Origin of the sequence: Janthinobacterium sp. YR213 (genome assembly GCF_900099875.1) — a bacterium.
Lineage (GTDB): Bacteria > Pseudomonadota > Gammaproteobacteria > Burkholderiales > Burkholderiaceae_D > Janthinobacterium > Janthinobacterium lividum.
Window position 1 is genome coordinate 1 of record NZ_FNDA01000009.1, and the last position, 186,526, is coordinate 186,526.

Below are 186,526 nucleotides of genomic sequence, written 5' to 3' on the forward strand. Positions count from 1 at the left end.
GAGAGCGTCGTCCTGATGAGCGGGCAGGACACGCAATGGAGCAGCGGCGGCCAGTGGCGCCTGCACACGGGCCAGGCCATCGGCATGTTGGGCGGTGCAGTCAAGGCCGGGGAGGGGGATGCCGGGATGCAGCTGATCGCCGCCCAGGGCATCATCGACGCGCAGGCGCAAGGCGATACCTTGCGGCTCCAGGCGCGCGACGAGGTCAGCGTCATCAGCGCCAACGCGCATGTCGACTGGGCGGCAGCCAAAAGCATCCGCCTGTCGACGGCGGACGGGGCCAACATCACCATCGAGGGCGGGAACATCACCATCCAGTGTCCTGGCAAGATCACCGTGTTTGCCGGCAAGAAAAGCTTCATCGGGCCCACCCGCGCACCATATGTGATGCCGCCATTGCCATCGAGCACGTGCAAAAGCTGCATTTTGAGCGCCATGCAACAGGGCGCGGCGGGAGTGCTGCGGTGACGCCCGGCAGCGTTTCGGCATTGCACCACTGGGTCCGGGCCAGTCTTGAGCGGCAACGCCTGCCTTATCTGCTGCTCGACAGCGCGCAAGCCGAAAACAGCCACCTGGCGCTGCAGCGCTGGAAAGTGCCATATGCGTCGCTGTTCGAGGAAACCCACGAAGCGAGCCTGCCCGAGATCGCGCCCCTGCTGATACGGTTGTCCGGCCTTGCGCCGGCCATGCTGGAAAAAGTCTGCGACTGGGCCGAAAAGCTCGGTTATGGCGCGCCTTGCCTGAGCTGGATGGAAAGTCCATGGCCCTTGCCCGAACTGGCGCGGCATTTGCGCCAGTTTCACGCCGTCGGCCTGAGCGACGAGCAGCAGATGATGCTGCGCTGGTATGACACGCGCATTCTGCCCGTTTGGCTGGCCTGCCTGGAGCCGCTGCAGCGTGAGCAGTTCGTGGCTGGACTGTTGAGCTTGCAGTATATCAACCGTTTTGGCGACGTTGCCGTCCTGCTGGAGGTCGACACTGCCGGTGCTGCACCGGACGCTGCGCTCATGGACTCGCCGCTCATCCACCTGGACGATGCGCAATACGGCATGCTGGTCGATGCCGGCGACGCCGATACGCTGATCAGCCATTTGCGGCGGGTGATCACGGACGAAACCAGCGATACCCCGCCCCGGCTGCTGTACGAATTCGTCGCCCGCTACCAGCAGCGCGCGCTGGCCGCCGGCATCGACGACCTGGACCGCCAGACGCAATACCTGTTGCTGGCCCTGTATACGTCCGGCGCCGGCATTGAACATCCCGATTTCGTCGCCCTCATGCAAGACCCACCCACCTCTATCGAAAGTTTTTATGAAGCCATGCAAGCCTTGTCCGACGATGTATGGGAAGCCGGCCCACCTTTATGGGGCGTACAAGTTGAAGCTTGACCGGCTGCCGGCGCTGTGCCTGAGTTTGGCCTTGGCATTTGCCAGCGGTAACGCCGCGGCGCAGACAACGGTAAAAGCCGCGCCGCAGGCGTCAAGCGCGGTGACGCATGGCAAGCTGAAACCGGCCGACACTGCCAATCTGGTCAGCCATTTGCGGCGCGTGATCACCGATGAAACGAATGACACGCCGCCGCGCGTGCTGAACGCCTTTGTCGCGAAATACCAGCAGCGGGCGCTCGATGCCGGGATCGATGACCTCGACCGGCAAACGCAGTACGTCTTGCTGGCGCTATATACCTCCGGCAAGGCCATGGAACAGCCCTTGTTTATTGCATTCATGAAAAACCCACCCGCATCGCTCGATGCTTTTTACGACGCGCTGCAAGCCTTGCCGAAAACCGTTTGGGAAGCGGGGCCACCGTTGTGGGAGTCGTATGGGCCAAAGGGATAATATTTTTTGAAATTGATTTCATGTAATTTGAATCACAAGATTTATTTGGCCGGCGAATTTCAGGAGATCACATGATAAAAAAATTATTGCCGAAAAATTTACTCAATGTATTTTTATGTATTTTTATGGCATTTTCAAATGCGGCATGTGGCAAGGAAAAGATGATGTTGCCAGTCAATGTAAGTGGATACAATCATACCGAACACGGGATCGGGGGTTATTTAGTGACCTTGTCGACAGGGTCGGAAGTGGAAGTGGGTTATCTCGATGCGGGTGCTGGTGGCGGTGGATATACTTGTTGCCTTTCAATTCCGGCCGTATGGAAACCAGGGATGACGGCAACAATCCGCATGAGCACCATAAAAAATGGAAAAGAAATTAGTGTGGAAAAAACGGTTCCCGTGCCTAAGTATGTCTCGAGCGACGCTGGAAGATTTATAGTACATTTTCTGCATAATGGAAATTACAAGGTATTTGTGACTAAATATGCATTGGGACATAGAAAGTATCCACTCTCGGGCAAGGAGGCAGAGCTTGAGCCAGGCGTGCCATTGGAGATTATATGGGAGTAATTCCAACTTCAAAATTGTTCATGGAGCTTATATAAATGTCTATTATTTATACTGGACGTAAAGCACCCTTGGATGGGCGTCGCAGGCTCACGGCAAAAGAATCGTCACAACGTGCCAAAGCCATGGCATGTGTTAGATCACCTCATAAAACTGAATGCCAAGGGCAAGTTTATATCGGGCTGTTTTATGATGGCAGCGGAAATAATGCTGCGTGGAGGCAGGTTGATCCGGTTGTCAATCCGAAAAATCTTACACAACGGCAACGTAACAAGCACAGCAACGTTGCCAAGTTGTGGGATGCGCATCTTGAGCAAGAGAGAAATGGATATTTTAGTGTCTACATGCCAGGTGTAGGAACTCCGTTTGCTGCTATTGGTGACACTATTTCAACCCTTACCGATAATGCTGGCGGTGGATTTGGCTTTATGGGCGCCGATAGAATAAATTGGGGTATTACTTCGCTGTTCAATGCAGTGCATTCATACTTGACCGGATCCAACTTAATTGAATCCGACGCACAGCGGGTGCTGGTTAACTTGATGAGTTCTCAGATGCTGCTGGGTAAAGAGGGCGTGCGGCGCTGGACGATGTTGACTGCTCTGGAAGAGCGTCTTGCAAAGGTCGTGAAAACCCATCAGCGCAAGGTAAAGCAAATTAATGTTTCCATTTTCGGTTTTTCCCGTGGCGCGGCCGAAGCGCGTGCCAGTGCACATTGGCTGCATCAGATATTTGAACGGGAAAATGGCGCATTTGAGCTTGCCGGCGTACCCATTCGGATAGGTTTCCTGGGAATTTTTGATACCGTTGCGGCAGTAGGTGTGGGTGATGTGACGCCAGTCACCTTTGGCCATATGGCGTGGGGAGATGGAACGCAGAGCATCCATCCAGTTGTCGAAGAATGTGCCCACTTTATTGCTTTGCATGAACAGCGCGCGAGTTTCCCGTTGGAATCGGCAACTGGACGGGGTAATGTAGGATATCCCGGCATGCATTCCGATGTGGGCGGCGGTTATTACCCGGGAGAGCAGGGCAGATCCATGCCGGCCTGGGGGCCCTCACCTCACTTGTCGCAGATACCGTTGATCGACATGCATTTCGCCGCCCTCAAAGCGGGAGTGCCGTTATTGACGATCAATGAAATGAACGAGAAACAGCGGGTTGCCGTTCGAAAGTCTTTTTCCACCGACCCAAGACTGATCGCCTCCTATAACAACTGGCTGACCCATAACGGCATCAAGGGCGCGGACGTGAAGACCTTTACCGAGGCGCATACAAAACAATATCTGCGCTGGCGCGGCATGTTGCACGCGCAGGGAAAAACGCAATTGAAGAGCAAGCGTTTTTTCAAGGAGTCGGATAAGCCGGGCCAGAAAGACTTGCTGGAGGCCGACACCGATCTGGGGATATATTTGCGCTCCTGGCGCGAACGAAAGAAGGCCAACGCAACCGTGGCGGGGTGGCTCAATGAACGTGCCAAGACGGTCTTGAATCGCGTCAGCCCGGCTGGCATGCTGTTTGTCGAAGACGGCAAAGACCCGTTAAGCGACTGGGAAGAGCGGTTTTTGAAAATCATGACGGAAGGCGCGCAGCCGCCGGCCGGCTGCGTCACGCTGTTTGAAGATTATGTGCACGATTCGCGCGCCGGCTTTCGCATCCTGGGCAAGCACGAACCGGTATGGCTGACCGGCGGCTATGGCCGCTTCCGCAACGTTTTCGTGCAAAGCGATGATTATTCGAACATGTCGAATATTGCCAATGAATCTTTGAAGGCCGTCAAGGCAGCAGGCGACGCGGCCGTGACCTACTTCCAGAAGTTGTATGGCTATACGGTCAGCACTTACCGGGCAGCGCGCAGAAAGGTTGCCGCGACCGCGAAGGCGGTGGCCGAGGCCGAAAAACGGCTGGAGCGGCAGGCGGTGGCAACGTACAGGGAAACGAGCCGGATGATCGTCGATGGCGCCACCCGCGCCGGTCACGAAGTGCATGATGCTGGGGTGGAGGCGGAAAAGAAATTGGACCGCGCAGTCAAGACCGCGAAAAACGCCATGCAGCAAGCCAGCCAGGAAGCGCGGCTTTATTATCAGGCCGAAAAAAAGGTCATCTTGAAATATGCGAAGGCAGAGGCCGAGTGGAAGGCGCAGCTGGAAAAGCGCTGGCGCGAGGAAGAACGGGAAAAAGCGAAATAAGACCGCGCCAGGTACAACACCCTCGGCGACGGCAGATGCGCCGCCAAGGGGGAGAGGGCATCCGCTTAGCCATTGCCGGGCGGTTGCACGCCCAGCAGTTCTTCGATATGCGCGAGCGAATGGGGATCCTTGACTACCGTGCGCAGCCAGCTGTGCAAATCCTGGTCGGCCGCATTGGCGGCCTTGTCGGCAAAATAGGAGACGGGGCTGTGCGGCTCGCTGCGGCGGAAGAATTGCGCCACGGCGCGCAGTTGCTCGATCGCCTGCGCGCGGGTGGCGATGGCGCCGGGCGGGCCGGCCGGGATCGCTGGCAGGGCCGGCGCCATGGTGCTTTCTGCAACGGCCGTGCCGCCCGCCGCTGCGGCGGGCACTGCTGGCGCCGCGCCGGCACTGGCGGGCATCACGCGCAGCATCGCTTCGACGGCTTCGCGCGCCGTGGAGAAGGCCGGGCTGTCGTTGCCCAGCCGGGCGTCGATGACTCTTTCAAGCTTGCGCAGCGCTTCCAGGCAATCTTGCGCGTCGACGGCGAAGCTGGCGCAGAAGGCGGCCGAGTTGTTGCGCCGCGCCGCTTCCATGTCGGACAACTTGACGCCCTCATGATGTCTGGCGGAATCACCCGGGGCGGCCTGGCGCCGCGCCGTCTCGAAATCGATGGTGGAAAAGGCGCCGCCAGGGCCGCCCGTGACGGGCACCTCGCGCAGCAGCGCAGGAATGCGCGAGAGTATCCAGCTGAGGTTGCCGATGCGCTGCTCCTGGTCGCCATCCTCGGCTTCCGGGAACAGGCCCCGGTCCCAGAATTTTTCGCACAGCCCGGCCAATACCAGCAAGCCCTCGGCCATGCCGCGCAGGTGGTGGCGCTTGGTGCCCGCTTCCGTCAGCCAGACGGCCAGGCGCAGATCCTTGCTGCTGCCGGCAAGCAGGCCGGCGCAGCTGCGCACGACGAAGTCCCAGTCGGCTTCCTTCAGGTCGGCGACCCATTCGCCCTGGTCGAGCGTGGGATCGTCGAACTTGCGCGCCAGGGTAATGGCGTCGAGTTCGGGCGAAAACGCCAGGTCCACGCCTGCCGGTTGTTCATTGCTAATTGGAAGTAATAATTGTTCGGCTGAAAACATGTGGTCCCCTGATGGATGATTATTGCGCCATGCGAAATTCAATGCGCCGGTTGCGGGCGCGCCCGTCCACCGTGTCATTGCTGGCGATCGGCCGGTCGGAGCCCTGGCCCGAGGCCGTCAGCAGGTCGCCGTGGATGCCTTTCGATGCCAGGTAGAATTTGACGGCCTCGGCCCGCGCCTGGCTCAGGCTCTGGTTACTGGCGCGCAAGCCCTGGTTATCGGTATGGCCGATGATTTCGACCTTGCGGCCGGCCAGCTTTTGCATGGCCGCCGCCATTTCATCGAGGATGGCGCGGCCCGATGGCGTCAAGGTGGCTTTGCCGCTTTCAAACTCGATGGTGCGGTTGGCCAGGGTGGTGTCGAGCACGCCTTGCTCGCTGGCCGACACGCGCAGGCCATTGTTGACGCTGTAGGTGGGATTGAGGCTGGTGGCGATATCGCTGGCGATTTTTTGCCGCTGCGCCTCGTTGGCCACTTCCCCGCGCACGCTGACGACGCTGCCGTCGATTTTCAGCTGGCCGCGGCTGATCTGCTTGAGGTTGGGGGACAGCAGCTTTTGTACATAGGCGTTCCAGTTGGCAGGCAGCACCACCTGGCCGACGGCGATCTGGTCGACCACCTTGTCGGCGCCGTACAGTTCGCGCAGGCGCGCCAGGACGGCAGCCTTGCTCGCTTCGTCAGGCACGGTGCCAGCGGCCAGCACCTGGCCTGGCTGCGGCGTGGTGGCCGTGGGTACCGAGATGGGCGCTTGCGCTGAAGCGGACATGGCGGTCAGCGCCATGCCGAGGAAGAGAACGATCCGGGATACGCGCATGGTCAGGTTCCGATAAAGGCGGCGCGCAGGGAATCGTGCGCCGATTTGAGCGAGAGGTTGGCTTGCGCCAGATAGGTAGACACTTTCTTGATCGCGTAGTCGTTGCCGACGTGTTCCTCGACCCAGTCCAGGTCGTCGAACGCGATATGGTGTTCCAGTGCCGCCTGCGGGTTCATCAGTACATGCAGGGTCTGCGCCGACGCGCCGGAAAATCCCAGCACCAGCGTCTGCCGGCCGCGCAGCCGCGTGATGAACAGCGCCAGCTCGAAGTCGGCACGCGCCAGGAACGGCGTGATCAGGTGCATCCAGAACGCCGCCACCATGTTGCGGTACAGCGGGTCGGCCGGCAGCGGCAATTCGAGACTTTTCTCCAGCCGGCTGGAACTGCTGGCCATCACCGGCTGCAGCAGCAGGCCCAGTGCCAGCAGCACCTGCCGCACCGTGCCCGTGAACCCGGTGGGCGCCAGCAGCGCGTCGAGTTCGCCCACGGTCTGCATGTCGAGGAAATCGTTGAAGGTAGCTTCATAGGCGGCGGCACGCAGGTCGAGGTCGATGCTGGCATGGCTGGCCGCGTGCAGCGCGTTGCCCGCATCGGGGCCGCGCATGTCGTTGCTGAGCGCCTCGCAACGGTTCCACAGGCGCGACAGCACCAGCGGACTGTTGGCGACAAACGCGGCCGGCTGGTCCACTTCCATGGTGCTCATCATCAGGAAGGGAAAACGGCGCGACGACGCATCGCTGCTGGCGGCGATATGGCCGGCTATGGCGCGTCCCCGGCGCGGGCCGATGAAGGCGAAATGCATGGGCGGCAACGCATCGTAGGTCAGCTTCCAGCGCGCGTCGGCGCTGAGCAGGTCCATCGCCTGCGCCAGCCAGTCGTCGAGGATCTTCAGCAGGGCCGGGTTGTCGCTGGCCTTGACGAAGTCGCCGCGGCTGGGCAGCTTGCCGAAATAGCCGATCGGGGTGGCGGTGGTGCGGCTCATGGCGCGACGGCGGCGCTGGCCGCATTGCCGGTGGCGGTGGGGGCGGCGCCAGGCGCATTCACGGCCGGTACGCTCTGGGCCACGACTTCCGGCAGCTTCAGGCCGCGGAAGCCTGCGGCGCCCGAGGCGGTGGCCGGTGCCGCGGGCGGCGCCGGCGTGGCGACGATTTTCAGGTTGGCCGCCACGCTCACGCCGCTGTTTTCCCAGCTCAATTCGAATACGCCGCCATCCTTGCGCTTGCGCTTGGCCGAATCGATCATTTTCTTCAAGCCGAAATGGCCGGGTTCGTTGAGCAACACGACCGTGCGGCCCTCCGGCGTGATGGCGCTGATGCGCGCGCCTGGCGTGCCTTGCGGATTCGGCCAGACCATATGGATCCACGGCTGCGGCTGGCCGCGCCAGCGCAGCGCCTGGCCATCGATCTCGATCGTGTACTCGGTGGCGCCGGTGGCAGCCAGCGCCTGCAGGTCGAAACGGGTTTGCGCTTCGCCGGCGCCGGCCGCCGTGGCCACGCCGTTGGCGCTGAGCGGAGCGATCCAGCCGGGGAAGCTGGCCACCACCGACGGCGCCAGGCCGATGCCCATGTTGGCCCAGGTCTTGGCGCTGAGTGAATCGCCGCGGCGCACCACCAGCGGGCCGATGGTGGTATTGAAGAACTTGGCGATGCTGCCTTCCGGTCCGAATACCTGGCCGATGTCGGCATTGCTGGCCTCGCTACCCGAGGCGGGCGCGAACGGATACTTGGGCGCCAGGGTTTTCTGGAACGGTTCGAGCACCTGCGCCAGCCAGACCTTGTTGATTTCCGTTTCGGTCGGCTTGATGATGACGGCGAACGTCTGCATCAGCGGACGCACCAGCAGCGGCCGGATCGCCTGCTTTTGCGCATCGGTCATGCCGGTCAGCATCTGTTCATCCACGTATTTGAGCGCATCGGCCAGTTCCGAGCCGGTGCCGTCCAGCGTCTGCTGCATGAACTGCTTGGCGCCGGGACCCGTATCGCCTTGGTTCTTGATCTGGTTGAAGCGGGCGCGCAGCTTCGATAGCGCTTCCATGTAGCCGCGCATCAGCGAAGCGTCCTTGTCCTTGGTAACCACCAGGCGGGCCACGCCGGAGAATTCGCGGCCCACCGGCCCCATCGGCAAGGCGCCGGCGGCGGGCGCGCCGCTGCCGATGTTGACGTTGATGCCGGAGGGTTTCTGGCGCAGGATGGTTTCCTTGAACCAGCCCATCACGCCGCGCTGGGCGCGCTGCAAGCCCTGGCCCAGCAGTGACGGGTTGTCCCACGAGGTTTCCTTGTACACGGTTTCGATCAGCTTGTTGATCGGCGAGGTTTGCGGATCGCCGAGCCGGTTCATGGCCGCCGCCGCATTGTCGAAGCCGTTCAACTCGCGGATGCTGACGCCCTGGATGAATTTCTGCCATTCCTTGGCGTAGTCCGTCTTGTACAGTTCGACCAGCGCTTTCTGGATCTGCTCCGGGCTGCCTTCCAGCGTCAGGTCGTCCTTCGACGCCGTTTTCAGCACCCAGTCGGCGCTTTGCAGTTCGCGGTTGGCCGCCTCCTGGAACGCTTGCTGGATGAATTGTTCCCATGCGTCGCGCGTGAAGGTGCCGGGAATGGCGTAGCTGCCCAGCACCAGTTCCTTGTCCTGCTCGCCGACGATGCGCGCCACCGTCATCGAGGCGAAGCGCGTGGCGGCGCGTGCCTTGACGTCGGCGTACACGCGTTCGCGCGCCGGCATGCCCCGCACCACGCGGCGCAGGCTGTCGCGAGACTGGTCGACCAGCGCCAGCTTGCTGTCGATCTGCGGCCAGGACGGGTCGTTGATCTGGGTGAGGTAAAACGAAATCATGCGTTCGGCGCTGCGTATCATCTGTTCGCGCGGCATGCTGCCGCGGTTGCTGTCGAGCCAGACTCTCCAGAAGCGGGTCAGCTGGTCATTCAAGTGGCTCGCTTCGGCGCGCGACTTGTCGCTCAGCATCAGATAGGTTTTCAGGGCGTTATAGGCGTCTTCCACATTGGCCGGCGAGGCATCCTTGAACTGCTGCGCGCCGAGGTTGACGGCGGCGGCCGTGGCTGGCGGCGCGGCGGCCGGGGCGCTGGCCAGGGCCGCCGTCGGCGTGGCGGCTACCGGTGCCGCCAGGGTGCCGGCCGGCGCGGGCAGGGTGGCGGCCGCGCTGGCCGACACCGCGCCCGACTGCGGCGTGCTGGCCATCGGCTGCAAGCGGCTGGCGCCGGCATTGACCTCGGCCAGGAAGGCTTCCAGCGATTGCGACACCGGCGCCAGCATCACTTCACGCACGCCCGAAAAATACTCTTCGCGCAGTTTGCGTTCCAGCAGGTCCCCCTGGTACAGGCCCAGGCCCAGCGAGACAGGCCGGCTGTTGCGGTAGGAATCGAGCTGCTCGATCCGGTCCTGCATGATTTCCAGCGCTTCGAAACGCGATTGCAGGTCGAGCCGCTTGTCCTGCACCTTGATCGCCTGGTCCAGGTCCGCCTGCACGTTGGCCACGAGCTGGCGGTTGGCCATGTAAGACCAGCTCCAGCCGGCCAGCGCCAGGCCCACCAGCGCGGTGGCGGCAAAGAAAGTGGCGTAGCGCACGCGGGTCTTGGCCGGACTGGCGTACTGGGCGACCAGTTCCTTGTCGGCGAAGATCACCTTGCGGAACAGATTGAGCAGGAAATAGCCGTGCTGATCCTGCACCGCGTTCTGCTGCTGCGGCTGCAATTTCAAATCGAAGCGCTGCGCCACGCGTTCCGACGAGGCCGATACCGACATGCCTTCCTGCAGCGCGCTGGTGAAATAGAAGCCGCGCATGACGGGTTTGAACTGGAACGGGTTTTCCTCGAACAGGGTGGCGATGAAGGCGCGCAGCGACCCCTTGATCGTGCTGAACTCGAGCGGGAAGGTAAACACGCCCGGCGGCATGCGTTCCTGCTGCTGCAGCGCCATGCTGGCCAGGCTCAGCTCTTTCAAGCCGTCATACAGTTCGTCGAAACGCTGGTCGAACTGCTCCAGCACGTCCTGCCTGGAACTGGTCTGGCTGTAGGGCAGGGTGGCGCCCCATACCCGGTCGCGTTCGCCCCGTTCCGTGTCCTGGAAAAATTCGTTGAAACCGGTAATCAGGTCGGCCTTGGTGAACACCACGTAGACGGGCGCGTGCACTTCCAGTTTTTCCGTCAGCTCCTGCACCCGCTGGCGCAGGTTCTTGGCCAGGTTGATGGCGAATTCGGGCCGGCTGCCGGTCAGTTCGGCAATGCTGACGGCGATGATGATGCCGTTGATCGGCGCGCGCTTGCGGTGTTTTTTCAGCAGCGCCAGGAAGCCGAACCATTCGGCACGGTCTTCGTCGTTGACGGAATAACGGCCAGCCGTGTCGAGCAGGATGCCGTCGGTGGTGAAGAACCAGTCGCAATTGCGGGTGCCGCCGATGCCTTGCACGATCTTGCTGTCGGCAAAAGGAAACTGCAGGCCGGAATTGGCGATCGCCGTGCTCTTGCCGGCCGCCGGATTGCCGATGACCATATACCAGGGCAGCTCGTACAGGGCGGCGTCGCCCGACAGCTGGCCCAGTTTGGACGTCTTGATGGTGCCGATCGCTTCGAGCATGCGTTTGCGGATGGCTTCGGTTTCCTCGCGCTGCGTGGGCCCCGCCTTGGGTAGCGCGCCGGCCGTCTGCTGTTCCAGCATGCCGCCGAAGCTGGCGGCGTCGCGCTGGCGGCGCCTGCGCTGCAGCCACCATACCGCGCTGGCGACCAGCAGGACCAGCGCCAGCGGCGGCACGATCCATACCAGCGGCCATTCAAAGATGACGGCGCAACTGACCAGCAGCGCGGCCAGCGCCACGAAGCCGATGGCGAACAGGCTGAAACGGGTAGTAATGGAATGCCAGAATCGTTGCATCATAGTATGAGGGGCGAGAGGTTGATAGGCATGGTGGAGGAAGGGGTCATGTCGCGGCGAGGGATTCAGGGGCAAGGGCTTCCGGGCCCACCACCACTGCGGCCCGGTGGAAGGCGTCGAGGTTGCTCAGGCATAGCACCTGGCTGGCATTCTCGGCCGCCTCGTGCCGCGCCAGCACCAGCGCCGCCAGGGTGGCTACATGGCCACTCTGGCCGCAGGCCGCCGCCACGCTCAGCACGTCGTTGCTGAGATCGATATCGGGCAGCAGCGTGCCGGCATTGTTCATCAGTTCGATCATGCGGCTGGAGCGCTGGTCGGCATCGGCGTAGAGCCGCGTGATCGCGTCCGGGGCGACAGACGCCGCCGACATCGCCTTGCCGCCCAGCTCGGCCAGCAAGGTGGCATCGCCATGGCCGCGGCCATCCGCCGACTGGCCGCGCACGGCCATGCTGGCATGGTGCAGCAGTACCGGCGTGTCCGCCTGCAGCGCCGCCGCCTGGGCCGCATCGGCCAGCAGCAGGCCTGCCGCGCCTTCGCCGGGAATCTGCCCGCTGGGCTGGCCGGCATTGAACAGCAGGCCGCGCGAGGTCCAGTCATGCACGGTCAGCTCGCCGATATGCGAACCGCAGGCCAGCACGATGGCCAGGCACGGCAGCTCCTGCAAGGCCGCCTGCGCGGCCAGCTGTTCGATCAGCGCCAGCGGCCCGCTGTCGCTGGCCAGGTGCACGCTGAGCTTGTCGGCAGGCCAGCCTTGCTGTTGCGCCTGCCCATGCAGCCAGGCGGCGCCCGTGTCGCGCTGCGGCTTGTTCCAATCGGGCGGCAACAGCAGATGCAGTTGCAGGGTCGGCAACGGCAGCGCGGCGCGCGATCCCGGTTGTGCCGCCTGGTAGTCGTCGAGCTGTGCGTGCATCGCCGCTTCCTGCATCAGTTCGGTCAATACCTCGGCGCCCAGCGCCAGTGCGCGCAAGTGTTCGGCATCGAAATGCGGTGCTGCGCCCGGCGCCGTATCGGCCGGACGGGTCTGCAGCCAGTCGTCCAGCAGGGCTTTCTGGCCATGTTCATCGAGGTCCGCCACACGGGCGCTCATCACCGGGTAGCCTTGCGCGTCGGTCAGTTCCGGATCGAGTTCGGGACGCTGCTGCTTGTCCAGCAGCGCGGCCGCCAGTTCCGGCGCCGAGGCGCCGCCCGGCATGCGCAGTGCGGCGGCGGCCAGGTGCAGCGGCGCGCGCGGCGCAGGGTCATTGCCGGGCGCGCCGGCGTCGCCGTCGGCGGCGTCAAACAGCGCCGGCACCGCAGCCGGCGCGGCCAGCCTCGTTACCAGTTTCTTGCCCAGCCACCAGCTGATGAGCAGCGCCAGCGGCAATGCCAGCATGCTGCCGGCCAGGTCGCCCGTCGATGGCATGCGCGTGCTGGTGCGCCAGTACCAGATCGCGCCGCCCCAGCATAAGGCGAACACGGCCAGTATCAGCAGGCTGCGCCGCAGCCACGGGCGCATCAGTGCGCTCCCTTGCAGTGGCGACCGGAGGTCATAGCTGATCCGTGGTGGCTTGCTGGCTGGCGATCAGCACCGCGCCACAACTGGTCTTGTCGCCCTGGCGGGCCACCGGCTTGCCATCGACGATCCAGCTGGCGTCGCCGCTGACGATGGGACAGATGCCATGGCCTGGCCGCGGGCACGACACCTTGTCGCCTACGCGCGCGATGCCGATGCCGCCGCTGTCCGTCACCGCCGAGGCCTCCAGCACGCTGCCGCCATGCGATGTCTTGTCGCCCAATCTGATTACGGGACCAGCCATGTGTGCTCCTTCCAGTCATCGTTGTTTTTTCATTACACCAGGCACGCGCAGTTCGGTGTGGCCGAAGTCCATCATTTTCCAGCGGCCGCCCCATGTCATGCCGACCGATTCAGCCACTTCGCCATACAGCTGATAGCCGCGCATGGCCCATGGATCTTTCTCTGATATCACCAGCTTGCCGTCGCGCAAAAAGGCGCAATCGGCGGCCAGACCATACTGATGCCAGCTCTGGAACGCGGCCGCATTGGTGACATTGCTGCCCATGCCGGCCAGCATGTTTTGCCGTTCCGGACTGCGGTAACCTTCCAGGATGGCCATGTCGTAGCCATGTTTGTCCTTCATGATCTTGAACACCAGCAGCAGCCTTTGCGCGTATTCGGCATTGAGCAGCGTCCAGTTGCGGCTGGCCGATACCAGCATCGGCCGCACTTGCTGCACTTCCTCGGTGGCGAACACCAGCGGCGGCAGATCCACTGGCGGCACCAGCTGTTCCCCTTGCAGCAGGGCCGACACTTGCGTATTCATTTCGCGCGTCGAGACCTCGTAGCCGCCCAGCACGTTCTTGCTGCCTGCCAGCAAGGCGATCACCGGTGGCAGGCACATCACCGCCGCACCGCCCAGAAACAGCAGGTAATGGCGGCGCACGAACGCCGCGCTGCCGAGCAAGGTGCTGGCGCCGCCACGGCGCAGCGTGTCCAGTCCGGCGTTCCTGCGCCGGGCCAGCCGCTCGAGCCGCGCCCCGATGCCCCGTTCGGCCGTCGCCAGCGCCCGCATCACCAGTTCGCGGCCGGATGGAAACAGCACGAGCCAGCTGATCAGGCATGCGAGTAAAAAATAGAGTGCCACCGCCAATAGAAACACGCCCACCCCGTTCCAAAAAAGGCGCCAGGCATGGGCAGTTGAATGCCGCTGTGCCAGCGTTTGCGCTAATATTGCCGCTGAGTATATCTTACTAACTTGCTAATTACGGGGGCTTAGTTTCAATTGTGCGCCGGGTGCACACTGTTGATTTCCTAACATGCGTCACGCTTTTTTTTATTGTCGTAAGGTATTGCAAATATTGACAGGAGTTAAGATTTTGCCAAGCAATGACGACAGCCCGCGGCCATCGACACGGCCCAGCTTATTGACGCCCGCGCAACAGGCCGAGGCGGACCGTAGCCGTATCCTCAACCATCTCGAAGGCGGCAAGCGGCCTGCGCCCGTGCCGCTTGGCGGCAGGCGCGCCAGCCGGTGGCCGGTCTGGGGGGGCATGCTGGCCGGCGCCTTGCTGTTGCTGGCCACCGGCGCCTGGCTGGGACAACGCGAGACGGCGGCGGTGGAGGACCCGGTGTTGCGCAGCACGGCGCCGGCAGCGGAAACACCGGCCGCGGCCACCGCTCCCGTCACCGCCGCGGCCAGCATACGCGAAGAGGAACAGCCGGCGCCGCCGCGGCAGAGCTTGAGCGAAATGCTGGGCGCCGACCTGCCAGCTCCCGTTCCGGCGCCGGTGCCCGGTCCCAGGGATGTGCTGAGCAAGGCACTGGAAAGTCCGCAGAAGAACGCGCCCAAGCCGGCGCGCGCGCCGCAGAAAAAACCGCCAGCCAAACCGCTCAATCCCGCTGATAAGGCCAAGCCCGCCGCCACGCCGGAACAGGAAAGCGACGTAGCCCTCCTGGCCGCGCTGGTGTCGCATGCCCAGGCTGGCACGCCGCCCAAAAAAGCGCCGTCCAGCCTGCAAGCCCAGTTACAGCAATGCAGCAAGTTGAAACCGGCCGCCGCCGATAGCTGCCGGCAGCGAACTTGCGCCGGCCGTACCGGCAAGCCGCTATGCAAGGCCGCCAGGGCTGCGTCGAAAGGCGCGCAATGAGCGCAGCGCAGCTGGACCAGGTGGGCGCCGCACTGGGAGCGTTCTCCAGCATCACGCGCTTGTACGAAATCAAGATTGAAGGCGACAGCGCGCAGGATGCGGACCCGCTGCTGGTGGAAGCGTTCGCCTGCGACGAGCAATTGCAGACGCCCGGCGCGCGCGATGTCATCGTGCTGTCGACCAGCGCGCAGCTGGCGCTGGCACCCATGCTGGGCAAGCTGGCCACGCTGCAAGTGAGCTTGTTTGATGGCAGCCGCGCCAGCTTCAGCGGTCATGTCAGCGAGGCGGCCATGCTGGGCAGCATGGGCGGCCTGGCGCGCTACCGGCTGCGCCTGACGCCCTGGTTGTGGCGGCTGGGCCAGGTGCGTAACAGCCGCGTCTGGCAAGACAAGAGCGTGATCGAGATCGTCGAGTCCGTGTTCCAGTCCTACGCGCCGGCGGCGCGGTGGCGCTGGAGCGATGACACGCGTCCGTTCATGGATGGCGTCGCTGCGCGCAGCTATTGCTGCCAGTACCGCGAGTCGGACCTCGATTTCGTCAGCCGCCTGCTGACCGAAGAAGGGCTGGCGTGGCGCTTCGAGGAACAGGAAGGCGGCCATTGCCTGGTGCTGTTTGCCGACAGCAGCAGCGACAGCGCGGTGCCGGAAGACGCGTCCAGCGCTGCCGGCGGCGGCATCCGCTTTCATGGCGCGCGCGCCGGCGAGCAGGGCGACACGCTGCAGGCGTTCAGCACGGCGCGTTCGCTGAACACGGCGCTGGCGACCGTGCTCAGTTATGACTACAAGGCCAAGCAGGCGGTCGCGGCCAGCGTGCCGACCCGGACGGCGGTGGGCGGCCAGCATGCGCCGCTGCTGGAAAGCTACGATACGCCGGGCCAGTATTACTATGCCGACTCGGCCCAGGCCAGCCGCTACGCGCTGTTGCGGATGCAATCGATCGAAGCGCGCAGCGAACGCTGCGTTGCCCGTTCGACGGTGCGCACCTTGCGCGCCGGCACGCGCTTCAGCCTGACGCAGGGACCGCTGCAGGCGGCTGGCGGCGACGCGCCGGCCCCCGCTTATACGGTGCTGCGCGTTTGCAGCGTGGGCGTCAACAACCTGCCGGCGCCGGCCAGGCAAGGTCTGGCCGAACTGTTCGGCCCGATCCCGGAACTGCTGCAGGAAAGCCTGGGCACGCTGAACCTGGGCCCGCGCCACATCGAACATTTCGAGCAGGTGATCGCCCAGGCGGTGGCCAGCGGCTACGCCAATCATCTGGAAGCGATTCCCGCCGCCACGCCGTGGCGCCCGGTGCTGGGTGAAAATGGATTGCGCCAGCATCCGAAACCGACCGCCTTCGGCAGCCAGAGCGCCATCGTCGTGGGAGCCGATGGCAATGACGCGGCCAGCGGCGCCGATGAAATATATTGCGACAGCCTGGGCCGGGTGCGCATCCGCTTTCACTGGCAGCAGGAGACGGCGGCAACGTGCTGGGTGCGGGTCGCGCAGCGCGCGGCCGGCGGCGGCATGGGCAGCCAGTTCCTGCCGCGCATCGGCCAGGAAGTGCTGGTGCAGTTCCTGGAAAACGATATCGACCGGCCCATCATCGTCGGCGCGCTGTACAACGGCCAGGGCGAGGGCGGCGGCGCGCCCACGCCGGGCGGCGCCACCGCTGCCCAGGCCGACACGGACAAACTGTTCGCGCCGGCCCACGACCATGGCGCAACAGCCCAGGGCAACCTGGCGGGCGGCAATAGCCCGCTATGGCATGGCGCCGGCGGGGCCAGCGCGGCGCACCGCAATGCCAGCGCGCAATGGGGCATCCGCAGCAAGGAGTTCGGCAAGGCGGGCAGCATGGCCGGCTACAACCAGCTGCTGTTCGACGACACCGACAGCCAGGGCCGGGTGCAGCTGAAAAGCAGCCATGCGGCCAGCGAACTGAGCCTGGGCCATCTGATCCACGCGGCCGACAATTACCGCGGCAGCCTGCGCGGCGCCGGCGCCGAGCTGCGCACGGATGCGTATGGCGCGGTGCGGGCGGGCGCAGGCCTGCTGGTATCCAGTTATGTACTCAACCATGGCGCCGGCGCGCGCGACCCGGCCGGCGACAATGCGCCCGGCATGGCGCTGCTCAAGCAGGCCGCCAAGCTGGGCGAGACCTTCAGCGCGGCGGCCGTCACGCACCAGGGCGTGGCCTATGCGGCGCACCTGGGGGCGACGGCGCCCGGCAGCAGTACGCTCGATGCGAAGGCCGCGCCGTTGCCGGCTTTCCTGACTACTGCCTCGGGCATGCTGAGCCGCGACAGCGTGGCGGCCGCCAGGAGCGATGCGGCCGGCAAGCCCGTCGCGCCGGCCGACGACAAGCTGCCGCACAGCAGCGACGCCATCATCGCGGTGGCGGCCAAGGGAGGCCTGGGCGCGGTGGCCGGACAGGATATGCAATTGTCGAATGGCGAAACGGTAACACTGATGAGCGGGCTCGATACGCAGTTCGCCGGCGGCGGCAAGTGGCGATTGCACACGGGCCAGGCGATCGGTCTGCTGGGCGGCGTGGTCAAGCCGGGCGAGGGCGAGCTGGGCATGCAGCTGGTGGCGGTCAGCCAGCCCATCGAGGTGCAAGCCCAGTCCGACGAGATCAAGATCCAGGCGCGCGAAGAGGTCAATGTCGTCAGCGCCAACGCGCATATCGACTGGGCGGCGGCAAAAAGCATCCGCCTCTCCACGGCGGGTGGCGCCAACATCACCATCGAGGGCGGCAATATCACGATCCAGTGCCCCGGGAAAATCACGGTGTTTGCAGGCAAGAAAAGTTTTCTGGGGCCGACAGGACTCGGTTATCCATTGCCCCGTCTGCCGCGTTCCGAACTGGCGTTGCGGCCGTTGAAATTCTTGCTGCGCCTGGCCGACACGCCGGGGCTGAAAGGCCATGCGCTGGCGCACACGCCGTGGAAGATCACCCATGGCGCGCAGCCCGATGGCATGGATTTCATCGACGACGACAAGCTAGTGGCGCAGGGCAAGACCGATGCATCGGGGAATATCAAGCTCAGCGATGCGGAGGAAGAAAAGCTTGCCGCCGTCTATGCGAGCAATCCGGACCATACATGGATCGTGTATCCGGGCCACAGCGTGCGGCTGAACGTGGAAACCGAATCGCCTGACTGGACCGACAAGGAAAAGCTGTTCCATGCGATGCAGGCGGCGGATTTCAGCGCTGGACGCTATGCCACCATCTTCGAGGCGGCCGCCGCACCGCAGGCGCGCTATGCGAAAGAAGCGCTGGCCTCGCTTACCCTGAAAAACATCCTGCCGAAGGTGAAAGTCTGATGCTGACATTTTCCTTCCATGCAAGCCAACCGGCGACACACTGCGACATGCGTCATGACAAATAAAAATATCTCCCAGCTGACGGGCAAGGACGGTACGCCGAGCGCGCCGGCCACGTCGGCGCCCGGCTGTTTCGTGCACGATGGCGAAGAACTGCCGAATTTCCCCGAGCAAAAGTGGGGCAGCATCTTTTCGGAACAGCAAAAGGGCAACCAGGTCGAATTCTATGTCACCGGCGAAGAGTATTTCACGGCAGTGGCGAAAGCCATCGAAGGCGCCAAGAAATCGATTTTCATCACCGGTTGGCAAGTCAATTTCGATGTCGAACTGACGGCGGGCAAGACCTTGTTCGAGTGCCTGGAAACGGCGATAAGCAATCCCCACCGTCCGAAAGTGTATGTGATGCCGTGGCTTTCGCCCAAGGTCGGGGTCGATACGGGCGACTTCGAAACCGTGCTGGCGATCTTCCAGCTCAATGCAGGCGTCGGCGGCCCCGCCAAGGCGTTCGCCTTGCCGGCGATCGCCCAGAGCGACATGGAAGGCATGCTGGGCATCGGCTTTTCCCATCACCAGAAACTCGTGGTGATCGACAATGAGCGCGCGTTTGTCGGCGGCATCGACCTTGCCTATGGCCGCCGCGACAACGGGAAGTTCGCCCTCAGCCACGGCACGCGCAAGGGCAACGAGGTGTACAACACCTGCATCCCGGCCATCGAGCCGATGAACCATGAAGCGCAAACGGCCTACCTGACGCGCGCCGAACTGCTGGCCGGCTGCATCGGCGGAAAAGTCGGTGGCGCGGCCACGTTTGCCACCTCGGCAACGATCAGGCCGATCGCCGTCGTGCTTGACGTGGTGCAGGACGCCAAGGATGGCATCGCGCGGATATCGAAGAATATGTCCGCCAAATGGGATGCGATCGACCTGATGCCCGACTTTATCGGCAAGCTGCAAGACATACCGATCGATGTTGCGCAGGATATATCGCGCTGGGCTTACGGCCAGCTCGACAAGGGCTTGCGCGACAAGGTCGATGCCGTGCGCACCACGGGCAGCGCGCATGTGATCGATGGCGGCACGGCGCTGATGTCCTGGCTGAACGCCGGCTCGCTGAACAAGCTGCCGCCCGAATTGCGCAGCGGCACGGTCAAGCTGATCGAGACTTTCGTGATCGGCGTCCTCACTTATCTGTCGACCTTGGCCGACGCGCGTCCCACGCGCTATGAAAACCTGAAAAAATTGCGCAAGATCATGCCGACCGGGGCCAAGACCTTCGCCGCCACGCAGCCGCGCATGCCATGGCACGATGTGCATGCGGCCATCGTCGGGCCGTCGGTCAGCGACTTGAGCCGCAATTTCATCGAGCGCTGGAACGGCATTGCCCAGCGATATGAAAAATCGTACCAGGCCAGCATGCCGCCTTCGCTGATCAAGATGTTCCAGGCGCTGGGCATGTCCGGCACGCCCAGGCTGGTCTTGCAGCGCATCGCTGCCGCGCCACCGCCCAAAACGCCTGCGAAGCCGCCGGGCGATGCCTGGGTGCAAGTGTTGCGCAGCGCGCCGATGAGGTTGCTCAATGACGAGCTGGCCGCACATGCGCGCGGCAGCAAACCCGCGGCCAGGCCGGAATGGCCGCAGAACAACTGTCTGAAGGCGATGCTGACGGCAATTAATGGAGCGCAGAAGTTCATCTATATCGAAGGCCAGTTTTTCCAGTCGGAATATGGCAGCGATGCAAGCAAGACCAGGCCGCTGTCCGGTCCGATGGCGGCGCTGCTCGACATCAGCAAGTCGCCGGCCTATGAAAAGTATGCGCGGCAGCTCGGCGTGTATGGCGTGCCGCCGGCGGACATGATCGACAAGCTGATCTGGTCGCAGATCGACGATGTCAAGGCCGACATTACCGGTGGCGGCAGTGATTTCATGGCCGATCTGTTCAATGTGATGAGCAACTACGCCGATATCACCTCGACCCGCATGATGGGCAAGGAAGAGCCAGGCATCCTCAATCCGATTGGCCTGGCATTGTCGCAGCGCATCGAGCGGGCCATCAACGATGGCTTGCCCTTCCATGTCTACATGGTGCTGCCGGTGCATCCGGAAGGCACGCTCGACACCCTCAATATTATGACGCAGCTGCATTTGACGATGCAGTCGCTGGTGTTCGGCAAGGATAGCCTGGTCAACCGGATCCGGCGCGCCATCCTGGTGCGGGATCTGCGCAAGAGCAAAAAACTGGGGGCGGAAGAGGCCAGGAAAACCGTTGCCGGCTACGCGCCGGACCGCCTGGCCGAACTGGCCGGCGACAAGTGGACCAGCTACCTGACCTTGCTCAACTTGCGTTCCTGGGAAACCCTGGGCACGCGTCACGTGACGGAGCAGATTTATGTGCACTCCAAGCTGCTGATCGCCGACGACAGGGTGGCGATCCTGGGCAGCGCCAATATCAACGACCGCAGCCAGCTGGGCGGGCGCGATTCTGAACTGGCGGTCGTCGTCAGGGATGACAATCAGACCGATGTCGAGCTCGATGGTGTCGATAGCGACAAGGTCAGCGTCAACGTGCATGACTTGCGGGTGCGCCTGTGGAAAAAACTGTTCGGCCTGACCGATGGCGCCACCCCGGCCAAGGGCTTGATCAAGCACCTGTTGCGTCCGGCGGCTCCGGACACCTGGGAGGCGATTCAAAAATTGGCGCTGGCCAATGCGGAAGCGTATGCCAAGGCCTTCGCTTTCCTGGCCCGCCCAAGCGGCAAGCCCAGTTCGATCTGGCCCACCTGGAATGCCAGGACGCGCAGCCTGGAACACCACATGCCGTTCCACGAGCGCTTCTGGCGCGATGCCGATATCTTGCGCGACAAATCGCACTCCTGGGAGGCGCAAACGCGCGCGCCCGAATCGGCGCCGGTGGGTGTCGAGGGTTTTATCGTGGCCTTGCCAGTCACCTGGACGGCCGGCGAAAACAATATTTCAGGCATGAATCTGACCCTGCTGGCCCATCAGGAGAAGAAACCGCCGCGCGATGCAGACCATCCATTGCCGCAAGAGACCTACGCCCAGGTTGAATCAGGCAAGCGCCCGCCAGCCGGCCAGGGCGAAAGCTCGGCTTGAAGAATAGTGCTTTTTTTGATTGGTAGCCATGATGATATTTTGTCTTCCGCGTTTTGCCGCATGCCATCTCGCCACTCTCCTGCTGTTTGCCGGCGCGTATGGCGAAGGCATGGCCGCCAACCAGGCCGATCCGGCGGCGCCATCGCGCAGGCCCACGGCGCAGGAACTGATGCAAGCGACCGCGCCCGGGTACGCGACGCCGGCCGGCATGGCGCGCGAGTGCCTGGGGCGGCTGGTGTTCGACGTGCATGCACCGGTACAGTGGCCGACCCGCTACAAGGACGCTTCCGACACGGGCATCTTTTACCGGTCTTTCAGCGAAGACGTATTTCACCAGGGTGATGAGATACAGGTTGGAAATGTCCGCATCGGTGTGCTGGGGCCGCTAGGCAAGGAAGATATGGCCGCCTTGCGGGAAGCCATGCCGCAACCCAGGATCGACCGCCTGCAGGCGCTGCTCAAGGACGATGAGGCGGAACTGGCCGAATTGAAAGGCCAGCCCGCCAACGCGAAGACCCGCCAGGCGAGCTATCTGGCGCAGAAGTCGCTCACCGGCAGGCAGGCGCAGATCAAGGAACTGCAAAGCAACTACCAGACATTTGATTCCGGCCTGCCCGACAGTGACGGTTACCGCAGCAGCGAAGGTTCGGGAACGGCCAACCCCACCCGCTATTCCATCTATCGCACCCACCTGAAGCGCGGCGAATATGTGTATGTGTTTGAATCCATGCAAGAAATACGCGACAACAATAGCGAGGCGGCGCATGGCCAGCAGTTCATCCGCTTCCTGAAAAGCTTCCGCCCGCGCGCCGCCAATGAAGTGCCGAAAGAGCTGGGCCTGTGCATTCCGCATGGCTTTATCGCTGACGATGGCAAGACGGTCAGCGCTATCAAGCAGTCCTTGCGCTGGCCCGACGCGCCCGGCGTGTTATATACGATCAGCACCGGCAACGTCGATCCGCGCGCCTTGAAGGTGCCGCTGGTCCAGGCGGCCGCCACCGGCGGCATCGGCCAGTTCGGCAGCCGCGGCGAGCAGGAGGCCAAGCCTTTCATTGTCGAACGCATCGCGCCCCGTAGCGTCCGCATCGGCGCGCTGACGGCGCAGCAGGGCGGCGTGGCGCTGAAAGTGGAGCGGCCAGGCAGCGCGCCGTTTGAAACCTATACGGTATTCACCGGTTATGCGGGATGGCTGGGCACGGCGGTGCTGCCCTACATCCTGATCGAACTAGGCAGCCGCAGCATGGAGCAGGCACCGGAACTGAAGCAGAATCCGCCGCCGTTCAAGAGCAGCTACGCGCGCCTGGAAACCTTGTTGAAGAGTACGCATTTGCGGCCCACCGAACCGGCCATGCCGGAGTTGCGCGGTCTGAGCGGCACGCAATGATTGCTGAGCCGAGATTTCAATCGAAACACTCTTGCTATAAAAAAATTTCTAGGGTGTAATGGCTTCGATAAAAATGCTTATTTACTAATTTTGTGCGGGAAGCCGCGTGATGGAGTTCCGGATGTCCATGTCCTTGCCCGCCAGTTTCACGCAAGCCAGCAGATTGCTACAGCTGACCACGCCCCTCGGCGCCGATCGTCTGCTGGCCGAATGCGTGCGCGGCGAGGAAGGCTTGAGCACGGGCTTCGTGTTCCAGATCGCGGCCTTGTCGACGGACGCCGCCATTTCCTTGCGTACCCTGATTGGCCAGCCGGCCCTGCTGCAATTGCTGACCGCTACCAGCGCCGACGCGCTGCGCCCGTTCCACGGCCATATCACCGCCGTCGAGCTGGTTGGCGCGAACGGCGGCATGGCGCGCTATCACCTGACCCTGGAACCGTGGAGCGCGTTTCTTGCCCACGGCCGCGACAGCCGCGTGTTCCAGGACATGACGGTATTCGACATCCTCGACGCGCTGTTTGCCGCTTACCAGGCGCAGGGCAAGCTGGCGCCGGCCTGGCGTTTCGATATCCTCGATCACGCGGCATACCCGAAGCGCAGCCTGAGCACCCAGTACCAGGAAAGCGACTGGGCCTACGCGCAGCGCCTGATGCACGAGGAAGGCCTGTTCTATTACTATGAACACAGTGGCGATCCCGGCAGCCCCAGCCTGGGCAGCCACTGCCTGGTGATCGCGGACCATAACGGCGCCTTCAAGCCGAATGCCCAGGGCAGCATCAATTTCACGCAGCCGGGCGCCGTCATGAAGGTTGACAGCATCGACCGCTGGCGCACCGAATTGCGCCAGCAGACCAATGCCATCGAACTGGGCAGCTGGGATTACCGCTCGCTCGACCAGCGCGTCGCCAGCGCGGCAGGTCCGGTGCAGGGCGTGGAGCTGCTCAGCCGCGACGCGCCCGGGGCCTATGCCTATGCCTCGCGCGAGCAGGGCCAGCGCATCGCGCGCAACCAGTTGCAGGCGCTGGAAGCGGGCAAGGAAGTCCACGTGGCGGCCGGTACCGTGCGTACCTTGTCGCCGGGCACCACGTTTAGCTTGCAGGGGCAGCCGGTGTTCGACCAGGCGGGCAGCGACGACGAGCGCAGCTTCCTGATCGTGCGCACGGTCCACCTGATGCACAACAACCTGAGCGCGGATCTGCAGTCGTCCATTGTGCAGACGCTCAAGACGGGCTTGCTCGATGCGGCCATCCGCAAGGAGCAAGCCGGCAGCCTGCACCGCATGCCCGCGCTGCTGGGCGCCATTGCCGAGCGCCCCCTGTACCGCAACCGCATCGATGCCATCCGCAGCAATATTCCTTATCGCGCCAGCGGCAAGGACCAGCATGGCCAGCTGCTGCATCCGCGCCCGACCGTGCATGGACAGCAGACGGCCGTCGTGGTGGGTCCGGCCGGCGCCGTGATTCACACCGACCGCGACCACCGCATCAAGGTGCAATTTCACTGGCAGCGCGGCGTCATGAGCCACAGCCGCCTCGACCATCCGCAAGGCGGCAAGCATACCGGCGCGCCTGGCGACGACAGTGCCGGCACCTGGGTGCGCGTCGCCTCCACGATGGCGCCGGTGGCGGGCGCCAACTGGGGTGGCCATGCCTTGCCGCGCATCGGCCAGGAAGTATTGATTGATTTCCTGGAAGGCAATATCGACCGGCCGCTCGTGATCGGTACCGTCTACAACGGCCAAGGCACGGCCGACGCCCAGAATAACCGCGTGGCCCATGGCGCCGGGCCGGCCACCGGCAATGCGCCGGCCTGGTTTCCGGGGGAAGCGGGCGCGCATGCCCACCCGGCCGCACTGTCCGGCATCAAGAGCCAGGCCATGCAGGCCAGCCAGCAGGGCGGCGCGGCGTACAGCCAGCTGGTATTCGACGACAGCCCTGGCCAGCCGCGCGTGGCCCTGCAGCGCCATGCCGGCGCACACCAGGGCACTGCCGAGCTGAATCTGGGACACTTGCGCCATCAGACGGACAACCAGCGGCTGGCCGCCGCCGGCTTCGGCGCGGAACTGAAAACCGAGCACAGTGCCGCGTTGCGTGCGGGGCAGGGGCTGCTGCTGTCGACCGACGGGCGCACCAATGCCAGCGGCACGCAGATGGATACCAAGGAAGCAACGGCCCAGATCGAACAGAGCCTGGCCCTGCTGACATCGCTTGCCGAGACGGCGCAAAAGCACAAGGCTGTCTTAGGCGGTGGGCAAGGCCAGGCCGAAGCGTCGCCCGATACGCTGCTGGCGCTGAAGCAATTGGCGAACAGCATCGAAATGCTCAAGGGCACGACGGGCACGGGCGATGGCCAGGTAACGGCCTATGGCGCGCCGCAGCTGCAATTGTCCAGTCCGGCCGGCATCGCCGCCACCACGCCGCTCAACGCCCTTTTCGCCGCCGGCAATACCAGCAGCATCGCGGCAGGGCAGGACATCAATTTCGGCGCGCAAGGCAACCATTTCCATGCGATCAGTTCCGGCATCAGCCTGTTTACTTATGGCAAGGCCAGCAAGCCCGACAAACCCAACCAGGAAACGGGCATCCGCCTGCACGCGGCCAGCGGCAAGGTCAGCAGCCAGAGCCAGTCCGATGAAACAAAATTAACCGCGGACAAGGCCGTGACCGTGGCCAGCGTCAGCAAAAGCGTCAACATCAACGGCAAGCAGCATGTGCTGATGACGGTGCAGGGCGCCTATATCAAGCTCGAAGGCGGCAATATCGAGATTCATGGGCCCGGCAAGATGGAATTCAAGGCCGGCATGAAGGAGCTCACGGGGCCGGCCAGTGCCAGTCCTGCCCCTTTGGCCTTGCCGGCAGGACAATTGAAAGGCTGTGCACTGAAACTGCTCGATGCCACGCAGGCGGGAGCGGCCAGTGTCAAACGATAAAGTGTCATCGCCTGCACTGTCTTCGGCGGGGGGATCGGCGGCGCGCGCCGATGAAGTGCTCTACAACGTGGCCCGCGGCTATGACAGGACCGTCGTCCTGATCGACCAGTTCATCGACAATCCTTTGCGCGAGGCGATCGAGGCTCTGTCGCCGCCCGCGGCCAGCGTGCTGCTCGATGACCCGATCTTCCAGGATGACTTGCAGCGCGCACCGATGCTGCTCGCGTTGTCAAACAAGCGGCCCGAGCACTATGCGCTGGTCGAATATAGTTTGAAGCTGGCGCAAGAGCAGCATGCCGAACCGGGCGCAGTGCCCCGGATCTGTGCCTGGCTATTTAGTCACGTGACGCTGGAACGTCTGCGTAGCGCCATGCTGGCGCGCCTGAATGTGCGCTATGCGTCCGGCGATGCCGTTTACCTGCGCTATTTTGACCCTCGCGTCATGCCGCATCTGGTGAGACTGTTTCCGCCATCTACTGCAGGCGTGTCGGGGCGCAGCAGTTTTGACGATCTGCTCGGCCCTGTCGAGAGATGGTGCCAGCTCGACCGCGATGGGCAGCTGATCCAGCATGGCAATGCGCAACCGGTGTCGGCAGTGCAAGACATTCCCCTGCGCATCGATGAGCCAACCAGGCAGGCGATGGAGCGCATCGAGCAGATCAATCTGGTGGTGCGCATCCTGAGCGCCAGGCAAACGGCCATCGGGCCAGGCATCGATGCGCAAATCGACCACCATCTTGTCTACAGCGCAAGTGCGGGCCTGGACCAGCCTGATGATCAGATCGCCTATGCCTGGCGCGCCGTCGCACACGGCCAGGCATTCACCATGCACCCCGCCCTAGGGGAACTGATGCGGATGGCAGCCATGCAAGGCTTGCCGCTGGACATAGTATTAAACGCCCGTCTTCATTCCCTGGCTTGATGCCCAGCAGGATGACCGCGTGCCGCCCACTCAACAGGAAGAGCGATGAAAGACTGTAAATTTTGCGATAAAAACGGCTTGTTCATTTTGCCCTTGCGTTATGCGGCAGTGGTGGGCGAGGGCGCGGCGAATCATGTGCCAGCCTTGCCCGGCAAGCTGGGCGACAAGGTCAAGCACATCACGCTGGAAAACGCCAGCTATGCGCCGCGCCTGCTGCGCGCCGGTTTCCTGTACGTGCTGATCAAGCGGTCGGGATTGCTGTATTGGGAAGGCTATTTTGCCGACGACGACGCCTTCCTGTCTAAATTTCCCGTCGATTCGCCGCCATCGGCGGCCGTGAATTTTTCTTGTGACCGCACCACCTGCGGCATCAACGCCAGCCTGATCGCGATCGACAAGATCGAGTTTGTCGAAAAAATTTATCTGTTGTTCACGCCGACTGCCATGACGAGAGAGCGGCTGGATGCGTATGCGGCCAATGCCGAGGCCAGCGTTAAAAAAGGACAAATGCAGGTTTTTCTGCCAAAGGAATGGGCGGCGGGCAGTACCGAACAGCCGCACAGCCTGAAGCCTGAAGAGCTTGGCAAATACGTCCCCGAGGCCGTGCTCGCCCGGCAGTATCAGAATGCCTGCAAGAGCCCTTTGGGGAAAATTCTCATGCAGCAACTCTACATGGCAAGTTGCGATGCTTATGAAGGCGTAGCCAACCTTCCACTGGCGACACCGGGCGGCCGGATCGGAAAGCTGGAAGAAAAAATGGTAGCGACCCAGGCGGCAGCGTTTGCTGTGTTTGACCCAATCGGCATCACGCAGGAATTGAACGATTTTCGTAATGCAGCACTGGAACCGCTTGAGAATTTTCTTGAGCAGGTGGACAAGGAAAAAGTCAGCAATCGGCGGAAGATGGACGTCATGGTTGGCATTGATGATGTCAAGGACTGTGTCATCAAATACGGCGTGGAAATCAGAAAGAAAAATCTCGATGACATGGATTCGAGGGCGCTTCCGGATATTAATAAAAATAACGCCGAAATGCTCAGGAAATTAAATCGTGTAAAAGAAGCTGAAATAATTGAAGAGAGAATAAGGAAAACTTCTGAAGCGCGCGAGAGACGGCGCGAGCAGCTTCTTGCTGGCAGTGAACAGGATGCGCGCGACAAATTTGAAAAGAAATATGAGTCGCTTATCTCTGTTTCTGAAATTGATTTGCTTCGGAAAGCACTGGATAAACTGTCGAAAGAAGCGGAGGCAACATCGAGGAAAAGAACTGTCGATCACGTCAAGTGGGTGATGTCCACGGAACTGGTTGAGGCATTTGATAGTTATGACGAAGAAAATATCAGTAGCGGGTTCTGCTTTAATTTTGAATATTCCCGGTGCGTGTTTGGCATGTTCTCGGGTAAGGAAAATGAACCTGTTCTTAAAAATTGGATGGATGTCAATTCCATTGAAAGAAAAAATTTGTACATGCGTTCAAATTTTTACAATCACAAATCTTTATACGATGCTGCGGAAAAAGCTTTCAAGGACGCTAAAGACCAGGTCGAGGCTGCAGGAGATATTTCAAAAGTACAGGCGGTACCGTGGTTAAAGGCCTGCAAAGGCCTGATTGATTCCTTTAAAAAAATTGATTCCGCATGGGATGAATGGTTGCGTGATGGTGAAATTCTTAAGATTCACAATAATGATCCAAATGCCAAGAAGAACAAATCGATTCGTAATCTTTCAAAATATCACCGTACTATTGAAGGAATGGCATTTGCAAAAATATCGGAGTGGACCCAAGCACTGTCCACCAAAAGCGGGAAGCTGGACAAGGCAATTTCCAGCGTTGTCGGTGTATTGCTGTACTCAAAATTGGCGGATCTGACTGAGAAAATAACCTTCGAGGAATTGATGGCTCCTCTGAAGCAGAAAAATATTGATGAATTAAGAGAAAAATCAAAGAAATACGCTGAAACGCTGAAAACGGAAAATAAAAAAAATAAATTAGAGCAGAAAATAGAAAATAAAGCTGAGCGCATGGCGCGAGCGGAGGCCACCAGAATTGCCCAGGCAGATGCGGCAAAAGTGGAAGGGAGCATAGGAAAACTGATAGAGGATGAGCAGATAAAGGTAAAAAATAAGGTCAAGATTGCATTGGATGAATTGGACGTAGGGAAACGGCCCGAGACCAATAATTTTCGCCATGCCCGCATTGGTGTCCTTTTAATGTCAATCGAAAGCCTTTCCCTGGCAACAAAATTGCCTCATTTTTTCGATTCCCCCAGGCTGCAGGCTGAGGTGGCAGCTTCAATATTTTCATTGAGCAGTATGTCATTTGATCTGGCTTATTCTGTGACAAAATCTATAAGGGAAATTTCTCCTTACAACAAGATTTCGGGCATAAATAAGGGCGCCGATATTATTCGTGGTGGCTTTAAAATGGCTGCGGGAATTCTTGGGGCACTTTCTGGTGTAATTATATTTTGGCTGGATGTTCTTTCCGCTCATGAGGAGAGCAAAAAAGAAAGGACTGATAGAATTCTGGTGGGAATTTATGCGGGGAGGGCATTTCTGGGTCTGGGTAACATAGGTTTAGGTTTGGCCGCAGCATTTTCGTATTCCGCTCCTTTAATGTCGCGATTGGCCGGATCGTTATTGGCGAGAAATTCAAGTCTTTCCCTGAATATGGCAAAATTTCTTGTCGGAACTGCTGCACTTGCTAAAAAGGTGGCAGACGGGAGAACCCTTTTATTAATACGATTGGCCCGGTTTAATCTGATTGGCTTAGGGATAACAGTGGTCGAAGTCGGATATCGGGTATGGATCATGGACGATGATCTGGAGAATTGGTTTCAAGCATGCAGTTTCAGGAAGAGAAGAGGATTATTTAGTGAAAAGCCGTTTGATTCTGTTGAGAAAGAATTAATGGAGTTGCAGAAGGCATTCAAAACGGTTCAATCATAACTTTTAGGAAGCACATGATGAAAAAAGAGGGTGCTGAAAATACTTCTTCCGAAGAGGTTTTTTTTACTGTGGAAGGAAAACTCACAGAATTTCATATGGCTGCAACAAATGTAAATTTACTTAGTAAAATTGAAAGCAGCCTTGCGGAAAAGAATCTGGCAGGTGGTGTCGCGGCCGCCATCAATGGCATGCCAGGGGCGTTGGCAAATGCAGCCATGCTGAGTTTTTATGATGGCGAAGATATGTACAATTTTGCCGGGTTGGTCAACGGGAAAGTAGTATGTGGTGTTTTTAGAGACGCTGACAAGATCAAGGATGGCGATATCGTCAAATTGGTGGTGACACAGAGAAAGGATGTACTGTATGTGCATAGTTTGCTCCGTATTGACGATAGTTTGTTGCTGATGCCACTGAATACCTATTGCGGAGAGCGAGCTTTTTTTTGGAATTGCATGAAATTTGCACGGAATATGATATTGTTTATGTGGGTTATGGCTTTTGCTGCATTCTTTTCCTATGTTGATATATCTGTTGAAAAAAAAGAATATATAATTTTGGCATGTAGTACTATATTCCTGGTTCCTTTGATTTTCTGGATTCCTTTCGAATATTGGAGCTTCAGAACCATGCGTGATTATTCGATATGTGCGACGGAAATTTTCGCTGCCCATGGTTTTCCAAGGCCAAGTGACTTTGATATGCGTGCTGGCGCTACTTTATTCAAGGATCATAGCTATGGTTTTATTGGATATAGTTGTGAATTGGCCTTGAAAAAACACAGGTCGAAATACAAAATTCAATCTGCTTGATAATTTCCTCGATACATTTCCGTTACTTTTCAAGTTGGATCTGAGTCGCTTCCTCCCCGAAATTGATGGCATTGCTGTAAAGAGATTGCCAGTTCAGCGATCGAGAAAATCATATGCATGAATTCTCCTATAAGTTGGTCAGCGGCGTTGTTGAGGAGTTAAGAACTTCCGACATGCATGTGAATTATTTGAAGAGTGCTGAATCATTCAAGAAAATATCCGGTTTGACCTCGATCGTGCAGGCTACCACGGGCGAATCAGGCGCTGTTCACAGTGCGCAGGCGGCCACAAGTGACGGAGATCCTGTCACAAGCTTCAGCATGAGCGTGGGCGGCAAGTGGGTTAGCGGGAGTTTTTGGGAAGTTGGTTTTAGAGCCGGGGACGAGGTTCAGCTTGTCGGCTATCAAAAAGGTAATGACTTCATCGCTGTCGCAGTCATTGATGTAAAGGAAAACAAGATATGGATGCAGCCACATTCTGAACGTGGCACTACCGCAAAAAAATATCATCTATTAATATGTAGTGGGTATTTTTGCATAGGATTATACATCCTTACTCTTGGAATGGGTTTTTTTTGGAATATTCCATTATGGTTGATGCTGATTACTGCAACTATAACAGCGCCGGTTATTTTATTTGCAACAGTTGGATTGAGTTGGTCAGATTTTATGGATTTTTCAAAAGAAATGGATAGAGTAGGGAAGGCACTTGGGATCGCTGAGCCGGAAAAAATTGATCTTTTTAAAAGTACGAGAAAATCCAGAAAATCAGGAAAGCCCGCTTTGCCGATGGGCGTGTACTATCTTTAAATTAGATAAGTAAAATGTACGATCCCATTGATGTTCCTGATGAGCCGTTCCTCTCTGGGGTAGAAATGAAGCATCTTCATTTTCTAGACAAGGATGGCGGCAGGTACTTAGCGCTCGATGCTCTGGCGGTCGTAATCGCGCGCCATCCCCCGCGATGCTGTCGCGCGATTACTGGCAGACAGTGCCCCTGTTTATTCCGCTTGGCCCAGGCTGACCAGCCGTGCCAGGGTCTCTTGCGCGTTCATGCTCTTGGCCAGCGAGACGGCAGTCATGCCGCGGCTGTCCACGGCATCGATGCGGGCGCCGTGCTGCAGCAGCAGGTCGAGGATGGCCAGGCGGTTGAACATGGCTGCCATCATCAACGGGGTCTTGCCGTCCGGGCTGGCGCCGTCCACCCTGGCGCCGTGCTGTAGCAGCAGCGCGGCGATGTCCAGGTAGTCTTTATAGGCCACGCCGGCCAGCGGCGTCTGGCCCTGGTCGTTGGGGACGTTGGCGTCGGCGCCCGCTTCGAGCAGCAGGCGCGATGTTTCCAGGTGGCCATGGTAGCTGGCCAGCATGATCAGGCTGTCGCCTTTTTCGTTGCGGAAGTTGACTGGCACGCCCTGGGCCACCATGGCGCCCAGTTGCTGCGTATCGCCTTCGCGTACCAGGGCAAACAGGCCCTGGATGAATTCCAGCGTTTCGGCATCCATCGTTGCGGGGATTTTTCGTGCATCGGTGTTCATCGTGTTCTTTCCTCGAGGGTGGGCTATGCCTTTAGTCTACTATGCGGCCGGCGCCAGCGCCTTTTGCCGCGAGGCCAGCGCCGCGCCGATGAAGAGGGCGATGGCCGAGGCGATCAAGCCCCGTTCCAGTCCGGCCGGGCCGTCGGCGATCCAGCCGACCACGATGGGGCCGACGATCTGCCCCAGCGCAAAGACCGTCGTGTAGGCGCTGATGCCGGACGTCCAGGATTGCTGCGGCAGGTTATGCCGCACCAGGGCCGTGGTCGACGCTACCACCGACAGAAATACGGCGCCGAAGACCAGGCCGGAGAGGAACACGACGGGTATAAAGCTCGTCAGCGCGGGCAGGATGGTCACCACGCCCAGCACGCCATTCAATATCGCCAGCGATTCGCCGCCCCTGTAGCGGTCCAGCATGCGCGCCCAGATGCGCGATGACGCCACCACCGCCAGGCCCAATAAAGTGTAGAACACGGTGACCAGGGTGGGCGGCATGCCTTGCTGCTTGAGCAGCGCGATGACAAAGGTCATGTAGCCGATGTAGCCGACGCCGAACATGAAGTAGCCGGCCAGGCTGGGGGTAAAGTCGCGCCAGGCGAAGCGCCGCGGCGTGTCGAGGGCGCGTGGCGCTTCGCCGATCGCTTTGGCCGGCAAGGCCATGATGGCGGTGGCCAGCAGGCAGGTGATGCCCAGTGCCAGCCAGGGCCATTGCCACGCGTGCGCGGCGCCGTGTTCCCGGGCGGACGCCAGCGCGGCCGGCACCAGCAGGGCAGACAAGGCAATGCCAAAGCCCGTGCCGCCGTAATACAGGCCGATGTAAAAGCCGGCGCGCTGGCTGTGCATGGAACCGAGCCGCGCCGCCAGCACGCCGCCGGCGATGAACATGAAGGCGCTGGCCACACCCGCGCACACGCGCTGCAGGAACAGGGTGGTCGTGTCGCTGACGAGGCCCGACATCAGCATGAAGATGCTGGCCAGCACGGAACCGACGATCAGCAGACGCCACACGCCCAGCCGGCGCATCAGGGCTGGCGTGGCCAGGGCGCCGAGAAAATAGCCGAGCGCATTGAAGGTGTTCATGGCCCCGGCCAGCAGGTAGGACCAGCCCAGGTCGGCACGCATGGGCGGCAGCAGCAAGCCATAGGAAAAGCGCGACAGGCCCAGGGCGACGGCAGCACCCAGCGAAAGCGCCAGCGCCGTGGCCAGCGGATGGGCCGGGGAATGATCGTGTGTCGGCATGGCCGGTGACCCATGTATGTGAAAAGCTGCAGTGGAGTGGGCGCCGGGGTGGGGCAGGCCGGCGGGCAAGGTCTGTCGGTGGCAGTGGCATACGGCCTTCAACGCTGACCGTTTTTTACTGTCAAGTTAATGAATTGGCCTTGAGAAGTCAAGCAGGCACCGCCTGAACAGCACTGGCAATAATGCAATCTTGTTATTGTTACTTTTGGATAGAATTGTGAGACATGCAATACCATATAATTGTAATTAGGAAATTAACTTGCCTAAAATCAATTTCGCAGGTTGCTCCTGATCCTCCATATCATAAGGGCACTATGAACAAGAATAAACCCGGCGCGTTGTTGATTGCAGCGCTGATTGGCGCGGCCTTGGCTGGCTGCGCTTCGGAAACCTCGCAAGCCGTGGCTGTCCCCACGGTTGCCAGTGCAGCCCGTCCCTACGTTGGTCCACGCACCCTGATCGCTGTCGGCAAGTTCGACAACCGCTCGAACTTCATGCGCGGCATCTTTTCCGACGGCGTCGACCGCCTGGGCAGCCAGTCGAAGACGATCCTGATTTCGCACCTGCAAACGTCTAACCGTTTCAACGTGCTCGACCGCGACAACATGGCGGAACTCAAGCAGGAAGCCGAGTTCAAGAAGCAGGGACAGAATATCAAGGGCGCCGATTTCGTCGTCACGGGCGACGTGACCGAATTCGGCCGCAAGGAAGTGGGCGACAAGCAATTGTTCGGTATCATGGGCCGCGGCAAGACGCAAGTGGCCTATGCCAAGGTCACCTTGAACGTCGTCAATATCGCTACGTCTGAAGTCGTGTTTTCGGCCGCCGGCGCCGGCGAATACAGCCTGTCGAACCGCGAAGTGCTGGGTTTTGGCGGCACCGCCAGCTATGACGCCACCCTCAACGGCAAGGTGCTGGACCTGGCCATGCGCGAAGCGGTCGAGCGCCTGGTGGCTGGTGTCGAAGCGGGCGCAATGCGCAAACAATAAGGTATCCCATGAAAACAATGATGAACAAGGGCGCAGCCCTGCTGGCGCTGCTCGCCTGTGCCGCCCTGACCGGTTGCGCCACGCAATCGAAGACCCTGTACCAATGGGAAGGCTACGAGCCGCAAGTGTACGAATACCTGAAGGGTGAAAGCCCTGAACAGCAGATCGCCGCCATGGAAAAAGACTTGCAAGTGATTGGCGCGAAGGGCAACCACGCGCCGCCGGGTTTCCATGCCCACCTGGGCATGCTGTACTCGATCGCGGGCAAGCCGGAACAGGTCGAAGCGCAGTTCGAAGACGAGAAAAAACTGTTCCCGGAATCGACGCCGTACATGGACTTCCTGTTGGGTAAAATGAAAAAAGGCGAGAAATTATGAAGTCGCGCATGTTGAAAATGGCCTTGTGCCTGGGTCCCGCCATCTTCATGGTCGGTTGCGCCACCAAGCAGGCCGCGTATGATTACACCGCCTTCAAGGCGGCCAAGCCCCGCTCCATCGTGGTCTTGCCGCCGTTGAACAACTCGCCGGAAGTTAATGCCGGCAACAGCGTCTACGCGCAAGTGACGTATCCGCTGGCCGAAGCGGGATACTATGTGCTGCCGGTGGCCGTGGTCGGTGAAACCTTCAAGCAGAACGGCTTGACGAACGCTGCCGATATCCACGGCGTCGATGCGAAAAAGCTCAACGAGATCTTTGGCGCCGATGCGGGCCTGTACGTGACGATTTCCAAGTACGGCACGACCTATGCCGTGATCGACAGCGTGACGGTGGTGTCGGTCGATGCCAAGCTGGTCGACCTGAAGACGGGCGCCTTGCTGTGGCAGGGCGCGGCCAGCGCATCGAGCAACGAAGGCAACAACAGCGGTGGCGGCGGCCTGGTCGGCATGCTGGTGACGGCGGCCGTCAAGCAGATCATCAACACCAGCACCGATGCCAGCCATCCGCTCGCCGGCACGGCAAATGCGCGCATGCTGTCGGCCGGCGTGCCGAATGGCTTGCTGTACGGTCCTCGTTCGGAACGCTACCTGGCGCAGTAATCGTTCGGGAGTAGCGTGCCCAGGCCCTGCATCAGCCAGGGCATGAGCAGTGACAACCGGCGCCGGAGGAAATCGCGGACTCGTCCTCCGGCGCTGTCTTTCCTGAGTTCGTGCAGATTCCAGGCAGGGAGCAAGCGATGGGCATTCAATTCAACGTCCGCTACAACGTGGAAACAGACGATTTGCAAGGCAACTCCGTGCTGGTTTTCCTGAAGCTGCAAAACCCGCAGGGCCATTACCACAGCCATGCCTGGCAAGTGTTGACGGGGTCGGCCGGCGCCACCGAATCGTTCCACTACGAGGACAGGATTTCGACCGACGTGAACAGTTTCGGCATCACCGGGAACACCATCGTCTCGGGCCGCCAGGTCATCGCGCCGGGACAGCTGCTGTCGGCCGTGAGCCCGCATGGCTTGTCGCCGCTGCTGCAGCCGGCCGCCGCCTCGCTGGCGCAATCGAAGCTGACGCCGGCGCAATGCGGCGTCATGAACGAGACCAGCCCATTCATCCCATTCAGCTGCAACTGGTACGTGAACGACCGGCCGGTCGCGACCATGCCCGATGTCGACGCCAACATGACGGTCGGTTTCGAATACCTGCCCAGCCTTTATTTTGTGGTCGCCATGCGGCCAGCAGCGGACCAGACCTACAGCCTGGAGAGTTTCCAGGACATGACGCAGTATGCGATGCCGGTCTCGGTTACCGAAGTGGACGTGACCTTGCACCGCAGCCAGGACGCGTGGCGCTTCGACTTCGCCGCCCGCTAGCGCGCGCCGCGATCGGCACGGCTCACACTTCGACGGCCAGGTCGTCGAAGTCGGCCAGGGTGCCGCCATTGGCGATCAGCTGCTCGAAGCTGTGCTTGCGCCGCGCGTCGATGTGCGTATTGCTGACGCCGCGCTTCCAGTAGCCGGCCACCAGCACCTGTTCCTTGTCCAGGCCTGCATCGATGCGGAAGTGCTGGCGGATGGCGCGCATTTCATCGCGTTCGCCCGCGCCCCATATCGCGTAATCCTGCGGATCATGCAACGCCCTGGCCTGGGCGGCCAGCGGCCCGTCCGGCGCCACGTGGGCCGTGCCGAGGCGCTGCAATGCCAGGCCCGGCACCTTGGGCAATTCCTGGAACGCCGCTTCATCATCGGTCACTACCCAGCCGATGCCGCTCGCGTTGGCGGGCCATTGCTGCAACATGGCATACAGGGCGGGTATGCCCGTCTCGTCGAGGAAGAGGGCGAGCTTGCGTTCGCCGCCGCCTGGAACGGTGAACTGCGGGCGCGGCCCCGTCAGGCGAAAGACGTCGCCCACGCGCAGGCTGTCGCCCCAGCGCATCATGGGGCTGGCATGTTCATGCAGCACGATATCGAAGGTAAAGGCTGACGCCGCCGCGTCATAGCTGCGTACGGTGTAGATGCGCGACGCGCCGCCATCGACGGCGCCGTCGAGATGGATGCGGAAGGCCACGTTGGGCAGCGCCCAGTGCGGATCGTCGCTCGAGCGGGCCAGGCCGGCCGTGACGCGCAGCACGCTGGGAACGGGGCGCGCGATGGTGGCGACGGTGGCCGTGACTGCATGCAGGCTGCGGTCATGTTCGGCATTGCGCAAGGGGCCGCCCGATTGCGGTTCTGGGGGTGTTGCCATGGTAAGTACTCCTGTGTCTTGGGTAATTAGTTTCATCATGCTAAACTAATTGCTGAAAAACGACAACGCAGCTGCCGCCACGGAAAATAATCATGACTATTGCCACCGATACACCGCGCCCCGGGCGTCCCCCCAGCATCACGCGCGCGCGCATTGCCGACGCCGGCATCGCCATGGGCTTGCCCGCCATGACTTTCACCGGCGTGGCCGCCTTGCTTGGCGTCAGCCACGTGGCGCTGTACAAGCACGTCGCGCACCTGGCCGCGCTCAAGCTGCTGGTGGCCGCGGAGATTTTTGCGCGCTGGCAATTGCCGGCGCCCGGAGAGGATGACCTGGAGCACTACCTGCTGCGTTTCAGCGCTTCGCTGCGCCAGCTGGTCAAATCGCATCCCGGCCTGGCGCCCTATCTGCTGCGCCGGAAAGCGACGCCGCCGGCCATGCTGGCGCGCATCGAGGCCCACCAGGCGCAGGTGGCGAACGGCTACCAGCTGCCGCTGGAGCGCGCCCGCTGGCTGCTGTCGACCGTGGCGTTTCACTGCGTGGCCCTGGCCGACACCGTGTATGCGCCGGCCGGCGACGCCTGGGAAGCAGAGGACGATGCGCTCATTGAGGCCGAGTTCGACCTGGGCATGCGCGCGCTGGTCATCGGGGTGCTGACGATGCGGCCGTAATGGCGCGCAATCTTGCTAGAACCATAACTGCGTCAGGCTCAGCTTGCCTGCATGGCCGGCCTGCGCCGGCGCCAGAACGGCGCTGACGGCCAGCGCGTTTCCTGGCCGTAGCAGTACGCCAGGTGGCGTTCGTACGCCGCGCCGATGGCTGTCAGTTCCCCATTGTATTTATGATAGGCATTCACGTCGCCGTGCAGCGTGCGGTCGGCGGCCTCGGCCGTGGCCAGGCCCGTGTACAGGGCGTTGAAGATGCCTTGCGAGGACAGCGGATCGAAGCTCAGCGCGGCGTCGCCGACGGCGAACCAGCCTGGGCCGGCGCCGGCGTCCAGGGTCGCCGTATGCGCGGGCGTGGTCATGGCGGGCGTATCGGCCGCATAGCCTTGCTGCTCCAGCAATTCCCGCGTGGCGGGCATGCGGCGCGCCGCCGCTTCCAGCCAGCCGGCATCGCGCAAGATGTTGGTGTCGAGCAAGTCCGCATCCGTATGCAAGGCCAGCACGCGGCGCTGGCCGGGCAGGGGCGCGCTGTACCACCAGCCGTATTCGCAGGCCTCGATGTGGGCAAAGCCCCGCGCCGAGGGCGTGCGATCCTGCCCGTATTGCCACACTGATACCAGCCGGTCGCCGCGCTGGCGCCGCGCCCCGATTCTGCGGGCCAGCCGGGCACTGCGTCCCGTGGCGTCGATGATGATGCGCGCCGCCGCGTCGCAGGGGCCGTGCTGCGTTACCAGGCGTACTTTCCAGCCGGCATCGTCCGGTACGATGCCCACGATCTTGGCCGAGGCCAGCAGGGCGGCGCCGCGCCGGCGCGCCTCGTCGCGCAGCCACAGGTCGAAGGTGCCGCGCGCCAGGTGCCAGCCGTGCCCGTCGGGATCGCTGAGGAAGTGGTGTTCCGTCCAGGCGCCGTTCCACCAGGCGCGGTTGCCGTGGTAGGGCGCATGGCCCTGCTGCAGGAAGGCGTCAAGCAAGCCCATGTCCTGCAGCAGGCGCGCGGCGGCCGGCGGCAGCGATTCGCCGATGCGCGCCAGCGGCGCGGCCAGCCGGTCGACCAGCAAGACCCGGTGCCGCCCCGCCAGGTTCAGGGCGGCCGTGGCGCCGGCCGGACCGGAGCCGACGATGAGCACGTCGGCCTGCAGCAGGGTCACAAGCGGTGCCGTTGCAGATGGCGCGCTTTTTCCGTGCCTTCCAGGTCGACGTCGACGAACTCGTCCGGTATGCCCGCCGCCGCGCGCAACAGGTGCTTGCCGGCTATCGGCTGCGGCAGGTTTTCCACCTGCAGGAAGGCAGGGAAGCCCGTCACGTCCGTGGGCCCGGGGCGTACTTCCACCACGCCCACTTGCGCCAGGTCGGCGATCATGTTGTTGATCTGCTCTTCATAGCTGATGTTGCCCAGCGGCCGTATCCACGCGGCGCGCCGGGCGAAGGCGGCCAGGCGGTCGTCGACGGGGACTTCGCGGTTCATCACCGTGTCGTAGGCGAGCTTGCTCATCACCTGGTTGGGCACGCGCGCGGGCCAGAACGTGGGCACGTAGGGATCGTAGTCGGACTGGTAGCCGGAGCGGCAGCTGGCCGTGTCCGTCTGCCATGGCACGGCCATCCAGCGCGTCACGCCACCGGCGATCTGCGCCGAGCAGGGGCTGCTGATATTGTCCGGTGTCAAGACGGCGCCGTAATCGGGCTCCACCCAGCCGGGCGGCCGGTGCGCCAGGCGGAACGGCGCGCTGTACATGCTGGCCTGGCGCATGGGCCAGGTCATTTCGCAGCCGGGGTGGAAGGCGTCGGCCAGGCAGAATTCCATGGCCGCGCGCAGCAGGGTGTCCGGTTGCTGCGCCAGTTCCACGTCGGCCAGGCTTTGCGGCGGCGTCTTGCCGGGCGCGTAGTCGTCCGTGAACTTGCCGTCGGCCCATTGCTTGAGGAAGCGCAACTGCAGATTGCTCAGCGCGCAGTTCTGGCGTGGCGTGTCTGCCGGCGGGATGGCCATCGCATCGCCATACAGCCATGGCCACGGCGATGGCGCCCACGCGTCGCGCTCGAACTGGCGGAACTGGTTATAGATGACGTTGCGCCACTCCTTGCGGTTGTCGGACGGGCTGGCCAGGCGCGCCATCCATTCGTCGCGGCTGAACGGCGTGCTGCCGTCCCAGCCAAAGGCGGCCGCAAAGCCGGCATTCACCCATTGCAGATTGGACAGGCGCTCGAAAATGGGGCGGATATCGTCCTGGAACGAGGGAACGGCAGGCGCGGCAATTTTGCCTTCGGAAACAAACAAGTCGCGCATCAAGTCCCACATGGTGCGCACCGACTTTTGCTGCGGCGCATAGTCGGGCGGCGCGACGACCACCCAGGCCATGTCGATCGGCAAGGCATGGCCCTGGTAGTGGACCTTGGCGCAGACGGGGCCGTCGGCCGTGTCGTCATGCCAGCCTTCGTTGTTGGCAAAGGTGATGGCGCGCGCGCCATTCCACGAGGCCGACTTGCCATGGCCGCCCAGCACGATCAGCCGTCCCATGGCATCCGTGCGCAATTCGCCCAGGTAGACGGGCGTGCCCATGAAGCGGCCGCTGTCGAAGGCCACGCCTTGGCTGTCGCTGCCGCTGATCTTGCGCTCGCCCGGCGTGATGGACAGTTGCGCGCGGTCGGTGACGGCCATGTTGCGCAGGAACGAGGGCTGGGTGACATTCGCCTCGGGAATATCGAGCGCGATCTGGAACTGGTACCACGCCGCCTTCGTGTTGGCCAGGGTGACGGACCATTCGATGTCGGCATTGCCGGCGTTCAATTCGGCCACCGCCACGCCGGCCGCGTTCAGGCCGTAGATGCGAAAGCTGGCCGCCTGGCGCTTGATGGCTCCGGACGCATCGCGGTAATAACCGGCCGGCCGCGCCGCCGGTTCCGGCACCTCCGGTCCCAGAAAGTACTCGCTGGGGCTGTTGCCCACGCGGGCAATGCCGATGGGCGGATAAATCGCCGCCTTGACGATGACGGTATCCAAAGTGGGGGTGGACATGGCGGGCCTTTCCAGATGCGTGGAGGGAAGGAAAATATACCGCATAAAAAATGCGCCAAATGCGCACATAGTCACGCTGGCGTGAAATCGGGCGCCAGGCCGGGCAATTCAGTTACTGCGGAGATTGACTTGTTGCCAGCATGTAGCTATCTTGGATTGGCATTGCCTGTTTATCAATACATAAAATAATGTATTGATCCGATATTTTTCTATGCAACCTTTGAGGAATGATATGAAAATCAAGGCTATTTTCTGTGTTGGCGCGCTATCCCTGCTGGCTTTTCTGCCGGTATCGCAAGCGGCCCAGCCAGGCGAGGCGCTCGCTGCGGCGGTACCGCTTGCGAAAGGCGTGGCGCTGTTTCCGCAAGAAGGCAATATCCCGCCGTTCCGCGGGTCCGGGCCCAGGTAAGGCCAACGCGGCAGCTTATGCGGCGCGGCGCCAGTCGAGGTAAGATGGCGGCTATTTCAAGACATTGAGAGGCCCGCGTGCGCGTGTTGCTGGTGGAAGACGATCCGATGATCGGGGAGAGCCTGGTCGAGGGCTTGCGCGGCGAGTGCTATGCCGTGGACTGGGTGCGCGATGGCCACGATGCGGAGCTGGCGCTGGCCGGCTTCGCCTACGATTTGATGCTGCTGGACCTGGGCTTGCCCGGTAAGGAGGGCATGGACGTGCTGCGCACCATGCGTGCGCGGGGCGCCGAGTTGCCCGTGCTGATCATCACGGCGCGCGACGGTACGCCGGCCCGCGTCGATGGGCTCGACAGTGGCGCCGACGATTACCTGGTCAAGCCGTTCGACCTCGACGAGCTGCTGGCGCGCATCCGCGCGCTGCTGCGCCGCCGCGTCAGCCGTTCGCGCTCCGTCATCGAGCACGGCGCGCTGATCCTCGACCTGGCCAGCCACGAGGTCACGTTCGAGGGCGAATTGATCAAGCTGCCGCCGCGCGAGTTTTCCGTGCTGCGCGCCTTGCTCGACCATCCGGGCAAGGTGGTGTCGAAGCGCCAGCTGAGCGAAAAGCTGTATGGCTGGGATTGCGAAGTGGAAAGTAATACCGTCGATGTGTACGTGTACCAGCTGCGCAAGAAGCTCGGTGCCGACTGCATCCAGACCGTGCGCGGTGTGGGCTACAAGATGCGGGTAGCATCTTGCTGACCATCCGCCGCCAGTTGCTGCTCGGTTTGCTTGCCGCCACCTTGCTGTGCGTGCTCGGCGCCGGCATTTCGCTGTTCCGTTCGCTGCTGGAAGAAACCAATGAACTGGCCGATCTGCAGCTACGCCAGCTGGCCGTGGCCTTGCCCGACGAATTCGAGACGCAGACGGGCCTGGCCGCCGCGCAAGACCCGGAAGAAGCGTTCGTGCTGCAGGCCTGGGACGAGGATGGCCAGCCATTGCCCGTCCTGCAGGGCCAGCCGGCACTGCCGCGCTATGCGCTGGCCGGTTTTGCCGATGTCGTGCTGCACGGCGAGGACTGGCGCCTGTACGGCGAAACGCGGCGCGGCCGCTACGTGCAGGTGGCGCAGGCGCAGGCCGTGCGCGACCAGCTGGCCTGGCAGATGACCATGCGGGCCGGCGCGCCCCTGCTGGTATTCGCGCTGATCCTGGCGCTGCTGATCGTCGCCGTCGTGGGGCGGGCGCTGGCGCCGCTGCACCGGCTGGCCGAATCCGTGGCGGGCCGTTCGCCGGACGCGCTCACGCCGCTGGCGGCCGACGACATGCCGCCAGAACTGCGGCCCGTGGCGCTGGCGTTGAATAGCCTGATGGGGCAGTTCGAAGCGGCGCTGACGGCGCAGCGCACCTTTGTTGCCGATGCGGCGCATGAATTGCGCTCGCCGCTGACGGCGCTGAAACTGCAGCTGCAGGTGGCCGAGCGGGCCGCCAGCGAGGAAGAACGCCGCGTGGCGCTGGCGCGGCTGCATGAGCGGCTGGACCGCAGCACGCACCTCGTGCGTCAGCTGCTCAGCCTGGCGCGCCACGAAACGGCGCTGGCGGCCAGCCAGCTGCACACGGTGGACCTGGGACAATTGCTGGAAGCGGCCGTGGCCGACCACAGCGCGCTGGCCGACAGCCGGGAGATCGACCTGGGCGTGGTGGAAACGTTGCCGGCCAGGGTGCTGGTACAGGCCGATCCCGATGGCTTGCAAGTGTTGCTGAATAACCTGATCGACAACGCCTTGCGCTACACGCAGCAGGGTGGCAGGGTCGACTTGCAGGCGGCCGTGGAAGAGGGCCGGCCCCTGCTGCGCGTGTCCGACAACGGTCCCGGCGTGCCGCAACAGCACCACGCGCGCCTGTTCGACCGCTTCTTCCGTCCCGACGGCAACGACGCCTGGGGCTGCGGCCTGGGCCTGTCCATCGTGCGCCATATCGCCGAGCACCACCAGGCCGATATCGCGCTGGCCGAGGGGGGCGAGGGACGGGGCCTGCAGGTGACGGTGCGTTTTCCGCAAGCGGCCTGAACGGACAAAAAAAAGCGGATGCCGGCGAGGGCATCCGCTTTTCAGTCACTGGCGAGGCGCTTACGCCAGCTCGGTGATGAATTGCTCGCGCGCGGGGCGCACTTTTTTCAAGTCCACCAGCCAGTCGCCTGCGTCGGCGCGGTAGCCGAGCGGCAGCATGACGACGGAACGCAGGCCTTTTTCACGCAGATTCAGGATTTCATCGACCTTGGCTGGATCAAAGCCTTCCATCGGCGTCGAATCGACCTTTTCCTGGGCCGCGGCGATCAGGGCCGTGCCCACGCCGATATACGCCTGGCGCGCCGCGTGCTGGTAGTTGGTTTCCGCATCGCGCTGCGGATACGTGGCCAGGATTTGCTGGCGGTAGGCTTCCCAGCCTTCATTCTTGAAGCCGCGCACGGTGTTGACCAGGTCAAAACGCGCGTTGATGCGTTCTGCCGTGTAATTGTCCCAGGCGGCGAACACCAGCAGGTGCGAGGCGTCCGTCACTTGCGACTGGTTCCATGCATGCGGCTTGATCTGTTCGCGCAGGGCCGGATTCGTCACGACGAAGACTTCGTAAGGATGCAGTCCGCTGGAGCTGGCCGTTAGGCGCACGGCTTCCAGGATGCGCTCGACCTTGTCTTGCGGCACCGTTTTCGTCGGGTCCATCTTCTTGGTGGCGTAGCGCCATTGCAGTGTTTCGAGCAGTGCGGACATATAAATCCCTTTCATAATGAATAGTTCAGATTGGAAATGATAGCGGATTCAGGCATTTCAAGTGCGGCGGGCAAAAGAACTTGTATAGCTGAGCCAGGCACGGTTGTCTACAGGCCAAGCATGGCAAGCTCATGCTGCGGGTAGCGCGCGCCCTGCACGGCGGCGGGCGCGATGGCGGCGCCGATGGCGCCCAGCTCGGCTTTGCTCAGGGTGATACGCGCGGCGGCCACATTCTCTTCCAGGTGCGCCAGGCTGCGGGCGCCCGGTATCGGCACGATATCGCTGCCTTGGGCCAGCAGCCAGGCCAGGGCCAGCTGGGCTGCCGTGGCGCCGCGCGCCGCCGCCAGGCGCTGCAGTTCAGCCACCAGCTTCGCGTTGGCTTCCATCGCCTGCGGCTGGAAACGGGGCAGGCTGTGGCGGTAGTCGTCCGGCGCCAGTGCGGCGCCGGATGCGAGCCGGCCCGTCAGGAAGCCCCGGCCCAGCGGGCTGTAGGGCACGAAGCCGATACCGAGCGCGCGGCAAGCGGGCAGCACCTCGGCTTCCACATCGCGGCTCCACAGCGAATACTCGGACTGGACGGCCGCAATCGGATGCACGGCGTGGGCGCGGCGCAGGGTGGCTGCCGACACTTCCGACAGCCCCAGGTGGCGCACCTTGCCGGCCCGCACCAGATCCGCCATGGCGCCGACGACGTCTTCGATGGGCACGGCGGGGTCCACGCGGTGCTGGTACAGCAAGTCGATGCAATCGATGCCCAGCCGGGACAGCGACGCTTCCACGGCCCGGACGATGTGTCCGGGGCGGCTGTCGACGCCCGCCATGCGTTCCACGCCCTGGCCGTGGGGCAAGATTCTGAAGCCGAACTTGGTGGAGATGTGGACCTTGCCGCGCAGTTGCTTCAAGGCGCGGCCCACCAGTTCCTCGTTGGCGTAGGGGCCGTAGACTTCCGCCGTATCGATCAGGGTCACGCCCAGTTCCACGGCGCGGTGCAGCACGCGCAGCGAGGTGGCCTCGTCCGCGCCGCCGTAGGCAAAGCTCATGCCCATGCAGCCCAGGCCGATGGGGGCGACGCGCAAGCCGGACTTGCCCAGTGTTCTGTGTTCCATTTTTCACTCCTCTTCAAAAAAAGATGCAAGGAGTATGGATGAAGCAACAGCATGCGATAAGATGGCTTATCCTGCATGCATTACTGAATTTTGTTCATGAATAATGTCTGACCTCAATGAATTGACGGCCTTTGCCGCCGTCGCCCGCCTGCGCAGCTTTCGCAAGGCGGCCCTTGAACGGGGCGTGTCCGCTTCCGCCCTCAGCCATGCGCTGCGGGCGCTGGAAGAGCGCCTGGGCGTGCGCCTGCTGAACCGCACCACGCGCAGCGTCACGCCGACCGAGGCGGGGCAGCAGTTGCTGGCGCGGCTGGCGCCGGCCATGCGCGAAATCGATGATGCCTTGCAGGACTTGAGCGCCTTGCAGGATGTACCCGCAGGCAAGCTGCGCCTGAACGTGCCCCGTCCGGCCGCCCGGCTGCTGCTGGCGCCCATGCTGGCCAGCTTTGTCGCCCGCTATCCGCGCGTGCAGGTCGAAGTGGTCACCGACGACGGCATGATCGATATCGTGCGCGACGGCTTTGACGCGGGCATCCGCTTCGGCGAGCAGGTGGCGGCCGACATGATCGCCGTGCCCGTGGGCGCGCCGCAACCGTTCGTCGTGGTGGCGTCGCCCGCCTACCTGGCGGCGCATGGGGCGCCAAGTACGCCGCGCGACTTGCTGGGGCATGCCTGCATCGGCCGGCGTTTTCCCAGCGGGCGCCAGTATGCGTGGGAGTTCGAGCAGGCAGGCGAGGGTGTCAGCATCGCCGTCGGCGGGCCGCTGGTGTTCGACGACGATGAACTGATGCTGCGCGCGGCCCGCGATGGCGCGGGACTGGCGTATCTGTACGAAGCCGATGCGCGCGCCGATATCGCGGCGGGACGCCTGGCGTGCGTGCTGGAACGTTGCCTGCCGCCGCCGCCCCGTTACTTCCTGTACTACCCGAGCCGGCGCCAGATGCCGCCCGTGCTGCGCGCCTTTGTCGACATGCTGCGCGCGCCGGCGATATAGTCAGCCGGTGTGCGGCGGCGCGGCGTGCTCGACCGGCCACTTGATGGTGAACAGGCTGCCGCCCGCCTTGCCACGCGTGCAGACGGCGCTGCCGCCATGCGCGCGCGCGATGGCTTCGACCACGGCCAGGCCCAGGCCGCTGCCCGCGTTCAGGTCGACCCTGTCGCTGTCGCCGCGGCGGAATGCTTCGAACACGTGCGGCGCCAGTTCCTCGGCAATGCCGGGGCCTGCATCTTCGACGCTCAGGTAGTACTGGCCGGCCTGCACGCGGGTGCGCACGCGCAGCAGGCCCGGATGCGCATAGCGGCGCGCGTTGTCGAGCAGGGCCAGCACGATTTGCCGGATGCGCGCCGCGTCGCAGCAGACGGGATGGTCGGACAGGTGCAGTTGCAGGGCAAAGCCGGCCGCTTCCATGTCCGGCGCCAGCAGGCGGCGCACTTCCTCGATTTCCAGCGTCAGGTCCGTCCATGCCATGCGCAGCTGCATATGGCCGCTGTCGGCCAGGCTCAGGGTGCGCAAGTCCTCGATCAGGCGGCCCAGGTCTTCCACTTGCGACAGCAGGCTGGAAAACGGCACTTCCTCTGGCTTGAAGACGCCATCGACGACGCCTTGCAGGGTGCCGCGCAGGATGGTCACGGGCGTGCGCAGCTCGTGCGCGATGGCCGCATTCCACGTCTCGCTTTCCTTGGCCGCCCGCTGCAGGCGCTCGGCCATGCTGTTGAAATCGTCGACCAGCATGGCCGTTTCACCCAGGGTGCGGTCGCCGGCGAAGGCGCGCGCGGACAGGTCGCCATGCGCCACGCGGCGCACGCTGTCCATCACGGAATTGATCGGTTTTAAAATGCGCGACGCGAGCTTGATGGCGAAGAACGCGGCCAGCAGCAAGCCAAAGATGGTAATCGACAGTATCCACAGCCATTCCACCGTCGTCGGCGACCAGTCGTCCGGCTCGGACAGCATGTTGGGGTCGATCTTGAAGACGACGGCGAAAAACGTCCACGAAAAAATCCAGATGACGAGGATGCTGATGACCATCAGCACGGACATCGACAGCACGATCTGCCGGTTCAAGCCTGTGAAGCGCATCAGAGGTCGCTTTCCAGGCGGTAGCCCACGCCGCGCAGGCTGGCCGGCATGTTCATCACGCCCGCTTCTTCCAGCTTCTTGCGCAGCTTGCTGACGTGGCTGTCCACCGTGCGTTCCATCGAATTGCTCTCGGGCATGCACGACTCCAGCAATTCCAGGCGGCTGCAGACGCGGCGCGGCGTGCGCGCCAGGTGGGCCAGCAGGCGGAACTCCGTCAAGGTCAGGCTCAAAGGCACGGGCGCGCCTTCGCGCAGCACGCTGGCCACATAGGTTTCCTGGTCGATCTCGATGGGGCCGCAGCGCAGGCGCTGGCCGCCGACGGGGTGGTGGCGCACGCGCGAGCGGCGCAGCACGGCGGCCACGCGGGCCACCACTTCGGCCGGATTGAAGGGCTTGATGATGTAGTCGTCGGCGCCCACGCGCAGTGCGGCCAGTTTATCGGCATCCTGGTCGCGCGCCGTCAGCATGATGACGGGCGTCTCGCCGCGCCGCCGCACTTCCGCCAGCACGCCCCAGCCATCGACACGGGGCATTTGCACGTCGAGCAGCAGCAGGTCCGGCGCCAGCGCCAGGTGCTGCTGCAGCGCTTCCTGGCCATCGTGCGCGAAGGCCGTGCGGTAGCCGTCGCGCTCCAGGTAGCCGGCGAGGATGCGGGCGATTTGCGGTTCATCTTCGGCGATCAGGACGAGGGCGGAAGGCGGCGTGGTGGCAAGGAAGGAGGGCTGGCTGGCGCTGTGATGATAGTTCATATAAATAGTCTAGCATTCTTCGCCGTCTCCATCGAATCTCCACATTTCTTTGACGGAACATCCATCTTGGCCTTCTATGCTCTTGTTATCTGTCGACCGGACCGCCGGTTGGGATCTGCCATAGAGAAAGACCATGCATCCGAGCCACCTCACCAAGAAAAACATGTTGATCGCCGCGGCACTGCTCAGCCTTGCCGCCTGTTCCAAACCCGCGCCGGAAGAAGGCGCCGCGCCGCCCGCCGCCGTTACTGTACTCAAGCTGCAAGCGGCGCCTGTCGTGCTCAGCGATGAATTGCCGGGCAGGGTGGCCGCTTTCCGCACGGCCGACATCCGCCCGCAGGTGGGCGGCATCGTGCTGCGCCGCCAGTTCGAGCAGGGCGCCGAAGTGAAAGCGGGGCAGAAGCTGTTCCAGCTGAACCCGGCGCCATTCCAGGCGGAGGTCGATTCGGCCGCCGCCGCCCTGCAGCATGCGGTGGCCACGGCGAACCGCGCCAGCAGCCAGGCCGACAGGTTGAAGCCGCTGGTGGAAGCGGACGCCATCAGCCGCCAGGCATATGACGATGCCGTGGCCCAGCGCGAGCAAGCCGTGGCCACCGTGGCCCAGGCGCGCGCGGCCCTGGCGCGCCGCCGCCTGGACCTGGCCTTTGCCAGCATCGATGCGCCCATTGCCGGGCGCATCGGCTCCGAACTGGTGACGGAAGGCGCGCTCGTGGGCCTGGCCGATGCCACGCCGATGGCGCGCATCCAGCAGATCGACAAGGTGTATGTCGACGTGCGCCAGCCGGCCGCCGCGCTGGCCGCGCTGCAAGCCTCCGGCACCGGCGGCGCCGACAAGCTGCCCGTGACCATTTTAGGCGCCGATGGCCAGCCGCATCCCGTCACGGGCCGCATCCTGTTCTCCGGCATCAGCGTCGATGCGGGCACGGGCGACGCCGTCATCCGCGTGCTGGTCGACAATCCGCAGCGCCAGCTGCTGCCGGGCATGTTCGTGCGCGCCCGCATCGCCCGCGCCGTGCAGGCAAATGGCGTGCTGCTGCCGCAGCAAGCCGTCCTGCACAGCAGCGGCGGCCAGGCGCAGGCCTGGGTGCTCGATGGCACGAACAAAGCAAGTCTTAAACCCATCAGCGTGGGCGACGTGATCGACCACCAGTACGTGGTCAACGGCGGCTTGAAGGCTGGCGAAACCGTCGTCATCGAAGGCCAGGAACGCTTGCAGCCGGGCGCCACCGCCGCACCGCAGCCATGGAAGCGCGCCGCAGCCGTTGCCGCCGCACCTGCCGTCAGCGCCGTGCGCTGACCCGTACATATTGAAAGTGTAACGACATGCCTCAATTTTTCATCAACCGCCCCGTCTTTGCGTGGGTGGTGGCGGTCTTCATCGTCCTGTTCGGACTGATCGCCATACCGCAATTGCCGATTGCGCGCTTCCCTTCGGTGGCGCCGCCCAGCGTCAGCATCAGCGCCAACTATCCTGGCGCCACGCCGCAAACCATGAACGATTCCGTGGTGGGTCTGATCGAACGCGAACTGTCGGGCGTCAAGCACCTGCTGTATTTCGAGTCGTCCACCGATACCTCGGGTTCGGCCTCGATCACCGTCACCTTCCAGCCGGGAACGAACCCGGAAATGGCGCAGGTGGACGTGCAAAACCGCCTGAAAGCCATCGAACCGCGCCTGCCGCAAGCCGTGCGGCAAAATGGCTTGACGGTGGAGTCCGCATCGTCCGGCTTCCTGATGATCGTCAGCCTGATTTCCGAGAATGGCCAGCATGACGAAGTGGCGCTGGGCGACTACCTGGCGCGCAACGTGACGGAAGAACTGCGCCGCATTCCCGGCGTGGGCAAGGTGCAGCTGTTCGGCTCCGAGCGTGCCATGCGGATCTGGGTCGACCCTGCCAAGCTGGTGTCGTACAACATCGCCATGGGCGAGCTGACGGCCGCCATCGCGCAGCAAAATGCGCAGATCGCCCCGGGCCGCCTGGGCGATTCGCCCGCCGTGCACGGCCAGCGCGTCACGATTCCGCTGACGGTGCAGGGCCAACTGCAAACGCCGGCCGAATTTGCCGCCATCGTGCTGCGCGCGAACGCGGATGGCTCGAAAGTGACCATCGGCGACGTGGCGAAAGTGTCGCTGGGCGCGCAAAGCTTCAATTTCAGCATCCGCGAAAACGGCCAGGCCGCTTCGGGCGCCGCCATCATGCTGTCGCCGGGCGCCAACGCCGTGCAGACGGCGGCCGCCGTGCGCGCGCGCATGGCCGAACTGGCGCACACCATGCCGGCCGGGATCAAGTATTCGGTGCCGTTCGATACGGCGCCGTTCGTGAAGATATCGATCGAAAAGGTCGTCGTCACCCTGCTGGAAGCGATGGTGCTGGTGTTCCTCGTCATGTACCTGTTCCTGCAAAAGATACGCTACACGCTGATTCCCGCCATCGTCGCGCCGATTGCCCTGATGGGCACCTTCACGGTGATGCTGATGGCCGGCTATTCCGTCAACGTGCTGACCATGTTCGGCATGGTGCTGGCGATCGGCATCATCGTCGACGATGCCATCGTCGTGGTGGAAGCCGTCGAGCGCCTGATGGCGACCGAAGGCTTGTCGCCGAAGGAGGCGACGTCGAAGGCCATGCGCGAAATCACCGGTGCCGTCGTGGGCATCACCCTGGTGTTGACGGCCGTGTTCATCCCGATGGCGCTGGCCAGCGGTTCCGTGGGCGCCATCTATCGCCAGTTCACCCTGGCCATGGCCGTGTCGATCCTGTTCTCTGCCTTTTTGGCGCTGACCCTGACGCCGGCCCTGTGCGCCACCATGTTGAAACCGATTGGTCCGCACGACCATGACAAGAAAGGCTTCTTCCTGTGGTTTGACCGCCAGTTCGAGCGCATGACGGCCCGCTATGAAAAGGGCGTGGTGGCGATGCTCAAACGCGCGGGCCGTTCGATGGTCGTGTATGGCGCCATCGTCGCGGCCCTGGGCGTGGCCTTCATGCAGCTGCCTTCGGCCTTTTTGCCGGAAGAAGACCAGGGCTACTTCATCACCTCGATCCAGCTGCCGTCCGACGCCACCATGGAGCGCACGCTCGATGTCGTCAAACTGTACGAGCAGCACGTGGCCACGCGGCCCGGCATCGAAGTGAATCAGTCGATCCTCGGCTTCAGCTTTTCCGGCGCGGGACCGAACGCGGGCCTGGCGTTCACCATGCTGAAGGACTGGAAACAGCGCAACGGCGCCACGGCGCAGGAAGAAGTGGCGCTGGCGCAGGAAGCCATGTCGCAGGCGAAGGAGGGCGTGATCATGAGCCTGATGCCGCCCGCCATCGATGAACTGGGCAACTCGTCCGGCTTTTCCATGCGCTTGCAAGACCGCGCCAACCAGGGTATCGCTGCCCTGCAGGCGGCGCAGAACCAGCTGCTGGGCCTGGCCGCGCAAAGCAGCAAGGTGGCGGGCGTGTATCCGGACGGCTTGCCGCCGGGCGCCAGCGTGCGCCTCGATATCGACCGCACCAAGGCGGAAGCGCTGGGCGTGTCGTTTACGGCCATTGCCGACATGCTGACGGCGGCCATGGGGTCGACCTATGTCAATGACTTTCCGAATGCGGGCCGCATGCAGCAGGTGATCATCCAGGCCGATGCGCCGTCGCGCATGCAGTTGAACGACGTGCTGGCCCTGCGCATCCGCAATAACGCGGGCGGCATGGTGGCCTTGGGCGAACTGGTGCGCCCCGTGTGGAGCGAGTCGCCGCTGCAACTGGTGCGCTACCAGGGTTATCCTGCGGCGCGCATTTCGGGCAGCGCGGCGCCGGGCGTATCGAGCGGCGACGCCATGCTGGAAATGGAGCGCCTCGTGAAACAGCTGCCGCCCGGCTTCGCGCTGGCGTGGACGGGGCAGTCGCTGCAAGAGAAGGAATCGGCGTCGCAAGCGCCCATGCTGATGGCGCTGTCGATGCTGGTGGTCTTCCTCGTGCTGGCGGCCCTGTATGAAAGCTGGAGCATTCCCGTCTCCGTGATGCTGGTCGTGCCTTTGGGCTTGCTGGGCGCCGTGCTGGCCGTGATGTTGCGCGGCATGCCGAACGATGTGTTCTTCAAGGTGGGCATGATCACGATCATCGGCCTGTCGGCGAAGAATGCGATCCTGATCGTCGAATATGCGCGCCAGTTGCAGGCGCAGGGCAAGGGACTGGTCGAGGCGACGGTGGAAGCGGCCCGCTTGCGTTTGCGTCCGATCTTGATGACGTCCTTGGCCTTCGCGCTGGGCGTCGTGCCGCTGATGCTGGCCACGGGCGCCAGCGCCGAAACGCAGCATGCGATCGGCACGGGCGTGTTCGGCGGCATGATTACCGCCACCGGGCTGGCCGTGTTTTTCGTGCCCGTGTTCTTTGTCGTGGTGCTGGGCGCCGTCGACAAGATGGGCAGCTATTTCAATAAACGCAGTAATCGCATCGCCGTCAAGGCGGTGGAAGGGGAGTTGTAATGCGTTGGTTTCATCTGTTACCGATCGCCGGGCTGTTGTCGGCGTGTTCATTGACGCCGCCGCTGGCCAAGCCGGCGGCGCCGATACCGGCCAGCTATGGCGAGGTCGCCGCGCCAGGCATGGCCGACACTGCGGCCGACCTGGGCTGGCGCCAGATGCTGCTCGATGCGCGCCTGCAGCGCCTGGTCGACATCGCACTGGAAAACAACCGCGACTTGCGCGTGGCATCCCTTAACGTGGAAGCCGTGCGGGCGCAGTACCAGATCCAGGATGCGGGCCGCTATCCGGCCATCGGCGCGAATGCGGGCGGCGTGCGCCAGCGCGGCGCCGACGCGGTGACCCAAAACCACGCAGTACAAAGCCAATTTTCTGCCGGCATCGCCATGAGCGCGTTCGAGATCGACCTGTTCGGCCGCCTGCGCTCCTTGTCGGACGCGGCGTTTGCGCGCTACCTGGCCACGCAGCAGGGCCAGCGCGCCGCGCACATGGCCCTGATCGGCGCCGTCGCCGATGCGTACCTGGAACAGCGGCTGGCCGAGGAGCAGCTGGCGCTGGCGCGGCAAACCCTGCTTGACTGGCGCCAGGCTTTGACCCTGACGCAGCGCCTGCACGGCGCGCAGCAGGGCAGCGGCCTGGACGTGGCGCAGGCGGAAGGACAGGCGGCCACGGCGGAAGCGGACGTGCAGGCCCGGGAGCGGGCCAGCGCCTTGGCTCGCAACAGTCTGGAACTGCTGCTGGGCGCGCCGCTGCCAACGGACTTGCCGGCGGGCCGGCCGCTCGATGGCCAGCCCGTGCTGACGCAGCTGCCGCCCGGCCTGCCGTCGGACTTGCTGGCGCGCCGTCCCGACATCCTGCAGGCGGAATACGCGCTGGTGGCGGCGAATGCGGAAATCGGCGCCGCCCGCGCCGCCTTCTTCCCCCGTCTGTCGCTGACGGCCTCGCTGGGCTTTGCCAGCCCTGAACTTGGCGACCTGTTCCGTGGCAGCGCGCGCAGCTGGTCGTTCGCGCCGCAAGTGACGCAGCCGCTGTTCCAGGGCGGCCAGCTGCGCGCGGAATTGCAACTGTCGCGCCTGCGCAAGGACGTGGCCGTGCTGCAATACGAGCAGGCCATCCAGGCGGCCTTCCGCGACGTGCGCGACGGGCTGGCCGGCAGCGCCACGTATGCGCAGCAGATCGATGCGCAGCAGCGCGTGGTGGTCGCGGCGCAGCAGCGCCAGCGGCTGTCGCAGCTGCGCTACGACGCGGGCCAGGACAGCCGCCTGGAATTGCTCGACGCGCAGCGCCAGTCGTATGCTGCCCAGCAAACCCTGCTCGACGTGCGGCGCGACCAGTTTAAGTCGTCCGTGGCCCTGTACAAGGCGTTGGGGGGAGGGCTGGCGGAGTAGCCCGCCTTGCGGGGTGGCGGCCAGCCGGGCGTGGGCTTGCCAGGCTACGCGCCGGGCCAGTCGATCAACAGCGGTTGCGGCATCCACGGGTGCCGGATGGCAGCCAGGTTCCACGGCAAGCGGCTCAGCAGTACATCGAAGGGATTGCGCGCGACAGCCAGCGTGCATTTCCCGTCGCCTTTTTGCAGTCGGCCTTCGCGCTGCAGAAAGACCTGGCGCAATCCCTCGGGCGAGGTTTGTCCCACCGCTGGCCAATGGCGCATCACGGCGGCCAGCACTTGTTCGCACAGGGCCCGTTCTTCTTCTCCGAGGGCGACGGGTGGAGCAGGGAAGTCCGGTTCCAGGCCGCACAGCAGCTTGTTCAGCAGCAATTGCTGCTCCGGTGCATCGCTCCTGCCATCGACCAGGTATTGCAGCAAGTGAACGGCGTGCGCGCCGTGTTCGCCGCGCAGCTGCGGCCTGCCATCGCCGCCAGTGGCGAGCAAGTCCAGCCGCTGGAACATTGCCGGCAGGAACGGGTGGAGCAGCACCAGGCCGGCGTTCCTGATGCCGGCGATGGCAGGCGAATTTGCAGCGTCGTTCATGCGTTTATCCCGTCTGTTACGCTGTAAACGCCCCAATAGGGCGGTTGCGCGCCAGGCTCCAGCCTGTCGTGTACTGGGTACCGGGCTGGCCATCCGCCTGCTGCACGCTGTGGCTCCAGAGTATTTCCGTAAAGCTCAGCTTGAACTGCTCGGTGGGCATGTCGTCGGGATGGGTTTGCAGCTGGATTTCGCTGATCAGGGCGTCGCGCAGGGCAATGGTGATGATGTTGGCCGTCTTGCTGCTCGAATAACGGGCGATGTACAGCCTGGTCGGCTGGGCCGCACCCCTGCCCAGTGGCTCGGCGCGCAGGCACAGTTCATACAGCTTGATGGACGTCTGGTCGACATATTTGACGCAGGTAAATTCCGTGATCACGGGCCGCCCTGACGTGCGCGCCGAATTGCTGACGTCCGTCGTCATTTGCTGTTTCATGCCCTGGTGCAGCGAGACCAGCTCGATGCACGGGCCCAAGTCCTGCAGGGCGCCGGCATCGCGCCAGATGGCGTCGATGCCGGCGCTGCCACCGTCCGGCATCTTGCCGAACACGAGTTCCGGGTTGCCGGGTTCCAGCAAGATCAAATCCATGGCGATGCTTCCTTCAAGTCAGTGTACACGGGCCTTCATGCGCTACAGGTGGATATTGCGCGGGTGTCGCCCTTGCCAACCCTCCTCGCCGTCGTCGTCGACAAGACAGACTTTTACCTGCGCCGTATTCGGTGACGTGAAGCGCACGATGACGGTGGCGCTCTGGCGGTCATGGGTGATGTACCACAGGGCGTCGCCTTGCGCCTGGCCGATGCTGTCCACGCGGCGCACCAGCAGGTCAGCCTGGCTGCGTTCCACCAGTGCCACGCTCAGCTGCGCTTCCTCCAACTTTGTTGTCTGATACACGATTGCCACGGTCCGCTCCATGTTGTTGATTTTCCTGCCCAAGACTATACACCGAAAAAGTTGCCTAAACACAACCATAAATCGAGCCGAAATAACTTTTTTTGTGCCACTGCATCCAAACGCCGGCCCGGCGCGTAGTACAGGGGTGCGCTCACCGCAACGGCGGCACGAGCGGCACTTCCACTCTTTCAGGGGCCACGATCATGCCGATACTACCGACCTTGCCATTTGCCAAGCTGCTGCTTGTTTCCGCCGTCGCCATGTCGCTCGCCGCTTGCGGCGGCGATGACCATGATGATGTCGTCGTCACGCCACCGCCGCCCGTGGTGGTGGCCGGCGATGTCTTCGTGCTCACCGCCAGCAACAAGTTGCTGTCGTTCGACCGCGCCACGCCAGCCACCATCCGCACCACGGCCACCGTGACGGGTTTGCAAACCGGCGAAAACCTGCTGGGCATCGATGTCCGTCCCGCCGATGGCCAGCTGTATGGCGTCGGCAGCACGGGGCGCATCTACAACCTGAATGGCGTGACGGGCGCTGCCACCGTGAAAGCCACCCTGGCGGCCGATGCCGGCGACACCACGGCGCCGTACACGGCACTGGCCGGCACGGAATTCGGCGTCGATTTCAACCCGGTGGCCGACCGCCTGCGCATCGTCAGCAACACGGGGCAAAGCCTGCGCATCAATGTCGATACGGGCGCGACCACGACGGATGGCAACATCAACGGCGGCGTGGCCAGCACCGCCATCACGGCCGCCGCCTATACCAACAGCTTCGCCGGCACGGCCAGCACCACTTTATTTGTCATTGACGCTGCCAACGCCACCCTGTACACGCAAAATCCGCCCAACAACGGCACCCTGGCCAGTGCCGTGCCGCTGGGCGTGGCGGCGACCGGCGTGGCCGGTTTCGACATCGATGCGCGCACGAATACGGGCTACGCCGTCATGACGGTGGCCGGCGTGCGCAACCTGTACACCCTGAACCTGGCCGCGACCACCGCCCCGGCGGCCCTGGTGGCGGCCATCGGCGTGACGGAAGAATTGCGCGGCATCGCCTTGAAAGCGCCGGCCGCGCCCATCGCCTATGGCTTGACGGACGACGCCCGCATCGTCACCTTCAAGACGGCCACGCCGAACACCCTGGACGCCAATGTGGCCGTCACGGGCCTGGCTGCGGGCGAACGCTTGCTGGGTTTTGACATCCGTCCCAAGGATGGCCTGCTGTACGGGATTTCCTCGGCGGGGCGCATCGTCACCATCGATCCGGCCACTGGCGCGGCCAGCGTCAAGGCGACGCTGGCCGCCGATGCGGCGGACGCCACCGCGCCCTACACGGCCATTGCCGGCACAGCCTTTGGCGTGGACTTCAATCCCGTCGCCGACCGCCTGCGCGTGATCGGCAACACGGGGCAAAGCTTGCGCATCAATGTCGATACGGGCGCCACCACCACCGATGGCGCCGTCAACCGGGCAGGGGCGACGCCGGCCGTGACGGCGGCGGCCTACAGCAACAGCTTTGCCGGCACGACGGCCACCATGCTGTTCGATATCGACACGGCCAGCGCCAGCCTCGCCCTGCAAAATCCGCCAAATGACGGTACCCTCGTCAACGTGGGGCTGCTGGGCGTGGCGGCGGCGGGCGACGTGGGCTTCGATATCGCGGGCGGCGCGAATGGCCTGGCCTTGGCGGCCTTGCGCACGTCGGCCACGGGCCCCAGTTCCCTGTACCGCATCGACCTGGCAACGGGCGCGGCGGTGTTGAGTGGCGGCGCGGCCACGCCGGCGGCGTCCGCCATCGGCAACGGCACGGTGGGGCTGGTGGATATCGCCATCGCGCTCAAGTAAGAAAATGCGCCGCAGCTTTGCTTTGATTCAATAATTCCAGTATTATGGAAATATTGTTGATATACGCAGGCTGCGGCGCATGGTGCCCGCGACGCCGCATCGAACGGGACCTCACCGCATGCTCACCGCTTTCCTGATCTTTCTTGCTACATTAACCCTCGTCATCTGGCAGCCGCGCGGCCTGGGCATCGGCTGGAGCGCCGTCATCGGCGCCTGTGTCGCCTTGCTGGCCGGCGTGATCCACTGGGGCGACATCCCCGTCGTCTGGCATATCGTGTGGAACGCCACCGGCACCTTCATCGCCGTGATCATCATCAGCCTGCTGCTGGACGCGGCCGGCTTCTTCGAATGGGCCGCGCTGCACGTGGCGCGCTGGGGCGGGGGCAGCGGACGAAAACTGTTCGTGCTGCTGGTCTTGCTGGGCGCGCTCGTTTCCGCCGTGTTCGCCAATGACGGCGCCGCGCTGATCCTGACGCCCATCGTCATCGCCATGCTGCGGGCGCTGAAGTTTTCCGCCAAGGCCACGCTGGCCTACGTGATGGCGGCCGGCTTCATCGCCGACACGGCCAGCCTGCCGCTGGTGGTGTCGAACCTGGTGAATATCGTCTCGGCCGATTTCTTCAAGATCGGCTTTGCCGAATATGCGTCCGTGATGGTGCCCGTCAACGTCGTCGCCGTGGGCGCCACCCTGGGGGCCTTGCTGCTCTTTTTTCACCGGGATATTCCCCGCGACTATGCAGTGGCGCAGCTGAAGCGCCCGGACGCCGCCATCCGCGACCTGGGCACCTTCCGCGCTGGCTGGCTGGTGCTGGCGCTGCTGCTGGTGGGATTCTTCTCGCAAGAACACCTGGGCGTGCCCATCAGCCTGATCGCCGCCGTGGGCGCCGCGCTGTTGCTGGGCGTGGCCGGCAAGGGCCACGTGATTTCCACGCGCCACGTGCTGCGCCATGCGCCGTGGCACATCGTCGTCTTTTCGCTGGGCATGTACCTGGTCGTGTACGGCTTGCGCAATGCGGGTTTGACGGCTTACCTGACGGACATGCTGAACCACTTTGCGCAGTACGGCGTGTGGGGCGCGGCCATGGGCACGGGCGTGCTGACGGCCTTGCTGTCGTCCGTGATGAACAACCTGCCGACGGTGCTCGTCGGTGCGCTGGCCATCGACCCGACGACGGCGCAGGGGGCCGTGCGCGAGGCGATGATCTACGCGAACGTCATCGGCAGCGACCTGGGCCCGAAGATCACGCCCATCGGCAGCCTGGCCACCTTGCTGTGGTTGCATGTGCTCGACAGCAAGAACATCCACATTTCCTGGGGATACTATTTCCGCGTCGGCATCGTGCTGACCGTGCCCGTGCTGCTGGTGACCCTGGCCGCGCTGGCGTTGCGCCTGGGGTGATGTCAGAGGGGAAGATAGTTCACTAGACGACCGGTCAGATTTTTTGCTATACTGGCTGCATGAGCAAAAAATCCTCCGCCGACATGCGCCAGCACCTGATCGACATCGCCAAGGCTTTGATGGCCGAGAAGGGCTATACGGCCGTGGGCCTGGCCGAACTGGTGGCGGCGGCCGGCGTGCCGAAAGGTTCCTTCTATTATTACTTCAAGTCGAAGGAAGAGTTTGGCCAAGCCTTGCTCGATGACTATTTCACCACCTATCTACAGACGGTCGACGCCTTGCTGGCGGGGCCTGGCAATGCCCGCGAGCGTTTGCTGGCCTATTTTGACTACTGGCGCGCGACGCAGGCCAGCAGCGCGCCGGAAGGAAAGTGCCTGGTGGTCAAGCTGGGCGCTGAAGTGTGCGACTTGTCCGTGGACATGGGCGCCGTGCTGCAGCACGGTACGGGCGCCATCCTGGACCGCCTGACGCAGTGCGTGGAAGCGGGCCATCTCGACGGTTCCGTGGCGGCGGCGACGACGCCGGCGCCGGCGCGCGTGCTGGCCGAATCCCTTTACCAGTTGTGGCTGGGCGCGTCCCTGATGGTCAAGGTGGCCAGGAGCGGCGGACCGTTCGACGCTGCCATGGCGACCACGCAACAGCTGCTGTCGTAGCCGTTTTTTTGATCATTAACTAGACGACCGGTCAGTTATGTCCGGTTTTTTCTGACTTAACATGAAAGCAATACGATGACCGAACAGCATGAAAGCGATTTATTTTCCCCGGTCGATCTGGGCGCGCTGGCATTGGCCAACCGCATCGTCATGGCGCCGCTCACGCGCAGCCGCATGGGCGACGATGGCGTGCCGAACGCCTTGCACGCCGAGTATTACGCCCAGCGCGCCAGCGCCGGCCTGATCATCAGCGAAGCGACGAATATTTCGGCCCAGGGCCGCGGCTATGCCCTGACCCCGGGGATATGGACGGATGAGCAGGTGGCCGGCTGGAAGCTGGTCACCGATGCCGTGCATGCGGCCGGCGGCAAGATCGTTTGCCAGCTGTGGCATGTGGGACGGTTTTCGCATGCCAGCCTGCAGCCCGATGGCGCCGCGCCCGTCGCGCCATCCGCCATCCGCGCCGAGGGCAGCACCTACACCGCCAGCGGCATGCAGCCCGTGTCCATGCCGCGCGCGCTGGCAACGGGGGAAATCGCCGGCGTCGTCGCGCAGTATGCGCATGCGGCCGCATGCGCGCTGCGCGCCGGTTTCGATGGCGTCGAAGTGCATTCGGCCAACAGCTACCTGCTCGACCAGTTCTTGCGCGACTCGACCAACCGGCGCACGGACGCTTATGGCGGCAGCATCGAAAACCGCGCGCGGCTGACGCTCGAAGTGACGCACGCCGTAGTGAAAGTGTGGGGCGCGGCGCGGGTCGGCATCCGCCTGTCTCCCGTCACGCCAGACGCGGGCAACACGCCGATCGACAGCGACGTGATGGCCACCTATGGCTACCTGATCGAACAGTTGAACCGGCATGGACTGGCGTATCTGCACTTCGTCGAGGGCGCCACGGCCACCTCGCGCGATGTGCCCGATGGCGTCGACCTCGATGCGCTGCGGGCGCTGTTCAACGGCCCGTACATCGGCAACAACCACTATGACTTGCCGCTGGCGCAGGCGCGCCGCGCGCAAGGCAAGGTCGATGCGGTGGCGTTTGGCCGTCCCTTCATCGCCAACCCGGATCTGGTGGCGCGACTGCGCCATGGCGTGGCGCTGGCCGTGGCGCCGCGCGAGGCGTATTACGGCGGTGGCGCCAACGGCTACACCGACTGGCCCGTCAGCCAGTTCTGATTTCTCTTCACCCACCCAAGGAGCGCAACATGAACAACACCACGTATGTGCAGGATTACCAGGCGATTGTCGCCGTGCTGAATCAATACAATGCGGGCGGCGCGCAGGCCGACAGCAGCATCATGCGTCCGGCTTTCAGCAGCCAGGCCACCATTTTCGGCGTCGATGGCGGCGATAAACTGACGGGCGGGCCCATTGAAGGCCTGTTCGAGATCATCGACAGCGCCTTCCGGCCATCGCCGCAGGCGAAGGCGGCCATCGTGCGCGTCGACATCGTGGGCACGGCGGCCAGCGCGCGCGTCGATACGGACGATATCTCGGGTTTCCGCTTTACCGACTTTTTCAATTTGCTCAAGGTGCAGGGCGAGTGGACCATCGTCAGCAAGATCTATCACACGCACGCGGGCGCCTGATGCACTGGCTGGGCGCCCGATGCTGTATCGTGTGGCGTCCAGCATGCGGGGAGAAGCAATGAAACTGATACTGATAGGCTCCACGGGCCTGGTGGGCCGCGAAGTGCTGCGCCTGGCGCTGAGTGACTCGCGCGTCACGGCCATCGTCGCGCCCGTGCGCAAAGCCTTGCCGGCGCATCCCAAGCTGGACGCGCCCCTTGTCGATTTCGACCGCTTGCCGGCGGATGCGCCCTGGTGGCAGGCCGATGCCGTCATCTGCACACTTGGCACGACCATGAAGGTGGCGGGCACGCGGCAGGCCTTCCGGCGGGTCGACCATGGCTATCCGCTGGCCGCGGCGCGGCTGGCGCTGGCGGCCGGCACGCCCACGTATGCGCTCAATTCCGCCGCCGGCGCCGACGCGGCCTCGCGTTTCTTCTATAACCGCGTCAAGGGCGAGCTGGAACGCGACCTGGAAGCGCTGGGTTTCAGATCGCTCACGCACGTGCGGCCGGGCCTGATCGGCGGCGAACGCGAGGAGGCGCGGGCGGGCGAGGGCGCCGCCTTGCGCATCCTGCGCGTGCTGGCTCCCGTGCTGCCGCGCCGCTGGCGCATCAATCCCGCGCCGCGTATCGCCAGCGCCTTGCTGGAAGCGGCGATTGCCGCCGCGCCGGGCGTGCACATGGTGACGTCCGAGCACCTTTTGTGAACGCGCCCCCGTATAATTCTCGTTCATCTACTTGCGAGTACAGACAATGCAGACAGTACGTGTTTACCAGGCCAGCGACCGCGACGCCTGCCTGGCCCTCTTCGACGGCAATACGCCGCGCTTTTTCGACCCTTCGGAGCGCGTCCGCTTTGCCGCCTGGATCGATGCAGCGGCGCAGCCCTATCTTGTCATCGAGCGCCTCATCGATGGTGATGCGCGCATCGTCGCCTGCGGCGGCCACGCCATCGAGGCGGATGGCATGACCGCCAGCCTGTCCTGGGGCATGGTGGCGCAGGATCTGCACGGCCAGGGGCTGGGCCAGGCACTGACGCAGGCGCGCCTCGATGCGATCAGCGCCATGCCGCAGCTGACCAGTGTGACCATGAATACCAGCCAGTACACGCAGGGTTTTTATGCGCGCTTCGGCTTCGTGGCCGTGAAGGTGACGCCGGATGGCATCGGACCCGGCCTCGATCAATGGGATATGGTTTTGCCGCTGCCGCGCGCCGGGGGCGTTGATGGAAGCCGCTGACCACCATATCGCCCCGGTGCCGCTGGAAAAAGCCTACCGCCTGCTCAATCACGGCCCGTCCATCCTCGTTTCGGCCCGCCATGGCGGCATCGATAACGTGATGGCCGCCGCCTGGGCTTGCGCCCTCGATTTCGCGCCGCCGAAACTGACCGTGGTGCTGGACAAGGCAACGCGCACGCGCGCGCTGGTCGAAGGCAGCGGCACGTTTGTCATCCAGGTGCCGACGGCGGCGCAGTTGCAACTGACCCACGCCGTCGGCACGCACAGCCTCGATGCGCAGCCCGATAAGCTGGCGCGCGCTGGCGTGCAGCTGTTTCACATGGACGGCGTTGATGTGCCGTTAGTGGCCGGCTGCTCCGCCTGGCTGGCCTGTCGTTTGATCCCCGAACCGCACAACCAGACGGCGTATGACCTGTTCATCGGCGAAGTGGTGGGCGCCTGGGCCGACACGCGCGTGTTCCGCGACGGGCACTGGCATTTCGAACAGGCCGATCCATCCTGGCGCAGCCTGCACTACATCGCCGGCGGGCGCTTCTATGCGATCGGCGAGGCGCTCGATGCTGCCCCGCGCTGACCCGCTGGCGGGCCAGGCCGCCACCACGCCGCTCGTCATCGTCGCCAGCAGCGGCACCGGTGGCGACATGCAGCCGTTTATCGCGCTGGCGCAGGGCTTGCAGCAACGGGGCCGGCGCGTGCTGCTGCTGGTGCCGGGCTGGCAGGAAGCGGCCGCGCAAGCCTCGCGGCTGCCATATCGCACCTTCGGCAGCGCGGAAGAGGGCCAGGCCATGCTGGACGACCCCGGCCTGTGGGATGAGCGCAAGGGCTGGGGCGTGGTGTGGAATGGCCTCGTGCCGCACCTGGGCGCCGTGCGCGACGTCGTGCAAGGCTTGCCGGCCGATGAGGCTTGCGTGGTGCTGTGCCATCCCATCCTCGTGCCGATGGCGGCCCTGGCGCGCTCCGCGCGGCCGGACCTGCGCATCGTCGCGGCGTATCTGGCGCCATCGAACCTGTGCAGCAGCCATGATTTCCTGGCGGCCGGCTCCTTGCGCATTCCCGCCTGGGTGCCGCTGGCCTGGCGCCAGGCCCTGTGGCGGATGATCCACCGCGGCATGATCGATCCGGTGATGCTGCCTGGCCTGAACGGCGCGCGCGCGCAGCACGGCTTGCCGCCGGAAGCGCATTTTTTTGCACATATGCTGGCCGCGCCGGACGCCTCGCTCGGCTTGTTTCCCGCGTGGTTCGCCGCCCCGCAGGCGGACTGGCCGCCGCATTTCGCGCAAGCCGATTTCGCCGGCGCCGCCACGCATGGCGCTGCGGCGCTGCCACCGGAGCTGGAACGTTTTCTGGGCGAGGGCGAGCCACCCATCGTGTTTACGCCCGGTACCGGGCACCAGCACGCGCAGCGCTATTTCAGCATCGCCCTCGCAGTCTTGCAGCGGCTGGGGCGGCGCGGCCTGTTCCTCACGCCCCATGCGGCGCAACTGCCGCAGCACTTGCCGGCCAGCGTCATGTGGCAAGCGCACGCACCGTTTGCGGCGCTGTTGCCGCGCACGGCGGCCGTGGTGCACCATGGCGGCATCGGCACCAGCGCGGACGCCTTCCGCGCGGGCATCCCGCAATTGATCGTGCCGTTCGCGTACGACCAGTTCGACAATGGCTGGCGCGCCAAACGGCTCGGTGTGGGGGATGTCTTGCTGGCCAGGCGCCTGTCGGCGGGGCGCATGCAGCGGCAGCTGGCGCGCCAGATGGGGCAGGGGCTCGAATCAGCGCGCCTGCTGGATCACGTCGAAGCGGCCCTGGCAGCTTAGTCCGCCCAGGGGAGCTAGGTATCGTCGAGGGCGATGACCCGGTCGTTTGCGCCGGGCACGCAGCCGTCGGCGATCGGTTCCCAGCCCCGATGCACCACCACCCGCTTGCCATCGTGGCAGATTTCCACGCGCTCGCTGGCCGGCAGGCGCTGGCGCGCGAACGCTTCCAGGCTGGCCGGCAGGCTCGTTTCCAGCTGCATCGTGCCGATGGCTTCCGGCGGGTGGTCATCCATGTGCACGAGCGGCACGAAGATCGAACCGAGCATCAGCCAGCGCGCACCCACGTCGACGGGGGCGGGCGCATAGGGCGCGGCGCGCAGCCAGTCCTGGGCGCGCGCGCGCAAGTCGCTGCCAGCGGCCAGCTCGCCCCAGGCCGAGGCCAGCAATTCCACCACCCACTGATTGCAATTCTGGTATTTCAGGCTGAAGGCATACGCGTTGGCGCTGTAGCGGCCTGCCAGCAACTGCTGCACGCGCACGGGGTCGAGCAGGGCGCTGCGCAGGGGCGGCACGGTTTCGGCCGGCAGTTTCACGAGCGAGATGTAGCCCAGCGCCGGGTTTTCCGTGCCCATGGCGAAACCGGCCGTGCCCTGGTCGAAGATGCGCGGGCGGCCCTCGTCGCAGGCGTAGTACAGCTGGCGCGCGGACCAGCCGCTGTCGTTGTCGTGGCGCCAGGCCAGTGCCGCATGCGAATAGCGGATGCCGAAGCGGGCCAGGTCCAGGCCGGAGCGGCTGATCAGGGCCACGCTGCCTTCGCTGGCGGCCAGTTCCTCGCGCACGACGGCGGCAAAGCGCAACAGGCGATCCTGTTCCGTGGCCGTGAGCTCCTGCGCGCGGTCGCAAAAACGCGCGGAGGCGAGCGAGGTGCCCGCATGAGCCGTGCTGGCGATGCCGAAGATGGCGCAAACGCCCAGCAGCAGTGCCGGGCGGCGCGGGAGAAAACGAATCAAAGGCTGACGGGACGCGTGGCCATTTCGCCGTACCAGTCGTCGGCCAGCACGAGGAAGAAGGCGGCGCGCGTGTCGTTGCGCGAGAATTCGATGCCGTAGGCGCGGTTTTGCGCATGCACCACGTCGCCCTGCGCCAGCTGCTGCTTGTCGAGCGCCGCTTGCGGCAAGTCCAGCACCAGCGGCGTTGCCGTGGCGTCGGCCTGCATGGTCAGGCGCGTCATGCCGTCGCGGCCCGGCACGGCGGCCACGTCGATGATGCGGTAGGGGCCATTGGCCACCTTGTTGTCGCGCGAGGAGCTGTTGCTCGAACCGTTGAGCGAGTCGGAAATGCTGCCGCTCGACTGGGAGCCGGCGCTGGAGGCCGAGGAAACGAAGCTGTCGGCGTTGGCGTTGCACGCCATGGTCAGAGCTGCGGCCAGGCCGAGCATGCGTAAGGTGGAGGTAGTCAAGGCAGTTTTCCAGTGGACATCAATGAAAGCGGACCGGGTCCATCCCGGCCCGCGCCATCATAGCAGATCGGCCATTAGCTGAGCAGTACCTCGATCAGGCCCTTTGCTTCGGCCGACGGCTGCGTGCGCAGCGCCTGCAGCACGGGATCGTGTTCCAAGTAGGCTTGCAGCTGCGCGCTGACGGTGATGCCGGCCTGCGGCAGCGGCGAAGGGACGGGGGCCAGCGCCTTGGCCAGCAGCAGGGTATCGCGCAAGCCCTCGGGCGGCAGCATGATGGTCGAGCCGGGCAAGGCATTGACGGCATCGGCCACCGGCTGCGGCACGCCCAGCTGACGCATCAGCGAGCGGCCTATCACTTCCAGGGCGGACGCCATCTGCGTTTCCAGGTGGGCGTACAGGCCCGGGGTCTTGTCGGCCTGGGCCAGCAAATAAAAGCCGGCCACTTCATGCACGATGCCGGCAAACAGCGCCGTATCGGCATCCGTATGCGTGACGGCGCTGGCCAGTCCATGCGCCAGCGCCGCCACGTGCACGGTGTGCGCCCACAACTGGGTGGCGCGGGCGCGCAGGGCTTCGTCGCGGATGCCCGCGTTCAGCTGGCGGATGACGGCCGCCGTCGCCAGCGAATACAGGTTGCGGTGTCCCAGCCGCTCGACGGCGGCGCGCACGCTGGTGATGGCGGGCGTATGGCCGGGCGAGAACAGGGCCGAATTGGCCAGCGCCACGGCGCGCGCCGACAAGGTCGGCTCGCACAGCAGCAGCCGGCTGATGTCGGCCGAGTGGCAATCCGGGTTGGCCAGTTCCTTTTGCAGGAGCAGTGCCGTATTGATGCTGGTGGGAAAGGCCAGGGTTTCCGTTTCGGCGCTGGCCAAAAGTTGCGCCAGGCTGCTGAGCGTGTTGACGTGCATGGGTAGGGGAGCGAGAAGTAGCAATGTCTGCATATTATCAGGCAATGCGGCCTGCATGGCGTCCGCCTGCCTTTCTTGCGAAACAAGTCGCGCATCGGCCCCGCATCGGTCCATTCATCAGCCCAGCTTATAGGTCCTAGTGGCTTTGTGCCGCTAATCAGCGCGGGCCAGCGCTGTTAAGCTTGGATTGCCAGGACAGGCGAAGCCGGCTGCCCGGCGGCACGCCCATTCTGGGAGCCGATCTTACCGGCAAGAAAGGAAAACACCCATGCATCGATACGCCGCGGCACTCTTGCCGCTTTGCCTGCCCGCCGGGGCCGTCTCTGCCTCCGCGTCTGCCGAGGCCGCTGCCACGCACGCCGCCGTCACCGTCACGCGCGCCGCCGCCATGCCCACCATCACGGGCGACGCCGCCTATTTCACGGGCACGGTCGAAGTCGACGCCATGTTCCAGCGGCCGTCTCCGGCCCGCGTGGGCGGCGGCATCGTCACCTTTGCGCCCGGCGCCCGCACGGCTTGGCATACGCATCCGCTAGGCCAGACCCTCGTCGTCACGCAAGGCAGTGGCTGGGTGCAGCACTGGCAGGGCCCGCTGCAGGCGCTGGCGGTCGGCGACGTGGCGTGGATACCGCCCGGCGTCAAGCACTGGCATGGCGCCACGGCCACGTCCGCCATGCAGCATGTTGCGATTGCGGAGGCGCAAGATGGCACGGCGGTGACTTGGCTGGAGCAGGTGGCGGATGACAGCTACCCCAGATAGTCAGGGCTGCCCGCCGTGCGCCAGGATATCCAGGAAAGCCGCCACCAGGCGGCTTTTTTCATCGGCCCGCGTAACGGCCACCACCGTGGTGCTGGTGGCGATATCGTCCACGGGCAGGAAGACCACATCGGTGCGGTTGTTTTCCGCGATCGAGCGGGCCACCAGAGTGGCGCCCAGGCCGGCGGCCACCAGCGACAGGGCGGTGTAGATTTCCACGGCTGAATACGCCACGGCCGGCTCGGCGCCCGCCGCCTTCAGCGCGGCGACAATCTGCTGGCCAAACGGGCTGATCGGATCTTTCGGATACAGGATGAAGGGAATGTCCGCCAGTTCGGCTGCGCGCAGCGATGTCCGTCCCGCCAGTCGATGGTGCAGGGGCAGGGCGGCCACCAGCGGGTCGTCCAGTGTGACCGCGTGACACAGGTCGGGCGGCGCTTCGCAGGGACCGATGAAGCGCGACAGGCCAATATCGATGCGCCCCTGGCGCAGCTGCGCCGGCTGGTATTCGGACAGCGCCTCGACCAGGTCCAGCTGCACTTGGGGATAGGCGGCGCGAAATTGCCGGATGGCCCGCGGCAGCACGGAAAATGTGGCCGAGCGAGTAAATGCGATGCCCAGCCAGCCGTGGCTGCCCGTCGCCAGCCCCTTGGCCTCGTCGTCCAGGCGCGCCGTCTGCTGCAGCAGCTCCTTGGCGCGCGGATAGAAAAACCGGCCCAGCGGCGTCGGCTCCATGGGCCGGCGCGAACGGTCGAACAGCTCGCCGCCCAGGTGGGTTTCCAGCTGCCCCAGCTGCATGCTGATGGCCGTCGGCGCCACGTGCAGGCGCTCGGCCGCGTGCGCGGCGCTGCCCGCTTCCACCACCTCGCAAAAATACCGCAACTGTCTTAAGTTCATTTTTATTGATTTAAGAGTCAATAATCGATGTTTGATATTGAAAACACTTTATATGAAACTGGGTTCCACGACAACAAGATCTGGAGACGTTTCATGGAAGACAGTGTATTCACGCAGGCGCGGGGCTTGAGCAGCGCGGAAGTGTCGGACGCGCTCGACTATTTCGGCTTGCCCGGCAGCGTGCCCGGCATCGTTCCCGTAGCCGGACCGCAGCGCCTGTTCGGCCCCGCCTTCACCGTGCGTTTCGCCCCCATCGACAGCCAGTGCCCCGGCACGGTGGGCGATTACCTCGACGATATTCCTGCTGGCGCCATTGCCGTGCTCGACAACACCGGCCGCGGCGATTGCACTGTGTGGGGCGGCATCATGAGCCAGCTGGCGGCGCACCGCAGCGTGGCGGGCACGGTCATCGATGGCGTGTGCCGCGACACGGCGGAAGCGGACGCCGCCGGCTACCCGCTGTTTGCGCTGGGACATTTCATGCGCACCGGCAAGGACCGGGTACAGGTGGACGCCGTCGGCGCCCCCGTCAGCCTGGCCGGCGTGCGCGTGGCGCCAGGTGACATCGTCGTGGCCGACCAGGATGGCGTCGTCATCGTGCCGGCGGGCAGGGCACATGCGGTGTTCCAGCGCGCCCTGGCCATGCAGGCGGTCGAACACGCCATCGTCGCCGCCGCGCTGGACGGCATGTCCCTGCGCGACGCGCGGCGCCAGTTCGGCTATCACACCTTGCAGCGCAAACCCGTGCCCGCCGCCTGAAGCAAGTCATCTTCCCCACTTACCTGAAAGCACACCATGGATCAGACTGTTTCCATTGCCACCCTGCACGCCCTGCGCCAGCTGGGCGCGGCCACCATCTATGAAGCGCAGGGCGCGAAAGGCGCGCTCGACAGCGGCATCAAGCCGATTGCGCCCGGCATGCGCCTGGCCGGCCCCGCCCTGACCGTCGATACGCGGCCGGCCGATAACCTGATGCTGCACTACGCCATGCTCAAGGCCCGGCCCGGCGACGTGCTGGTGGTCGACGCCAAGGGTTTCATGGAAGCGGGCGTGTGGGGCGACGTGTTTACCGAGCAAGCGCAGCGGATCGGCCTGGCCGGCCTGGTGATCCACGGCGCCGTGCGCGACGCGGCCGCCATGACGCAGGCCGGCTTTCCCGTCTTTAGCAGGGGCCTGTCGATCAAGGGCACGGGCAAGCACCAGCCGGGGCGCCTCAACGTGACCGTCACCATCGGCGACGTTGGCATCGATCCCGGCGACATCATCGTCGGCGACCAGGATGGCGTGGTGGTGGTGCGGCGCCACGAGGTGGACGACGTGCTGCTGAAAAGCCGCCAGCGCGAAGAGAAGGAAGCGCAATTCCGCCAGCAGATCCGAGACGGCGCCACGACCGTCGAACTGCTGGGCCTGGACGAGACGCTGCGCCGGCTGCAGCTGGGCTGATACGCGAACACCACTATAAAAACCAGGAGACACCCCATGCATACCACCATCACCGCCTCGGCTGCGGCGCCCGTCGCATCGCGTCCCACGCGCTACCGCTGGGTCGTTGCGGCCCTGTTTTTCATCGTTTACACGATTGCCGCCGCCGACCGCGCCAACCTGGGCGTGGTCTTGCCGTTCTTGCGCAAGGAATTTGAAATGAGTAATACCGACGCGGGCGGCCTCGTCAGCCTGTTCCTCGTCGCCTATGCGCTGGCGCAACTGCCTTCCGCCTGGCTGCTGTCGAAGTTTGGCGTGCGCAAGGTGTTTACGATTTCCATGATCCTCACGTCGATTGCCACGGGACTGACGGGGCTCGTGGGCTCCTTGCTGTCATTAAAACTGTGCCGCATCGGCCTGGGCCTGGCCGAAGGACCATTGCCGATCGGCGTGACGACCACTATCAATCACTGGTTTCCTTCTCGCGAGAAGGGCACGGCGTCGGGTCTGTTCTTGTCCGCCGTCAAGTTCGGCCCCGTCATCACGCCGATCCTCGGTGCTGCCATCATCGCCGCCTGGGGCTGGCGCGAAGTGTTCATCTGGTTTTCCGTGCCCGGCGTAATCCTGGCCATCTTCTGGTATTTCCTGGTGACCAACAAGCCGTTGGAGAGCCGCTTCGTCAATGCCGAAGAACTGGCCGTCATCGAAGAAAAGGCGCTTGATGGCAGCAGCACCGGCGCGGCGGCCACGTCGCGGTCCATGCCCTGGCTCGACAGGCTGATCCGCGTGCGCGCGGTGCCCATTGTCAGCACCAGCCGTGGCGTGTTTGCTTCGTGGAATATCCTCGGTTGCGCGCTCGGCTATTGCTGCCAGCTGGGCATTTCCAGCGTGCTGCTGGCTTGGATCCCCACGTATTTGCTGACGGTAAAGCAGTTTTCCATCATGAACATGGGCATGGTGGCGGCCGCACCGTGGGTAGGCGCCGTCTTCGGCAACATCCTCGGCGGCTTGCTGGCCGACCGCGTGCTCGACAAGCGCAGGAAACCCGGCATGCTCATTTCCGCCCTGTCGACGGCCGTCATGATGTATTTGCTCATCCATGCGCCAGCCGACCCGCTGCAATACGGCGCGCTGCTGTTCCTCACGGGCGTGCTGCTGAGCATAGGTTTTTCCGCCTACATGGTGTATCCGATGCAATTCGTATCGAAGGAAAAATTCCCCGTTGCCAATGCGGTCGTGAACATGGGCGGCCAGCTGGGCGGCGCCGCTACGCCGTGGATCGTCGGCATGCTGCTCGACCACTACGGCTGGGATTATGTCTTCGGCTTCATGGCGGCCATTTCTTGCCTGACCTTCCTGGTGGTGCTGACGATTGTCGAACCGTTGAAGCTGCGGCCGTCAGGGCAGCAGTAAGGAATGCTGGCTGGCCGTATGGAAATCGCGCCACACGCGGTTGATGGCGCTGTCTTCGCGGGCCGCGTACAGGCCGCAGTACGGGTACAGGCCATCGACGGCGGCGCGGCACACGGCCACCAGGTCCAGCGAACTGGCCTGCACGGCCTGCATGGCGTCCGCGTCGAGGGCCGCGCCGCCCGCCACCTGCGCCCAGCTGCTGTCCAGCACGGCGTAAAAACGGGCGCGGGCGGCCGCGAACGCGTCTTGCTTGTCTTGCAGCATGGCCGCCACTTCCGGCACGTCCAGCAGCGGCAAGCCGGCGCGCGCATGGCGACGGTGGCGCATGCATTCCTCTGCCAGCTGCATGAAATGCGCGGCCATGCCGGCCACGTTGGCGGCCAGGGTCACGTAGGCCAGCGAGTAAAACGGGTAGCGGTACAGGGGGCCGTCGGCCGTCGCGGTGTCGGGACTGATCGCAAAGCCATGTTCCTTGCTGAGCCACTGGCCGTCGATGCGGTAGCTGTGCGAGGCGCTGGCGCGCATGCCGATGCTGTTCCACGAGGGCACCAGTTGCACCAGCGCGGCGGGCACGAGGAAGGCGCGGATGCGCGGCTTGCCATCCGCATCGAGCAGGGGCTGGCCATCGCGCTGCAGCCGGGCGTTCAGGGTGAAGTGGGTGGCCATCGGCGCGCCGCTGGCGTAGTCCCAGCTGCCCGAGATGCGGTAGCCGTCGCCTTCCTCTTCCGCATCACCGGTGGCCGCGCCGCTGCCGCCCAGGCATACGCGGGGCGTGCCGATGATTGCGCGCGCCATGTCGGGCGCCAGAAAGCCGGCGAACCAGCCGGCGCCCGCGCACAGGGTCAGCACCCAGCCCATGCTGCCATCGACGGCCGCCACGGCTTCTTCCAGGCGCACCACTTGCGGCAAGGGCAGCTCGGCGCCGCCCGCGCTGCGCGGCGCCAGCATCGTCAGCCAGCCGCGCCGGTGCAGCAAGGCTTGCTGCACCGGATGCAGGAAGCGGGCGGCGTCGGCCGTCGGCGCATGGCGCGCGATGCGGCGCGCATCGCGCCCGGAAAGGGTGGTAAGGGTAGCGAGGACAGCGTGCGGCATGGGCGGAATCCGGCAATGGCAGAGGCGGGCATTTTCGCACAGCGGGCACGCTTGCGGGGGAAGGACGAGTTCGGCTAGGTGCTGCGCCGCCGGTACTCGTCCGGCGTCTCTCCCGTCACCTTGCGGAACATGGTGATGAAGGCCGAGGAGCTGGCATACGCCAGGTCGAACGCGATGCTTTCGACTGTCCGGCCCGCTTCCAGCATGGCCATGGCCTTGATGACGCGCAGCCGCGCGCGCCATTGGGCAAAGCTCATGCCCAGGTCGCGCTGGCAGCGGCGCATCAGGGTGCGCTCGGTGGTGTTGATGGCCTGTGCCAGAGCGGCCAGCGGGCGGTGGTCGCCGGGGTTGCTGTCAAGCATGACCAGTACCTTGCCCAGCATGGGGTCATCCGAGCTGGGCAAGTAACTGCCCACGGGCGTGGCGCGCGCCAGCTGGTCCAGCAAGACCTGCAAGAGGCGCTCTTCATGGATAGTCTGCGGCAAGCCGGGCGGGTGGGCGCGCAAGTGCTCGTGCATGGCGCGCACGAAGGGCGTGACGGCCAGCGCGCAGGGCGCGGGAGGCAGCGCCCGGCACAGTTCTTCGCTTACATACAGCGAACTGTGGAAGGCGGGATGGCGGTTTTGTCCCGTATGCGCCACGCGCGGCGGCAGCCAGATGCCGTACTGGGGCGGCACCAAATAGTGTTTTCCTGCCACCAGCACCTCCACCACGCCACCAAGCGCATAGACGAATTCGCCCCAGGAATGGCTGTGGCTGGGATACATGGCCGCAGCGGGCATGGCTGCGCTGCGAAAGCAGATAGGAGCGGGCAGGGCGCCACTGTAGGGCGCGGTCAGCAAGTGTTTGGTAGCGGACATGAAAATGTTTGCGGGTGGCTGTATTGCGCGAGGTGCTGTCGGTTTCTCACTATATCAAGAAAAGCTGCACCCGCCATACTACCTGCTGCCGACTATCTGACGGAATACTGTGGAAACGCGCAAGGCAATGGATGGGCAGGCAGTGGTCGTCATGACCCTGCTGTGTCTCGTATGGAGTTTGCAGCAGGTGGGTATCAAGGCGGTCGCGCATGACATGGCGCCCGTACTGCAGATCGCGCTGCGTTCGGGCCTGGCGGCCATGCTGGTGGGCCTGCTGATGCTGGCGCGCCGCGAAAACCTGGCGCAAGCGCGCGCCGCCTGGCGCCCGGGCTTGCTGGCCGGCAGCCTGTTCGCGCTCGAATACGTGCTGCTGGGAGCTGGATTGCAATATACGAGCGCCGCGCATGCCGTGGTGTTTCTCTACACGGGTCCGCTGTTTGTGGCGCTGGGCCTGCATTTCAGGCTGGCGTCGGAGCGCCTTACCCCGCTGCAATGGGCTGGCGTAGCGCTGGCGTTTGCCGGTATCGTCGTCGCCTTTTTGCCCGGCACCGCGCCAGCGGGCGCGCCGGTCAACCCGCGCGGCTTGCTGGGCGACCTGCTGTGCCTGGCCGCTGGCGGGGCCTGGGGCGCGACGACCCTGGTGGTGCGCTGTTCACGCCTGGCGCACGTGCCTGCCACGCAGGTGGTGCTGTACCAGTTGACGGCGGGCTGCGTGCTGCTGCTGGGCGCGGCAGCGTTGCTCGGCCAGCTGGACTTCGCGGCCACGCCCCTGGTGATCGGCAACCTGGTGTTCCAGTCCGTGATCGTCTCGTTTGCCAGCCTGCTGGCGTGGTTTCATTTGCTGCGCCGCTACCTGGCATCGCGCCTGGGCATTTTTTCCTTCCTGACGCCGCTGTTCGGCGTGCTGCTGGGCGCCATGTTGCTGGACGAGCATGTGTCGATGGCTTTTCTCCTTGGCGCGGCGCTGGTGCTGGCTGGCATCGTGCTGGTCAGTGCAAGCGGCCCGCTGACGCTGTTGTTCGCAGCGCGTCAGAAGCAGGGTAGAGTGGAGCCGTAGTCATTTTTCCCTGTTCACTTGAGAAAGCAGTCCACCATGACCCGACTTCCCGATCCGCAATTCGCCGACAAAGTTCGCGCCAGTTTTGATTTGCAGAACGCCATGACCTTGATCCAGGCCAGCCTGCCCGTGGTGGCGCATGGCAGCACGGAAATCCATGTGCCGCATTGGAGCGGCATCGAGCAGCAGCATGGCTTCGTGCATGGCGGCGTGGTGGGCATGATCGCGGACTCGGCCGCCGGCTACGCGGCCATGACCATGGTGGCCGATGGCGCATCCGTGCTGACGGTGGAATACAAGATGAATTTGCTGGCGCCCGCCGATGGCGAGAAACTGATCGCGCGCGGCAAGGTGGTGCGTCCGGGGCGCACCCTGATCGTCACGCAAGCCGAAGTGTTCGCCGTGCGCGATGGCAAGGAAACCTTGTGCGCGCTGATGCAGCAAACCATCATGGTGATGCACGGCAAGTCCGAAAAAACTTAACTTAATGAAATGAGAAAGCATGCCCGCGCCAGACCACAATGCACACTTGCTGCACAGTAAGCCGTTGACGGCGCCAGCCTTGCTTGCCATGCGCGATGCGGGGCAAAAGATTGCCGCACTGACTTGTTATGACGCCAGTTTCGCCACCCTGATGAACGCTTGTGGCGTGGAGCTGCTGCTGGTCGGCGATTCGCTGGGGAATGTGGTGCAGGGGCAGGGCACGACCTTGCCGGTCAGCGTGGCCGACATTGCTTACCATACGGCAAGCGTGGCGCGCGGCAACCGTACGGCCGTGCTGGCGGCCGACATGCCGTTCGGCAGCTATGCCACGCCGCAAGCGGCGTATGCCAACGCCGTCCAGTTGATGCAGGCGGGCGCACATATGCTCAAGCTGGAGGGCGGCAGCTGGCTGTGCGACACGGTGCGTTTCCTGACCGAGCGGGGCATACCCGTGTTCGCCCACCTGGGCTTGACGCCGCAATCCGTGCATCAGCTGGGCGGCTTCAAGGTGCAGGGCAAGACGGCGGAAGGAGCTGCGGCGTTGAAAGCCGACGCACTGGCCCTGCAGGCGGCTGGCGCTGCGCTATTGCTGCTCGAAGCCATCCCTGCCACGCTGGGCCGGGAAGTGTCGGCACTGCTGGCCATTCCCACTATCGGCATCGGCGCCGGGCCCGATTGCTCGGGCCAGATCCTCGTCATGCACGATATGCTCAACGTGTTTCCCGGCAAGAAGGCGCGCTTCGTGCGCGACTTCATGACGGGGCAGGCCAGCATCGGCGGCGCCTTCACGGCCTATGTCGGCGCCGTCAAGGAGCAGTCTTTCCCCGCCCCGCAACACTGCTTTTAAGACGCTCGGCTCTATGCTTCCGCTGCCTGCGCCGCCTTGACGCTGTCGCGCTGGCCCACTCTCGCCAGGAAAGCTTGCACATGCGTCAGCGCGGACAAATCCACGCCTACGCCTGGCGCCCAGGCCGTGATGACGAACAGGTAGGCGTCGGCGACCGTGAACGTGTCGCCGGTCAGGTAAGCCTGGCCTTCCAGGCGGCTGTCCACCCACTTGTATTTCTTGCCCAGTTGCTTGATGAACAGTGCCTTGGTGGCGGCGTCGATGCGGGGATCGAACAGGGGGCTGAACGATTTGTGCAGCTCGGACGTGATGTAGTTCTGCCATTCCAGCACCTTGTAGCGGGCAAAACTGCCCACGGGCGGCAGCAGGTCCTGTCTGCCGGCCTGTTCGGCGATGTACTGGGCGATGACGGGGCCTTCGCTCAAGGTCGTGCCATCATCGAGCGCCAGCAGCGGCACCTGGCCTTTTGGGTTGAGTTCGTAGTAATTGCCGCCTTCCTGCGTCTTGTGCTGGCCCAGGTCGACCTTGACCAGGGTGAACGGCGTGCCCGTTTCGCGCAGGATGATGTGCGGTGCCTGCGAGCAGGCGCCCGGCGAGTAAAAGAGTTTCATGGCGATCCTTGAACAGGTGGGAAAACAGCCACTATAGTCCTGCGCAGCCGCACGGTAAACGCGTGTTCGTTTGGTGACTGCGCATGCCCGGTGCGGGATTGCGCTGGCTCAAACCCGGGGATAGCGCAAGGTGTCGAGCAACAAGGTAAACGCGGGGGAAGGGTGGCGCCGGCTCGGGTAATACAGCTTGTAGCCCGCGTACGCGGGGCACCAGTCGTCCAGCACGCGGACCAGGCGGCCATCGGCCACGTAAGGCAGCACCACGTCTTCGGCCATGCAAGCCACGCCCAGTCCATTGAGCGCCGAATGCAATCGCATGGCCATGTTGTTGTAGATCATCTGTCCTTCCACCCGTACTTTCAGTTCCTGCCCATGCTTGGCAAACTCCCAGGCAAATAGGCCGCCCAGGGTGGGCAGGCGCATGTTGATGCAGTTGTGCGCCATCAAGTCCTGCGGCGTGGCGGGCGGCGCATGGCGGCTGAAATACGCGGGCGAAGCGACGATGGCCATGCGGAAATCGGGACCGATGGGCATGGCGATCATGTCCTTGGCCACTTGTTCGCCCAGGCGCACGCCGGCGTCGCAGCGCGCGGCCACGATGTCGGTCATGCCGTTGTCGACGACGACTTCGATGTGGATGTCGGGATAGTCCGGCAGCAAACGGGCGATGGCCGGCTGCAGCACCGTCAGCGCCGAGTGTTCTCCCGCGCTGATGCGGATGTTGCCGGCCGGCTTGTCGCGCCGCTCGCTGAGCAGGGCCAGTTCCGCCTCGATCTCGTCGAAGCGGGGCGCCACCGTGCGCAGCAGCTGTTCGCCCGCTTCCGTGGGCGAGACGCTGCGCGTGGTGCGCACCAGCAGGCGCAAGTCGAGCCGTTCTTCCAGCGCGCGCACGGTCTGGCTCAAGGCCGACTGCGACACGCCCAGCTTGGCTGCCGCGCGGGTGAAACTGCCTTCGCGGGCCACGGCCACGAAGGCGAGGATGTCGTTGAAGTTGGTTTGTGCCATGGCGGATGTCTTTCCAATTCATTAGTTGCGCTAATAAGTTCATGCGGACTTTAGCATCTATTCACGGTAATGCATACGCTTTACAGTGGTGGCATGAAAAATGTTTCCGCTCCCGCTATCCCCGCCGCGCCGCACAAGGCGGCCATCCTTGCCATCATCCTCGTCAGCTATGTGATGATCGTGCTCGACACGTCCATCGTGCTGACGGGCTTGCCGAAAATCCACCAGGAACTGGGCTTTACGGATACGGGCCTGGCCTGGGTGCAAAGCGCCTACACCCTGACGTTTGGCGGCTTGCTGCTGCTGGCCGCGCGCGCTGGCGATGCGTATGGCCGGCGCCTCCTGTTGCAGCTGGGCCTGGCGCTGTTCACGCTGGCGTCGCTGGCCATCGGCCTGGCGCAGTCGCCGGCCATGATGATCGCCGCGCGCGCCATCCAGGGCGTGGGCGCGGCCATTCTGGCGCCGTCGACCCTGGCCTTGCTTCAAACCACGTTTGCGGAGGGACGCGAACGCATGCGGGCCATCGCCCTGTACAGCGCCGTGGCGGGGATCGCCGCCAGCGTGGGGCTGGTGCTGGGCGGCGTGCTGGCCGAATGGCTGTCGTGGCGGGTCGGCTTCTTCATCAATCTGCCGATTGGCGCCGCCATGCTGGTGGCCGCGCGCCGTTTCATCGCGGAAAGCGCGCGCAGCGGGGGCCAGTTCGACGTGGCCGGCGCCGCCAGCTCGACCATGGGCATGTCGGCCCTCGTATATGGCTTGATCCGCTCGGCCGGCGCCGGCTGGGGCGATGCCTTGACGCAGGGTGCGCTGGCGGCGGGTGTGCTGCTGCTGGCGGCCTTCATCATCATTGAGCGCCGCGCCGCGCAAGCGATCCTGCCGCTGCGCCTGTTTGCCGATCGGCAGCGCAATGCGGCGTACGGAGCCAGGGTGCTGTTCCTGGGCGCCATGATCGGGTTCTTCTTTTTCACCACGCAATTCCTGCAAGTGGTGCTCGGCTATCCGCCATCATTGACTGGCCTGGCTTTCCTGCCCATGACCCTGGTCAACTTCGGCGTCGCCCTGTGCGTGCCGCGTTTGACGCGCCGCCTGGGCAATGCGCGCCTGCTGGCCATGGGACTGGGATTAACCCTGCTGGGCATGGCCTGGCTGAGCCGCGTCGATGAGGGCACGGCTTACTGGCTGGGCGTGGCCTTGCCCATGGTGCTCATCGGCGCGGGGCAGGGCATGGCCTTGAGCCCCCTGACGGCGGCCGGCGTGGCTGGCGTGCCGGCGCGGGATGCGGGCGCCGCCTCGGGCGTCGTCAACGTGGCGCACCAGCTGGGCAGTTCGCTTGGGCTGGCGGCGCTGGTGGCCGTGGCCGGCCTGGGCGCGGGCCCGCTGGCAGGCGCGCCCCTGCTGGCGCACCGCGTGACGGTGGCCCTGGGCAGCGCCTCTGCCATGCTGGCGCTGGCCTTGCTGCTGGTGCTGACTTGTCAGGCGCGGCCACCCAAGCTGCCGCCCCCATCCACCGCCAGCACCTGACCTGTCACGTAACTGGCTTGTTCCGATAGCAGGAAGCCGACGACTGCGGCAATTTCATCGGGCTGTCCCAGCCGCCGCATCGGGATTGTTCCAGGAACCTGGCGTTCCATTTCGCTGCCGACGGGACGGGTCTTGCGGAACAGTTCCGTTTCCACGGGGCCTGGCGCGACCGCATTGACCGTCACGCCGTGTTCGGCCAATTCCAGGGCCCAGGTTCTCGTGCAGCCGACCAGGGCGCTTTTGGCGGCGGAATAGGCCGTGCGGTTCACGCTGCCGTGGATGGCACGGCTGCAGATATTGACTATCCGGCCATACCGGCGCTGCTTCATCGCCTCCACGAATTGCTGCGTCACCTGGATGGCGGCGCGCACGTTCAGATCGAAGACGTTCTGCAACGTGGCAAAGTCGATTTGGCCCAGCGGCTGGGGCGAGGCAATGCCTGCATTGTTCACGATGCCATCGATATCAAACTGTTGTTCAAGCGTCTTGAGCACTGCCTCCGTCTGCGCCAGGTCGGCAAGATCGCAGGCCACCAGCGTGCCTGGAAAGTCCATGTCTTCGATGTGCCGCGCGATGCCGACGACCCGATGGCCTTGCTGATGCAGCAAGGTGCTGATGGCATAACCGATGCCGCGTGTCGCGCCAGTGACGAGAAAAGTACGGGATGTCATGGGAGAGGATTTCCTTAGGCCAGAAAATGCAGCTTGAAAGGGTACACTTTTTTGCCATTGCATGCTTCGCTGCCGGGCTTGCTGCCTGCGCTGTCATGCCGCCGCAGCGCCTGACCACTCGCGCAGCAACTGTCCGAAAGCGTCGGCCGCCGCCGTGCTGCCGGCGGCGCGCCACAACAGCTGGAACTGGGCGGCGGGCAGGGCGGGCAAGCCATGCTGGCCATCGATGACCACCATGCCCGCTTCAAGGTCGCCCTGTGGCAAGGCCGTGATGGCCAGCCCAGCCAGCACGGCTGCGCGCAAGCCCTGCTGGCTGGGCGAGGTGAACGCCACGCGCCAGTCGAGTCCGGCGCCATCGAGGGCGTCGACGCCCACTTGCCGGTGCATGCAGGGCGCCGGTGAAAACGCCAGCGGCAGGGGCAGCGCGCCTTCATGCCGGAAGTCGTGCGCCGCGGCCCAGACGAAGCGCGTGCGGCGCAGCACGGCCGCCTCATCTTGCCCGTCCGCAAGGGTCATGACAACGGCCAGGTCCAGCGCATCGGCGGCGACCAGTTTTTGCAAGTCAAGATAGGTGCCCACCGTGACATCCAGTCGAACGGACGGAAACAGGTGCGCGAACTGCGCCAGCAGGGCCGGCAGGCGCGCGCCCATGAAATTTTCCGGTACGCCGAAGCGCACGGCGCCCGCAATCGCGGAGCGCTGGAAACGCCGCGACAGCGCATCCTGGGCTGCCAGGATCTGCCGCGCGTGGCGCAGAAAATCTTCGCCATCTTCCGTCAGGCGCAGGCTGCGCGTCGTGCGCATCAGCAGCGCGGCGCCCGCTTGCTCTTCCAGGCGGCGGATCTGGTGGCTGATGGCGGACTGGCTCAGGTGCAGCCGTTCGGCGGCGCGCGTAAAGCCACCCGTGTCCTGGACGGCCACAAAGGCGCGCAGCAGGGCGGTGTCGAAGTCCATGGGGTTCCCGTGATTCATGATGAAAATGAATGAATTGTACAAAATTTTATCATTTCCCTCATGAGTCCTGGCTTTCTAGAATGGCGGCTCGTAGTGCGCCTTCTCCACGCGCACCTCCATGACCACCGACATCAAGGCTTCGATGCACCTGACTAATTCGCAACAAAATGCACTGACCCTGGCCGCCGTCTGCCTGGCCTCTCTCATGTTCGGCCTGGAAATTTCCAGCGTGCCCGTCATCCTGCCCACGCTGGAAACCTTGCTGCATGGCGACTTCAAGGACTTGCAGTGGATCATGAACGCCTACACCCTGGCCTGCACCACCGTGCTGATGGCCACGGGCACCCTGGCTGACCGCTATGGACGCAAGCGCTTGCTGCTCGTCAGCCTGGCCCTGTTCGGCGTCAGTTCGCTGGCCTGCGGCTGGGCCGGCAGCACGGGCGTGCTGATCGCCGCGCGTGCGCTGCAGGGCATGGCTGGCGGCGCCATGCTGATTTGCCAGGTGGCCGTGCTGTCGCAGCAGTTCCCGGCCGGCGCGGCGCGGGGCCGGGCGTTCGGCGCCTGGGGCATCGTGTTTGGCCTGGGCCTGGGCTTCGGCCCCATCATCGGCGCGGCCATCGTCGCGCTGTCAAACTGGCAATGGGTATTTCTCGTGCACGGCCCGCTGGCCGTCGTTGCGCTGCTGCTGGCGGGCCTGGGCGTGAGCGAGTCGCGCGACCCGCAGCGGCGCAAGCTGGACGTGGCGGGCATCGCTACCCTGTCGCTGGCTGTGTTCAGTCTGGCGTGGTGCATCACGCAGGGGCCGGCGCTGGGTTTCAGCGATCCGCGCACGGTGGCCAGCCTGGCCGTGGCGCTGGCCGGTTTTGCCGCGTTTGCCGTCATCGAACGGCGCCAGGCCGAACCGATGATTGACTTTTCCGTGTTCCGCATCCGCCGCTTCTCGGGTGCGCTGCTCGGTTCGGCGGGCATGAACTGCAGTTTCTGGCCGCTCATGATTTATCTGCCCCTGTACGTGCAGCACTGTCTCGGCTATAGCAGCCTGGGGACGGGCCTGACCTTGCTGGCCTACACCTTGCCCACCTTGCTCGTGCCGCCGCTGGCCGAGCGGCTGGCGCTGCGCTACCGGGCCGATACGGTGATCCCTGCCGGCTTGCTGGCCATCGGCACGGGCTTGCTGCTGATGTGCTGGGGCAGCCATGCGGACGCCGCCAGCTGGCTGACGATGCTGCCCGGCTGCCTGCTGGCGGGCACGGGTCTGGGGCTGACGAATACACCCGTCACCAATACGACGACGGGTGCCGTGCCCGGCGAACGGGCCGGCATGGCGTCCAGCATCGACATCAGCGCGCGCATGGTCAGCCTGTCCATCAATATCGCGCTGATGGGCTTTATCCTCGTCGAAGCCATCCAGTCCGCCTTGCGGCAGCAGCTGCCCGGGGGGCTGGACGCGGCCGCCTTGCGCGCCATGGCGGAGAATTTGTCGGCAGGCAAGGGCGCCGCCGCGCTGCCGGATGGCGTGGCGAAGCTTGCGCTGGCACAAGGCTTTGGCGCCGTGATGCTGTACGGAGGCGTGGCTGCCTGCCTGTTCGCCGTGGCCAGCTGGCTGGTGTTTGGCGCCGGACGGTCGCGGCAGGCTGCCGGCATGCCGGCGCGCTGAGATACAGGGGCAGGGGAGGCTATAATCTGGGCACGTTGACAAGTGTTGCTCAACGTCATTACGAGGCCGCCCATGCATAAACTGATTTCTGAACTCACCCGCCTGTATCTGTTCGATGAACAGCAGCAATACGTCGATGCGGACGGCGGCGCGCAGCCGCTGACGCCGGCCGTGCTGGCGCGCCATCTGTCGGGCGAGCAGACGGTAGCGGTGCAACTCGTGACCGGGAGTGGCCTGGCGCGCGCGCTGGTGCTGGAGTTTGGCGGGAAGGGCGGCGGTGAGTCGCACTGGAGCGCGCTGTGCACGATCGCCAATGCCGTGCAGCACGAGCTGGACTTGCCGGCGCCAGCCGTCAGCATCTCGGGCACGGCGTTCCAGTTGTGGCTGTCACTGGCCACGCCCGTGCCCGTCGCCCAGGCGCGCCAGTTCGTGCAGCTGCTGCGTTCCACTTTCTTGCCTGCCTCGACCGACATTCTCGCCGTGGCGCCGCCCGCTTACGTGGAGCAGGTGGCGCTGCCGCCAAGCCTGCAGCCGTCCGGCAAGTGGGCCGCCTTCATCCACCCCAGCATGGGCGCCGCCTTCGTCGACGAACCGGGCCTGGACATGCCACCGCCGCCAGCCGCCCAGCTGGGTTTCCTGGAAAGCTTGCGCAGCATCAACCCGGGACAATTCGCGCAGGCGCTGGCGCAGTTGCAGGGACATGCGGGGCTGGGCGATGCCGTGCCTGTTCCCGCGCCTGTCTCCGTTCCCTCCGCCACCCCGATGCCAACGGTCATGCCCGTTACCCAGCCCGGCTTGCTGCTGCAGGACGCCACCCTGGAAGACATCGTGCGCTGGCTGCATGCGCGCAACATCGAACCGACGTTCCGGCACCGGCTGCCGTAGCCACGGCATGTTCAGAACAATTGAAATTTCGGATGAAAGGCAGTATTCAATGGATTTCCATGTAGTCGCAAATTCCTATAATTGCTACGGCGGTCACACAACGTTGTCTCCGATCGGGGATTTTCTTCTCGCGGGCAGCGGCAGTTTTGGCGACGCGATTCAGGAAATTGCGGTCACGCTTCACTTCAGGGACTCTGGTCCGGCAAAGAAGACGCTGGAATCTCTGTTGGAGGCGCACAATAATTTCCGCGCAACGCTGCCCAAGGTCACTTATCGAAGAGCAAAGGGCAAGGTCGAGATTGCCATCGCCAGCGAATTGATGGAAGGCCGGGACTGGACGCATTCTTCAACATTATCTTTGCCACTTTTTAAAGCAGGTGTGGATGAAGTCATCCATGCATTAGGGCTATTGAGCAAGCGATTGAAGCGCACTGATGATTTTAGCCTGGAGAAATTTCTGGACCACTGTGAAGCTGCCAGGAAACGCGTCCCGGATTCCGAGGAAGCCCTTCAACTCCTGGCATCCGGGCTGAAGGCAGCGGCGAAAGCCAAGCGTGACGGGATGTCAGCCTGGGAGCAGTTGGGAATCGACTGGGAAGACTTTCATCCCAAGGCACGCGAGATGCTGGATGATCCATTTTTTTGGAACTGCGCGGATGATTTCTCGCCGAACGGTAATGATACTGGAGCCGATCTTCTGGAGAGCTATCGCGAGTGGCACAAGACGCACAAGGATGTCACGCCAATTCGATTCCTCGAGAAACTGGCAAAGCAGTGGGGATACGCCGACATACGCGCCATGGACGATGATGTGCGCTGCGAAGCGTCGATTGCTCTCGCATTTGCGGAGATAAAGTTAAGAGCGGCATGCAACCAACAGGCGCGACAACTGGCATTGGACGCTATCGGGCAGCAAAGAGCCCAGGCGCTGGCCGCCGGGGACTGGTCTCATCGCGAAGAAAAGCTGCATGCCTTGAATCAGATCGAAGCAAAGTTGCAGCAAATGGATCACACCATGGTGCATTTGACGGACTGAGACGCAGCGATTACTTTGACGTTCAATGTGACTTCAAGCAGCAGCAATGGGGCGGAAGCTGCCAACGACAGTAGTCGGCTAGAAGCAGACTTTTCGTTGGCAATTATTTAAATAAGAAAACATGCACCCACCGTGGAATTTTACCTTTTAGTTTAGAAATGAAAAAAATTTCCAAGGAGAAAAGCCGTGGACCATAAGAAAAACAGCAGATTTACACTCAAAGATGTCTTGATGAAAACCAATGCTCAGCGTCTTTCTGAGGCACCAAGAGGCGAGAAAATTATTCATTATGTTTTTGTTTTTGGCATTGCGATTGTTATAGTGGCCTCTCTTGTTTTTATGGATTGATTTTTAATCATATACTCTATGGCAACTAATGCCACAGCATTACAGTTTAAAGAATCGCACAAGAAAATAATGTTTTATATTTTAGAGACACGATGTATTTCTTAAAAGCAATGCTGCTTGTCGTAACGCCGTTGCTAACAGTACAGCCTACATTTGCGTTTGAGTCTTCGGGCAAAGTTGCGGATGTCGCAATCCGTGCTCTCGCCGATCAGACTGCAAAACAGCTCGCGCAAAATGAACTCGATGGCGTTTACGCATCTATGTCGCCTAAACTCAAATCGGTCTACTCCCGCGATGAGTGGGTAAAGCCAGCATGGGGTATGCAAAGAATCTTCGGATGCATTGAATCGTTTGATTTTGAAGCCATCAACTACGGAAAGCGAGGCGTTTAGTTAGAGTGTTGCGACCACCGATTGAATCCGCAGACGACAGCGGACAGTCGCCCAGGTGACGAGTCTGCCTGCAGGCTGTGTCCACATTTTTTGTTCGTCCACACTCGATTATTGAAACAGGGAAATGCCTGCGATGAAAAATCTTGTACTTGCCGTTGCGCTGTGCCTGGCTAACGGCGTTTCGCCAGCGGCGCTTGCCGCAGATGCCGCGCCCACAGTCACCATCGAGAACGCGTTTTCCCCCGATGGCGGGGCGGAGGCGCTGGTGCTCAAGGTCATCGATAGCGCGGCGTCGAGCATACGGCTGGCCGCCTATTCGTTCAGCTCGCCCCATGTGGTCGAGGCCTTGCTGCGGGCGCGGCAGCGGGGCGTGGATGTCAGGGTGCTGGCCGATACGCGGCGCAACGCGCGCAAGAACAGCCGCGCCGCGCTGGACCGGCTTGTCGGCGCAGGCATTCCCACGCGCCTGATTTCCCGCTATGTCTTGCATCACGACAAGTACATCGTGGCCGATGGCGTGACCGTGCAGAATGGCAGCTTCAATTACACGGCCGATGCCGCCACCGCCAACAGCGAAAATGTGATCGTCGTGTGGCACAGTGCGCGCCTGGCGCAGTCGTACCTGGCGCACTGGGAAAACCGCTGGGCCAGCGGCATCGACTATGCGCGCGTGCCGCGGCCCTGATCATTGCCCCTGCGCCGCACCCTGCGCGCGCAGCCAGTCGAATACTTGCCCGACGATGGGCGAACGCGGATGCTCCGCCACGCCCGACAGCCACCAGGTGGCGCCGGGCACGCGCGGGTAAGCGGGCAGGACGTGCAACTGGCCACGCGCCAGGCTGGCATCGGCCAGCAAGCGGGGCAGGCAGGCGATGCCGCGTCCATCCAGGGTGGCGTCGAGCAGCAGGCGCGCATCGTCATAGATGGCCCGCTTGCGAAAGCGCGCCAGCGGCCCCAGGAACAGGGGCGCCGTGGCGTCGCCCGTCAGGCTTTCTTCCAGGCAAACCAGATCCGCATGCAGGTGATGCGCATCCTGCGGCACGCCGGCCAGCCGCGCCGCCAGCTCGCTGTTGGCGACCATCACCCATTCATCGTGCAGCAGGGGGATTTCCTGCAAGTCTGCTTGCAGCAGGGGGCGGTCGCTGATGGCGATATCGACGTCGATCTCATCGACGAAACGGGCGCTTTCATCCACCGACAGCAGCAAACACAATTCGGGCAACTGCGCTTCCAGCGCCCGCAGCCGGGGCTGCAGCCAGCCGTGCAGCACGGGCGCCGGGCACACCAGCACCACGAGACCGGGATCGAGATAGGTGGCGATGCGCCCCAGGCCGCTGCGCAGCACGGTCATCGAGCGCTGCACGCTGCGCAGCAGCACTTCGCCGGCCACCGTCAGCTCCACGCCCCGTCCCGCGCGGCGGAACAGCGGCTGCTTGACCTGTTCTTCCAGCAATTGCACCTGGTGGCTGATGGCCGACTGCGTCACGTGCAGCTCGTCGGCCGCGCGCGAGAAATTGCCGTGGCGGGCCGCTGCCTCGAAACCCATCAACAACTTCAGCGAAGGAATGCGATGTTCTGACATATGAGAAAACCTAATGAATTAAGGCAAATCATATCATTTGTTTTCATGTCTTGATCCCGCCACAATGCCGTGCATGCCAAGTGGCTTATTTATAAGGATGAATCATGAACACACGTCGTTATTTCTTGCGCCATTGCATGACTGGTGGCAGCGCGCTGGCCCTGGGCGGCTTGCTGGCCGGCTGCGGCGGTGGCGCCGATGGCGGACCGGAAACCGGCCCCGTTGCGCCACCGCCACCGATCAATAGTGGCGCTGGCGCCCAGCAGGCCGATGGCTGGCGCATGCCCGACGAGGCCGAAGCCCACAAGGCAACGTGGATGGCGTATGGCGCTTCAAACGCCGTGTGGACCCGCGCGCAAGTGCCGCAGGTGCAGCTGGCGCTGGTGCGCATCGCCAATGCCATCGCCGCGTATGAACCCGTCAACATGCTGGTGCGCCCGGACGAGCTGGCCAGCGCGCGGCAATTGCTCGACGCGCGCGTGAATCTGATTCCCGCCGAGATGGACGATTTATGGATGCGCGACACGGGCCCCGTCTTCGTGCGCAAGCCGAACGGCGAGCGGGCCGGCGTGAAGTTCAACTTCAATGGCTGGGGCAACAAGCAGCAGTCCGGCAAGGATGGGCAGGTGGCCGACGTGGTGGCGGCTCAGGCCCGGGTGCCGCTGCTGGCCACGCGCCTGGTGCTCGAAGGCGGGGCGCTGGAAGTCGATGGCAAGGGCACGGCCATCATCACGGAAAGCTGCGTGCTCAACAGCAACCGCAATCCGGGCTGGAGCAAGGCCGATTGCGAAGCGGAATTGCTGCGCCTGCTGGGCATCCGCAAGGTGATCTGGCTGCCTGGCATCAAGAACCAGGACATCACGGATGCCCACACGGACTTTTACGCGCGCTTCGTGCGCCCCGGCGTGGTGGCGGCGCACCGCGAGATGGATACGGCATCGTACGATTACGCGCTGACCCGGCGCCACCTGGAGATCTTGCGCGGCGCCACCGATGCGAACGGCCAGCCGCTGCAGATCGTCGTCATCGATGGGCCCGGAAAAATTCGGCCAGGAAACAACCCGAACACCTTCGCCGCCGGTTACATCAATTACTATGCCACCAGCAGCGCCATTTTCCTGCCGGAATTCGGCGACGCGCAAGCGGACGCCAGCGCCAGGGCGCAGTACGCGCAACTGTATCCGGGCCGCGCCGTGATCCAGATCAATATCGATCCCATCGCGGCCGGTGGCGGTGGCATCCATTGCACCACGCAACAGGAAATTGCATAAAGGAGATCAGCATGCAACGACGACATTTCCTCACTGGTACCCTGGGCCTGGCGGCCGGTGCCGCCATGGGCTTGCCTGCCATGCCCGCCCTGGCGGCGGGCGCGGGCTGGCGCATGCCCGACGAAGGCGAGCGCCACGCCGCCACCTGGATGGCCTTCGGCGCGAATGACGACGTGTGGGGCAAGCGCTTGAAGGCGGGCGCGCAGGCGGACCTGGCGCGCATCGCGCAGGCGATTGCCAGCGTCGAACCCGTGCACATGCTTGTCAACGAGGAAGACTACGACGTGGCGGCTCGCCTGTGCGGCAACAAGGTCAAGCTGCTGGTGCAGCCCATCGACGACCTGTGGATGCGCGACACGGGGCCCGTCTTCGTGAAAAAGGCGGGCGGGGCGCTGGCCGGCGTGAATTTCAATTTCAATGGCTGGGGTGAAAAGCAGGACTATGACGACGATGCGCTGGTGGCCCCTTTCGTGGCCGGACGCGCCGGCGTGGCCGTGCTGGAAAGCAGCCTGGTGCTGGAAGGGGGCGGCATCGAAGTCGATGGCCAGGGCACGGCCATCATCACGGAAAGCTGCGTGCTGAACGCCAACCGCAACCCTGGCGTCGGCAAGGCAAAGTGCGAGCTGGAATTGCGCCGGCTGCTGGGCATCGAGAAAGTCATCTGGCTGCCCGGCATCGCCGGTCAGGACATCACCGATGGCCACACGGACTTTTATGCGCGCTTCTGCGCTCCCGGCGTCGTCGCGGCCGGCTTTGACAGCGACCCGGCGTCGCCCGAACGCGCCGTCACCCAGCGCCACCTCGACATCCTGCGCAAGGCCACGGATGCGCGCGGCCGTGCGCTGCAGGTGGTGGTGCTGCCGGGGCCGGGCCAGGTACGCCCGCGCTATGAAAACAAGGACTTCGCCGCCGGCTACATCAATTTCTATGTCTGCAACGGCGCCGTGCTGTGCCCGGAATTTGGCGATGCGGCAGCCGACCGCAACACCAAGGCTATCCTGCGCGAACAATTTCCCGGGCGCGACATCGTGCAGCTGAATATCGACGCCATCGCGGCCGGTGGCGGCGGCATCCACTGCACCACGCAGCAGCAGCCGGCGTAGGCTTGCCGGTCCAGCGAACGGCTTACACCGCCATTTCCCGGATCAGCGCGGCCACCAGCTGCGCCGCCTCCATTTCGCGTGCCAGCGGCGCGCCCTGGCCGGCCCATTGGGCGGCGAATTCGCTGTTGCCGTGCTGGCTGGCTGCCGCGTTCAATTGCTTGGCGGCATCGTAGGCGACGGGATAGTCGGCCGGCGGCGGACTACCCGGCGCTTCGCCATGTTCGATCAAACGGTTCACCATGCCGCGCGCCAGGCGTCCCGAGAGGGCCGCCGTCAAACGCGTGGCCGCCGCCCGCTCGCTCTTGAGGTTGGCCCGGTAGCCGGCGTTGGCCGAGGATTCCGGGCACAGCACGAACGCCGTGCCCAGCTGGGCGGCAGCCGCGCCCAGATCCAGCGCGGCGCGGATGCCTTGTCCATCCATGATGCCGCCGGCGGCGATCAGGGGCAGGGTAGTGCGGCCCGCCAGCAGGCGCAGCAGCACGGTGGTGCTGTGGCGCTCGTCCGGCGCCTGCGGGTCGAAGACGCCGCGATGTCCGCCCGCTTCCACGCCTTGCGCCACGATGGCGTCGATGCCCGCCTGTTCGATGAGCAGCGCTTCGCGCAGATTGGTGGCCGTGGCCAGCGTGTAGATGCCGGCCTGGCGCAGGGCGGCGATCTGCTGCTGCGTCGGCAAGCCGAAATGGAAGCTGACGGCAGCAGGGCGCTGTTCCAGCAACAGGGCAAACGCCGCCTCGTCGCCGATGAACGTTTTGTATATCTCGTCGAGCGCCACCGGCACGGCCGCGCCCAGCTCCGCAAACAGGGGTGCCAGATGGGCCAGCCAAGCCGCTTCGCGCCGCGCATCCCTCACCGCCGGCGCATGGCAGAACACATTGATATTGAAGGGGCCATCCGTCAGCGCGCGCGTGTCTTCGATCATCTGGCGCGCCTGCGCCACGGTGCCGGCGCCGATGGCCAGGGATCCCAGGCCGCCCGCGTTCGAGACGGCAGCTGCCATGCGCGGCGTGGAGACGCCCGCCATCGGCGCCTGGATGATGGGGCATTGCAAGCCGAGACGGTCGAGGAAGGGCTGGGACGAAGTCATGATGATTCCTTCATGAAGTTGAGGATGCTGCATTTAATTCGTATTTTGAGAATATAATAGCATAATCATTTTCAAAAAGAGAATACGATGGATTTGGAATCATTGCGGATTTTTTGCTCGGTCGCCAGTGAACTGAGCGTCACCCAGGCCGCCGCCCGACTGGGCCGCGCGCCGTCCAGCGTCACCACGCGCATCCAGCAACTGGAAGCCGATATCGGCGCGGAATTGTTCGTGCGCACAAATAAACGCATGGCCCTGACTGCGGCGGGCGAGCGCTTTCTCGAGTATGCGCAGCGTTTGCTGGCGCTGGAGGAAGAAGCCCGGCACGTCGTCACGGGCGGGCGCGAGGGCGGCACCTTGCGCATCGGCAGCATGGAAAGCACGGCGGCCAGCCGCTTGCCGGCGCTGCTGGCCGCCTATCACGCCGGCTATCCGGGGACGCGCCTGGAGTTGAGTACGGGGCCGTCGCGCCCCCTGATCGAGCAAGTGCGCACGGGCTTGCTCGACTGCGCTTTCGTGGCCTTGCCGCCGTCGTTCGGCGGCGGCGCCGCCCTGGCGGAGCTGGGCCTGGCATCGAGGGCCGTGTGGCGCGAGGAGCTGTGCCTGCTGCTGCCGGCCAGCGAAGCGTCCGTGCGGCATGCCGCAGACGTGCGCACGCGCTCGCTGGCGGCCTTCCCGCAGGGCTGCACCTACCGCGGCATCGCCGAAGAGCTGCTGGGCGTGGCCGGCAGCACGCAGTGGCGGGTGCAGGAGCTGAGTTCGTATCACATCATGATCGCCTGCGTGGCGGCCGGCGCCTGCGTGACCTTGCTGCCGGCCAGCGTGCTGGCGCTGTCCGACGCGCCTGCCACCTTGACAACGCTGCCCGCGGGGAAAATTGACACCGTGCTGGTCTGGCGCGCGGGATTCGACCTGCCCGCCTTTCAGCATTTGCTGGCGCAAGTCGCCAAGGCGGCGCCATGAGTGCGCCGGCCAGGCTGCGCGCGGCCCTCGCCGCGGCCGTCATCCTCGCCATCGGCATGGGCTTTGGCCGCTTTGCCTTCACGGCCATCTACCCGCATATGCTCAAGGAAGGCGTGTTAACCTTGCGCGACGGCAGCCTGGCCGCCTCGGCCAACTATGCGGGTTATCTGCTGGGCGCCATCCTGGCCATGCGCGCGCGGGCCCACAGCGCACACCGGCTGAGCCTGTGGTCGGTGGCCGGCACGGCGCTGTGCCTGGGCGTGCTGGCCTTGCCGATGCCCGTTTGGCTCTTCGTGACGGTGCGGGGCGTGGCGGGCGTGTTCAGCGCCCTGGCCATGGTGGCCGCCTCGCTGTGGCTGCTGGTGCAGCGCCGGCAGGCGCGCGGCGCGCCGCTGCTGTACGCGGGCGTGGGCGCTGGCATCGCCGTCTCGGCCGAGTTGCTGGTGCTGGCTTCGCAGCTGGGCTGGCACAGCGCCGGCATGTGGCTGCTGCTGGCCGGCGTCACCGTGCTGGCGGGGCTGGCGGCCGCGCCCGCCATTGCCGCCAGCGGCCAGGCAACGCCGGATGCGCCGGCGCAACCTGCCGCATCGGTCTTGGCGCCCGTGGCGCCCTGGCCGCTGGTGCTGATCTACGGACTGGCGGGCCTCGGCTACATCGTCACGGCCACGTATTTGCCCGTGCTGGTCAAGACGGCCTTGCCCGGGCTGAATTCCGCTCACGTGTGGGCCGTGTTCGGCCTGGGCGCGGCGCCATCGTGTTTCCTGTGGTACCGGCTGCATGAGCGCCTGGGCACGCGCCAGGCGCTGCGGCTGAACTTGTTGCTGCAGGCGCTGGGCGTGGCCTTGCCCGTGCTGGCGCCATCGGCAACCGGCTATCTGCTCAGCGCCATACTCGTCGGCGGCACGTTTGTCGGCACGGTCACCATCGCCATGCCGGCCGCGCAGCGGGCGGCAGTCAAGGCGGGCAAGTTTGGTTCGAACATGATGGCCATCATGACGGTGGTGTATGGCATCGGACAGATCATCGGCCCCGTGCTGGCCGGCAGCCTGTATGCCCAGTCGCACAGTTTCAACAGCGCATTATTGGCGGCGGCCGGCGCGCTGCTGCTGGCCATCGTGGTGAGCTTGCGCCTGTAAACCTCAGAGGCCGAATGCGCAACGCATGAAGTCGCGCCGCAGTTCGTTGACCCGGGCGGAATCGCGCGTGTAGTACAGCTTGTTTGTCAGCAGCACGGCATAGCGGCCGCGCCGGGGGCTGAGCCACATGGCCGTGCCGGTGAAACCCTGGTGGCACCAGACGTCGTCTTGCTGCCCGCTGCCTGCCGCAGGGTGCCAGAACAGGCCGCGTGACGGCTGCAGCGCACCCGTCTGCAGCGTCAGCGAATCACGCACCCAGCCGGCATCGAGTACAGCGCCATGCAGGCCCGGCGCCAGCATGGCCCGCAGGAAGCGTTGCAGGTCGGGCACATTGGAAAACAGCCCGGAGATGCCGCATACGCCGCCCAGCAGACGGGCCGAAAAATCATGCACTACGCCGCAAAGGTGGGCGCCCGCCTGCTCGCAATACTCGGTGGGCGCGACCAGCTGGCCGTGCCGTGGCGTCACAGGGCCGAATCCCGTGGCGGCCATGCCCAGCGGCCGCAGCACATGCTCGGCCAGGGCCTGGTCCAGGGGCATGCCCACCAGCCGCTCGATGACAAAGCCGAGGATCAGGGCCGCGCGGTCCGTGTATTCGACAGCTTGACCTGGTATGCCTTCCAGCGGTTCGCGCAGCACGCCGCGCACGATATCGTCGTACACCTCGCCATAGCTGGCGCGCAGGCGGGCGCGCAGCGGCAATCCGGCCGTATGGGTAAGCAGCTGGAAAATCGTGATGGGCGCCAGCGCATGCCCCTGCGTGCCGGGCAGCACGTCGGCCAGCCGGCTGTCCAGGCGCAGGCGTTTCTGGCTAATCAGCCTGCCAATCAGCGCCCAGACGCTGATGATCTTGGTCAGCGAAGCGATGTCGAACAAGGTGCCGACCTGCATCGCGGCGCTGGCGGGCTCGGGCGTGAGCCGCCCGGCCGCGCCCGCCTCGCCGTGGTGGACGGTGCCCGTGGCCCAGGCCGCGCCTGGAAAAATCTGTTCGTGCACGCCGGCTTGCACCAGTTCTGCCAGCTGTTCCGTTATCCGCATGATGATTGCGCTGTGTGTGTGCTGTCATGGCTTGTCGCTTCCGCCCCCAGCCAGCGCGCCACCGACTGCGCCAGCCATTCGCCCTCGTCCAGCGGCAGGTCGTGGCCGGCGTCGCCGTGGATCAGGCAATCGGCCTGCCAGGCGCGCGCCAGGCGCTGCGAACAGCGGTGGTCGACCAATTGGTCTTGCGCGCCTGCCATCACCAGCACGGGCATGGTCGGGCGGATGACGGGTGCGCGGTAGCGGGCGGCCGACAGCAGCTGGCGCAGCGCGTTACGCCGGCTGACGGGGTATTCCTGCTGGAAACGGAGCCAGTCGGCCAGCAGCGCAGGGTTGCCGCCAGCATGCCGGCGGCTCGTCAGGCGCAATATCAGCGCTTCCTGGCTACGTTGGTCGCCCAGCAGCAGCTGGCGCAGCAGGGCGCCGTAGTTTTGCCAGCGCAGGCGCCGGTAAAACGGGCTGTATGGCCGCATGCTGGTGTTGATGAGCACGCAGCGAGCGATTTCCTGCGGGTAGCGGCTGGCCCATTCCACGGCCACCATGCCGCCCAGCGACAGGGCCAGCAAGTGGTACGGCGCCGGGATGCCCCGCGCCAGCAACTCCCGGCGGCAGTCTTCCACCATGGCGGCCACGCGGGTGGCGCTGTCGTGCGCGTGGCGCGTGCCATTGCCGGGCAAGTCGGGCGTGACGATGCTGGCGCCGGGCAGGGCACGCGCTAGGGTGGCGGGAAAGCTTCCCCAGTGGCGCTGTTCGCGCATCAGGCCGCGCAGCAGGACCCAGGTGGACGATCCGCTCATGATTCGTACCATTGCGCCAGCGCGCGCCGGCGCTGCGCCTTGCGCAGCAAGCCTTCCGGCATCCAGCGGCCGTGGCTGCTGGCGGCGCGCATGAGGAAATCGAACCAGACCAGGTGCCGCCGCAGCACGCGCTGCAAGCGGTGCGCGGCCGTGGGGTTGAAGATGCTGACCCGGTTGAACAGCTGGCGCGGGTTTTTCTTGACCCACAGCCACGAACCCATTTCCAGCGTCAGCGGCAGGAACACGCGCCCGCTGTAGCTGGTGCCGTTCAGGTACAGATAGTCCCACAGGTCGCCATGCGTGCGGTATTGCCGGCTTTGCGGCTCGAACACATAGTTGTGGTTCGGGTAGCTCTGGCTGAACAGCTCTTCCAGCGCGCCGATCTCGGCCAGGTGGGCTATCGGCACCTTGGTATGCGCATGGGGAAACCAGATGCGGTCGCGCAAGCCGAAACCGGAATGGCAATCGAGGGCGATGCTGAACTGGCGCGACAGCAGTTCGCGCTCGACGAGGTCGCACACGGCCTGGCTTTCCAGCTCCATGGGGCCGTGCGCCGCGCCCCGGTACCAGGGCAGGCGGGCGCTGTAGCGCTGTCCGCCGAGCATGAACGGCACTTTTTCGCGCGCACTCAGCGGCGCATTGCGCATCAGGTCCACGCCTTGCGGATTGCAGCGCGTGGCTTGCCACATGCCGCCCGGATTAACCAGCGGCATGAACACGAGGCGCATGCTTTCCAGCTGCTGGTGCAGGGTGGCATCCCAGCGCAGGCGGGCGACCAGGCTTTCCAGGAAAGACAGGATGACTTGCGTGCCGATGCGTTCGAGGCCGTGAATGCCGCCGAAAAAGCCCAGCACGGGCACGTCGGGACTCGGATTGCCCAGCGCAATTGCGTACACGGGAAACTCGCGTCCATCCATGGCGATGCTGCAGGGCGCGGCCACTTCCATGTGGCTGCCGCCCTCGTCGATGAGGCGCTTCAGCATGACCAGCTCGGGCAGATTCTTTTCGATCATCAGGCGTCTGAAAGGGAAAGTGACAGCCAGTGTAGCCGAAATCACTGCCGCGCCAGACGTCCCGCATGGCGAAATTTGCGCACGCTGGCCATGTCACGAAGCCGTCATTTTTTGTGTGTAGGCTATTGCAGTTGATACAAGAATTATCACTTGGCAATACCTCGTTTCCGCATATTTTCACCCTCACACGATAGCGACACGATAGCGATATGACAGGCAGCCCGGCATCCGTTCATGTGCTAGCGCTGGCCGGATACCTGGTACTGCTGGGTTTCCTGGCCGCGGTGGGGCCCGTACGGGCGCAGCCGGCCGATGGCCCCGTGCTGCAGTTCGATATCGCCGCGCAAAACCTCGGCGACGCGCTGGACCTGTACAGCCGCCGCACGGGCATCGCCGTGCTGATGGATCAGCGCTACGCGCAGCGCCAGTCAGCCGCCGTGCGCGGCGCCCATGCGGCCGGCGCGGCCCTGCAATCCTTGCTGGAGGGTACTGGGCTGCAATCGCGCCTGTCCGATGCGCAAGCCGTCATCGTGTATGCCCCGGCAGGCGCAGCCGAGCTGCCGCAGGCCGCCGTCGTGGCTGCCGCCGACATACCGGGTGCCACGCAGGGCGGCGGCGACCATGCTGTCTATGTCAGCCGCTTGCAGCACGTACTGCTGGGGCTGCTGTGCCGCGCGGCGCAGACGCGTCCCGGCGGCTACCGCCTGGCGCTGCAGCTGTATCTGAACCGTGCCGGCGTGGTGGACCGCGTGCACCTGCTCGACAGCACCGGCTTGCGCGCGCGCGACACGGCGATTGCGCGCCTGGTGCTGGGCATGCGCGTGGGCGCGGCGCCGCTGCCGTCGATGCCGCAGCCCGTTTCCATCCTGCTGCTGCCGCAAGGGCCGGGCAGCGAAGTCGATTGCGCTTCCAGCATGCCGGGTAGCAACGCGCCATGAGCATGCCCGACCTGCGCACCAGACTGAAACGCCATCTCAGTTCGCGCTATGCCGTGCTGCGCTGGCGCCTCGAACGGGTGGTCGGCTGCAAGCATCATGCGGCCGATGCGCTGCAGGAAACCTGGCTGCGCCTCGAAGCGATGGTGGCGCCTGGCCCCGCCGCCGCGCCCGTCCACAATCCCGACGCCTATCTGCTGCGCATGGCGGCCAATATCGCCACCGACGCGTATCGCCGCGACCGCATCATCGTCACCGAGCGCGAACGCGAAGAGCTGATGCACATGGCCGACGAGGCCGGCGACGACATCAGCGACCCGGCGCGCATCGTCTCGGCGCGGCTCGACGTGCAGGCGCTCGACGCGGCCCTGGCAGGCCTGTCGCCGCGCCGCCGCGCCATCCTGACGGCGGCGCGCATCGACGGCATGCTCAACGCGGAAATCGCCGAGCGCTTCGGCATTTCCGTGGCGATGGTGAAGAAAGAATTGCAGGCCGCCATGCAACACTGTAAAACGTGCATGGCCGATGCCGATGCCGCCCAGCGCAGCGATGTGTCGGGCCGCCGTAAATATTGATGAATCCCATGACTGCTCCTGACCGCGATCCACGCGACGTTTTTGAACCTGCCGACACGGCCATCGGCCAGCAAGCCGCTGCCTGGTGGGCGCGGCTGCGTGCCGATGATTTTACGCAGGCCGACGCCGACGCCTTGCGCGCCTGGTGCGCGCGCAGCCCTGCGCATGCGCGCGCCTGGCGCGAACTGCAACAGCTGTGGCAGGCGCTCGACCCCGCCTTGAGCCGCGCCGCCGCGCCACAGCGGGAGAACGTGCTGGCGTTCCCGGCGCGCCCCGGGCGACGGGCTTTTCTGGGCGGCGCACTGGCGGCCGGCGTGGCCGTGCTGGCCTTGCGCCCGCCGCTGGGCGCCTGGCCTTCGCTGCAGGAATGGAGCGCCGACTACCGCACGGGCACGGGCGAGCAGCGGCAAGTGGCCCTGTCGCAGCAGATGACGGTGCAGATGAATACGCAGACGCGCATCAATGTGCGGGCGCCGGAAGCGATCGAGCTGCTGGGCGGCGAGGCGGAAATCCTCGCCAGCGGCGCGCGCCAGCCCGTGACGGTGGTGGCGGGCGCGGGGCGCTTGCTGGCGCAGTCGGCCCGCTTCAACGTGCGCCACACGGACGATGCCGTCTGCGTCACCTGCCTGGCGGGCGCCGTGGACGTCGTCTGGCAACAGCGCCGCCAGACCCTTGATGCGGGGCAGCAACTGGTGTATGACGACCGGGGCGTGCAGGCGGCCACGGCCGCACCAAAGGGCGAAGCGAACGCGTGGCGCACGGGCGCGCTGTCGTTTGTCGGCAAGCCGCTGGCCGATGTCGTCGATGAAATCAACCGCTACCGTCCGGGCCGTGTCGTGCTGCGCAATGCCGAGCTGGGCCGCCGCCTCGTGCGCATGCGTTTTTCCATCGGGCAAATCGATGGCGCGCTGGCGATGATACGCGACCTGTACGGCGCGCAAATGACCAGTCTGCCAGGCGGTATCGTGCTGCTCAGCTGATTTCAGCTGATCCCGGTTTTCCCAGCGGCAGTGGATTGAAAATATTTTTCAAAAAACATTATCCCTTCCGCCGCCCAGCTACGTCATGGAGGCATGGACGCTTGCGCTACCGCCAGGCTCCGTTCCCTTCTCTCTAGCCAGGAAACCATTGCCATGACCAAGCTTCACACTGCCCAGCGCCCAGTCCCCACCGTTGACACGGGCGCGCAGCGGTCCTCCACGCTGGGCAGCCGCTTGCGGCTCACGCCGCTCGCTTACGCACTGACCACCATGCTGATGGCGGGCGCCTTTACCACGCCGGCGCGCGCGCAGCAGGCATTCAGCGGCGGCTGGTTCGCGGCCAAGGGCGCGGCGCAAAATACGGCGGCCACGGCTGGCCGCCTGCCGAATGGCCAGCCGCTGCCGCTGGGCAGCCGTCCCGAAGGCCAGCGGGCGAATGAACCGTTACAGCGCTCGCTCAACAACCTGAACCTGGCTGCGCGCGCCATCGCCGCGCAGCAATCGGCCCAGGCGCAGGCGCGCCAGGCGGCGAGCGGCGTGCCCGGCGCACCCGATGGTCTCGTGAAAGGCGGCTTGCAGGTCGACACCAACAGCCTGACGGCTGGCTGGCTCAATGCCCAGGGCCCTGTGCAGACGGTAGCGAACGGCAAGACGGCCGTGGTGGTGCAGCAGACGGCGGACAAGGCCATCCTGAACTGGGAAACATTCAATGTGGGCAAGGATACGACCCTGACGTTCCAGCAGCAGAAGGACTGGGCCGTATTGAACCGGGTCAACGATCCGCAAGCGCGACCCAGCCAGATACAGGGCCAGATCAAGGCCGATGGCACGCTGCTGCTCGTCAACCGCAACGGCATCGTGTTTACAGGCACGAGCCAGGTCGACACGCGCAGCCTGGTGGCGGCCGCGGCCCGCGTCAGCGATACGCAATTCCAGAAAAACGGCATCTACAGTCCCGGCACGGCCGGCGCCACGACGTTCACGGATGCGGCCGGCAAGGTGCAGGTGCAAGCCGGTGCGCGCCTGGCCAGCAATGCGCCCAAGGGCAGCACGGAAGGCGGCGGTTACGTGATGCTGCTGGGCAAGGAAGTGCACAATGCGGGCGAGATCAGCACGCCCAAGGGCCAGGCCCTGCTGGCCGCCGGCGACAGCTTTACCATCAAGAAAGGCGTGGGCACGGATGGCAATCCGCTGTCGACCACGCGCGGCAGCGAAGTCACGCCGCAGTTCGCGGCCGGCAGCACGGCGGGCAAGGTCGTCAACACGGGCCTGATCCAGGCGCGCGAAGGCGACGTCACCCTGGCCGGGCGCACGGTGCAGCAGGACGGTGTGCTGCTTGCTACCACCACCACGGCCACGCGCGGCACCATCCACCTGAATGCCCTGGGCAGCGACGCTGCCGTTAACGTGGGACGTGGCGCCACCACGGCCATCCTCGTCGAAGACGACGGCAAGACGACGGCGCTCGACAGCCAGCGCGACGCCATGCGCGGCCCCGCCGTGACGTCCACGGAAAACATCCTCGCCGTGAACGACCGCCGCGACCAGTCGCGCATCGAGATCGGCAGCGCCGGCACGGTGGAATTCATGGGCGACTCGCTGACCCTGGCCACGGGCGGCCAGATCGCCGTCAACGCGGCCAGCCGCAGCCTGCTGCGCGATGGCGCCCAGCTCGACGTTTCCGGCGCCGTCGGCGTGAAGGTGGCGATGGAGGCGAACAATGTCGAGATCAATGTGCAGGGCAACGAACAGCGCGACGCGCCCGTCAACCGCGACGGCAAGGCCTTGATCAACAATAGTATCTGGGTGGACCGCCGCAAGCTCGTGTTCGTACCGAAGGGCACGAACGGCTACGACAGCGACCGCTGGTACACGGCCGGCGGCTTGCTGGAAGTGGCCGGCTACCTGGGCACGCAGGGCCACTCCGTCAGCGAATGGATGGCGCAGGGCGGCACGGTCAGCTTTGGCGGCAAGGATGTCGTCACGCAGCTTGGCTCCAGCATCAACCTGTCGGGCGGCACGCTGGACGTGCAGACGGGCGCGCTGCGCCAGACCTGGCTGAAGGGCGCGGACGGCAAGCTGTATGAAGCGGGCAGCGCGCCCGCCGACCTGCCTTACGCGGGCGTGTACAAGGGCTACGAGGAAGAGCATGCGCGCTGGGGCAAGGATGCCAGCGCCTTCTATGCCAATCCATTGATCGCCGCGCAAAAGCGCCTGGAAAACGGCTACACGGTGGGCCGCGACGCGGGCAAGCTGGTGGTGGCGACGGGGTCGGCCGTGCTGGAAGGGGGCATCGCGGGCGACGTTTTCCAGGGCGGACGCCAGGCGCAGGCGCCGCAGGCGCTGCTCGACGGCTACCAGCAGTCGCAGCTGGCGGCCGCGCAGCGGGGGCAGTTGATCGTCGGTCAGTATCAGCCGATGTTCGACAAGCGCACGGGCGTGCTACAGCATGCGTTGTCGGCCGTCATGGACGAGGTGCGCCTGACGCGCGTGCAGGACGGCATCGCCGCCGGCCTCGACGTGGCCGACGTATTGGCTGCAGAGCGTCAGGGCAAGCTGCTGCTCGACACCAACTTGCTCAACAGCCAGCAACTGGGCGCCGTCCGCATTGCCGCGAAAGGCGCGATCACCGTCGACAGCGCGCTGCAGGTGGCCGATGGCGGCAATATCACCCTGTTCGGCAAGGAAGTGGCCATCAACGCCAGCCTGCGCAGCCGTGGCGGCAGCATCGCGGCCGGCAACGTGCTGAACCAGATCGGTGCGCTGGGCATGCTCGATACCTTCGTCAATCCGGGCGTGCCCCCGGGCAAACTGGTGCTGGCCGATGGCGTCAGCCTCGATACCAGCGGTCTGCTCAGTAACGTGCTGCGCGATCCGCTGGCCGCCGCCGGCCTGCCATACCTGAACGGCGGCAGCGTATCGTTGCGGACGTATGGCGACGTGCGCATCGGCAATGGCAGCCTGATCGACGTGAGCTCGGGCGCGGCCATCCTGGCGCAGGCGAAACAGCAGGGTGGCAAGGGCGGCAACGTGACCCTGGCCAGCTATGGCGCGAAGGCGGACCTGGTGCTGGGCGAAGGCGCGCAAGTGCGCGGCCATGGCGTGGCGGGCGGCGGCAAGCTGGAATTGCAGGCCAACAAGATCATGATCGGCTACATTGAAAAACCCGAGGCAGGCACCGTGCAGCTGGATGGCGGCTTCTTCGACAAGGGTTTTTCCAGCTATAGCCTGGTCGGCAAGCAGGGCGTGACGGTGGCGGACGGCACGCAGGTGGACGTGCGCATGCCCGTGCTGCGCGTGGTGGAGAATGAAAAACTGGCCCTGTGGACGCCGGAACAGGTCACGGAAAACCCGCTCAAGGGCACCTTGACGCAGCGCAAGGGCGCCAGCCTGGCCCTGCAGGTGGGCGACATGCAGTCCGGCGCGGCCGACATGGCCATCGCCGAATTGCTGGTGGGCAAGAATGCCGTGGTGAATGTCGATGCGGGCCAGTCCATCAAGCTGTCCAGCGTGGGCCAGCTGACGGTGGAAGGGCGCCTGAACGCCTGGGGCGGCAAGGTCAGCCTCGGTAGCGTGGCCGTCGACCGGCCTGTGTCCGAAGCGGTGGAGGCGGCCGGCCATGGCCGCTCCATCTGGATCGGCGAGAATGCCGTGCTCGACGTGGCATCGCGCGCCGTCAGCGCCACGGATGCGCAGGGCCGGCGCTACGGCAAGGTGGCTGACGGCGGCAGCATCGTCGTCGGCGGCGAGATCGACCATGCGCAGGGCAGCACTTCGGCGGCCAGCCTGTTCGTGGTCGTGCGCGACGGTGCCGTGCTCGATGCGTCCGGCGCGCACGCCGTGCTCGACGTCAATGGCGACGCCGTCGACGTGGCCAGCGCGGGCGGCAGCATCGCGCTGGCGTCGAACAATGGCCTGTACCTCGATGGCCAGCTGCGGGCCAGGGCCGGCGGCGCGGGCGCGGCGGGCGGCACCCTGTCCGTGGCCACGGGCACACCCGAATACCTGAAAGTGCTGGCCACGCCCAAGGTGCTGCAGGGCCGCCAGCTGCGGCTGACGCAGCGCCAGGTGGCCAGCGACCTGGCCGGCGGCGTGACGGCGCGGGAAGCGGCCGAGGACGGGCCGCAGGCGCTGCAATACGGCCATGGTCGCTTTTCCGTGGAACAGGTAGAGGCGGGCGGTTTCGGCAACCTGGCCCTGCTGGGCGCCGCCAGCTTCGATGGCGACGTGTCGCTGACGATGCGGCAAAGCTTCCAGCTGTACGGTGCGCCGCTGCTGTCGCCCGGCAGTGAGCCCGGCGCGAAGGTCAGCATCGCGGCGCCGTATGTGCGCCTGGCCAGCATCAAGCCGGCCGGCCGCGATTTCTATACGACGCCAGGCAGTGCGGGAGAATCGCCGGTCGCCAGCCAGATCAGCATAGCGGGCGACCTGATCGACGTGCGCGGCATGGTCGACATCCTCGCCAAGGACGTGCGCCTGACCAGCCGCGGCGACCTGCGCTTCCTGCTGTCGCCGCTGGGCTGGGACGGCAACCAGCCGTCGACGGTGCTGTCCTCGCCGGGCGACATGACCCTCGTTGTGGCCCAGCTGTATCCGGCCACGGGGGCCGGCGCGGCCGTGCGCGTGGGCTATAGCTCCGTCAACGGCAAGTTCGGCTACGATCCGGCGCACAGCCTGACCATCGGCCGCAGCACGGCTGGCGTGCCGGCCATGCCGTCTTCCGCCTTCGGCTCGCTGGACCTGGAGGCCGCGCATATCGAGCAGGGCGGCGTGGTGCGCGCGCCGCTGGGCCGCCTGGCGATCGGCGCGGCCCGCTATGACAATGACAAGAGCCTGAGCGTCAATCTGCTGGCCAACAGCATCACCTCCGTCAGCGGCGCCGGTCTTGTCATGCCGTATGGCGGCACCGTCGACGGCCAGAACTGGAACGTGGACGGCAAGCTGGCCACCTTCATGGGCGTGGGCGGCTTCAATGCGCAGGGCAGCTTGCGCGTCGGCGTGGAAATGGCCGGTGTGGCCGTGGACGTGCAGCCGGGTGCGCTGCTCGACCTGTCCGGCGGCGGTGAACTGACGGGGGCCGGCTTCATCGCGGGCCGCGGCGGCTCCACCGACGCGCGCTACCATCCGCTGATGCAGGTGGGGGCGAATGGCGGCTTTGTGCTGCCGGGCCTGGCCACCAATCCCGTGTACGCCATCGTGCCTGGCGCGCAGGCGCCGCAGGCGCCCGCGGGCGGCGAAAAGGCGGCGTCCGACCCGGCAGTGGGCCGGCAGGTGACGATAGGCAGCGGCGTGCCGGGCCTGGCGGCAGGCACCTACACGCTGATGCCGTCGACCTATGCCTTGCTGCCAGGCGCCTTCCGCGTGGAACTGAACGGCCTGGCGGGCCAGGGCAGCGCCGGCACTCTGGCGCAACCGCTGCGCAACGGTTCCTGGGCCGCGTCCGGCACCCTGTCGATCGCGGGCACGGACATCCGCGCGCCGCTGGCCAGCCAGCTGATACTCACGCCGGCCAAAGTCTTGCGCACGTATTCCCAGTACAATGAAATGGGCTATGCGGCGTTTGCCCTGGCCGATGCGCAAACGCGCGGCATTCCCCGCGCGATGCTGCCGTCCGATGCGAAAACGCTCAAGCTGACCCTGGCGCAAGGCGGCGGTCTGGACACGTTCCAGTTCCGGGGCACGGGCAAGTTCGCCGCGGCCGATGGCGGCTATGGCGGCACCGTGGTGCTGATGTCGAACGATAGCGCCGCCGGCAACATCGAAATCCTTGCCGACGGCGCGCCGGCTAGCAGCGGCGCCGGGCAGGTCAGCATACGTGCTTCAAGCCTGAACAATATCGGCGCGGCCCGCATCGTGGTGGGCAATTCCCCCACCGTGGAATATGGCCAGGGCGGCAATTACGTCAACTTCGGCGTCCAGTCGGCGCGCGCCATCTACCTGCGCGCCGGCGCCGTCCTGTCGGCGCCCGAAGTGTTTCTGGTCGCCCAGGACCCTGGCAATGAGGAATTGGGCGATGGCGTGATCGATATCGCGGCCGGCGCCGGCATCAGCACCCTGGGCCGTGGCAAGGCCGCGTACGACGCCAACGACGGCTTCATCTACAAGAGCCGCCCGGACGTGCACGTGCTGGCCGCCTCGAACGGCTTGCTCAATGTGGCGCCCGTCAGTGGCGCGACGCGCGGCGGCATCCGCATCGGCATGTGCGACGACGCCTGCGCCGGCACGGCCAGCCTGTACTCGGAAGGCACCTTGCTGCTGGCAACCAGCGGCAGCTTCCAGCTGGACGACACGGCCCGCTACGGCACGCGCAACCTGAGCCTGGCCGTTGGCGCCATCAATATCGGCGCCAACGAGGCGCTGGCGGCGGCCCAGGCCAATGGCACGCGCCCCACCGGCCTGACCCTGAACCAGGGTGTGCTGGACCGCCTGCTGCGCGGCGACACCAGCACGGGCGCGCCGGCCCTGCAGGCGCTGATGCTGAACGCGGCCGACAGCGTCAATTTCTATGGCGACGTGGTGCTCGATACCTACGACAAGACGAGCGGAAAATCGAACCTGGAGCGCCTGGTGCTGACCACCCCGGCCATGTATGGCCAGGGCGATGCGGGTACGGTGGCCACCATCCGCACGGCCAACCTGGTCTGGGGCGGCGCCCTGTCCGCGGCCGGCAATGTGATTGCGCGCGGCGCCGGCACGGGCAGCGGCTCCCTGAACCTGGAGGCGGAACGCATCGATTTCGGCTTCGGCCCCTTCACGCAGCCGGCCGGCGTCGCCTCGTTCGACCGCCTGGCGCTGGGTTTTGCCAACGTCAACCTGAAAGCGTCGGGCCAGGTCACGGCCAACCACAAGGGCAGCCTGTCCGTCTACCAGGCGCAGGGCGCATATGAGACGGGCAAGGGTTTCCAGTACAGCGGCGGCAATCTGAACATCGGCACGCCGCTGCTGACGGGGGACGCCGGTTCCGCGCACAGCTATACGGCGGGCGGCGCGCTGAAGGTGGCGGCGCCGGCCGGCGCGGCGCCAGCGGCTCCCGTCAAGAACAATGACGCGCTGGGAGCCCAGCTGAGCTTGAACGGCGACAGCGTGAGCGTGGCCACGGCCGTAGTGCTGCCGAGCGGCAAGCTCACGGTCAGCGCCCGGCACGACATCACCGTAGCCGACGGGGCACGCATCGACATGGCGGGCCGCAAGAGCACCTTCTTCGACGTGGATAAATACAGCTGGGGCGGCGACGTGACCCTGGACAGCCGCGCCGGCGATATCCGCCAGGCTGCGGGCGCCGTGATCGACCTGTCGGCCGAGAACAACCGCGCCGGCAGCCTGAAGGCCGTGGCCCTCGATGGCGCGGCCGGCATGGTCGATTTGCAGGGCAAGATCCTGGGCGGCGCCAGCGGCAGCTACGACGCGGGCGGCACCATGGTGCCGTACAAGAAGGGCAGCGTGGACGTGCGCGCGCAGACCCTGGGCGCGGGCGGCACCCTGGACAGCCAGTTCGCCTCGCTCAACCAGCGCCTGAATGAAGGCGCGGTGACGGGCGGGCGCAGCTTCCAGCTGAAACAGGGCGACTTGACCATCGGTAATGAAATGAAGGCGGGCGAAGTGCAGGTGTCCGTCGACAACGGGCGCCTCGCCGTCGCTGGCGTGATCGATGCCAGCGGCGAGCGCGTGGGCAGCATCCGCCTGGCCGGCCAGCATGGCGTCACCCTGGCCGGCAACGCCGTGCTCGACGCGCATGGCACCGTCCTGCGCGTCGACAGCTATGGCAAGATCATCGACAGCCCGAACCGCGCCATGGTGGAACTGAACGCGGGCGAAGGCACACTGGACCTGGCCGGCGGCGCGCAGATCGACGTGCGCCACGGCACGGCGGCCGTGGCCGGCAAGGGCAAGGGCGAACACGACGGCGCCGCGCGCGGCACGGTGGAACTGAGCGCGCCGCGCCTGGGCAGCGGTGGTTCCCGCACGGACGTTGACGCCGCCACCTTTGGCGACATCGCCATCGCCGCCGGCGGCGGCTTGACCATCCGCGGCGCGAAATCCATCGCCGTCAACGCCATGCAGCGCTACGACGACGCGGCCTACGCATTGGCGCCGGGCGCCAATGGGCAACCGGTGCCAGACCTGTCGGCCAGCGGCCGTCCCTACCAGGTGATCAACCAGGCGTATCTTGACAGCAAGCACGGCGACAGCACGGCCTTCATCGATGCGGCGCTGGCCAACACGGCCTTGCGCAACGGCAAGCTGGCCGGCTTGAACACGGCCGCGTATGCCGATGCGCTGCATTTGCGTCCCGGCGTCGATATCGTCAGCAAGACGGCGGACGGCGACCTGGTGGTGCAGGGCGACGTGGACCTGTCTGGCATGCGCTACGCCAGCCTGAACCCGCGCTTTCAAGTAAGCAATGTGCGCGGTTCGGGCGAGGTGGGCAGCCTGCTGCTGCGCGCTGGCGGCGATCTGAGCATCTATGGCAGTATCAATGACGGCTTCGCGCCGCCGCCTTCCACCCAGGACGACAGCGGCTGGCGCCTGCTGCCGGGGCGCGACTTCAACGGCAGCGACGTCATCGTGCCGGGCAAGGGCGTGACCCTGGCCGACGGTACCATCTTCCCGGGCGGCGCCACGCTCAATTACGACGTGCCCGTCAAGGCCCTGAGTTTCCGCGCCAACACGCGCCTGCCCGTGGCCGTGGTCCTGAACCAGGCACTCACCTTGCCGGCCGGCACGGTACTGGCGGCCGCCGTGCGCGACAGCGCCGGCAATATCGTCCACGCGGCGGGCACCTTGCTGGCCACGGAACAGACCTTTACTGCCGGCACGCGCCTCGATGCGGGCAGCGTGATCGCGCAAATGGTCAAGGTGCGCGCCATGACCTGGCCGAAAGGCATCGCCTTGCCGGGCTTGCTGGGCGAGCGCAACGTGGTCACGCTGAATGGCAAGCTGGCGCTGCCGGTCGGCGCGCTGATCCCGAACGGCACCGACGTCAAGCTGCTGCCCGGTGTGACGGCCATCGAACTGCGCCCGGAAGTGGCGGGCCGCCAGGGCAAGCTATGGGCCATCGCGCCCATGCTGGCCGAAGGCTCGCAATCGTGGGGCATGCGCCTGGCGGCCGGCGCCGACCTGGAGGCGGCCGACACGCGCAGCGTGCAGGCGCATCCGGATCACGGCACCCTGCGCCTGGCCGACAGCCATTACGGCATGTATGGCGTGCTGGTGCCGCCGAAGGGCGTGCAGCACTGGACGCAGGCGGCGCAGGAGCTGGGCGAGCGCGAGGGCATCGTCGGCATCGTGGCAGGCACGCCCATCACCGAGGAATTCATCAGCCAGTTTGGCCAGACCGTGGCCGAATTCTGCGCTGGCGACGCGAGCATGTGCGTGCTGAAGGTGGCCTATGTCTGGACCAAGGCCGGCGCGGAAGAATTCGCCGACCCCAGCGTCAAGGCGGGCGACGTGGTCGATCCGGTGGGGCTGAAATGGCTGACCATTTGCGAGGAAAACCCCACCTGGTGCACCAGTTCCAGCCCCACGTATGACTACAAGGCGTCCAGCCTGCGCTACAGCGTGCTGCGCACGGGCACGGGCGACCTGGACCTCGTCAGCGGCGGCGACCTGCGCATGGACAGCCTGTATGGCGTGTACACGGCCGGCATGTCGTCGGTGGCGACGGCGGCCGGCGACCCGTACAACCTGCCGCGCGCGCGCAACCTGGACGGCACGGTGCTGTCCAACCCCGATGGTGCGCATGAACGCCTGGTCGATGGCGGCGCCGACAGCCTCTACCGCGCCTGGTATCCGGACCGGGGCGGCAATCTGCTGCTGCAGGTGGCTGGCGACCTGAGCGGTTCGCTGGTGGGCGCGGCGGCGGCCAGCAACGGGCGTCCCGTCAAAAAGGATGGCCTGGGCGATTCTGTGGCGGTGGGCAACTGGCTGTGGCGCCAGGGCAGCGGCGGCGTGGCCACGGGTGGTCCGGCCCAGCCGACGGCGTGGTGGATCAATTTCGGCAGCTACGTGGGCCGCGATACCCTGGCCGATACCGTGCTGGGCTTTACGGGCTTCGGCACCCTGGGCGGCGGCAATGTGCGCGCTGACGTGGCGGGCGATGCGGGCGTGCTGGCACCGAAGGTTGCCACCGTTTTCAATACCAACATCAATCCGCGCTCGCAGGGCTTGCTGCTGGCCGTGGGCAGCACGGGCCGCGTGCTGGCCGATGGCAGCCTGCAACTGACGGGCGGCGGCGACCTGGACCTGCGCGTGGGCGGCGATCTCAATCCCGCCAGCCAATCCAGCGGAGGGCATCTGAATGGCGCGCTGGCCGACTTGCGCGGCCACGTGGAGGTGGCGGCTGCGCAGCTGGGCGGCGTCGCGCTGCAGTACGGCACGCGCTCGACCGACCACGTGCCGCTGGAAACACGCGCCTTCGACGCCTTCCGCGCCACGCGCGCGACGCCGCAGGGGGGCATGACCCTTGTGCCCGGTGACGCCACGTTCAGCGTCGCAACCCTGGGCGACCAGGTGCTGCAGGACGTGGCCGACCCCGGCCGCGTACCCATGTTCAACGCTTCGTCGTTTACCAGCGCGTCGGGCGAAGCGGGCGCCGGCTACAGCTGGTTCAGCCTGTGGACGCCGCGCACGGCGCTCGACCTGCTCTCCGCCGGCGGCAACATGACGCCGCTGACGGCGGGCATCGACACGGCCACCGACCTGGCCATCGTCTACCCATCCATCGTGCGGGTCGCGGCGCCGCATGGCAGCCTTTACTACGGCAAGACCATCACGGATTGGGGTGGTGCATCCGCGTATGCCTCGCCGTTGCTGCTGGCGCCGTCTCCCAATGCCCAGCTGCAATGGCTGGCCGGCGATTCCATCTATGCGGGCGGCTATGCCGTCAGCCAGTCCGGCGCTGCCGCCGACAGCATGGCGACGCCGTTCAAGCCGGCCTTCGAGGCCTGGAACCTCCGGCCTGGCAGCCTGACTTCCGCAGGCGGCAATGTCTCAAGCACGGGCGTACCGTCGTCGCAGTGGAGTTTGCCGCTGTTCGCGTTCGGCCCCGATTCCGCCGCCGGTCCCGCCAACAGCGGCACGCAAGTGGCGCGTATCTATGCCGTGAAGGGCGACCTGGTGGGCGTGAACAGCGGCCGCATGGTCGAGTTCTACGATGCCAGGCATGCGGGCATCACGTGGTACGAGGGGGGGCAACCGGTGTGGATGAAGGCGGGCCGCGATATCGTCGGCAGCGGCACGGCCCAGCTGGAAGCCGTGAGTGGCAGGGGCGACGGCGAAATGATGTTCCGCAATTACAGCAACTTGTTCGTGCACAACAATGCGTTTGACGTATCGGTGGTCTCCGCCGGCCGCGACATCCTGAACAGCTCCTTCAACGTGGCCGGCCCCGGCACGCTGGATATCAGCGCCGGGCGCAACATATTGATGCAGGACAAGGGCAGCGTCGTCAGCCTCGGTCCCGTCGTGGCGGGCGACAAGCGCCCGGGCGCCGGCATCGCCATGCAGGCGGGCGTGGGCGCGGCCGGCCTCGATTACCTGCGCTTCGTCAAGCCGTATCTCGACCCGGCGAACGTGGCGCAGAAGGGCGTGCCGCTGGCCGACCAGGCCGGCAAGGTGGTGAAAGCGTACGACAGCGAACTGGCGATCTGGCTCGGTGAGCGTTACGGTTTCAAGGGCACGCCTGCCGAAGCGCTGGCCTTTTATCTTGCCTTGCCCGAGCCGCAGCAGCGCGTGTTCGCCCGCACTGTGTATTTCGCGGAACTGAAGGCGGGCGGGCGCGAGTACAACGACTGGGACAGCTCGCGTTATGGCAGCTTCCTGCGCAGCCGCAACGCCATCGCGGCCCTGGCGCCGGCCACGGACACCAATGGCAAGGCGATTGCCTATGCGGGCGACATCGTCATGTACCGCGGCCTGTACGCGGTGCGCAATGACGGCGAGCAGCGCTGGGATTACTACCCCCGCAGCGGCTACGTGCACACGAACTTCGGCGGCGATATCCAGCTGCTGACGCCGGGCGGCAGGCAGGTGTTCGGCATCGAGGGCGAGGCGCCGCCGGCCACCTCGGGCGTCATCACCAAGGGCGGCGGCAATATCGACCTGTTTTCGCACGGCAGCATCCTGCTGGGCCAGAGCCGCATCATGACGACGTTTGGCGGCGATATCCTGGGCTGGTCGTCGCAGGGCGACATCAACGCGGGGCGCGGTTCGAAGTCGACCATCGTCTACACGCCGCCCAAGCGCGTGTATGACAACTGGGGCAACGTGACCCTGTCGTCCGATGTGCCGAGCACGGGCGCCGGCATCGCCACCCTGGCGCCTATCGCGGAAGTGCCGGCCGGCGACGTGGACTTGCTGGCCCCGCTGGGCACCATCGACGCGGGCGAGGCGGGCATCCGCGTCTCCGGCAACGTCAACCTGGCCGCGCTGAAGGTGATGAACGCGGCGAATATCCAAGTCAAGGGCGAAGCGAAGGGCATGCCGACGGTGGCGTCCGTCAACGTGGCGGCCATGAGCAACGCCAGCGCGGCGGCGACACAGGCCACGGCGGCGGCGCAGGAAGTGGTACAGCGCGAGCGCGCCGCCACCCGTTCGGCGCAGCCCTCCGTGTTCACGGTGCGCGTGCTGGGCTTTGGCAGCGAAGCGCCGCCCGACAGCGCGCAAGCCACCCCGGCCGACGGCGCGCGCAGCGAGGCGGCCGATTACAACCCGCGCAGCGCCGTGCGCGTGCTGGGCCTGGGGCCGCTGCCGGAATCGGCCACGCGCCAGCTGACGGCGCAAGAGCGCAGCAGGTTGTCGCCATGATGGCCGGCATGACCCACGTGGCTGCTGCCTTGCCCTTGCGCATGGCGGGGCATACCGGCATGGCCTGGTGCCGGCCCGCCATCCGGCCCCGTCTGCAGGCGGCCAACGACGTGGCGCCCTTGCCGATACCGGCACCGGCGCAGGGCGCCCGCCTGCAGGCGGTGCTGGAAGGCAATTACGCGGCCCTGCACCGGCGCCTGGCGCGCCACCTGGGCTGCGCCGAGCTGGCCAGCGACAGCCTGCACGACGCCTGGCTGCGGCTGGGCAGCTTGGCGGCAGGGGATGGTGCCGCGCTGGCGCACAGCCCCGTCGCCTATGTGTTCCGCGTGGCGTGCAATGCGGCCATGGACAGCCTGCGCCGCAACCGCGCCTGGCTGTATGCGGATGAGGGCGGTGACGATGGCGCCGCCGGCCTCGTCGATTTCCTCGCCGATACGGCGGCCGGGCCGGAACGTCTGGCCGAGCTGCAGGCGGACGTGCGGCGGCTGGCGCAGGCAGTCGACTTGCTGCCGCGGCGCCACCGGCAAGTGCTCGAAGCGCTGCGCGTGGACGAGCTGACCCGTCAGGAAGTGGCCGAGCGGCACGACATGTCCTTGCGGAATGTCGATACGGCCCTGCGCCAGGCGCTTGACCATTGCGCCCGCCACACCGGTTACGCGGCGCAGGGGGGCGTCGGCACGACCCGGCGCAGCCTGCGCCTGCGCCAAGGATAGGCGCTCACCGATGTCTTACGTTCGTTCGCGTACAGACGCGCAGGAATCCGGCCGTCAGACTGGTGCTTCGGGCCTGCATGCGCCCACCCAGCCAGTCCACAGCCAGGAGGAAGCGCGAGATGACAGAGTGTAATCACATCAATGCCGGCAGGCGCGGTTTGCTGATCGCCGGCGCGCTGTCTGCCACGGCAGCGGCCGTGCCCGGCGTGGCGGGAGCGGCGGAAGCGGTGAATACGGCCACCCAGGCCGGTATTTCTCCGCCACCCGTCCTGATGCAAGTCAGCCTGGACGTCAATGGCCAGCGCCACAGCCTGGAACTCGATACGCGCACCACCTTGCTCGACGCCTTGCGCGAACAGCTGCACCTGACGGGCACCAAAAAGGGTTGCGACCATGGCCAGTGCGGCGCCTGCACCGTCATGCTCGATGGCCAGCGCATCAATGCCTGCTTGACTCTTGCCGTGATGCATGACGGCGCCAAGGTCACCACCATCGAGGGACTGGGCACGCCCGACAAGCTGCATCCGATGCAGGCCGCCTTCGTCGCGCATGACGGTTATCAATGCGGCTACTGCACCCCGGGGCAGATCTGCTCGGCCGTTGCCGCGCTGTCAGAGATCCGCCAGGGCATCCCCAGCCACGTCAGCACCGACTTGAATGCGGCCCCGCAGGCGACGCCGGAAGAATTGCGCGAGCGTATGAGCGGCAATATCTGCCGCTGCGGTGCCTACTCCAACATCATCGAGGCCATCACCGAGGTGGCGGGGAGGCCGGCATGAGAGTGTTCAGCTACCAGAAGGCCGCCACGCCGGCCGAAGCGGCGGCCGCCGCCTTGCACACGCCGGGCGCCCGCTTCATCGCGGGCGGCACGAATCTGCTCGATCTGATGAAACTGGAGATCGAAACGCCCACGCATTTGATCGACGTCAATGGCCTCGCGCTGGATAAAGTGGAAGCAACAAGGGACGGCGGCTTGCGCATCGGCGCCCTCGTGCGCAACACGGCGCTGGCGGCCCACGCCACCGTGCGCCGCGATTACGGCGTCTTGTCGCGCGCCTTGCTGGCCGGTGCCTCGGCGCAATTGCGCAACAAGGCGACGACGGCGGGCAACCTGCTGCAGCGCACGCGCTGCCCTTACTTTTATGATACGAACCAGGCTTGCAACAAGCGCCTGCCGGGCAGCGGCTGCTCGGCCATCGCCGGCTTCAGCCGGCCGCTGGCGATTCTGGGCGGCAGCGAGGCTTGCATCGCCACGCATCCCAGCGACATGGCCGTGGCCATGCGCGTGCTTGACGCTTCCATCGACACGGTGCGGGCCGATGGCGCCGTGCGCACCATCCCCATCGCCGACTTTTACCGCTTGCCGGGCAACACGCCACAGCTGGAAACCGTGCTGCAGCCGGGCGAACTGATCACCAGCGTGACCTTGCCCCGGCCCGCCGGCGGCAAGCATGTCTACCGCAAGGTGCGCGACCGCGCCTCGTACGCGTTCGCGCTGGTGTCCGTGGCGGCCATCATCTTGCCCAATGGCACGGGCAAGCTGGCCTTGGGCGGCGTCGCGCCGCAGCCGTGGAGAATTTCTGGCGCCGAACAGGCGATACCGAATGGCGCCGCCGCCGTGGCCCGGCAGTTGCTGGCCGGCGCCAAACCGACTGACGACAACGCCTTCAAGGTGACCCTGGCGCAGCGCACGATTGCCGCGGTGCTGGCTGAAGCGCAAGCGAAGAAAGGCTAGGGCCATGAAATTCACGATACCTGCGACCACCAATCCCATCGACCAGCTGAAAGTCGTGGGCCGTCCCACGGACCGCATCGACGGCCCCCTGAAAACCACGGGCACGGCGCCGTACGCGTATGAACAGAACAAGGCCGCGCCGCATGCGGCCTATGGCCATGTGGTCGGCGCGGCGATAGCCAGGGGCAGCATCGCCTCCATCGACACCAGCGCCGCGCGGCGCGCGCCTGGCGTGCTGGCCGTGGTGACGGCGGAATCGGCGGGAAAATTAGGCAAAGGCAAGATGAACACGGCAAACCTGCTGGGCGGCCCCGACATTCAGCATTACCACCAGGCCATCGCGCTGGTGGTGGCGGAAACCTTCGAACAGGCCCGCTCGGCTGCGCAGTTGCTCGACGTCAAATATGTCGAGCAGAAGGGCGCCTTCGATTTGGCGAAAGCCAAGGGCACGGCGGCCAAGCCGAAGGACGGCAAGCCCGACAGCAAGACGGGCAACTTCGCCGGCGCCTTTGCCAATGCGCCAGTGCGCCTGGACGCCACCTATACGACGCCTGACCAGTCGCACGCCATGATGGAGCCGCACGCCTCGATTGCCGCCTGGGAGGGCAACAAGGTGACGCTGTGGACGGCGAACCAGATGGTGGAGTGGGGCCGTGGCGACCTGGCCCGTACCTTGGGCATACCGAAAGACAAGGTGCGCATCGTTTCGCCCTACATCGGCGGTGGTTTCGGCGGCAAGCTGTTCGTGCGCGCGGAAGCCTTGCTGGCGGCCCTAGGCGCGCGCGCGGCGCAGCGTCCCGTCAAGGTGGCCCTGACGCGGCCCCTGATGTTCAACAACACGACGCACCGGCCCGCCACCATCCAGCGCCTGCGCATCGGCGCCACGCGCGATGGCAAGATCACGGCCATCGGCCATGAATCGTGGTCCGGCGACTTGAAAGGTGGCCAGCCGGAAACGGCCGTGATGCAGACGCGGCTGCTGTATGCGGGGCCGAACCGCATGACGGCCATGCGCCTGGCCGTGCTCGATTTGCCGGAAGGCAACGCCATGCGCGCGCCGGGCGAGGCGCCGGGGCTGATGGCGCTGGAAATTGCCATGGACGAGATGGCCGACAAGCTGAAAATGGATCCCATCGTTTTCCGCATCCTGAACGACACGAAAGTGGACCCGGAAAAGCCGAGCAGGCCGTTTTCCCAGCGCCGCCTGATCGACTGCCTGCGCACGGGCGCCGTGGAATTCGGCTGGAAGGAGAGACCGACGCAGCCGGGTGCGCGGCGCGACGGCCGCTGGCTCGTCGGCATGGGCGTTGCCGCCGCCTTCCGCAACAACCTCGTCATGAAGTCCGCCGCCCGCGTGCGCCTCGATGGCAATGGCGTGATCACGGTGGAAACGGACATGACGGACATCGGCACGGGCAGCTATACCATCATCGCGCAGACTGCGGCGGAAATGCTGGGCGTGACGTTGAACAAGGTGGTCGTGCGCCTGGGCGATTCGGATTTTCCCGTCTCGGCCGGTTCGGGCGGGCAGTGGGGCGGCAACAGTTCCACGGCCGGCGTCTACGCGGCCTGCGTGCGCCTGCGCCAGGCCATCGCCGGCAAGCTGGGCTTCGATGAAAAAGAAGCGCGCTTTTCCGATGGGCAAGTGAGCCAGGGCGAGCGCAGCGTGCCGCTCGCTGCCGCCGCCTACCATGGCGACGTCGTCGCGGAAGACCATATGGAATACGGCGACCTCGATAAAAAATTCCAGCAATCGACGTTTGGCGCCCATTTCGTCGAAGTGGGCGTGGATAGCGACACGGGCGAAGTGCGCGTGCGCCGCATGCTGGCAGTGTGCGCGGCCGGCCGCATCCTGAATCCGAAAGCGGCGCGCAGCCAGGTGATCGGCGCCATGACCATGGGCGTGGGGGCGGCCCTGATGGAAGAACTGGTGGTCGACCAGCGCCGCGGCTATTTCGTCAACCACGACCTGGCCGGCTACGAAGTGCCCGTGCACGCCGACATCCCGCACCAGGACGTCATCTTCCTCGATGAAACCGACCCCATGTCCTCGCCCATGAAAGCCAAGGGCGTGGGCGAGCTGGGCATCTGCGGCGTGGCGGCGGCCATCGCCAATGCCGTCTACAACGCCACCGGCGTGCGCGTGCGCGACTATCCGGTGACCCTGGACAAGCTCCTGGCGAAGTTGCCGGAATCGGCCCGTATTGCCTGAACGGGGCGGGCTATTGGTTTTTCGTATCTGCACTGCTATATTGCCGAAACATTATTCGATCGTATGGGAGAGGCATGAAGCGCACACTGTTGCTGGTGGTGGGTCTGTTTAACTTGAATATTGCCGCCCAGGCCTCGTCCTTGCCCGATTATCCCTTCATTTTCCAGACAGGGACGGCCCAGGTGGAAGTGCAGCCGGACATGGCCGTCATGGAGATCACCGTTGCCAGCCGGGGCGCCGATGCGGCAAAGACGCTGGGCGTGGTCAATGCTGGTGCCGCGGAGGTCTTCCAGTTGCTGGGCAAGGTGAAAATTGCGCAAGCGGATATCCAGGCCTCCGAAATCATGCGCACGCTCGATTATTCAGGCAGGGAAAAACGCGATTCGCCGCCCATGTACGTCATCAACCGCAACCTGCGCGTCTGGGTCCGGGACTTGGCGGCATGGACGCCACTGGTGTCGGAGCTGGCCGCCATGAAAAATATCACCCGGATGGATACGGAATTCAAGACCAGCGCGCACGACGCGCTGGTTGCCGAACTGGATTTGAAGGCTGCCAGGGATGCGGAGACGAAGGCGGCGCGCATTGCTAAATCGTTCAACCGGAAGATTGCGTCCGTCATGGCCATATCGGAAGTGTCGTTTCAATCGATCGAGCGCGCGCTGATGCGTTCCGGCAATGAGGGTTTCGTGCCGCCGCCCTTTATTCCTCCCACGGAGCCTTCGTCGGCCGTCCGCGCGCCGGGCAGCATCGCATTGGAGAAAAGCGTGAATGTCCTGTTCAAGCTGGAATAGGCGCAACTGGCGGCATGGCAGGTCAATAAGCATAGCAAAATTGCGCGACATCTTCCGGTCTCTGCAATATAATGAGAATCATTATCATTAAAGTCGCCGGATCCGCTCTTGTCTGCCTTGCCTTTCCCTTCGAATGACACGACCCTGGCCGTCAGCCTCTTCACGGGCCACCAGGGCTGGCTGCTGCAGCGCCTGCTGTTGCGTTTACGTAACCGGGCCGAGGCGGAAGATGTCACTTCTGAAACGTTTCTGCGCGTATTGCATGCGGGGCGCCTGGCCGCCATCCGCGAGCCGCGCGCGTATCTCACGACGGTGGCAAAAAGCATCTTGCTGCAGCAATGGCGGCGGCGCGATATCGAGCAGGCGTACATCGACACCCTGGCGCAGCTGCCGGACGCCGTGCAGCCGTCGCCGGAAGAGCGTGCCGTGCTGCTCGAAGCGCTGGAGCGGCTGTCGCGCGCCCTCGATACCTTGTCCAGCAAGGCGCGCAGCGCTTTCCTGATGAGCCAGCTCGATGGCCTCACGTATGCGCAGATCGCTGTTGAACTGGGCGTGTCGGCCAGCATGGTGCGCCAGTACATGGCGCAAGGCTTGCGCTGCTGCCTCGCCGCGGCGGATGCGGCATGAGCATGTCCCCTGCGGTACAGGATGCGGCCATCGGCTGGCTGGTCGAGCTCAGCTCGGGCGAAGCGGACGAGGGCCAGCGCCAGGCCTTCATCCGCTGGTTGGCCGCCGATGCGCGCCATGCGGCCGCATGGCATACCCTGGGACGCGCCGTCGAGCATAGCGTCGGCCCGCTGCAGGCGGCGGGCGGGGCGGGGACTGTCGGGCAGACCCTGGCGCGCGCCGCGCAACACGACAACAAGCGGCGCCAGTTGCTGCAGGGCGCCCTGTGCCTGGCGGGCGCGGCATTCGGCGGCGCCTGGCTGCTGCGCGGCAGCCCGTTTTTGCCGGACTGGAGCGCGGACCTGCACACGGCCACGGCCAGGCGGGGCCGCTTTGCGCTGGCCGACGGCAGTATGCTGACCTTGGATGCCCGTTCTTCTGCCGACACGGACGTTACCCATGAACACCGGCAAGTCACCTTACGCCAGGGACAGCTGCTGGCCCGCGTGGCGCAGCCGGCAAGCGCCCACCCCTTCCTGCTGCGCAGCACGCACGGCACGGTGACGGCGCAGGGCGGCGAACTGATGTTGCGGCGCGAAGCGCTGGGCACCGTCGCGCTGGCCGTGCAGGGCGACCTCGAAGTGCGCCCGGCCGGCAAAGGCCTGGCGCGCGTGCTGCGCCAAGGCCAGGCGGCGCGGTTTGACGAGGACCGCCTGACCATGTTGCCCGGCATGGCGGCAGGGCAGGCGACGGCGTGGGAGCAGGGCATGCTGCTGGCCGTCGACCAACTGCTGGGCGAAGTGGTGGCCGCCTTGCGTCCCTACCGCCACGGCTATATCGACATCACGCCGGCGGCCGCGGCGCTGCGCGTGTCGGGCAATTACTCGCTTGACGACAGCGGTGCCACCTTGCTGGCGCTGGCCGAAACCCTGCCCGTGACCTTGCGCCAGGGCCCCGGCGGCTGGTGGACGGGCCTGGATCTGAAGGCAAGCTGAAATATTTTTGCGCCAGCACTGTCACTTTTGGCGCGTCGCGGCTCATACCTGGTGTAGCCCCACTTTTCCTTCACCACCAAGATAGAGTCCCAGCATGCCACCATTGTTGATGCGCCAGATTCCCCTGGCTGTAATGTTACTTTCCTGCGCCGTGCCTGCCGTCCTGGCGCAGACGCCATCGGTCCAGATCGCGCCAGCCACCGTGCGCTATGACGTGCCGGCCCAGTCCCTGAATGCCAGCCTGATCGCCATTGCCAGCCGTGGCGGCGTGCGCATCTCCATCGATGCGGACCTGGCGCGCGGCGTCAGCGGGGCGGCCGTGCAGGGCGATTTCACGGCAGAGCAAGCCTTGCGCCGCGCCTTGCAGGGCACGCAGCTGGCCTTGCTCAAGACCGGTAGCGGCGTCTATACGGTACAAGCAGCCGCACCACAAGCTTCCGCCGTCCAGCCGGAAGCGACCATGCCGGAAGTAATCATCACCACCAATTACCTGGGCCAGGTGACGGAAGACACGGGCTCGTACACGACGGGCGCCGTCAGCACGGCGAACCGCCTGGTGCTGTCGCCGCGCGAGACGCCGCACGCGGTCAGCGTCGTCACGCGCCAGCAGATGGACGATTTCGGCCTGGTGCAGCTCAGCGAGGTGCTCAGCCACACGCCCGGCGTGTACGTGCAGCACATCGACAGCGAGCGCACGATCTATTATGCGCGCGGTTTTTCGCTCGACAATTTCAGCTACGACGGCTTGCCGTGGACGCGCGACGCTTCGCTGAACCTGGGCGAGTCCCTGGCCAACATGGACCTGTACGACCGGGTCGAGGTGCTGAAAGGCGCGAATGCGCTGATGAGCGGTGCCGGCACGCCGGGCGCCACCGTCAACCTGATCCGCAAGAAGCCCACGCGCGAACTGCGCGCGCTGGCCGACCTGTCGGCCGGATCGTGGAGCAATTACCGCGGCATGGTCGATGTGGGCGGCCCCCTGAACGACAGCGGCAGCGTGCGTGCGCGCGCCGTGGCCTCGTACCAGGACAAGCATTCCTTTGTCGACCGCTACCAACGCCGCTCCGAACTGGCGTATGGCACGCTGGAAGCGGATCTGTCGCCGCGCACTTTGCTGACCGTGGGCGCCGACTACCAGCACACGGTGCCGCGCAATAGCGACTGGGGTGGCGCGCCCCTGTTCGACGCGGACGGCAAGCGCTTCACCATGCGCCGTTCGTTCAACGGCGCGCCCACCTGGAGTACGCAGCAGACGGAAGCCAAATCCGTCTTCGCTTCGCTCGAGCACACGTTTGACAATGGCTGGCTGGCCAATCTGCGCCTGATCCACCAGGCCAATGCGCTGTATGCGCCCGTCGCCTACCTTGACGGCTTCCCGAAGGCGGACGGCAGCGGCACGTCCGTCACGGCGCGCCAGTACAACAGCGACGCCACCAGCAATGGCCTGGACATGTACGCCAAGGGCCCGTTCACCCTGCTGGGCCGCACGCATGAGCTGGTGGTGGGCGCGAACGCCTACCGCAAGCAGTCGGACGACGTCTTCAGCCCGTATTCCTTCATCAAGGTCGACAATATTTATACCTACCGGGGCATCGTGGCTGAGCCAAAATGGGAGCTGGACACGGCCCGCGAAGTCATCCGCCAGAAGGCCGTGTATGCGACGGGCCGCTTTTCGCTGCCGCAGGGCGTGCACGTGATCCTGGGCGGGCGCCTGTCGTCCTACGTCAATCCCACGGCCGACATCGACGAGTCGTCGATCTTCACGCCGTATGCGGGCCTGACCTGGGATTTTGCGCCGGATCTGACGGCGTTTGCCAGCTACAGCGATATCTTCAGTCCGCAAAACAGCCGCGACGTCGACAACAGGACTCTGGACCCGATGCTGGGCAAGAATATCGAGGCGGGCGTGAAGGGCGTGTTCCTGAATGGCCGCCTGAACGCCAGCGCGGCCGCCTTCGAGGTGCGCCAGGATAACTACGCGGAATACGTTGACGCGGTCAACAAGGTGACGGGCATGGATGCCTACCGCGCCATCGACGGCGTGCGTTCGCGCGGCGTGGAACTGGAAGTGTCGGGCCAGCTCATGCCGGGCTGGCAGTTGCAGGCCGGCTACACGCACAAGATCGCGCGCGACGCCAGCGGCAAGGTCAACACGCTGGCGCCGGAAGACCAGCTCAGCCTGTACAGCACCTGGCAGCCGATGCCGCGCCTGACGGTGGGCGGCGGCGCCCGCTGGCAATCGCACACCTGGCAGAAAACCCGGGCCGTGCGCGGCGGCACCACCACCGTGCACCAGGGCTCGTATGCCGTCTTTGACGCCATGGCGCGCTACCAGATCTCCGACCGCCTGGCCGTGTCGCTCAACCTCAATAATCTGGGCGACCGCACTTATTACGGCATCAGCACGGGCCGCCGGGTCAGCTATGGCGATCCGCGCAATGCGATGCTGAGCTTGAGTTACCGCTATTGATGCGTAGTCAGCGCAGACCGGGCGCATGCCGCCCGGCCTGCATGCGCATCAGAAGCGGTAGGTCAACGTCCCCCTGACACTGCGCGGCACGCCATACGTGCCTTGCGCATAGGTATTGATGTTGATGTATTTCTTGTCCAGCGCGTTTTCCACGTTCAGCTGGGCTGTCAGCTGGCGCGACAGCTGGTACGTGGCCATCAGGCTCACCGTGCTGTAGGCTTCCTGCGTCACTCTTTCCTTGCCGTCCGGGCCTTCGTCGTCAAAGTAGAACTTGCTTTGCCAGTTGACGCCGCCGCCCACGGTGAGGTCGGGGCGTACTTTCCACGTGGTAAATAATCGCGCCGTCGAGCGTGGAGACAGGGTGTTGATGTCCTGCTGCTCGCGGTCCCTGGCGCGGAAGTGGCTGGCGCTGGCCGTCACGTTCCAGCCCGGCGCCAGGCGGCCCGACAATTCCCCCTCGATGCCGCGGCTGGTGGCGCCGCGCGCCGCATAATACGCTTGCGTGGTGGTGCCGGGAACCCGGTGCGCGCCGTCCGGCTGGGCCAGCTTGTCCTGCTTGATTTCAAAGATGCCGATAGAACCGTTGGCCCGGCCCCCGGCCAGTTCGCCCTTCAAGCCCACTTCCATGCTTTGCCCCGTCAGCGGGTCCAGCCAGGCGCCCGCGCGGTCCTGGTTTTCCTGCGGGCGGAAGATGTCCGTGTAGCTGGCATAGGCCGAATACGTTTCATTGAGATCGATCACCACGCCCGCGTAGGGCACGAACTTGCTCTTGGCGAAGGCAAAGCGGGCGCTGCCGTCAAAGCCGATGCGGTCCTTGTCCCAGCGGCTCAAACGCCCGCCGAGGATCAGCTTGGTGTGCTCGGCAAGGTTCAGCCGCGCCGCGCCGTAGGCGCCATATTGCTTGGTCGTGTATTTTTCCGACAGCACGAGTTCGCCCCAGGCCGGCTGCGGGTAGCTGCCATCCCAGGCGAGGAAATTGCCGATCGGTTCAGGGTCGAGCGCTTCCTTGACGCTGAACTCGGCGTGCTGCAGCGTGTAGTTGGCGCCGACGATGATTTCATGCTGGCGTCCGCCCAGGGTAAATGGCCCGGACAGCTTCACGTCGGCGCTGCTCTGGTCGCGCGCGCCGATGTAGCGGTTCGGATAGCCGAGCATGCCCAGGCCCGTGATTCTATCGGGCCGTTCCGCCAGGAACACCAGCGGCGTGTCTTCCGTATGCTTGCTGTACATGGCTTGCGCCTGCGCCTTCCAGCCCTGGCCCAGCGCGTGTTCCAGCGTGGCGTGCACATTCGTCTGTTCCGTGGCCCAGGCGGCCCAGCGGGGCGCCGTCGTGACGGAACGGTCGAAATCGGTGCGCGAGCCGTCGCTGTACCACAGGGGGAAGCCGCCCCAGTTGCTGCCTTTCGGATCGTTCTTCTGGTAGCTGGCGCCCAGCATGGCCACGGTACCGGGCGCCAGGTCCGCCTCGGCGGTGGCGTAGACGAGCTGGCGCTGGTTCGAATAACCATTGGTAAACGACTTGCGGTCTTGCCAGGCGCCCGCCACCCGGCCGCGCACGGAGCCGTCTCCGTTCAGCGGCGTGGCCAGGTCGAGCGTGCCCCGGTAATCGCTCCACGAGCCGGCCGCCAGCGACCATTGCCCTTCGAATTGCCTGGCGCTGGCCCGCTTGCGCACCAGGTTGATCGAGGCCGACGGGTAGCCGGCGCCCGTCAGCAAGCCCGTGGCGCCCCGCGTCACTTCCACGCGGTCGTAGATCAGCGAATCCATTTCCGATTCGCCGCCCGAATACTGCACCTTATAGGTGGTGGGCACGCCGTCGTACTGGAAGTTGTCGACGTCGAAGCCGCGCGCGGAAAACGTGCTGCGTTCCGTGTCGAACTGGTTGACGGCGATGCCGGGCGTATTGCGCAGCACGTCGCGCACCGTCAGCAAGTCCTGGTCGTCCATGCGCTGGCGCGTGATGACGCTGACCGATTGCGGCGTCTCGCGCAGCGACAGCACCAGGCCCGTGGCGCTGGCCGTGGCCGGCGTCGTGTACGAGCCCGTGCCTTCCGTGCTCGTGCTGCGCTCGGCCGTGGCGCGCACGGCGATGCCGGGCAGGGTGGCCGCGTCGGCCGCCGATGGCAGCTTGCGCACGGCGTAGTGGCCGCCGCCCTGGTCGACAGCGTATAGGCCGCTGCCGTCCAGCAGACGGGCGAAACCGTCGGCCACCTGGTAGTTGCCGTTCAAGCCGCGGCTGTTCAAGCCCGCATACAGGCTGGCGGCGCCGGAAATGCTGACCCCGGCGTCGGCCGCAAACGCGGACAGGACGGCGCCGAGGGGGCCGGCGGCCACCTGATAGTGGCGCGCGGGCGCCTGCTGCGGTTGCTGCTGGGCGGATGCGGGCGCGCTCAAGGCCAGGCTGCCCAGCAGGGCCAGGGTGATGCTGGTGTGGCGGTAATGCTTCATTGCTTGTTTCCCTTCGTTCATGTGTTGGTCCTGTGTGGATTGACGGGGCACATGACGGAAAGGGACATTGTTCTCAAAAATTTTTATGCGGGCTCGACGGAAATCCACCAACGGCTGTGGCGCCTTACGCGGATGGGCAGCGACGCTTGCAGCAGGGCCAGCAGGGCGTCCGTGTCGCGCAGCTGGTACACGCCCGACACGCGCAGCCGCGCCACGGCCGGATCGCAGCGCACCACGCCGTGGCGGTAGCGGGCCAGCTGCGCCAGCACCTGATCCAGCGGTGTGTCGTCCGCGTACAGCAGGCCCTTGAGCCACGCGGACGCATGCTGCGCCAGCGGCTGCGGCGCGCCGGCGGCCGTTTCATCGAAACTGGCTTGCCAGCCCGCCTGCACGATGACGGAACCGCCTTCGGCGGGCCGCACTTCTACGGCGCCCTGCGAGACGGCCACGTGGGTACGCGCGCCCGGCAGACGGTCCTCCTGGCGCACCGTGAAGCGCGTGCCGAGGGCGCGGATGCTGCCGTTGCTGGTGCGTACGATGAAGGGACGCCCGAGGGGATCGGGGCTGGTCGCCACGTGTATCTCTCCGCCGCGCAGCTGGACCAGGCGCAGCGCGTCGCTGAAAACGATGTCGGCTGCGCTGGCCGTGTTCAGGCTCAGGCCGCTGCCGTCGGCCAGGGTGAGATGGCGGATTTCGCCTGTCGCCGTGCGCAGGTCGGCCGTCCAGGCCTGCCATGGCGCCACGCGCAGCATGGCCCAGCCGGCTGGGCCGGCGACGATCAGCACGGCCAGGGTCTTCAGGATGGCGCGGCGCTGCGCGCGGGCCGGGCGGTCCAGCACTTGCCTGGACAAGGGCATGGCCAGCGGCGGAGGCAGCATGCCAAAGGTGCGGCACACTTGCTCGGCGCGCTGCCACGCCGTTTCATGGTCGGGGTGGGCGGCGCGCCAGCGGGCCAGCCCCTGTTGCGCGGCAGCGTCCAGTTCGCCGCCTTGCAGGCGCATCATCCAGTGCGCCGCTTCGCGCGCGGCGCGCGCATCGAGGGCCGCGCTCATGTCAGGCCAGCAGCAGGATGCATTGTTCGAACGCCTGCACCATGTAGCGCTTGACGGTGCGCTCGCTGACGTTCAGGCGCGCGGCGATGTCCGCATACGCCATGCCTTCCAGCTGCGACAGCAGGAAGGCCGTGCGCACCTTTGCCCCCAGGCCGTCGAGCATGGCGTCGATCTGGTGCAGGGTTTCCAGGATCAGCATTCGGTCTTCCGCCGACGGCGTGACGGGGGCGGGCAGCTGCGCCAGGGTGGCCAGCCATGCCTGTTCCAGCGACTGGCGGCGGTAATGGTCGATCAGCAGGCGGCGCGCCACGGTGGTAAGGTAGGCGCGCGGCTCGCGCAGGGTGATGGCGCCCTCGCCGGGCGTGGCCAGCAGCTTGACGAAGGTATCCTGCGCCAGGTCGGCCGCGTGATCCGTACAGGGCAATTTGCCGCGCAGCCAGCGCAGCAGCCATGGATGGTGCTGGCCATACAGCAGTGCGACAGGATCGGCGGCGGGGGATACGGCAGACGTCACGATACACTCCAGGTTGGCGCTGAAGTTCCCCCCAGGCCGCCGGCAAGTGCAGGTTCTTCTTGAATGCGAATGGTTCTCATTTTACATTGGCGTGCCTGAATGTCAATGCGGCAGCCGGATTGGCATGGCAATCGTGCTCTTTCCGCTATACTGGCCCCCCGGCACTGCCGCCATTCTTTGAAAATCACCATGGACTTGAGTACCCACGCCGCCGTCGTCAATGGCGAAGCCTATCGCGATGGCAGGAAGATCGCCCATTTCGATATCGACAAGGTGGGCGACTTCCTCGGCGATCCTGATTGTTTCGTGTGGATCGGCCTGGCCGGCCCCGACGTCACGGCCATGCAGGCGCTGCAAACGGCTTTCGGCTTGCACGAACTGGCCGTCGAGGATGCGCAGGGCGCGCACGAGCGGCCCAAGCTGGAAGAATACGGCGACACCCTGTTCATGGTGATGCACACGGCCACCCTGGACGGCGAGGCCATCGTCTACGGCGAAACCCACGTCTTTCTCGGCCCCCGCTTCATCATCACGGTGCGCCATGGCGCCTCTGCCGGCTATGCGAAGTTGCGTGAGCGCAAGGAAAGCGTGCCCGAGAAGCTGGCCAGCGGCCCTGGCTACGTGCTGTATTCCATCATCGATTTCATCGTCGACCAGTACCAGCCCTGCATCGACCATTTGCAGGCCCGCTTCCAGCACCATGAGCTGCAGCTGTTCAAGCCCAGCTTGAGCGAAGACAAGCTGCAGGATTTCTATCAGCTCAAGACGGAACTGCTGAAGCTCGATGCGGCCGTCAATCCCCTGCATGACATCTGCACCCAGCTGATCCGTTTCCATGGCGATATCGTGCCCAAGGAAAACCGCATCTATTACCGCGACATTCTCGACCACGTCAAACGGGTCACGCACACGGCGGGACAGATGCGCGAACTGGTCAATTCGGCCATGCAGGTGGCGCTGGGGCAAATTTCGATCCGCCAGAACGAGGTCGTCAAGCGCCTGGCCGCCTGGGCCGCCATCCTGGCCGTGCCCACCATGGTCTTCAGCCTGTACGGCATGAACTTCGAATTCATGCCGGAACTGAAGTGGCGCGGCAGCTATCCGGCCGTGATCGTCGTCATCATCGCCGGCTGCTGGTGGCTGCACCGGCGCCTGAAGCGCGAAGGCTGGCTGTAACCGGCAGGCTTACGCTGCGGCCAGCGCGCTTGCCGCCTCCAGTATCAGCGCCGCCACTTCCACGGGACGCGAGGCCAGCGAGGCGTGGCTGGCGTTGAGCGTGATGACTTTGCGCGCTTGCAGGCGCGCGGCCATGCGCTCCTGGTTGACGGGGGCAATCATGCGGTCGGCAGTGGAAATCTGGTACCAGCTGGGTTTATGCTTCCAGGCCGGGTCGCTGACGGTGTCGCCGAAGGTGCTGGCCAGCGGCGCTTTCTGCACCACGCCCAGCACGGCGCCTTCTTCCGCGTCGAGGTCCTGGCAAAAGCTGTCATGGTATTGCCCGGGCTTGACCCACAGGTAGCCGTCGCTGTCGCCTTCCAGATTGGCCGCGCCGATGGGCGGGTGTTCCTGCGTGATGCTGCCCGGGCTTTCGCCCGCGTCAGGCGCGAAGGCGGCGATGTACACGAGGCCGACCACATTTGGCGCATTGCCGGCCACGCTGATGACGGCGCCGCCGTAGGAGTGTCCTACCAGCAATACCGGGCCATCGACCTGCGCCACCATCTTGCGTGTGCGTTCGGCGTCGTCGGCCAGCGACGTCAACGGCAGTTCGACGGCGCGGATGGCCGTGTGGCCCTGGCGCCGCAATTCGAGGATGACGCGGCTCCAGTGGGCGGCGCCGCCCCAGAAACCGTGGACGAGTACGATGGTGGCTTGCTGGCTCATGCGGAACTCCTTGTGGTGTAGGAAAACAGCGTAGGCCGCGTGCGTGCCTCAAGGCAAGCGCGCGGCGGGCAGGTGCATGCTCATTGTAGACCTTCCCAGCGCATGGCCTCGATGGCATCGACCACCGTGCTCTCGTATTCGATGAAGAAATCGCTGTGGAAGCCGTTGCGTATCACCAGATGGCTGCTGCCGGGCAGGGCGGCGGCCAGGCGGTCGCCGTCGGCCAGGCGCAGCGGGCGGATAAAGTCCAGCAGCGCTTGCGCGTCGGCCTGGCTGGCGGGATCGGCTTGCAGCAGCCATGGAAACAGGTTGCGCAAGGTGCCGGGATCGACGGTGATGACGAGCGCCGGCGCGCGCACGCGGCGGTAGTCGGGCGAAAAATTGTGCGCGGCCATGTCCATGGCCCTGGCGATGGCGGGCGGGGTATTCGGCCGCACGGTGCCGCCGGGCAGCACTTCCAGCGCGTCGCGCCAGTTCGCTTCCAGCGCCGGCCACCATTGTTTGTTGATCCGCCTGGCATAGGCGATCGAGGCGTCCAGCGATGCCAGGTCGGCCGGGCCAGGTTGCGGTTCGTCGAAGGGCGTGGGCTGGGGTTCCTCATAGCCGCCGCTGGCCAGGTAATCGAAGGTCGTGTCCATATAGACGAGTCCCCGCACGCGCTGCGGGTGGCTGCCGGCGAACAGGGTCAGTTCGTTGCCGGCGATGGAGTGGCCGGCCAGGATGATGCGTTGAACCTTCAGTGTGTCCAGCACGGCCAGCAGGTCGGCCACCAGAGTGGCGGGGGCATACGTCATATCGTTGGCGTCGCTCCCGGGCAGCGGCTTGCTGGAGGCGCCATAGCCGCGCCGCGTGACGGCCAGCACGCGGTGGCGGCGCGCCAGCGCGGGCGCCAGGCTGTCAAAGGCGTGTGCATTGGCGCCCAGACCTGCCAGCAGGACGATGACATCGGCCTCGCTGTCGGTCGCGCTGCGCCAGTCGCGTACGTACAGGCTGACGCCGGGGGCGACGCCGATCTGCCGGTCGATCATCGCCGCGGCACGCGGCCCGCTGCCGCCGCCGCAGGCGGCCAGGCCCGCCAGCGCGCCCATGCCGAACAGCAGGCGCCTGCGGGCGTGGAAACGGGGGATGGCATCGGTGGGTCTGGTCATGCGGTACTCCTTGCTGGACGGGGACATGGCCAGTATCGGCGCCGCGCATGAAGTACAGCTGAGGAGCGGGTGAAGGAAGGCTGAAGGATCCGCCTGCGCGCTAGTGCGACACCAGCACCGGCAACGTCATCTCCTGCAGCACGGTGCGCGTGACGCCGCCCAGCAGCGCTTCGCGCAGGCGCATGTGGCCGTAGCAGCCCATCACGACCAGGTCGCAGCGCCGCTGCGCGGCCATGGCCAGCAGGGCCGCGCCCACGTCCTGGCCCGGCGGCGTGTCGTGCTGCAGCACCTCGACGTTGACGCCATGGCGCGCCAGGTACAGGGCCAGGTCGGCACCCGGCTGCTCGCCATGCGCGGCCGCCTGGGCGTGCGAATTGACGACGGCCAGGGTGACTTGCCGCGCCCTTTGCAGCAGCGGCAGCGCATCGGTGATGGCGCGCAGCGCTTCGGCGCTGCCGTTCCAGGCCAGCAGCGGATGCTGCGCGATGCCCGCTGGCGCGGCGCAAGGTGCGTGCGGCACCATCAGCACGGGCCGGCCGCAATGCAGCATCAGGTATTCGGCCGTGCCGGCGATGACGCGCGACGGCGTATCCTGCGCATCCGTCTGGCCCAGGATCAGCAAGTCGCAATAGCGCGCCTGCAGCAGCAGCGCGCCTTGCGCGTCGTCGTCGACGAAGCGCGTTTCGTAGGCGCCCAGGCCTTCCTCGCGGGCGATGCGCTCGAAGTCGTGCAGCGCCTCGCTGGCCTGGTTGCGCAGCGCCTGCATCTGCGCCGGCGCAAACTGCAGCGCGTTCACGCCGCCGCCATACGCATAGCGCGAGATGCCGCTCATGGCCGAGCCGATCAGGTGCGCCCCTTCGGCGACGGCCAGGCGCACGGCCAGGCGGATGCGCTGGGCGCAGTGGCGGGAATTGTCGACGTGGACCAGCAGGGTGGTATAGGGCATGGCGTTTTCCTCGGTTGTCGGTTGTCAGGTCTGCAGCACGTAACTGCCCGGTGCATCGCCCAGGGCAATCCCCATGGCCGGCGGCGCCACGTGCGCGCCCGCGCGTTCTTCCAGCCACGCTTGCCAGGCGGGCCACCACGAACCGTCATGGTGCGGCACGTCGCGCTGCCAGCTGTCCGCGTCGACATAGGGCGCATCGTGGCCGTGCGTGGCCAGCTGGTAGCTGCGGCGCGGCTGGCCCGGCGGCGAGACGACGCCCGCATTGTGGCCACCCGATGTGAGCAAAAAGGTGACGTCCGTGTCGGTCAGCAGCTGCAGTTTATACACGGAGCGCCACGGCGCCACGTGGTCCGTCAGGGTGCCGACGGCAAAGATGGGTGCGTCGATGTCGCGCAGGGCGATGTGGCGGCCCGCCGTGCGGTAGCGGCCTTCGGCCAGGTCGTTGTGCAGGAACAGGCGGCGCAGGTATTCCGCATGCATGCGGCAGGGCATGCGCGTGGCGTCCCCGTTCCAGGCCATCAGGTCGCTGTCCTGCTCGTCCTGTCCCAGCAAGTAATGGCGCAGCCGGCGCGACCAGACCAGGTCGTTCGAGCGCAGCAGCTGGAAGGCGCCCGCCATCTGCTTCGTATCGAGGTAGCCCTGCTTCCACATGGCCGCTTCCAGGAAGCTGACCTGGCTCTCGTCGATGAACAGCGACAGTTCACCCGGCTCCTTGAAGTCGACCTGCGAGGCCAGCATGGTGAGGCTGGCCAGGCGCGCATCGCCGTCGCGCGCCATCGTCGCGGCGGCAATCGCCAGCAGCGTGCCGCCCAGGCAGTAGCCGGCCGCGTGCACCTGCGGCGCGCCCGTGATGTTGGCAACGGCGTCGAGCGCATCCATCACGCCCAGCTGGCGGTAGTCTTCCAGCGACAACTCGCGGTCTTCTTCCAGCGGATTTTTCCAGGAAATCATGAATACCGTGTGGCCCTGGCCCACCAGGTAGCGCACCAGCGAATTGTGCGGCGACAGGTCGAGAATATAGAACTTCATGATCCAGGCGGGCACGAACAGCAGCGGCGTCGCATGCACGCTCTCTGTCGCGGGCGCGTACTGTATCAATTCGATCAAGTCATTGCGGTAGACCACCTTGCCCGGCGTGACGGCCAGGTTCTGGCCCACCTTGTAGCGGTGCGCATCGGGTGCATGCGCTCCCATGGCGGCGCGCTGCCAGTCGCCGGCCGCGTGGGCCATGCCGCGCGCCAGGCTGGCGCCGCCGCTGTCGAGGGCCGCTTGCTGCACCACGGGATTGGTCAGCAGGAAGTTCGACGGCGCCAGCATGTCGAGCCACTGGCGCACGGTGAACGTGACGACATCTTCGTGGTGCGGCGAGACGCCGCGCACGCCCGTGGTGGCGCGGTGCCACCATTGCTGCTGCAGCAAGAAGCCCTGGTAGACGAGGTTGTACGGCCAGCGCCGCCAGGCAGGGTCGTCGAAGCGCCGGTCCTGCGGCAGCGGCGCGATGCACGGCGGCTCAGTGGCGCTGCCGGCCAGCGCCGATTGCAGCGCGTACCGCTGCCAGCGGCCGATCTTCTTCCACGCTTCCTGCAGCAGGGTTTGCTGCTTCGACGGCGCCAGCGCCAGGTGGCTGAGCCAGTCGGCATAGGCGTTGCCCAGCGCGGCAGGCGAAATGCCGCCCGTGAACTTGCCCAGCCAGGCGCTCAGCAGCAGGTCCAGGGTGGCGCCTTCCGGTGCGCTTTCCGGATAGTCGGGCACTGGCACGCCTTGCCAGGCGCTGCCCAGGCGCTCATGTTCAATGTTGTGTTCCGCCTCGCTCGGCTGCGTCTTGCTCATCCAGGGCTCCTGTCATTTTTTTACAGGGTAGCAAGAGCTTGTTCAAAAAATTATGATCTACATCAAGTTTGGCCGGATGCGTGCGGCAGGCGGCTTGCCACCTGGATGGCAGTTCGAATAAAAGCCATTTAAACGAATATTTTGATTCAAATGATTATATTGAATTTTAATCGATGCGGGTTCGGGTATGGATGGCGTGAAAAGCTTGCTGTGAACCATTTTTCACTATGACAGGACATATTTCCTCCATCGTTCCGCCTGTCGAGGAATAATAAAAACGATTTTTTCGTGAATTTATTTGTTGTATTTGATAAATTTATGTAGCAAGATGTAGTTAAGCAAGAAGTGAAGCAAGACCGCTCACGGTGGATAGAGGAGATGGACATGCATACGAAAATGTCGGCAAGCGGCAGCGAAGAGGCGGGCAAGGGCTATCCACACGGGGCAGGCGCGGGTGTCGGCAATGCGTCCGTGCGGCGCCTGAAGGCGATCGGCTACCTGGCCCTGTTGCTGGCCATACTGCCTGCCGCAACGTGCATCGCCATGGGGCGCGCCGGCGTACCGGCGCCGTTCAGCACCGCCTGCGGCGTGGTGTCGTGCGTGGCCGCAGGCCATGCGCTCTAGCGCACTGCCTGCGCTTCCTCGCAGATCCATGCCATGAATGCCTGCACGGCGGGGCGCGTGGCCGCGTCGGGCCGCGCCACCAGGTAGTAGGCAAAGCGTGCGGGCCAGGGCAAATCCAGCACTTGCACCAGGCGCCCGGCGGCGATTTCCTCCTGCGCGTACAGCTGCGGCACCAGGGCCAGGCCCTGGCCCGCCTCGGCCGCGCGTATCAATAGAAAGTCATCTTCGAAGGCCGAGCCGCGCCGCGCCCGCGCCGCATCCGTGCTGTCGTCCGGGGCGCCATGCGCGGCCAGCCACAATGGCCAGTCGGCGCGGTCCGTATCGTGCAGCAGCGGGTAGCGCAGGCAATCGGCCGGCGTGGCGATGGGCGGCTGGCCCGCCATCAGGGATGGACTGGCGACGGGCACCAGCACGGGCGCCATCAATCGCGTCACCTGCAAGCCCGGATAGTCGCCCAGGCCGTGGCGCAAGGCCACGTCGACCCGGTCGCGGCGCAGGTCGACCAGCGCGGATGTCGCTTCCACGCGCACCTCGATATGGGGATGGCGCTGGTTGAAGCGGCCCAGGCGCGGCACCAGCCACGCGGCGGCAAAGGTGGCGACCGTGCTGACGGTGAGCGTCTGGCGCGCGCCCATGTCTTCCAGCGCCTGGCTGGCGCCGGCGATCTGCGCAAAGGCGCCCAGCAGGGCGGGGTGGACCATGGCGCCCGCCTCGGTCAGGCGCAAGCCCTGGCGTTCGCGCGTAAACAGGGGCATGCCGACCCGCTCTTCCAGCAGGCGGATCTGCTGGCTGACGGCGCCGGACGTCACGTGCAGCGCCTCGGCTGCCGCCTTGATGCTGCCGCGCTGGCCCACTTCGACAAAGGCGCGCAGCGCCTGGAGCGGTAAAGGATGCTTCATCGATATAGTTTTTCTATAGTTGTACGCGAAAAATCATCGTTTCAGTTTCGCTCTGGAAAAACGCATTATAGGGGCATGCGGCGTTCTTTTGACGTCGAGTAAAACTATATCGATAGGATCTCCTATGTTACTTTCACATCGGCAACTTTGCCTGGTGTTGCTGTGCACCACGCAATTCGTTGCCTTGCTCGACTTTTCCATCACCATGATTCCCTTGCCGCAAATCCAGCAGAGTCTGGGCTTTACGCCCGGCGGGCTGCAATGGGTGATCAATGCGTATGGCGTGGCCATCGCCGGCTTCCTGCTGCTGGGAGGGCGCGCGGCCGACATGTTTGGCCGCCGCCGCGTCTTCATCACGGGGCTGCTGCTGTTCACGGCCGCCTCGCTGCTCGGTGGTTTTTCGCACAGCCCTGCCATGCTGGTGGCCACGCGCGCGCTGCAGGGCTTCGGTGCCGCCATGTTTTCGCCGGCCGCGTTCTCCCTGCTGCTGGCCGTGTTTCCCGAGCCGGCGCAGCGCAACCGGGCGCTGGGGGCCTGGACGGCCGTGGCGGCCAGCGGCTTTGTCGCGGGACTGATCCTGGGCGGCTTCATCACGGATATGCTGGGCTGGCGCTGGGTGCTGTGGATTAACGTGCCCGTCGGCTTGCTGGTGCTGGCCCTGTCGCCGGCCTTGCCCCTGGGCCGGCCCGATGCGGATAGCGCTGCGGCTGGCGGCGCGCTCGATGTGTGGGGTGCGCTGCTGGTGGCGTCGGGCGCGGCGACGCTGGTGTTTGCCTTTGCCAATAGCGAGCATGTGGGACTGGCGCATCCGCTCACGTTTGCCCTGGTCGCGCTGGCGCTGGCCCTGCTGGCGCTGTTCGTCTGGGTGGAGGGACGGGTGGCCGCGCCGCTGATGCCGCTGGCCGTCTTCCTGCGCCGCTCCACGGGCGGCGCGAATATCGTCTCGCTGCTGGCCAACACGGCCCTGGGGCCCACCTTTGTCGTCGTGGCGCTGGCCATGCAGGAAGTGCTGGGCTTCAGTGCCACGCGCACGGGGCTGGGACTGCTGCCCATGGCCGCCGCCTTTACCGTGGCCAGCGCGTGGACCGGGCCGGCCCTGATCGCCCGCTGCGGCACCAAGCCCGTCATCGTCGGCGGCATGCTGCTGTTCATCGGCGGGCTGGCCATGCTGGGCAGTTCGCTGGCCACGCTGGCTGCCTGGGGCGCCTCCATCCTGCCCGGTACCGTACTGGCCGGCATCGGCTATGGCCTGGCGTTTCCCGCCTGGACGGTGGCCGGCATCGATGGCGTGCCGGAAGCGGACCATGGCCTGGCGGGCGGCATGCTGACCACCACGCAGGAGGTCGGGTCCGCCGTGGGCCTGGCCGTGGGCGTGGCTGTCAGCATCGCCGTGCTGGCCGGCGGCGGCACGGCCGCGCAAGGCTACAGCAGCGCCATCCTCGTTTCCGCCTGCCTGGTCGTGGCAGGCCTGGCGTGCGCCATCGCCATCCTGCCCGGCAAGGCCGCACGCCAGGAGGCGGCGCCATGATGGAACTCTACACCGACAGCTCGCCGAATGGTTTCAAAGCCACGATTGCGCTGGCCGAACTGGGCTTGCCATACCGGCTTCGCCATGTGCGCATCGAACAGGGCGAACACCGGCTGCCCGCTTTCCTGGCCCTCAATCCGCACGGGCGCATTCCCGTGCTGGTCGACCACGAGACGGGCATCACCGTGTTCGAGTCGGCCGCCATATTGCTGTACCTGGCCGAGAAAACGGGGCGGCTGCTGCCGAACGCTCCCGCGCAGCGCTGGGCCGCCATCACCTGGCTGCAATTCCACGCGGCCAGCATGGGGCCGATGCTGGGCCAGCGCGTGCATTTCGAGATCGCAGGCGGAGGCGCGAATGCGGCCGCCACGGCGCACTTCCGCCAGCTGTGGGCCGCCGCGCTGGCCACCATGGATGGCCGCCTGGCGGACAACGCCTACCTGGCCGGCGACGGCTATTCCATCGCCGACATCGCCAGCTTTGGCTGGCTGCATATCGCCCGCATCGTCGGCTTCGAACTCGATGACTGGCCGCACGTGGTCGCCTGGTACGCCCGCGTGGCTGCCCGTCCGGCCGTGCAGCTGGGCATCTCCATTCCCGCGCCCGCCACGGGCGCCTGATTTTGATCAAGGAACAGCATGAGCATAGACATCATAGAAGGCGCTTCGTCGCAGGCTTTCACGCAGCACCGCGGCTACCGCCGCATGTTCGCGCCCGGCGCGCTCACCCTCGGCATTTATCTGCCGCTGCGTTTTTACCAGGGCGACATGCGGGCGCTGGCCGGCCAGGCGGACCTGGTCGCCGCCATGGACCGGCAAGGCTTTGCCGCCGCCTGGGTGCGCGACATTCCCCTGTTCGACCCGCGCTTCGGCGATGCGGGCCAGCTGTTCGACCCGTGGACCTATCTGGCGTATCTGGCGGCGCGCACGGATGCGCTGGCCCTGGCCACGGGCAGCACCATTTTCACCCTGCGCCATCCCATTGACCTGGCCAAGGCGGCCGCCAGCATCGACCAGCTGTCGGGCGGGCGCCTGGTGCTGGGCACGGCGTCGGGCGACCGCGCCAGCGAATTTCCCGCGTATGGCGTGCCGTACGCCACGCGCGGCGCGCGCTATGCGCAGGCCGTGCACATGTTCCGCCAGTTGCTGCAGGCAGGCCCCGCCAGCATCGACGGCCCGCTGGGCAGCCTGGCTGGCCTCGAACTGCTGCCCAAGCCCGTGGCGGGCGTCGTTCCTCTGGTCGTCACCAGTTCCTCGGGCCAGCCGCTGGCGTGGATCGGGCGTCATGCCGATGGCTGGCTGACGTATCCGGAAGCGACGGATACGCCGGACGGGCCGCGCCGGCTGGCGGAAAAGATCCGCGCCTGGCGCCAGTGCATCCCCGATGGCGGATTTCGTCCGCACATGTGCAATGAGTGGCTGGACCTGGCGGACGACCCCGATTATCCGCGCACGCCCGTGCGCAGCGGCTATGTGCTGCGCACGGGGCGCAAGGGTTTGATCGATTTGCTTGGTGAATGGCGCGAAGCGGGCGTCAACCATGCGGCGCTGGGCATCCAGCATGGCCAGCGCCCGGCTGCGGAGGTGCTGCAGGAACTGGCCGAGGAGGTGCTGCCGCATTTTCCGTCGCATGCGGCGCCGTGCGGGGATATGCTTCGCTGGTAGTGGCGCTAAAACGCCTGGCTGACTGAATAAATCAGCAAGCCGGCCAGGCCGCCCACGATGGTGCCGTTGATGCGGATGAATTGCAGGTCGCGCCCGATGGCCAGTTCGATGCGTTCGCTCATTTCATCCTTGCTCCACAGGTCCAGGCGGGCGGCGATGAAGGCGCCCACTTCGCCCCGGTAGCGGCGCACCAGCGAGCCGCTGCCGGCGACGATGGCGTCGTTCAGCCATGCCCGCGCAGCTTTGTCCGTCTCCAGCACTTTGCCCGTGTTGCGTGCCAGGCTGGCGATGGCTTGTGCCAGCACGGGCTGGTCGGCGTGCAGGTCGGCCAGCAGGCGCGTGCTGATGTGCTTCCAGACGTCGCCCAGCATGGCTTGCACCGTGTCGCTGGCGACCAGCTGCAACTGGTAGCGGCGCACCGTCGCCTGCCACTGCGGGTCGGCCTTCAGGTGCAAGGCGCTGTCGGCGATCCAGCCGGCGATGCGCTGGCGCAGCGGGTGCTGCGGGTCGACGCGCACGGCGAGGGCGAATTTTTGCAGCGAGGCGATCATGCGCGGCTCGTACGCTTTCACGGCTTTTTTCACCAGCGCGTTCTCGATCTGGAAAGCGCCCAGCACGAAGTCGCCGATGGCGGCGTGGTGACCTTCGTCGTCCAGGTAGGCGGCGCTGCGGTCGAGCATGAAGTCCAGCAGTTCCTGCGGCTTGCCGTCGGCGATCAGCGCATCGATGCGGTCGGCCGCCACGTCCGACAGATTCAATTGCCCAAGATAGCTGCTGGCCTGTACACGCAGCAGACACCCCAGTTTCTCGTGATCGGCCATCGCCAGCAGCTGCCTGGCGACACTGGCGCTGGCCATGCCCAGCCGCTGCGCGTGGACCTCGTCACCGAGCCAGGCGCCCAGCCGCGCGGCGGGGTCGGCTTGCACGATGCGCTCGGCGATGCCTTGTTCGGTAATGAAATGGTTTTCCACGAAGGCGCCCAGGCTGCGGCCGATGTCCGCCTTGCTGTTCGGGATGATGGCCGTATGCCACAGGGGGATGCCCAGCGGGTGGCGGAACAGGGCCACGACGGCGAACCAGTCGGCAATCGCCCCCACCATGGCCGCTTCGGCGAACGCTTCCACATAGCCCCAGGCGGGGTGGCCGCCCCGCTGCGAACGGGCCACGGCGAAGACCAGCGCGGCCAGCAGCAGCAAGCCAACGGCCAGCCACTGCATGTTGCGCAGGCGCGCGCGCTTGAGCTGGTCCGTGCTCTGGTCCAGCTGTGCGATGAGGTCGGGGGAAGGTTGCATGGATGGCGGCCTGCAGGGTTGCGAGACCGCCATCTTACTGCGATGGCGCAGTGACGGGATTACTGTTGCGGATGCAGCAGCGAACGGCGGCGCGCGTAGCCGAAGTAGATGACCAGGCCGATCACCAGCCAGATGGAAAAGGCCACCCAGGTGACCCAGCTGAGGAAGCTCATCAGGCCCACGCACAGGATCACGGCCAGCGCCGGCACATACGGCACGCCGGGGCAGCGGAAGGCGCGCGGCAGGTCGGGACGCTTCTTGCGCAGCACCACGACAGCTATCGACACCATGGTGAAGGCGGCCAGCGTGCCGATGTTGATCAGCTCGGCGAGGATGTTGAGCGGGATCACGGCGGCGATCAAGCCAAACACGATGCCGACCAGCCAGGTGGCGAAGAACGGCGTGTGGAAGCGCGGGTGCACGGTCGACAGGCGCTTTGGCAGCAGGCCGTCGCGCGACATGGCGAAGATGATGCGCGTCTGGCCGAAGGCCATCACGAGGATCACGGTGGTCATGCCGAGGATGGCGCCCAGGTCGACGAAGCCGGCGATCCAGTTTTCGCCCGCATATTGCAGGGCCAGCGAGACGGGATGGTCGACGCCGAGGAATTTCTGGTATGGCACGATGCCCGTCATGATGGCCGACACCACCACGTACAGCACGGCGCACACGGCCAGTGAACCGATGATCCCGATAGGCAGGTCGCGCGACGGCTTCTTGACTTCCTCTGCGGCCGAGGTGACGGCGTCAAAGCCGATGAAGGCAAAGAAGACGAGGGCGGCGGCGCTCAGCATGCCGTGGTAGCCGAACGGCATGTAGGGCTGCCAGTTGGCCGGCTGCACGTGGCGCGCGCCGAAGATAATAAACAGCAGCACAACGCCCACCTTGATGGCCACCATGATGTTGTTCAGGCGCGCCGATTCGCGCACGCCCCAGCCCAGCATGGCCGTCAGCAGCAGCATGATGACGAGAGCCGGCAGGTTGATGAAGGTCGTCACGCCGGGCAGCGCGCCCGGCGCGGCGGTGAGTGCGACGGGCAGGGTGATGCCAAAGCCCGACAGCAGCGACTGGAAGTAGCCGGACCAGCCGACGGAGACGGCGGCAGCGGCCAGGCCGTACTCGAGCAGCAAGTCCCAGCCTATCATCCAGGCGGCCAGCTCGCCCAGGGTGGCATAGCTGTAGGTGTAGATGGAGCCGGCCACGGGCACCGTGGAGGCGAATTCCGCGTAGCACAGGGCGGCGAAGCAGCAGGCGACGGCCGCCACGACGAACGACAGCGACAGGGCGGGGCCGGCCGTCAGCGCGCCCGTGCCGGTGAGTACGAAAATGCCCGTGCCGACGATGGCGCCAATGCCCATGAGGACAAGGTCGAAGGGCCCCAGCACCTTGGCCAGTCCTCCTGGCTTCTTGCTGTGGGCAATCATGTCATCCAAATTCTTGGTTCTAAATAAGCTCACTGTGTCTCCTGGTGGTTTTTGTCATGGCGCCATTGCCGCCTCGTGAGTAGCACGACGCAGCCAGATTCTAGCCCAGGCGCCCGTGATTCCTGAAGAAAAACCGTACAGTGCCGCGCGTGCCAGCCCTGTAAACTTGCCTGGCAGGCAAAAAAACAGCCCCGGGATGATGAACCGGGGCTGGAAAGGAGACTGCTACAAATGGTTACGTGGGTTTACTTTGAAAAATGGGCCTCGATCTCTTCCAGGGTCTTGCCCTTCGTTTCAGGCAGCAAAAACGCGGCCGCCAGGAAGTACAGCACCGTGCAGCCGGCGCCAAAGAAGAACAGCGTCGAGTAACCATGCAAGCCCACGGTGGGCAGGAAGATGGCGGCGATCACCGTCGAGACGAACTGGTTGACGAGCAGGGCGATGCTCATGCCGTTCGAGCGGATGCGGGTCGGCATCAGCTCGGACAGGGCCAGCCATACGCATACGCCAGGGCCGACGGCAAAGCTGGAAACGAACACGCAGATGGCAATGGCCACCAGCCAGCCGTGCGTGGACGATGGTACGGGGCCCAGGCTGGCCTTCTCGATGCGCAGCGGCGCTTCGCGTCCGGCGGCCGGGTCGGCGAAGGGGTTCAGGTGCAGCTTGCGGAAGAACACGCCGATCACGCTGTCGGCCTGCACGGCGTCTTCGCGGGCGATGGCCACCTGGCGCAGCACGGGATCGTCGCTGCGCAGGCTTTTCACGTTGGTGAACGGGCCGTAGGCGTAGGCGATGGTCAGCTGTTGCGGCGTGCCGTCGGCCGCCGCGCCCAGCGCCGTCAAGGTGGCCGCATCGAGGTGCAAGGACAGGCTGTCCGCTTGCACTTGCGCCGCGATGGCGGGGCGCACGTCGGCCAGGTGCGCTTCGGCGCCGCGGAACAGCAGGCCGGCCGCCAGCAGCGAGACGACGATGCCGCCCGTGCCCAGCATCAGCAGGAATTTGCGGCCCTTGCGGTCCACCAGCAGCACGGCCACCACCGTCATCACGGCGTTCAGTACTTTCAATAACACGTCCGCCATATTGGCCGAGGCGCCCGACAGGCCCGCCTGGTTCAGAATATTGACGACATAGGCGAGGATGGAATTGATGCCCGTCGCCTGCGTGCAGGCGAGGATCAGGCAGGCCAGCAGGAAGGGCAGCACGTAGCGGCGGCTCAGCAGCGGATCCCTGGCCTTGCCGCTTGCCTTGGCCGTATTCTCCGGCGTGTCCTGCATCTCGCGCAGTTCGATGTCGGCGGCGGCTGGCAATCGCGTGCGCAGCAGCGACTGGCGCGCCTGCTCGATGCGGCCCCGTTGCGCCAGCCAGCGCGGCGATTCGGCCAGCAGCAGGGCGCCGATGGTAAATACGAGGCCCGGCGTCAGGCAGACCCAGAAGATGCTGCGCCAGGCGTGGTCCTTGGCCGTGAAGATGGCGGCGATGCGGCCCGCTTCCGGCAAGGCTTGCGCCGCCTGCGTGGCCGTTTCCACCGTCTGCGCTTGCAGCAGGCCGATCAGGGCGGCGGCCACCAGGCCGATGGTCAACAGCAGCTGGAACAGGGCGGCACCGCGCCCGCGCTGTTGCGCGGGCAGGCATTCTGCCAGGTACAGGGGCACGACGACGCCGATCAAGCCGCCGCTGATGCCTTGCAGCAGGCGGCCCAGCAACAGCGGCGTGTAGCCGTCGGCCAGGGCGATCAGCGGGATGCTGGCGCTGAACAGGGCGCCGGCCAGGAACATCACCCAGCGCCGGCCCAGGATATCGGCCAGGGCGCCGGCGAACAGCGATGACAGGACGGAGCCCAGCAGCACGGCGGCGACGATAAAGCTCAGCTGCTGGGCCGTCAGTTTCCAGGCCACCGAGGCCGTCGATTCCAGGTAGGGCAGGGCACCGGCGATGATGCCGATGTCTATGCCGTACAGCAATCCCCCCATGCCGGCAATAAATAGCAGGTAGCGCATGGCCCACACGGGGGCCTTGTGTGACGTGTCGTGCATGAAAACTCCGGGACGGGGTTGAGGTTGGGGGGCTGGGTCTAGAGACTGAATCTAGCGGGTGGAAAGATCGATGGCCGCGCCTTCGACGAAGACGGACACTGGCTGCAAGTTGGCATCGAGGACGACGATATCGGCCCAGGCGCCGGGCGCCAGGCGGCCCCGTTCGGATTCGCCCAGGTAGTCTGCCGGGTACAGCGACAAGCGGTTCGAGGCGTCGGCCAGGTCCAGGCCCAGGTCGACGAAATTGCGCAGGGCCTGGTCCATGGTCAGCACGCTGCCGGCCAGCGAGCCCGTTGCCAGGCGCACGCAGCCCAGGCATTTGTAGACGCGCTGCGTGCCCAGGCCGTATTCGCCATCGGGCATGCCGGTGGCCGAGGTGGCGTCCGTCACGCCGTACAGGCGCGGGATGGCGCGCAGGGCCGCGCGCAGGGCGCCCTTGGCCACGTGCTGCAGGTCGGGGATGATTTCCGCGTATTCCGCATGCGCCAGCGCCGCGCCCACCATGCCGGGGTCGTAATGCGTCATGCCTGTCATGCCGTTGTACAGGTGCGTAAAGCCGGAGACGCCGGCCTGCAACGCCGCCACGCCTTCGTCATACGTGCCGGCGCTGTGGCCGATCTGCACGCGGATGCCCATCGCCGCCAGTTGCGGGATCAGTTCCAGGTGGCCGGGGATTTCCGGCGCCATGGTCAAGACCTTGATGGGGGCGATGGCGTGAAAGCGCTGCACCAGCGCCAGGCTGGCCTGCACCACGTCGGGCGGCTGCGCGCCCAGGCGGTGCAGGTTCAGGAACGGGCCCTCCAGGTGCACGCCCAGCATGCGCGCGCCGTTGGCCGGGCGCTCGGCGATCACGCCGGCCAGGCCTTGCAGGGCGCGCAGGATCGATGGTTCCTTGGCTGTCAGAGTCGTGCCCAGGAGGGCCGTGGTGCCGTGGCGCGCATGCACCTGCGCCACGGTGGCGCCGGCGTCGCCGCCCTCCATGATGTCGACGCCGGCCGCGCCATGCACGTGCAGGTCGATGAAGCCGGGCAGGATGGTCAGCGCGCTGTCGGCGGCAGGGTCTTCTTGTATCTGGACGATGCGCTGGTCAAAAGTGATGGTGCCCGTGATCCAGCCAGATGGGGTAAGGATTCTGCCGCTCAGCATGTGTTATTCCGCTATAAAAAGTTCGATGCCCAGCTTTTGCAGCCCTTCGCGGTACTCCTGGCTGATGCTGGCATCGGTGATGACGGTATCGACCCGGTCCAGCTGCACGATGCGGTGCAGGCTGACGCGGCCGAACTTGGAGGCGTCCGTGAGGACGATGATTTTCTTGGCCCGTTCCACCATCTTGTGGTTCAGGCTTGCTTCCGCTTCGTGGTGGGTGGTCACGCCAAATTGCAGGTCGAAGCCGTCCACGCCCAGGAACAGCTTGTCGAAGCTGTATGCCTGCAGGCAGGTTTCCGCCTGGCTGCCCTGGATCGACAGCGACTGCTTGCGCAGCAGGCCGCCGGTCAGGATCAGGTCCACGCCGGGCGCGTCGGCCAGTTCCCACGCGATGTTCAGGCCATTCGTCGCTACCGTCACGCCCGTCGCATCGCGCAGATGGCGCGCCAGCGAAATGGTGGTGGTGCCCGAGTCGATGATGATGTTGTCGCCCGGTTCCACCAGCCGCGCCGCATAGGCGCCGATGCGCTCCTTCTGCTCGTGGTTGATGGCATCCTTCTGGCGTATCGTGTGCTCGGGCGGCGGCGTGCGCGTCAGGGTCGCGCCGCCGTGGCTGCGCGTGGCCATGCCTTGCGCTTCCAGCGCATTCAAGTCGCTGCGGATGGTGACCGCGGACACGCCGAGCTTTTCCACCAGATCGGTCACCTGCACCGAGCCCTGCTGGGCAAGCATTTGGAGGATGGATTCACGGCGTTGGCTGGTATTTCGCATGGTGGCGGGCTCAGTAAAAAATGAAAAATACCGAGCTTAACAGATTGCCGCTTCGGCAATGACGGCCACTGCCGCATTGCGGTTGCAGGCGCGCGCATATTGCGCCAGCAAGCTGCCGATCTTGTGCTCGATCAGGGCTGGCGCCTGCGCTGGCAAACTGCCCTGCACCACGGCCAGGTACTGTTCCGGCAAATGCTGGCTCAGCAGCGGCAGCGGAATGGCCACGGTGTCCAGATTGGCCAGCAGCTTGCCGACGGCGGCCGCCACTTCCGGCTCGCCCCAGTAGTAGCGGCAACGGTCGCTCAAGCCGTAGCGGCGCATCAATCGCTGTTCTTCCGGCGTGCCCAGGTAATGCTTGATCCAGTTCTTCGGCTTGGCCACCATCACATCGTCGAGCACCTGCATCAGCTGCGAGGTGGCGTGCGCCGGCAGCAGTTCTTCCTCGATCTGGCTCAGGGCGAACAGCGCCTCGCGCAGGGCGAAGGTGGCGGCAGGGCCCACTTTCAGGATGGCGAAATGGTCGCGCACCATGGCGTGCAGGGCGGACTCGCGCTGGTAGTCGGTGGAATGGGCTTCGAACACGAGGCCAGGCTGCTCGGCGACAAAGGCCGACAGCTCGGTGGCGGCCTCCGCGTCGTAATGCTGGATGCTGCTCTGGTCGAAATCGACGCCCGGCTGCACCACCATGGCGATGACCCGGCGCCAGGCGCCATGCAGGTCGTTCTCGAGAAACGCGCGGCGATGCACGTCGAGGGTGCGGCGCGCCGCTTGCGGGCTGGTGACGGCTCCGGCCTGCGCCAGCGACGCTTCGCCGCCGGGAATCGGCACTTCCGTGCCGATCACGTAGACGGGCGGCGCGAAACCGGCGGCGGCCGCCGCTTCCTCGGCGACGATGCACAGGCGCGCCGAACGGGCGGCCACGGTTTCATCGTCGAGCTGCAAGGGGTCATCAATGCAGCGCATGCTGCAATCGAGGTGGATCTTGTGGAAACCGGCCGACGCATACGCGGCGATCAGGGTTTCGGCGTGATTCATCGCGGTGGCCGCATCGAGGTGCTGCCAGGCGTTCGGACCCAGATGGTCGCCGCCCAGCACGAGGCGGCTGGCGGGAAAGTCCTGTTCGCGGGCCAGTGCCAGCATGGTGTCGCGGAAAACGGCCGGCGTCATGCCCGTGTAGCCGCCGAACTGGTCGACCTGGTTCGACGTCGCCTCGACCAGCAGCACGGTGTCGTACTCGCTGGCCACGCGCATGGCGGCGCGCAGCACGCTCGGGTGGCTGCAGCAGACGGCGTACAGCCCCACGCGCTCGCCGCGGCGGTGCGCCTTGATCACTTGCTGGATCGGGGACAAGGTAAAAGTCGGGTTTTCCGCTTGCTTCATCATGTTGACGCCTTTGTATGTTGTCGTATCAAAAGGGCCGCGCCGCGCGCGCCGCCGGCATCGCCAAAGCGGGGCGGCAAGATAGGCGGCACGTGCACGCCGGGGAACAGGTGGCGTTTCACCGCTGCCGGCAGCTTGTCGTACAGGTGCGGCAGCTTGGACAAGCCGCCGCCGAGCACGATGACGTGCGGGTCATAGGCCAGCACCAGGCCGGCCAGCGCGTGGCCGAGCACATCGAGGTGCACGGCCACCGTGCGCTGGGCCACGGCATCGCCCATGTTGGCGCGCGCCACGATGGCCAAAGGCTCCGCGCCGTCGCCGCCAAAGTGCGCGTGGATTTTGCGCATGGCGGGGCCGGAGACATAGCGCTCCAGGCAGCCCGCCTTGCCACATGGGCAGGGGTAATCGGCCAAGCCATGCTGCGCCAGCAGGGTGGCTGGCAGGCTCCAGTGGCCCCATTCGCCGGCCACGCCGTTAAAGCCGCGCAGCAGCTGGCCGCCCACGCAATAGCCGCCGCCAGCACCCGTGCCGAGGATGGCGCCGAACATGCTGGCGGCATTGTCGGCCGCGCCGCCTTGCGCTTCCGACAGGGCGAAGCACTGGCAATCGTTGCCGATGGCGACAGGACGTTTCAAGGCCTGCTGCAGGGTTTGCGCCACCAGGCGGCCGTTCAGGGCCGGCACGTTGGAGCTCAGTTGCCGGCCGCTGGCGCTGTCGATCACGCCGGGCAGGCCGATGCCGACAGGCGCCGTCGTGCCCAGGGCGGCGTCGCCGCGCGCCACCAGGTCGACGATGGCTTGCACGAAGGCGGCAAAATCGTCGCCCGGCGTGGCCACCCGTTCGCGGAACACTTCCGTCAGCGCGCCGTCGCGGTCGGCAAAGGCGACCAGCTCCATCTTGCTGCCGCCGATGTCGATGCCGTGATAGCCGGCTGTGTGATTAGAATTGGTCATGGCCATAGATGGTGACGCCCTGCACGACACGGTTGACGATGCCGCCGGCGAATGGATTGTCGGGGCGCAGTTGCAGCAGCGCGGACTGGTGCAGCGCATATTGCTGCGCCATCAGCAGCCACAGCGGAGCCAGCCAGGCGTCGGGCCAGGCCGGCGCATCGGCTGACAGGTCGCCGCCGATGCCCACCGTCAGGCACGTCTGCGCCACGCTGTCGCGCTGCAGTTCTTTCAATAGATCGTCTTCGTACTGGCGCGCCAGCGGCTTGCTGCTGCGCAGCAGGATCACCAGCGACTCCGTGGTGACGGCCGATTTCGGGCCGTGGCGGAAACCGAGCGGCGTATTCGCCATCGCCATCACGCGGCCACCCGTCAATTCCAGTATCTTCAATGCCGCTTCCTTGGCCAGCGCTTCCAGCGGGCCGCTGCCCAGGTAGACCACGCGCTGCACGGATGTTGATCCCAGGTCCGCCACGGGGGCCGACCAGTCGCGCAAGGCTTGCTCGCCCAGCTGCGCCAGGGTCTCCAGGCGGTTCAGATCAGTGTCCTTGCCCAGTACCGACAGGGCTGCCAGCAGCATGCTGCTAAAGCTGCTGGTCATGGCGAAGCCGCGATCGCAGCTGCCTTCCGGCATCAGCAGGTTATACGTATTGCTGTCGTTCGCGCCCTGGCGCGCCAGCTTGCCGTCCGCGTTGCAGGTGATGTTCAGGAAGCGCGCGCCGGGTACGACCTGGCGCAGCAGTTCCACTGCCGCCAGGCTTTCCGGGCTGTCGCCGCTGCGGGCAAACGAGACGAGCAGGGTGGGGGCGTGCGCTTCCAGATACAGCTCATGGTGCGTCAGCAAAGTCGTGGTGGCGATGGCGCGGATCTGCGCAGGCCATGCCGCATTCAGGGTATCGACGACGATTTCGCCCACATAGGCCGAGCTGCCGGCGCCCGTCAGGATGACGCGTTGCTGCGGATTGGACAGCGCGTCGCCGAGGAAGGCGGCCAGGGCCGCTTGTTCATTGCCCAAAATAGTGGCCAGCGCGCGCCAGATGGCTGGCTGGTGCGCGATTTCCTCGGCCGTGTGCAGGCCGCCGATGTCGCGCCAGGTTTGAATGTCACGCTGAAGAAGGGTAGTCATGAGAGGTCAGTAAAGTGTTTGTTGGAGAAAGCATAAATACTAAATTTCGAAAAGTCAAATACGAAAGTAAAACGAAAGTAAATAGTTGTGCGCCTTGCGAAATAATGTCGTTTTAAAGGCCGTGAAACATGCTGCGGTGCAGCGCAAAAGCATGTGGCAGCGCGGCCTGTCGCTGAAATGCGACGATAACGAAAGATTGCGCTGTGGAATTTGAGTGAAACGTAAGATAAATTGGCTTATTTTAGGCATTTTATTAATAAATTGGCGCCATAACTTTCTTTTGGTTGACGATATTTATTTTTCTTCTTAAAGTAATTTCATTGAATCACTTCTGAAAGCCAGCAGATGAACCCTCTCCCGCTTCCCCGCCGCGTCCTTGCCGCCTGTGTCCTCGCCGCCCTTGCCACCCTGGCTGCCCCCGGCCTGCATGCCGCGGCCATCGGCAATCTGCAGTCGCTCTCCGCCGTGCGCGCGGCCGATGTGGCCAAGGGCGAGGCAGTGGGCTGGGATGTGCGCAGCGATACGGGCATGCAGTTGCGTGTCAGCTTGCCGCAGGCGGACGTGCTGCGCATCCAGGCGGGCGGCAAGGGCGGCTTGACAGGGCCGGGCGACAAGGCCGCGCCCATCGTCGTTGGCCAGCCTGCCGCGCAGGTGGCGTACCGGATCAATGAACAGCCCGACCACATCCTGATCAGCACTGATGCCTTGAGCCTGCGCATCGACCGCAAACCGTTGCGCTTTACCCTGTTGCGCAAGGGCGACGCGGTGCCCCTGTGGCGCGAGGTGCAGCCGCTGTCGCTCGACGACAAACAGGGCGTGCAAGTGTTATCGAGCCTGCCGGGCGAGCGGTACTTTGGCGGCGGCCAGCAGAATGGCCGCTTCGAATTCAAGGGCAGGCAGGTGCCCGTGTCGTATTCGGGCGGCTGGGAAGAGGGCGACCGGCCGAATCCCGCGCCATTCTTGATGAGTTCACGGGGCTGGGGCATGCTGCGCAATACCTGGGCCGACGGCAATTACGACTTGCGCGACCAGGAACAGATCTCGCTGCAGCACGCGGAAGGCCGCTTCGATGCGTATTTCTTTGTCGGCAAGGATCTGCGCGACGTCGTCGCCCGCTACACGGACTTGACGGGCCGCGCGCGCATGCTGCCCCGCTGGGCGCTGGAATACGGCGACGCCGATTGCTACAACGATGGCGACAACGTGAAAAAGCCCGGCTCCGTGCCGAAGGGCTGGACGGACGGCCCCACGGGCAAGACGCCGGACGTGGTGGAAAGCGTGGCGCGCCAGTACCGCGAACACGACATGCCGGGCGGCTGGATCCTGCCCAACGACGGTTATGGCTGCGGCTACACGAACTTGCCGGAAACGGTGAAGGGCCTGGCAGGCTATGGCTTCCGCACGGGCCTGTGGACGGAAAACGGCGTCGACAAGATTGCCTGGGAAGTGGGCCAGGCGGGCAGCCGCGTGCAAAAGCTCGACGTGGCGTGGACGGGCAAGGGTTACCAGTTCGCCATGGATGCGAACAAGTCGGCGTATGACGGCATCCTGAACAACTCCGACAGCCGCCCCTTCCTGTGGACGGTGATGGGCTGGGCCGGCATCCAGCGCTACGCCGTGGCATGGACGGGCGACCAGAGCGCCAGCTGGGATTACATCCGCTGGCACATCCCGACCCTGATCGGTTCGGGCCTGTCCGGCCAGGCGTATGCGTCCGGCGACGTGGACGCCATCTTTGGCGGCAGCCCGGAAACCTATCTGCGCGACTTGCAGTGGAAAAGTTTTACGCCCGTCCTGATGGGCATGTCCGGCTGGGCCGCGGCCGAGCGCAAGCATCCGTGGTGGTTCGAGCAGCCGTACCGCGACATCAACCGCCGCTATCTGAAGCTCAAGATGCGTTTGACGCCGTATATGTATACCCTCGTGCGCGAAGCCGAACAATCGGGCGCGCCGCTGGTGCGCGGCCTGATGTGGGATTACCCGCAAGACCCGGCCGCCTACACGGAAGCGTATAAATATCAGTTCCTGCTGGGCCGCGACGTGCTGGTGGCGCCTGTCTACCGCAGCCAGGCCGTCAGCGGCGGCTGGCGCAAGGGCATCCACCTGCCGCAGGGTACCTGGTATGACTACTGGGATGGCCGCCAGGCCACGGCGGACGCGCAAGGGCGCGACCTGGACATGCAGGTCACGCTGGACAAGCTGCCCGTGTTCGTGCGCGCCGGCGCCATCCTGCCCATGTATCCGGAAATGCTGTACGACGGCCAGAAGCCGAAGGACCAGCTCACGCTCGATGTGTATCCGCATGGCGATTCCGACTACACCCTGTATGAAGACGACGGCAACACGCGCCAGTACCAGGGCGGCGCCTTCAGCCAGCAAGTCATCCGCATGCGCCAGGCGGGCGCCGACGTGCAGGTCGACATCGGCGCCGTCGATGGCAAGTACCAGGGCCAGGAAGGGCGCCGCGGCTATGCGCTGCGCATGCTGGCCGGCCAGGCCCCGGCCGCCGTGCGCGCCGGCGAACGGCTGATCGCGGCATTCGCCGACCGTGCCGCCTACGACAAGGCGGCAGAAGGCTGGTTCTTCGATGTGGCCGATCGAAAAGGCACCCTGCACGTGAAAGTGGCGGCGCAGGACATCCGCCAACCTTTGATGCTGCAAGTCGCCGGCGCGCTGGCCGTGGCGCGAGCCGACGCCGACTTCCCGGCCGCCCCCGTGCCGGGCCGCGCCTTGCCGGCCGACGCCATGCAGGTGGTGGCGCGTCCTGCGGAAGAAAGCGGCTACCCGCTGGAAAACGCCTTCGATGGCAAGCCGGAGACGTGGTTCCGCACCGTGCGCAGCCCGTCCGTGAAAAGCGGTCCGCACGAATGGGTGCTCGGCTTTACGGAGCGGCGCCTGGTGGACGGCATCGAACTGGCGCCGCGCAACGACCAGCACTGGAAGCATGGCCAGGTGCGCGACTATGAAATCTACATTGGCGACAACAACGGCGAGTGGGGCGCTCCGCTGGCACGCGGCACCCTGAAACTGCAAGAGGGGACGCAGACCATCAGCTTCCCCGCCACGGCCGGGCGCTTGCTGCGCTTCCGCGTGATGAGCACGCAAAATCCGGAAGGCGATGGCGCGGCGTCCCTGGACCCGATGGTGACGGCGGCGCAAGGCGCGCCGGTGGCGCGCGCGTTCGATGCGGCGCTGGCGACCGACGTGGCGCCCGTCACCTTGTCCGAATTCCGCGTGCTCGAACACCGCGTGGCCGAAGGCGCGGAGGTGCAGCGCTATCTGTCGGACCTGGCGCTGCCGAAGAGTATCGCGAAAGACCGGCCAGCCGGCAAGGCGGCCGAGATGCGCATGAACGGGCTGTGGTTCCGCAAGGGCCTCGGCGTGGGACCTGTCAGCCGCATTGACTTGCAGCTGGCGGGCAACTGGAATCTGCTGCGTGCCGACCTGGGCGTGGACGATAGCTGCCGCAGCGCGGGCGGCTTGCAATTCCAGGTCTGGAGCGGTGAGCGGCTGCTGTACGACAGCGGCCTGGTCACGGCTCCCGGGGTGGTCAAACCCGAAATCGACGTGCGCGGCCTGAGCCAGCTCAGTTTGCGCACCCTGGGCGCGCGCGGCGCCCGAGCGGCCCAGGTCTGCGGCAACTGGGCCAATGCCGTGCTGACCGGCACGGAAGGCGCGACGGTCAAGCCGCGCTAGGCACTCAATCATTTCACTAAAAACGAGCCCCTCTTCGGACCGGGGAGGGGCTCTTGCAGCCTGACGAAAACAAATCACTTATAAAAAGGGAGATGGGAATGCACTTGAAAAAACTGATGGCCGCCATGGCGGCGGTAGGATTGGGCTCAACTGCGCTGGCATCAACGGCGCTGGCAGCGGAGGAGGAGAAACTGGCGCGCGTCGAAGTGACGGGTTCCAGCCTGAAGCGCATCAACGCGGAAACGGCGTCGCCGGTACAGGTGATCAACGCCAAACAGATCGAAAACATGGGCGCGCTCACCTTGCTACAAGTGCTGGACAACTTGCCCGCGGCCCGTCCGGCGCAGCAGGACTTCCGCTCGATGTTCACGGGTTCCGATGGCGGCTCGCAAGCGAACTTGCGCGGCCTCGGTGCGCAGGGCACCCTGGTGCTGCTGAATGGCCGCCGCCTGTCGTTCTATGGCGCGCCGGCCGGTTTCCAGACCATGTTCGTCAATATTGACGCCATTCCCGCCGCCGCCATCGAGCGCATGGAGATTTTGACGGACGGTGCATCGGCCGTATATGGCTCCGATGCCGTGGCCGGCGTCATCAACGTGATCACCAAGAAGTCGTATCAAGGCCTGGAAGCGCGCGCCAATGGCGAATTTTCGCCCAGCGTGAAAGCCTATGGCGAGCGCCAGGCCAGCGTGCTGTATGGGCTGGGCGACCTGGCCAGTGACGGCTACAACATCTACGGTTCCGTGAACGTCTACCAGCGCGACCGCATCGCGCTGGCCGATACCTGGCGCAAGCGTCCCGCGTATTTTTATGCGAACAATCCCAATTTCATCCCGAACATGCGCGTGGGCGTGGGCAGCGAACCGGGCACGATGAATCCCGGGACCTTTTTTGTCTTCGACAAGGCGAAGAACAATGCGCGCACCCAGCGCGCCGTCAATGGCTGCAACAACAGCATCACCGAAGCGTCGGGCACGCGCTGCGTGTGGAATGCGCTGCCCAACCAGCTTGATACGGGGCCTACCTCGGAGCGCGCCACGGCTTACCTGAGCGGCCGGCTGAAACTCGGCGGCGACATGGAAGCGTTCGCGGAAGGCGCCTTCACCCACATCAAGATGCGCGGCGAGAATGGTCCGTCCAGCTTCAATAGCGGCAGCACGAATAACTGGTTCGCGCGCAATACGGGCAATACCCTGAATACCTTCGCCACGCCTTTCCTGAGCCCGAACAACGTCTACCTGAAAGGCAAGCTCGATGCCGATATGGTGGCGAAGATGGGCGGCGCGGCCGGCTTGAATTACCTGCTGCAGGATGCGACGGGCCACTTCGGGCAGAAGAATGTCGATGAAAACTACCGCGCGCTCGTCGGCCTGCGCGGCAGCATCGGCGGCGGCTGGGATTTTGAAACGGCGCTCAGCGTGGCGGGCAGCCATTCGACCCTGTTCCAGACGGCGAACATCAACATCAAGGGATTCGAGCAGGCGTTCGGCCCGTTCAAGAAGGATCCCGTCAGCGGCCGCACCTATATCTCCGACAATCCCGCCTACAAGTTCGGCGAAATCAGCGAGGCCAATGCGGCGCTGGTGCGCGCGGCCTACCCGACCTTCGCCATCGAATCGTGGACCAAGCTGATGACGTGGGATGCCAAGCTGGAAGGCACCCTGTTCAAGCTGGGCGAGCGCGAAGTGCGCGCCGCCGTGGGCACCAACATCATGCGCGAGAGCTTCCTCACGCCCGGCAACGCGGATGCGGCGAATGGCTTGATTACGCAGCAGGGCGGTTCCTGGTTCGATGGCCGGCGCACCATCGCGGCCGTGTTTGGCGAAGTGGTGGTGCCGCTCAGCGATACCCTGGAAGTCAACGCGGCCGCGCGCCTGGACAAATACCCGCACTTCGCCGCCAACCTCGCGCCCAAGCTGGGCGTGATCTGGCGCGCGCGGCCCGAGCTGATGCTGCGCGGGACGTATTCGGAAGGCTTCCGCGCACCCAACCTGGCCGAATCGGGAACGGGCGGCGTCTTTGCGCAGGTGGGAGGCATCCGCGACACCGTGCGCTGCGACGAAACGAATGCCATGGCGCGCGCCCTGATGAAGTCCGCGGTGGCGACGGATGCGGACCTGGGCAAGAGTTTGCTCAATTCGAACTGCTCCACGACGGTGGGCGGCCTGACGCCGCCGAATCAGAATCTGCGTCCGGAAAAGGCGAAGATATCGACCGTGGGCCTGGTGCTGCAGCCGGCCAAGGACGTGAGCATCTCCATCGATTACTGGTTCATCAACCGCCGCGACGAAATCGTGCGCCAGGACTTCAACGAGCTGTTTACGGAACTGGTGGCCAAGTACGGCCCGACCCTGGCCGGCACGCCCAGCGCCATCCGCAACGACCTGACGGATACGGACCGGGGCAACGTCGCGGCCGTGGCGGCCATGTGCGCCAATCCCGCCAATGCGGGCGTGTGCGCGGGCGGCGTGCCCGGCTACTCGGTGGGCAACCTGGGCGGCTTGATCAACTCGTATTCGAACCGTGGCCGTACCCTGATGGATGGCGTGGACATCGATGCGCGCACGCGCTTTGCGCTCGGCGACTGGGGCAAGCTGAGCACTGGCATCGCGGCCACCATCCGCAAGCGCGACACCCATGACAGCGAAGACGGCAGCGACATCAAGGGCAACACCGTCGGCTACTACGATTCGCCGCGCTACCGCGCTACCGTCAACGCCGACTGGAGCTACCGCAACTTCGTCAGCAGCGTCTTTATCAACTATTCGGGCAAGACGCGCTGGGCGTATGGTCCCTGGGACAAGGACAACACGCCGGAAAACTGCACTGCCGCCTCGGTGGCCTTGCCGGCCGGCCAGTGCAAGGGCGCGCCGTCATACACCACGGTGAACCTGGCCTTAAGCTGGAAGCCGCTGAAGAACCTGGACGTGGGCCTGAACGTGAAAAACGCGTTCAACAAGCAGCCGTACTACGACCCGAACGGCTGGGAAGGCTACAACCATAGCCAGGACCTGTTCGGCCGCCAGTTCGCCCTGTCGGCCAGCTACAAGTTCTTTTAGAGCGTGACGATGCCCCGGTCCGTCAGCCGGCATGGTGCGGGCCGGGGTATTGCCATGAAAAAGAAAATACAATACTCCAATATGAACAATACGAAAGATAAACGTAAGTGAAAGAGGATGGACATGTCTTCTTTCGCGTTGCTCTTCCCGGATTGCCACGCGGATTATCCTCTGTCGGACGACTGCTTGCCTGCGCGTGTATCTGTCATACCACGATAGCGAAAGCTATCTGCCGCGAATCTCATTCAATCGAAAGATAAATACTCTTTATTTGCTCAATTTAGCGATAAATTTACGTTATAACTTTCTTTTTGTTGACGATACTTATTTTTCTTTTTAAAGTAATCCCAAGAAAAGAAAATCAGCCGATGCGGACTGATTTCCCGGAAGGTGCAACTGCCTGGCTGCACCGGCCGACGACCACCATAAAAATTGCATCCCCCCGACTTCGCCCTGGAGCGGGGAGGGCGCGCATAACCCTCGATATAGACGGAGAGACAGCATGCATACCACCCGACTCAAATTGCGCGACATCAGCCGCGCCGCAGCGATCGTGATCGCACTGGCGGCCGGCGTGCCAGGCCAGGCCTGGGCACAGTCGAACGCCACCAGCACCATTTTCGGTGAAGTGAGCGCGCCGGCCGGCGCCACCGTGGTGCTGGAAAACCTGGCGACGGGCGTGCAGCGCAGCCTGACGCCCGATACGTCGGGCCGCTACGTGGCCAACTCCATGCCGCCAGGCCGCTATGCGGTGCGCGTGCTGCGCGCCGGCTCGGTGGAAGCGTCGCAGGAAGTCGAAGCCCTGATCGGCGCGGGCGCGGAAGCGAACTTCGGCCCGGCCAGCGCCGCCGGCACGGTGGGCCAGGAGCAGACCGTCGTGGTGAAGGCGTCGCGCAATCCGATCGACGTGTCGAACACCAACAATGGCGTGATCTTCACGGCCAAGGAATTGAAAGCGCTGCCGGTCGGGAACGACGTCGCCTCCATCGTGCAGCTGACGCCGGGCGTGTCGCGCGGCACCAACAGCGTGTATGGCAATGCGCCATCGATCGGCGGCTCGGGCCAGTCCGAAAACGCCTTTTACGTCAACGGCTTCCCGATCACGAATATCCTGACCCAGGTGGGCGCATCGGAGCTGCCGTTCGGCGCGATTTCCAACCTGCAGGTGCTGTCGGGCGGCTATGGCTCGGAGTTTGGCCGCTCCACGGGCGGGGTGATCAACATCACCACCAAGAGTGGCGGCAACAAGGTCGAATTCGGCGGCAAGGTGTCCATCATCCCCCGTTCGCTGAAAGGCGAGCCGGAAAACACCTATTACCCGAACACGGGCGCCAATCCGAAGACGGATGGCAATCTGCTGTACTGGAACCGCGACAATGGCAGCACCAGCAAGGTGGTGGGCCTGTATGGCAGCGGCCCGCTGATCAAGAACAAACTGTTCGCCTTCGTGGCGCTGGAACAGACGCGCACGGACAGCCAGGCCGTTGCCGCCACCGCCGACTCGGGCACGGCCCTGGCGCGCGGCTGGAGCACCAGCCAGAGCAAGGTGAACCGCATGATGGCCAAGCTGGATTACAACCTGACGGACGACCATCACTTCGAATACACCAAGCTGTATGACCGCACGAAAACGGATAGCCAGGCGTATGGCTACAGCTACGCCACGCATGCGAGCAATGGCGTACAGGCGGGCAAGGGCGAGACGACGGTCAACTGCTGCGGATCATCGGCCGCGCCGGGCGCCAACATCGACATCTTCAAGTACACGGGCTACCTGACGGACAACCTGACCGTGACGGCCATGATGGGCGAATCGCGCACGTCGCACACCCGCACGCCGAATGGCTACAATCCGCTGCTGGCGCAAACGTCGTCGAATACCTCGACCCAGGTGCCTGGCCTGACGTACGCCAATCCGCAAACGGTGACGGGCACTCTGGTCGACCCATCGTCGGAAGACCGCCAGAAGGCCAAGCGTCTGGACCTCGAATACAAGCTGGGCAAGCACTCGCTGCGTGGCGGCATCGACCGCATCGACGTGGAATCGAAGGTGGGCCTGAGCCTGGCGGGCGGCTACCGCTGGAGCTATCTGAAAGCGGACGATCCGAACCGGGCCATCAACGGCGCGTTCGAGACGCCGGCACAGGGTGGCGGCTACGGCGCGCAGGGCTATTACGTCAGCAAGGACTTGAATGCCAACCTGGCGCGTCCGACCAGCGTGCAGTCGGCGCAATACATCCAGGATCACTACCAGGTCACGGAACGGGTGCTGCTGGACCTGGGCCTGCGCCGCGAGCAGTTCACCAACTACAGCACCGATGGCGTGGCCTTCATTTCGCAGCGCAACATGATCGCCCCGCGCGTGGGCGCCACCTGGGATTACCTGGGTGACGGCACCCTGAAATTCTTCGCCAACGGCGGCCGTTACCACTTGCCGGTGCCGTCGAATTTGTCGAGCAACATGGCCAGCCCCTTCCTGGCCACCAGCGAGATGTACACCTACACGGGTGTCGATCCCGTCACGGGCGCGCCGACGGGCCTGCACGCGATCAGCAAGCCGTATTCGGCCAACAACGCGTACGGCCAGAGCCGCGATGCCCGCGAAGTGACGGCCATCGGCTTGAAACCGCTGTCGCAGGATGAATTCTCGCTGGGCTTCGAACGCGCCCTGAGCAAGAAACTGGTAGTGGGCGCCAGCGTCCTGTACCGCAAGCTGAACGACACCAACGACGACGTCTGCGATGCGCGTCCGCTGCAAGCCTGGGCCACGCGCAACAGCGTCGACACGAGCAACTGGGGCGGCTTCCAGTGCGCCATCATCAACCCTGGCCGCGACAACAGCCTGATGGTGGACTTTGACGATGGCAAGGGCTTGCGCCGCGTGGATATTTCGGCGGCGGAGTGGGGCAATCCGCTGCCATCGCGCACCTACCGCGCCTTGAACATGTTCGTCGAGCACCCGTACACGAACGGCTGGTACGGCAAGCTGACCTACACCCTGTCTGCGCTGAAGGGCAATATGGAAGGCCAGACGGACAGCATCGGCGGCGGTGACGTGGGTCTGACCGTCAGCGACGACCACAAGGAACTGATGTACAACGCCTATGGCTACCTGCCAGGCGACCATCGCCACGCGTTCAAGGCCTACGGTTTCATGCAGGTCATCCCGGACGTGATGGTCGGCGCCAACCTGTCGCTGACCTCCGGCGCGCCGCGCAACTGCATCGGCGCGCTGCCCGATAACCTGCGGTTCGAGAACGATTACGGCGATTCCTACTTCTATTGCAATGGCAAGCCGGCGCCGCGCGGCAGCCAGGGTCGCCTGCCTTGGCAAGCCCAGCTGGACATGAATCTGGCCTATACTCCCAGCGCCGTCAAGGGCCTGAGCCTGAAAGTGGACGTCTTCAATGTGTTCAACAGCCAGACCGTGACCCGCTATAACGAAACGCGCGAAGACCATGGCGCCATCGCCCGCAACTACCTGCAGGTGGCTGGCCGCACGGCACCGCGTTCGGTGCGCTTCACGGCGGAATACACCTATTAAACTGCAGCCGGCCCGCTGCAAGGCGGGCCGGTGACGAACATTACCAATGGAAGCGAGAAGAGACCAATGACAACACAAATCAATCGACGCAATTTCCTGTCCGCCAGCGCCGCGCTGGCCGGTGGCGCCATGGCCGGCAGCGCCTTGCTGCCTGGCGACGCCAGCGCAGCCCCTGCGGCCGGCCGCGACAAGGTCCGCCTGGGCCTGATCGGCACGGGCATGCGCGGCCAGGTACTGCTGGCTGAACTGGTGCGCCGCGATGACGTGGAAGTGGTTGCGCTGTGCGATATCGAGCCGATCATGCTGAAACACGCGCTGGGCCAGGTGGCCAAAGCCGGCAAGCCCCGTCCGCGCACGTATGGCGAAGACCGCGACCAGAAAGCCTACAAGCGCATGCTGGACGCGGGCGGCCTTGATGGCGTGATCATCGCCACGCCGTGGGAATTCCACGCGCCGATGGCGATCGCCGCCATGCAGGCGAAGATCGCCGTCGGCTGCGAAGTGGTGGCCGGCATCACCCTGCAGGACCACTGGGACGTCCTGAATACCCAGCTGAAAACGGGCACGCCATACATGTTGCTGGAAAACGTATGCTACCGCCGCGACGTGATGGCTGCGCTGCAGATGGTGCGCGCGGGCCTGTTCGGCGAACTGCTGCACCTGCAGGGCGGCTACCAGCACGATTTGCGTGCCGTGAAATTCAACAGCGGCAATCCGGCCAAGCCGTACGGCGGCGGCGTGGAATTCGGCGAAAAGGGCTGGTCGGAAGCCCATTGGCGCACGCAGCACTCGGTCGAACGCAATGGCGAACTGTATCCTAGCCACGGCATCGGCCCGTGCGCCATGTACACCAACATCAACCGCGGCAACCGTTTTACTCGCATCAACGCCTTCGCCACCAAGGCGCGCGGCTTGCACGACTACATCGTCAAGCAGCCGGGCGGCGCACAGCATGCGAACGCCAAGGTCAAGTTCAAGCTGGGCGACGTGGTCACCACCACTCTGGCGTGCGAGAACGGCGAAACCATCATCCTGCAGCACGATACGAGCCTGCCGCGCCCGTACTCGCTGGGCTTCCGCGTGCAAGGCACGGACGGCCTGTGGATGGACCTGAACAATTCCATCCATATCGAGGGCGTCAGCAAGCCGCACCAGTGGGACGATTTCAAGACTTACCAGGACAAGTATGAGCACCCGGTCTGGCGCAAATATGCGGCGCAAGCGGAAGGCGCGGGCCACGGCGGCATGGACTTCTTCGTCATCCACGCCTTTGTCGAAGCGCTGAAGGCCAACGCGCCGATGCCGATCGATATCTACGATGCCGTGACGTGGAGCGCCATCACGCCGCTGTCCGAGCAGTCGATCGCCGCCAACTTCCAGACCCTGGACTTCCCGGACTTCACGGGCGGCCAGTGGAAAGCGCGCAAGCCTATCTTCGCTCTCGACGGCAAGTACTAAGCCTTCACGACCCGCTACCGCGCCTGCCGCCGTAGCGGGTTTTTTCCAGCCATCCCAGCTTTTCAAACCGCGGCGCACGCCGCAGGACTTCTTGCGCCTGTTGCACGCCGTACCACCAGGAGACGTTGATGAAACACAGAAGTTCATTACTCTACGCAGTCCTTCCCGCCATGCCATTGCTGCTGGCCGCATGCGGCGGCGCCACTGCCACCGCTACCCCCGACATGGGCGGCACCGCCTTGCTGGCCGCCAGCGTGGCCGCGCCGGCCACCACCGCCACCGTGGAACTGGCCGGCAACGCCTTCATCACGGGCGGGAACGAGGGCGCCGTCATCGGGGAACATGGCCTGGCCGGCTGGAGCAATCCGGCTGCCGTCGCCAGCACGTATTTCCGCGTCTCCGGGGCGGGCCCTGTCCAGGTGGCGCTTGACGCCAGTCTGGCCGATGGCGGCAACAGCAACATCCGCGTGAAGATCAACGGCAAGCCCTTCGATGTGAAGCTGGCCGGCAAGGCGCCCAAGACCTATGCCGTGGGCACGGTGAACGTGGCGGCGGCCGGCTATGTGAAGGTAGACTTGCAGGGGCTGTCGCGCGTGAAGGCCACGTTCGGCGACGTCACCGCGCTGAAGGTGACGTCGAACGCCGCGCTCACCTACGCCAATGACCCCGCCAATTACTACTGGTCGCGGCGCGGCCCGTCCGTGCACATGGGTTACACGGTGCCGGCCAATACCGAGTATTTTTATAACGAGATGACGATACCCAAGGGGCAGGACGCCATCGGCTCCTATTTCATGGCCAACGGCTTTGGCCAGGGCTACATGGGCATCCAGGTGAAATCACCGAGCGAGCGCTGGATACTGTTTTCCGTGTGGGACGCCGACAATGGCGCCAAGACCACCCTGGTCAGCAAGGGTGCCGGCGTGGTCGATAACGCCTTTGGCGGCGAGGGCACGGGAGGCCAGACCTATCTGTCGTATAACTGGGCAGCCGGCACGACGTACCGCTTCATCACGCGCGCGCGGCCCGACGGCAATGGCGGCAGCGATTACTCGGCCTGGTTCTTCGCGCCCGAGACGGGCAAATGGCGCTACATCGCCACCTGGAAGCGACCGGCCATCAGTACGTATCTGACGGGCGTGCATTCCTTCCTCGAGAACTTCATCGATACTCTGGGCTACACGGAACGCCGCGTCCAGTTCGGCAACCAGTGGGCAAGGAATGCATCGGGCACCTGGTCGGAAGTGACGGCCGGGAGGTTCACCGGCGACGCCACGGCCACGAATGCGCAGCGCATGGATTACGCGGGCGGGCTGGAAAACGGCAAGTTCTACCTGCATAACGGCGGCTTCTTTGCCGATTACGTGCAAACCAGCCAGAACTTCACGCGTCCGGCCACTGGCCAGGCGCCCACCGTCGATGTGAGCGCCTTGCCGATGCAATAAGCGCTGGTTTTCAGCCCGGTCGCTTGCCCACCATCGCTTCGATGCCGCGATAGTAGGTGAGCAGCCGGCCTATCGTCACTCCTATCAATGCCGCCGCCTGGATGATGTCGTTGGTATCGCGCCGGTACACGACCAGCGCATCCATTTCGTCGCTGCCGTTGCCGTCGATCTGGATCAGGTCATAGCCGCCTTCGTCCACGGCGCGCTGCGCCAGTTCCTTGTCCAGCCACTCGAAATAGGGCAGCGCGCTACCGTCGCTGTCCTTGAGCAGCTCGTACGGGAAGTCGGGGAATGCGTCGAACATGTCCTGTATCTGTTCGTGCAGTTCGTCGAGCTTGTCGCTCGACGCCATATAGCCGCCCAGGTGCGAGAGGATCGCCACCGCGTAGGCCTGCGCATCGCTGTCGATCCACTCGTCGCGTGGCGCGGAGGGCGCATCGGTGATGGCGGCGACGGCTTCGTCGAGTTCCGCTCCTTCCAGGTCACCGCAGGTCAGTTTGGTCAGCAGTTCAGACAAGAGCATGTTTGGCTTTCGGGGTAGGGCACGGCCAGTGGGAGGGGCATGTGCAAGATGTTGTAAATACTACCATTTCTACGTGCCACGCGGCGGTTGCGCCAGCCGTGTCATGCCAGTTAGAATGCGAATCATTATTGTTTGCGTGTGAGGATTTTCCGTGCCGCCTGCCCAATCCGGCGTCCACCAGGAGGTGGGCAGCCTGTATCACGAACATCACCGCTGGCTGCAAGGCTGGCTCAGACACAGGCTGGGCAATGCGTTTGACGCGGCCGACGTGGCGCACGATACCTTCATGCGCCTGCTCAATCGCGACGAGACCATCGCCGCGCGCGAGCCGCGTGCCTTCCTGACGACGGTGGCCAAGGGCGTGCTGGGCAATCTGTACCGCCGCCGCGACCTGGAAGCGGCCTACCTGGAAACCCTGGCCAGCCTGCCGGCGCAATGCGCGCCCGACCCGGAGGCGCAGGCGATCTTGCTCGAAGCCCTGTTCGATATCGACCGCCGCCTCGATGGCCTGGCGCCTGCCGTGCGCCGCGCCTTTCTGCTGTCGCAGCTCGATGGCATGCCGCAGGCGGCCATCGCGCTGGAGCTGCATGTCTCGTTGGCCACCGTGCAGCGCTACCTGGTCAAAGCCATGCACCAGTGCTTCTTTTCCCCGCTGGCGCCGTGATGGGGGCCCTCACGCCGGAAGCGGCCAGCCTGCAGGCTGTCGAATGGCTGGTGCGGCTGCAGGCCGGTGACACCACGCCGGAAGTGGAGCAGGCATGGCGCGTCTGGCGCGGCAGCGACCCGGAAAACGAGCAAGCCTGGCAGCATGTGGAAGGCTGCATGGCGCGCATGCGTGCCTTGCCCGCGCCGCTGGCGCACGGCACGCTGGCCCGCAAGCCGCTGCACGCGCAAGCGAATGCGGCGCGGCGCCAGTCTTTGAAACTCCTGGCGCTGCTGGCCGTGGGTGGCGGCGCCTGGCTGGCTGGTGGCGATGAGCAGGCGCGCTTCTGGCTGGCCGATTACCGCACGGGTACGGGCGAATTGCGCCACATCGTGCTGGCAGACGGCACGCGCATCGCCCTCAACACGGCCACCTCCATCGACGTGCGTTTCGATGCGGGCCAGCGCCTGGTGACGGTACTCAAAGGCGAGATCATGGTCACGACCGCGCACGATGCGGCTGGCCGGCCCTTTTTCGTGCGCACGGGCCAGGGCCGCTTGCAACCGGTGGGTACGCGCTTTGCCGTGCGAGCCGGTAGCGAAGTCACGCGCCTGGGCGTATTTGCGGGCGCCGTCGACATGCTGCCGGAACAAGCGCCCGATGCGGCGCGCAGGCTGCAGGCGGGCGAACAAGCGACTTTCACGGCGGGCAGCGTTGGCTCCATCGAGCTTCTGCCTGCCGGCGCCGATGCGTGGACGGCCGGCATGCTGGTGGCGCACGACATGCCGCTGGCCGATTTTATCGGCGAGCTGGCACGTTACCGGCATGGCCGCCTGGCCTGCGATCCGGCCGTCGCCCACCTGCGCGTCTCGGGCATCTATCCGCTGGCCGACACGACACAAGTGCTGGACATGCTGACGCGTACCTTGCCCGTCGACGTGCGCCAGAGCACGCGCTTCTGGGTGAGCGTGGTGCCGCATCGGAAGCATCCATGATTATTTTCTGAAAATGTGAGGGGTTTTCGATTTTCGCGTGGCATAGCGAGTGAACCCCTCATTCACTTTCAGGAAAACAGTCCGCATGCCCAGCACAACACCTACTTACCCATCTTCCGCTTCCCGCACATGCCGCCGCAGCGTGGCGGCGCTGGCCGTCAGCCACGCCCTGTGGCTGCTCGCCGCCAGCGGCGCATTGGCCGCCGCACCTATTGCCCAGGCAGCCAATGGGGCGCGCATCGAACTGGCGATACCCGGCGGCACCCTGGAACAGGTGCTGGTGCGTTTCGGTCAGCAGACGGGCACCATGATCTCTTACCAGGCCGCCACCGTGGCCGGCAAGCGCAGCGCCGGACTGACGGGCAGCTACAGCATCCCTGCAGCGCTGGGCGCCATCGTCGCCGGCTCGGGCTTGCGCGCCGTGCCGCAGGCGAATGGCGGCTATGTGCTCGACGTGGCAGCCGCCGAGGGCGCCCAGACCATGCCGGAGATGAAGGTCAGCGCCAGCTTTGATGCGAACGGCGCGACGGAAGGCAGCGGCTCGTATACGACGCCGACCATGCGCTCGGCCACGCGCCTCGGCCTGTCTGTGCGCGAGACGCCGCAAGCCGTCAGCGTGGTCACGCGCCAGCAGATGGATGACCAGAACCTGCAAACGGTGGAAGAGGTGCTGCAAAACGCGGCCGGCGTGGCCATCAACCGCTACGACAGCGACCGTACCTCGTTTTTCGCGCGTGGCTTTTCCATCGCCAGCTACCAGTACGACGGCATTCCCACCACGGTCGACAATGCGTTCAGCGTGGGCGACAGCACCCTGGACATGACGGCCTACGACCGGGTCGAGATCGTGCGCGGCGCCACGGGCCTGCTCACTGGCGCGGGAGAGCCGTCGGCCACCATCAACCTGGTGCGCAAGCGCGCGTCATCGAAGCAGATGGCCGGGAATGCCGCCCTGAGCCTCGGTTCCTGGCACAATGCGCGCGCCAGCGCCGACCTCTCCACGCCCTTGAGCAGAGATGGCAAGGTGCGCGGCAGAGTGGTGGCCAGCTACCAGGACAGCGAATCGTATGTGCACCTGTATCACGGCAAGAAAGCCATGGCCTATGCCACCGTGGAAGCGGACCTGGCGCCCGGCAGCGTGCTGATCGCCGGCTATGAATACCAGGACAACCGCCCGCGCGGCGGCATGTATGGCGGCTTGCCGCTGTGGTATGCGGATGGCGAACGGGCCACCTTGCCCCGTTCCGCTACCACGGCGACCACCTGGAGCCGTTGGTTCAGCACCAGCCAGACGGCGTTCTTGCGCCTGGAGCAGGACCTGGGCAAGGGCTGGAACCTGACGGCCATGCTGAATCACGGCTGGGGCAATTATTCGGCGGCCGAGCTTTTCGCCAATACCTGGCCGGACAAGGCCACGGGCCAGGGCGTGACGGGCTACACCGGGTTTTACTCGGGCACGCGGCGCCAGGACAGCGTCGACGCCTATGTGCAGGGGCCGCTGCAGCTGCTGGGGCGCACGCATGACCTGGCGTTTGGCGTTTCGGGCAGCAACCAGTTCTCCAGCAACCCGGGCATCTCGGGTGGCAGCGTCGATTACGGCAATTTCCATCAATGGCAGGGCGTGACGCCGGAGCCGGACTGGAATGACCCGAATTTCTCGCGCTGGCAGCTGCTCGATACGGTGCAGCAGCGCGGCATCTACGGCACGGCGCGCTTTTCGCTGGCCGATCCCTTGAAACTGATCGTCGGTGCGCGCTACAGCCGCTACAAGGCGGACCACGTCGATGACTGGGGCGGCAGCTACGCCTATGCCAAGCATGCCGTCACGCCGTATGCGGGCCTGGTGTGGGATATCGACGCGCAGCATGCGCTGTACACCAGCTACAGCAAGATCTTCAAGCCGCAGGGCTACCAGGACCGGTTCGGCCGCTACCTCGATCCCGTACAGGGAAAGAATCTGGAAGCGGGCGTGAAGGGCGAGTATTTCGGCGGCCGATTGAACGCGGCGCTGGCCGTGTTCCGCATCGCGCAAGATGGCCTGGCGCAGGAAGATACGGGCCATTTTGTCGGCAATTCGCTGACGCAGGCGTATTACGCGGCGGCTGGCACCACCAGCAAGGGCGTGGAGCTGGATATGTCGGGCGAGCTGGCGCAGGGCTGGAACGTCTCGGCCAGCGTGTCGCACGCGGCGGCCAAAGACAATACCGGCGCGAGCCTGAACAGCTATGTGCCGCAGACGCTGGCGCGCGTGTTTTCCACTTGGCAGATGCCCGGCGACTGGCGCGCCTTGTCGGTGGGCGGCGGCGTGAACTGGCAGAGCGGCGCCTACCGCGACGCCACCGGGCCGAAAGGCACGCAGCGCGTGGAGCAGGGTGGCTATGCCGTGGCCAGCCTGATGGCGAAGTACGCGCTGTCGCGCCAGCTGTCGCTGCAGGCGAACGTCAACAACCTGTTCGACAAGCGTTACTACAGCCAGCTTGGCATGTATAACCAGGCTTACTGGGGTGCGCCGCGCAACGCCAGCGTCACCCTGCGCTACTTGTTCTGATGCATCAGAGCGGCCAGGCCTGCTTGGTGACGGCCACGGCGACGATGTAGGCGAATACCAGCACGGCGAGCGCGAAGGCGGCGCCGCGCACGCCCGGCGTCTTGCCACGTTTCAGCGCGATGGTGCCCAGCACGATGTAAGCCACCAGCGCACACAGCTTGGCAGCCAGCCAGGGGTGGCTGCCCGGCGACTGGCCGCTCCACACGGCCAGCGTGATGGCACTGGCCAGCAAGGCCGTGTCGACCAGGTGCGGCAGGATTTTTACCCAGCGCTGCTGCAAGGCGGGCGAGGCGCGCAGCATCCAGGCGCCGCGCAAGAGGAAAAGAAAGCCGCTGGCGGCGGCGCATCCCATGTGGAAATGCTTGAGGCTCAGATAATCCATGCGTGATGTGGTGGGCGTTGATTGACGGTGGCGCCAGCATAGCCGCCTTTGGCGCGCCGCGCCATACGCCGTCGGGATGAGGCGCGATCAGCGGCACCATTTCACGTACACCAGCTCCGGGTCTCCCTCGTCGAGATGGTCGATATGGCCGCTGCGCACGAAGCCCGCTCTGGCGAACAGCCGTTGCGCGGCCAGGTTGGACTGGTTCGTCGAGGTGAACAGCTTGCCTGTCTGGCACGCGGCTTCGGCGGCGGCCAGCAGGCGCAAGCCCACGCCGCGCCGCTGCTGCCCGGAATCGACCACCACCAGCGAGACGAAGCCGTAGCCGAAGAAGTCGTCGTGCGTGAGGACATAGCCGGCGACCTGGCCCGCGCGCGTGGCCACCTGGCAGTGCCCCTTGCCGACGGCGGCGCGCACGGCATCGCCGCGGTTGGCGTGCGCCTGCGCATATGCATCGCAGGCCAGCATGGCTGCCACATCGCCGGCCAGGGCCGCGCGGGTGATGATGGGGTCTGTTTCGTGCCTGTTCTGCATGCCGCTCCTTTTTCTCCAGGCGCCGAGTGTGCCAAAAATAGCTGCGTTTGTAAAACACCCGCCATCCAGGCTAGATCCATCCTCCGCCATCTAGTCACTTTTGCCGATACGGCTATCCAGATTGCCTTTCCAGAATCACCCTGTGGCCGATAGTGCCTTTCCCCTCTGCCACGTAAGCTGGTCGGGACGGCTGGCCAGACGGCCAGTGCATTCATGGAGAAACATCGTGGCTACCCTAGATGGCACTAAGAACAACAGTAGTAACAAGGCAGTCGAACCCGGCATGCGGCGCAAGCAGGCGTCCGTGCTGATCAGCAGCACCTTCGCGTTTACCATCTGCTTTGCAGTCTGGATGATGTTTGCCGTACTGGGCATCCCCATCAAGATCAGCCTGGGTTTGACTGAAACACAATTCGGCCTGCTGGCCGCCATGCCCGTGCTGACGGGCTCTCTCGTGCGCGTGCCCCTGGGCATCTGGACGGACAAATACGGCGGACGCCGCGTCTTCTTCTGGCTGATGCTGGCCAGCGTGGTGCCGATCTACCTGATTTCCTACGCCACCGCCTACTGGCACTTTCTCGTGCTGGGCATGTTCGTCGGTCTGGCGGGCGGCTCGTTTTCCGTCGGTACGCCGTACGTGGCGCGCTGGTATGAAAAGGAGCGTCGCGGCCTGGCGATGGGCATCTTCGGCGCCGGCAACTCCGGTTCTGCGCTGACCAAGTTCGTCGCGCCCGGCATCGTCGCCGCCTTCGGCTGGCAAATGCTGCCCAAGGTGTATGCGGTGGCCATGCTGGCCACGGCCATCATCTTCTGGCTGTTTTCGTACACGGACAAATCGCATCTGGCGCCATCGGGCGAGAGCTTTTCGGCGCAGATGAAGGTGCTGAAGGATCCCCGCGTGTGGCGCTACTGCCAGTACTACTCGGTGGTGTTTGGCGGTTACGTGGCGCTGGCGCTGTGGATGACGAAGTACTACGTGGCCGAATACGGCTTCGACCTGAAACACGCGGCGCTGCTGGCCGCGTGCTTCTCGCTGCCGGGCGGCGTGCTGCGCGCCGTGGGCGGCTGGATCTCCGACAAATACGGTGCGGCGAAAGTCACCTGGGCCGTGATGTGGGTGTGCTGGGTGTGCTTCTTCCTGCTGTCGTATCCGCAAACGCAGATGGTCGTGGAAACAGTCACGGGTCCGCTGGCTTTCCATATCGGCCTGTCGCCGCTGTGGTTCACCGTGCTGCTGTTCATCGTCGGCATCGCCATGGCCGTGGGCAAGGCGTCCGTCTTCAAGTTCATCGGCGATGATTTTTCCGACAACATCGGCGCCGTCTCGGGCGTGGTAGGCCTGGCCGGCGGCCTGGGTGGCTTCATCCTGCCCGTGATGTTCGGCGCCCTGGTGGACTTCACCGGCGTGCGTTCGAGCTCCTTCATGCTCCTGTACGGCACCGTCTGCGTTTCCCTCATCTGGATGCATTTCTCGTTCAAGCCGCTGCGCGCGGCGACTATCAATCAACCTGCAGGAGCTAAAGCATGAGCCGCTACATGATCAATACGTGGGAGCCGGAAACCCCGAGCTTCTGGCAAAACACGGGCAAGGCCACGGCCGCGCGCAATCTGTGGATCTCGATTCCCGCGCTGCTGCTGGCGTTCGCCGTGTGGATGGTGTGGAGCGTGGTGGTGGTCAACCTGCCCAACATCGGTTTCACCTACAGTAACAACCAGCTGTTCTGGCTGACCGCCTTGCCGGGCTTGTCCGGCGCCACCTTGCGCATCTTTTATTCGTTCATGGTGCCGATCTTCGGCGGCCGGCGCTGGACGGCCATTTCCACGGGCTCGCTGCTGATTCCCGCCATCGGCATCGGCCTGGCCGTGCAGGATGTGAACACGGGCTATCCGACCATGCTGATCCTGGCCCTGCTGTGCGGCTTCGGCGGCGGCAATTTCGCCTCGTCGATGGCCAACATCAGCTTTTTCTATCCCAAGGCGAGCAAGGGCTTCGCGCTGGGCATGAATGCGGGCCTGGGCAACCTGGGTGTGTCGGTGGTGCAGTTCGTCGTGCCGCTGGTGATCACCTTTGCCGTCTTCGGCGCCTGGGGCGGCGATTCGCTCACCTGGGTGAAAAATGGCGTGAGCAAGGACATGTGGCTGCAAAACGCGGGCTTCATCTGGGTGCCGTTCATCGCCTTGAGCACCTTGCTGGCCTGGTTCGGCATGAATGACCTGGCGTCGGCGAAGGCTTCGTTTTCCGAGCAGGCCGTGATCTTCAAGCGCAAGCACAACTGGCTCATGTGCTGGCTGTACACGGGCACCTTCGGCTCCTTCATCGGTTATTCGGCCGCCTTTCCGCTGCTGATCAAGATCCAGTTCCCCGACGTGAATCCGCTCGATTATGCCTTCCTCGGCCCCCTGGTCGGTGCGCTGGCGCGCGTGGCCGGCGGCGTGATTTCCGATAAATTGGGCGGCGCCCGCGTCACCCTGTGGTCGTTCCTGCTGATGATCGGCGCCGTGCTGGGCGTGCTGTACTTCATGCCGCAAGCGGGCGTGGGTGGCAGCTTCAATGGTTTCTTCTGGATGTTCATGCTGCTGTTCGCCGGCACGGGCGTCGGCAATGCGTCGACCTTCCGCATGATCCCCGTGATCTTTTTGACGGAGCACCAGCGCGCGGCCGCCGGCAAGGGCAAGGCGGAGCAGGAGCAAGCCATCGTCGACGCCAACAAGGAAGGCGCGGCCGTCCTGGGCTTTACATCGGCCGTGGCCGCGTATGGCGCCTTCTTCATCCCGAAAAGCTATGGCACCTCGATTGCGCTGACGGGCAGCCCCGACGCGGCCTTGTGGTGCTTCATCGGCTTTTATGTGAGCTGCATCGCCATCACATGGTGGTGCTATGCGCGCAAGAATGCGCCGATGCCTTGCTAGTTGGCGTCAGAACGCCTGGCAAGTCCTGCTTGCCGGGCGCTGTATAAAGTATTCGAGGTAGTCATGGAAGAACTGGAAAAATTTGTCAACGGCTTCAGCCTGTTTCAGCAGCAGTATTTCAGCGAGCCGCAAACCTTGTACGACAGCCTGCGCGACGGGCAGCGGCCTTCGACCTTGCTGATCGGCTGCTGCGATTCGCGGGTCGATCCCATGCTGCTGACGGGCAGCGACCCGGGCGACATGTTCGTCGTGCGTAATATCGCCAACCTGGTGCCACCGTGTACGCCCGACGCGCCGCCCGGCGTCAGCTCGGCCATCGAGTTCGCCGTCTGCAAGCTGGAAGTGGCCAGGGTCATCGTGCTCGGACATGCGCGCTGCGGCGGCATCCGCGCGCTGCTGGAACCGCAGCCGCGCGCGGAAGGCCAGGAAACGGACTTTGTGGGACAGTGGATGCGCATCGCCGAACCGGTGGCGCAAAGGGTGCGGCGCGAGCTGGCGCACCGCTCGTCGGCGGAACAGCACCACGCGTGCGAGCTGGCCAGCATCCTGCAGTCGCTGGACAACCTGCTCACCTACCCGTGGCTGAAGCGGCGAGTGGAGCAGGGGGTGTTGAAGCTGCATGGATGGTATTTCGACATCGACAGCGGGGCCCTGATGGCATATTCGGCGCGCCAGCAGCAGTTTTTGCCGCTGGTCTGCCCGATCGAACGGGCGCGTCATCTGCACGAGCGCCCTTGGCCGGATTCAGCTAAAACGTAACAAATCCCCGCTGCGGTCAAACGCCAGCAGGCTGTCGATGCGGCCTTGCTCGATGGCCGTCACCATGGCGCGTAGGGGCGCCTCGCATTCCTGCGCCGCGGGCGGCTGGCCGTCCTGGCCCGCCAGTCCCGCCACGAAGACCACGTCCCAGTGCGTCTGCATCTGTTTCGACTCCTCTTTCAATGTCTCGAAGCTGTCCAGTTCCTCGGGCAGCTTGTCGGCGCACATCACGGGCGTGAGGGACTTGCCCTGGCCGCCAGGCTGGGCCTGCGCCTGGGTAAAGGTGAACAGCAGGCGTTGCGGCTGCTCCTGGTTGCGGGCGCTGCGCAGCAGGCTGGCGTAATCGGTAATCGGCATGGTGCTCTTTCTCTGGGTTGAACGATGACGACAGGTATACCGCAGCGCCGCCTTGCCGCCCATAGGCAATAGTGACTATCCGGGTGACTACCCGTCTATGCATTCCTGGTGCCGGAAACCGACTTCTTGCCAATACCGCCGGGCACGGCACATCGATAGACTGTTTGTATCGACGCTTGAGCCATCCTGCTTGCAGCGTTTTTTAAGACCTGGCGCCGCTGTCCGCGGCGCAATGTGGAGGTAGCATGAGTCACTTTCTGGACCGCCTGAAATTTTTTAGCAAGCCCGCCGAGCCGTTTTCAAACGGCCATGGCACCGTGGTCGATGAAGACCGTACCTGGGAAAACGCCTACCGCCAGCGCTGGCAGCACGACAAGATCGTGCGCTCCACGCATGGCGTGAACTGCACCGGCTCATGCAGCTGGAAGGTATATGTCAAGAATGGCCTGATCACCTGGGAAACCCAGCAAACCGATTATCCGCGCACGCGGCCCGACCTGCCGAACCACGAACCGCGCGGCTGCCCGCGCGGCGCCAGCTATTCCTGGTACGTGTATTCGGCGCAGCGCGTGAAATACCCGATGGTGCGCGGCCGCCTGATGGAAATGTGGCGCGAAGCGCGCAAGACCATGGACCCCGTCACGGCCTGGGACTGGATCAGCCAGGATCCCGTGCGCTCGCAGCAGTACAAGTCCATTCGCGGCCTGGGCGGCTTCGTGCGCGCCACCTGGGACGAATCGAATGAAATCATCGCCGCCGCGAATGCGCTGACGATCAAGAAATACGGCCCGGACCGCGTTGTCGGCTTTTCGCCGATTCCCGCCATGTCCATGGTCAGCTATGCCTCCGGCACGCGCTACCTGTCGCTGATCGGCGGCGTGGCCCTGAGTTTCTATGACTGGTACTGCGACTTGCCGCCGGCCAGCCCGCAAGTGTGGGGCGAGCAGACGGACGTGCCGGAATCGGCCGACTGGTACAACTCGACCTATCTGATGGTGTGGGGCTCGAACGTGCCGATGACGCGCACGCCGGACGCCCACTTCTACACGGAAGTGCGCTACAAGGGCACGAAAACCGTGGCCATCTCGCCCGACTACGGCGAAATGGTGAAATTCGGCGACATCTGGCTGGCGCCGAAGCAGGGCACGGATGCCGCGCTGGCGCTGGCCATGGGCCACGTCATCCTCAAGGAATTCCACTCGGAAGGGCAGAGCGCCTACTTCCGCGACTATGCGCGCCAGTACACGGACTTCCCCATGCTGGTGCTGCTCAAGGAGCATAACGGCACCCTGGTGCCCGACTACTTCCTGCGCGCTTCGCACCTGGACAACAACCTCGACGAAACCAACAATCCGGAATGGAAAACCCTCGTCATCGATGAAACCACGGGCGCCATCACGGCGCCGGCAGGCTCCATCGGCTTCCGCTGGGGCGAATCGGGCAAGTGGAACCTGGAGCAAAAAGCGGGCGGCAGCGGCGAACCTATCGTGCCGATGCTCTCCATGATCAACGACAGCGACGCCGTCACGGAAGTGGGTTTCGCCTACTTCGGCGGCAAGGATGCGTCCGACATGTTGCTGCGCAAGGTGCCGGTGAAAACCATCCGCCTGGCCGACGGCACGACGGGCCTCGTCACCACCGTGTTCGACCTGACGCTGGCCAACTACGGCATCGACCGTGGCCTCGGCGGCGAAAACGTGGCGGAAAGCTATGACGACGACGTGCCGTACACCCCCGCATGGCAGGAGAAGCACACGGGCGTGAAACGCGCCGACGTCATCACCGTGGCGCGCCAGTTCGCGGAAAACGCGGACCAGACGCGCGGCAAGAGCATGGTCATCGTGGGCGCCGGCCTGAATCACTGGTACCACATGGACATGACGTACCGCGGCATCATCAACATGCTGATGATGTGCGGCTGTATCGGCCAGTCGGGCGGCGGCTGGGCCCATTACGTGGGCCAGGAAAAACTGCGTCCGCAAACGGGCTGGACGCCTTTGGCCTTCGCCCAGGACTGGGTGCGTCCGATGCGCCAGATGAACGGCACCTCGTTCTTCTATGCCCACACGAGCCAGTGGCGCCATGAAAAGCTGGAAACGGGCGACATCGCCTCGCCATCGGCGGCCGGCGGCACGGGCGACCTGACCCTGCTCGACTACAACGCCAAGGCGGAACGCATGGGCTGGCTGCCATCGGCGCCGCAGCTGCAGACCAATCCGCTGGAAGTGGCCAAGGCCGCCAAGGCGGCGGGGCAGACGCCGGCCGCATATGCGCTCGACCAGATCAAGGCGGGCCAGCTGCAGTTCTCGTGCGACGACCCGGACAACCCGGCCAACTTCCCGCGCAATATGTTCGTCTGGCGCTCGAATATCCTGGGCAGCTCGGGCAAGGGCCACGAGTACTTCCTGAAATACCTGCTCGGCACGCAGAACGGCTTGCTCAGCGACGAAGACGACTGCATCACGCCGAAGCAGGTAAAAGTGCGTCCTGCCGCCGAAGGCAAGCTCGATCTGCTGGTGGTGCTGGACTTCCGCATGTCGACCACGTGCCTGTATGGCGACGTGGTGCTGCCGACGGCCACCTGGTACGAAAAGGATGATCTGAATACGTCGGACATGCATCCGTTCATCCACCCGCTGTCGGAAGCCGTGCAGCCCTTGTGGCAATCGAAGTCGGATTGGGAAATCTACAAGGGCATCGCCGAGAAATTCTCGGAAATCGGCGGCGAGCTGCTGGGTACCCAGCAAGACATCATCCTCACGCCGCTGATGCACGACACCCCGGGCGAACTGGGCCAGCCTTTCGATCCCAAGGATTGGCGCGCCGGCGAATGCGACGCCATTCCCGGCAAGACCATGCCGAACATGACGGTGGTCGAGCGCAATTACCGCGACGTGTACAAGAAGTTCACCTCGATCGGCCCGCTGCTGGAAACCATCGGCAACGGCGGCAAGGGCATTTCCTGGAAAACTGGGCATGAAGTCGAGGTCCTGCGCGGCGTCAACCGCACGGTGCTCGAAGATGGCGTCTCCAAGGGCCAGCCGCGCCTCGATACGGCCATCGACGCGGCCGAGATGATTTTGTCGTTGGCGCCGGAAACGAATGGCCACGTGGCCGTCAAGGCCTGGGCCGCGCTGTCGGCCATCACGGGACGCGAGCATACGCACCTGGCGCTGCCGCGCGAGCATGACAGCATCCGCTTCCGCGACGTGCAGGCGCAGCCGCGCAAGATCATTTCCTCGCCCACCTGGTCGGGCCTGGAAAGCGAAGAAGTCAGCTACACGGCCGGCTATACCAACGTGCATGAACTGATCCCTTGGCGCACCCTGACGGGCCGCCAGCAGTTCTACCAGGATCATTTGTGGATGCGCGATTTCGGCGAAGGGCTGTGCGTGTACAAGCCGGCCATCAACACGAAGACGACGGAAGCGCTGCTGGGCACCAAGCCAAACGGCAACAAGGAACTGGCGCTGAACTTTTTGACGCCGCACCAGAAGTGGGGCATCCACTCCACGTATTCGGACAACCTGCGCATGCTGACCCTGTCGCGCGGCGGACCGCACGTGTGGCTGTCGGAGACCGACGCGAAGACGGCCGGCATCGTCGACAACGACTGGATCGAAGTGTTCAACGTGAACGGCAGCCTGACGGCGCGCGCCATCGTCAGCCAGCGCATCCCGGCCGGCATGACGATGATGTACCACGCCCAGGAAAAGATCATCAATGTGCCTGGCGCGGAGATGACGGGCAAGCGGGGCGGCATCCATAACTCGGTGACGCGGGCCGTGCCCAAGCCGACGCACATGATCGGCGGCTACGCCCAGCTGGCGTACGGCTTCAATTACTACGGCACGGTGGGCTCCAACCGCGATGAATTCGTATTGGTGCGCAAGATGAACAAGGTCGACTGGCTCGAAGGCCCGTTGCAGGAAGAAGGAGCATAGTATGAAAATCAGAGCGCAAATCGGCATGGTGCTGAACCTGGACAAGTGCATTGGCTGCCACACCTGTTCCGTCACCTGCAAGAACGTATGGACCAGCCGCGACGGCGTCGAGTACGCATGGTTCAACAACGTGGAAACCAAGCCGGGCATCGGCTATCCGAAGCAGTGGGAAAACCAGGACAAGTGGAATGGCGGCTGGCGCCGCACGGACGCGGGCAAGATCGAGCCGCGCCAGGGCAGCCGTCTGAAAATCCTGGCCAACATCTTCGCCAACCCGAACCTGCCGGCCATCGACGAGTATTACGAGCCGTTCACCTACGACTACGAGCACCTGCAAAGCGCGCCGCTGTCGCAGACGCCGCCGACGGCCCGTCCGATCTCCGTGCTGACGGGGAAAAAGATGGAAAAAATCGAGTGGGGCCCGAACTGGGAAGATGACCTGGGAGGCGAATTCGCCCAGCGCAGCAAAGATAAACTGTTCGACAACATGCAGAAGGAGATGTACGGCACGTTCGAAAACACCTTCATGATGTACTTGCCGCGCCTGTGCGAGCATTGCCTGAACCCGACGTGCGTGGCGTCTTGCCCATCCGGCTCCGTCTACAAGCGCGAAGACGACGGCATCGTGCTGATCGACCAGGACAAGTGCCGCGGCTGGCGCATGTGCATCTCCGGTTGCCCGTACAAGAAGATTTACTACAATTGGTCGTCTGGCAAGGCGGAGAAGTGCACCTTCTGCTTCCCGCGCATCGAAGCGGGCCAGCCTACCGTGTGCTCGGAAACGTGCGTGGGCCGCATCCGCTATCTGGGCGTGCTGCTGTACGACGCCGACAGGATCGAGGCTGCCGCCTCCGTGCCGCAAGAGCAGGACCTGTACCAGGCGCAGCTCGACCTGTTCCTCGACCCGCACGACCCGGCCATCATCGCCGAGGCGCGCCGCCAGGGCATCCCGGACCTTTGGCTGGAAGCGGCCGTCAAGTCGCCCGTCTACAAGATGGCCGTCGAGTGGAAAGTGGCGTTCCCGCTGCATCCCGAGTACCGCACCTTGCCGATGGTGTGGTACGTGCCGCCCCTGTCGCCGATCCAGGCGGCCGCCGAATCGGGCAAGCTGGGCGTGAACGGCATGCTGCCGGACACGCAGAGCCTGCGCATACCCGTGCAGTACCTGGCCAATCTGTTGACGGCCGGCGACCAGCCGCCCATCGTCACGGCACTGGACCGCATGCTGGCGATGCGTGCCTACATGCGCAGCAAGACTGTCGAGAAGGTGGAGAACCTCACGGTTCTGAAACAGGTGGGCTTGACCAAGGCGCAGGTGGAGGACATGTACCACATCATGGCCATCGCCAATTACGAAGACCGCTTCGTCATCCCCAGCAGCCACAAGGAAATGGCCGAGGACAGTTTCAACGAGAAGGGTTCGTGCGGCTTCAGCTTCGGCAATGGCTGCTCGGACGGCACCAGCGAGCCGACCTTGTTCGGCAAGAAAAAGCACGGTTCGGCCATCTTCATGCAGATGCCGAAGTCGCGCAAAACGGCGCCAGGCGCTTAAGGAGCTCATATGGAACACGCTATGCATCACTACCAAGTCCTTTCTCGCCTGCTGCTGTATCCCGAGCCAGAGCTGATCGCGCACCTGCCGCAGCTCGGCGCCGCGCTGGCGGCCGTGCCGGAGCAGCACGCGCTGCTGCGGCCCTTGCTGGCGCACCTGGAAAGCAGCAGCCTGATCGACCTGCAGCAGCAGTACGTGGCCACCTTCGACCGCAATCCGTCGCACTCGCTGCACCTGTTCGAGCATATCCACGGCGAATCGCGCGACCGGGGCCAGGCCATGGTCGACCTGATGGAGGAATACAAGCGCCACGGCCTGCAAATGGTGGGCGACGACTTGCCCGACTTCGTGCCCCTGTTCCTGGAGTTTCTGGCACAGCTCGACGAGGAAGTCTCGGCACCGCTGCTGGGCGACGCCGTCCACGTGCTGGCGCACATCGGCCGCAAGCTGACGGCCAACGGCAGCCCGTACGCGCCCGTCTTCACGCTGCTCGAACGCCTGAGCCCCGTGGCGGCAGAAATGCTGGCCGAACCGCCGGTGCGCGACATGGACGAAGCGCTGGAAACCTTCGGTCCCGGTGCGGACGGCGTCGAGCCGTTGCTGCGCCAAGCGCCGGGCGGCGTCCATCCCGTGCATTTTCACCCGCAGCCGCGGCGCGCCGCTTGAATCGCGTCCGCATGAGGAGAGTACATCATGAGTAATTACTTGCATCAATTTGTGTATGGCATTTATCCATACATCGCGCTGGCCATCTTTTTCCTGGGTAGCCTGATCCGTTTCGACCGCGAGCAATATACGTGGAAGTCCGATTCCAGCCAGCTGTTGCACCGCGGCAGCCTGCGCCTGGGCAATATCCTGTTCCACATCGGCATCATCGGCCTGCTGTTCGGCCATGCGGCCGGCTTGCTGACCCCCGTCTGGGTATGGGATACCCTGGGCGTGTCGCATAGCCTGAAGCAGGGCGTGGCCATGGCGGCCGGCGGCGTGATGGGCGGCCTGTGCCTGGTCGGCATCCTGATCCTGCTGGCGCGCCGCTTCGGCAATGAACGGCTGCGCGCCGTCACCACGGCCGGCGACAAGCTGGTGATGGTGTGGATCTTGCTGACCTTGCTGCTGGGCCTGTCGTCGATCTTCGTCTCGGCTTCGCACATGGATGGCCACATGATGGTCTTGCTGATGAACTGGGCGCAGCACATCGTGACCTTCCGCGGCGACGCGGCCAGCTTCATCGTCGATGCGCCGCTGGTGTTCAAGCTGCATCTGTTCATGGGCATGTCGCTGTTCGTCATCTTCCCGTTCACCCGCCTGGTGCACGTGTGGAGCGGCTTTGGCGCCATTGGATATCTGGGCCGCGCCTATCAGTTGGTGCGCCGCCGTTAAAAAACGCCATGAAAAATCTACTGCGCGTAGCGATTTGCGGCCTGCGATGCTCACTGTGCATGCGCACAGCTGCGCTTCTCAGCCGCAACTCATCTCCGCTCGCGACGATTTTTCAGGCTATTTATGGAAGGAAAGTAAGATGGGAATCTCCGTCAATGGCATCGATATCGACGATGCCGACATCGCGCAGGAGCTGCCGCATCACGACGGCGCCGGCAATCCGCTGAAACAGGCCGTGCATGAACTGGTGCTGCGCCGGCTCCTGCTCGACGAGGCCGAACGCCTCGGCGTGCAGGGTGGCAGTACTGACGACCGCATCGAAGCGCTGTTTGCGCAGGAAGTGCGCGTGCCGCCCGCCGACGATGCGGCTTGCCGCACCTTTTATGCGCAGCGCCCGCAGCTGTTCAGCAGCGGGGCGCTGGTCGAGGCGCGCCACATCCTGTTCCAGGTGACGCCCGAGGCGCCGCTGGAGCTGCTGCGCACGACGGCGCAAGCCGTGCTCGATGCCCTGAAACTGGCGCCCGAGCGCTTCGGCGAACTGGCGGCGCAGTATTCGAACTGTCCGTCCGGCGCCCTGGGGGGCAACCTGGGCCAGCTGTCGCCGGGCCAGAGCGTGCCGGAATTCGACGCGCTGCTGTTCCGCCTGGAAGAGGGCGCGCTGGCCGGCCATTTGCTGGAAACGCGCTTCGGCTACCACATCGTGCAAGTGCTGCGCCGGGTCGAAGGCCAGGCCATCGCCTACGAGGCGGTGCAGGCGCAGATCGCCGACCGCCTGTCGCGCGCCGCGTGGCAGCGCGCCGTGCACCAGTACCTGCACTTGCTGGTGGGGCGCGCCGAGATCGCCGGCGTCGAGCTGGAAGGCACAGCCAGTCCGCTGGTTCAGTAGGCTGAAAGGCGTAGTCCGAAAGGCGTAGGCCGCTAGGCCTTCTGGGGCACAGCCAGATCGTGCCCCAGCCTTTACAATCAAGAAAGAAACAGGAGTAGCGTCATGGGTAGCGTCAAGTTGCAGGACCGTTTTGGCCGTTCGATCGATTATGTGCGGCTGTCCGTTACCGACCGTTGCGATTTGCGCTGCAGTTACTGCATGCCCAAGGGCTTTCGCGGCTTCGAGGAACCGAAGGACTGGCTGACATTCGACGAGATCGAGCGCCTGCTGGGCATCTTCGTTCGCCTCGGCACGCGCCGCGTGCGCCTGACGGGCGGCGAGCCCCTGTTGCGGCGCAACCTGCCCGAACTGGCGCAGCGGCTGACGGCGTTGCCTGGCCTGCAGGACCTGTCGCTGTCGACGAATGCCACCCAACTGGGCAAGCACGCCGTGGCCTTGCGCGCGGCGGGCGTGGACCGCATCAACGTCAGCCTGGATTCGCTGGACCGCGCCTGCATGCAGCAGATCACGGGGCGCGACAGCCTGCAACCGATTCTGGATGGCCTGATGGCGGGCAAGGCGGCCGGTTTCGACCCGATCAAGATCAATATGGTGGCCATGCGCGGCGTCAATGACGGCCAGATCGAGGCCATGGCGGCGTTCTGCATCGAGCAGCAGTTCATCCTGCGCCTGATCGAAGCCATGCCCATGGGCAGCACGGGCCGCAATGCCTGCTACATGCCCCTTGGCCCCGTGCGCGAGCGCCTGGCGGCCCGCTTTGGCCTGGTGCCGCAGGCGATGGAGCTCGGTGGCGGGCCGGCGCGCTACATGGCGACAGCCGACGGGCGCTCGAGCATCGGCTTCATCACGCCCATGTCGCAGCATTTTTGCGCCACCTGCAACCGCGTGCGCCTGTCCGTCGATGGTACCCTGTACCTGTGCCTGGGCCAGGAAGAGAAATTCGCCTTCGGCCCCATGCTGCGCGGCGGGGCCACGGATGCGGAGATCGAAGGGGCGATCCGCGCCGCCATCGAACTCAAGCCGCAGCAGCATGATTTCAATACGCAGCCCGATAAAATCATCCGGTTCATGGCACAGACGGGCGGCTGAGGCAGTTTGCATTTACATTCAAGGGCGGTATGAAATTCAAGGCGATGTTTTCCTCCTGGCAGAAGCTGTCGACCAAGATCGTCGGCGCGCTGCTGCTCATGCTGGTGCTGGCCCTGGGCGCCATCGGTTGCACCCTGTTCCTGTCGTGGCAGCTGGAAGGCAGTTCTGCCGCCATCAACGAGACGGGCCGGCTGCGCATGCAGACCTACCGCCTGACCCTGCTGCTTGCCAGCGACGCCCGCGAACAGGCGCGCCAGCAGGCGATGCTGATCGACGAGACCCTGGCCAAGATCGGCCACGGCGACCCGCAGCGCCCCTTGTTCCTGCCGCCCAGCACGGCCATCAAGTCGGAATTCGAGCGCATCGGCGTTGCCTGGCGCGGCGCCCTGCGTCCGTCCGCGCTGGCCGCCGATTCCACCGCGCGCGCGCGCCAGTTCGAGCATGACGCCGATACCTTCGTGGGGCAGGTCGACCAATTGGTGCGCCTGATCGAGCACGATAGCGAACAGCGCACCTTCTGGCTGCGCGCCTCGCAGCTGATCCTCGTCGGCATGGCCGTCATCGGCACGGTCAGCATGATCTACCTGATGTTCATGCTGATCATCGAACCGGTGACGCGGCTGCGCCTTGGCATGCAGCGCATGAAGGAGCGCGATTTCAGCGTGCGCCTGGCAGTGGAAAGCAATGACGAATTCGGCCAGCTGGCCAGTGGCTTCAACCAGATGGCCGACCGCCTGCAGGCGCTGTACGGCAACCTGGAAGAGGGCGTGCGCAGCAAGACGGCCACCCTCGAATACCGCAACCGCGAACTGGCGCTGCTGTACGAAAGCGCCGCCTTTTTGCAGCGCCCGCAGCCCCTGGAAGACATTTGCGGCGGCTTCATGCAGCGCATCGTCGACTATTTCGAAGCCGATGGCTCCACCGTGCGCGTGCTCGACGCCGAGCGGGGCAACCTGCACATGGTGGTGCACACGGGCCTGTCCGAGGAGCTGGTGGCGTCCGAGCATTGCCTGAAGGTGGGCGACTGCCTGTGCGGAACGGCCGTCGAGATGAAGGTGGCGAAGGTGCACGACATGCGCCGCATCGACAAGGCGCACGAGCTGCGCTGCCACCGCGAAGGCTTTGCCACCGTCTCCGTCTTCCATATCCACGCGCACGAACAGCACCTGGGCTTTTTCAACCTGCATTTCCGCCATGCGCGCGTGTTTTCCGCGCGCGAGCTGGCCTTGCTGGAAACCCTGGGCCAGCTGCTGGGCATCGCGCTGGAAAACCTGCGCCTGGCCGCGCGCGAGCGCGAAATGGCCATTTCCGAAGAGCGCAACCTGGTGGCGCAAGGCCTGCACGACAGCATCGCGCAAAGCCTCAATTTCCTCAACCTGCAAGTGCAGATGCTCGACGACTCCGTGCGCAACGCCCGTTTCGACGAGGTGGCGGGCATCGTGCCGGCCCTGCATGCGGGCGTGAAGGAAAGCTACGAGGACGTGCGCGAGCTGCTGGCGAACTTCCGCAGCCGCCTGATGGAGGATGACCTGATCGGCTCCCTGCGCGCGGCGGTGGACAAATTCCGCCGCCAGACGGGCATCGAGGCCGATCTGCTGGCCGACGTCGACGGCGCGCCATTCCCCCGCGAGCAGCAATTGCAGTTATTATTCATCGTGCAGGAAGCGCTGTCGAACATCCGCAAGCACGCCCAGGCCAGCCACGTCGAGGTGCGCCTCGCCGATCATCAGGACTTTACCTTGACGATCAGCGATAATGGCGTCGGCTTCGATGCTGCCGCCGTGCTGGAAAAGGGCGACAGCCATGTCGGCATCCATATCATGCGCGAGCGCGCACAGCGCATCGACGCCACGTTCGACGTGCATGCCTGTCCCGGCGGCGGCACGACCGTCGAACTGCACCTGTCGCGCGAACAGCGCCGCGCCGCCTAAGTAACTATCTGAAAGTACAAAAAATGGAGACTCCCGATAAACCGATCACCGTCATGCTGGTGGACGACCACGCGCTGTTCCGCAGCGGCATACGCTCGCTGCTGCAGCGGCATACGGACTTTTCCGTCGTGGGCGAGGCGGCCGATGGCGTGGAAGGCATCAAGCGCGCCATCCAGCTGCAGCCCGACGTGGTGCTGCTGGACCTGAACATGGCCGGCATGTCCGGCGTCGAAGCGCTGCAACTGATGCAGCACGACTGTCCCGACACGGCCATCGTCATGCTGACCGTGTCGGAAGACGCGGAAGACCTGGCGACGGCCCTGCGCGCGGGCGCCTGCGGTTACCTGATCAAGAATATCGATGCCGACTACCTGGTGCGCGCCATCCGCCGCGCGGCCGCCGGCGAAGTCGTCATCGCCGAAGCCATGACGGGCAAGCTGGTGGCGCAGCTGCAGGCGGGCACGCGGCGCGAAGAACCCGTGTCGGAACTCGACAAGCTCACGCCGCGCGAAAAGGAAATCATCGACTGCCTGTCGCGCGGCGAGAGCAACAAGGGCATCGCGCGCACCCTCGACCTGGCCGAAAGCACGGTCAAGATCCACGTGCAGAACGTGCTGAAAAAACTCAACCTCACCAGCCGCGTGCAGGCGGCCGTGTATGCGGTCGAGCACCGCCAGGGCAAGTAGCCCGGTAGAAGGGTCTGGCCCGCCGGGTCGGACCCAGGCCCACTGCCATCTATTTCGCTAGTTCTTTTTGCCGATAGCCGTCCTTGTACTTTTAAAGTAGTATATTGAATATATCTTTAAAAGCGAGCCCATCATGGCCATCACCCCGATCAGCGAACCATCTCCTACTGCCGCCGCCCCCGGCGCGGCGCCCTGGCATGCCGGCCACGCCGTCTGGCAACTGGGTTTCCGCCCGTTCTACCTGCTGGCGGCCGTGTTTGCGGCCATCAGCATTCCCCTGTGGCTGGCCAGCTATTTCGGCGTGCTTGCGGGCGGCCTGCACGTGGGGCTGGGCTGGCATATGCATGAAATGGTGTTCGGCTTTGCGCTGGCCGTCGTCGTTGGTTTCCTCTACACGGCGGGGCGCAACTGGACGGGCTTGCCCACGCCGCACGGCGCCCAGCTGATGGCGCTGGCGGCGTTGTGGCTGGCGGGGCGCGTGGCCATGCTGTGCGGCGCCGGCCTCGTGGCAGCGCTGGTCGACTGGCTGTTCCTGCCGCTGGCCGCCTGGCCCCTGTATCGGGTGCTGCGCCGCTCGGGCAATACGCGCAACCTGTTCCTCGTCGGTCTGCTGGCCTTGCTGGCGCTGGCCAATGGCCTGTTCCACGCGTCCGTGCTGGGTTGGCTGCCGCTGTCGCTGTTTGTGCCCGTGCAGGCGGCCATCTTCATCATCGTGCTGATCGAATCGGTGATCGGCGCGCGCGTGATTCCCATGTTCACCCGCAATGGCGCGCCAGGCAGTACGCCCGTGGCCAGTCCGCAGCGGGCCTTGATCGCCGTGGCCTGCATGGCGGCGGCTGCGATCGCGTGGCTGGCTGGTGCGCCGGTCTGGCTGACGGCTCCGCTGGCCTTCTGTGCCGCCGGCATATCGCTGGCCAACCTGCTGGCATGGCAGCCACAGCGCACCTTGCGCGTGCCGCTGCTGTGGATACTGCACCTGTCGTATGCGTGGCTCGGCATCGGCTTCGCGCTGCTGGCGCTGGCCAGCCTGCACCTGCTGCCGGCCAGCGCCGCGTTTCACGCGCTGACGGTGGGGTCGATGGCGGGCCTGATCATCGGCATGATGACGCGCACGACCCTGGGCCACACGGGCCGTCCGTTGAAAGGCGGCAGGGCGGAAGCGGCGATGTACTGGCTGATCCAGCTGGGCGCGCTGGCGCGCCTGCTGGCCGCCGTCGGTCCCGTTTCGCTTTCCATGCCGCTGCTGCTGGCGGCCGGCGCTTGCTGGTCGCTGGCCTTTGGCCTGTATGCGTGCGTGTATGCGCCGTACCTGTGGCGCGCCAGGGTGGATGGCCGCGAAGGCTAGGCTGGTATCAGGAAGGGCGCCAGACCAGCAGTTTCCTGATTTCCGGCGTCCAGTAGGACAGCGATTCGCCCACGAAGAATAGCAGCAGGCCCAGCATCAAGGCTTTCAGCAGTAAATCCCTGCACCAGATCATGGCGTCTCCCAAATTTTCATATTGGCAAGTTTATCATTGGCATGCCTGGCCATGTTGCGTTTCTGGCACTGCCGCCTGGCCGGACGGCGGCGTCCGTGCCGTGAAGGCGGCGACGGCCTCGATGGCCTGCGCCAGCGCCTGTTCCAGTGCATCGAGGGCGGCGGCCGCATCGTCGCCGGCGTGCAGCAGCTGTTCCGCATGCCGGGCCGCATGCAGGGTGGCAGGCAGGGCCAGGCTGCCGGCCACGCCCGCCAGCTTGTGCGCCAGCGCGGCCGCATCGCCGCGCGCATTGGCCGCCAGCAGGGCGCGCATGGTGTCCACCGTGTTGCGATAAGTGCTGCCAAAGCGCGACAGATGCTGGCGGTAGGGCGCTGCATCGGGCCACTGCGCCATCCCCTGCGCCAGGTCGATCGCGGGCGCCGCGCCGTTTGGCGGCACGGGCATCGCCATTTCGGCCAGGGCCGGCGGCAGGGACGGCAGCCCTTGCGCATGGCGCCGGTGCACGCGCGCGATCAGGGCTATGGTCTGCGGCACGTCGAACGGTTTGCTGATGAAATGGTTTACGCCCGCTTCCAGCGCCGCCGCGCGCTGTGTCTGGAACGCCCCAGCCGTCAGTGCCACCACGGGCAGGTCCTGGAATTGCGGCAGCTGGCGCAGCGCGCGCGTCGCCTGCAAGCCATCCATGACGGGCATCTGTACATCCATCAGCACGATGTCGACGTCGGCGGGGTGCGCCAGCAGCCAGTCCAGCGCCTGCCGGCCATCGCAGGCGAATGAGGGCACGGCCCCCTGGTCGCACAGGATATGCTTGACCACGTCGCGGTTGATCTCGCTGTCGTCGACCACCAGCACGCGCACGCCGGCCAGCTGGCGCTCTTCCAGCGGAGCAAGGCTGGCGTCCAGGCCGGCGGCCCTGGCGCGCTGCTGGCGCGCCTCCACCGTCGCGTTGTACAGGCTGGAAGCGGTCACCGGTTCGTTGAGGATGGCATCGGCGGCATTGGCCGGGTCGGTGCACCGTCGCGCTGGTGCTGTCGCCGGCGCGCCGCTGGCTGCCAGGATGACGACGGGACAGTCCTGCGGCGGCAAGTATTCGCGCAGCGCGCGCGCCGTGGCTTCGCCATCGAGCCCCTGCATGCGCGCGGCCAGCAGCACCACGCCGGGTCGCGCATCCCCGGCGCAGGCCAGCGCATAATCGAGTGCCGCCTGGCCGCCGGACACGGCATGCACTTGCCAGCCCAGGCCGCGCGCCACGGCGCCCACCGCTTCGCGCGTGCCGGCGTTGCCATCGGCCAGCAAGACGCGCAGGTCCTGCATGCCCCGCATGTCGGGCGCTGACAGGGCGCCGGCGGGCAGCAGTTGCAGCGGCACCGTGAAACTGAATGCGCTGCCCTGGCCCAATGCGCTTTTCAGGTGCAGGGCGCCGCCCATCAGGCGCACCAGCTGGCGGCAGATGGTCAGGCCCAGGCCCGTGCCGCCGAAGCGGCGCGTGGTGGACGTGTCGGCCTGGGCGAACGCGGAAAAGATCGCTTCCTGCACTTCGGGGGCGATGCCGATGCCCGTGTCGCGCACGCAAAAGCGCAGCACGGCGGCGTCGCCGTCCCGGCTCTCCAGCGCACTCGTCAGCTCGACCGTGCCTTGCGCGGTGAACTTGATGGCATTGCTGGTCAGGTTGACCAGCACCTGTTCCAGCCGCAGCGCGTCGCCCAGCACGTGGTCGATGCCATCGGGCAGCGGCCCGATCCGCACCTCAACCGGCTTGTCATGCGCGGCCACGCCCATGCTGGCGGCAATCTTCTCGATCACTTCGGCTAGGCGGAACGGCGCCTGCTCGATGGTCATGTGGCCCGCCTCGATTTTCGAGACGTCCAGCACGTCGTTGATGATGCCCAGCAGCGACTGGCCGGCGGCGCGGATCTTGCGCGTCATCAGCAGTCCTTCTTCATCCTGGCTGCCCCTTTCCAGCAGCCAGGCCATGCCGAGGATGGCGTTGAGCGGCGAGCGGATTTCATGGCTCATGTTGGCGAGGAATTCCGCCTTGCTGCGGTTGGCCGCCTCGGCGCCATCGCGCGCCAGCAGCATGGCCGCCTCGGCCTGCTTTTGCGCGGAAATATCCTGGGCAAAGATCAGCGTGGCCGGCCCATCCTTGAGCATCACGCGCGTGCTGGTCTTGAGGATGGGCACGGGCCGGCCCTGCTTGTCCACACCGACGGCTTCAAACATCTGTTCGCTGGCCGAATCGGCCTCGATCAGCGCCTCGTTGCTTGCCAGCGCCACTTGCGAGGCGGGCGTGAGCATGGCGCGCCAGGGCAGGCCGCTCAGGTCATCCTCGAGGGCGTAGCCGTGCAGGTGGCGGTAGCGGGGATTGGAATACACGAAGCGCCCATGGCGCAGGATGGCGATCGCCACCGGCGCATCTTCGATCAAGGTGCGAAAGCGCGTTTCGCTGTCGGACACGGCTTGCATGGCCTGGCGTTCCCTTTCCTGCTCCACCTGCCAGGCGGCTTGCTGCCGCCGCCGCCGCTGGCTCCAGAACAGCAGGCTGGCCGCAGCCAGGGCCAGCATGGCAAAGCAGAGGGTGTAGCCCAGCGCCTGCCGCCGCAGCGGGGCGGCGATGGCCGCTTCTTCGCGGCTCAGGCCGATGATCAGGGCGCGGTCCATGTGCAGCTCAGGCGGGGCGATGGTCGCCATGGCCATGACGCGGGGGGCGGCGGAGGCACCGGCCCCGGCAATCTCGACGCCGCTCAGCACGCCCGCCTGGTAGCCGCTGTCGCGGAAGCGCCGCAGGAAGCTGCCGGGCAGGTCCACATTGCCGCCATTGGCGCTTTTGGCCGGATAGTTCAGGAATTGCCGGCCGTCGCCATGCACCACCACGGCCCAGACATCGGCCGCATACATGGCGGTGCGGAACTTGGCCGTGAAGTATTCGCGGTCGAAGGTGGCCACCACGACGCCGGCAAAGCGGCCTTGCCGGTCCTGCACCATGCGCGACGCCGTGATGACCAGGTCTCGCTTGAAGGACAGGAAAGGGGCCGAGATGTACAGCATGCGCGCATCGGGCGCGTCGCGCGCCGTCTGGAAGTAGCCGCGGCGCGAAAAATCCTGGCTGGCCAGCTCCGGGATGTTGGTGGCGACCGGCTTGCCGCGGGCATCGATGACCAGCATGGTGCGCACGCCCGGCATGGCGTCGACCAGCGCGGCCAGGCGCCGTGGCAGGGCTTGCCCGGCGTCGGGTGCGGCGCCGGCGGCAAGATAATCACGGATCACGCCGTCGAGCACCTGATTCGTCGCCGCCAGGTCGACTTCGATATTTTTTGCCAGCAGCGCTGTCAGCACGCTCAGCCGTTCACGCTCGGCCGCATCGTGCCGCGCCGCCTCGGCCAGGTGCGCGTAGGCGAGGGCGGCAGCGACGATCAGCAGCCCGAGGAGCAAGAACAGCCATTCGATCAGTCGCCTGCGCAACGCCGCCGCATCTGTGTGATAGCTCATGTGGCGATGCTATACCTGATATGCACGGAGAACAACTTTTACGCATGACTACGCAGGTGATAGTGTGGCCAATTTGCCGCCAGGCGGCAGCCGCCGGCTAGCGCGCCAGCCAGCGCTCGACCATCGCGCGCAGCTGGGCGGCCGTGAAGGGCTTGGCCAGATAATCGTCCATGCCGGCCGCCAAGCAGCGCTGCCGGTCGTCTGCGGTGACGCCGGCCGTGAGGGCGATGACGGGCAGGCGTGGCGCGCCGCTGGCCGCTTCGCGGGCGCGCAGGGCCTGGCACGCCTGGTAGCCGTCCACGACGGGCATCATGCCATCCATCAGGACCAGGTCGTACTGTTGTTCGGCCAGCGCCTGCAGGCCCAGCGCGCCGTTCTCCGCCGTGTCGATGCGGTAGCCGCAGGTGCCCAGCTGCAGGCATACCAGCTGGCGGTTCAACGCCGTATCCTCGACCAGCAGGATGCGCGCGCCCGGCGCCGGTGCAGCTTCGGATGCGGATGGCGGCGCTGTCTCGGGCGCCGGCGGCTTGGCGGCATTCGCCGCCTCCGCGCCCGTTTGCGGCGCCAGCGCCATGGCCGCGTCGCGCTCCTGGCGTCGCAGCAGGGACATGATCAGGGCGATGGCCGCGGCCAGCACGAGCAGGCTGACCACGGCCGCGCCGCCCATGGTGCGCAGCATGCGCCGCCAGCCCGCCAGGTAGACCTCGTCCGTCACCGTCACGTTGATGGCCAGCGGATAGTCGCGTACCAGCCGTATGCCGGCCAGGCGGTTGACCGCGCGTCCCTGGTCGGCCGCGCGCGGCGAGTCCACTTGCAGCACGCCATCGGTCTTGCCCTGTTCCAGCAGGCGGTAGGTGCTGCCCGTCAGGTTGCGCTTGCCCATCATGGCGGGCACGGCCGGCCAGCGGGCCAGCAGCGTGTAGTCGCTGCGGTACAGGGAAAAGGCCGTGTGTTCGCCGATGCTGGTGCTGTGGAAGAATTTGCTGAAGAAGTCGCACGACAGGCCGACCAGCACCACGCCCAGGAAGCGGCCGTCCGACCCGCTGATGCGCCGGCTGATATAGAAGGTCCAGGCGCCATTGCCCTTGTTTTGCACGGGCGCGCTGACATGCATGCCGCCGTCCGGGTGGCGCCGGTGATACTCGAAGTAGTCGCGCTCGTCGAGGCGGATGGGGGGCGCGGGAAAGGCGCGGCTGAAGGCCAGCACGCTGGCATCGCTGCCGACGATGGACACCACATCCACTTGCGGCACGCCGCCGATCTTGTGCAACAGCATCTGGTGCATGGCCGGCGTGCCGGCGGTTGCTGCCAGCGCTTGCGCGTCCACGGGGGCGGCGGCTTCGATTTCGTTGCTGACGCTGTCGAGCACCAGGCTGGCCGCCGTCATGCTCTGCGCCGTGTTTTCCGCCAGCAGCAGCGACAGCTTGGACAGGTCCTGTTTCCAGTCATCGACGGCTTCGTGGTGCAGCAGCACGCCGGAGACGACGATGCTCAGCGCCAGCAGGCCCACCAGCACCAGGCCCGCGACGGCCGCCGTGGTGCGTGGCCGGTAGCGGTGCGCCAGACGCAGGAGGGCCTGGCGCGCGTTCATGCCTGCGCGCCCGTGTATTCAAGCATGCTGCGGCGTACCTCCTGCTCCACTGCGCCGACCAGCGCTGCCGTTTCAGCGAGCCAGCCCGGCGCCGCCACGCCCCGGTGGCGCACCAGGTGCTCCAGTTCCGCCAGCCGCGCCACCAGGGTACTGGCGCCCAGCAGGACCACGGTGCCGCGCAAGGTATGGCAGCTATGCACGATGGCTTGCGCTACGCCGCCGCGCACGGCCTGCTCCACGCGCGCAAACATGGCTGGCGACGTATCGAGGTAGGTCTGCGACAGGGCGCGGAACATCTCCAGGTCGCGGCCGGTGGCCTGGAACAGCACGGCAGGATCGATGTGGCGATAGGCTGGCATGGCGGCTCCGGGACGAGAGGGGAGGCGGTGGCGGGCTAGGCGGCCAGGCTGTTGCGCCGCGCATGGCCGGCGCAGCAGGCGCGCAGATAGCCGCGCAGTTCGTCGTAATTGACGGGCTTGGCAAAGAACACCACGCCGGGCGGTACGCCGCCCCGTTCTTCCAGTTCCTCCGGCGTCAGGCTCGACAGCATGGCGATGTGCATGTCCGCCAGCAGCGGGTCGGCCAGGATGGTGCGGATCACCTCGTAGCCGTCGATGCCGTCCATGATGATGTCGGCCAGCAGGATATCGGGCTGGTCGCGGGCAATTTCCATCAGCGCCTGGTAGCCGTTCTCGCAAAAGCGCAAGCTTGCCTGCAAGCCCCATGCGCCGATCTGCTTTTCATACAGCGCGCGTTCGATGGGATTGTCTTCGATCACCAAAATCGAGGGCGGGCGGCCCGATGGGACGGCGCGGCTGGCCCGCGCCGCGCGCTGGTCCTGGCCCTGCTGGCCGGGATTGCCCTTGTAAGCCTCGACAGCCGCGAGGGGAATGCGGCGGTGGCCACCCTTGGTCTTCCAGGCTTCGATAACGCCGGCCTCGACCAGTTGCTGCACCGATGTGACCGAGATGCCGAGGATTTCGGCGGCCTTTTGGGTAGTGCAAACGTCTGCAGTGTGCATGATGGGTTCTATGGTCGCGGATGAAGTTAAAGGGAATGATACGCAATCGCGCTGAAGAAATCAATTTTAACGAATTAGATGAATTCACTAAAAACCTTACATGTCGCGCACCGGGTCCTGATGCACGCTCATGGCCGGCTTGCTACGCCGCTGCAGTCATCGGCCCGCGCCACGTCCGCCGTTTGCAGGGCCGTGACGGCTTGCGACAGCGCATCGAGCGCCACCAGCAGTTCCGCGTGCAGGCGGCGCAGCGCGCCGATATCGTTGGAAAAGCCCGCATGCACGGCCTGGCGCGCCAGCGCCTGCAAGGGGAGCAAGCCCATGGCGTGGCTGCCGTCGAGAATTTCCTGCGCCAGCACTCTTGCCGGGGCCGTCCGCTCGCAGCGCAGCGCATGGGCGATGCCGGCCAGGCGGTCGCGCGACTCGGCCACGAACAGTGCCAGAATCTCGCCCTGCAGGCGCCGGTCGTGGCCGAACATGGCGTCCAGGCGGGCTGCTTCGAATGGCGGCGTATCAGGCGCCTTGGGCGCTTGCGGCGGCGGTGCGCTGTCAGCCACTTTGGCCGGCGGCGCCGCCTTGCGCGTTTGCAGCAGCGCATGCAGATCGGCCGGCGTGCCGCCCGCGCCCGGCGCGCGGCCAGCCTGGCGCCAGCGGGTGCGGCGCCAGAGCAGGGCGGCCAGCAGCAACAGCAGGCCTGCCAGCGCCAGCGCCGGACGCATCAGCGACAGGTCTTCGCAGCGAAGGAAGGGGTGAATGGCAAGGAATGCGTTCATGGCAGTGCTCCAGTGCGCTCTATGCAAGTGATCCTGCGTGATGACTGACCTGAAATGCTTGGCTTGGATGTTTTCATTTTACGATAAAAAATCGTTTTATTCGAGAAATTTGTTGTTTATTTAGTTTATTCATTTTTTTCATCAAAAATCATATGGTTGTGGCGGGCTGTACGCTCAGCTCGTGTATAAAAAGCCACACGGCATGCATCGGACGCTGTGGCGTGTGGCACGCTTTGCCAATTAGTGAAAAAATGCAATTTCCTTGATCGCCATCAAATACGGTGCGCAGGCGCGTGCCGCCGACTGACTCTTGTAAAGGAGCATCATGACTGCCTCTGCCCGGCCTGGACCCTTGCTTATCATCACCGCAGTCATCTTCATCTTGCTGGGCCTGGCGCTTGCCGGCGGCGGCGCCTGGCTCGTCAGCCTCGGTGGTTCCTGGTATTACGTCGTGGCCGGTATTGGCATGCTCATCGCGGGTGCGCTCGTGTGGAAAAGGCGGCGCAGCGTCCAGCTGTTTCTCGCGCTGCTGCTGTTCGCCACCCTGATCTGGTCCGTGATCGAAGTGAAGTTCGACTGGTGGCAATTGCTGCCGCGCCTCGATATCTGGTTTGCCGCCGCCGTCTGGCTGCTGCTGCCGTTCATCGACCGCCGCCTCGATCCGCC

At 65.0% G+C, this 186,526-nt stretch carries 150 protein-coding genes and 1 pseudogene; 91 read left to right on the forward strand and 60 right to left on the reverse strand.

Translation table 11 applies throughout. The annotated features are described in order from the left end of the window. The 5 genes from BLT98_RS27490 to BLT98_RS27510 all read left to right on the forward strand — a co-directional run. Nucleotides 1–468 (forward strand): DUF2345 domain-containing protein (locus BLT98_RS27490; protein ID WP_139179391.1); only part of this gene is annotated, 468 nt, incomplete at its 5' end. Then, nucleotides 465–1,388: a DUF4123 domain-containing protein gene (locus BLT98_RS27495; RefSeq protein WP_092613405.1), complete on the forward strand. Its 924-nt coding sequence runs from the start codon at nucleotides 465–467 to the stop codon at nucleotides 1,386–1,388. The genes BLT98_RS27490 and BLT98_RS27495, both read left to right, overlap by 4 nt. A 31-nt stretch (nucleotides 1,389–1,419) precedes the next feature. Further along, nucleotides 1,420–1,839: a hypothetical protein gene (locus tag BLT98_RS27500; protein ID WP_139179392.1), complete on the forward strand. Its 420-nt coding sequence runs from the start codon at nucleotides 1,420–1,422 to the stop codon at nucleotides 1,837–1,839. A 71-nt stretch (nucleotides 1,840–1,910) separates the two neighbouring features. Continuing rightward, the gene (locus tag BLT98_RS27505) at nucleotides 1,911–2,411 is read left to right on the forward strand and encodes a DUF3304 domain-containing protein (protein ID WP_092613409.1); all 501 of its coding nucleotides are present in this window, start codon (nucleotides 1,911–1,913) and stop codon (nucleotides 2,409–2,411) included. A gap of 35 nt (nucleotides 2,412–2,446) precedes the next feature. Then, nucleotides 2,447–4,597 (forward strand): phospholipase effector Tle1 domain-containing protein, encoded by a 2,151-nt coding sequence (locus tag BLT98_RS27510; protein WP_092613411.1) that lies wholly within the window; start codon nucleotides 2,447–2,449, stop codon nucleotides 4,595–4,597. Nucleotides 4,598–4,662: 65 nt separating this feature from the next. Here BLT98_RS27510 and tssA read toward each other — a convergent pair whose 3' ends face one another. From tssA to BLT98_RS27545, 7 genes are read right to left on the reverse strand one after another with little or no spacing between them, the layout of a single operon-like run. Then, nucleotides 4,663–5,709 (reverse strand): type VI secretion system protein TssA, encoded by a 1,047-nt coding sequence (gene tssA / locus BLT98_RS27515; protein WP_092613413.1) that lies wholly within the window; start codon nucleotides 5,707–5,709, stop codon nucleotides 4,663–4,665. 19 nt (nucleotides 5,710–5,728) lie between these two features. After that, complete coding sequence (locus BLT98_RS27520) at nucleotides 5,729–6,523, reverse strand: OmpA family protein (RefSeq protein WP_092613415.1); 795 nt, start codon at nucleotides 6,521–6,523, stop codon at nucleotides 5,729–5,731. Nucleotides 6,524–6,525: 2 nt separating this feature from the next. Further along, nucleotides 6,526–7,506, reverse strand: a complete 981-nt coding sequence (gene tagF / locus BLT98_RS27525) for a type VI secretion system-associated protein TagF (RefSeq protein ID WP_070256530.1) — start codon at nucleotides 7,504–7,506, stop codon at nucleotides 6,526–6,528. Continuing rightward, on the reverse strand, nucleotides 7,503–11,408 hold the full coding sequence (tssM, locus tag BLT98_RS27530; protein ID WP_092613652.1) for a type VI secretion system membrane subunit TssM: 3,906 nt from the start codon (nucleotides 11,406–11,408) through the stop codon (nucleotides 7,503–7,505). Before tssM ends, tagF begins: the two co-directional genes overlap by 4 nt. Before the next feature lie 46 nt (nucleotides 11,409–11,454). Then, nucleotides 11,455–12,903 carry a hypothetical protein gene (locus BLT98_RS27535; protein WP_092613417.1) on the reverse strand — a complete coding sequence of 483 codons (1,449 nt, stop codon included), beginning with the start codon at nucleotides 12,901–12,903 and terminating at the stop codon, nucleotides 11,455–11,457. A gap of 31 nt (nucleotides 12,904–12,934) precedes the next feature. Then, nucleotides 12,935–13,204, reverse strand: coding sequence for a PAAR domain-containing protein (locus tag BLT98_RS27540; protein WP_034788054.1), 270 nt, complete (start codon nucleotides 13,202–13,204; stop codon nucleotides 12,935–12,937). A gap of 15 nt (nucleotides 13,205–13,219) precedes the next feature. After that, on the reverse strand, nucleotides 13,220–14,065 hold the full coding sequence (locus tag BLT98_RS27545) for a M15 family metallopeptidase (RefSeq protein WP_244517755.1): 846 nt from the start codon (nucleotides 14,063–14,065) through the stop codon (nucleotides 13,220–13,222). A gap of 217 nt (nucleotides 14,066–14,282) precedes the next feature. Here BLT98_RS27545 and BLT98_RS27550 point away from each other — a divergent pair, with 217 nt between their 5' ends. From BLT98_RS27550 to BLT98_RS29015, 9 genes are all read left to right on the forward strand, one after another. Further along, on the forward strand, nucleotides 14,283–15,053 hold the full coding sequence (locus tag BLT98_RS27550) for a hypothetical protein (RefSeq protein WP_139179393.1): 771 nt from the start codon (nucleotides 14,283–14,285) through the stop codon (nucleotides 15,051–15,053). Next, on the forward strand, nucleotides 15,050–18,358 hold the full coding sequence (locus BLT98_RS27555) for a type VI secretion system Vgr family protein (protein ID WP_092613421.1): 3,309 nt from the start codon (nucleotides 15,050–15,052) through the stop codon (nucleotides 18,356–18,358). The genes BLT98_RS27550 and BLT98_RS27555 overlap by 4 nt, the downstream gene beginning before the upstream one ends. A gap of 54 nt (nucleotides 18,359–18,412) precedes the next feature. Next, complete coding sequence (locus BLT98_RS27560; RefSeq protein ID WP_170846513.1) at nucleotides 18,413–21,469, forward strand: phospholipase; 3,057 nt, start codon at nucleotides 18,413–18,415, stop codon at nucleotides 21,467–21,469. Nucleotides 21,470–21,497: 28 nt separating this feature from the next. Then, on the forward strand, nucleotides 21,498–22,853 hold the full coding sequence (locus BLT98_RS27565) for a T6SS immunity protein Tli4 family protein (RefSeq protein WP_092613425.1): 1,356 nt from the start codon (nucleotides 21,498–21,500) through the stop codon (nucleotides 22,851–22,853). 121 nt (nucleotides 22,854–22,974) lie between these two features. Continuing rightward, nucleotides 22,975–25,782 (forward strand): type VI secretion system Vgr family protein, encoded by a 2,808-nt coding sequence (locus BLT98_RS27570; RefSeq protein WP_244517757.1) that lies wholly within the window; start codon nucleotides 22,975–22,977, stop codon nucleotides 25,780–25,782. Continuing rightward, nucleotides 25,769–26,704 (forward strand): DUF4123 domain-containing protein, encoded by a 936-nt coding sequence (locus BLT98_RS27575; RefSeq protein ID WP_170846514.1) that lies wholly within the window; start codon nucleotides 25,769–25,771, stop codon nucleotides 26,702–26,704. Before BLT98_RS27570 ends, BLT98_RS27575 begins: the two co-directional genes overlap by 14 nt. A gap of 45 nt (nucleotides 26,705–26,749) precedes the next feature. Continuing rightward, a complete protein-coding gene (locus BLT98_RS27580) occupies nucleotides 26,750–29,653 on the forward strand; it encodes a T6SS effector BTH_I2691 family protein (protein ID WP_092613431.1) in 2,904 nt (967 codons plus the stop codon). Between the two features lie 14 nt (nucleotides 29,654–29,667). Next, entirely contained in the window at nucleotides 29,668–30,462 is a 795-nt protein-coding gene (locus BLT98_RS29010; RefSeq protein ID WP_139179394.1) for a hypothetical protein, read from the forward strand. Nucleotides 30,463–30,575: 113 nt separating this feature from the next. After that, nucleotides 30,576–31,271: a putative type VI secretion system effector gene (locus tag BLT98_RS29015; protein WP_139179395.1), complete on the forward strand. Its 696-nt coding sequence runs from the start codon at nucleotides 30,576–30,578 to the stop codon at nucleotides 31,269–31,271. Between the two features lie 191 nt (nucleotides 31,272–31,462). Here the strand turns inward: BLT98_RS29015 and BLT98_RS27590 are convergent, their stop codons facing one another. Together BLT98_RS27590 and BLT98_RS27595 are read right to left on the reverse strand one after the other, a co-directional pair. Beyond that, nucleotides 31,463–31,996, reverse strand: a complete 534-nt coding sequence (locus BLT98_RS27590; protein ID WP_092613435.1) for an ankyrin repeat domain-containing protein — start codon at nucleotides 31,994–31,996, stop codon at nucleotides 31,463–31,465. 39 nt (nucleotides 31,997–32,035) lie between these two features. Further along, a complete protein-coding gene (locus BLT98_RS27595) occupies nucleotides 32,036–33,235 on the reverse strand; it encodes a YbfB/YjiJ family MFS transporter (protein WP_092613437.1) in 1,200 nt (399 codons plus the stop codon). A gap of 314 nt (nucleotides 33,236–33,549) precedes the next feature. On the opposite strand from BLT98_RS27595, the gene BLT98_RS27600 reads away from it, so the two are divergent. The 4 genes from BLT98_RS27600 to BLT98_RS27615 all read left to right on the forward strand — a co-directional run bounded on the left by BLT98_RS27600 (nucleotide 33,550) and on the right by BLT98_RS27615 (nucleotide 36,027). Further along, a complete protein-coding gene (locus tag BLT98_RS27600; protein ID WP_070279368.1) occupies nucleotides 33,550–34,224 on the forward strand; it encodes a CsgG/HfaB family protein in 675 nt (224 codons plus the stop codon). Nucleotides 34,225–34,232: 8 nt separating this feature from the next. Further along, entirely contained in the window at nucleotides 34,233–34,601 is a 369-nt protein-coding gene (locus BLT98_RS27605) for a DUF4810 domain-containing protein (protein ID WP_230521897.1), read from the forward strand. A gap of 47 nt (nucleotides 34,602–34,648) precedes the next feature. Beyond that, nucleotides 34,649–35,260: a DUF799 domain-containing protein gene (locus BLT98_RS27610; RefSeq protein ID WP_225242261.1), complete on the forward strand. Its 612-nt coding sequence runs from the start codon at nucleotides 34,649–34,651 to the stop codon at nucleotides 35,258–35,260. A 137-nt stretch (nucleotides 35,261–35,397) separates the two neighbouring features. Further along, nucleotides 35,398–36,027, forward strand: a complete 630-nt coding sequence (locus tag BLT98_RS27615) for a hypothetical protein (RefSeq protein ID WP_092613441.1) — start codon at nucleotides 35,398–35,400, stop codon at nucleotides 36,025–36,027. A gap of 22 nt (nucleotides 36,028–36,049) precedes the next feature. On the opposite strand, the gene BLT98_RS27620 is transcribed toward BLT98_RS27615, so the two are convergent. Next, nucleotides 36,050–36,898, reverse strand: coding sequence for a siderophore-interacting protein (locus BLT98_RS27620; RefSeq protein ID WP_092613443.1), 849 nt, complete (start codon nucleotides 36,896–36,898; stop codon nucleotides 36,050–36,052). 92 nt (nucleotides 36,899–36,990) lie between these two features. Between BLT98_RS27620 and BLT98_RS27625 the strand changes: the two genes are divergently transcribed. Beyond that, nucleotides 36,991–37,569, forward strand: coding sequence for a TetR family transcriptional regulator (locus BLT98_RS27625; protein ID WP_092613445.1), 579 nt, complete (start codon nucleotides 36,991–36,993; stop codon nucleotides 37,567–37,569). 38 nt (nucleotides 37,570–37,607) lie between these two features. On the opposite strand, the gene BLT98_RS27630 is transcribed toward BLT98_RS27625, so the two are convergent. Together BLT98_RS27630 and BLT98_RS27635 are read right to left on the reverse strand one after the other, a co-directional pair. Next, on the reverse strand, nucleotides 37,608–38,711 hold the full coding sequence (locus BLT98_RS27630) for a tryptophan 7-halogenase (RefSeq protein ID WP_092613447.1): 1,104 nt from the start codon (nucleotides 38,709–38,711) through the stop codon (nucleotides 37,608–37,610). Beyond that, on the reverse strand, nucleotides 38,708–40,573 hold the full coding sequence (locus BLT98_RS27635; protein ID WP_139179396.1) for a LodA/GoxA family CTQ-dependent oxidase: 1,866 nt from the start codon (nucleotides 40,571–40,573) through the stop codon (nucleotides 38,708–38,710). Before BLT98_RS27635 ends, BLT98_RS27630 begins: the two co-directional genes overlap by 4 nt. Before the next feature lie 232 nt (nucleotides 40,574–40,805). Here BLT98_RS27635 and BLT98_RS29310 point away from each other — a divergent pair, with 232 nt between their 5' ends. The 3 genes from BLT98_RS29310 to BLT98_RS27645 all read left to right on the forward strand — a co-directional run bounded on the left by BLT98_RS29310 (nucleotide 40,806) and on the right by BLT98_RS27645 (nucleotide 43,029). Beyond that, nucleotides 40,806–40,982: a hypothetical protein gene (locus BLT98_RS29310; protein ID WP_170846515.1), complete on the forward strand. Its 177-nt coding sequence runs from the start codon at nucleotides 40,806–40,808 to the stop codon at nucleotides 40,980–40,982. A 77-nt stretch (nucleotides 40,983–41,059) separates the two neighbouring features. Next, entirely contained in the window at nucleotides 41,060–41,725 is a 666-nt protein-coding gene (locus BLT98_RS27640; protein ID WP_034788094.1) for a response regulator transcription factor, read from the forward strand. Beyond that, complete coding sequence (locus BLT98_RS27645) at nucleotides 41,719–43,029, forward strand: ATP-binding protein (RefSeq protein WP_034788095.1); 1,311 nt, start codon at nucleotides 41,719–41,721, stop codon at nucleotides 43,027–43,029. The genes BLT98_RS27640 and BLT98_RS27645 overlap by 7 nt, the downstream gene beginning before the upstream one ends. 60 nt (nucleotides 43,030–43,089) lie before the next feature. On the opposite strand, the gene BLT98_RS27650 is transcribed toward BLT98_RS27645, so the two are convergent. Then, nucleotides 43,090–43,728 carry an NAD(P)H-dependent oxidoreductase gene (locus tag BLT98_RS27650; protein ID WP_034788098.1) on the reverse strand — a complete coding sequence of 213 codons (639 nt, stop codon included), beginning with the start codon at nucleotides 43,726–43,728 and terminating at the stop codon, nucleotides 43,090–43,092. Nucleotides 43,729–43,835: 107 nt separating this feature from the next. Then, on the reverse strand, nucleotides 43,836–44,834 hold the full coding sequence (locus BLT98_RS27655; RefSeq protein WP_092613451.1) for an aldo/keto reductase: 999 nt from the start codon (nucleotides 44,832–44,834) through the stop codon (nucleotides 43,836–43,838). Nucleotides 44,835–44,937: 103 nt separating this feature from the next. Between BLT98_RS27655 and BLT98_RS27660 the strand changes: the two genes are divergently transcribed. Continuing rightward, on the forward strand, nucleotides 44,938–45,825 hold the full coding sequence (locus BLT98_RS27660; RefSeq protein ID WP_092613453.1) for a LysR family transcriptional regulator: 888 nt from the start codon (nucleotides 44,938–44,940) through the stop codon (nucleotides 45,823–45,825). On the opposite strand, the gene BLT98_RS27665 is transcribed toward BLT98_RS27660, so the two are convergent. Further along, entirely contained in the window at nucleotides 45,826–46,911 is a 1,086-nt protein-coding gene (locus BLT98_RS27665; protein ID WP_092613455.1) for an ATP-binding protein, read from the reverse strand. It lies immediately after the preceding gene. Then, a complete protein-coding gene (locus BLT98_RS27670; protein ID WP_070256500.1) occupies nucleotides 46,911–47,660 on the reverse strand; it encodes a response regulator in 750 nt (249 codons plus the stop codon). The genes BLT98_RS27665 and BLT98_RS27670 overlap by 1 nt, the downstream gene beginning before the upstream one ends. Nucleotides 47,661–47,793: 133 nt before the next feature. Here BLT98_RS27670 and BLT98_RS27675 point away from each other — a divergent pair, with 133 nt between their 5' ends. From BLT98_RS27675 to BLT98_RS27685, 3 genes are read left to right on the forward strand one after another with little or no spacing between them, the layout of a single operon-like run. After that, complete coding sequence (locus BLT98_RS27675; RefSeq protein WP_092613457.1) at nucleotides 47,794–48,957, forward strand: efflux RND transporter periplasmic adaptor subunit; 1,164 nt, start codon at nucleotides 47,794–47,796, stop codon at nucleotides 48,955–48,957. Nucleotides 48,958–48,983: 26 nt separating this feature from the next. After that, nucleotides 48,984–52,130, forward strand: a complete 3,147-nt coding sequence (locus tag BLT98_RS27680) for an efflux RND transporter permease subunit (protein WP_092613459.1) — start codon at nucleotides 48,984–48,986, stop codon at nucleotides 52,128–52,130. Beyond that, on the forward strand, nucleotides 52,130–53,515 hold the full coding sequence (locus BLT98_RS27685; RefSeq protein ID WP_092613461.1) for an efflux transporter outer membrane subunit: 1,386 nt from the start codon (nucleotides 52,130–52,132) through the stop codon (nucleotides 53,513–53,515). The genes BLT98_RS27680 and BLT98_RS27685 overlap by 1 nt, the downstream gene beginning before the upstream one ends. 44 nt (nucleotides 53,516–53,559) lie before the next feature. Here BLT98_RS27685 and BLT98_RS27690 read toward each other — a convergent pair whose 3' ends face one another. From BLT98_RS27690 to BLT98_RS27700, 3 genes are read right to left on the reverse strand one after another with little or no spacing between them, the layout of a single operon-like run. Next, on the reverse strand, nucleotides 53,560–54,099 hold the full coding sequence (locus tag BLT98_RS27690; RefSeq protein ID WP_092613462.1) for a contractile injection system tape measure protein: 540 nt from the start codon (nucleotides 54,097–54,099) through the stop codon (nucleotides 53,560–53,562). A 16-nt stretch (nucleotides 54,100–54,115) separates the two neighbouring features. Continuing rightward, the gene (locus tag BLT98_RS27695; RefSeq protein ID WP_092613464.1) at nucleotides 54,116–54,685 is read right to left on the reverse strand and encodes an Hcp family type VI secretion system effector; all 570 of its coding nucleotides are present in this window, start codon (nucleotides 54,683–54,685) and stop codon (nucleotides 54,116–54,118) included. 42 nt (nucleotides 54,686–54,727) lie between these two features. Then, nucleotides 54,728–55,000 carry a 7(1) septoil knot domain-containing protein gene (locus BLT98_RS27700; RefSeq protein WP_092613656.1) on the reverse strand — a complete coding sequence of 91 codons (273 nt, stop codon included), beginning with the start codon at nucleotides 54,998–55,000 and terminating at the stop codon, nucleotides 54,728–54,730. A 194-nt stretch (nucleotides 55,001–55,194) separates the two neighbouring features. Between BLT98_RS27700 and BLT98_RS27705 the strand changes: the two genes are divergently transcribed. The 9 genes from BLT98_RS27705 (at nucleotide 55,195) to BLT98_RS27745 (ending at nucleotide 63,510) form a co-directional block, all read left to right on the forward strand. Next, entirely contained in the window at nucleotides 55,195–56,841 is a 1,647-nt protein-coding gene (locus BLT98_RS27705) for a DUF4394 domain-containing protein (protein ID WP_092613466.1), read from the forward strand. 118 nt (nucleotides 56,842–56,959) lie between these two features. Further along, on the forward strand, nucleotides 56,960–58,240 hold the full coding sequence (locus tag BLT98_RS27710; protein ID WP_092613468.1) for an arsenic transporter: 1,281 nt from the start codon (nucleotides 56,960–56,962) through the stop codon (nucleotides 58,238–58,240). A 59-nt stretch (nucleotides 58,241–58,299) separates the two neighbouring features. Then, nucleotides 58,300–58,893 (forward strand): TetR/AcrR family transcriptional regulator, encoded by a 594-nt coding sequence (locus BLT98_RS27715; protein ID WP_211615130.1) that lies wholly within the window; start codon nucleotides 58,300–58,302, stop codon nucleotides 58,891–58,893. Between the two features lie 75 nt (nucleotides 58,894–58,968). Then, nucleotides 58,969–60,069, forward strand: a complete 1,101-nt coding sequence (locus tag BLT98_RS27720; RefSeq protein WP_092613470.1) for an alkene reductase — start codon at nucleotides 58,969–58,971, stop codon at nucleotides 60,067–60,069. A 29-nt stretch (nucleotides 60,070–60,098) separates the two neighbouring features. Then, nucleotides 60,099–60,482, forward strand: coding sequence for a nuclear transport factor 2 family protein (locus BLT98_RS27725; protein WP_070256481.1), 384 nt, complete (start codon nucleotides 60,099–60,101; stop codon nucleotides 60,480–60,482). A gap of 58 nt (nucleotides 60,483–60,540) precedes the next feature. Further along, on the forward strand, nucleotides 60,541–61,170 hold the full coding sequence (locus BLT98_RS27730) for a Rossmann-fold NAD(P)-binding domain-containing protein (protein WP_092613472.1): 630 nt from the start codon (nucleotides 60,541–60,543) through the stop codon (nucleotides 61,168–61,170). Between the two features lie 46 nt (nucleotides 61,171–61,216). Then, a complete protein-coding gene (locus BLT98_RS27735; protein WP_092613474.1) occupies nucleotides 61,217–61,702 on the forward strand; it encodes a GNAT family N-acetyltransferase in 486 nt (161 codons plus the stop codon). Further along, a complete protein-coding gene (locus BLT98_RS27740) occupies nucleotides 61,689–62,276 on the forward strand; it encodes a flavin reductase family protein (protein ID WP_092613475.1) in 588 nt (195 codons plus the stop codon). Before BLT98_RS27735 ends, BLT98_RS27740 begins: the two co-directional genes overlap by 14 nt. Continuing rightward, nucleotides 62,260–63,510, forward strand: coding sequence for a nucleotide disphospho-sugar-binding domain-containing protein (locus tag BLT98_RS27745; RefSeq protein ID WP_170846516.1), 1,251 nt, complete (start codon nucleotides 62,260–62,262; stop codon nucleotides 63,508–63,510). Before BLT98_RS27740 ends, BLT98_RS27745 begins: the two co-directional genes overlap by 17 nt. Before the next feature lie 14 nt (nucleotides 63,511–63,524). On the opposite strand, the gene BLT98_RS27750 is transcribed toward BLT98_RS27745, so the two are convergent. The 3 genes from BLT98_RS27750 to BLT98_RS27760 form a co-directional block, all read right to left on the reverse strand. Then, entirely contained in the window at nucleotides 63,525–64,424 is a 900-nt protein-coding gene (locus BLT98_RS27750; protein ID WP_244517767.1) for a DUF2145 domain-containing protein, read from the reverse strand. Nucleotides 64,425–64,456: 32 nt separating this feature from the next. Then, the gene (locus BLT98_RS27755; RefSeq protein WP_034788152.1) at nucleotides 64,457–64,888 is read right to left on the reverse strand and encodes a hypothetical protein; all 432 of its coding nucleotides are present in this window, start codon (nucleotides 64,886–64,888) and stop codon (nucleotides 64,457–64,459) included. A 95-nt stretch (nucleotides 64,889–64,983) separates the two neighbouring features. Next, nucleotides 64,984–65,817 carry an HDOD domain-containing protein gene (locus BLT98_RS27760; RefSeq protein ID WP_083299608.1) on the reverse strand — a complete coding sequence of 278 codons (834 nt, stop codon included), beginning with the start codon at nucleotides 65,815–65,817 and terminating at the stop codon, nucleotides 64,984–64,986. Nucleotides 65,818–66,085: 268 nt separating this feature from the next. Between BLT98_RS27760 and BLT98_RS27765 the strand changes: the two genes are divergently transcribed. Then, nucleotides 66,086–66,577: a (R)-mandelonitrile lyase gene (locus BLT98_RS27765; protein ID WP_092613483.1), complete on the forward strand. Its 492-nt coding sequence runs from the start codon at nucleotides 66,086–66,088 to the stop codon at nucleotides 66,575–66,577. Here the strand turns inward: BLT98_RS27765 and BLT98_RS27770 are convergent, their stop codons facing one another. Continuing rightward, nucleotides 66,578–67,471, reverse strand: a complete 894-nt coding sequence (locus BLT98_RS27770) for a LysR family transcriptional regulator (RefSeq protein ID WP_092613485.1) — start codon at nucleotides 67,469–67,471, stop codon at nucleotides 66,578–66,580. Nucleotides 67,472–67,564: 93 nt separating this feature from the next. Here BLT98_RS27770 and BLT98_RS27775 point away from each other — a divergent pair, with 93 nt between their 5' ends. The 3 genes from BLT98_RS27775 to BLT98_RS27785 are packed head-to-tail and all read left to right on the forward strand — an operon-like array spanning nucleotide 67,565 to nucleotide 70,306. Next, complete coding sequence (locus BLT98_RS27775) at nucleotides 67,565–68,230, forward strand: RraA family protein (RefSeq protein ID WP_092613487.1); 666 nt, start codon at nucleotides 67,565–67,567, stop codon at nucleotides 68,228–68,230. Nucleotides 68,231–68,266: 36 nt separating this feature from the next. Further along, nucleotides 68,267–68,914, forward strand: coding sequence for a 4-carboxy-4-hydroxy-2-oxoadipate aldolase/oxaloacetate decarboxylase (locus BLT98_RS27780; protein ID WP_092613489.1), 648 nt, complete (start codon nucleotides 68,267–68,269; stop codon nucleotides 68,912–68,914). A gap of 36 nt (nucleotides 68,915–68,950) precedes the next feature. Continuing rightward, nucleotides 68,951–70,306, forward strand: coding sequence for an MFS transporter (locus tag BLT98_RS27785; protein ID WP_070256466.1), 1,356 nt, complete (start codon nucleotides 68,951–68,953; stop codon nucleotides 70,304–70,306). On the opposite strand, the gene BLT98_RS27790 is transcribed toward BLT98_RS27785, so the two are convergent. Both BLT98_RS27790 and BLT98_RS27795 read right to left on the reverse strand, forming a co-directional pair. Next, complete coding sequence (locus BLT98_RS27790) at nucleotides 70,292–71,398, reverse strand: acyl-CoA dehydrogenase family protein (protein WP_092613491.1); 1,107 nt, start codon at nucleotides 71,396–71,398, stop codon at nucleotides 70,292–70,294. The two genes, BLT98_RS27785 and BLT98_RS27790, sit on opposite strands and share 15 nt — an antisense overlap. 74 nt (nucleotides 71,399–71,472) lie before the next feature. Beyond that, nucleotides 71,473–72,258 carry an AraC family transcriptional regulator gene (locus tag BLT98_RS27795; protein WP_092613493.1) on the reverse strand — a complete coding sequence of 262 codons (786 nt, stop codon included), beginning with the start codon at nucleotides 72,256–72,258 and terminating at the stop codon, nucleotides 71,473–71,475. A gap of 109 nt (nucleotides 72,259–72,367) precedes the next feature. On the opposite strand from BLT98_RS27795, the gene BLT98_RS27800 reads away from it, so the two are divergent. Genes BLT98_RS27800 through panB form a run of 3 tightly spaced genes read left to right on the forward strand, consistent with a single transcriptional unit; the run spans nucleotide 72,368 to nucleotide 74,645 of the window. Next, the gene (locus tag BLT98_RS27800) at nucleotides 72,368–73,315 is read left to right on the forward strand and encodes a DMT family transporter (protein ID WP_092613496.1); all 948 of its coding nucleotides are present in this window, start codon (nucleotides 72,368–72,370) and stop codon (nucleotides 73,313–73,315) included. Between the two features lie 36 nt (nucleotides 73,316–73,351). Then, nucleotides 73,352–73,798: a PaaI family thioesterase gene (locus BLT98_RS27805; protein WP_070256458.1), complete on the forward strand. Its 447-nt coding sequence runs from the start codon at nucleotides 73,352–73,354 to the stop codon at nucleotides 73,796–73,798. Between the two features lie 19 nt (nucleotides 73,799–73,817). Further along, nucleotides 73,818–74,645 (forward strand): 3-methyl-2-oxobutanoate hydroxymethyltransferase, encoded by an 828-nt coding sequence (gene panB / locus BLT98_RS27810; protein WP_092613498.1) that lies wholly within the window; start codon nucleotides 73,818–73,820, stop codon nucleotides 74,643–74,645. 11 nt (nucleotides 74,646–74,656) lie between these two features. Here the strand turns inward: panB and gstA are convergent, their stop codons facing one another. Together gstA and BLT98_RS27820 are read right to left on the reverse strand one after the other, a co-directional pair. Then, nucleotides 74,657–75,256, reverse strand: coding sequence for a glutathione transferase GstA (gstA, locus tag BLT98_RS27815; protein WP_092613500.1), 600 nt, complete (start codon nucleotides 75,254–75,256; stop codon nucleotides 74,657–74,659). 108 nt (nucleotides 75,257–75,364) lie between these two features. Then, nucleotides 75,365–76,261 carry a LysR family transcriptional regulator gene (locus BLT98_RS27820; protein ID WP_092613502.1) on the reverse strand — a complete coding sequence of 299 codons (897 nt, stop codon included), beginning with the start codon at nucleotides 76,259–76,261 and terminating at the stop codon, nucleotides 75,365–75,367. A 93-nt stretch (nucleotides 76,262–76,354) separates the two neighbouring features. Between BLT98_RS27820 and BLT98_RS27825 the strand changes: the two genes are divergently transcribed. Next, nucleotides 76,355–77,782, forward strand: a complete 1,428-nt coding sequence (locus tag BLT98_RS27825; RefSeq protein ID WP_092613504.1) for an MFS transporter — start codon at nucleotides 76,355–76,357, stop codon at nucleotides 77,780–77,782. Here the strand turns inward: BLT98_RS27825 and BLT98_RS27830 are convergent. Together BLT98_RS27830 and BLT98_RS27835 are read right to left on the reverse strand one after the other, a co-directional pair. Then, a complete protein-coding gene (locus BLT98_RS27830) occupies nucleotides 77,734–78,453 on the reverse strand; it encodes an SDR family oxidoreductase (protein WP_092613506.1) in 720 nt (239 codons plus the stop codon). The genes BLT98_RS27825 and BLT98_RS27830 overlap by 49 nt on opposite strands. Before the next feature lie 93 nt (nucleotides 78,454–78,546). Next, nucleotides 78,547–79,407 carry a LysR substrate-binding domain-containing protein gene (locus BLT98_RS27835; RefSeq protein ID WP_092613660.1) on the reverse strand — a complete coding sequence of 287 codons (861 nt, stop codon included), beginning with the start codon at nucleotides 79,405–79,407 and terminating at the stop codon, nucleotides 78,547–78,549. A 142-nt stretch (nucleotides 79,408–79,549) separates the two neighbouring features. Between BLT98_RS27835 and BLT98_RS27840 the strand changes: the two genes are divergently transcribed. From BLT98_RS27840 to BLT98_RS27855, 6 genes are all read left to right on the forward strand, one after another. Next, nucleotides 79,550–81,064 (forward strand): MFS transporter, encoded by a 1,515-nt coding sequence (locus BLT98_RS27840; RefSeq protein ID WP_092613662.1) that lies wholly within the window; start codon nucleotides 79,550–79,552, stop codon nucleotides 81,062–81,064. 72 nt (nucleotides 81,065–81,136) lie between these two features. Next, nucleotides 81,137–81,949: a TOTE conflict system archaeo-eukaryotic primase domain-containing protein gene (locus BLT98_RS27845; protein ID WP_092613508.1), complete on the forward strand. Its 813-nt coding sequence runs from the start codon at nucleotides 81,137–81,139 to the stop codon at nucleotides 81,947–81,949. Nucleotides 81,950–81,998: 49 nt separating this feature from the next. Further along, on the forward strand, nucleotides 81,999–82,985 hold the full coding sequence (locus tag BLT98_RS27850) for a hypothetical protein (RefSeq protein WP_092613510.1): 987 nt from the start codon (nucleotides 81,999–82,001) through the stop codon (nucleotides 82,983–82,985). Between the two features lie 186 nt (nucleotides 82,986–83,171). Beyond that, nucleotides 83,172–83,333 (forward strand): hypothetical protein, encoded by a 162-nt coding sequence (locus BLT98_RS29315; protein ID WP_170846517.1) that lies wholly within the window; start codon nucleotides 83,172–83,174, stop codon nucleotides 83,331–83,333. Nucleotides 83,334–83,425: 92 nt separating this feature from the next. Beyond that, entirely contained in the window at nucleotides 83,426–83,725 is a 300-nt protein-coding gene (locus BLT98_RS29020; RefSeq protein WP_034788186.1) for a hypothetical protein, read from the forward strand. A gap of 133 nt (nucleotides 83,726–83,858) precedes the next feature. Further along, a complete protein-coding gene (locus tag BLT98_RS27855; RefSeq protein ID WP_244517758.1) occupies nucleotides 83,859–84,410 on the forward strand; it encodes a phospholipase D family nuclease in 552 nt (183 codons plus the stop codon). Here the strand turns inward: BLT98_RS27855 and BLT98_RS27860 are convergent, their stop codons facing one another. Further along, nucleotides 84,411–85,307: a LysR family transcriptional regulator gene (locus BLT98_RS27860; RefSeq protein WP_092613514.1), complete on the reverse strand. Its 897-nt coding sequence runs from the start codon at nucleotides 85,305–85,307 to the stop codon at nucleotides 84,411–84,413. A gap of 104 nt (nucleotides 85,308–85,411) precedes the next feature. On the opposite strand from BLT98_RS27860, the gene BLT98_RS27865 reads away from it, so the two are divergent. Then, complete coding sequence (locus BLT98_RS27865) at nucleotides 85,412–86,578, forward strand: agmatine deiminase family protein (protein ID WP_092613516.1); 1,167 nt, start codon at nucleotides 85,412–85,414, stop codon at nucleotides 86,576–86,578. A gap of 11 nt (nucleotides 86,579–86,589) precedes the next feature. After that, entirely contained in the window at nucleotides 86,590–87,681 is a 1,092-nt protein-coding gene (locus BLT98_RS27870) for an agmatine deiminase family protein (RefSeq protein ID WP_092613518.1), read from the forward strand. Nucleotides 87,682–87,703: 22 nt separating this feature from the next. Here BLT98_RS27870 and BLT98_RS27875 read toward each other — a convergent pair whose 3' ends face one another. Then, entirely contained in the window at nucleotides 87,704–88,765 is a 1,062-nt protein-coding gene (locus BLT98_RS27875) for an NAD(P)H-dependent flavin oxidoreductase (protein ID WP_092613520.1), read from the reverse strand. 87 nt (nucleotides 88,766–88,852) lie between these two features. Between BLT98_RS27875 and BLT98_RS27880 the strand changes: the two genes are divergently transcribed. Beyond that, complete coding sequence (locus BLT98_RS27880) at nucleotides 88,853–89,728, forward strand: LysR family transcriptional regulator (protein WP_092613522.1); 876 nt, start codon at nucleotides 88,853–88,855, stop codon at nucleotides 89,726–89,728. Continuing rightward, on the forward strand, nucleotides 89,725–90,864 hold the full coding sequence (locus BLT98_RS27885; RefSeq protein WP_092613524.1) for a YbfB/YjiJ family MFS transporter: 1,140 nt from the start codon (nucleotides 89,725–89,727) through the stop codon (nucleotides 90,862–90,864). The genes BLT98_RS27880 and BLT98_RS27885 overlap by 4 nt, the downstream gene beginning before the upstream one ends. 3 nt (nucleotides 90,865–90,867) lie before the next feature. Here BLT98_RS27885 and BLT98_RS27890 read toward each other — a convergent pair whose 3' ends face one another. Genes BLT98_RS27890 through BLT98_RS27900 form a run of 3 tightly spaced genes read right to left on the reverse strand, consistent with a single transcriptional unit; the run spans nucleotide 90,868 to nucleotide 93,712 of the window. Further along, the gene (locus BLT98_RS27890; protein ID WP_211615134.1) at nucleotides 90,868–91,902 is read right to left on the reverse strand and encodes a serine hydrolase domain-containing protein; all 1,035 of its coding nucleotides are present in this window, start codon (nucleotides 91,900–91,902) and stop codon (nucleotides 90,868–90,870) included. Then, complete coding sequence (locus tag BLT98_RS27895) at nucleotides 91,893–92,699, reverse strand: alpha/beta fold hydrolase (RefSeq protein ID WP_092613528.1); 807 nt, start codon at nucleotides 92,697–92,699, stop codon at nucleotides 91,893–91,895. The genes BLT98_RS27890 and BLT98_RS27895 overlap by 10 nt, the downstream gene beginning before the upstream one ends. After that, on the reverse strand, nucleotides 92,696–93,712 hold the full coding sequence (locus tag BLT98_RS27900) for a M14 family zinc carboxypeptidase (RefSeq protein ID WP_092613530.1): 1,017 nt from the start codon (nucleotides 93,710–93,712) through the stop codon (nucleotides 92,696–92,698). Before BLT98_RS27900 ends, BLT98_RS27895 begins: the two co-directional genes overlap by 4 nt. Before the next feature lie 209 nt (nucleotides 93,713–93,921). On the opposite strand from BLT98_RS27900, the gene BLT98_RS27905 reads away from it, so the two are divergent. The 12 genes from BLT98_RS27905 (at nucleotide 93,922) to BLT98_RS27960 (ending at nucleotide 118,531) form a co-directional block, all read left to right on the forward strand. Next, the gene (locus BLT98_RS27905; RefSeq protein WP_139179397.1) at nucleotides 93,922–94,650 is read left to right on the forward strand and encodes a hypothetical protein; all 729 of its coding nucleotides are present in this window, start codon (nucleotides 93,922–93,924) and stop codon (nucleotides 94,648–94,650) included. Further along, a complete protein-coding gene (locus BLT98_RS27910; protein ID WP_092613534.1) occupies nucleotides 94,647–95,222 on the forward strand; it encodes an RNA polymerase sigma factor in 576 nt (191 codons plus the stop codon). Before BLT98_RS27905 ends, BLT98_RS27910 begins: the two co-directional genes overlap by 4 nt. 8 nt (nucleotides 95,223–95,230) lie before the next feature. Then, on the forward strand, nucleotides 95,231–96,202 hold the full coding sequence (locus BLT98_RS27915; protein WP_092613536.1) for a FecR family protein: 972 nt from the start codon (nucleotides 95,231–95,233) through the stop codon (nucleotides 96,200–96,202). Between the two features lie 153 nt (nucleotides 96,203–96,355). Further along, entirely contained in the window at nucleotides 96,356–109,006 is a 12,651-nt protein-coding gene (locus BLT98_RS27920) for a filamentous haemagglutinin family protein (RefSeq protein ID WP_092613538.1), read from the forward strand. After that, nucleotides 109,003–109,719 carry a sigma-70 family RNA polymerase sigma factor gene (locus tag BLT98_RS27925; protein WP_092613567.1) on the forward strand — a complete coding sequence of 239 codons (717 nt, stop codon included), beginning with the start codon at nucleotides 109,003–109,005 and terminating at the stop codon, nucleotides 109,717–109,719. The genes BLT98_RS27920 and BLT98_RS27925 overlap by 4 nt, the downstream gene beginning before the upstream one ends. A 119-nt stretch (nucleotides 109,720–109,838) precedes the next feature. Next, nucleotides 109,839–110,498, forward strand: coding sequence for an aldehyde dehydrogenase iron-sulfur subunit PaoA (gene paoA / locus BLT98_RS27930; protein WP_092613569.1), 660 nt, complete (start codon nucleotides 109,839–109,841; stop codon nucleotides 110,496–110,498). After that, a complete protein-coding gene (locus BLT98_RS27935) occupies nucleotides 110,495–111,454 on the forward strand; it encodes an FAD binding domain-containing protein (protein ID WP_092613571.1) in 960 nt (319 codons plus the stop codon). The genes paoA and BLT98_RS27935 overlap by 4 nt, the downstream gene beginning before the upstream one ends. A gap of 4 nt (nucleotides 111,455–111,458) precedes the next feature. Further along, entirely contained in the window at nucleotides 111,459–113,666 is a 2,208-nt protein-coding gene (paoC, locus tag BLT98_RS27940) for an aldehyde oxidoreductase molybdenum-binding subunit PaoC (protein WP_092613573.1), read from the forward strand. 74 nt (nucleotides 113,667–113,740) lie between these two features. Next, nucleotides 113,741–114,460: an SIMPL domain-containing protein gene (locus tag BLT98_RS27945; RefSeq protein ID WP_092613575.1), complete on the forward strand. Its 720-nt coding sequence runs from the start codon at nucleotides 113,741–113,743 to the stop codon at nucleotides 114,458–114,460. Nucleotides 114,461–114,568: 108 nt separating this feature from the next. Then, a complete protein-coding gene (locus BLT98_RS27950; protein WP_244517759.1) occupies nucleotides 114,569–115,087 on the forward strand; it encodes a sigma-70 family RNA polymerase sigma factor in 519 nt (172 codons plus the stop codon). Beyond that, nucleotides 115,084–116,061 (forward strand): DUF4880 domain-containing protein, encoded by a 978-nt coding sequence (locus BLT98_RS27955; protein ID WP_092613577.1) that lies wholly within the window; start codon nucleotides 115,084–115,086, stop codon nucleotides 116,059–116,061. The genes BLT98_RS27950 and BLT98_RS27955 overlap by 4 nt, the downstream gene beginning before the upstream one ends. A gap of 94 nt (nucleotides 116,062–116,155) precedes the next feature. Beyond that, nucleotides 116,156–118,531, forward strand: a complete 2,376-nt coding sequence (locus tag BLT98_RS27960; protein ID WP_092613579.1) for a TonB-dependent siderophore receptor — start codon at nucleotides 116,156–116,158, stop codon at nucleotides 118,529–118,531. A 48-nt stretch (nucleotides 118,532–118,579) separates the two neighbouring features. On the opposite strand, the gene BLT98_RS27965 is transcribed toward BLT98_RS27960, so the two are convergent. The 3 genes from BLT98_RS27965 to BLT98_RS27975 form a co-directional block, all read right to left on the reverse strand. Further along, the gene (locus BLT98_RS27965; RefSeq protein WP_244517760.1) at nucleotides 118,580–121,000 is read right to left on the reverse strand and encodes a TonB-dependent siderophore receptor; all 2,421 of its coding nucleotides are present in this window, start codon (nucleotides 120,998–121,000) and stop codon (nucleotides 118,580–118,582) included. A 62-nt stretch (nucleotides 121,001–121,062) separates the two neighbouring features. Then, entirely contained in the window at nucleotides 121,063–122,031 is a 969-nt protein-coding gene (locus tag BLT98_RS27970; RefSeq protein WP_092613583.1) for a FecR domain-containing protein, read from the reverse strand. A 1-nt stretch (nucleotide 122,032) separates the two neighbouring features. Further along, nucleotides 122,033–122,545 carry a sigma-70 family RNA polymerase sigma factor gene (locus BLT98_RS27975; protein ID WP_092613585.1) on the reverse strand — a complete coding sequence of 171 codons (513 nt, stop codon included), beginning with the start codon at nucleotides 122,543–122,545 and terminating at the stop codon, nucleotides 122,033–122,035. 189 nt (nucleotides 122,546–122,734) lie between these two features. Here BLT98_RS27975 and BLT98_RS27980 point away from each other — a divergent pair, with 189 nt between their 5' ends. Beyond that, nucleotides 122,735–123,721 (forward strand): magnesium and cobalt transport protein CorA, encoded by a 987-nt coding sequence (locus tag BLT98_RS27980; protein WP_070279420.1) that lies wholly within the window; start codon nucleotides 122,735–122,737, stop codon nucleotides 123,719–123,721. A 9-nt stretch (nucleotides 123,722–123,730) separates the two neighbouring features. On the opposite strand, the gene BLT98_RS27985 is transcribed toward BLT98_RS27980, so the two are convergent. The 4 genes from BLT98_RS27985 to BLT98_RS28000 form a co-directional block, all read right to left on the reverse strand. Then, nucleotides 123,731–124,429, reverse strand: a complete 699-nt coding sequence (locus tag BLT98_RS27985; protein ID WP_070256403.1) for an alpha/beta hydrolase — start codon at nucleotides 124,427–124,429, stop codon at nucleotides 123,731–123,733. Nucleotides 124,430–124,509: 80 nt separating this feature from the next. Further along, a complete protein-coding gene (locus tag BLT98_RS27990; RefSeq protein WP_170846518.1) occupies nucleotides 124,510–125,577 on the reverse strand; it encodes an alpha/beta hydrolase in 1,068 nt (355 codons plus the stop codon). Nucleotides 125,578–125,677: 100 nt separating this feature from the next. Beyond that, nucleotides 125,678–126,523, reverse strand: a complete 846-nt coding sequence (locus BLT98_RS27995; RefSeq protein ID WP_092613589.1) for a universal stress protein — start codon at nucleotides 126,521–126,523, stop codon at nucleotides 125,678–125,680. A 24-nt stretch (nucleotides 126,524–126,547) separates the two neighbouring features. Continuing rightward, the gene (locus tag BLT98_RS28000) at nucleotides 126,548–128,353 is read right to left on the reverse strand and encodes a PHA/PHB synthase family protein (RefSeq protein ID WP_092613591.1); all 1,806 of its coding nucleotides are present in this window, start codon (nucleotides 128,351–128,353) and stop codon (nucleotides 126,548–126,550) included. Between the two features lie 384 nt (nucleotides 128,354–128,737). Here BLT98_RS28000 and BLT98_RS28005 point away from each other — a divergent pair, with 384 nt between their 5' ends. Further along, on the forward strand, nucleotides 128,738–128,977 hold the full coding sequence (locus tag BLT98_RS28005; RefSeq protein ID WP_139179398.1) for a hypothetical protein: 240 nt from the start codon (nucleotides 128,738–128,740) through the stop codon (nucleotides 128,975–128,977). Here BLT98_RS28005 and gcvA read toward each other — a convergent pair. After that, nucleotides 128,974–129,876: a transcriptional regulator GcvA gene (gcvA, locus tag BLT98_RS28010; protein ID WP_092613595.1), complete on the reverse strand. Its 903-nt coding sequence runs from the start codon at nucleotides 129,874–129,876 to the stop codon at nucleotides 128,974–128,976. The two genes, BLT98_RS28005 and gcvA, sit on opposite strands and share 4 nt — an antisense overlap. 124 nt (nucleotides 129,877–130,000) lie before the next feature. On the opposite strand from gcvA, the gene BLT98_RS28015 reads away from it, so the two are divergent. Genes BLT98_RS28015 through BLT98_RS28025 form a run of 3 tightly spaced genes read left to right on the forward strand, consistent with a single transcriptional unit; the run spans nucleotide 130,001 to nucleotide 133,068 of the window. Next, complete coding sequence (locus BLT98_RS28015) at nucleotides 130,001–131,404, forward strand: MFS transporter (RefSeq protein WP_092613597.1); 1,404 nt, start codon at nucleotides 130,001–130,003, stop codon at nucleotides 131,402–131,404. Then, on the forward strand, nucleotides 131,401–132,024 hold the full coding sequence (locus tag BLT98_RS28020; RefSeq protein WP_092613599.1) for a glutathione S-transferase family protein: 624 nt from the start codon (nucleotides 131,401–131,403) through the stop codon (nucleotides 132,022–132,024). Before BLT98_RS28015 ends, BLT98_RS28020 begins: the two co-directional genes overlap by 4 nt. An 18-nt stretch (nucleotides 132,025–132,042) precedes the next feature. Continuing rightward, nucleotides 132,043–133,068, forward strand: coding sequence for an LLM class oxidoreductase (locus BLT98_RS28025; RefSeq protein ID WP_092613601.1), 1,026 nt, complete (start codon nucleotides 132,043–132,045; stop codon nucleotides 133,066–133,068). 5 nt (nucleotides 133,069–133,073) lie between these two features. On the opposite strand, the gene BLT98_RS28030 is transcribed toward BLT98_RS28025, so the two are convergent. The 8 genes from BLT98_RS28030 to BLT98_RS28065 all read right to left on the reverse strand — a co-directional run bounded on the left by BLT98_RS28030 (nucleotide 133,074) and on the right by BLT98_RS28065 (nucleotide 143,190). Continuing rightward, entirely contained in the window at nucleotides 133,074–134,360 is a 1,287-nt protein-coding gene (locus tag BLT98_RS28030; protein WP_092613603.1) for a DUF445 domain-containing protein, read from the reverse strand. A gap of 59 nt (nucleotides 134,361–134,419) precedes the next feature. Continuing rightward, the gene (locus tag BLT98_RS28035; protein WP_092613605.1) at nucleotides 134,420–135,817 is read right to left on the reverse strand and encodes a branched-chain amino acid transporter BcaP; all 1,398 of its coding nucleotides are present in this window, start codon (nucleotides 135,815–135,817) and stop codon (nucleotides 134,420–134,422) included. 212 nt (nucleotides 135,818–136,029) lie between these two features. Beyond that, entirely contained in the window at nucleotides 136,030–137,817 is a 1,788-nt protein-coding gene (locus BLT98_RS28040; RefSeq protein WP_092613607.1) for an MFS transporter, read from the reverse strand. A 51-nt stretch (nucleotides 137,818–137,868) separates the two neighbouring features. After that, nucleotides 137,869–138,963, reverse strand: coding sequence for an N-acetylglucosamine-6-phosphate deacetylase (locus BLT98_RS28045; protein ID WP_092613609.1), 1,095 nt, complete (start codon nucleotides 138,961–138,963; stop codon nucleotides 137,869–137,871). A gap of 3 nt (nucleotides 138,964–138,966) precedes the next feature. After that, nucleotides 138,967–139,734, reverse strand: a complete 768-nt coding sequence (locus tag BLT98_RS28050) for a DeoR family transcriptional regulator (RefSeq protein ID WP_034781637.1) — start codon at nucleotides 139,732–139,734, stop codon at nucleotides 138,967–138,969. Between the two features lie 36 nt (nucleotides 139,735–139,770). Beyond that, nucleotides 139,771–141,114, reverse strand: a complete 1,344-nt coding sequence (locus BLT98_RS28055; RefSeq protein WP_211615149.1) for a D-tagatose-bisphosphate aldolase, class II, non-catalytic subunit — start codon at nucleotides 141,112–141,114, stop codon at nucleotides 139,771–139,773. Beyond that, nucleotides 141,114–142,067, reverse strand: a complete 954-nt coding sequence (locus BLT98_RS28060; protein WP_034781636.1) for an ROK family protein — start codon at nucleotides 142,065–142,067, stop codon at nucleotides 141,114–141,116. Before BLT98_RS28060 ends, BLT98_RS28055 begins: the two co-directional genes overlap by 1 nt. Further along, nucleotides 142,054–143,190 (reverse strand): AgaS family sugar isomerase, encoded by a 1,137-nt coding sequence (locus BLT98_RS28065; protein WP_092613611.1) that lies wholly within the window; start codon nucleotides 143,188–143,190, stop codon nucleotides 142,054–142,056. The genes BLT98_RS28060 and BLT98_RS28065 overlap by 14 nt, the downstream gene beginning before the upstream one ends. Before the next feature lie 345 nt (nucleotides 143,191–143,535). On the opposite strand from BLT98_RS28065, the gene BLT98_RS28070 reads away from it, so the two are divergent. The 5 genes from BLT98_RS28070 (at nucleotide 143,536) to BLT98_RS28090 (ending at nucleotide 156,392) form a co-directional block, all read left to right on the forward strand. Beyond that, on the forward strand, nucleotides 143,536–146,886 hold the full coding sequence (locus tag BLT98_RS28070) for a TIM-barrel domain-containing protein (protein ID WP_244517761.1): 3,351 nt from the start codon (nucleotides 143,536–143,538) through the stop codon (nucleotides 146,884–146,886). Between the two features lie 98 nt (nucleotides 146,887–146,984). Then, on the forward strand, nucleotides 146,985–149,945 hold the full coding sequence (locus BLT98_RS28075) for a TonB-dependent receptor plug domain-containing protein (protein ID WP_092613613.1): 2,961 nt from the start codon (nucleotides 146,985–146,987) through the stop codon (nucleotides 149,943–149,945). A 502-nt stretch (nucleotides 149,946–150,447) separates the two neighbouring features. Then, nucleotides 150,448–153,489 (forward strand): TonB-dependent receptor, encoded by a 3,042-nt coding sequence (locus tag BLT98_RS28080; protein WP_092613615.1) that lies wholly within the window; start codon nucleotides 150,448–150,450, stop codon nucleotides 153,487–153,489. Nucleotides 153,490–153,555: 66 nt separating this feature from the next. Then, entirely contained in the window at nucleotides 153,556–154,947 is a 1,392-nt protein-coding gene (locus tag BLT98_RS28085; protein ID WP_211615137.1) for a Gfo/Idh/MocA family protein, read from the forward strand. A gap of 128 nt (nucleotides 154,948–155,075) precedes the next feature. After that, entirely contained in the window at nucleotides 155,076–156,392 is a 1,317-nt protein-coding gene (locus tag BLT98_RS28090; protein ID WP_244517763.1) for a DUF3472 domain-containing protein, read from the forward strand. A 10-nt stretch (nucleotides 156,393–156,402) separates the two neighbouring features. Here the strand turns inward: BLT98_RS28090 and BLT98_RS28095 are convergent, their stop codons facing one another. After that, a complete protein-coding gene (locus tag BLT98_RS28095; RefSeq protein ID WP_092613619.1) occupies nucleotides 156,403–156,915 on the reverse strand; it encodes a hypothetical protein in 513 nt (170 codons plus the stop codon). A gap of 151 nt (nucleotides 156,916–157,066) precedes the next feature. On the opposite strand from BLT98_RS28095, the gene BLT98_RS28100 reads away from it, so the two are divergent. The 3 genes from BLT98_RS28100 (at nucleotide 157,067) to BLT98_RS28110 (ending at nucleotide 161,101) form a co-directional block, all read left to right on the forward strand. Continuing rightward, nucleotides 157,067–157,579 (forward strand): sigma-70 family RNA polymerase sigma factor, encoded by a 513-nt coding sequence (locus BLT98_RS28100; RefSeq protein ID WP_092613621.1) that lies wholly within the window; start codon nucleotides 157,067–157,069, stop codon nucleotides 157,577–157,579. Continuing rightward, nucleotides 157,579–158,553, forward strand: coding sequence for a FecR domain-containing protein (locus tag BLT98_RS28105; RefSeq protein ID WP_092613623.1), 975 nt, complete (start codon nucleotides 157,579–157,581; stop codon nucleotides 158,551–158,553). Before BLT98_RS28100 ends, BLT98_RS28105 begins: the two co-directional genes overlap by 1 nt. 85 nt (nucleotides 158,554–158,638) lie before the next feature. After that, a complete protein-coding gene (locus BLT98_RS28110) occupies nucleotides 158,639–161,101 on the forward strand; it encodes a TonB-dependent siderophore receptor (RefSeq protein WP_092613625.1) in 2,463 nt (820 codons plus the stop codon). A gap of 4 nt (nucleotides 161,102–161,105) precedes the next feature. Here BLT98_RS28110 and BLT98_RS28115 read toward each other — a convergent pair whose 3' ends face one another. Then, nucleotides 161,106–161,483: a SirB2 family protein gene (locus BLT98_RS28115; RefSeq protein WP_092613627.1), complete on the reverse strand. Its 378-nt coding sequence runs from the start codon at nucleotides 161,481–161,483 to the stop codon at nucleotides 161,106–161,108. A gap of 87 nt (nucleotides 161,484–161,570) precedes the next feature. After that, entirely contained in the window at nucleotides 161,571–162,017 is a 447-nt protein-coding gene (locus BLT98_RS28120; protein WP_092613629.1) for a GNAT family N-acetyltransferase, read from the reverse strand. Nucleotides 162,018–162,300: 283 nt separating this feature from the next. Here BLT98_RS28120 and BLT98_RS28125 point away from each other — a divergent pair, with 283 nt between their 5' ends. The 3 genes from BLT98_RS28125 (at nucleotide 162,301) to BLT98_RS28135 (ending at nucleotide 165,686) form a co-directional block, all read left to right on the forward strand. After that, nucleotides 162,301–163,545, forward strand: a complete 1,245-nt coding sequence (locus tag BLT98_RS28125; RefSeq protein WP_092613631.1) for an MFS transporter — start codon at nucleotides 162,301–162,303, stop codon at nucleotides 163,543–163,545. Then, entirely contained in the window at nucleotides 163,542–164,927 is a 1,386-nt protein-coding gene (locus BLT98_RS28130; protein ID WP_034781619.1) for a NarK family nitrate/nitrite MFS transporter, read from the forward strand. The genes BLT98_RS28125 and BLT98_RS28130 overlap by 4 nt, the downstream gene beginning before the upstream one ends. Before the next feature lie 63 nt (nucleotides 164,928–164,990). Continuing rightward, nucleotides 164,991–165,686, forward strand: coding sequence for a carbonic anhydrase (locus BLT98_RS28135; RefSeq protein WP_034781617.1), 696 nt, complete (start codon nucleotides 164,991–164,993; stop codon nucleotides 165,684–165,686). Here the strand turns inward: BLT98_RS28135 and BLT98_RS28140 are convergent. Next, nucleotides 165,672–166,043 (reverse strand): hypothetical protein, encoded by a 372-nt coding sequence (locus BLT98_RS28140; RefSeq protein WP_034781616.1) that lies wholly within the window; start codon nucleotides 166,041–166,043, stop codon nucleotides 165,672–165,674. The genes BLT98_RS28135 and BLT98_RS28140 overlap by 15 nt on opposite strands. A gap of 245 nt (nucleotides 166,044–166,288) precedes the next feature. On the opposite strand from BLT98_RS28140, the gene BLT98_RS28145 reads away from it, so the two are divergent. The 9 genes from BLT98_RS28145 (at nucleotide 166,289) to BLT98_RS28185 (ending at nucleotide 178,856) form a co-directional block, all read left to right on the forward strand. Then, nucleotides 166,289–169,987: a nitrate reductase subunit alpha gene (locus tag BLT98_RS28145; protein WP_092613633.1), complete on the forward strand. Its 3,699-nt coding sequence runs from the start codon at nucleotides 166,289–166,291 to the stop codon at nucleotides 169,985–169,987. A gap of 1 nt (nucleotide 169,988) precedes the next feature. After that, nucleotides 169,989–171,539, forward strand: a complete 1,551-nt coding sequence (narH, locus tag BLT98_RS28150; RefSeq protein ID WP_070256337.1) for a nitrate reductase subunit beta — start codon at nucleotides 169,989–169,991, stop codon at nucleotides 171,537–171,539. Between the two features lie 9 nt (nucleotides 171,540–171,548). Then, a complete protein-coding gene (gene narJ, locus BLT98_RS28155) occupies nucleotides 171,549–172,205 on the forward strand; it encodes a nitrate reductase molybdenum cofactor assembly chaperone (RefSeq protein ID WP_231958226.1) in 657 nt (218 codons plus the stop codon). 27 nt (nucleotides 172,206–172,232) lie between these two features. Next, nucleotides 172,233–172,919 carry a respiratory nitrate reductase subunit gamma gene (narI, locus tag BLT98_RS28160; RefSeq protein ID WP_070256335.1) on the forward strand — a complete coding sequence of 229 codons (687 nt, stop codon included), beginning with the start codon at nucleotides 172,233–172,235 and terminating at the stop codon, nucleotides 172,917–172,919. 139 nt (nucleotides 172,920–173,058) lie between these two features. Then, a complete protein-coding gene (locus BLT98_RS28165; RefSeq protein WP_034781603.1) occupies nucleotides 173,059–173,805 on the forward strand; it encodes a peptidylprolyl isomerase in 747 nt (248 codons plus the stop codon). A 102-nt stretch (nucleotides 173,806–173,907) separates the two neighbouring features. Further along, complete coding sequence (gene moaA / locus BLT98_RS28170; RefSeq protein WP_092613635.1) at nucleotides 173,908–174,894, forward strand: GTP 3',8-cyclase MoaA; 987 nt, start codon at nucleotides 173,908–173,910, stop codon at nucleotides 174,892–174,894. Nucleotides 174,895–174,938: 44 nt separating this feature from the next. Further along, complete coding sequence (locus BLT98_RS28175) at nucleotides 174,939–176,825, forward strand: type IV pili methyl-accepting chemotaxis transducer N-terminal domain-containing protein (protein WP_244517765.1); 1,887 nt, start codon at nucleotides 174,939–174,941, stop codon at nucleotides 176,823–176,825. A 23-nt stretch (nucleotides 176,826–176,848) separates the two neighbouring features. Continuing rightward, complete coding sequence (locus tag BLT98_RS28180) at nucleotides 176,849–177,511, forward strand: response regulator (protein WP_034781594.1); 663 nt, start codon at nucleotides 176,849–176,851, stop codon at nucleotides 177,509–177,511. Between the two features lie 133 nt (nucleotides 177,512–177,644). Continuing rightward, nucleotides 177,645–178,856 carry an NnrS family protein gene (locus tag BLT98_RS28185; RefSeq protein WP_092613639.1) on the forward strand — a complete coding sequence of 404 codons (1,212 nt, stop codon included), beginning with the start codon at nucleotides 177,645–177,647 and terminating at the stop codon, nucleotides 178,854–178,856. A gap of 7 nt (nucleotides 178,857–178,863) precedes the next feature. Here the strand turns inward: BLT98_RS28185 and BLT98_RS29715 are convergent, their stop codons facing one another. From BLT98_RS29715 to BLT98_RS28210, 6 genes are all read right to left on the reverse strand, one after another. Then, a complete protein-coding gene (locus BLT98_RS29715; protein WP_280141278.1) occupies nucleotides 178,864–178,989 on the reverse strand; it encodes a hypothetical protein in 126 nt (41 codons plus the stop codon). A 33-nt stretch (nucleotides 178,990–179,022) separates the two neighbouring features. Continuing rightward, the gene (locus BLT98_RS28190; protein ID WP_092613641.1) at nucleotides 179,023–182,475 is read right to left on the reverse strand and encodes a response regulator; all 3,453 of its coding nucleotides are present in this window, start codon (nucleotides 182,473–182,475) and stop codon (nucleotides 179,023–179,025) included. A 97-nt stretch (nucleotides 182,476–182,572) separates the two neighbouring features. Continuing rightward, the gene (locus BLT98_RS28195; protein ID WP_092613643.1) at nucleotides 182,573–184,066 is read right to left on the reverse strand and encodes a response regulator; all 1,494 of its coding nucleotides are present in this window, start codon (nucleotides 184,064–184,066) and stop codon (nucleotides 182,573–182,575) included. Further along, nucleotides 184,063–184,425, reverse strand: a complete 363-nt coding sequence (locus tag BLT98_RS28200; protein WP_092613645.1) for an Hpt domain-containing protein — start codon at nucleotides 184,423–184,425, stop codon at nucleotides 184,063–184,065. The genes BLT98_RS28195 and BLT98_RS28200 overlap by 4 nt, the downstream gene beginning before the upstream one ends. A gap of 35 nt (nucleotides 184,426–184,460) precedes the next feature. After that, a complete protein-coding gene (locus BLT98_RS28205) occupies nucleotides 184,461–185,087 on the reverse strand; it encodes a response regulator (protein ID WP_092613647.1) in 627 nt (208 codons plus the stop codon). 128 nt (nucleotides 185,088–185,215) lie between these two features. Continuing rightward, on the reverse strand, nucleotides 185,216–185,860 hold the full coding sequence (locus tag BLT98_RS28210; protein WP_092613648.1) for a hypothetical protein: 645 nt from the start codon (nucleotides 185,858–185,860) through the stop codon (nucleotides 185,216–185,218). Between the two features lie 325 nt (nucleotides 185,861–186,185). Here BLT98_RS28210 and BLT98_RS28215 point away from each other — a divergent pair. Then, nucleotides 186,186–186,526 (forward strand): annotated as a pseudogene (locus BLT98_RS28215) (membrane-bound PQQ-dependent dehydrogenase, glucose/quinate/shikimate family); the annotation flags it as partial.

What these genes read in the sequence shown, in the direction of transcription:
- BLT98_RS27505 (WP_092613409.1), top strand. Translation starts at nt 1,911, where the DNA reads ATGATAAAAAAATTATTGCCGAAAAATTTACTCAATGTATTTTTATGT.
- BLT98_RS27510 (WP_092613411.1), top strand. Translation starts at nt 2,447, where the DNA reads ATGTCTATTATTTATACTGGACGTAAAGCACCCTTGGATGGGCGTCGC.
- tssA (WP_092613413.1), bottom strand. Translation starts at nt 5,709, where the DNA reads ATGTTTTCAGCCGAACAATTATTACTTCCAATTAGCAATGAACAACCG.
- BLT98_RS27520 (WP_092613415.1), bottom strand. Translation starts at nt 6,523, where the DNA reads ATGCGCGTATCCCGGATCGTTCTCTTCCTCGGCATGGCGCTGACCGCC.
- tagF (WP_070256530.1), bottom strand. Translation starts at nt 7,506, where the DNA reads ATGAGCCGCACCACCGCCACCCCGATCGGCTATTTCGGCAAGCTGCCC.
- tssM (WP_092613652.1), bottom strand. Translation starts at nt 11,408, where the DNA reads ATGCAACGATTCTGGCATTCCATTACTACCCGTTTCAGCCTGTTCGCC.
- BLT98_RS27535 (WP_092613417.1), bottom strand. Translation starts at nt 12,903, where the DNA reads ATGCGCCCGTGGCTGCGGCGCAGCCTGCTGATACTGGCCGTGTTCGCC.
- BLT98_RS27540 (WP_034788054.1), bottom strand. Translation starts at nt 13,204, where the DNA reads ATGGCTGGTCCCGTAATCAGATTGGGCGACAAGACATCGCATGGCGGC.
- BLT98_RS27555 (WP_092613421.1), top strand. Translation starts at nt 15,050, where the DNA reads ATGAGCGCAGCGCAGCTGGACCAGGTGGGCGCCGCACTGGGAGCGTTC.
- BLT98_RS27560 (WP_170846513.1), top strand. Translation starts at nt 18,413, where the DNA reads ATGACAAATAAAAATATCTCCCAGCTGACGGGCAAGGACGGTACGCCG.
- BLT98_RS27565 (WP_092613425.1), top strand. Translation starts at nt 21,498, where the DNA reads ATGATGATATTTTGTCTTCCGCGTTTTGCCGCATGCCATCTCGCCACT.
- BLT98_RS27570 (WP_244517757.1), top strand. Translation starts at nt 22,975, where the DNA reads ATGTCCATGTCCTTGCCCGCCAGTTTCACGCAAGCCAGCAGATTGCTA.
- BLT98_RS27580 (WP_092613431.1), top strand. Translation starts at nt 26,750, where the DNA reads ATGAAAGACTGTAAATTTTGCGATAAAAACGGCTTGTTCATTTTGCCC.
- BLT98_RS29010 (WP_139179394.1), top strand. Translation starts at nt 29,668, where the DNA reads ATGATGAAAAAAGAGGGTGCTGAAAATACTTCTTCCGAAGAGGTTTTT.
- BLT98_RS29015 (WP_139179395.1), top strand. Translation starts at nt 30,576, where the DNA reads ATGCATGAATTCTCCTATAAGTTGGTCAGCGGCGTTGTTGAGGAGTTA.
- BLT98_RS27590 (WP_092613435.1), bottom strand. Translation starts at nt 31,996, where the DNA reads ATGAACACCGATGCACGAAAAATCCCCGCAACGATGGATGCCGAAACG.
- BLT98_RS27595 (WP_092613437.1), bottom strand. Translation starts at nt 33,235, where the DNA reads ATGCCGACACACGATCATTCCCCGGCCCATCCGCTGGCCACGGCGCTG.
- BLT98_RS27600 (WP_070279368.1), top strand. Translation starts at nt 33,550, where the DNA reads ATGAACAAGAATAAACCCGGCGCGTTGTTGATTGCAGCGCTGATTGGC.
- BLT98_RS27605 (WP_230521897.1), top strand. Translation starts at nt 34,233, where the DNA reads ATGAAAACAATGATGAACAAGGGCGCAGCCCTGCTGGCGCTGCTCGCC.
- BLT98_RS27610 (WP_225242261.1), top strand. Translation starts at nt 34,649, where the DNA reads ATGGTCGGTTGCGCCACCAAGCAGGCCGCGTATGATTACACCGCCTTC.
- BLT98_RS27615 (WP_092613441.1), top strand. Translation starts at nt 35,398, where the DNA reads ATGGGCATTCAATTCAACGTCCGCTACAACGTGGAAACAGACGATTTG.
- BLT98_RS27620 (WP_092613443.1), bottom strand. Translation starts at nt 36,898, where the DNA reads ATGGCAACACCCCCAGAACCGCAATCGGGCGGCCCCTTGCGCAATGCC.
- BLT98_RS27625 (WP_092613445.1), top strand. Translation starts at nt 36,991, where the DNA reads ATGACTATTGCCACCGATACACCGCGCCCCGGGCGTCCCCCCAGCATC.
- BLT98_RS27635 (WP_139179396.1), bottom strand. Translation starts at nt 40,573, where the DNA reads ATGTCCACCCCCACTTTGGATACCGTCATCGTCAAGGCGGCGATTTAT.
- BLT98_RS29310 (WP_170846515.1), top strand. Translation starts at nt 40,806, where the DNA reads ATGAAAATCAAGGCTATTTTCTGTGTTGGCGCGCTATCCCTGCTGGCT.
- BLT98_RS27650 (WP_034788098.1), bottom strand. Translation starts at nt 43,728, where the DNA reads ATGTCCGCACTGCTCGAAACACTGCAATGGCGCTACGCCACCAAGAAG.
- BLT98_RS27655 (WP_092613451.1), bottom strand. Translation starts at nt 44,834, where the DNA reads ATGGAACACAGAACACTGGGCAAGTCCGGCTTGCGCGTCGCCCCCATC.
- BLT98_RS27660 (WP_092613453.1), top strand. Translation starts at nt 44,938, where the DNA reads ATGTCTGACCTCAATGAATTGACGGCCTTTGCCGCCGTCGCCCGCCTG.
- BLT98_RS27665 (WP_092613455.1), bottom strand. Translation starts at nt 46,911, where the DNA reads ATGCGCTTCACAGGCTTGAACCGGCAGATCGTGCTGTCGATGTCCGTG.
- BLT98_RS27670 (WP_070256500.1), bottom strand. Translation starts at nt 47,660, where the DNA reads ATGAACTATCATCACAGCGCCAGCCAGCCCTCCTTCCTTGCCACCACG.
- BLT98_RS27675 (WP_092613457.1), top strand. Translation starts at nt 47,794, where the DNA reads ATGCATCCGAGCCACCTCACCAAGAAAAACATGTTGATCGCCGCGGCA.
- BLT98_RS27680 (WP_092613459.1), top strand. Translation starts at nt 48,984, where the DNA reads ATGCCTCAATTTTTCATCAACCGCCCCGTCTTTGCGTGGGTGGTGGCG.
- BLT98_RS27685 (WP_092613461.1), top strand. Translation starts at nt 52,130, where the DNA reads ATGCGTTGGTTTCATCTGTTACCGATCGCCGGGCTGTTGTCGGCGTGT.
- BLT98_RS27690 (WP_092613462.1), bottom strand. Translation starts at nt 54,099, where the DNA reads ATGAACGACGCTGCAAATTCGCCTGCCATCGCCGGCATCAGGAACGCC.
- BLT98_RS27695 (WP_092613464.1), bottom strand. Translation starts at nt 54,685, where the DNA reads ATGGATTTGATCTTGCTGGAACCCGGCAACCCGGAACTCGTGTTCGGC.
- BLT98_RS27705 (WP_092613466.1), top strand. Translation starts at nt 55,195, where the DNA reads ATGCCGATACTACCGACCTTGCCATTTGCCAAGCTGCTGCTTGTTTCC.
- BLT98_RS27710 (WP_092613468.1), top strand. Translation starts at nt 56,960, where the DNA reads ATGCTCACCGCTTTCCTGATCTTTCTTGCTACATTAACCCTCGTCATC.
- BLT98_RS27715 (WP_211615130.1), top strand. Translation starts at nt 58,300, where the DNA reads ATGAGCAAAAAATCCTCCGCCGACATGCGCCAGCACCTGATCGACATC.
- BLT98_RS27720 (WP_092613470.1), top strand. Translation starts at nt 58,969, where the DNA reads ATGACCGAACAGCATGAAAGCGATTTATTTTCCCCGGTCGATCTGGGC.
- BLT98_RS27725 (WP_070256481.1), top strand. Translation starts at nt 60,099, where the DNA reads ATGAACAACACCACGTATGTGCAGGATTACCAGGCGATTGTCGCCGTG.
- BLT98_RS27730 (WP_092613472.1), top strand. Translation starts at nt 60,541, where the DNA reads ATGAAACTGATACTGATAGGCTCCACGGGCCTGGTGGGCCGCGAAGTG.
- BLT98_RS27735 (WP_092613474.1), top strand. Translation starts at nt 61,217, where the DNA reads ATGCAGACAGTACGTGTTTACCAGGCCAGCGACCGCGACGCCTGCCTG.
- BLT98_RS27740 (WP_092613475.1), top strand. Translation starts at nt 61,689, where the DNA reads ATGGAAGCCGCTGACCACCATATCGCCCCGGTGCCGCTGGAAAAAGCC.
- BLT98_RS27745 (WP_170846516.1), top strand. Translation starts at nt 62,260, where the DNA reads ATGCTGCCCCGCGCTGACCCGCTGGCGGGCCAGGCCGCCACCACGCCG.
- BLT98_RS27755 (WP_034788152.1), bottom strand. Translation starts at nt 64,888, where the DNA reads ATGCTCGGCCTGGCCGCAGCTCTGACCATGGCGTGCAACGCCAACGCC.
- BLT98_RS27760 (WP_083299608.1), bottom strand. Translation starts at nt 65,817, where the DNA reads ATGCACGTCAACACGCTCAGCAGCCTGGCGCAACTTTTGGCCAGCGCC.
- BLT98_RS27765 (WP_092613483.1), top strand. Translation starts at nt 66,086, where the DNA reads ATGCATCGATACGCCGCGGCACTCTTGCCGCTTTGCCTGCCCGCCGGG.
- BLT98_RS27770 (WP_092613485.1), bottom strand. Translation starts at nt 67,471, where the DNA reads ATGAACTTAAGACAGTTGCGGTATTTTTGCGAGGTGGTGGAAGCGGGC.
- BLT98_RS27775 (WP_092613487.1), top strand. Translation starts at nt 67,565, where the DNA reads ATGGAAGACAGTGTATTCACGCAGGCGCGGGGCTTGAGCAGCGCGGAA.
- BLT98_RS27780 (WP_092613489.1), top strand. Translation starts at nt 68,267, where the DNA reads ATGGATCAGACTGTTTCCATTGCCACCCTGCACGCCCTGCGCCAGCTG.
- BLT98_RS27785 (WP_070256466.1), top strand. Translation starts at nt 68,951, where the DNA reads ATGCATACCACCATCACCGCCTCGGCTGCGGCGCCCGTCGCATCGCGT.
- BLT98_RS27790 (WP_092613491.1), bottom strand. Translation starts at nt 71,398, where the DNA reads ATGCCGCACGCTGTCCTCGCTACCCTTACCACCCTTTCCGGGCGCGAT.
- BLT98_RS27795 (WP_092613493.1), bottom strand. Translation starts at nt 72,258, where the DNA reads ATGTCCGCTACCAAACACTTGCTGACCGCGCCCTACAGTGGCGCCCTG.
- BLT98_RS27805 (WP_070256458.1), top strand. Translation starts at nt 73,352, where the DNA reads ATGACCCGACTTCCCGATCCGCAATTCGCCGACAAAGTTCGCGCCAGT.
- panB (WP_092613498.1), top strand. Translation starts at nt 73,818, where the DNA reads ATGCCCGCGCCAGACCACAATGCACACTTGCTGCACAGTAAGCCGTTG.
- gstA (WP_092613500.1), bottom strand. Translation starts at nt 75,256, where the DNA reads ATGAAACTCTTTTACTCGCCGGGCGCCTGCTCGCAGGCACCGCACATC.
- BLT98_RS27820 (WP_092613502.1), bottom strand. Translation starts at nt 76,261, where the DNA reads ATGGCACAAACCAACTTCAACGACATCCTCGCCTTCGTGGCCGTGGCC.
- BLT98_RS27825 (WP_092613504.1), top strand. Translation starts at nt 76,355, where the DNA reads ATGAAAAATGTTTCCGCTCCCGCTATCCCCGCCGCGCCGCACAAGGCG.
- BLT98_RS27830 (WP_092613506.1), bottom strand. Translation starts at nt 78,453, where the DNA reads ATGACATCCCGTACTTTTCTCGTCACTGGCGCGACACGCGGCATCGGT.
- BLT98_RS27835 (WP_092613660.1), bottom strand. Translation starts at nt 79,407, where the DNA reads ATGGACTTCGACACCGCCCTGCTGCGCGCCTTTGTGGCCGTCCAGGAC.
- BLT98_RS27840 (WP_092613662.1), top strand. Translation starts at nt 79,550, where the DNA reads ATGCACCTGACTAATTCGCAACAAAATGCACTGACCCTGGCCGCCGTC.
- BLT98_RS27845 (WP_092613508.1), top strand. Translation starts at nt 81,137, where the DNA reads ATGCATAAACTGATTTCTGAACTCACCCGCCTGTATCTGTTCGATGAA.
- BLT98_RS27850 (WP_092613510.1), top strand. Translation starts at nt 81,999, where the DNA reads ATGGATTTCCATGTAGTCGCAAATTCCTATAATTGCTACGGCGGTCAC.
- BLT98_RS29020 (WP_034788186.1), top strand. Translation starts at nt 83,426, where the DNA reads ATGTATTTCTTAAAAGCAATGCTGCTTGTCGTAACGCCGTTGCTAACA.
- BLT98_RS27855 (WP_244517758.1), top strand. Translation starts at nt 83,859, where the DNA reads ATGAAAAATCTTGTACTTGCCGTTGCGCTGTGCCTGGCTAACGGCGTT.
- BLT98_RS27860 (WP_092613514.1), bottom strand. Translation starts at nt 85,307, where the DNA reads ATGTCAGAACATCGCATTCCTTCGCTGAAGTTGTTGATGGGTTTCGAG.
- BLT98_RS27865 (WP_092613516.1), top strand. Translation starts at nt 85,412, where the DNA reads ATGAACACACGTCGTTATTTCTTGCGCCATTGCATGACTGGTGGCAGC.
- BLT98_RS27870 (WP_092613518.1), top strand. Translation starts at nt 86,590, where the DNA reads ATGCAACGACGACATTTCCTCACTGGTACCCTGGGCCTGGCGGCCGGT.
- BLT98_RS27875 (WP_092613520.1), bottom strand. Translation starts at nt 88,765, where the DNA reads ATGACTTCGTCCCAGCCCTTCCTCGACCGTCTCGGCTTGCAATGCCCC.
- BLT98_RS27880 (WP_092613522.1), top strand. Translation starts at nt 88,853, where the DNA reads ATGGATTTGGAATCATTGCGGATTTTTTGCTCGGTCGCCAGTGAACTG.
- BLT98_RS27885 (WP_092613524.1), top strand. Translation starts at nt 89,725, where the DNA reads ATGAGTGCGCCGGCCAGGCTGCGCGCGGCCCTCGCCGCGGCCGTCATC.
- BLT98_RS27890 (WP_211615134.1), bottom strand. Translation starts at nt 91,902, where the DNA reads ATGCGGATAACGGAACAGCTGGCAGAACTGGTGCAAGCCGGCGTGCAC.
- BLT98_RS27895 (WP_092613528.1), bottom strand. Translation starts at nt 92,699, where the DNA reads ATGAGCGGATCGTCCACCTGGGTCCTGCTGCGCGGCCTGATGCGCGAA.
- BLT98_RS27900 (WP_092613530.1), bottom strand. Translation starts at nt 93,712, where the DNA reads ATGATCGAAAAGAATCTGCCCGAGCTGGTCATGCTGAAGCGCCTCATC.
- BLT98_RS27905 (WP_139179397.1), top strand. Translation starts at nt 93,922, where the DNA reads ATGACAGGCAGCCCGGCATCCGTTCATGTGCTAGCGCTGGCCGGATAC.
- BLT98_RS27910 (WP_092613534.1), top strand. Translation starts at nt 94,647, where the DNA reads ATGAGCATGCCCGACCTGCGCACCAGACTGAAACGCCATCTCAGTTCG.
- BLT98_RS27915 (WP_092613536.1), top strand. Translation starts at nt 95,231, where the DNA reads ATGACTGCTCCTGACCGCGATCCACGCGACGTTTTTGAACCTGCCGAC.
- BLT98_RS27920 (WP_092613538.1), top strand. Translation starts at nt 96,356, where the DNA reads ATGACCAAGCTTCACACTGCCCAGCGCCCAGTCCCCACCGTTGACACG.
- BLT98_RS27925 (WP_092613567.1), top strand. Translation starts at nt 109,003, where the DNA reads ATGATGGCCGGCATGACCCACGTGGCTGCTGCCTTGCCCTTGCGCATG.
- paoA (WP_092613569.1), top strand. Translation starts at nt 109,839, where the DNA reads ATGACAGAGTGTAATCACATCAATGCCGGCAGGCGCGGTTTGCTGATC.
- BLT98_RS27935 (WP_092613571.1), top strand. Translation starts at nt 110,495, where the DNA reads ATGAGAGTGTTCAGCTACCAGAAGGCCGCCACGCCGGCCGAAGCGGCG.
- paoC (WP_092613573.1), top strand. Translation starts at nt 111,459, where the DNA reads ATGAAATTCACGATACCTGCGACCACCAATCCCATCGACCAGCTGAAA.
- BLT98_RS27945 (WP_092613575.1), top strand. Translation starts at nt 113,741, where the DNA reads ATGAAGCGCACACTGTTGCTGGTGGTGGGTCTGTTTAACTTGAATATT.
- BLT98_RS27955 (WP_092613577.1), top strand. Translation starts at nt 115,084, where the DNA reads ATGAGCATGTCCCCTGCGGTACAGGATGCGGCCATCGGCTGGCTGGTC.
- BLT98_RS27960 (WP_092613579.1), top strand. Translation starts at nt 116,156, where the DNA reads ATGCCACCATTGTTGATGCGCCAGATTCCCCTGGCTGTAATGTTACTT.
- BLT98_RS27965 (WP_244517760.1), bottom strand. Translation starts at nt 121,000, where the DNA reads ATGAACGAAGGGAAACAAGCAATGAAGCATTACCGCCACACCAGCATC.
- BLT98_RS27970 (WP_092613583.1), bottom strand. Translation starts at nt 122,031, where the DNA reads ATGAGCGCGGCCCTCGATGCGCGCGCCGCGCGCGAAGCGGCGCACTGG.
- BLT98_RS27980 (WP_070279420.1), top strand. Translation starts at nt 122,735, where the DNA reads ATGGACTTGAGTACCCACGCCGCCGTCGTCAATGGCGAAGCCTATCGC.
- BLT98_RS27985 (WP_070256403.1), bottom strand. Translation starts at nt 124,429, where the DNA reads ATGAGCCAGCAAGCCACCATCGTACTCGTCCACGGTTTCTGGGGCGGC.
- BLT98_RS27990 (WP_170846518.1), bottom strand. Translation starts at nt 125,577, where the DNA reads ATGACCAGACCCACCGATGCCATCCCCCGTTTCCACGCCCGCAGGCGC.
- BLT98_RS27995 (WP_092613589.1), bottom strand. Translation starts at nt 126,523, where the DNA reads ATGCCCTATACCACCCTGCTGGTCCACGTCGACAATTCCCGCCACTGC.
- BLT98_RS28000 (WP_092613591.1), bottom strand. Translation starts at nt 128,353, where the DNA reads ATGAGCAAGACGCAGCCGAGCGAGGCGGAACACAACATTGAACATGAG.
- BLT98_RS28005 (WP_139179398.1), top strand. Translation starts at nt 128,738, where the DNA reads ATGCATACGAAAATGTCGGCAAGCGGCAGCGAAGAGGCGGGCAAGGGC.
- gcvA (WP_092613595.1), bottom strand. Translation starts at nt 129,876, where the DNA reads ATGAAGCATCCTTTACCGCTCCAGGCGCTGCGCGCCTTTGTCGAAGTG.
- BLT98_RS28015 (WP_092613597.1), top strand. Translation starts at nt 130,001, where the DNA reads ATGTTACTTTCACATCGGCAACTTTGCCTGGTGTTGCTGTGCACCACG.
- BLT98_RS28020 (WP_092613599.1), top strand. Translation starts at nt 131,401, where the DNA reads ATGATGGAACTCTACACCGACAGCTCGCCGAATGGTTTCAAAGCCACG.
- BLT98_RS28025 (WP_092613601.1), top strand. Translation starts at nt 132,043, where the DNA reads ATGAGCATAGACATCATAGAAGGCGCTTCGTCGCAGGCTTTCACGCAG.
- BLT98_RS28030 (WP_092613603.1), bottom strand. Translation starts at nt 134,360, where the DNA reads ATGCAACCTTCCCCCGACCTCATCGCACAGCTGGACCAGAGCACGGAC.
- BLT98_RS28040 (WP_092613607.1), bottom strand. Translation starts at nt 137,817, where the DNA reads ATGCACGACACGTCACACAAGGCCCCCGTGTGGGCCATGCGCTACCTG.
- BLT98_RS28045 (WP_092613609.1), bottom strand. Translation starts at nt 138,963, where the DNA reads ATGCTGAGCGGCAGAATCCTTACCCCATCTGGCTGGATCACGGGCACC.
- BLT98_RS28050 (WP_034781637.1), bottom strand. Translation starts at nt 139,734, where the DNA reads ATGCGAAATACCAGCCAACGCCGTGAATCCATCCTCCAAATGCTTGCC.
- BLT98_RS28055 (WP_211615149.1), bottom strand. Translation starts at nt 141,114, where the DNA reads ATGAAGCAAGCGGAAAACCCGACTTTTACCTTGTCCCCGATCCAGCAA.
- BLT98_RS28060 (WP_034781636.1), bottom strand. Translation starts at nt 142,067, where the DNA reads ATGACCAATTCTAATCACACAGCCGGCTATCACGGCATCGACATCGGC.
- BLT98_RS28065 (WP_092613611.1), bottom strand. Translation starts at nt 143,190, where the DNA reads ATGACTACCCTTCTTCAGCGTGACATTCAAACCTGGCGCGACATCGGC.
- BLT98_RS28070 (WP_244517761.1), top strand. Translation starts at nt 143,536, where the DNA reads ATGAACCCTCTCCCGCTTCCCCGCCGCGTCCTTGCCGCCTGTGTCCTC.
- BLT98_RS28075 (WP_092613613.1), top strand. Translation starts at nt 146,985, where the DNA reads ATGCACTTGAAAAAACTGATGGCCGCCATGGCGGCGGTAGGATTGGGC.
- BLT98_RS28080 (WP_092613615.1), top strand. Translation starts at nt 150,448, where the DNA reads ATGCATACCACCCGACTCAAATTGCGCGACATCAGCCGCGCCGCAGCG.
- BLT98_RS28085 (WP_211615137.1), top strand. Translation starts at nt 153,556, where the DNA reads ATGACAACACAAATCAATCGACGCAATTTCCTGTCCGCCAGCGCCGCG.
- BLT98_RS28090 (WP_244517763.1), top strand. Translation starts at nt 155,076, where the DNA reads ATGAAACACAGAAGTTCATTACTCTACGCAGTCCTTCCCGCCATGCCA.
- BLT98_RS28095 (WP_092613619.1), bottom strand. Translation starts at nt 156,915, where the DNA reads ATGCTCTTGTCTGAACTGCTGACCAAACTGACCTGCGGTGACCTGGAA.
- BLT98_RS28105 (WP_092613623.1), top strand. Translation starts at nt 157,579, where the DNA reads ATGGGGGCCCTCACGCCGGAAGCGGCCAGCCTGCAGGCTGTCGAATGG.
- BLT98_RS28110 (WP_092613625.1), top strand. Translation starts at nt 158,639, where the DNA reads ATGCCCAGCACAACACCTACTTACCCATCTTCCGCTTCCCGCACATGC.
- BLT98_RS28115 (WP_092613627.1), bottom strand. Translation starts at nt 161,483, where the DNA reads ATGGATTATCTGAGCCTCAAGCATTTCCACATGGGATGCGCCGCCGCC.
- BLT98_RS28120 (WP_092613629.1), bottom strand. Translation starts at nt 162,017, where the DNA reads ATGCAGAACAGGCACGAAACAGACCCCATCATCACCCGCGCGGCCCTG.
- BLT98_RS28125 (WP_092613631.1), top strand. Translation starts at nt 162,301, where the DNA reads ATGCGGCGCAAGCAGGCGTCCGTGCTGATCAGCAGCACCTTCGCGTTT.
- BLT98_RS28130 (WP_034781619.1), top strand. Translation starts at nt 163,542, where the DNA reads ATGAGCCGCTACATGATCAATACGTGGGAGCCGGAAACCCCGAGCTTC.
- BLT98_RS28135 (WP_034781617.1), top strand. Translation starts at nt 164,991, where the DNA reads ATGGAAGAACTGGAAAAATTTGTCAACGGCTTCAGCCTGTTTCAGCAG.
- BLT98_RS28140 (WP_034781616.1), bottom strand. Translation starts at nt 166,043, where the DNA reads ATGCCGATTACCGATTACGCCAGCCTGCTGCGCAGCGCCCGCAACCAG.
- BLT98_RS28145 (WP_092613633.1), top strand. Translation starts at nt 166,289, where the DNA reads ATGAGTCACTTTCTGGACCGCCTGAAATTTTTTAGCAAGCCCGCCGAG.
- narH (WP_070256337.1), top strand. Translation starts at nt 169,989, where the DNA reads ATGAAAATCAGAGCGCAAATCGGCATGGTGCTGAACCTGGACAAGTGC.
- narJ (WP_231958226.1), top strand. Translation starts at nt 171,549, where the DNA reads ATGGAACACGCTATGCATCACTACCAAGTCCTTTCTCGCCTGCTGCTG.
- narI (WP_070256335.1), top strand. Translation starts at nt 172,233, where the DNA reads ATGAGTAATTACTTGCATCAATTTGTGTATGGCATTTATCCATACATC.
- BLT98_RS28165 (WP_034781603.1), top strand. Translation starts at nt 173,059, where the DNA reads ATGGGAATCTCCGTCAATGGCATCGATATCGACGATGCCGACATCGCG.
- moaA (WP_092613635.1), top strand. Translation starts at nt 173,908, where the DNA reads ATGGGTAGCGTCAAGTTGCAGGACCGTTTTGGCCGTTCGATCGATTAT.
- BLT98_RS28175 (WP_244517765.1), top strand. Translation starts at nt 174,939, where the DNA reads ATGTTTTCCTCCTGGCAGAAGCTGTCGACCAAGATCGTCGGCGCGCTG.
- BLT98_RS28180 (WP_034781594.1), top strand. Translation starts at nt 176,849, where the DNA reads ATGGAGACTCCCGATAAACCGATCACCGTCATGCTGGTGGACGACCAC.
- BLT98_RS28185 (WP_092613639.1), top strand. Translation starts at nt 177,645, where the DNA reads ATGGCCATCACCCCGATCAGCGAACCATCTCCTACTGCCGCCGCCCCC.
- BLT98_RS29715 (WP_280141278.1), bottom strand. Translation starts at nt 178,989, where the DNA reads ATGATCTGGTGCAGGGATTTACTGCTGAAAGCCTTGATGCTGGGCCTG.
- BLT98_RS28190 (WP_092613641.1), bottom strand. Translation starts at nt 182,475, where the DNA reads ATGAGCTATCACACAGATGCGGCGGCGTTGCGCAGGCGACTGATCGAA.
- BLT98_RS28195 (WP_092613643.1), bottom strand. Translation starts at nt 184,066, where the DNA reads ATGAACGCGCGCCAGGCCCTCCTGCGTCTGGCGCACCGCTACCGGCCA.
- BLT98_RS28200 (WP_092613645.1), bottom strand. Translation starts at nt 184,425, where the DNA reads ATGCCAGCCTATCGCCACATCGATCCTGCCGTGCTGTTCCAGGCCACC.
- BLT98_RS28205 (WP_092613647.1), bottom strand. Translation starts at nt 185,087, where the DNA reads ATGCACACTGCAGACGTTTGCACTACCCAAAAGGCCGCCGAAATCCTC.
- BLT98_RS28210 (WP_092613648.1), bottom strand. Translation starts at nt 185,860, where the DNA reads ATGAACGCATTCCTTGCCATTCACCCCTTCCTTCGCTGCGAAGACCTG.